General features: G+C 73.0%; 193 protein-coding genes (1 of these 193 only partly in view). 105 read left to right on the forward strand and 88 right to left on the reverse strand.

What is annotated here, in order from left to right; translation table 11 throughout:
* Positions 1 to 90: 90 nt before the first annotated feature.
* The 3 genes from ACFYYW_RS17970 to ACFYYW_RS17980 form a co-directional block, all read right to left on the reverse strand.
* Entirely contained in the window at positions 91 to 1,122 is a 1,032-nt protein-coding gene (locus ACFYYW_RS17970; protein ID WP_387650042.1) for an aromatic acid exporter family protein, read from the reverse strand.
* Between the two features lie 88 nt (positions 1,123 to 1,210).
* Entirely contained in the window at positions 1,211 to 1,891 is a 681-nt protein-coding gene (locus tag ACFYYW_RS17975) for a TMEM175 family protein (protein ID WP_387650043.1), read from the reverse strand.
* 59 nt (positions 1,892 to 1,950) lie between these two features.
* Positions 1,951 to 2,619 (reverse strand): alpha/beta fold hydrolase, encoded by a 669-nt coding sequence (locus tag ACFYYW_RS17980; protein ID WP_387650045.1) that lies wholly within the window; start codon positions 2,617 to 2,619, stop codon positions 1,951 to 1,953.
* A 180-nt stretch (positions 2,620 to 2,799) separates the two neighbouring features.
* Between ACFYYW_RS17980 and ACFYYW_RS17985 the strand changes: the two genes are divergently transcribed.
* On the forward strand, positions 2,800 to 3,891 hold the full coding sequence (locus ACFYYW_RS17985; protein WP_387650047.1) for a ring-opening amidohydrolase: 1,092 nt from the start codon (positions 2,800 to 2,802) through the stop codon (positions 3,889 to 3,891).
* Between the two features lie 90 nt (positions 3,892 to 3,981).
* On the opposite strand, the gene ACFYYW_RS17990 is transcribed toward ACFYYW_RS17985, so the two are convergent.
* Positions 3,982 to 4,590 carry a nucleotidyltransferase family protein gene (locus tag ACFYYW_RS17990; protein ID WP_387650049.1) on the reverse strand — a complete coding sequence of 203 codons (609 nt, stop codon included), beginning with the start codon at positions 4,588 to 4,590 and terminating at the stop codon, positions 3,982 to 3,984.
* A 184-nt stretch (positions 4,591 to 4,774) separates the two neighbouring features.
* Between ACFYYW_RS17990 and ACFYYW_RS17995 the strand changes: the two genes are divergently transcribed.
* Positions 4,775 to 5,314 (forward strand): SseB family protein, encoded by a 540-nt coding sequence (locus ACFYYW_RS17995; RefSeq protein ID WP_387650050.1) that lies wholly within the window; start codon positions 4,775 to 4,777, stop codon positions 5,312 to 5,314.
* A gap of 303 nt (positions 5,315 to 5,617) precedes the next feature.
* Here ACFYYW_RS17995 and ACFYYW_RS18000 read toward each other — a convergent pair whose 3' ends face one another.
* Both ACFYYW_RS18000 and ACFYYW_RS18005 read right to left on the reverse strand, forming a co-directional pair.
* Positions 5,618 to 5,998, reverse strand: coding sequence for a hypothetical protein (locus ACFYYW_RS18000; protein ID WP_352324092.1), 381 nt, complete (start codon positions 5,996 to 5,998; stop codon positions 5,618 to 5,620).
* A gap of 23 nt (positions 5,999 to 6,021) precedes the next feature.
* Positions 6,022 to 6,405 (reverse strand): hypothetical protein, encoded by a 384-nt coding sequence (locus ACFYYW_RS18005; RefSeq protein ID WP_352324093.1) that lies wholly within the window; start codon positions 6,403 to 6,405, stop codon positions 6,022 to 6,024.
* 266 nt (positions 6,406 to 6,671) lie between these two features.
* Here ACFYYW_RS18005 and ACFYYW_RS18010 point away from each other — a divergent pair, with 266 nt between their 5' ends.
* The 6 genes from ACFYYW_RS18010 to ACFYYW_RS18035 are packed head-to-tail and all read left to right on the forward strand — an operon-like array spanning position 6,672 to position 11,263.
* On the forward strand, positions 6,672 to 7,253 hold the full coding sequence (locus ACFYYW_RS18010; RefSeq protein WP_352324094.1) for an A24 family peptidase: 582 nt from the start codon (positions 6,672 to 6,674) through the stop codon (positions 7,251 to 7,253).
* A 43-nt stretch (positions 7,254 to 7,296) separates the two neighbouring features.
* Positions 7,297 to 8,478, forward strand: coding sequence for a chorismate synthase (gene aroC / locus ACFYYW_RS18015; protein WP_352324095.1), 1,182 nt, complete (start codon positions 7,297 to 7,299; stop codon positions 8,476 to 8,478).
* Positions 8,479 to 8,515: 37 nt separating this feature from the next.
* Positions 8,516 to 9,016 (forward strand): shikimate kinase, encoded by a 501-nt coding sequence (locus ACFYYW_RS18020; RefSeq protein WP_352324096.1) that lies wholly within the window; start codon positions 8,516 to 8,518, stop codon positions 9,014 to 9,016.
* The gene (gene aroB, locus ACFYYW_RS18025) at positions 9,013 to 10,083 is read left to right on the forward strand and encodes a 3-dehydroquinate synthase (protein WP_387650052.1); all 1,071 of its coding nucleotides are present in this window, start codon (positions 9,013 to 9,015) and stop codon (positions 10,081 to 10,083) included. The genes ACFYYW_RS18020 and aroB overlap by 4 nt, the downstream gene beginning before the upstream one ends.
* Entirely contained in the window at positions 10,080 to 10,514 is a 435-nt protein-coding gene (gene aroQ, locus ACFYYW_RS18030; protein ID WP_352363963.1) for a type II 3-dehydroquinate dehydratase, read from the forward strand. The genes aroB and aroQ overlap by 4 nt, the downstream gene beginning before the upstream one ends.
* Positions 10,511 to 11,263, forward strand: a complete 753-nt coding sequence (locus ACFYYW_RS18035) for an SGNH/GDSL hydrolase family protein (protein WP_352324099.1) — start codon at positions 10,511 to 10,513, stop codon at positions 11,261 to 11,263. Before aroQ ends, ACFYYW_RS18035 begins: the two co-directional genes overlap by 4 nt.
* Positions 11,264 to 11,399: 136 nt before the next feature.
* Here ACFYYW_RS18035 and ACFYYW_RS18040 read toward each other — a convergent pair whose 3' ends face one another.
* Positions 11,400 to 13,373, reverse strand: coding sequence for an ATP-dependent DNA helicase (locus ACFYYW_RS18040; RefSeq protein ID WP_387650054.1), 1,974 nt, complete (start codon positions 13,371 to 13,373; stop codon positions 11,400 to 11,402).
* A 392-nt stretch (positions 13,374 to 13,765) separates the two neighbouring features.
* Here ACFYYW_RS18040 and ACFYYW_RS18045 point away from each other — a divergent pair, with 392 nt between their 5' ends.
* Positions 13,766 to 14,824: a hypothetical protein gene (locus ACFYYW_RS18045; RefSeq protein WP_387650056.1), complete on the forward strand. Its 1,059-nt coding sequence runs from the start codon at positions 13,766 to 13,768 to the stop codon at positions 14,822 to 14,824.
* Between the two features lie 63 nt (positions 14,825 to 14,887).
* Positions 14,888 to 16,492 carry a Na+/H+ antiporter gene (locus ACFYYW_RS18050; protein WP_352324102.1) on the forward strand — a complete coding sequence of 535 codons (1,605 nt, stop codon included), beginning with the start codon at positions 14,888 to 14,890 and terminating at the stop codon, positions 16,490 to 16,492.
* Between the two features lie 42 nt (positions 16,493 to 16,534).
* On the opposite strand, the gene ACFYYW_RS18055 is transcribed toward ACFYYW_RS18050, so the two are convergent.
* On the reverse strand, positions 16,535 to 16,792 hold the full coding sequence (locus ACFYYW_RS18055; protein WP_387650058.1) for a ubiquitin carboxyl-terminal hydrolase 14: 258 nt from the start codon (positions 16,790 to 16,792) through the stop codon (positions 16,535 to 16,537).
* 173 nt (positions 16,793 to 16,965) lie between these two features.
* Between ACFYYW_RS18055 and ACFYYW_RS18060 the strand changes: the two genes are divergently transcribed.
* From ACFYYW_RS18060 to ACFYYW_RS18085, 6 genes are all read left to right on the forward strand, one after another.
* The gene (locus ACFYYW_RS18060) at positions 16,966 to 18,150 is read left to right on the forward strand and encodes an aminotransferase class I/II-fold pyridoxal phosphate-dependent enzyme (protein WP_387650059.1); all 1,185 of its coding nucleotides are present in this window, start codon (positions 16,966 to 16,968) and stop codon (positions 18,148 to 18,150) included.
* A 45-nt stretch (positions 18,151 to 18,195) separates the two neighbouring features.
* Positions 18,196 to 18,582 (forward strand): hypothetical protein, encoded by a 387-nt coding sequence (locus tag ACFYYW_RS18065; protein WP_352324105.1) that lies wholly within the window; start codon positions 18,196 to 18,198, stop codon positions 18,580 to 18,582.
* 47 nt (positions 18,583 to 18,629) lie between these two features.
* Positions 18,630 to 18,956, forward strand: coding sequence for a DUF202 domain-containing protein (locus ACFYYW_RS18070; protein WP_352324106.1), 327 nt, complete (start codon positions 18,630 to 18,632; stop codon positions 18,954 to 18,956).
* Positions 18,957 to 19,286, forward strand: a complete 330-nt coding sequence (locus tag ACFYYW_RS18075) for a DUF202 domain-containing protein (protein ID WP_352324107.1) — start codon at positions 18,957 to 18,959, stop codon at positions 19,284 to 19,286.
* 58 nt (positions 19,287 to 19,344) lie between these two features.
* Entirely contained in the window at positions 19,345 to 19,650 is a 306-nt protein-coding gene (locus ACFYYW_RS18080) for a hypothetical protein (protein ID WP_352324108.1), read from the forward strand.
* Between the two features lie 166 nt (positions 19,651 to 19,816).
* Positions 19,817 to 20,257 (forward strand): hypothetical protein, encoded by a 441-nt coding sequence (locus tag ACFYYW_RS18085; protein ID WP_387650061.1) that lies wholly within the window; start codon positions 19,817 to 19,819, stop codon positions 20,255 to 20,257.
* A gap of 43 nt (positions 20,258 to 20,300) precedes the next feature.
* Here the strand turns inward: ACFYYW_RS18085 and ACFYYW_RS18090 are convergent, their stop codons facing one another.
* Together ACFYYW_RS18090 and ACFYYW_RS18095 are read right to left on the reverse strand one after the other, a co-directional pair.
* On the reverse strand, positions 20,301 to 22,133 hold the full coding sequence (locus ACFYYW_RS18090) for an ABC transporter ATP-binding protein (protein WP_352324110.1): 1,833 nt from the start codon (positions 22,131 to 22,133) through the stop codon (positions 20,301 to 20,303).
* A complete protein-coding gene (locus ACFYYW_RS18095; RefSeq protein ID WP_387650063.1) occupies positions 22,130 to 23,911 on the reverse strand; it encodes an ABC transporter ATP-binding protein in 1,782 nt (593 codons plus the stop codon). The genes ACFYYW_RS18090 and ACFYYW_RS18095 overlap by 4 nt, the downstream gene beginning before the upstream one ends.
* Positions 23,912 to 24,132: 221 nt before the next feature.
* Between ACFYYW_RS18095 and ACFYYW_RS18100 the strand changes: the two genes are divergently transcribed.
* Complete coding sequence (locus ACFYYW_RS18100) at positions 24,133 to 24,612, forward strand: nucleoside deaminase (RefSeq protein ID WP_352324112.1); 480 nt, start codon at positions 24,133 to 24,135, stop codon at positions 24,610 to 24,612.
* Between the two features lie 43 nt (positions 24,613 to 24,655).
* On the opposite strand, the gene ACFYYW_RS18105 is transcribed toward ACFYYW_RS18100, so the two are convergent.
* On the reverse strand, positions 24,656 to 25,774 hold the full coding sequence (locus tag ACFYYW_RS18105; RefSeq protein WP_387650065.1) for a ferritin-like domain-containing protein: 1,119 nt from the start codon (positions 25,772 to 25,774) through the stop codon (positions 24,656 to 24,658).
* A gap of 89 nt (positions 25,775 to 25,863) precedes the next feature.
* On the opposite strand from ACFYYW_RS18105, the gene ACFYYW_RS18110 reads away from it, so the two are divergent.
* Entirely contained in the window at positions 25,864 to 26,496 is a 633-nt protein-coding gene (locus ACFYYW_RS18110; RefSeq protein WP_352324114.1) for a TetR/AcrR family transcriptional regulator C-terminal domain-containing protein, read from the forward strand.
* Positions 26,497 to 26,538: 42 nt separating this feature from the next.
* On the opposite strand, the gene ACFYYW_RS18115 is transcribed toward ACFYYW_RS18110, so the two are convergent.
* Both ACFYYW_RS18115 and ACFYYW_RS18120 read right to left on the reverse strand, forming a co-directional pair.
* On the reverse strand, positions 26,539 to 26,994 hold the full coding sequence (locus tag ACFYYW_RS18115; protein WP_352324905.1) for a transglycosylase SLT domain-containing protein: 456 nt from the start codon (positions 26,992 to 26,994) through the stop codon (positions 26,539 to 26,541).
* Between the two features lie 333 nt (positions 26,995 to 27,327).
* Entirely contained in the window at positions 27,328 to 27,723 is a 396-nt protein-coding gene (locus tag ACFYYW_RS18120; protein ID WP_352324904.1) for a transglycosylase SLT domain-containing protein, read from the reverse strand.
* Between the two features lie 187 nt (positions 27,724 to 27,910).
* Here ACFYYW_RS18120 and ACFYYW_RS18125 point away from each other — a divergent pair, with 187 nt between their 5' ends.
* Positions 27,911 to 28,396, forward strand: a complete 486-nt coding sequence (locus ACFYYW_RS18125) for a glutathione peroxidase (protein ID WP_387650067.1) — start codon at positions 27,911 to 27,913, stop codon at positions 28,394 to 28,396.
* Here ACFYYW_RS18125 and ACFYYW_RS18130 read toward each other — a convergent pair.
* Both ACFYYW_RS18130 and ACFYYW_RS18135 read right to left on the reverse strand, forming a co-directional pair.
* A complete protein-coding gene (locus ACFYYW_RS18130) occupies positions 28,393 to 29,529 on the reverse strand; it encodes an acyltransferase (protein ID WP_387650069.1) in 1,137 nt (378 codons plus the stop codon). The two genes, ACFYYW_RS18125 and ACFYYW_RS18130, sit on opposite strands and share 4 nt — an antisense overlap.
* Before the next feature lie 84 nt (positions 29,530 to 29,613).
* Positions 29,614 to 30,624: an alpha/beta hydrolase gene (locus ACFYYW_RS18135; protein ID WP_387650071.1), complete on the reverse strand. Its 1,011-nt coding sequence runs from the start codon at positions 30,622 to 30,624 to the stop codon at positions 29,614 to 29,616.
* 156 nt (positions 30,625 to 30,780) lie between these two features.
* Between ACFYYW_RS18135 and ACFYYW_RS18140 the strand changes: the two genes are divergently transcribed.
* On the forward strand, positions 30,781 to 31,578 hold the full coding sequence (locus ACFYYW_RS18140) for an alpha/beta fold hydrolase (protein ID WP_387650073.1): 798 nt from the start codon (positions 30,781 to 30,783) through the stop codon (positions 31,576 to 31,578).
* A 15-nt stretch (positions 31,579 to 31,593) separates the two neighbouring features.
* Here ACFYYW_RS18140 and ACFYYW_RS18145 read toward each other — a convergent pair whose 3' ends face one another.
* On the reverse strand, positions 31,594 to 32,676 hold the full coding sequence (locus ACFYYW_RS18145; protein ID WP_387650075.1) for a LacI family DNA-binding transcriptional regulator: 1,083 nt from the start codon (positions 32,674 to 32,676) through the stop codon (positions 31,594 to 31,596).
* A 174-nt stretch (positions 32,677 to 32,850) separates the two neighbouring features.
* On the opposite strand from ACFYYW_RS18145, the gene ACFYYW_RS18150 reads away from it, so the two are divergent.
* Positions 32,851 to 34,062: a sn-glycerol-3-phosphate ABC transporter ATP-binding protein UgpC gene (locus tag ACFYYW_RS18150; protein WP_352324897.1), complete on the forward strand. Its 1,212-nt coding sequence runs from the start codon at positions 32,851 to 32,853 to the stop codon at positions 34,060 to 34,062.
* A 131-nt stretch (positions 34,063 to 34,193) separates the two neighbouring features.
* Here the strand turns inward: ACFYYW_RS18150 and ACFYYW_RS18155 are convergent, their stop codons facing one another.
* Positions 34,194 to 34,946 carry an SDR family NAD(P)-dependent oxidoreductase gene (locus ACFYYW_RS18155; RefSeq protein ID WP_387650076.1) on the reverse strand — a complete coding sequence of 251 codons (753 nt, stop codon included), beginning with the start codon at positions 34,944 to 34,946 and terminating at the stop codon, positions 34,194 to 34,196.
* A gap of 46 nt (positions 34,947 to 34,992) precedes the next feature.
* Here ACFYYW_RS18155 and ACFYYW_RS18160 point away from each other — a divergent pair, with 46 nt between their 5' ends.
* A complete protein-coding gene (locus ACFYYW_RS18160; RefSeq protein WP_387650078.1) occupies positions 34,993 to 36,141 on the forward strand; it encodes a PQQ-dependent sugar dehydrogenase in 1,149 nt (382 codons plus the stop codon).
* Here the strand turns inward: ACFYYW_RS18160 and ACFYYW_RS18165 are convergent.
* A complete protein-coding gene (locus ACFYYW_RS18165) occupies positions 36,101 to 36,436 on the reverse strand; it encodes a carboxymuconolactone decarboxylase family protein (protein WP_352324894.1) in 336 nt (111 codons plus the stop codon). The genes ACFYYW_RS18160 and ACFYYW_RS18165 overlap by 41 nt on opposite strands.
* Before the next feature lie 292 nt (positions 36,437 to 36,728).
* On the opposite strand from ACFYYW_RS18165, the gene ACFYYW_RS18170 reads away from it, so the two are divergent.
* Genes ACFYYW_RS18170 through ACFYYW_RS18180 form a run of 3 tightly spaced genes read left to right on the forward strand, consistent with a single transcriptional unit; the run spans position 36,729 to position 42,063 of the window.
* Positions 36,729 to 37,376, forward strand: a complete 648-nt coding sequence (locus ACFYYW_RS18170; RefSeq protein ID WP_387650080.1) for a hypothetical protein — start codon at positions 36,729 to 36,731, stop codon at positions 37,374 to 37,376.
* A gap of 10 nt (positions 37,377 to 37,386) precedes the next feature.
* On the forward strand, positions 37,387 to 40,575 hold the full coding sequence (locus ACFYYW_RS18175; protein ID WP_387650082.1) for an AAA family ATPase: 3,189 nt from the start codon (positions 37,387 to 37,389) through the stop codon (positions 40,573 to 40,575).
* 27 nt (positions 40,576 to 40,602) lie between these two features.
* A complete protein-coding gene (locus ACFYYW_RS18180) occupies positions 40,603 to 42,063 on the forward strand; it encodes an MFS transporter (RefSeq protein WP_387650084.1) in 1,461 nt (486 codons plus the stop codon).
* Here ACFYYW_RS18180 and ACFYYW_RS18185 read toward each other — a convergent pair.
* Together ACFYYW_RS18185 and ACFYYW_RS18190 are read right to left on the reverse strand one after the other, a co-directional pair.
* Positions 42,056 to 43,288, reverse strand: coding sequence for a TerC family protein (locus ACFYYW_RS18185; RefSeq protein ID WP_387650085.1), 1,233 nt, complete (start codon positions 43,286 to 43,288; stop codon positions 42,056 to 42,058). The genes ACFYYW_RS18180 and ACFYYW_RS18185 overlap by 8 nt on opposite strands.
* Before the next feature lie 14 nt (positions 43,289 to 43,302).
* A complete protein-coding gene (locus ACFYYW_RS18190; protein ID WP_387650087.1) occupies positions 43,303 to 44,757 on the reverse strand; it encodes an LLM class flavin-dependent oxidoreductase in 1,455 nt (484 codons plus the stop codon).
* A gap of 206 nt (positions 44,758 to 44,963) precedes the next feature.
* Here ACFYYW_RS18190 and glnII point away from each other — a divergent pair, with 206 nt between their 5' ends.
* Entirely contained in the window at positions 44,964 to 45,983 is a 1,020-nt protein-coding gene (glnII, locus tag ACFYYW_RS18195; RefSeq protein ID WP_387650088.1) for a glutamine synthetase, read from the forward strand.
* Positions 45,984 to 46,035: 52 nt separating this feature from the next.
* Here glnII and ACFYYW_RS18200 read toward each other — a convergent pair whose 3' ends face one another.
* The 7 genes from ACFYYW_RS18200 to ACFYYW_RS18230 all read right to left on the reverse strand — a co-directional run bounded on the left by ACFYYW_RS18200 (position 46,036) and on the right by ACFYYW_RS18230 (position 54,629).
* The gene (locus ACFYYW_RS18200) at positions 46,036 to 47,547 is read right to left on the reverse strand and encodes an aldehyde dehydrogenase family protein (protein WP_364414147.1); all 1,512 of its coding nucleotides are present in this window, start codon (positions 47,545 to 47,547) and stop codon (positions 46,036 to 46,038) included.
* A 124-nt stretch (positions 47,548 to 47,671) separates the two neighbouring features.
* Positions 47,672 to 48,562, reverse strand: a complete 891-nt coding sequence (locus ACFYYW_RS18205) for an aminoglycoside phosphotransferase family protein (RefSeq protein WP_387650090.1) — start codon at positions 48,560 to 48,562, stop codon at positions 47,672 to 47,674.
* A gap of 82 nt (positions 48,563 to 48,644) precedes the next feature.
* Positions 48,645 to 48,908, reverse strand: coding sequence for a DUF1876 domain-containing protein (locus ACFYYW_RS18210; RefSeq protein ID WP_352324885.1), 264 nt, complete (start codon positions 48,906 to 48,908; stop codon positions 48,645 to 48,647).
* 59 nt (positions 48,909 to 48,967) lie between these two features.
* Positions 48,968 to 49,567: a hypothetical protein gene (locus ACFYYW_RS18215; protein ID WP_387650091.1), complete on the reverse strand. Its 600-nt coding sequence runs from the start codon at positions 49,565 to 49,567 to the stop codon at positions 48,968 to 48,970.
* 78 nt (positions 49,568 to 49,645) lie between these two features.
* A complete protein-coding gene (locus tag ACFYYW_RS18220) occupies positions 49,646 to 50,572 on the reverse strand; it encodes a hypothetical protein (RefSeq protein ID WP_352330538.1) in 927 nt (308 codons plus the stop codon).
* 235 nt (positions 50,573 to 50,807) lie between these two features.
* Positions 50,808 to 54,050 (reverse strand): NACHT domain-containing protein, encoded by a 3,243-nt coding sequence (locus tag ACFYYW_RS18225; protein WP_387650092.1) that lies wholly within the window; start codon positions 54,048 to 54,050, stop codon positions 50,808 to 50,810.
* Between the two features lie 27 nt (positions 54,051 to 54,077).
* Positions 54,078 to 54,629, reverse strand: a complete 552-nt coding sequence (locus tag ACFYYW_RS18230) for a cupin domain-containing protein (RefSeq protein ID WP_352330765.1) — start codon at positions 54,627 to 54,629, stop codon at positions 54,078 to 54,080.
* 100 nt (positions 54,630 to 54,729) lie between these two features.
* Between ACFYYW_RS18230 and ACFYYW_RS18235 the strand changes: the two genes are divergently transcribed.
* Genes ACFYYW_RS18235 through ACFYYW_RS18255 form a run of 5 tightly spaced genes read left to right on the forward strand, consistent with a single transcriptional unit; the run spans position 54,730 to position 62,026 of the window.
* The gene (locus ACFYYW_RS18235) at positions 54,730 to 56,103 is read left to right on the forward strand and encodes an SWIM zinc finger family protein (protein ID WP_387650094.1); all 1,374 of its coding nucleotides are present in this window, start codon (positions 54,730 to 54,732) and stop codon (positions 56,101 to 56,103) included.
* Entirely contained in the window at positions 56,100 to 57,437 is a 1,338-nt protein-coding gene (locus ACFYYW_RS18240; protein ID WP_387650096.1) for a DUF5691 domain-containing protein, read from the forward strand. Before ACFYYW_RS18235 ends, ACFYYW_RS18240 begins: the two co-directional genes overlap by 4 nt.
* The gene (locus ACFYYW_RS18245) at positions 57,434 to 58,498 is read left to right on the forward strand and encodes an AAA family ATPase (protein ID WP_352323438.1); all 1,065 of its coding nucleotides are present in this window, start codon (positions 57,434 to 57,436) and stop codon (positions 58,496 to 58,498) included. Before ACFYYW_RS18240 ends, ACFYYW_RS18245 begins: the two co-directional genes overlap by 4 nt.
* Positions 58,495 to 60,882: a DUF5682 family protein gene (locus tag ACFYYW_RS18250; protein ID WP_387650098.1), complete on the forward strand. Its 2,388-nt coding sequence runs from the start codon at positions 58,495 to 58,497 to the stop codon at positions 60,880 to 60,882. Before ACFYYW_RS18245 ends, ACFYYW_RS18250 begins: the two co-directional genes overlap by 4 nt.
* Positions 60,883 to 60,886: 4 nt before the next feature.
* On the forward strand, positions 60,887 to 62,026 hold the full coding sequence (locus ACFYYW_RS18255) for a VWA domain-containing protein (RefSeq protein WP_352323453.1): 1,140 nt from the start codon (positions 60,887 to 60,889) through the stop codon (positions 62,024 to 62,026).
* Between the two features lie 108 nt (positions 62,027 to 62,134).
* On the opposite strand, the gene ACFYYW_RS18260 is transcribed toward ACFYYW_RS18255, so the two are convergent.
* The gene (locus ACFYYW_RS18260) at positions 62,135 to 63,583 is read right to left on the reverse strand and encodes a DHA2 family efflux MFS transporter permease subunit (RefSeq protein ID WP_387650100.1); all 1,449 of its coding nucleotides are present in this window, start codon (positions 63,581 to 63,583) and stop codon (positions 62,135 to 62,137) included.
* Positions 63,584 to 63,682: 99 nt separating this feature from the next.
* Here ACFYYW_RS18260 and ACFYYW_RS18265 point away from each other — a divergent pair, with 99 nt between their 5' ends.
* The 3 genes from ACFYYW_RS18265 (at position 63,683) to ACFYYW_RS18275 (ending at position 66,970) form a co-directional block, all read left to right on the forward strand.
* Positions 63,683 to 64,411 carry a TetR/AcrR family transcriptional regulator C-terminal domain-containing protein gene (locus ACFYYW_RS18265; RefSeq protein WP_387650102.1) on the forward strand — a complete coding sequence of 243 codons (729 nt, stop codon included), beginning with the start codon at positions 63,683 to 63,685 and terminating at the stop codon, positions 64,409 to 64,411.
* A 62-nt stretch (positions 64,412 to 64,473) separates the two neighbouring features.
* Positions 64,474 to 65,865, forward strand: coding sequence for an MFS transporter (locus ACFYYW_RS18270; protein ID WP_387650104.1), 1,392 nt, complete (start codon positions 64,474 to 64,476; stop codon positions 65,863 to 65,865).
* Positions 65,866 to 65,965: 100 nt separating this feature from the next.
* Positions 65,966 to 66,970 carry an enolase C-terminal domain-like protein gene (locus tag ACFYYW_RS18275; RefSeq protein WP_352323443.1) on the forward strand — a complete coding sequence of 335 codons (1,005 nt, stop codon included), beginning with the start codon at positions 65,966 to 65,968 and terminating at the stop codon, positions 66,968 to 66,970.
* A gap of 50 nt (positions 66,971 to 67,020) precedes the next feature.
* On the opposite strand, the gene ACFYYW_RS18280 is transcribed toward ACFYYW_RS18275, so the two are convergent.
* Positions 67,021 to 67,995, reverse strand: a complete 975-nt coding sequence (locus tag ACFYYW_RS18280) for a BtrH N-terminal domain-containing protein (RefSeq protein WP_352323444.1) — start codon at positions 67,993 to 67,995, stop codon at positions 67,021 to 67,023.
* A 104-nt stretch (positions 67,996 to 68,099) separates the two neighbouring features.
* On the opposite strand from ACFYYW_RS18280, the gene ACFYYW_RS18285 reads away from it, so the two are divergent.
* Complete coding sequence (locus ACFYYW_RS18285) at positions 68,100 to 68,981, forward strand: alpha/beta fold hydrolase (RefSeq protein WP_387650106.1); 882 nt, start codon at positions 68,100 to 68,102, stop codon at positions 68,979 to 68,981.
* On the opposite strand, the gene ACFYYW_RS18290 is transcribed toward ACFYYW_RS18285, so the two are convergent.
* Both ACFYYW_RS18290 and ACFYYW_RS18295 read right to left on the reverse strand, forming a co-directional pair.
* The gene (locus ACFYYW_RS18290; RefSeq protein ID WP_352323446.1) at positions 68,967 to 69,239 is read right to left on the reverse strand and encodes a hypothetical protein; all 273 of its coding nucleotides are present in this window, start codon (positions 69,237 to 69,239) and stop codon (positions 68,967 to 68,969) included. The two genes, ACFYYW_RS18285 and ACFYYW_RS18290, sit on opposite strands and share 15 nt — an antisense overlap.
* Before the next feature lie 70 nt (positions 69,240 to 69,309).
* Entirely contained in the window at positions 69,310 to 70,746 is a 1,437-nt protein-coding gene (locus ACFYYW_RS18295) for an LCP family protein (protein ID WP_387650107.1), read from the reverse strand.
* 125 nt (positions 70,747 to 70,871) lie between these two features.
* Between ACFYYW_RS18295 and ACFYYW_RS18300 the strand changes: the two genes are divergently transcribed.
* Both ACFYYW_RS18300 and ACFYYW_RS18305 read left to right on the forward strand, forming a co-directional pair.
* Positions 70,872 to 71,741 (forward strand): enoyl-CoA hydratase-related protein, encoded by an 870-nt coding sequence (locus ACFYYW_RS18300; protein ID WP_387650109.1) that lies wholly within the window; start codon positions 70,872 to 70,874, stop codon positions 71,739 to 71,741.
* A 1-nt stretch (position 71,742) separates the two neighbouring features.
* Complete coding sequence (locus tag ACFYYW_RS18305; protein WP_352323449.1) at positions 71,743 to 72,660, forward strand: alpha/beta hydrolase; 918 nt, start codon at positions 71,743 to 71,745, stop codon at positions 72,658 to 72,660.
* Here ACFYYW_RS18305 and ACFYYW_RS18310 read toward each other — a convergent pair.
* Positions 72,633 to 74,126, reverse strand: a complete 1,494-nt coding sequence (locus ACFYYW_RS18310; protein ID WP_352323450.1) for a prolyl oligopeptidase family serine peptidase — start codon at positions 74,124 to 74,126, stop codon at positions 72,633 to 72,635. The two genes, ACFYYW_RS18305 and ACFYYW_RS18310, sit on opposite strands and share 28 nt — an antisense overlap.
* 107 nt (positions 74,127 to 74,233) lie before the next feature.
* Between ACFYYW_RS18310 and ACFYYW_RS18315 the strand changes: the two genes are divergently transcribed.
* Positions 74,234 to 75,343 carry an exonuclease SbcCD subunit D gene (locus tag ACFYYW_RS18315; protein WP_387650111.1) on the forward strand — a complete coding sequence of 370 codons (1,110 nt, stop codon included), beginning with the start codon at positions 74,234 to 74,236 and terminating at the stop codon, positions 75,341 to 75,343.
* Positions 75,344 to 79,168, forward strand: a complete 3,825-nt coding sequence (locus ACFYYW_RS18320) for an AAA family ATPase (RefSeq protein WP_387650113.1) — start codon at positions 75,344 to 75,346, stop codon at positions 79,166 to 79,168. It abuts the gene before it with no gap.
* Here ACFYYW_RS18320 and ACFYYW_RS18325 read toward each other — a convergent pair.
* Positions 79,161 to 80,210, reverse strand: a complete 1,050-nt coding sequence (locus ACFYYW_RS18325) for a LacI family DNA-binding transcriptional regulator (RefSeq protein ID WP_387650115.1) — start codon at positions 80,208 to 80,210, stop codon at positions 79,161 to 79,163. The genes ACFYYW_RS18320 and ACFYYW_RS18325 overlap by 8 nt on opposite strands.
* A gap of 74 nt (positions 80,211 to 80,284) precedes the next feature.
* Between ACFYYW_RS18325 and ACFYYW_RS18330 the strand changes: the two genes are divergently transcribed.
* Positions 80,285 to 80,479: a hypothetical protein gene (locus tag ACFYYW_RS18330; protein ID WP_387650116.1), complete on the forward strand. Its 195-nt coding sequence runs from the start codon at positions 80,285 to 80,287 to the stop codon at positions 80,477 to 80,479.
* 186 nt (positions 80,480 to 80,665) lie between these two features.
* Here the strand turns inward: ACFYYW_RS18330 and ACFYYW_RS18335 are convergent, their stop codons facing one another.
* Positions 80,666 to 81,289, reverse strand: a complete 624-nt coding sequence (locus tag ACFYYW_RS18335) for an HAD family hydrolase (RefSeq protein WP_352321485.1) — start codon at positions 81,287 to 81,289, stop codon at positions 80,666 to 80,668.
* Between the two features lie 129 nt (positions 81,290 to 81,418).
* Between ACFYYW_RS18335 and ACFYYW_RS18340 the strand changes: the two genes are divergently transcribed.
* Complete coding sequence (locus tag ACFYYW_RS18340) at positions 81,419 to 82,708, forward strand: MFS transporter (RefSeq protein ID WP_387650117.1); 1,290 nt, start codon at positions 81,419 to 81,421, stop codon at positions 82,706 to 82,708.
* 74 nt (positions 82,709 to 82,782) lie between these two features.
* Positions 82,783 to 84,099, forward strand: a complete 1,317-nt coding sequence (locus tag ACFYYW_RS18345) for an NAD(P)/FAD-dependent oxidoreductase (protein WP_387650118.1) — start codon at positions 82,783 to 82,785, stop codon at positions 84,097 to 84,099.
* 19 nt (positions 84,100 to 84,118) lie between these two features.
* Here ACFYYW_RS18345 and ACFYYW_RS18350 read toward each other — a convergent pair whose 3' ends face one another.
* From ACFYYW_RS18350 to ACFYYW_RS18360, 3 genes are read right to left on the reverse strand one after another with little or no spacing between them, the layout of a single operon-like run.
* Positions 84,119 to 87,175: a chromosome partitioning protein ParA gene (locus ACFYYW_RS18350; protein WP_387650119.1), complete on the reverse strand. Its 3,057-nt coding sequence runs from the start codon at positions 87,173 to 87,175 to the stop codon at positions 84,119 to 84,121.
* A 44-nt stretch (positions 87,176 to 87,219) separates the two neighbouring features.
* A complete protein-coding gene (locus ACFYYW_RS18355; protein WP_387650121.1) occupies positions 87,220 to 88,524 on the reverse strand; it encodes a hypothetical protein in 1,305 nt (434 codons plus the stop codon).
* Positions 88,521 to 89,720 carry a hypothetical protein gene (locus ACFYYW_RS18360; RefSeq protein ID WP_352328491.1) on the reverse strand — a complete coding sequence of 400 codons (1,200 nt, stop codon included), beginning with the start codon at positions 89,718 to 89,720 and terminating at the stop codon, positions 88,521 to 88,523. Before ACFYYW_RS18360 ends, ACFYYW_RS18355 begins: the two co-directional genes overlap by 4 nt.
* A 151-nt stretch (positions 89,721 to 89,871) precedes the next feature.
* On the opposite strand from ACFYYW_RS18360, the gene ACFYYW_RS18365 reads away from it, so the two are divergent.
* The 8 genes from ACFYYW_RS18365 (at position 89,872) to ACFYYW_RS18400 (ending at position 100,780) form a co-directional block, all read left to right on the forward strand.
* A complete protein-coding gene (locus ACFYYW_RS18365; protein WP_387650123.1) occupies positions 89,872 to 92,001 on the forward strand; it encodes a fibronectin type III domain-containing protein in 2,130 nt (709 codons plus the stop codon).
* A 13-nt stretch (positions 92,002 to 92,014) separates the two neighbouring features.
* Complete coding sequence (locus ACFYYW_RS18370; RefSeq protein ID WP_352328495.1) at positions 92,015 to 93,013, forward strand: MoxR family ATPase; 999 nt, start codon at positions 92,015 to 92,017, stop codon at positions 93,011 to 93,013.
* A complete protein-coding gene (locus ACFYYW_RS18375) occupies positions 93,014 to 94,114 on the forward strand; it encodes a DUF58 domain-containing protein (protein ID WP_387650125.1) in 1,101 nt (366 codons plus the stop codon). It begins immediately after the preceding gene.
* Positions 94,115 to 94,278: 164 nt separating this feature from the next.
* Complete coding sequence (locus ACFYYW_RS18380) at positions 94,279 to 96,312, forward strand: DUF3488 and transglutaminase-like domain-containing protein (RefSeq protein ID WP_387650126.1); 2,034 nt, start codon at positions 94,279 to 94,281, stop codon at positions 96,310 to 96,312.
* Between the two features lie 8 nt (positions 96,313 to 96,320).
* Entirely contained in the window at positions 96,321 to 97,271 is a 951-nt protein-coding gene (locus ACFYYW_RS18385; RefSeq protein ID WP_387650128.1) for a winged helix DNA-binding domain-containing protein, read from the forward strand.
* A 152-nt stretch (positions 97,272 to 97,423) separates the two neighbouring features.
* A complete protein-coding gene (locus ACFYYW_RS18390) occupies positions 97,424 to 98,008 on the forward strand; it encodes an RNA polymerase sigma factor (protein WP_387650130.1) in 585 nt (194 codons plus the stop codon).
* Positions 98,001 to 99,146 (forward strand): hypothetical protein, encoded by a 1,146-nt coding sequence (locus ACFYYW_RS18395; RefSeq protein ID WP_387650131.1) that lies wholly within the window; start codon positions 98,001 to 98,003, stop codon positions 99,144 to 99,146. Before ACFYYW_RS18390 ends, ACFYYW_RS18395 begins: the two co-directional genes overlap by 8 nt.
* A 119-nt stretch (positions 99,147 to 99,265) precedes the next feature.
* Positions 99,266 to 100,780 (forward strand): heparinase II/III family protein, encoded by a 1,515-nt coding sequence (locus tag ACFYYW_RS18400; RefSeq protein ID WP_387650133.1) that lies wholly within the window; start codon positions 99,266 to 99,268, stop codon positions 100,778 to 100,780.
* Positions 100,781 to 101,059: 279 nt separating this feature from the next.
* On the opposite strand, the gene ACFYYW_RS18405 is transcribed toward ACFYYW_RS18400, so the two are convergent.
* On the reverse strand, positions 101,060 to 101,881 hold the full coding sequence (locus ACFYYW_RS18405) for a fumarylacetoacetate hydrolase family protein (protein ID WP_387650135.1): 822 nt from the start codon (positions 101,879 to 101,881) through the stop codon (positions 101,060 to 101,062).
* 445 nt (positions 101,882 to 102,326) lie between these two features.
* On the opposite strand from ACFYYW_RS18405, the gene ACFYYW_RS18410 reads away from it, so the two are divergent.
* A complete protein-coding gene (locus tag ACFYYW_RS18410) occupies positions 102,327 to 103,079 on the forward strand; it encodes an IclR family transcriptional regulator (protein ID WP_387650136.1) in 753 nt (250 codons plus the stop codon).
* 46 nt (positions 103,080 to 103,125) lie between these two features.
* Here the strand turns inward: ACFYYW_RS18410 and ACFYYW_RS18415 are convergent, their stop codons facing one another.
* The 8 genes from ACFYYW_RS18415 to ACFYYW_RS18450 form a co-directional block, all read right to left on the reverse strand.
* Positions 103,126 to 103,548, reverse strand: a complete 423-nt coding sequence (locus tag ACFYYW_RS18415) for a hypothetical protein (protein WP_364414105.1) — start codon at positions 103,546 to 103,548, stop codon at positions 103,126 to 103,128.
* 128 nt (positions 103,549 to 103,676) lie between these two features.
* Entirely contained in the window at positions 103,677 to 105,725 is a 2,049-nt protein-coding gene (locus ACFYYW_RS18420) for a hypothetical protein (protein WP_387650138.1), read from the reverse strand.
* Between the two features lie 8 nt (positions 105,726 to 105,733).
* Positions 105,734 to 105,970 (reverse strand): hypothetical protein, encoded by a 237-nt coding sequence (locus ACFYYW_RS18425; protein ID WP_352320310.1) that lies wholly within the window; start codon positions 105,968 to 105,970, stop codon positions 105,734 to 105,736.
* 608 nt (positions 105,971 to 106,578) lie between these two features.
* The gene (locus tag ACFYYW_RS18430) at positions 106,579 to 108,804 is read right to left on the reverse strand and encodes a glycoside hydrolase family 3 C-terminal domain-containing protein (RefSeq protein WP_387650140.1); all 2,226 of its coding nucleotides are present in this window, start codon (positions 108,802 to 108,804) and stop codon (positions 106,579 to 106,581) included.
* 11 nt (positions 108,805 to 108,815) lie between these two features.
* On the reverse strand, positions 108,816 to 109,421 hold the full coding sequence (locus ACFYYW_RS18435; protein WP_352320306.1) for a TetR/AcrR family transcriptional regulator: 606 nt from the start codon (positions 109,419 to 109,421) through the stop codon (positions 108,816 to 108,818).
* 264 nt (positions 109,422 to 109,685) lie between these two features.
* On the reverse strand, positions 109,686 to 110,804 hold the full coding sequence (locus ACFYYW_RS18440) for a magnesium and cobalt transport protein CorA (RefSeq protein WP_352320304.1): 1,119 nt from the start codon (positions 110,802 to 110,804) through the stop codon (positions 109,686 to 109,688).
* A 32-nt stretch (positions 110,805 to 110,836) separates the two neighbouring features.
* Complete coding sequence (locus ACFYYW_RS18445; protein ID WP_387650142.1) at positions 110,837 to 111,313, reverse strand: nuclear transport factor 2 family protein; 477 nt, start codon at positions 111,311 to 111,313, stop codon at positions 110,837 to 110,839.
* Between the two features lie 4 nt (positions 111,314 to 111,317).
* Entirely contained in the window at positions 111,318 to 112,205 is an 888-nt protein-coding gene (locus tag ACFYYW_RS18450) for an amidohydrolase family protein (protein ID WP_387650144.1), read from the reverse strand.
* A 34-nt stretch (positions 112,206 to 112,239) separates the two neighbouring features.
* On the opposite strand from ACFYYW_RS18450, the gene ACFYYW_RS18455 reads away from it, so the two are divergent.
* Positions 112,240 to 112,944, forward strand: coding sequence for a M50 family metallopeptidase (locus ACFYYW_RS18455; protein ID WP_352320298.1), 705 nt, complete (start codon positions 112,240 to 112,242; stop codon positions 112,942 to 112,944).
* A gap of 46 nt (positions 112,945 to 112,990) precedes the next feature.
* Positions 112,991 to 114,655, forward strand: coding sequence for a protein kinase (locus ACFYYW_RS18460; RefSeq protein WP_387650147.1), 1,665 nt, complete (start codon positions 112,991 to 112,993; stop codon positions 114,653 to 114,655).
* Here the strand turns inward: ACFYYW_RS18460 and ACFYYW_RS18465 are convergent.
* Both ACFYYW_RS18465 and ACFYYW_RS18470 read right to left on the reverse strand, forming a co-directional pair.
* Positions 114,644 to 116,779 (reverse strand): thiamine pyrophosphate-dependent enzyme, encoded by a 2,136-nt coding sequence (locus ACFYYW_RS18465; protein WP_352320294.1) that lies wholly within the window; start codon positions 116,777 to 116,779, stop codon positions 114,644 to 114,646. The two genes, ACFYYW_RS18460 and ACFYYW_RS18465, sit on opposite strands and share 12 nt — an antisense overlap.
* Positions 116,780 to 117,010: 231 nt before the next feature.
* Complete coding sequence (locus ACFYYW_RS18470) at positions 117,011 to 117,562, reverse strand: TetR/AcrR family transcriptional regulator (RefSeq protein ID WP_387650585.1); 552 nt, start codon at positions 117,560 to 117,562, stop codon at positions 117,011 to 117,013.
* A 109-nt stretch (positions 117,563 to 117,671) separates the two neighbouring features.
* On the opposite strand from ACFYYW_RS18470, the gene ACFYYW_RS18475 reads away from it, so the two are divergent.
* The 6 genes from ACFYYW_RS18475 to ACFYYW_RS18500 all read left to right on the forward strand — a co-directional run bounded on the left by ACFYYW_RS18475 (position 117,672) and on the right by ACFYYW_RS18500 (position 126,734).
* The gene (locus ACFYYW_RS18475) at positions 117,672 to 119,240 is read left to right on the forward strand and encodes a carboxyl transferase domain-containing protein (RefSeq protein ID WP_352320292.1); all 1,569 of its coding nucleotides are present in this window, start codon (positions 117,672 to 117,674) and stop codon (positions 119,238 to 119,240) included.
* 2 nt (positions 119,241 to 119,242) lie between these two features.
* Positions 119,243 to 121,192, forward strand: coding sequence for an acetyl/propionyl/methylcrotonyl-CoA carboxylase subunit alpha (locus ACFYYW_RS18480; protein ID WP_387650149.1), 1,950 nt, complete (start codon positions 119,243 to 119,245; stop codon positions 121,190 to 121,192).
* The gene (locus tag ACFYYW_RS18485) at positions 121,192 to 122,097 is read left to right on the forward strand and encodes a hydroxymethylglutaryl-CoA lyase (RefSeq protein ID WP_352320288.1); all 906 of its coding nucleotides are present in this window, start codon (positions 121,192 to 121,194) and stop codon (positions 122,095 to 122,097) included. The genes ACFYYW_RS18480 and ACFYYW_RS18485 overlap by 1 nt, the downstream gene beginning before the upstream one ends.
* Before the next feature lie 2 nt (positions 122,098 to 122,099).
* Positions 122,100 to 123,236 carry an acyl-CoA dehydrogenase family protein gene (locus ACFYYW_RS18490; protein WP_352320286.1) on the forward strand — a complete coding sequence of 379 codons (1,137 nt, stop codon included), beginning with the start codon at positions 122,100 to 122,102 and terminating at the stop codon, positions 123,234 to 123,236.
* Between the two features lie 92 nt (positions 123,237 to 123,328).
* The gene (locus ACFYYW_RS18495) at positions 123,329 to 123,763 is read left to right on the forward strand and encodes a GNAT family N-acetyltransferase (RefSeq protein ID WP_352320284.1); all 435 of its coding nucleotides are present in this window, start codon (positions 123,329 to 123,331) and stop codon (positions 123,761 to 123,763) included.
* A 58-nt stretch (positions 123,764 to 123,821) separates the two neighbouring features.
* A complete protein-coding gene (locus ACFYYW_RS18500; protein ID WP_387650151.1) occupies positions 123,822 to 126,734 on the forward strand; it encodes an ATP-binding protein in 2,913 nt (970 codons plus the stop codon).
* A 13-nt stretch (positions 126,735 to 126,747) separates the two neighbouring features.
* On the opposite strand, the gene ACFYYW_RS18505 is transcribed toward ACFYYW_RS18500, so the two are convergent.
* From ACFYYW_RS18505 to ACFYYW_RS18520, 4 genes are all read right to left on the reverse strand, one after another.
* On the reverse strand, positions 126,748 to 128,889 hold the full coding sequence (locus tag ACFYYW_RS18505) for a hypothetical protein (protein ID WP_387650153.1): 2,142 nt from the start codon (positions 128,887 to 128,889) through the stop codon (positions 126,748 to 126,750).
* Positions 128,890 to 128,971: 82 nt separating this feature from the next.
* The gene (locus tag ACFYYW_RS18510; RefSeq protein WP_387650155.1) at positions 128,972 to 129,901 is read right to left on the reverse strand and encodes a carbohydrate kinase family protein; all 930 of its coding nucleotides are present in this window, start codon (positions 129,899 to 129,901) and stop codon (positions 128,972 to 128,974) included.
* A complete protein-coding gene (locus ACFYYW_RS18515) occupies positions 129,898 to 130,824 on the reverse strand; it encodes a pseudouridine-5'-phosphate glycosidase (RefSeq protein ID WP_352320276.1) in 927 nt (308 codons plus the stop codon). Before ACFYYW_RS18515 ends, ACFYYW_RS18510 begins: the two co-directional genes overlap by 4 nt.
* Positions 130,825 to 130,945: 121 nt before the next feature.
* Entirely contained in the window at positions 130,946 to 132,055 is a 1,110-nt protein-coding gene (locus ACFYYW_RS18520) for a YeiH family protein (protein WP_387650156.1), read from the reverse strand.
* A gap of 70 nt (positions 132,056 to 132,125) precedes the next feature.
* On the opposite strand from ACFYYW_RS18520, the gene ACFYYW_RS18525 reads away from it, so the two are divergent.
* The 8 genes from ACFYYW_RS18525 (at position 132,126) to ACFYYW_RS18560 (ending at position 141,172) form a co-directional block, all read left to right on the forward strand.
* Complete coding sequence (locus ACFYYW_RS18525) at positions 132,126 to 133,016, forward strand: LysR substrate-binding domain-containing protein (protein WP_352320272.1); 891 nt, start codon at positions 132,126 to 132,128, stop codon at positions 133,014 to 133,016.
* Between the two features lie 112 nt (positions 133,017 to 133,128).
* Positions 133,129 to 133,431 (forward strand): hypothetical protein, encoded by a 303-nt coding sequence (locus ACFYYW_RS18530; RefSeq protein ID WP_352320270.1) that lies wholly within the window; start codon positions 133,129 to 133,131, stop codon positions 133,429 to 133,431.
* 112 nt (positions 133,432 to 133,543) lie between these two features.
* Positions 133,544 to 135,049, forward strand: coding sequence for a phytoene desaturase family protein (locus ACFYYW_RS18535; protein ID WP_387650158.1), 1,506 nt, complete (start codon positions 133,544 to 133,546; stop codon positions 135,047 to 135,049).
* Between the two features lie 94 nt (positions 135,050 to 135,143).
* On the forward strand, positions 135,144 to 135,842 hold the full coding sequence (locus tag ACFYYW_RS18540) for a response regulator transcription factor (RefSeq protein WP_387650160.1): 699 nt from the start codon (positions 135,144 to 135,146) through the stop codon (positions 135,840 to 135,842).
* Entirely contained in the window at positions 135,839 to 137,188 is a 1,350-nt protein-coding gene (locus ACFYYW_RS18545) for a HAMP domain-containing sensor histidine kinase (protein WP_352320264.1), read from the forward strand. The genes ACFYYW_RS18540 and ACFYYW_RS18545 overlap by 4 nt, the downstream gene beginning before the upstream one ends.
* Positions 137,189 to 137,212: 24 nt before the next feature.
* Positions 137,213 to 138,388, forward strand: a complete 1,176-nt coding sequence (locus ACFYYW_RS18550; RefSeq protein WP_387650162.1) for a glycosyltransferase — start codon at positions 137,213 to 137,215, stop codon at positions 138,386 to 138,388.
* Positions 138,385 to 140,496 (forward strand): glycosyltransferase family 39 protein, encoded by a 2,112-nt coding sequence (locus tag ACFYYW_RS18555; protein ID WP_387650163.1) that lies wholly within the window; start codon positions 138,385 to 138,387, stop codon positions 140,494 to 140,496. Before ACFYYW_RS18550 ends, ACFYYW_RS18555 begins: the two co-directional genes overlap by 4 nt.
* A 58-nt stretch (positions 140,497 to 140,554) precedes the next feature.
* Positions 140,555 to 141,172, forward strand: coding sequence for a TetR/AcrR family transcriptional regulator (locus ACFYYW_RS18560; RefSeq protein ID WP_387650164.1), 618 nt, complete (start codon positions 140,555 to 140,557; stop codon positions 141,170 to 141,172).
* Between the two features lie 45 nt (positions 141,173 to 141,217).
* Here ACFYYW_RS18560 and ACFYYW_RS18565 read toward each other — a convergent pair whose 3' ends face one another.
* The 4 genes from ACFYYW_RS18565 to ACFYYW_RS18580 form a co-directional block, all read right to left on the reverse strand.
* Positions 141,218 to 141,484, reverse strand: a complete 267-nt coding sequence (locus ACFYYW_RS18565; RefSeq protein WP_352320256.1) for a hypothetical protein — start codon at positions 141,482 to 141,484, stop codon at positions 141,218 to 141,220.
* 69 nt (positions 141,485 to 141,553) lie between these two features.
* On the reverse strand, positions 141,554 to 142,405 hold the full coding sequence (locus ACFYYW_RS18570) for a helix-turn-helix transcriptional regulator (protein WP_352320254.1): 852 nt from the start codon (positions 142,403 to 142,405) through the stop codon (positions 141,554 to 141,556).
* 59 nt (positions 142,406 to 142,464) lie between these two features.
* The gene (locus ACFYYW_RS18575) at positions 142,465 to 142,725 is read right to left on the reverse strand and encodes a hypothetical protein (protein WP_352320252.1); all 261 of its coding nucleotides are present in this window, start codon (positions 142,723 to 142,725) and stop codon (positions 142,465 to 142,467) included.
* 86 nt (positions 142,726 to 142,811) lie between these two features.
* Positions 142,812 to 143,825: a phosphotransferase family protein gene (locus ACFYYW_RS18580; RefSeq protein ID WP_387650166.1), complete on the reverse strand. Its 1,014-nt coding sequence runs from the start codon at positions 143,823 to 143,825 to the stop codon at positions 142,812 to 142,814.
* 216 nt (positions 143,826 to 144,041) lie between these two features.
* Here ACFYYW_RS18580 and ACFYYW_RS18585 point away from each other — a divergent pair, with 216 nt between their 5' ends.
* Positions 144,042 to 144,908, forward strand: coding sequence for an ROK family protein (locus tag ACFYYW_RS18585; RefSeq protein WP_387650167.1), 867 nt, complete (start codon positions 144,042 to 144,044; stop codon positions 144,906 to 144,908).
* On the opposite strand, the gene ACFYYW_RS18590 is transcribed toward ACFYYW_RS18585, so the two are convergent.
* From ACFYYW_RS18590 to ACFYYW_RS18620, 7 genes are all read right to left on the reverse strand, one after another.
* On the reverse strand, positions 144,834 to 146,546 hold the full coding sequence (locus ACFYYW_RS18590) for an acyclic terpene utilization AtuA family protein (RefSeq protein WP_387650586.1): 1,713 nt from the start codon (positions 146,544 to 146,546) through the stop codon (positions 144,834 to 144,836). The genes ACFYYW_RS18585 and ACFYYW_RS18590 overlap by 75 nt on opposite strands.
* Positions 146,546 to 147,307: an enoyl-CoA hydratase-related protein gene (locus tag ACFYYW_RS18595; RefSeq protein WP_352320246.1), complete on the reverse strand. Its 762-nt coding sequence runs from the start codon at positions 147,305 to 147,307 to the stop codon at positions 146,546 to 146,548. Before ACFYYW_RS18595 ends, ACFYYW_RS18590 begins: the two co-directional genes overlap by 1 nt.
* A complete protein-coding gene (locus tag ACFYYW_RS18600) occupies positions 147,304 to 149,193 on the reverse strand; it encodes a biotin carboxylase N-terminal domain-containing protein (protein WP_387650169.1) in 1,890 nt (629 codons plus the stop codon). The genes ACFYYW_RS18595 and ACFYYW_RS18600 overlap by 4 nt, the downstream gene beginning before the upstream one ends.
* The gene (locus ACFYYW_RS18605) at positions 149,190 to 150,722 is read right to left on the reverse strand and encodes an acyl-CoA carboxylase subunit beta (RefSeq protein WP_352320329.1); all 1,533 of its coding nucleotides are present in this window, start codon (positions 150,720 to 150,722) and stop codon (positions 149,190 to 149,192) included. The genes ACFYYW_RS18600 and ACFYYW_RS18605 overlap by 4 nt, the downstream gene beginning before the upstream one ends.
* A gap of 53 nt (positions 150,723 to 150,775) precedes the next feature.
* Positions 150,776 to 151,405 carry a TetR/AcrR family transcriptional regulator gene (locus ACFYYW_RS18610; RefSeq protein WP_387650171.1) on the reverse strand — a complete coding sequence of 210 codons (630 nt, stop codon included), beginning with the start codon at positions 151,403 to 151,405 and terminating at the stop codon, positions 150,776 to 150,778.
* 60 nt (positions 151,406 to 151,465) lie between these two features.
* The gene (locus ACFYYW_RS18615; protein WP_387650172.1) at positions 151,466 to 153,895 is read right to left on the reverse strand and encodes a serine/threonine protein kinase; all 2,430 of its coding nucleotides are present in this window, start codon (positions 153,893 to 153,895) and stop codon (positions 151,466 to 151,468) included.
* A gap of 162 nt (positions 153,896 to 154,057) precedes the next feature.
* Entirely contained in the window at positions 154,058 to 155,419 is a 1,362-nt protein-coding gene (locus ACFYYW_RS18620; protein WP_387650174.1) for an FAD-binding oxidoreductase, read from the reverse strand.
* Positions 155,420 to 155,471: 52 nt separating this feature from the next.
* On the opposite strand from ACFYYW_RS18620, the gene ACFYYW_RS18625 reads away from it, so the two are divergent.
* Complete coding sequence (locus tag ACFYYW_RS18625) at positions 155,472 to 156,044, forward strand: hypothetical protein (protein WP_352320236.1); 573 nt, start codon at positions 155,472 to 155,474, stop codon at positions 156,042 to 156,044.
* Here the strand turns inward: ACFYYW_RS18625 and ACFYYW_RS18630 are convergent.
* Positions 156,041 to 157,246: an aminotransferase class I/II-fold pyridoxal phosphate-dependent enzyme gene (locus ACFYYW_RS18630; RefSeq protein ID WP_387650176.1), complete on the reverse strand. Its 1,206-nt coding sequence runs from the start codon at positions 157,244 to 157,246 to the stop codon at positions 156,041 to 156,043. The genes ACFYYW_RS18625 and ACFYYW_RS18630 overlap by 4 nt on opposite strands.
* Before the next feature lie 184 nt (positions 157,247 to 157,430).
* Here ACFYYW_RS18630 and ctaD point away from each other — a divergent pair, with 184 nt between their 5' ends.
* The 3 genes from ctaD to ACFYYW_RS18645 all read left to right on the forward strand — a co-directional run bounded on the left by ctaD (position 157,431) and on the right by ACFYYW_RS18645 (position 163,132).
* Positions 157,431 to 159,149, forward strand: a complete 1,719-nt coding sequence (ctaD, locus tag ACFYYW_RS18635) for a cytochrome c oxidase subunit I (protein ID WP_387650177.1) — start codon at positions 157,431 to 157,433, stop codon at positions 159,147 to 159,149.
* A 214-nt stretch (positions 159,150 to 159,363) separates the two neighbouring features.
* Positions 159,364 to 162,114 (forward strand): immune inhibitor A domain-containing protein, encoded by a 2,751-nt coding sequence (locus tag ACFYYW_RS18640; protein ID WP_364414057.1) that lies wholly within the window; start codon positions 159,364 to 159,366, stop codon positions 162,112 to 162,114.
* A 79-nt stretch (positions 162,115 to 162,193) separates the two neighbouring features.
* Positions 162,194 to 163,132, forward strand: a complete 939-nt coding sequence (locus tag ACFYYW_RS18645; RefSeq protein ID WP_357701098.1) for a diacylglycerol kinase family protein — start codon at positions 162,194 to 162,196, stop codon at positions 163,130 to 163,132.
* A gap of 2 nt (positions 163,133 to 163,134) precedes the next feature.
* Here the strand turns inward: ACFYYW_RS18645 and ACFYYW_RS18650 are convergent, their stop codons facing one another.
* Entirely contained in the window at positions 163,135 to 163,908 is a 774-nt protein-coding gene (locus ACFYYW_RS18650) for an SWIM zinc finger family protein (RefSeq protein ID WP_387650179.1), read from the reverse strand.
* 2 nt (positions 163,909 to 163,910) lie between these two features.
* Positions 163,911 to 166,895, reverse strand: coding sequence for a DEAD/DEAH box helicase (locus ACFYYW_RS18655; RefSeq protein ID WP_387650181.1), 2,985 nt, complete (start codon positions 166,893 to 166,895; stop codon positions 163,911 to 163,913).
* A gap of 295 nt (positions 166,896 to 167,190) precedes the next feature.
* On the opposite strand from ACFYYW_RS18655, the gene ACFYYW_RS18660 reads away from it, so the two are divergent.
* The 4 genes from ACFYYW_RS18660 to ACFYYW_RS18675 are packed head-to-tail and all read left to right on the forward strand — an operon-like array spanning position 167,191 to position 169,581.
* Positions 167,191 to 167,571, forward strand: a complete 381-nt coding sequence (locus ACFYYW_RS18660; RefSeq protein WP_352328829.1) for a phage holin family protein — start codon at positions 167,191 to 167,193, stop codon at positions 167,569 to 167,571.
* Entirely contained in the window at positions 167,568 to 168,206 is a 639-nt protein-coding gene (locus tag ACFYYW_RS18665; RefSeq protein ID WP_387650183.1) for a DUF3618 domain-containing protein, read from the forward strand. Before ACFYYW_RS18660 ends, ACFYYW_RS18665 begins: the two co-directional genes overlap by 4 nt.
* A gap of 53 nt (positions 168,207 to 168,259) precedes the next feature.
* Positions 168,260 to 169,147: a YihY/virulence factor BrkB family protein gene (locus tag ACFYYW_RS18670; protein ID WP_352328832.1), complete on the forward strand. Its 888-nt coding sequence runs from the start codon at positions 168,260 to 168,262 to the stop codon at positions 169,145 to 169,147.
* The gene (locus tag ACFYYW_RS18675; RefSeq protein ID WP_387650185.1) at positions 169,144 to 169,581 is read left to right on the forward strand and encodes a protease inhibitor I42 family protein; all 438 of its coding nucleotides are present in this window, start codon (positions 169,144 to 169,146) and stop codon (positions 169,579 to 169,581) included. Before ACFYYW_RS18670 ends, ACFYYW_RS18675 begins: the two co-directional genes overlap by 4 nt.
* Here ACFYYW_RS18675 and ACFYYW_RS18680 read toward each other — a convergent pair.
* Together ACFYYW_RS18680 and ACFYYW_RS18685 are read right to left on the reverse strand one after the other, a co-directional pair.
* Positions 169,568 to 170,170, reverse strand: coding sequence for a TetR/AcrR family transcriptional regulator (locus ACFYYW_RS18680; RefSeq protein ID WP_387650187.1), 603 nt, complete (start codon positions 170,168 to 170,170; stop codon positions 169,568 to 169,570). The genes ACFYYW_RS18675 and ACFYYW_RS18680 overlap by 14 nt on opposite strands.
* A gap of 5 nt (positions 170,171 to 170,175) precedes the next feature.
* Positions 170,176 to 171,732: an MFS transporter gene (locus ACFYYW_RS18685; protein ID WP_387650189.1), complete on the reverse strand. Its 1,557-nt coding sequence runs from the start codon at positions 171,730 to 171,732 to the stop codon at positions 170,176 to 170,178.
* A gap of 52 nt (positions 171,733 to 171,784) precedes the next feature.
* Here ACFYYW_RS18685 and ACFYYW_RS18690 point away from each other — a divergent pair, with 52 nt between their 5' ends.
* The 6 genes from ACFYYW_RS18690 (at position 171,785) to ACFYYW_RS18715 (ending at position 177,014) form a co-directional block, all read left to right on the forward strand.
* Positions 171,785 to 172,492 (forward strand): DUF1838 family protein, encoded by a 708-nt coding sequence (locus ACFYYW_RS18690; protein ID WP_352324467.1) that lies wholly within the window; start codon positions 171,785 to 171,787, stop codon positions 172,490 to 172,492.
* Positions 172,489 to 172,902, forward strand: a complete 414-nt coding sequence (locus ACFYYW_RS18695; protein ID WP_387650191.1) for an HIT family protein — start codon at positions 172,489 to 172,491, stop codon at positions 172,900 to 172,902. The genes ACFYYW_RS18690 and ACFYYW_RS18695 overlap by 4 nt, the downstream gene beginning before the upstream one ends.
* A 94-nt stretch (positions 172,903 to 172,996) precedes the next feature.
* Positions 172,997 to 174,175, forward strand: coding sequence for a histidine kinase (locus tag ACFYYW_RS18700; protein ID WP_352324465.1), 1,179 nt, complete (start codon positions 172,997 to 172,999; stop codon positions 174,173 to 174,175).
* A 115-nt stretch (positions 174,176 to 174,290) separates the two neighbouring features.
* Entirely contained in the window at positions 174,291 to 175,040 is a 750-nt protein-coding gene (locus tag ACFYYW_RS18705; protein WP_352324464.1) for a LytTR family DNA-binding domain-containing protein, read from the forward strand.
* The gene (locus ACFYYW_RS18710) at positions 175,037 to 175,507 is read left to right on the forward strand and encodes a hypothetical protein (RefSeq protein WP_387650193.1); all 471 of its coding nucleotides are present in this window, start codon (positions 175,037 to 175,039) and stop codon (positions 175,505 to 175,507) included. Before ACFYYW_RS18705 ends, ACFYYW_RS18710 begins: the two co-directional genes overlap by 4 nt.
* Positions 175,508 to 175,553: 46 nt before the next feature.
* Positions 175,554 to 177,014: a cation acetate symporter gene (locus ACFYYW_RS18715; protein ID WP_387650587.1), complete on the forward strand. Its 1,461-nt coding sequence runs from the start codon at positions 175,554 to 175,556 to the stop codon at positions 177,012 to 177,014.
* Positions 177,015 to 177,135: 121 nt separating this feature from the next.
* Here ACFYYW_RS18715 and ACFYYW_RS18720 read toward each other — a convergent pair whose 3' ends face one another.
* Together ACFYYW_RS18720 and ACFYYW_RS18725 are read right to left on the reverse strand one after the other, a co-directional pair.
* Positions 177,136 to 178,698: a hypothetical protein gene (locus ACFYYW_RS18720; RefSeq protein ID WP_387650195.1), complete on the reverse strand. Its 1,563-nt coding sequence runs from the start codon at positions 178,696 to 178,698 to the stop codon at positions 177,136 to 177,138.
* 73 nt (positions 178,699 to 178,771) lie between these two features.
* On the reverse strand, positions 178,772 to 179,767 hold the full coding sequence (locus ACFYYW_RS18725) for a LacI family DNA-binding transcriptional regulator (protein ID WP_387650196.1): 996 nt from the start codon (positions 179,765 to 179,767) through the stop codon (positions 178,772 to 178,774).
* An 11-nt stretch (positions 179,768 to 179,778) separates the two neighbouring features.
* Between ACFYYW_RS18725 and ACFYYW_RS18730 the strand changes: the two genes are divergently transcribed.
* From ACFYYW_RS18730 to ACFYYW_RS18755, 6 genes are all read left to right on the forward strand, one after another.
* On the forward strand, positions 179,779 to 180,957 hold the full coding sequence (locus tag ACFYYW_RS18730; protein WP_352324459.1) for an aminotransferase class I/II-fold pyridoxal phosphate-dependent enzyme: 1,179 nt from the start codon (positions 179,779 to 179,781) through the stop codon (positions 180,955 to 180,957).
* Positions 180,958 to 181,122: 165 nt separating this feature from the next.
* On the forward strand, positions 181,123 to 181,452 hold the full coding sequence (locus tag ACFYYW_RS18735) for a DUF485 domain-containing protein (RefSeq protein WP_352324458.1): 330 nt from the start codon (positions 181,123 to 181,125) through the stop codon (positions 181,450 to 181,452).
* Positions 181,453 to 181,469: 17 nt separating this feature from the next.
* Positions 181,470 to 183,089 carry a cation acetate symporter gene (locus ACFYYW_RS18740; protein ID WP_352324470.1) on the forward strand — a complete coding sequence of 540 codons (1,620 nt, stop codon included), beginning with the start codon at positions 181,470 to 181,472 and terminating at the stop codon, positions 183,087 to 183,089.
* A gap of 252 nt (positions 183,090 to 183,341) precedes the next feature.
* Positions 183,342 to 184,733 carry an ABC transporter substrate-binding protein gene (locus ACFYYW_RS18745; RefSeq protein ID WP_387650198.1) on the forward strand — a complete coding sequence of 464 codons (1,392 nt, stop codon included), beginning with the start codon at positions 183,342 to 183,344 and terminating at the stop codon, positions 184,731 to 184,733.
* 1 nt (position 184,734) lies between these two features.
* Positions 184,735 to 185,652: a carbohydrate ABC transporter permease gene (locus tag ACFYYW_RS18750; RefSeq protein WP_387650200.1), complete on the forward strand. Its 918-nt coding sequence runs from the start codon at positions 184,735 to 184,737 to the stop codon at positions 185,650 to 185,652.
* A complete protein-coding gene (locus ACFYYW_RS18755) occupies positions 185,649 to 186,473 on the forward strand; it encodes a carbohydrate ABC transporter permease (RefSeq protein WP_387650201.1) in 825 nt (274 codons plus the stop codon). Before ACFYYW_RS18750 ends, ACFYYW_RS18755 begins: the two co-directional genes overlap by 4 nt.
* A gap of 56 nt (positions 186,474 to 186,529) precedes the next feature.
* Here the strand turns inward: ACFYYW_RS18755 and ACFYYW_RS18760 are convergent, their stop codons facing one another.
* Genes ACFYYW_RS18760 through ACFYYW_RS18775 form a run of 4 tightly spaced genes read right to left on the reverse strand, consistent with a single transcriptional unit; the run spans position 186,530 to position 190,259 of the window.
* Entirely contained in the window at positions 186,530 to 187,117 is a 588-nt protein-coding gene (locus tag ACFYYW_RS18760) for an ATP/GTP-binding protein (RefSeq protein ID WP_352324453.1), read from the reverse strand.
* Complete coding sequence (locus ACFYYW_RS18765; RefSeq protein ID WP_352324452.1) at positions 187,098 to 187,475, reverse strand: DUF742 domain-containing protein; 378 nt, start codon at positions 187,473 to 187,475, stop codon at positions 187,098 to 187,100. The genes ACFYYW_RS18760 and ACFYYW_RS18765 overlap by 20 nt, the downstream gene beginning before the upstream one ends.
* The gene (locus ACFYYW_RS18770; protein WP_352324451.1) at positions 187,472 to 187,891 is read right to left on the reverse strand and encodes a roadblock/LC7 domain-containing protein; all 420 of its coding nucleotides are present in this window, start codon (positions 187,889 to 187,891) and stop codon (positions 187,472 to 187,474) included. The genes ACFYYW_RS18765 and ACFYYW_RS18770 overlap by 4 nt, the downstream gene beginning before the upstream one ends.
* 34 nt (positions 187,892 to 187,925) lie before the next feature.
* Positions 187,926 to 190,259, reverse strand: coding sequence for a nitrate- and nitrite sensing domain-containing protein (locus ACFYYW_RS18775; RefSeq protein ID WP_387650204.1), 2,334 nt, complete (start codon positions 190,257 to 190,259; stop codon positions 187,926 to 187,928).
* A 186-nt stretch (positions 190,260 to 190,445) separates the two neighbouring features.
* On the opposite strand from ACFYYW_RS18775, the gene ACFYYW_RS18780 reads away from it, so the two are divergent.
* Complete coding sequence (locus tag ACFYYW_RS18780; protein ID WP_387650206.1) at positions 190,446 to 191,465, forward strand: terpene synthase family protein; 1,020 nt, start codon at positions 190,446 to 190,448, stop codon at positions 191,463 to 191,465.
* Here ACFYYW_RS18780 and ACFYYW_RS18785 read toward each other — a convergent pair.
* Together ACFYYW_RS18785 and ACFYYW_RS18790 are read right to left on the reverse strand one after the other, a co-directional pair.
* A complete protein-coding gene (locus tag ACFYYW_RS18785) occupies positions 191,462 to 192,988 on the reverse strand; it encodes a prenyltransferase/squalene oxidase repeat-containing protein (RefSeq protein WP_387650207.1) in 1,527 nt (508 codons plus the stop codon). The genes ACFYYW_RS18780 and ACFYYW_RS18785 overlap by 4 nt on opposite strands.
* Complete coding sequence (locus ACFYYW_RS18790) at positions 192,985 to 194,355, reverse strand: cytochrome P450 (protein ID WP_352324447.1); 1,371 nt, start codon at positions 194,353 to 194,355, stop codon at positions 192,985 to 192,987. The genes ACFYYW_RS18785 and ACFYYW_RS18790 overlap by 4 nt, the downstream gene beginning before the upstream one ends.
* Before the next feature lie 285 nt (positions 194,356 to 194,640).
* Here ACFYYW_RS18790 and ACFYYW_RS18795 point away from each other — a divergent pair, with 285 nt between their 5' ends.
* On the forward strand, positions 194,641 to 195,678 hold the full coding sequence (locus tag ACFYYW_RS18795; protein WP_387650210.1) for a polyprenyl synthetase family protein: 1,038 nt from the start codon (positions 194,641 to 194,643) through the stop codon (positions 195,676 to 195,678).
* 55 nt (positions 195,679 to 195,733) lie between these two features.
* Here the strand turns inward: ACFYYW_RS18795 and ACFYYW_RS18800 are convergent, their stop codons facing one another.
* From ACFYYW_RS18800 to ACFYYW_RS18810, 3 genes are all read right to left on the reverse strand, one after another.
* A complete protein-coding gene (locus ACFYYW_RS18800) occupies positions 195,734 to 196,663 on the reverse strand; it encodes an aldo/keto reductase (RefSeq protein WP_387650211.1) in 930 nt (309 codons plus the stop codon).
* A 78-nt stretch (positions 196,664 to 196,741) separates the two neighbouring features.
* Complete coding sequence (locus tag ACFYYW_RS18805; protein ID WP_387650213.1) at positions 196,742 to 198,247, reverse strand: MFS transporter; 1,506 nt, start codon at positions 198,245 to 198,247, stop codon at positions 196,742 to 196,744.
* The gene (locus ACFYYW_RS18810; RefSeq protein ID WP_387650214.1) at positions 198,247 to 198,819 is read right to left on the reverse strand and encodes a TetR/AcrR family transcriptional regulator; all 573 of its coding nucleotides are present in this window, start codon (positions 198,817 to 198,819) and stop codon (positions 198,247 to 198,249) included. Before ACFYYW_RS18810 ends, ACFYYW_RS18805 begins: the two co-directional genes overlap by 1 nt.
* Before the next feature lie 120 nt (positions 198,820 to 198,939).
* On the opposite strand from ACFYYW_RS18810, the gene ACFYYW_RS18815 reads away from it, so the two are divergent.
* Positions 198,940 to 199,485 carry a TetR/AcrR family transcriptional regulator gene (locus ACFYYW_RS18815; RefSeq protein WP_352328356.1) on the forward strand — a complete coding sequence of 182 codons (546 nt, stop codon included), beginning with the start codon at positions 198,940 to 198,942 and terminating at the stop codon, positions 199,483 to 199,485.
* On the opposite strand, the gene ACFYYW_RS18820 is transcribed toward ACFYYW_RS18815, so the two are convergent.
* From ACFYYW_RS18820 to ACFYYW_RS18830, 3 genes are all read right to left on the reverse strand, one after another.
* Positions 199,423 to 200,904, reverse strand: a complete 1,482-nt coding sequence (locus ACFYYW_RS18820; RefSeq protein WP_387650215.1) for a wax ester/triacylglycerol synthase family O-acyltransferase — start codon at positions 200,902 to 200,904, stop codon at positions 199,423 to 199,425. The genes ACFYYW_RS18815 and ACFYYW_RS18820 overlap by 63 nt on opposite strands.
* A 182-nt stretch (positions 200,905 to 201,086) precedes the next feature.
* Positions 201,087 to 202,160: a sulfite oxidase gene (locus tag ACFYYW_RS18825; protein WP_387650216.1), complete on the reverse strand. Its 1,074-nt coding sequence runs from the start codon at positions 202,158 to 202,160 to the stop codon at positions 201,087 to 201,089.
* 172 nt (positions 202,161 to 202,332) lie between these two features.
* Positions 202,333 to 203,064 (reverse strand): hypothetical protein, encoded by a 732-nt coding sequence (locus ACFYYW_RS18830; protein ID WP_387650217.1) that lies wholly within the window; start codon positions 203,062 to 203,064, stop codon positions 202,333 to 202,335.
* Between the two features lie 650 nt (positions 203,065 to 203,714).
* Here ACFYYW_RS18830 and ACFYYW_RS18835 point away from each other — a divergent pair.
* Both ACFYYW_RS18835 and ACFYYW_RS18840 read left to right on the forward strand, forming a co-directional pair.
* Positions 203,715 to 204,944 carry a pentapeptide repeat-containing protein gene (locus ACFYYW_RS18835; RefSeq protein ID WP_387650218.1) on the forward strand — a complete coding sequence of 410 codons (1,230 nt, stop codon included), beginning with the start codon at positions 203,715 to 203,717 and terminating at the stop codon, positions 204,942 to 204,944.
* A gap of 838 nt (positions 204,945 to 205,782) precedes the next feature.
* Entirely contained in the window at positions 205,783 to 206,460 is a 678-nt protein-coding gene (locus ACFYYW_RS18840; RefSeq protein ID WP_387650219.1) for a hypothetical protein, read from the forward strand.
* A gap of 600 nt (positions 206,461 to 207,060) precedes the next feature.
* Here the strand turns inward: ACFYYW_RS18840 and polX are convergent.
* A complete protein-coding gene (polX, locus tag ACFYYW_RS18845; RefSeq protein WP_387650220.1) occupies positions 207,061 to 208,740 on the reverse strand; it encodes a DNA polymerase/3'-5' exonuclease PolX in 1,680 nt (559 codons plus the stop codon).
* A gap of 38 nt (positions 208,741 to 208,778) precedes the next feature.
* A complete protein-coding gene (locus ACFYYW_RS18850; protein ID WP_387650221.1) occupies positions 208,779 to 209,759 on the reverse strand; it encodes an aldo/keto reductase in 981 nt (326 codons plus the stop codon).
* A gap of 183 nt (positions 209,760 to 209,942) precedes the next feature.
* Between ACFYYW_RS18850 and ACFYYW_RS18855 the strand changes: the two genes are divergently transcribed.
* From ACFYYW_RS18855 to ACFYYW_RS18880, 6 genes are all read left to right on the forward strand, one after another.
* Entirely contained in the window at positions 209,943 to 211,073 is a 1,131-nt protein-coding gene (locus ACFYYW_RS18855; RefSeq protein WP_387650223.1) for a sensor histidine kinase, read from the forward strand.
* Positions 211,074 to 211,200: 127 nt separating this feature from the next.
* Positions 211,201 to 213,756: a class III lanthionine synthetase LanKC gene (lanKC, locus tag ACFYYW_RS18860; protein ID WP_387650224.1), complete on the forward strand. Its 2,556-nt coding sequence runs from the start codon at positions 211,201 to 211,203 to the stop codon at positions 213,754 to 213,756.
* 5 nt (positions 213,757 to 213,761) lie between these two features.
* Positions 213,762 to 213,893: a SapB/AmfS family lanthipeptide gene (locus ACFYYW_RS18865; RefSeq protein WP_352327332.1), complete on the forward strand. Its 132-nt coding sequence runs from the start codon at positions 213,762 to 213,764 to the stop codon at positions 213,891 to 213,893.
* 69 nt (positions 213,894 to 213,962) lie between these two features.
* Positions 213,963 to 215,627 carry an ABC transporter ATP-binding protein gene (locus ACFYYW_RS18870; RefSeq protein WP_387650226.1) on the forward strand — a complete coding sequence of 555 codons (1,665 nt, stop codon included), beginning with the start codon at positions 213,963 to 213,965 and terminating at the stop codon, positions 215,625 to 215,627.
* Positions 215,628 to 215,664: 37 nt separating this feature from the next.
* Positions 215,665 to 217,416: an ATP-binding cassette domain-containing protein gene (locus ACFYYW_RS18875; protein ID WP_387650228.1), complete on the forward strand. Its 1,752-nt coding sequence runs from the start codon at positions 215,665 to 215,667 to the stop codon at positions 217,414 to 217,416.
* Entirely contained in the window at positions 217,413 to 219,404 is a 1,992-nt protein-coding gene (locus ACFYYW_RS18880) for a prolyl oligopeptidase family protein (protein WP_387650230.1), read from the forward strand. Before ACFYYW_RS18875 ends, ACFYYW_RS18880 begins: the two co-directional genes overlap by 4 nt.
* Before the next feature lie 25 nt (positions 219,405 to 219,429).
* On the opposite strand, the gene ACFYYW_RS18885 is transcribed toward ACFYYW_RS18880, so the two are convergent.
* Positions 219,430 to 220,038 carry a response regulator transcription factor gene (locus tag ACFYYW_RS18885; protein ID WP_352324217.1) on the reverse strand — a complete coding sequence of 203 codons (609 nt, stop codon included), beginning with the start codon at positions 220,036 to 220,038 and terminating at the stop codon, positions 219,430 to 219,432.
* Between the two features lie 142 nt (positions 220,039 to 220,180).
* On the opposite strand from ACFYYW_RS18885, the gene ACFYYW_RS18890 reads away from it, so the two are divergent.
* On the forward strand, positions 220,181 to 220,669 hold the full coding sequence (locus ACFYYW_RS18890) for a carboxymuconolactone decarboxylase family protein (RefSeq protein ID WP_352324218.1): 489 nt from the start codon (positions 220,181 to 220,183) through the stop codon (positions 220,667 to 220,669).
* 28 nt (positions 220,670 to 220,697) lie between these two features.
* Here ACFYYW_RS18890 and ACFYYW_RS18895 read toward each other — a convergent pair whose 3' ends face one another.
* Together ACFYYW_RS18895 and ACFYYW_RS18900 are read right to left on the reverse strand one after the other, a co-directional pair.
* Positions 220,698 to 221,735 (reverse strand): zinc-dependent alcohol dehydrogenase family protein, encoded by a 1,038-nt coding sequence (locus tag ACFYYW_RS18895; RefSeq protein ID WP_387650231.1) that lies wholly within the window; start codon positions 221,733 to 221,735, stop codon positions 220,698 to 220,700.
* A 1-nt stretch (position 221,736) separates the two neighbouring features.
* The gene (locus tag ACFYYW_RS18900; RefSeq protein ID WP_387650233.1) at positions 221,737 to 222,567 is read right to left on the reverse strand and encodes a helix-turn-helix transcriptional regulator; all 831 of its coding nucleotides are present in this window, start codon (positions 222,565 to 222,567) and stop codon (positions 221,737 to 221,739) included.
* 202 nt (positions 222,568 to 222,769) lie between these two features.
* Here ACFYYW_RS18900 and ACFYYW_RS18905 point away from each other — a divergent pair, with 202 nt between their 5' ends.
* The 3 genes from ACFYYW_RS18905 (at position 222,770) to ACFYYW_RS18915 (ending at position 225,975) form a co-directional block, all read left to right on the forward strand.
* Positions 222,770 to 223,390 carry an SDR family NAD(P)-dependent oxidoreductase gene (locus tag ACFYYW_RS18905; RefSeq protein WP_387650234.1) on the forward strand — a complete coding sequence of 207 codons (621 nt, stop codon included), beginning with the start codon at positions 222,770 to 222,772 and terminating at the stop codon, positions 223,388 to 223,390.
* A 35-nt stretch (positions 223,391 to 223,425) separates the two neighbouring features.
* Positions 223,426 to 224,823 (forward strand): glutamate--cysteine ligase, encoded by a 1,398-nt coding sequence (locus tag ACFYYW_RS18910; protein WP_387650236.1) that lies wholly within the window; start codon positions 223,426 to 223,428, stop codon positions 224,821 to 224,823.
* A gap of 123 nt (positions 224,824 to 224,946) precedes the next feature.
* Positions 224,947 to 225,975 (forward strand): hypothetical protein, encoded by a 1,029-nt coding sequence (locus ACFYYW_RS18915; RefSeq protein WP_387650237.1) that lies wholly within the window; start codon positions 224,947 to 224,949, stop codon positions 225,973 to 225,975.
* Between the two features lie 11 nt (positions 225,976 to 225,986).
* Here the strand turns inward: ACFYYW_RS18915 and ACFYYW_RS18920 are convergent, their stop codons facing one another.
* Positions 225,987 to 226,706: a PaaX family transcriptional regulator C-terminal domain-containing protein gene (locus ACFYYW_RS18920; RefSeq protein WP_352324224.1), complete on the reverse strand. Its 720-nt coding sequence runs from the start codon at positions 226,704 to 226,706 to the stop codon at positions 225,987 to 225,989.
* Positions 226,707 to 226,737: 31 nt separating this feature from the next.
* Between ACFYYW_RS18920 and ACFYYW_RS18925 the strand changes: the two genes are divergently transcribed.
* On the forward strand, positions 226,738 to 228,390 hold the full coding sequence (locus tag ACFYYW_RS18925; protein ID WP_387650239.1) for an acyl-CoA dehydrogenase family protein: 1,653 nt from the start codon (positions 226,738 to 226,740) through the stop codon (positions 228,388 to 228,390).
* Between the two features lie 78 nt (positions 228,391 to 228,468).
* Positions 228,469 to 228,555: the 5' end (the start) of a crotonase/enoyl-CoA hydratase family protein gene (locus ACFYYW_RS18930; protein WP_352324227.1), read on the forward strand. 657 nt of this gene lie beyond the right edge of the window; only the first 87 of its 744 coding nucleotides appear in the window; its start codon is at positions 228,469 to 228,471; its stop codon lies beyond the right edge, outside the window.

The following is a 228,555-nucleotide window of genomic DNA, read 5'->3' on the forward strand; positions in this document are numbered from 1 at the left end:
ACCTCACCGGCCGGTCAGCGTCACCACAGCTCCCCGAATCAGGGACGAAATACACCTCAAGTGGTGACCCTCATCCTCATAATCAACTCACTAGCTGTTGTGGGGCTCGTCGAGCGGGGTGAGCGCCTGGCTGGCCTGCTCGTGCTCCAGGCCCGTCGCCTGCAACAGGTCCACCGCGATCGACCGCAGCTGCGCGATGATGACGTGCGCCGAGAAGCCCAGCCGCTCGGGCCGTTCCCGGCCGGCCACCGCCAGCAGCGCCTGCCGCGCCAGCAGGGGATCGCGTCCGGCGGCCAGCTCCAGCTGCAGCAGCAGCGCCGCCTCCGAGACCTCGCGCATCGCCTCGGCCAGCGCCGTGGGCGGCGGGCTCGCCTCGCCCAGCGCCGCCAGCGTGCGACGGACCATCACCCGGGCGTTGCGCAGAGCCAGGTCGACGGGGACGGCGGCGGTCTCGTACCGGGCCAGGGCGGCCCGGCGATGCCAGTGCAGCGGCGAGATCATGGTGATCTCCTTGCTGGTCTCCAGCGCCATCGCGAACTCCTCGACGGCGGCCTGCGTCGTCCGCGCCTCCTCCAGCGCCTCGGCGGCCAGGTCGACGTCCCGCTTCTCGATCGCCTCCGCCGCCTGCTCCAGGACGGTGGACAGCGCGTCCAGCACCCCCGACAGGTGTTTGGCCGCGATCGTGAACGGGCTGGCGGGCATCAGCGCGACCGCCGCGACGCCGATGACGCCCCCGGTGAGGGCGTCGGCCATGCGGTCGAGGCCGCCGGCGTTCTCGCCGGGCAGCAGCGTGGCCACCAGCACCGCCGACGAGCCCGCCTGCGCGACGAACAGCGCCCCGCCGTTGAGCAGCAGCGCGACGGCCATGGCAAGCCCGACGACCAGCGCGAGCTGCCAGGGGCCCGAGCCGATCCAGGACACCAGCAGGTCGCCCACGCCAACACCGAGGCTCACGCCGACCACCAGCTCGGCGACGCGCCGCAGCCGCTGGCCGAGCCCCACGCCGACGCAGATCAGCACGGAGATCGGCGCGAAGAACGGCCGGGCGTGCCCGAGCAGGTCGACGGCGATGATCCAGGCCAGCGCCGCGCCCACCGCGCACTGCACGATCGAGGGCGCCATGAGACCGAACGTGCCCAGTCGTTCCCTTACGTGATCGCTGAGCCTCGTTCGCACCTTTTCACCTTGGCGGATCTTTGTGACATTGAGGTCACGTTTGCCCCGTGACATCCGGCTGAACCGCGCCGGCGGCGAGCCGCCTGCGGACGAGCACGATGACCGCGACCACGACCGGCGTGGCCATCCACAGGTACGTGGACTGCTCGCCGACGCCGAAGGCCAGGACGGCGCTGACCGCCCAGAGCACGCCGCAGCCCCAGTAGACCCACGCCGAGGTGGCCATCCGCCGCCTGCTCGCGTGGGCGTTGAGCAGCCCCTGCGACAGGGCGAGCGTGAACAGCGCGCCCTGGCAGAACATCAGGATCGCCTCCGTCCCCGCGAACAGCGCCAGCGCCAGCCCCTTGGACGCCTGCACGTCGACGTCGGCCGCCGACATCTCGCTCCACAGGTTCATCGTGTACGGCAGGAACGCCGAGCACAGCAGCAGCGGCACGTGCAGCAGCAGGACCGGCTGGGACACCCGGTGCAGCTGGTCGAAGAGTGTGTGGTGGGCCCGCCAGCTGAACCACAACATCAGGAAGGCCAGTACGAACGCCGCGAACGAGCCCTGGTGATGGCTCAGGGCGCCGGCGAGGTCACGGAAGTCGTCGTCCGCCGGACGGGGGATCTCCAGGACGAGCAGCGTGATCGCGATCGCGAAGACCGCGTCGCTGAACATCCCGACCCGCTCCGGGGTCATGCCGGGCCGGGGGGCCGGTGGGGGGCTGGACACAGCGGGTCTCCGTCACTCGTGGGGGGATGACCAGCATAGAGGTCCGGACCCGCCCGGGCTCACCTGTCCAGGAACGCGTCCACGGCGGCCAGGAAGGCGGCCCGTTCGGTGACATGGATGAGGTGCCCGGCCTCGATGGTGACCAGTTCGGCGCCGGGGATCAGGCGGGCCAGCCCGGGGGCGTCGAACGGGCTCAGCCGTCCGCCCGACAACACCAGCGTGGGCGCCGTGATCTTCCCCAGTTCGGCGGCCAGCGCCGGGTCGGGGTCGACGATGAACGGCTCGGTCTGGTGCATCATCCGCCAGTCGAAGCCGGTGGAATCGTCCTCCACCAGCGGCTGCCGTCCCTTGATCGGGTACGGCGCCGTGACGTCCTCCAGCACCAGCCGCTCGACCCGCTCGGGGTGGCGCATGGCCAGGTGGTAGGAGACCATGCCGCCGAGCGAGTGCCCGACCAGCCGGACGCGGTCGAGGCCCAGGTGGTCGAGGAGCGCCACGACGTCCTCGGCCATCGTGCCCACCGCGTACTCGCCCGGACGGTCGCTGGCCCCGTGGCCGCGCAGGTCGGGGGCGAAAACGTGGTGACGGGCAGCGAAGTGCCGGATGACGCCGTTCCAGTCGTTGTGGTTCGCGGTCCTGCCGTGGACGAGGACCAGCGGCGGAGCGGCGGGATCGCCCTCCTCGCGGTAGGCGAGCTTGATGCCGTTGACGTGTGCTTCGCGAATCACATCCGGGAACACTACCTTCGCTCCTTTTGTGCGCTTCAAGGTTCCGCCGAGAGCTTGACCGGCCAGCGCACGTTGACATCGCCGCGGCCGTTCATGGGCAGACATTGCCCATGAACCCCGCCGGGCCGCTCGGCTAGCGTCGCGACGGTGGGGAAGCCGGTACTGGAGAAGGGGCAACGCATGCCGGACCCGATTGAAGTGCGAAAGGTGCCGATCGAGAGCGTGACCGACGCCTCCGGGCTGTCCCGGCTCATCGCGGACGGGGTGATCGAGGCGCGCCGGGTGCTCGCGGTGATCGGCAAGACCGAGGGCAACGGCGGCGTCAACGACTACACGCGCATCCTGGCCGACCGGGCCTTCCGCGAGGTCCTGGCCGAGCACGGCCACCCGTCCCCCGAGAGCGTGCCGCTGGTGTGGTCGGGCGGCACCGACGGCGTCCTCAGCCCGCACGCCACCGTCTTCGCCACCACGGCGGACGCGCCGATGAGCGACGAGCCGCGCCTGTCGGTGGGCGTGGCGATGAGCGAGGTGATCCTGCCCGAGGACATCGGCCGTCCGGCGATGGTGGAGAAGGTGGCCGCCGGGGTGCGGGAGGCCATGAAGATCGCCGGCATCGACGACCCGCGCGACGTGCACTACGTCCAGACCAAGACGCCGCTGCTCACGCTGGCCACGATCACCGAGGCCAGGAGCCGCGGCCAGGACACCGCCATCGAGGAGACCGGCCCGTCGATGGACCTGTCCAACTCCACCACCGCGCTCGGCATCGCCGTCGCGCTCGGCGAGATCGACATGCCCCGGGCCGACCAGATCCACAAGGACCTGTCGCTGTACTCCTCGGTGGCGTCGTGCTCGTCGGGGGTGGAGCTGGACCGGGCGCAGATCGTGCTGGTGGGGAACGTGCGCGGCGTCGGCGGGCGCTACCGCATCGGGCACAGCGTCATGAAGGACGCGCTCGACGCCGACGGCATCTGGGCGGCCATCAGGGACGCCGGGCTGCCGCTGCCGGACCGCCCGCACCCCTCCGACCTCGGCGAGCGGCTGGTCAACGTGTTCATGAAGTGCGAGGCCGACCCGTCGGGACGGGTGCGCGGGCGGCGCAACATCATGCTGGACGACTCCGACGTGCACTGGCACCGGCAGATCAAGGCGGCCGTCGGCGGGGTGGCGGCCTCGGTCACCGGCGACCCCGCGGTGTTCGTCTCGGTGGCCGCCGTGCACCAGGGGCCGTCGGGCGGCGGCCCGGTCGCGGCCATCGCCGACCTCGGCTGACCGGCCGGCGTTGTTGACCGGCCGGGTCGTTGCTGACCGATCGGGGCGTTGCTGACCGACCGGGCCTCGGCTGACCGATCGGCCCCACGGCTAACCGGCCGGCCCCGGCCCGCACCAGGGGAGCACGGTCAGCTCGGGCCAGGCTTCGGCGCAGCGCGCCGCCTTGGCCTCGTAGACCTCGCGCGGCGCCTGCCGGGGGTTGGGACGCAGCACGAGGTTGAAGGCGTCGGCCACGCCGTAGGGGGCGTAGATCCGCCACGCCCCGGCCGGGGTGAGCCGGACGCCGATCGCGCTCGTGGTGCTGGGGAAGGAGTCGATCGCGGCCTCGGAGCTGTCGTAGGGCGGGCACGGCACGCCGAAGCGGCGCTCGTACCACAGATGGACACGGGCCTCGTTGCGGATCTCCACCGGCACGTCGCCGAACAGCTCCCGTCCGGCCCTGATCGCGCGGTCCTCCGCCTCCCACGACAGGTCGGACGGATCGTGATAGATCAGGTCATAGTCTTTGACGCCGTAGCCCGGCGGACGGCCCGTCACGTGATTCCAGATCGCCTGGACGACCGCGCCCGCCGCCAGCCACCAGCCGGGCAGGCCGAGCCTGACAGCTCCGCCGAGCACCCGCACCAGCACCGGGTCGGTCTCCAGCACGGCCCGCACGGCCGCAGTCTGCTCGTCGAGGGGGAGCCGAGAGATCCGCACCGCACCTGTCTAGCAGCCCACCCCGACAGAACACCGCCGGAACACCGACGACCACCGCCGGAACGCTGACGAGCACCGCAGGAACGCCAGGGAGCCCGCCGCAACGCCGGGGAGCACCGCCGGAACGCCTCCAGGGCGGCTCCAGGAACGGGGGCGGTGAGGCCCGCGGGTAGTCTCGTTCGTTGTGCCGACCATCCCACAGCCACTCGACCCCGACGACGACGGCAGCGCCGCCCCCGCCGTGGCCGCCGCCCTGGCCGCCTACGAGGCGGGCGCGTGCGGCCCCGCCGACGTGCTGGCCGCGCTGAGCGGCGCGCGGCTGCTGGTGCCGGTGGTGGCCCTGCTGACTGAGTCCGAGGTCGGTGAGCACGGGCTGCGCCAGGAGAAGGAGAGCGAGATGGCGCTGCCCAAGCTCGTCGGCCAGGACGGCAGGCACGCGGTGCTCGCCTTCACCGGCACCGACGCGCTGACCAGATGGCGCAAGGACGCCCGCCCGATCCAGACCGGCACGCTCCAGGTCTGCCGGGCGGCCGTGCACGAGGAGGCCGCGGCGGTCGTGGTCGACGTGGCCGGGCCGGTGCAATTCGTGATCGAGGGCGAGGTGCTGAGGGCGCTGGCCGCGGTCGAGTCCGGCACCGTGGACCAGCTCGGCGGCGTCACCGTCGCCAGGATGGAGCCCGCCCCGCCGCCCCGCCGCCGCTGGTTCTCCCGCCGAACCGGCTGAACACCGCGTCGGCGAAACGGCTGAACACCGCGTCCCCAGCGGAACCGGCTGGGCACCGCGTCTCCGGCGGAACCGGCTTAACACCGCGTTCCCGATGGAAACGGCTGAACGCCGCTTCTCGCGCAGCCGAACGCTCTCGCGTGAGCCGGACGCGCCGACGCCCCCGGCCGGTGCCGGTCACCGGCCGGGGGCGTTCACCGGACGTCCTCAGAATCGGACGTCCTCAGAAGCGGACGTCCTCAGAAGCGGACGTCCTCAGAAGCGGACGTCCTCAGGAACGGACGTCCCCAAGAGCGGACGTCGTCAGGAGACGGTCAGGTAGAACCCGGTGTCGGCCGCCACGCCGTCGGCGAGCTGGCTGTAAACCGCGACCGCCCGGTAGTGGCCCCCGCAGATCGCCGCCCCGCGCTGCACCGACAGCGAGCGCGGGTAGGTGGACCGGCCCGTCGGCGTCACGTGGATCGCCAGGTCGCCGTCGTAGTCGACGTCGTCGCTGAGGATCACGCAGTACGTCCCGCGGAACATGCGCCTGACCTCCTCGACGTTCTTGCTCGCGGTCACCGCGCCGTCCGCCCGGACGGTGGCCGAGGCCTGGGCGTACGGAGTGTCCGCGTACGCCGCCGCGGGCGTCAGGACGGCCGCCGCGACGAGCGCGACGCCGGCGGCGCGCCGGATGATGTTCATAGGGGTGCTCCCTCGGTTCGCGGTCAGGAGATGGTCAGGTCGAAGCCGCCGTCGGCGAGCCGGCCGCTGCTGGTGTCGTAGACGCCGACGGTGATGGTGTTGGACTCGTGGCAGGTCGCCGACGAGTTCCGGTAGGCGATGAACGGCAGGCGGCGGGGCGCCCGCGGGGTGATCTGGATCACCGCGGTAGACGTGGTGACGTGCCTGTCGACCATCACGCAGTAGCGTCCGGTCGAGGCCCGCCACGTCTTGAGGATGTTCTTGCCGTTGTTCAGCTCGCCGTCCGCGTCGACGATCGCCGCGGCCCGCGCGTAAGGGGCCTGCAGGTCGGCGTACGCGGCGGGGCCGGTCATGATGAGGCTTGCGGCGCTCAGCGCGAGGCCGCCGGCCAGGATGCCACGGAACATGGGTCTTCCTCTCGGTCACTCTTCCGGGGGGCCACGACAGAAAGTAGGTTCCTGACCACCCCGCAAGCCGCGTGCCACCCCGGCCGAGACGATCAAAGTTCCTTGGGGGATCGCCCCCGAACCCATGACCGCCGGCGTGCGTCGCGGGCGTCCGTCCGTGGCGCGAGGGCCCGCCGGGACGCGGGTTCGCTCTTGGCGCACGCCATACCCGGGCCGCCCGCCGCGATCCCGGGACGGCCGCCGGGCCGCCGCATTAGGGTCTGCTCGTGGTCGCACTGATGGCGCTGCTCGGTCTGGTCGCCGGCCCCCGGGTCAGGGCGCTGGCCGACGCCTACGACGACCTCGCGTCCCCGCCGTCCTGGCCGCCCGGCGTGGAACTGCTGACCGCCGCAGTGACGGCGCTGACCGCCTGGCTCGCCGGGCCGCCGTACGCCGGTCTCGCGCTGGCCGGCACGGCGCTGGCGGTCATCGACTGGCGCACCACCCTGCTGCCCGATGCGATCACGCTGCCCGCGTACCCGATCATCGCACTGACCCTGCTCCCCACCGGGGAGCTGCCGCGCGCGCTGCTCGGCGCGGCGGCCCTGGCGGCCGTCTACGGCCTGTTGTGGTTCGCCAGGCCGGCCGCGATGGGCCTCGGCGACGTCAAGCTGGCCGGGCTCATCGGCATGGCGGCGGCGGCGATGGGCTGGCAGACGTGGGTGGCCGCGGCGTTCGCCGGGCAGGTGCTCGGCGCGCTGTACGCGGTCGCCCTGCTGCTCACGGGGCGGGGCGACCGGCACACCCAGTTCCCCTTCGGGCCGTTCATGCTGCTCGGTGCTTTCGTGGCGCTCTGTCTCGGCTGGTGAACGACGGACATCCCACCCGGCCGCACGTGGAAGACTTGGAGTCATGTTGCGCTGGTTGACGGCCGGAGAGTCCCACGGCCCCGAACTCGTTGCCATCCTCGAAGGACTGCCCGCCGGGGTCGAGGTGACCACGGCCGCGATCGACGAGGCCCTGCGCCGCCGCAGGCTCGGCTACGGCCGCGGCGCGCGGATGAAGTTCGAGCAGGACCAGGTGACGATCGTCGGCGGCGTGCGCCACGGCCGCACCATGGGCAGCCCGGTCGCCGTCCGCGTCGGCAACACCGAGTGGCCCAAGTGGGAGAAGGTCATGTCGGCCGACCCGGTCGACCCGGCCGAGCTGGAGGGCCTGGCCCGCAACGCGCCGCGGTCCCGTCCCCGCCCCGGCCACGCCGACCTGGCCGGCATGCAGAAGTACGGCTTCGACGACGCCCGCCAGGTGCTCGACCGGGCCAGCGCCCGCGAGACCGCGGCTCGCGTCGCGCTCGGCGAGGTCGCCAGGCGCTTCCTGAAGCAGGCGCTCGGCGTCGACATCGTCAGCCACGTCACCTCCATCGGCGGCGCGCAGACCCCGACCGACGTGCTGCCCGGCCCCGGCGACCTGGCCAGGATCGACGAAGACCCGGTCCGCTGCTCCGACCCCGAGGGCAGCGCCGCCATGGTCGCCGTGATCGACCAGGCGCACAAGGAGGGCGACACGCTCGGCGGCGTCGTCGAGGTGCTCGCCTACGGCCTGCCGCCCGGCCTGGGCAGCTACACCCACTGGGACCGCAGGCTCGACTCCCGGCTCGCCGCGGCCCTCATGGGCATCCAGGCGATCAAGGGCGTCGCGGTCGGCGACGGCTTCGAGACCGCCCGCCGGCCCGGCTCGCGCGCCCACGACGAGATCGAGTACACCGCCGAGAACGGCGTCAAGCGCGTCACCAACCGCGCGGGCGGCGTCGAGGGCGGCATGACCAACGGCGAGGTCCTGCGGGTCAGCGCCGCCATGAAGCCCATCTCCACCGTGCCCAGGGCCCTGGCCACGATCGACGTCAAGACCGGCGAGGCGGCCAAGGCCCACCACGAGCGCTCCGACGTGTGCGCCGTCCCGGCCGCGGGCATCGTGGCCGAGGCCATGGTCGCGCTGGTGCTGGCCGACGCGGCCCTGGAGAAGTTCGGCGGCGACTCGGTGGAGGAGGTCGCCCGCAACCTGTCCGGCTACCTCTCCTCGATGGTGATCAAGTGACGGCCGCGCGGAGCGAACGAGAAGGGGTGAGCGACCAGTGACCAGAGCCGTGCTCATCGGCCCGCCCGGATCGGGCAAGACCACGATCGGGCGGCTGCTGGCCGAGCGGCTCGGCGTCGCCTTCCGCGACACCGACGCCGACGTCGAGGAGGTGGCCGGCAAGCCGGTCTCCGACATCTTCGTCGAGGACGGCGAGGCCCGCTTCCGCGAGCTGGAGCACCAGGCCGTGCGCCGTGCCCTGGCCGAGCACGACGGCGTCCTGTCGCTCGGCGGCGGCGCCGTGCTCAACGAGGAGACCCAGGCGCTGCTCGCCGGTCACCACGTCGTCTACCTGCAGGTGGGCCTGGCCGACGCGGTCCAGCGGGTCGGGCTCGGCTCGGCCAGGCCGCTGCTCGTGCTCAACCCGCGCAGCCAGCTCAAGAAGCTGATGGAGGAGCGGCGGCCGGTCTACGAGCGCCTGGCCGTGGTCACGCTCGCCACCGACAAGCGCGACCCCGGCGAGCTCGCCGACGAGATCCTGGAGGGCCTGCCGGCATGACCGCGACGCGGATCCCCGTATCCGGCGACAGCCCCTACGACGTCGTGGTGGGCAGCGGCGTGCAGGCCGAGCTGCCGGGCCTGCTGCGGCCGGGCGTGCGCACGGTCGCCGTCGTCCGCCCGCAGGGCCTGCCCGAGCTGTCCCGCCCGGTCCTCGCGGCGCTGGCCGAGGCCGGCTACGAGGTGGCCGACCTGCCCGTCCCCGACGGCGAGGCGTGCAAGACGCCCGAGGTGGCCGCCGGCCTGTGGTCCGCGCTCGGCCGCCACGGCCTGACCCGCTCCGACGCCGTCGTGGGCGTGGGCGGCGGCGCGACGACCGACCTGGCCGGGTTCGTGGCCGGCACCTGGCTGCGCGGCGTGCAGGTCGTGCTCGTGCCGACGACGCTGCTGGCCATGGTCGACGCCGCCGTCGGCGGCAAGAACGGCATCGACACGCCCGAGGGCAAGAACCTGGTGGGCACGTTCCTGCCACCCGCCGGGGTGCTCTGCGACCTGGCCGTGCTGCCCGGCATGCCGAAGGCCGACTACGTGGCGGGGCTCGCCGAGATCATCAAGGGCGGCTTCATCGCCGACCCGCAGATCCTCACGCTGGTCGAGTCCGACCCCGAGGGGGCCACCAGGCCCGACGGCCCCCACACCCGCGAGCTGATCGAGCGCAAGATCCGCGTCAAGGCCGGCGTCGTGGGCGCCGACCTGCGCGAGCAGGGCCTGCGCGAGATCCTCAACTACGGCCACACGCTCGCCCACGCCATCGAGCGCGACGAGCACTACACGATCCGCCACGGCGAGGCGGTCGCCATCGGCATGGTCTACGCGGCCGAGCTGTCCCGGTTGTCCGGCCGCGCCGACCTGACCGCCCGCACCCGCGCGATCCTCACCTCCGTGGGCCTGCCGATCTCCTACCACGCCGGCGCCTGGCCGCGGCTGCGCGACCACATGCGGCTGGACAAGAAGAACCGGGGGGCCAAGCAGCGCTTCGTCGTCCTCGACGACCTGGCCAGGCCCGGGCGCCTCGAAGACCCCGCCGAAGAGCTGCTCGAAGCCGCCTACAAGGAGATCGCACGATGATCCTCGTGCTCAACGGCCCCAACCTGAGCCGGCTCGGCACCCGAGAGCCCGACGTCTACGGGGCCGAGACGCTGGAGGACCTCGCCGAGCTGTGCCGCGAGACCGGCCGCAAGCTCGGCGAGCAGGTCGAGGTGCGCCAGACCGACGACGAGGCCGAGCTGATCGGCTGGCTGCACGAGGCCGCCGACGGCCGCATCCCCGTCGTGCTCAACCCGGCCGCCTTCACCCACTACTCCTACGCCGTGCGCGACGCCATCGCCCAGCGCACCGCCCCGCTCGTCGAGGTGCACATCAGCAACCCCGCGGCGAGGGAAGAGTTTCGCCACACCTCGGTCGTCGCCGGGGTGGCGACGGGCACGATCGCCGGATTCGGACTACAGTCCTACGTCCTGGCGCTACACGCTATCGCGGAGATGAACAGCAGCTCATGAGGCAATACAAGTCCTTCGTCGCACTCGGGGACAGTTTCACCGAAGGACTGAACGATCCAGGCCCCGACGGGCACTACCGCGGCTGGGCCGACCGGGTCGCCGAACGGCTCGCCGCCGACGACCCGGCGTTCCGCTACGCGAACCTGGCCGTCCGCGGCAAGCTGCTCGACCAGATCATCACCGAGCAGGTGCCGCGGGCCATCGAGATGGGCCCCGACCTGGTCAGCTTCTGCGCGGGCGGCAACGACCTGCTGCGGCCGGGCAGCGACCCCGACGTGATGGCCAAGCGCCTGGCCCGCGCGGTGCGCGACCTGCGGGCCGGCGGCGCGGACGTGCTGCTGTTCACCGGCGTCGATCCGCGCGACACACCGCTGATGCGGCGGCTGCGCGGTCGTTTCGCCATCTTCTACCTGCACATCCGCTCCATCGCCGACCTCTACGGCTGCCGGCTGGTCGACCAGTGGTCGATGCAGGGGCTGCGCGACTGGCGGGCCTGGAGCGCCGACCGCCTGCACATGAACGAGGACGGCCACCGGCTGGTGGCGGCCCGCGTGCTCGACGTGCTCGGGGTGCCGTTCGACGACTGGCGCAAGGAGTGGCCGGAGCGGCTGGTCGACCCGCGGGCGCGGCGCCGCGAGGACGCCCAGTGGATCCGCGAGCACCTGGTGCCGTGGATGTCCCGCCGCCTGCGCGGCACCTCCTCCGGCGACGGCCTCACCCCGAAGCGCCCCGACCTCACCCCGTTCTAGCCGCCCTGACCGGTCAGGCCGCCCGCCGTACGGGGCCGGTGGCCTTTCCAGGAGACGCCTGCTGACCCTGCACCGGCGGGCCACCGTCACGCGAGCCCGCCCTGCCCGGCTCCGTGGCCTCGCGGGCCCGCGACGGTCAGGACTCGGCGGACAGGCGCTTGAGCGCGGCGCGGGGGACGGCCGGGTCGGTGGTACGCCAGAACGGCGGCAACGACCCCATCAGGAAACCGCTGTACCGGGCGGTGGCCAGGCGCGGGTCAAGGACCGCGATGACGCCCTTGTCGTCCTGGGCGCGCAGCAACCGGCCGGCGCCCTGGGCCAGCAGCAGGGCGGCGTGGTTGGCCGCCACCGCCATGAACCCGTTGCCGCCGCGCGCCGCGACGTGCCGCTGCCGGGCCGAGGTGAGCGGATCGTCGGGACGCGGGAACGGCACCCGGTCGATGATGACCAGCCGCAGCGACGGCCCGGGGACGTCGACCCCCTGCCACAGCGACAACGTGCCGAACAGGCAGGTCGGCTCGTCCTCGGCGAACTGCTTGACCAGCAGCATGGTCGAGTCGTCGCCCTGGCACAGCAGCGGCACGTCGAGCCGCTCGCGCAGCGCCTCCGTGGCGGCCTTGGCGGCGCGCATCGAGGAGAACAGGCCCAGCGTGCGGCCGCCGGCCGCCTCGATGAGCTCGGTGATCTCGTCGAGATACTGTTGCGGCAGCCCGTCGCGGCCCGGCTGGGGGAGGTGTTTGGCGACGTAGAGGATGCCGGCGCGCGGGTGGTCGAACGGCGAGCCGACGTCGATGCCCTGCCAGCGCTTGCTGTCGCCCAGCCCCCACTGCGCGGCCAGCCCGTCGAACGTGCCGCCGAGCGCGAGCGTGGCGGAGGTGAGCACCACCGTGCGCTCGCCGAACAGCCGGTCGCGCAGCATGCCGCTCACGCTCAGCGGCGCGACCCGCAACATGGGCGGACGTCGGTCGGTGGCGCCGTCGAGCCAGACCACCTCGGCGCGGTCGGCCTCGGAGGCGTGGCCGTAGGCGTCGAGCATGCGGACGGCGGTGTCGTGCACCTCGTCGAGCGCGGTGAAGGCGGCCTTGCGCTGGCCGGCCTTGTCGGGGTCGTCCTTGTCGGCGTTGCGCGGGCCCATGGCGGTGATGCAGCGCCAGGCCGTGTCGCGGATGAGCTGCAACGTGAGGCCGAGCACCTGCGGCAGCTCGTCGATGCGGCCGGGCGGCGCGGCGGCCAGCAGCGCCTTGAGGTCTTCGCCCGCCTCCATGAGCTGGTCGGCGAGCGGCTGTTCGATCAGCCGGCCGACGCGGCGCACGGCCAGCATCACCGACGCCTCCGACAGCTCGGCGGTGACCACCGAGGTGACCCGGTCGACCAGCTCGTGGGCCTCGTCGACGACCACGACCTCGTGCTCGGGCAGCACCGGCAGGTCGCCCATGGCGTCGATGGCCAGCAGCGCGTGGTTGGTCACCACGACGTCGACCTCGCCCGCGCGCGCCCTGGCCAGCTCGGCGAAGCACTCGGGGCCGCTCGGGCAGCGGGTGGCGCCCAGGCACTCCTGCGCGCTCACCGAGAACTGCCGCCAGGCCTGCTCGCTGACGCCGGGCACCAGCTCGTCGCGGTCGCCCGTCTCGGTCTCGTCGGCCCACTCCTGGATGCGCTGGACCATGCGGCCGGTCGCGCTCACCTCGCGCGGGTCGAAGAGCTGGTCCTGCTCGTCCTCCTCGGGCCAGCCCGCCGTCGCCTTGTAGCGGCACAGGTAGTTGCGCCGGCCCTTGAGTATGGCGAACGTCGGCTCGTGCGGCAGCTCCTTGCCCAGCGCCTCGGCCAGCCGGGGCAGGTCGCGGTCGACGAGCTGGCGCTGCAGCGCGATGGTGGCCGTGGAGATCACGACGGGGGTGTCGCTGTCCATGGCGTGCCGGATCGAGGGCACCAGGTACGCCAGCGACTTGCCGGTGCCCGTGCCCGCCTGGACGGCCAGGTGCTCCTCGTCGTCGATGGCCTTCTGGACGGCCTTGACCATGGTGATCTGGCCCTGCCGTTCGCTCCCTCCGAGAGCGCCGACCGCGATGCTGAGCAGTTCGTCCACTGACGGGAGATGGGAGTCCGGCACGGTCGTCAACGGTACCCGCAATCCCGGGCCGACGCGCCGGGACGCCCTGTGTCCGGTCATGCGCATCCCGGCGTTCGCGGGCTCCGCGCGGGACTCGCATGGCACACTGTCGAGCGGAACTTCAACTGGTCAGGAAGAGCTTGCAGGTGTGATCGATGGGGTTCACGGTCTCGATGGTGAGAGCGGTTAGGTAGGGTTTTCCGGGGTTGAGTGGACGAATAAAGGCTGGTTAAAGCAGTATGTCTGCCATGTCGGAAGTTGTCCCGTTGCCGTCGTTCGGCGAAGTCTTCTTCGATGCACGAGGTCAGGAGCGGTGCCTCCGGGTCACGTGGCATGAGGGCACACTCGTCCTCAGCCTGTGGCGAGGGGAGATGTGCACAGCGAGCTTCCGCATGCCGATGGAGGACGTCGGCAGGCTGCTCGACACGCTCGACGACGGCTACGCCGAGGCCACGGGCGAGCAGCCCGCGGTGCCCGCCGCCGATCCGGGCACCGAGGTCATGCCTGGCACCGGGACCTACCATCGGCCGCCCCAGCACGCCCAGCAGCCTCCGCCGCCCGCGCTCGACGAGCGGCCCACCGCGTCGCTGTCGCCCAACGACGTGCTGGTCGCGCGCGGCCCGGCGCCGCAGGACAAACTGGTGGCCTCCTACAGCGAGACCACCGGCCCCCGGGAGACGCCGTCGTACGGCGAGCGCACCCCCTTCACCGGCCCCCAGTACGTCGAGCAGCCCGCCGCCCAGTACCCCGGCGACCCGCACAGCGGCCCCCACTACACCGGCGACCCGTTCAGCGGCCCGCAGTACACGGGCGACCCGCTGAGCGGCCCGCAGTACACGGGCGACGCCTTCAGCGGCCCGCAGTACACGGGCGACCCGCTGAGCGGCCCGCAGTACACCGGCGATCCGCTGAGCGGCCCGCAGTACGCGGGCGACCCCTTCACCGGCCCCCAGTACGTCGACAGCGGCGAGCCCGTCTACCAGCTGCCCGCCGGCCAGCGCCGCCCCGCGCCGCTGAGCACCGACCCGCTCGGGTTCCCGTCGCAGGCCGCCGACCCCTTCCCGCCGGCCCAGCAGTACTCCTCCGACTCCTACGGCTCCTACCAGCAGCCGCCGTCCCAGCCCCAGCCCCCCTCTCAGGCGCAGCCGCAGAGCACGGCGGGGCTCGGCACTCCCATGCACGGCATCCCCGGCGCCGGCCGCAGGCGCAACCCCGCGCCCGCCCAGGACTCCTACCGCGCGGCCGACACCTACCAGGGCTACCAGCAGCCCGCGCAGCCCAACCCGGTCGACCCGCTGCTGGCGCTCGGCCGCCAGGAGTACCCGCCGCAGTCGTCCGACCCGAACATGGGCCGTCCCTACGTGACGGACCCCCTGTTCTCGACCGGCGAACGTCTGCGCCCCGACCAGCAGCAGGACTACGGCGACGGGCACGACCGCCGGGAGTGGTGACACCCTCCTCCCGCCCGCCGGGTACGCTCTCGGCATCCACCCGGGCGAGCTGGAGGAGCGTCGTTGAACCCGACCATGGGCCTGCAACTGCTGCTGATGGCCGGTGGCGCGGTCGCGGTCGCGGCGGTCGCCCGGCGGCGGGGCTGGCCGGCCCCGCTGTTGCTGGTCGCGGCCGGCCTGCTGGTCTCGCCGCTGGTGCCGGCCGTGCCGTTGCAGCCGGAGCTGGTGCTGTTCGTGTTCCTGCCGCCGCTGCTCTACTCGGCCGCGCTCGACAGCTCCTACCTGCGGCTGCGTGACGTCAAGCGGGCCGTGGCGCTGCTGTCCATCGGTCTGGTGCTGTTCACCACGGCCGTGGTGGGGCTGGTCGTCCACCTGCTGCTGCCGCAGCTGCCGCTGGCCGCCGCCTTCGCGCTCGGCGCGATCATCGCGCCGCCCGACGCCGTCGCGGCCGTCGCCGTGGGCCGGCGGCTCGGGCTGCCGCGCAGGTCGCTGACGATCCTCATCGGCGAGAGCCTGTTCAACGACGCCACGGCGCTGACGGCCTACCGGGTGGCCATCGGGGCGGCCGTGGGCGGCAGCATCGACCTGCTCCAGGGGGTGGCGCAGTTCCTGTTCGCGGCGCTCGGCGGCGTGGCGATCGGGCTGGCGCTGGCGTTCGTGTTCGCCTGGGTGTTCCAGCACACCCGCGACTCGCTGGTCGAGAACACGCTGATGTTGCTGATCCCGTTCGCGGCCTATCTCGCGGCCGAGTCCGTGCACGTCTCCGGGCTCGGGCCCGAGCCGGTGCACGCCTCGGGCGTGATCTCCGTCGTGGTCGTCGGCCTCTACCTGGGCAACCGCATGCACCAGCGGGGGTTCGGCACCCGGCTGGTGTCCGACGCGGTGTGGAAGGTCACCGACTTCTTCCTGGAGTCGATCGTCTTCGCGCTCATCGGGCTGCAGCTCGTGACCGTGGTCAAGGGCATCACCGGTTACGGCCCCTGGCAGGTCGCCGGCTACGCGCTGGCGGTGCTCGCGGTGACGATCGTGTCGAGGTTCGTGTGGGTGTTCGCCTTCACCCCGCTGGTCAAGCTCGTCCGGCGGGGCCCGGCGCCCAGCCCGCAGCAGACGGTGATCCTGGGCTGGGCCGGCATGCGGGGCGTGGTCTCGCTCGCGGCGGCGTTCTCCATCCCGCCCGAGATCCCGGCCCGCGACCGGGCCATGCTGCTGTTCCTGACGTTCACCACGGTGATCGGCACCTTGCTGATCCAGGGCATGACGTTCCCGGCGCTGATCAGGAAGCTGCGCGTGTCGAGCGAGCAGGAGCGCTACGAGGACACGCTGGCCGAGGCGGCCGCCCAGCAGGCCGCGCTGGAGGCGGGCCTGGCCGAGCTGGAACGGCTGGTCGAGCAGGAGGGCGAGCCCGACGAGATCAAGAAGCAGGTCATCGACCAGCTCAGGGAGAAGTCGTGGCGGCGGTCGCTGACCGCGTGGGAACGCCTGGGCGGCGGCACCGCGCAGGGCGGCGCCGAGACCCCCAGCAGCATCTACCGGCGGCTGCGCCGTGACATGCTCACGGCCGAGCGCGAGGTGTTCGTCCGCCTGCGCGACGAGCGCCGCCTCGACGACGAGGTGCTGCGCGAGGTGATGGCCCAGCTCGACTTCGAGGAGGCCATCCTCGAACGCTGACCCCGCCGGACCCCGCCGGGCCCCGCGAGGGCGCCGGCCGGGTCAGCCCATCTGGTTGTCCACGAAGCACCAGCGCCAGCCCTCGCCCGGTTCGAACGACTGGATCACCGGGTGCGCGGTCTCGTGGAAGTGCTTGGTCGCGTGCTTGTTGGGCGAGGAGTCGCAGCAGCCGATGTGGCCGCACTCCAGGCAGCGCCGCAGATGCACCCATCGGCTGCCGCTGGCCAGGCACTCCTCGCAGCCCTCTGGGGTCTTCGCCGCCGGGTCGTCGGCCTGGGAAAGATGCTCGCACATTGCCATGAATCAGATCCTAGGACCCGGCCGCCGACGCCTTCCGCCCAGACCTCCTGTCCGGGCCCTGGCCTGCGAGAACGCCGTGCGTTCCGGGCCTTCGGAGCACGACGTCCGCGCGGTTCGCGGGGTGGTCGACCAGACTCTTCTCAGGGGGTCCGCGCTCAGGGGAGTGAGAAGGCATGGCCGATGTGTTCGCGAAGTGTCGTCTGCCCGGGTACCAGCCGGTCAAGGAGCTGGGCGTCTATCCGTACTACCACGCGATCCAGGAGCGGCCGGGCGACGGGGAGGTGGTGGTCGGCGGGCGGGTGCTGGTGCAGGCCGGGTCCAACGACTACCTCGGGCTCTCGGGGGACCCGCGCGTCAAGGAGGCCGCCGTCGCGGCGATCCGCCGGCTCGGGGCGGGCAGCGGCGGTTCGCGGCTGACGAACGGCTCTCTCGCGCTGCACGAGGAGCTGGAGGCGCGGCTCGCGGAGTTCCTCGGGCGTCCGGCGGTCATGGTGACCAGCGCCGGTTACCTGGCCAACCTCGCGCTGGGCGCGCTGCTGGGGCCCGGCGACGTGGTGCTCGGCGACCGGCTGGTGCACGCCTGCCTCATCGACGCCGTACGCCTGGGCGGAGCCCGGTTACGCCGCTACCGGCACAACGACATGGACCACCTGGAACGGCTGCTGGCCGCGGCCGACCCGGACGCCGGCCGGGTGATCGTGACCGAGGGCATGTTCTCCACCTCGGGCGACGTGTGCGACCTGCCGGGCATCGCCAAGCTCGCCCGCGCGTACGGAGCCCGCGTCGTGATGGACAGCGCCCACGACGCCGGCCTGCTCGGGGACGCCGGTCGCGGCGCCGCCGAGGCGCACGGCCTGGAGGAGGCCGTGGACGTGCAGACCGTCACCTTCTCCAAGTCGTTCGGCACGATCGGCGGCGCGGTCGCCGGGCCGGAGGAGATCATCCTCTACCTGCGCCACCACGCGCGGTCCATGGTGTTCACCGCCGCGCTGTCCCCGGCCTGCGCCGCCGCCGCGCTGGCCGCCCTGGAGATCGTCGTCGCCGAGCCCGAGCGGCGGGCCCGGTTGCGGGCGGCGGCCGGGCGGCTGAGCGGCGAGCTGGCCGGGCTGGGGTACGCCGTCGTGCCGTCGGACCGTCCGGTCATCGCCGTGCCGGTGGGGGAGGACCTGCTGTGTTTCCGGTTGTGGCGGGAGCTGTTCGACGAAGGGGTGTTCACCACGGCCATGATCTCGCCGGGGGTGCCGCCGGGGCAGGCGCTCATCCGGGTCAGCCTCACCGCCACCCACACCGACGCCCAGCTCGACCGGATCGCGGCCGCCTTCGCCGCCGCCGGCCGTCGAACGGGGCTTGTTCACTGATCGCGCGCGCCGCCGCGGGCGCGGGGCGCTGGGTAAGGTCGAGGTATGCGACTCATCAAGAGCCGGTTCGTGCCCCTGGCGTTGTTCGCCGTATGCGTCCTGGCCGCCGGGTGCGGCGAGGTCAACGACACGATCGACAAGGCCCAGGCATGCCTGGAGGCGCCGAAGATCGTCACCGACCTGGCCGCCAAGGTCAAGGACCTCACCGACGACCCCAAGGCCATGGAGAAGGCGCTCGACGACGCCGCGGGCAAGCTCAACGACGTGGCCGACAAGGCCGCCAACACCACGCTCAAGCAGGCCAGCGAAGACCTTGCCAAGACTTTGGGCGGGATCGACGTCCAGAACGTCAACGACGCCGTCGACGCGGCCCAGAAGGTGGGCAGCGAGGCGGTCGACTACGCCCAGCAGGTCGCCAAGGCGTGCAGCTGAAATCCCGGCTTCTCTAGGGGAAAAGGGGACGAATTACCATATAAGGCATGGAGCCCGACCCGCGTTTCACCTTGGCCAACGAGCGCACCTTCCTCACGTGGCTGAGCACGGCGCTGGCGCTCAGCGCGGGCGGGGTGGCCATGGCGGCGGTGCCCTCCGAGGTGTTCGTGCCGTGGGTGCGCACGGTGCTGGCGGTCATGCTGGTGTCGTTGTCCGCGCTGGCCGCGGGCATGGCCTATCCGCGCTGGCGCAACATCCAGCGTGCCCTGCGCAACCAGGCGCCGCTCCCGCCGCCCGCCCTCGCGGCGGTCTTCGGGTACGGCGTGGCCACCGTGGCGATCGTCGCCCTCGTGCTCATCATCCTGTCGGTGTAGATGTCACAGGAGATCTGGGACGAGGGCCTGCAGAGCGAGCGCACCCGGCTCGCCTGGGTCCGCACCGCCGTGGCGCTGGCCACGGGCGGGCTCGGCGCCGCCGGGCTCGCGGTGCGCCACGGCCTGCCCGCCGTGGCCGTCGCGGGGTTCGCGCTGGCCGCGCTGTGCGGCGCGGTCCTGCTGATCAGGACGGGGGTGCGCTTCCGCCGGGTCCAGGAGGCCCTGCACGGCGGACGGCCCATCGACGCGGGCCTCGACGCGCTGTTCGCCTGGCTCGGCACCCTCAGCGTCGTGCTCGGCGCGGCCACCTTCGTGCTCACGGTCCGGTGACCCCGGCTTGCGATGTTCCGCAGGTGAGGCGGACACTCGTAGAGAGGGGGTGACCTCAGTGGAGGAAGAACGCAGGACCCTGCCCTTCGAGTGCCGCGGCTGCTGGCACGTCTGGGAAGAGGACTACCTCGTCCGGCACGTCGACGACGAGCACGGGAACGCCGCCGAGATCTGGCTCAGGGACGGGCTCGTGGTGCCGCCGCCGTCGTACGGGGTGATCTGCCCGCAGTGCGGCTGTCAGCAGACCACCACGTTCCCGGCCGGCTATCTCGCCCGTCATCCGGAGCTGTTCCGGTCGGACGAGCCCGTCGTGCCCGACGCCACGCCGCTGCTCAGCCCGGTGCCGCCGCGGCGTCCGTACTGACGGGAGACGCGACGGCGGGCGGGCAAGTGCCGAAAAACGGCGCTAAACCATGACACTTGGTAAGCGTTTCGTAGCTTGAAGTGTCATAAGGTGCGTCTTGCGCAGGCGCGGGGTCAGGCGGAGACTCAGGTCTAGACCACTGAATCCCCATCCGGGGGTGATCCTCGTGCGTGACGGGTTCGAGACCCGCGAGACCTGGCCCTTCGAGTGCCTGCGCTGTCTGCGTGTCTGGGAGGAGGAATTCGTCGTCCGGCATTTCGCCGACGACCACGGCAATCAGGTCGAGATCTGGCTCAGCTCCGGCGTTGCCGTGCAACCTCCTTCATCGGGCACGTGCTGCCCGGGATGCGGCGCCTACCACGTGACGTCGTTCCCCAGCGGTTACCTGGCCAGGCACCCTGAGCTGCGGCCGGACCCGGAAGTGCGGCCCCAGCTCGTGCCCGAGCTCGGCGCCGCGTCGGGTCCGGCGCTGGAGGAGCCGAAGGCGCCCCTGGCGGGGACGCCTCTGGCCGGTCGGCTGCTCGTCGCGATCGGGGTGCCCGTCGCCCTGTTCGTCGGGTACGAGCTGTACCGCGGCCTCGTGGCCGTCGCGCCCGTCCACCACTGACGCGCCCGCGCGCCGCCGGCCCGGTGGGCCGGCGGCGTCACGGTCACTGGCTCAGGCTCTCCAGCCAGGCCCGGTGCAGCCCGGCGAAGCGGCCCGAGGCGGCGATGAGCCGGTCGGGCGGCCCGTCCTCGACGACCTGGCCGGCCTCCATGACCAGCACCCGGTCGGCGATCTCCACGGTCGAGAGCCGGTGGGCGATGATCAGCGCGGTGCGGTCGGCGAGGATCGTGCGCAGCGCCCGCTGCACCAGCCGCTCGCTCGGCACGTCGAGGCTGGAGGTGGCCTCGTCGAGGATGAGCACCGCGGGGTCGGCGAGGAACGCCCTGGCGAACGCGATGAGCTGCCGCTGGCCCGCCGACATGCGCCCGCCGCGTTTGCCGACCTCGGTGTCGTAGCCGTCGGGCAGCCCGGCGACGAACTCGTGCGCGCCGATCGCCTTGGCCGCCTCGCGGACCTGCCGGTCGGTGGCGTCCGGCCGGCCGAACCTGATGTTGTCCGCGACCGTGCCGCTGAACAGGAAGTTCTCCTGCGTCACCATGACGACGGCCTGGCGCAGCGTCGTCTCGTCCAGGTCGCGCAGATCGACCCCGTCGAGCAGCACGCGGCCCGCGGTCGGGTCGTAGAAGCGGGAGATCAGCTTGGCCAGCGTCGTCTTGCCCGCGCCGGTCGCGCCGACCAGCGCCACGCTCTGCCCGCCGGGGATCGTCAGGTCGAGGCCGGGCAGGATCGGCATCTCCTCGACGTAGGCGAAGCGCACGTCCTCGAAGCGGACCATGCCGCGGGCCTGCTGGGGCAGCGGCTCGGGCCGGCGCGGCTCCGGCACGCCCGGCTCCTCCTCCAGCACGCCCGACAGCTTCTCCAAGGCCGCGCCCGCCGACTGCAGCGTGTTGTAGAACTGGCTGAGCTCCTGCATCGGCTCGTAGAACTGCCGCAGGTACAGCAGGAACGCGGCCAGCACGCCGACCGTGACCTCGCCCTGGATCGCCAGGTAGCCGCCGTAGAGCAGCACCCCGCCCACGGTCAGGTTGCCGATCAGCTTGATGCCGAACATGAACTCCGCGCCCAGGACCATGCTGCGCGCGTTGGCGTCCCGGTAGTCGTCGTTGAGCTGGGCGAAGATCTCCTGGTTGCGCGGCTCCCTGCGGAACGCCTGCACCGCGCGGATGCCGGTCATCGACTCCACGAAGTGCACGATCACCAGGGCGACCGTCTCCCGCGTCCGCCGGTAGACGATCACCGACTGCCGCCGGAACCACCGCGTGAACAGCAGCAGCAGCGGCAGCGGGACCAGCGCCACCAGGCCGAGGTGCACGTCGAGGATGAGCAGCAGGCCGGCCGTGCCGAACATCGTCAGCACCGCTTTGACCAGCCCGTCGAAGCCCGACTGGAGCAGCTCGGAGATGGCCTCGATGTCGGAGGTCAGCCGGGAGATGACCCGGCCCGAGGTGTACTTCTCGTGGAAGCTCAGCGACAGCCGCTGGAAGTGGTCGAACACCCGCCTGCGCAGCTCCAGCAGCACGCTCTGGCCGATCTTCCCCGACAGGCGCAGGAACGCCTGCCGGGTGAGCGCCTGCGTGACGGCAGCGGCCAGGATCACGCCGACCACGACCAGCAGGATCTCCGGCCCCGACCCGCGGGTCATCGGCGGGATGCCGTCGTCGATCCCCACCTTGACCAGGTACGGGATCGCCAGCGCGGCGGCGTTCGAGACGACGATGATCGCGGTGAGCAGCGCGATGGCCTTGCGGTACGGACGCAGCAGGTCGCCGAGCAGCCTGCGGGAGCGCTCCCGCAGCAGCACCGACACCTTCTCCGGCAGTTCGTCCTGCTCCTCGGAGGCCACGCCGCGCCAGGAGGAGACGGGGGCGGTGGTCATCGCAGGGCTCCTTCCGAGGGGTCGAAGTCGGCGTCCTGGGCCAGCAGCTCCCGGTACTCGGGCACGTCGGCCAGCAGCTCGTGGTGGCGGCCGACGTGGGTGATGGTGCCGTCGCGCAGCAGCGCCACCTTGTCGGCCAGCAGCACGGTCGAGGCGCGGTGGGCGACCACGATGCCGGTCGCCTCGCGCAGGACGTGCCGCAGCGCCTCCTCCACCAGCGCCTCGGTCTCCACGTCGAGCGCGGACAGGGTGTCGTCGAGGACGAGCACCCGCGGCCTGCTCAGCACCGCCCGCGCCAGGGCGAGCCGCTGCCGCTGCCCGCCGGACAGCGACAGGCCCTGCTCGCCGATGCGGGTGTCCAGGCCCCAGGGCAGGTCGTACACGAAGCCGGCCTGGGCGGTGGCGATCGCGGCGGCCAGCTCCTCCTCGGTGGCGTCGAGCCGGCCGAGCATGAGGTTCTCGCGCACGCTCATGGAGAACAGCGTCGGCTCCTCGAACGCGGTGGCCACCAGCGAGCGCAGCGTGGTCAGGTCGAGGTCGCGCACGTCCTCGCCGTCGATGGTGACGCGGCCCGTGGTGGCGTCGAGCAGCCGGGGCACCAGCGCGGTCAGCGTGGTCTTGCCCGCGCCGGTCGCGCCGACGATCGCGACCGTCTCGCCGGGGCGCACGTCCAGCCAGACGTCGCGCAGCACCGGCTCGTCGGCGCCGGGGAAGGCGAACCCGACGCCCTCGAACCGCAGGTGGCCCCGGGGCAGCTCGATCGTGCGGGTGCCGCTCTCGATCGCCGGGACGGTGTCCATGACCTCCATGACCCGGTCGGCGGAGGTCATCGCCTCCTGGGCCATGGCCAGGATGTAGCCGAGGCTGGCGATCGGCCAGACGAGCTGGAGCATCAGGGTCGTGAAGGCGACCAGCGTGCCCAGCGTCATCGAGCCGGAGCCCACCGCGAGGGCGCCGAGCAGCAGCACCAGGGCGAGGGTGACGTTGGGGATGACTTCCAGGAAGGCGAAGAACCGGGCCGACAGGGTCGCCTTGTCGACCGAGCTGCCGTACACCTTGCGGGCCGCCTCGTCGTAGCGGTCGTAGACGTGGTGGCGGCGGCCGAACGCCTTGATCGTCCGGATGCCGATGGCCGACTCCTCGACGAGCGTGGCGAGGTCGCCCTGCTCGTCCTGGACCTGGCGGGAGATCTTGATGTACCGCTTCTCGAACCGCAGGGACGTCCACACGATCGGCACGGCCGAGGCCAGCACCAGCAGCCCGAGCGGCCAGTACTTGTTCAGCAGGAGCACGGTCACCGTGATGAGCTGCAGGACGTTCATCACCAGGAAGAGCATGCCGAAGCCGAGGAAGCGGCGGATCGTGGACAGGTCCGTCGTGGCGCGCGACAACAACTGGCCCGACTGCCAGTCGCCGTGGAAGCCCATCGGCAGGCGCTGCAGGTGCTCGTAGAGGTCGTCGCGGATCGCGGTCTCCAGCCCGAGGACGGGTTTGACCTGGGTCCAGCGCCGCAGGAAGATCAGCCCGGCCTCCACGACGCCCACGCCCAGGGCGATGAGACCGAGCGGGAGCAGCCCGTCGGAGTCGCCCCGCGTCACGGGACCGTCGATGACCTTCTCACTGATCAGGGGGAGCGCGATGCTCGCGGCGATGCTGAGGATCGCGGCCAGCCAGATGAGCACCAGTCTGGCGGCGTACGGGCGGAGGTAGGACTTCATCCGCCACAGGGAGTTGGAGGACAGCAGGGGACGGCGAGGTGTGTCAGTATCGGGAGGCATCCCATCCAGATTAATACGTGGGATCAACCCATTTTTTGCGGTATATGTGGGGGTTTCTGCAGGTTACGGGCAGAAACGAGACCCTCACGGCACGTCCGGCGACCCCGCGCTCGCCGTCGTCCGGACGGCCGGGCACACGTCCACCTGCGGCGCGGGCGCGGCCCGGGCTAAGGCGGAGCTGTCCTTTCCGCTCAGCTTTCTCACCGGACAGGAAGTCGCGAATGATCCACGAAAGTGAACTGCCGTACCTGCGGCGCTGTGTCGAGCTGGCCACCGAGGCGCTGGAGTCGGGCGACGAGCCCTTCGGGTCGGTGCTGGTCGCCGCGGACGGCGCGGTGCTGGCCGAGGACCACAACCGGGTGGCCGGGGGCGACCGCACCCGGCATCCGGAGTTCGAGCTGGCCCGGTGGGCGGCGGCCAACCTGACCCCGAGCGAGCGGGCGGCGGCCACCGTCTACACCTCCGGCGAGCACTGCCCGATGTGCGCGGCGGCCCACGCCTGGGTGGGCCTCGGGCGCATCGTGTACGTGGCGTCGTCGGCGCAGCTCGCCGGCTGGCTGACGGAGCTGGGCGTGCCGGCGCCGCCGGTGAGCACGCTGCCGGTCAACGCCGTCGCGCCGGGCGTCGAGGTGGACGGGCCCGTGCCGGAGCTGGCCGGGCAGGTGCACGACCTGCACCGGCGCTTCCACCGCGGACGCTGAGGACGCTGAGGACGCCGCCCGGCGCAGCGGGCGGACGAGCCGGTCAGGAGGCGGACGAGCCGAGGGCGATCGTGTCGGCGACCTCGGCGTGCCGCTCGGCCTCCTCGGCGGCGAACCGGTCCTGGTCCAGCTTGTCGGCGATGTCCTCGTCCTGCTTCATGAGGGCGTCGAGCGACTGGCCGGCCATCTCCAGCACGCCCATGTCGGCGTACGCCTGCTGCAGCCGCGGGCTCCACAGCCCGATGTCCTTGACGCACGGCACGATCCTGCTGAACAGCAGCGAGCGGAACAGCCGCAGGTACTCCGACTGGTCGGTGGCCCGCATGACCTCGTCGGTCTCGGCCCTGGACAGGCCCAGGTGCTCCCAGGACTCCGCGCCGCGCAGCCGGTCGCGCATCAGGTAGCAGCCCTCGATGACGAAGTCCTCGCGCTCGCGCAGCTCCGACTCCGACAGGTTCTGGTAGTAGTCGCGCAGCGCCATCCGGCCGAAGGCGACGTGCCGGGCCTCGTCCTGCATCACGTACGCGAGGATCTGCTTGGGCAGCGGCTTGGTGGTGATGTCGCGCATGACGCCGAACGCGGCCAGGGCCAGGCCCTCGATGAGCACCTGCATGCCGAGGTAGGGCATGTCCCAGCGGGAGTCGCTGAGCGTGCTCTCCAGCAGCGCCTTGAGGTGCTCGTTGATCGGGTACGCCAGGCCCACCTTCTCCTGCAGGAAGCGGGCGTAGGTCTCGGCGTGGCGGGCCTCGTCCATGGTCTGGGTGGCGGCGTAGAACTTGGAGTCCAGGTCGGGCACCGACTCCACGATCCGGGCCGAGCAGATCATCGCGCCCTGCTCGCCGTGCAGGAACTGGGAGAACTGCCAGGCCGCGCCGTGCAGCCGCACGTCCTGGCGCTGCTGGGGGCCGAGCCGGTGCCACAGCGGGGTGTCGTAGATGGCGATCGTGGTGTCGGGGATCCCGAGCACGTTGTACGGGTCGACCTCCAGGTCCCAGTCGATGCGCTTGACCGAGTCCCACTGCTTGTCCTTGCCCTTCTGGTACAAGGCCAGCATGCGGTCGCGGCCCTCGTCGTACTCCCAGGTGAACCGGCTGGCGCCGGCCATGCCGACGTCCCAGGTGGAGAGCTCGGCGGGGAGGGTGTAGAGATCGTGCGTCGACATGGGGGACCTCCGCGAGGGGGATTACGTACGGTGTACGTCCACGGCTCGACCCTTGCACGTACGGTGTACGTACGTCAATAGAATGAGCTATGACCACCGAGCCCCTGTCCAGGCCCCGCATCGTGGCCGCGGCCATCGACCTCATCGAGCGCGAGGGCGCCGACGCGGTCTCCATGCGCCGCATCGCGGCCGAGCTCGGCGTCGGCGTGATGTCCCTCTACAACCACGTGCCGAACAAGGACGCCCTGCTCAACGGCGTGGCCGAGAGCGTGCTGAGCGGCATCGAGTTCACCGACGACCCCGACGCCCACTGGACCGACAGGGTCCGGGCGCAGGCGCGGGCCTTCCGGCAGATCGCCCATCACCATCCGCGCTCGACCATGGTGGTGGTCAGCCGCCAGCTCCACTCCCACGCCGGGCTGCTGCCGGTCGAGCGGGCGCTGGCCACGCTGCGCGGCGCGGGCTTCGACGGGCCCGACGCCGTCCGGATGTTGCGCATGTTCATCGCCTTCATCGTGGGCTCGCTGCTGCGCGAGGTCGGCGTGACGCCCACGTTCGCGCCCGTCCACAGCCGCACGGTCGAGGCCGCCGTCGTCGATCCGGCGTTGTTCCCCGAGGTGAGCGCGCTGGCGCCGCTGCTGACCGAGTGCGACCACGAGGCGGAGTTCGAGTTCGGGGTCGAGCTGCTCATCCAGGCCATCGCGGTGCACGCGGGTCAGTAGGAGGGCACCCGGGCCGGCCCGGATGCCCTCCGGCACGCGAGATCAGTACCAGTTGTGCGACTGCCAGTGCCCCCAGGCGCCGCAGGGCCTGCCGTACCTTCCCTTGATGTAGGCCAGGCCCCAGCGGATCTGCGTCTCGGGGTTGGACCGCCAGTCCTTGCCCGCGCCGCTCATCTTGCCCGCGGGCAGCGCCTGCGGGATGCCGTAGGCGCCCGACGACCGGTTGAGCGCGTGGTGGTTCCAATTGCTCTCCCTGGTCCACAGGTTGTCCAGGCAGCGGAACTCCCGGTAGTTCCACGCGCGCTGGACGACCTGTCCCAGGGCGATCTTCTTGTTTCTTCCGGCGGGCCGTACGGCCGCGATCTTCGGTTGCGCTGACGTTGTCCAGGTCCGCATCTTGATCACCGGAGGCCGGGACTCCGCCCAGGCCGGGCCGGTGCTGACGCCGAACGCGCTGATAGTGAGAAGAGTGCCGCTGAGCACGCGTTTGCTGTCCAAGGCGATCCTTGCTTTCGGGTCGCGTGCGGACGGGCGCCCTCTCGGGGCGCCCTGCCGGTCCGGCGTCCGTGGCTCGGACGCGGAGGGTCCGCGCGGCCTCCCGGGATCCTGTACCGCCCGATCGTGCTGGACGGCCCGGAAGGCGCCACGACGTGTCCTCAAGCACGATTCCTATTACGGGCCGTGACCGCGGGCCGCGATCTCGACACGCGAAGGACAGGTGTTTGCGCGCTCAATTCGGATAAAGGGCGATCTCGCTGGGCCAGGATTGCCCGGCCCGTCGCCCATATGGCATGTCCTTGAGTAAAAACGCGGACGTACCTGGGGTTTGGCTCAGTACCAACTGTGGGATTGGAAGTGCGCCCACGCGCGACACGGCGAGCCGTACCGCTGCTTGATGTAACCCAGACCCCACCGGATCTGGGTGCGCGGGTTCGTGCGCCAGTCGGCGCCCGAGGAGGCCATCTTGTGGCCCGGAAGCGCCTGCGGGATGCCGTAGGCGCCCGACCGGTTGCCGGCCCTGTGGTTCCAGCCGCTCTCTCTGGCCCAGAGCCTGACCAGGCAGCCGTAGCTCGCGGCGCCCCAGCCGCGCTGGGCGACCAGGGACTTGGCGATGGCTTTGTTCCTGCCACTGCTCTGGGAGCTCTGCGCCTGTGCGGCCGTGGTGCCGGTCACCGTCGCGAGCGTTGCGGCGAGGACCAGGACACCGGTACGGCGGAGCATGGGCATGCGGATTCCCTTTCGAAGGGGACGGGGACCGCGTCACCCTGCCTGACAAACGCCCACATTTCCTAATTGACCATGAAAAATCAGGCGTAATTCCAAGATCACGACATATTGATATTCAGGGGTTTCGTGGGAAAAATGAGGAATAGGTCACAATCTGCGGCGGGCGTCGTTCTGTAAGCTTCAGATCATGAGCCTTCGCGACATCCCGCTCCGCACCCTCGCCGACGACCCCACCACGCTCGGCGACCTCGCCGGCGACAAGGCCGTGCTCCTGGTCAACGTGGCCTCCCGCTGCGGCCTGACCCCGCAGTACGCCGGCCTGGTCAAGCTCCAGCAGGACTTCGGCCCGCGCGGTTTCAGCGTGGTCGGCATGCCCTGCAACCAGTTCGCCGGCCAGGAGCCCGGCACGGCGGAGGAGATCCAGGAGTTCTGCTCGGCGACCTACGGCGTCGACTTCCCGCTGCTGGCCAAGGCCGACGTCAACGGCCCCGGCCGCCACCCGCTCTACGCGGAGCTCACCGAGGCCCCCGACGAGGAGGGCGCGGCGGGCGACGTCCAGTGGAACTTCGAGAAGTTCCTGCTCGACCGCGAGGGCAACGTCGTGGCCCGCTTCCGCCCCCGCACCGCCCCCGACGACCCGGCCGTCGTCGCGGCCATCGAGAAGCTGCTCTAGCGGGGCCGCCGGCGTTCGTAGGCGTGGAAGGCGGCGCAGCACACCAGCAGCGCCACCGCGAACGCCGGCAGCCAGGCCAGCCGGGCCGCCACCCAGCCGAGCTCCTCGGGCGGTGTGTGCAGGCCGGGCAGCGCGGCGCCGGCCAGCAGGCCGAGCTCGGTCACCGCGATCAGCGCGGTCTGGTGCCACAGGAAGATCGTCATCGCGGCCAGGTTCGTCACGGCCACGGGCGCCCAGACGGCGGGGCGGCGCAGCAGCCGGCGCAGCGGGCCGAGCAGCAGCAGCGCCGCGCCGCACTGGGCGAGCCCGAAGGCGACGGCCGCGAGCGAGGGCGGGTCCAGGTTGGAGACCGGGGCGCCCGGCACCCCGACCATGGTGGCCGGGTAGCCGCCCCACACCACCAGCGCCAGGGCCGCGGCCGCGCCGCCGGCCAGCAGCGTCCAGCCGGTGGCCCGGCTGCGCAGCTCCCCGCGGGCCCAGGCCGCGCCCAGGCAGTACGGCACCAGCCACCCGGCCGCCAGGTTCACGCACCACAACCACTCCGGCCCGCCGGGCCCGAACCGCACCGCGTCGCAGGCCGCCACCGCCGCGAGCGGCCAGGCCGGGTGCAGCCGCGCGGCCAGCGGCGTGGCCGCCGTCAGCGCGGCGAACACCAGCAGGAACCACATCGGCGCCGACGCCACCCTGACCAGCAGCCACACGTCCTCCAGCGGCACCCCGGAGGCGAGCATCGCGACCGCCGCCACGGCCCACACCGCCGCGACGACCGCCACCGGGCGGAACAGCCGCCCCAACCGGCCGCGCAGCCACGGGACGTAGCCGATGCCGGCGGCCCGCGCCGACCGGTGGCCCTTCGCCCCGACCAGGCCGCCCACCAGGAAGAAGATCGCCAGCATCTGGAACGCCCACGACATCGGGGCCAGCTGCGGCAGGTACTTGAGCGGGCTGGTGACGCGCAGGCTGCCGCTGTCGCTGACCACGGCGGTCACCAGCCAGTGCCCGGCCACCACGCCGAGGATGGCCAGGGCCCGCAGCGCGTCCAGGGCCCGGTCGCGCTTCGGCGGCGTGCCGGCCTCGACGCGCGCGGCGAGCCCACGCAGGCCGGAGCGGGTGCGGAGGGAGGAGTCAGACATCGCGGGCGGCCTCTCCGGAGACGATGCGGAGGGAGGAGTCAGACATCACGGGGGGCCTCTCCGGAGACGATGCGGAGGGAGGAGTCAGACATCACGGGCGGCCTCTCCGGAGACGATGCGGGCGACGGCCGTCAGCGCTGGGGAGCCTGGCCGCAGGTAGTCGCTGTGGCCGCCGTCGCCCGCCGCGAAGACGCGGGCGCCGAACCCGGGCGAGACCGGGTCGGCCCCCAGCCCGACCGTGACGAACGGCAGCTCGACCAGCGCGTGCGGCACGCCGGCGATCCAGTCGGCGGCGCCGCGCCCGGCCCACACGGCCGCGCGGGTGCGCATGGCGGCGACGTCGGGGACGCCCGCGCCGGGGCTGCCGATCAGGACGATGTCGGCCACGTCCAGGCCGGGCGCGGCCCGTCCGCACACCACCGAGCCGTAGGAGTGGCACACGAGCGACAGCCGGGCGCCGGGCTTGACCGCGCGCAGCTCCCGGACGAACGCCCGCAGGCCGGGCACGGCCTCGTCGGCCCGCGCGGGCGTCAGCACGTCCAGGCTGAGTGTGCCGGGCGTGCGGTAGCCGGCCCAGGCGATGACCGCCGAGCCGTCGCCGAGCGCCTCCCGCAGCCGCGTCGCGCCGGCGTGCAGGCGGCCGTACCGGTCGAGGTTCGTGTCGGAGCCGGGCACCAGGACGGCGATCCGCCGGGCCGTCGCCAGGTCGCCGAAGACCTCCACGGTCCGGCCGCCGTCGCGCCCGTCGAAGGACAGGAACGTGCGCGACGGGCCGGCCATGGCCCGCAGCGCCGCCGCCCGCCGGCGGTGCCCCCGCGCGGCGGCGGTGCGCTCGGCGGCCAGGACGGCGGCGCGCCCGGCGGCGTACCGCTCGCTCAGCGCGGCGGCCAGCACTGCGGGAGCCACTGCGGGAGCCACTGCGGAGGCCACTGCGGAGGCCACGGCGGGGGCCACGGCGGGGGGCACGGCGGGCAGCGGCGCCACGGCGGCGGGGACGGGCGCGGGCACCGCCGCGGACCCGCCGGCGCCGGACACGGGCACCGCCACCGAAGCGGTGACGAGCGCGGCGAGCAGGCGGTTCCTCAGCGATGCCATGGCGGATGGTCCCCTTCCGTGCCGGTTCTTCCTTCCGGCACCGAAGGTAGGGATCACGCCTTGTAGTCGGCTTCCCGCTGGGGGATGCACCTTTCGCGTAGCTCTGAGGTACTACAGGGCTGAGGAGGCGTACAGTGGCCGCCCTGAGGAGGCGCCATGCTCACGGTGACATCCGCCGACGGGACCGACGTCCAGGTGGTCGAGGAGGGGCGGGGCCCGGCCGTCCTCGTCCTGCACGCGGGGCTCGACGACGGCACCCAGTGGGGCAAGGTCGCGGGGCTGCTCGCGCCGCGGTTCCGCGTGGTGCGCGTCCGGCGCCGCCAGTACCGGCCGGACCTGGCCGGGCCGGCCACCATGGCGCAGGAGGCCGCCGACGCGGTGGCGGTGGCGGCCGCGCTCGGCGGGCCCGTCCTGCTCGTGGGGCATTCGTCCGGCGCGGTGGCCGCGCTGGAGTCCCTGCTCCTCGCGCCGGACGCCTTCGCGGGCGCGGTCCTGTACGAGCCGCCCGTCGCCCTCGGACCCTCGCTCGGCGGCGCGGCCAGCCAGGCGGCCGAGGCCGCGGTGGCGGCGGGCCGGCCGGGCCGGGCGATGCGGATCTTCTTCAGGGACGTGGTGGGCCTGTCGCCGGCGGTCTCCTGGCTGGCCTCCGTGGCGGTGGCCTGCCATCGGCCGACGCGGCTGCGCGTGCCCCGCCAGATCGACGACCTGCTGGCGATCGACGCCCTGGGCGACCGGCGGGCGGCGTACGCGGCGATCCGCACGCCGGTGGTGCTGCTCGGCGGCGACCGCAGCCCCGCCCATCTCGGCGCGCGGCTCGACGCCCTGCGGGAGGTGATCCCCGGCGCCCGGCGCGTCACGCTGCGCGGGCAGGGGCACGGCGCGCACCTGCGGGCGCCCCGGGAGGTGGCCCAGGTGATCGAGGCGCACGCGCGGGACGTCCTCGGCGGAGGCTGAACGTGCCCCTCGCGGTCACCTGCGGGGGCCGCAGCTCCCGCGGATGATCAGCTCGGTGGGCAGCACCACCGTGCGCGCCCGCCGGGTGCCCTCGCGCAGCACCAGCTCGCACGCCCGATACCCCATGTCCCGGCCCGGCTGGGCGATCACGGTCAGCGGCGGGGCGCACAGCTCGGCCCAGGGCACGTCGTCGTACATCACCAGCGACACGTCCTTCGGCACCCGCAGGTCGAGCTCGCGGGCGGCCAGCACGGCCGCCTCGCCCAGGACGTTCCCGCCCGCGACGACGGCCGACAGGTCGGGACGGCTCTGGAACAGGCCGGAGGCGGCGGCGTAGGCCGAGTCCCGGCTGCCGGTGCCGAACACCACCAGCTCCTCGTCCACCGGGGCGCCCACGGCCGCGCGGAAGGCGTCGGCCCGCCGGTCGTGGCCGGGGCCGCCGAGGAAGGCGATGCGCCGGTGGCCGAGGCCCCGCAGGTAGCGCACGGCCGTACGGATGCCGGCGCGGTCGTCGGCCAGCACGGCGGGCACGTCGAGCGGACGCGCGGCGCCCTCGGGGACGCGTCCGCGGGGGGTCACGCCGTCGAGGAGCATGAGATCGTCGAGGGCGCTCTCGGCGGGGTCGCGGTCGTCGTCGCGCCCGGCCTCGGGCGGCAGGCGGTCGGCGAAGACCACCGTCATGCCCGCCCTGAGCGCGGGTGCCCAGGTCTCGGCGTCGCCGGAGGGCACCGCGATGACCCGGTCGACGCTCTGTTCGAGCAGCATGCCGATCAGCTCGGCCTCCTGCTCGGGGTCGCCGCCCGTCGAGCCCAGCACCACCGGCTCGCCCGCCGACCGGGCGCAGGCGAGCACGCCCTCGCAGAGCTGCCCGTAGAAGGTGTCGGTGAGGTCGGGCACCAGCAGGCCCAGGCCGCCGGTGCGGCGCTGGCGCAGGTTGCGGCCGAGCGCGCTGGGCCGGTAGTCGAGCTGGGCGGCGACGGCCAGGACCCGTTCCCTGGTGCTGGGGCTGGCCGAGCCGCCCGACAACACCCGGGACACGGTCGCGACGCCGACGCCCGCCGCCTCGGCCACATCCTTGATCGTCGCCCGCTTCTCCATGGAAACGATTCCATCATGGATTCCGCGGCACCGGAAGGGCACCGCGCCTACAAAGGCTGGTCACGCGGGACCCCTTGACACCGATGTCCGTTTCGGGTGAGATACGTGAAAACGTATCCACGGGAACCGAGAACCAACGTCCGGGCCGATCGCCCTGGAGCGCGAAGGAATGTCATGGCATCCATCGTTCTGACGAACGTCGACAAGATCTACGCCGGTGGCGTGAAGGCCGTGAACGGGCTGAACCTTGAGATCAAGGACGGCGAGTTCATGGTCCTGGTGGGCCCATCGGGTTGCGGTAAGTCGACCGCGCTCCGGATGATCGCCGGCCTCGAGGACATCAGCGGCGGCGAGATCGCCATCGGCGACAAGGTGGTCAACCACCTTCCGCCCAAGGACCGCGACATCGCGATGGTCTTCCAGAACTACGCGCTCTACCCGCACATGACGGTCGAGGAGAACCTCGCCTTCGGCCTCAAGCTTCGCAAGATGCCCAAGCCGGAGATCCAGAAGCGGGTCAACGAGGCCGCCAAGATGCTCGGCCTGGAGACCTACCTCAAGCGCAAGCCGGCCGCTCTGTCCGGTGGTCAGCGCCAGCGTGTCGCCATGGGCCGCGCCATCGTCCGCGAGCCGCAGGCCTTCCTCATGGACGAGCCGCTGTCGAACCTCGACGCCAAGCTCCGCGTCTCCATGCGCGCCTCGCTCAACACCCTGCACGAGCGCCTCGGCGTCACCACCGTGTACGTCACCCACGACCAGGTCGAGGCCATGACCCTCGGCGACCGCGTCTGCGTCCTGCGCGACGGCCTGCTCCAGCAGGTCGACACCCCGCAGAACCTGTTCGACAAGCCGGTCAACCTGTTCGTCGCCGGCTTCATGGGCTCGCCCTCGATGAACTTCGTCACCGCCGAGCTGGTCCGCGACAACGGCGCGGCCGTGCGCTTCGCCGACATCAGCCTGCCGATCCCCGACTCGGCGTTCGCCGACAAGCCGGGCCTCGACCAGTACATCGGCAAGAAGGTCATCCTCGGCATCCGCCCGTCGGACTTCGAGGACGCCAACTCCGCCGGCAACCACGCCAACGGCTGGGCCACCCTGCCCGTCAAGGCGGAGGTCACCGAGGAGCTGGGCTCCGAGATCAACGTGCTGTTCCTGATCGACGCCCCGCCGGTCGAGCACAAGGACACCGTCGCCGCCGCCGACACGGGCGACGACGAGGAGGCGGCGCTGCCGCTGGTGGGCGACAAGTCCCTGTGGACCGCCCGCGTCAACGCCCGCAGCCACGTGCGTCCCGGCCAGCGCATCGACCTGGTGCTGGACACGCACAACATGCACTTCTTCGACCCGACGAGCGGCCTGGCCATCGGCCACGAGGCCAACCGCTAGCAGGTCCAGCCGGATCTGCCGGTTCCCGGCCGTGAGTTCCTCACGGCCGTCCCGGGCCCCCACCGCGACCCCCTCCCGCGGCGGGGGCCCACTCTGTTGTGGCCGCCCCGACGTCTGTGGCCGCCCCGACGTCAGCGGCGGCCGAGCCTGGCCGAGACGCGCCCGGCCAGGTTGTGCGGCACCAGCTTGCCGATCGCCACGATGACCTTGTAGCGCAGGTCGGGCACCGAGACCCGCTTGCCGAGCGCGAGGTCGCGCAGGGCGTCCCTGACCACGTTGTCGGCCTTCAGCCACAGGAACCCGGGGATGCCCGAGGTGTCCATGGACGCCCGCTGGTGGAACTCGGTGCGCACGAAACCCGGGCACAACGCCATGATCTTGATCCGCGGGTTGCGCACGTCGTTGGCCGCGGACTCGCTGAAGTTGACCACCCACGCCTTCGAGGCGCTGTAGGTGCCGCGGGAGAAGAACGCCGCGACCGACGCCACGTTGATCACCGCGCCCCGGTCGCGCTTGCGCATCGCGGGCAGCGCCGCCAGGGTGAGCCGCAGCACGGCCTCGCAGTGGACCTTCAGCATGCGCAGCTCGTCCTCGACCGGCACCTTCAGGAAGTCGCCGGGGTGGCCGAAGCCGGCGTTGTTCACCAGCAGGTCGACGCCGTCGCGGAGTCTCGACTCGACCCTGGCCAGGCCCTCCTCGGTGGCCAGGTCGGCGGGCAGCACCTCGACGTCGACGCCGTACCTGAGCCTGAGCTGGTCGGCGGCCTGGACGAGCCGCCGCTCGTCGCGCGCGACCAGGACGAGCGAGCAGGCGTCGGCGGCCAGGCGGCGGGCGAACGCGGCGCCGATGCCGGCGGTGGCGCCCGTGATCAATGCGGTAGGCATGTCCTGAACCTTAACGTCCCCGGTCGGGCGTGCGAGTATGGACGGCGTGCGCCCCCTCGCGGCCGTGCTCCTCCTGGCCCTCACCGCCTGTTCGGCCGCCTCGCCCCCGCCCGGCCCGGCCCCTGTGCCCTCCGCCCCGCCGGCCTCCACCCGGGCTGCCACGCCGGCGAGCCCCCAGCCGAGGAGCGCTCCCCGGCAGGTGCGTTTCCGCGAGCTCGGCCGGTTCGAACGGCCGGTCGCCCTCGCCGTGCGCAAGGGCGACGCCCGGCTCTACGTCGCCGAGCAGGGCGGCCGGTTGCGCGCCACGGACGGCGACGTCCTGGTCGACCTGTCGGGCGAGGTGAGCGGCGGCAACGAGCAGGGCCTGCTCGGCGTGGCCTTCCATCCCTCCGGCCGCTGGCTCTACCTCGACTGGACCGACGCGCGCGGCGCCACCCACGTCACCGAATGGGCCTTCGACGGCCGGCGCGCCACCGGCCGGCGCGACGTGCTCACTCAGGACCAGCCGTACGCCAACCACAACGGCGGCCAGCTCGCCTTCGGCCCCGACGGCCACCTCTACGTCGGGCTCGGCGACGGCGGCAGCGCGGGCGACCCGCAGGGCAACGGCCAGGACCTCGGCACGCTGCTGGGCAAGATCCTGCGCATCGACCCGCGCGGCAGGCCGTACAAGGTGCCGCGGGACAACCCGTTCGCCGGGAAGGACGGCGCGCGGCCCGAGATCTGGGCCTACGGCCTGCGCAACCCCTGGCGGTTCGGCTTCGACCGGCACAGCGGCGACCTGTGGATCGGCGACGTCGGCCAGGACGAGGCGGAGGAGGTCGACCGCCAGCCGGCGGCGTCCAGGGGTGGCGAGAACTACGGCTGGAACCTGCGCGAGGGCGAGCGGCCCTTCCGCGGCGGCACGGGCCGCGGCCTGACCGAGCCGGTCATCACCTACCCCCTGCACAAGGACGGCGCCTGCTCGGTGATCGCCGGGTACGTCTACCGCGGCGCCGCGCTGCCCTGGCTGCGCGGCAGCTTCCTGTACGGGGACTTCTGCGCCGGCTGGGTCAGGGCCGCGCCCGTGGCGGAGCCGTCGAAGGCGGCCGAGATCGGCCGGGTCGAGCAGCTCTCCTCCTTCGGGGAGGGGCTCGACGGCGAGCTCTACGCGCTCAGCCTGCGGGGTCCGCTCTACCGGATCGAGCCTGCCTGACCCGCTCGATCAGCTCCTCGACCTGGTCGTTGAGCCGTGATCCGCGGGTCCAGCCGGCGTAGTGGGTCAGGAAGACCACCACTTCGCGCAGCTCGCTCTCGCTCAGGTCGCCCGCCCGCAGCGCGACGTCGAGCTGCACGGCGGTCAGCTCGTCGAGCCCCTGTCCGACGAGCAGCCCGAGCAGCAGCAGCCGGCGCTCCTTGACCGACAAGGCGGTCCTCGACCACAGGTCGGCGAACTGCCGCTCAGCCGTCATGCCGAAGGAGTCGACGGTCTCCATCGCGGGTTCTTTCATGGTGGGCTCCGGGGCTCGGGATGGGCGTCCTCATATCCTTTGCTACTTCCTGTGGTCTACCAATGGGGGTTGCACGAACGTTGTATCCCGGGCGACCGTAGAGTGTGGCGACCTGGCGCATACCATCATTTGGTGATCTGTAACAAGTAAAGCCAATCAATGGCCAAGATTTGGTCAAGATTTCTCATCGTGCACCCGGCCTCATTCCGCATGAAAGCGGGCACAACAACTGCGTTGGTCCGTAAAGCGGAGGTAAGCCCTGGTGAAAAGGACACGGGCTTGGATCGCGCTCATGGTCGCGATTTCCGTGCTGCCGGCGTGCGGGCAGCCGGAGTTCACCTACGTACGGGACAGGGAAGGCACCACCTATTTCAAGGTGCCCGCCTCGTTCACGCAGCTCAACGCCTATCCGATCGAACTGTATCTGACGGGTGACCGGCCCGGTTCGCTGGCGGCGGCGACCCGTGCGCAGCGGGTCTGGTCCACGGCCTTCGACCAGTCGGCCGAGCCGTCGGTCAACCATCTGCTGAGCTCGTCCGACCCGTTCGTGTACGCCACCGTGCACAAGCTCACCGAGCAGCAGCGCGACGCGATCTCGCTCAACCGGCTGCGCGACTTCGTGCTGCCCGTGACCGACCCGATGCGCGAGCTGTACGAGCAGCAGGCCATGAGCACCGGCCGGCCGCCCATGTTCGCCAAGTTCGAGCTCCTCAGCGACGACGTCCTCGCCCTGGAGAACGGCGCCAGAGGCGTACGGGTGCGCTTCAACTACCAGATCGGCGCCGACGTCCAGACGTTCGACCAGACCGCGATCCTCGACGAGAAGGGCGCGACGGTCTCGGTCATGCTCATCGGCTGCCGGGCGACCTGCTACCGCGAGCACGGCGCCGAGTTCGACAAGATCGCGGGTTCGTTCAAGCTGCTCCGGCTGCCCGGATGAGGGGACGTCAGTGACCACCACCGTTCAGCACGAAGGGCTGCGCGCCCCCGGCAGCGGGCCCTCCGACCCGGACTCCGTGACCAGGAAGAAGATGCAGTTCTGGGACCGGAGCAAGTTCCTCATCGCGCTGGTCCTGGCCTACCTGATCCTCACCTGGAAGGTGATGGCCGACTGGACGGGCGTCGTGACCTTCCCCGAGGCGGCCTGGAAGATCGGCTACGAGTACCAGTGGATCTTCTGGCTGCTCGGCGCCGAGGTCCTGCGGCAACTGCACTTCCTCGTCAGCGAGCACTGGTCGGGCTACCACCGGTTCTGGAGCCAGAAGGTCTTCGGCGGGTTCGAGCGGTGGACGCACCGGCGCTTCGACGACTGGACCAGGTACCGCATCTCCCGAGCCCTGAAGATCGCCTTCTTCGTCACGCTGACCGCGCTCGTGGCGGGGGCGGTGCTGGACGTCAGCCCGTTCGTCGCCCTGTTGCAGGCGCCGACGCTGATCTGGCAGGCGCTGCCGTTCCTGCTGCAGATCGTCTTCCTGTTCTTCTTCGTCATCATCCAGTTCGTCGGCCTGTTCTGGTTCCTGTCCAGGGGCGGCGTGGAGACGTACTTCCCCGACGACATCAAGACCCGCTTCGCCGACGTCTGGGGCCAGGACCACGTGGTCGAGCGGGTCCAGGAGAACATCGTCTTCCTGGAGCGGCCCGACGAGATCGAGCGGCGCGGCGGGTACGTGCCCAGCGGCCTGCTGCTGTGGGGCCCGCCGGGCACCGGCAAGACCCTGATGGCCGAGGCCGTGGCGGGCGAGACCGGCAAGCCGTACGTGTTCGTGGATCCGGGAGCCTTCACGAACATGTTCATGGGCGTCGGCATCCTGAAGGTCAAGGGGCTGTTCAGGAAGCTGCGCAAGCTGGCGCTGCGGTACGGCGGCGTGATCGTCTTCTTCGACGAGGCCGACTCGCTCGGCAAGCGCGGCAAGCTGGCCCAGCAGGGGCCCCCGGGGCAGGGCGGCTTCTCGGCCCACACCGGCTGGTCGGCGCACACCGGCTTCTCGGCGCACACCGGCTTCTCGGCGTACTCCGGCTGCCACGGGATGACGTACCTGTCGGAGGAGAGCCGCTCGGTGCTGGCCTTCAAGGGCCGGCGCGAGGCCGCCGACCCGCCGGGCACCTGGCGCGAGCGCTTCTTCGCCGGCGGCGGCATGATGAACAGCGGCGACCCGGGCACCCTCCAGGCGCTGCTCACCGAGCTGTCCGGGCTCAAGAAGCCGCGCGGCTTCTTCAACCGGCTGGTCAGGCGGCTGCTCGGGATGCGGCCCAAGCCGCCGCCCAAATACCGCATCCTCGTCATGATGGCCACCAACCGGCCCGACGCGCTGGACGAGGCGCTGCTGCGGCCGGGCCGCATCGACCGCATCTACAAGGTCGGCTACCCGTCCAAGGCCGGGCGGGTGCGGACGTACCAGGGCTATTTCGACAAGGTCGAGCACGAGCTCACCGGGGAGCAGATCGACAAGCTGGCCACGATCACGCCGTACGCGACCGGGGCCACGATCAAGGACCTGGTCAACGAGTCGCTGATCACCGCCATCCGTGACGGGCGGGAGGTCATCACCTGGTCGGACGTGCTGCGCGCCAAGCGGCTCAAGCAGCTCGGCCCGCCCGAGGACGTCGAGTACATCGAGCGCGAGCGGCACGCCGTGGCCGTGCACGAGGCGTGTCACGCGGTGGTGGCGTACGTGACCCGGTTCCACCTGGAGATCGACATCGCCACCATCGAGAAGGGCGCCGACTACCTGGGCATGGTCGCCTCGATCAAGCCCGAGGACCAGTTCACCCGCTGGAAGTCCGAGTACGAGGCCGACATCATGGTCTCCCTGGCCTCGCTGGCCGGCGAGCGCATGTTCTTCGGCGAGGACAACTCCTCCGGCGTCTCCGGCGACCTGCACGCGGCCACGTTCCTCACCGCGCTCATGGAGTCGTACTGGGGGATGGGCTCCGGCGTCACGTCGCTGCCCGCGCTGCAGGAGCTGGAGATCCACGGCGGCAAGGCCATGCGCGGCCGGGGCGGCGGGGGAGGCGGCATCGGCATCACCGAGCGCGAGCCGGTGCGCGCCGCGCCCGACCTGACCCCCGACGTGCTGGGCGAGCGCATCGAGTTCAACCTGGTGCGGCTGCTGGAGAAGACCGAGCGGCTGCTGGAGGAGCACCGCAGGCAGGTGTTGTGCCTGGCGCACGCCCTGGAGACGCACAAGACGCTCAACGGCGACGACGTGGTGGCCGTCATCCGCGGCGAGCGCGGACCGCTCGTGGACGGCACGATCTACGCCTCCGACGAGCTCTACGAGCAGCTGGAGGACTACCACCACGACGCGGCCAGGGCGCACAAGGAGCACAGCCGCATCGAGCGCGAGCTGCCCGGCCCGGTGGCGGAGGAGGCCGAGCCGCGGGCGGTCGCCTTCGCCGCCCCGGCCGCCGGCACGGCCGCGGCCCAGGTGATCACGGCCGAGGTCACCCGGATCGACCAGGGCGTCGGGCAGGGTGTCGGGCAGGGCGGCGGGCAGGGCGGCGGGCAGGGCGGCGGGGGCGTCGAACAGGGCGGTGACCGGCCCGAGTTCGTGCCGTGGGCGCCAGGCCCGCGGGCGGTCCCGGTCCCGTCAGCGGCCCCCTCAGCGGTCCCGTCAGCGGTCCCGTCAGCGGTCCCTTCAGCGGTCCCGTCGGTGGTCCAGGCGGTCCAGGCGGTTCCGGCGGGGATTCCGGCCGGCGTCCCGCACGCGGGCTTCGGGCCGGTTGCCGGGACGGTCGCCGAGGTCCGGCCGCGCCGGCGCGCCGGGCGGGCCTGGCTGGTCGTGGCCAGCCTGCTCGGGCTGATCGCGCTGGCCCTGATCACGGCGCTGGCGGTGACCGGCGCGGTGCCCGGCGCGGGCGCCGACGTCGCGGCGGCTCCCGTGCTCGCCTCTCCGGCGCTGCTGCTCCTGCTGTTCGTGGTGGTCGTCGGGGTGGTCGTGGGCGCCGGGCTCGCGTTCGTGGCGGCCAGGGGCGTACGGGCGGCGCAGGCCAAGGCGGAACGCGAACGCGACGAGGCCCACCGGCGGGCCCAGCTGCTGGCCGCGGCCATGGACCCGGACACGGCCATGCGGCTGCTCGGCTACGACGGCACCGGCACCGGCACCGGCAACGGCAACGGGACCCGGGCCGATGGGTGATCGCATGGTCACTTAGAGTAAGGACGCATGAACAAGGACGGCGTCGTACGCAGCCTGGTCCCCGCCCGCATGGACCGCCTGCCGTGGGCGCCGTTCCACACCCGGCTGGTGATCGCGCTCGGCGTGGCCTGGGTGCTCGACGGGCTGGAGATCACCATCGCCAGCAACGTCGGGGCGTTCCTGCAGCGGCCCGACACGCTCGGCTTCACCTCCGCCGAGGTGGGCCTGTCGGCCACCGTCTACCTGATCGGCCAGGTGGCCGGCGCGCTCTACTTCGGCTGGCTGTCCGACCGGCTCGGCCGCCGCAAGCTGTTCATCCTCACGCTCGGCATCTACCTGGTCGCCAGCGGCCTGACCGCCCTGTCATGGGACCTGTGGAGCTTCCTGGTGCTGCGTCTGGTGGCCGGGGCGGGCATCGGCGGCGAGTACGCGGCCGTCAACTCCGCCATCGACGAGATGATCCCCTCCCACTACCGGGGCCACGTCGACCTGGCCATCAACGGCACCTACTGGCTGGGGTCGCTGCTGGCCACCTCGGCCACGTTCCTGCTGCTGCACCCGGGCGGGCCGCTGGACCCCGACCTGGCCTGGCGGCTCGGGTTCGCGGTCGGGCCGGTGATCGGCCTGGCCATCTGGGGGCTGCGCCGGCACCTGCCGGAGAGCCCGCGCTGGCTGATGACGCACGGCCGCGAGGAGGAGGCCGAGCAAGTCGTCGCCCGCATCGAGCGGGAGGTCGAGCGGGAGGACCGGGTCAGGCTGGAGCCGGTGCCGCAGGAGCAGGCGCTGGAGATCGTCCCCGAGCACCACGCGCCGCTGTCGCAGGTCGCCAGGACGTTGTTCCGCACGTACCCGGAACGCTCGGTGCTGGGGGCGACGCTGATGATCTGCCAGTCGTTCCTCTACAACGCCGTGTTCTTCACCTACTCGCTGGTGCTGACGCACTTCTACGGCGTCCCGGCGGGCTCGGTGCCGCAGTACATGTTCGCCTTCGCGGCCGGGAACCTGCTCGGGCCGCTGCTGCTGGGCAGGCTGTTCGACACGGTCGGGCGCAGGCAGATGATCTCGGCCACCTACATCACCTCGGGGCTGCTGCTGGCGGTGACCGGCTGGCTGTTCAAGGAGGGGCTGCTGACGGCGGTCACGCAGACCGTGCTCTGGTCGGTGATCTTCTTCATCGCCTCGGCGGCGGCCAGCTCGGCGTACCTGACCGTGAGCGAGATCTTCCCGATCGAGCTGCGGGCCCAGGCCATCGCGATCTTCTTCGCGCTCGGGCAGGTCGCGGGGGCGTTCGGGCCGACGGTCTTCGCCTCGCTCATCGGCGACCAGCACAACCCCGACCCCACCAGGCTGTTCTGGGGCTACTGCTTCGGCGCGGGGATGATGGTGGCGGCCGGGCTGGTGGAGATCGTCTTCGGGGTGAAGGCCGAGCGCACGCCGCTGGAGCACATCGCGGCCCCGCTGACCTCCCGCCAGGCCACCTCTACCTAGCCGGGCCGTGCCCGCCCTGGCGCCCGCCCTGGTGCCCGTCCTGGTGGTCGTCCTGGTGCCCGGCCTGGTGCTCGGCGTGCGCCCGCGCCACCAGGGCCGCCAGCCGCTCGTCCCGGGCGACGCCGGCGCGCTGCCGCTCCGGCAGCCCGGCCAGCCGCGCCTCGGACGCGAGCAGGTCGCGGTAGACCTCCTCGCGCCGCTCCGCGTCCTTCTCCACCTCCAGGTAGTCCTGGGCGTGCCGGCGGACGGCCGACACCACGTTCTGCGCCCGGCCGCGGGGGCTGGCCAGCGAGGCGGCCACGGTGACCAGCAGCACGCCGACGATCACCGACAGGGACAGCCCGGTGCTGATCTCGGTGACGTTCACCGGCTCGCCGTCGTTGACGAACGGCACGTTGTTCTCGTGCAACGCGTGCAGCCCAAGCTTGACGCCGATGAAGGCGAGGATGACCGCCAGCCCGTAGGCGAGGTAGATGAGCCGGTCGAGCAGGCCGTCGATGAGGAAGTAGAGCTGCCGCAGCCCCAGCAGGGAGAAGGCGGTGGCGGTGAAGACGATGTAGACGTTCTGGGTGAGGCCGAAGATGGCCGGGATGGAGTCGAGCGCGAACAGCACGTCGGTGCCGGCCAGGGCGATCATGACCAGCAACATCGGCGTCATCACCCGGCGGCCGTCCACCACCGTGAACAGCCGGTCGCCGTCGTAGGTCTCGGTGGCGCGGAACAGCCGGCGGGCCAGGCGGACCATGACGTTGTCGGTGTGGCCCTCGCCGGTCTCGGGCCGCAGCAGGTTGCCCGCCGTGAGCAGCAGGATCAGGCTGAAGACGTAGAACACCCAGGCGAACGTCTCGATCATCGCGGCGCCGAGGAGGATGAACCCGGTCCTGGCCACCAGCGAGAAGACGATGCCGAACAGCAGGGCCTTCTGCTGGTCGGCGCGCGGCACCCGGAAGCTCGCCATGATGACGAGGAAGACGAACAGGTTGTCGACCGACAGCGCCTTCTCGGTCACGTACCCGGCGAAGTACTCCGCGCCCGGCTCGGCGCCGCCGAACACCCACACGCCCACGCCGAACAGCAGGGCGATCCCGACGTACAGGGCCGACCAGACGGCCGCCTCGCGCAGCGCGGGGACGTGCGCCTGCCGCACGTGGAAGAAGAAGTCGAACAGCAGCAGGCCGACGATCCCCAGGATCGTCAGCCACCACACGAGCGCGGACACGTCCACGAACGCTCCTCGGGCTAGAGGCCGATCTCCAGGCGGCCGACCGGCTCGGCCAGTTCCTCCTCCTCGTAGGCGAAGTGCGAGGCCAGGGCCTGCGAGAGCCGTTCGACGCCGGCCCGGACCCGGTCGATCCTGGCCGGGTCGGCGATCATCTCCGCGCACGCCCGGTCCAGGCGGGCCAGCAGCTCGGCGATGACCTCGTGCTCCTGCTCCAGCTTCTTGACCACCGGCTCCAGGGCGGGGTCGCGCTCGGTGAGGGCGGGGAAGGTGCTGTCGTGCTCGACGTCGTGGTGCACGGTCAGCAGGCGGCGGAAGGTCGCGCAGAACACGCCGAGCGTCCAGTGGTTCTGGCGCAGCGCGAGCCGGTCGCCGTCCTGGTGCGGGGCCGCGGTCTCGGCGGCGACCTGCTCGACCGCGTCCCTGACCTGGCGGAGCTGGGCGCGGTAGCCGTCGTGCACGTCCACCAGGCGGCGGCCCAGCCGGGCCTGGTCGGGGGTGAGGGACGCGGGGTCGCCGCCCGCCGTCCTGGGCCGGCCGGCCTCGTCCAGGTCGGGGATCGTCACCTGCGGGCGGACCGGCTCGGGCGCGGGCCGGCCGCGCTCCCTGGCCACGGCCGCCCGTACGGCGGGCGCGACCTCCTCGGCGAACACCCGCAGGTCCCGCTCGGCCTCCACCCCTGGGGCCAGCACGAACCCGTTCATTCCGGCCTCGAACACCAGCTCCGTGAGCTGCTCGGCCCACAGGGCGGCGGGCCCGTCGAGGAAGCCCGCGCCGGGCAGCGGCGACAGGCTGCCGCCGAGGTTGTAGACCTTGCGGATCGCCGCCGGGTCGCGCCCGGCGTCCGCGGCGGCCGCGTCGAGGATCCTGGCCTGCGCGGTCACGGCCTCGGGCGGGCTGTGGAAGGACGAGGTCAGCCAGCCGTCGCCGGTCCGGCCGGTCAGCTCCAGCATGCGCCGCCTGGTCGCCCCGATCCAGATCCCGATCGGGTGCGGCGGGAACGGGCCGGGCCGCGCGCCCGCCAGCCGGTGATGGCCGCCGGAGAAGGTCACCGGGTCGCCCGGGGTCCACAGCGCCCGGATGACGGTGATCGCCTCGGCCAGCGCCTCGATCGACTCACCGGGGGAGAGCCGGGGGCCGCCCATGGCGGCGATGGCGTCCCACAGCGCGCCCGCGCCGACCCCCAGCTCCACCCGGCCGCCGCTCAGGATGTCCAGCGAGGCGGCGGCCCTGGCCAGCACGGCGGGCGGGCGCAGCGGCACGTTGGCCACGTCGGGCACCAGCCGGACGCGCTCGGTGCGCTGCGCGATGGCGGCCAGCAGGGTCCAGGAGTCCAGGAAACCCGCCTGGTAGGGGTGGTCCTGGACGCCGACCAGGTCCAGGCCGAGCCGGTCGGCGAGCTCGGCGTGCCGCAGGACCCGCTCGCCGTCGGCCGCCTCGGGCGCGAGCAGCGCACCGAACCAGACATCCTCCATGATCATCATCCCCCGGGCTCGATCGTCGTACGGCCGCCGTCCCCCGGACGGCCGACCCGCCCCAGCTAACCGCCTTTATTGGATTTACCCCCTAATAGCGGCACGGGTGGCGGCACGATTAACACGGCGTTCACATTCGGGCAAAAACCGGGAAATGGCCGTCCATAAGACTCGGCGTGGCTGAGAGAAATCCCGAAAGGACCACCGTGAGCTACAAGGCTGAGTACATCTGGATCGACGGCACCGAGCCCACGGCTCTGCTGCGCTCGAAGACGAAGATCCTGGCTGACGGTGCCGAGCCTCCGGTCTGGGGCTTCGACGGCTCCAGCACCAACCAGGCCCAGGGCCACGCCTCCGACCGCGTGCTCCGCCCGGTGTTCACCTGCCCCGACCCGATCCGCGGCGGCGACAACGTGCTCGTCCTGTGCGAGGTCGAGGAGATCGACGGGACGCCCCACTCCAGCAACACCCGCGCCCTGCTGCGCCCGATCGCCGAGCGGTACGCCGACCAGGAGTCCTGGTTCGGCATCGAGCAGGAGTACACCTTCTTCAAGGGCAGCCGCCCGCTCGGCTTCCCCGAGGGCGGCTTCCCCGCCCCGCAGGGCCACTACTACTGCGGCGTGGGCGCCGAGGCCGTGTTCGGCCGCGAGATCGTCGAGCTGCACCTCGACCGCTGCCTGGCGGCCGGCCTGGCCGTCTCCGGCATCAACGCCGAGGTCATGCCCGGCCAGTGGGAGTTCCAGATCGGCCCGGCCGGCCCCCTCGAGGTCTCCGACCACATGTGGGTCGCCCGCTACCTGCTCTACCGGACGGCCGAGGAGTTCGGCGTCGAGGCCACCCTCGACGCCAAGCCCGCCCGCGGCGACTGGAACGGCGCCGGCGCGCACACCAACTTCTCCACCAAGGCGATGCGCGAGAGCTACGACGCCATCATCACCGCCTGCGAGGCGCTCGGCGAGGGCGACAAGCCCATGGAGCACGTCTCCCAGTACGGCGCCGACATCGAGCTGCGCCTGACCGGCCACCACGAGACCGCCCCGTGGAACAAGTACACCTACGGCGTGTCCAACCGCGGCGCGTCCGTGCGCATCCCGTGGCAGGTCGAGGTGGACAAGAAGGGCTACATCGAGGACCGCCGCCCGAACGCCAACGTCGACCCGTACGTGGTCACCCGCCTGCTGGTGAACACCTGCTGCGAGGCCCTGGAGAAGGCCGGCCAGGTCTGATCCGCCCGCACACGGAAGAAGCCGCCCCCGGCCGGGGGCGGCTTCTTGCGTCTCAGATCCGGAACTCCAGATCCGGGACGATCTCCGCCACGTCCATCTGGGCCTTCTGCAGCCGGCCCGAGAAGTCCCAGTTCATCGCCTGCCAGCGGGTGAACTGGTCGAGCACCCACATGCCCGACTGGCGGCTGCCGTTGCCCGACTTGCCGTTGCCGCCGAAGGGCAGGTGGGCCTCGGCGCCGGAGGTGGAGTTGTTGACGCTGACCATGCCGGCCGAGATGCCCTCGCGGAAGCGGAAGGCGTGCGTGGGGCTGGTCGTGTAGATCGAGCTCGACAGGCCGTAACCGGGGCGGTTGGCCAGCTCGACGGCCTCGTCCAGGGTGGTGAAGGTGGTCACGCCGACGATCGGGCCGAACGTCTCCTCCAGGAACAGCCGGTCGCCGGGCCGCACGCCGTCGACGATGACCGGGTGGTAGTAGAGGCCGCCGTCGCCGTCGAAGTCGCCGCGCGGGTTGTCCTTGGTGATCCTGCCCGTGCTGCCCGAGACGACCTGGTGGTGGGGCTGGATCCAGGTCAGGTACTCCTCGTACCGGTCGGCGAACTTCTGGTCGAGCAGCGGGCCGGCCAGCACGTCCTGCTCGGGGTCGCCGATCCTGGCCGCGCCGGTCGCCCGCGCGAACCGCTCGACGAACTCGTCGTGCACGCTCTCGTGCACGATGACCGTGCCCAGGCTGGTGCAGCGCTGGCCGGCGGTGCCGAAGCCGGAGAACAGCGCGCCCTCGACGGCCAGGTCGAGGTCGGCGTCCGGCATGATCACCATCGGGTTCTTGCCGCCGAGCTCCAGGCACGCCGACTGCAGGTGGCGCCCGGCCAGCTCGCCGACCTTCCGGCCGACCTCGCTCGACCCGGTGAAGCCGACCTTGTGCACGCTGCCCTCCTCCAGGGCCAGCTCCAGCCCCGCGAAGGTCTGCGCGCCGTCGGCGAAGACCACGTTGAGCACCCCGTCGGGCAGCCCCGAGGCGGCGAACAGCCGGTACATGGCCTCGGCGGAGGCGGCGGCGTACTCGGCGGGCTTCCACACCACGGCGTTGCCGCACAACAGCGCGGGCACGAGATACCAGGACGGCACGGCCACGGGGAAGTTGCCCGCCGTGATCACCGCGGCGACCCCGACCGGGTTGCGGAAGGTGAACAGGTTCTTGTCCGGCATCTCCGACGGAACGGTCTGCCCGTAGAGCCGGCGGCCCTCGCCCAGGAAGAAGTCGCAGGTGTCGACGATCTCCCGCACCTCGCCCAGCGCCTCGGCGTACGGCTTGCCGATCTCCCGGGTGACCAGGCGGGCCAGGCTCTCGGCGTTGGCCTCGACCAGCCGCCCGATGGAGGCGATCACCCGGCCGCGCACCGGCGCCGGCACCTTGGCCCACTCGCGCTGGGCCTCCTTGGCGGTGCGGCAGGCGGCGGCGAACGCGGCGGCGTCGGCCAGGCCGACCCGGGCCACGACCTCGCCGGGGCGGGCGGGGTTGGTCGACTCGTACACGCTCTCGCCGGTGGTGTCCTTCCCACCCACGATTGACACGATCTGACGGCTCACCGGTGGCCTCCTCGTAGTTCCTCCGGACAGACAATCATCTCGCCGGAAAAAACCCAAGAAACCCGTCAGCGTGCGGTTCGGTGTGCGGTTAGTGCGCGGTTCAGCGCGGGCTGCCGAGGACCTCGCGGATCACGTGGCGGGCGTTGGCCGCCATGGCCGGGTTGGTGTCCTTGTAGTAGGGGAGCTGGATCAGCGCCATGGACAGGGCCCGGCCGCGGCCGCGCGCCCAGGTGGCGTCGTCGGCGCCGAGCGCGGCCCGGAAGACCTCGCGACCGGCGGGCGGCAGCAGGTTCCAGGCCGGGATCAGGTCGCAGGCCGGGTCGCCGGCGCCGGCCGTGCCCCAGTCGATGACCCCGCTCAGCCGCCCGTCGCGGACCAGCAGGTTGCCCGGCATCAGGTCGGCGTGCACCCAGACGGGCCCGCCCTGCCATTCGGGCGCGCTCAGCACCTCCTTCCAGGCGGCCGTGGCGGCGGCGGTGTCGATCATGCCGTCGAGCTCGCCGATCGCGGCCCGGGTGGCCTCGTCCAGGCGGGACAGCGGGCCGCCCCGGTAGGCGTCGGGCGCGCCGGCGGGCTCGACCTCGCGCAGTGCGGCGACGAACGCCGCCAGGTCGGCGGCCAGCGCCTCCCCGCCGCCGGAAAGCGCCCCGGCCTCCGGATTGTCGCCGTCCAGCCACCGGCACACCGACCACGGCCAGGGAAAACCCTCACCCGGCAGGCCCTGGCCGAGCACCGAGGGGATCGGGACGGGCAGCGCGGGGGCCAGCAGCGGCAACCACCGCCCCTCCCGGGCGACGTCGCCGGCGCCCTGCCTGACGCGCGGCAGGCGGACGGCCAGGTCGTCACCGAGCCGGAAGACCGCGTTGACGGTGCCGGAGGAGGGGAAACGGCGCAGCGGCAGATCGGCCCACCGCGGGAACTGCGCGGCCAGCAGCCGCCGGACGAGGGCCTCGTCGATGTCGGCCTCGTCCGCGTGCATCCTGCCGCCCATGCGCGTCCCCCTCGGTCCGTACGATCCGCGGGGGCCATGTCAGCGGACCGGGGGCGGGCGCGTCAAGTCGTTTTCGCCGCCCTCACCAGGACCTGGTCGGCACCGGGCCGCCGTCGCCGAGCTCGTGCCGGGCGTCGCTGGACAGCCGTCCGGCCAGGTCGGCCAGCGCCCGCGCGACGGCCAGCTCGTCCCCGACCTCGGGCATGGACGGGTCGGCGGGGTTGCGGCGGGCGTGGCCCGAGCCCTCGACCCGCGTGCCGTCCGGGACGGTCAGGACCGCCCGCGCCGAGGTGTCGTCGCCGTCCTCGGCGAGACTGATCCGGACCGTCCACTCCTTGGCTTGCATGGCTCGCCTCCTCCCGCGTACGGCTGCCCGGACACACGGCGGTAAACCGGACGGCGCGGCTACGGGCGGCGCGGGCGTCGCCACCGGTCGTTGGCGCGGATCCAGGCGGCGTCCCAGTCGGCGTACCTGCGCCGGTCCAGCAGCCGGCGCAGCGCCGCGACGGCCCCCAGCACCAGCAGGAAGGCCAGCACCTGGACGAACGCCGCCATGCCCACGCCACGCAGGACCACGTCGGTGCGGCTCGGCGGCGGCGTGGTGGGGTCGCCCTCGCGGTCGATCCACAGGGGGACGGTCTGGCCCGCCCGCGTGCCGGCCGGCACCTGGACCTGCCCGGTCCTGGCCACCCCCGCCGGGGTGGTCCAGCTCGCCGGGACCATGGTGGTCGCCGCCTCGCCGAACGACGGCCGCACGGGCCGCGGCTCCCGCAGCGTCGTCGCGGTCACCTGCTGCCGGAAGCCGGGGCCCACGCGGGCCTCGCGCAGGCCGCCCTCGTAGGTGACCCGGCCGGCCAGCACGGCCGGCCAGACGCTCAGCAGGACGAGCAGCACCGCCACCGCCAGCACGGCGCTCTCCACCCGGTCGGAGCGGCGGCGCAACGGGTTGCGGTCCGGCCGGTGCCTGCGGATCCGCAACAGCGCGGCGTTCATGACGGCCCTCATCGCGCACCTCCCACGGTCACCTTTCCTCCTTCCCGCAGAAACGGCCGGTAGCCCGCCCGCGGGCAGCCGCCGTGCCGGTCAGCTCCAGGGCGCCGTCGGGTACCAGATGAGGTCGCGGCGGGCCAGGATCCGGACGTCCCAGTACAGAAGGGTGAAGACGCCGGCCACGACGAGCGCCGCGCCGGTGATGAGGGCCAGGCGGGCCGGGGTGGCGGTCAGCCAGCGGTGCGCGCGGCCCCCGGTGGCCAGGGCGAGCAGCACGAACAGGACCGACATGACGACGAGGTTGCCGGCCGACTGCAGCATGAACGCCAGCGCGCCGTACAGGGGGTTGTGGCTCTCGGCGGCGTCCCGGAAGAGCTGGCGGAACAGCGGGAACGGGCGGCCGATCAGGAAGCCGCCGATCAGCGCGCCCATGACGGCCATGCGGGCCCTCGGGTGGCGGGCCAACGGGTCGGGCAGGTAGCCGAGCGCGGCCAGGCCCAGGTAGAGGAAGGCCAGCCCGATCAGCCCGAACGTGACCATCGCCTGGACCAGGCCGGGGGACAGGGTGCCCGGCGCGGGCCTGGCCGTGGCGAACTGCGGCATGGCGGTGCCGACGATCCCCACCACGACACCGTAAGCGCCGGACACGGCCAGCGCGCCGGCCGCCAGCCAGCCGAGCGGGCGCAGCGTGCCGCGGATCCGGGCGCCGACCGACGGCCTGGCCCCGACCAGGGGCGCGACCGCGCCGAGCGCGGCGATGTTGCAGGCGGTGAACGAGCCCGCCAGGCCGGAGGCGAAGGCGAACACGATGCCGGAGAGCGTCCCGGCGATGGGGGTGGCGTCGGCGTCGCGGCCGAGCATCGTGTCGGCGACCGTCGAACCGATCGTCTGGTCCACGAACTCGGCCGACCACACCACGGTCAGCAGGAATCCCGCCAGGGCGCTGAGCAGCAGCACGAGTCCGCGGCGGCGGGCGGGGGCGGAGTCGACGGCGGGGGTCGCGGCGAGGGGCAGGGTCATGGTGGTTCCCCTTCTCGTCCAGCGGGACGCGGCGCCCGCGCACGGGCGGACGCCGGGCGTCCCGGGGGGGTGAACGTGTACACGCCGTGCAAGTTCTGTGACGACGGCCTGGACGCTGATCAGGGCAGGGCGCCAGGCCGGCCATGGCCGGTTGATGGGAACTCCGAACGGGATATTGCCACGTTTAGCACGAAATGCCGGGTAGTAAAAGGCGCCGCCCACCCCTGCCGGGACGTCACACCCTCCTGATCCGCACGCCGTCCCCGTTGACCACCCGCTGCGTGTGCCCGAGCCGGACGGTGAGCCCCGGCATCCCGGCCAGCGGGCTCACGTCGAGGTCGTGGGGCATGAGGAACAGGCTCAGGCTGCGGAGCTGAGGGAGCGCGGCGAGCGGCGAGAGGTCGGTCACGCCGGGGCACAGGGCCAGGGTGAGGGAGGAGAGCCGCGTCTGGCCGCGCAGCGGGCCGAGATCCGTCAGGGCGGGGCAGTGACGCAGGCGCAGGCGGGTCAGGGAGAACCCGTCGAGCGGCGCGAGGTCGAGCCCGCCGACCCCGTCGAGGGACACCTCCGTGACGGCCGGGCAGGTCCGGGCGGCGGCGTCGAGGCAGGCGCCGGCCTCCGCGACGCCGTCCAGCCACAACTGCCGCAGCCGCCGCATCCCGGACAGGACCGTGCCGGGCAGCGGCAGGCCCTCGCGCCTGACGTGCAGCGACTCCAGCTCGTCCTGCCGGGCGAGCGGCGCGTGCCAGGAGTCCCGGCCGTCGTCGAGCAGGTCGATGAGGAGATCGTTCAGGCGGGGCAGCCGGTCGAGGAAGGAGGGATCGTCGAGCCGGACCCCCCACAGCCGCAGGGTGCGCAGCTGTCGCGACTCGTCCAGGCGGGCCACGTCCACGGCGCGCGGCTCGTCGTAGAAGAACAGGCCGAGATGGGTCAGCCGGGGCAGCGACTCCACCCCGTCCAGGGACCGGATCTGGGCGTCCTGCAGGCTCAGCGACTCCGTCTGCGGCAGGTCGCGGAGGAACCGCAGGTCGGCGAGGGGAGTGGGCACGGTGACGCGCACGTCCGCCGCCCTCAGCAGGCAGGCGCTGCGCAGATGGCGGGCGCTGGAGAAGGTGACGTCCTCCATGTCGGCCAGGACGCGCCGGGCATAGACGTCGGCGTCGAAGTACTCCCAGCCCTGGCGGAGCTGCTCCCGTACCTGCCACCGCTGGTCGGCGGCGTAGCCGGCCAGGCGGTCCAGGGCCTCCGGGCCGTTGATCAGGAACGTCGTGCGGACCGTCCACGCCGCGCGCCGCACCGGCAGGGCCGTCAGGTCGCGGGGCAGGCGGCGCAGGATCTCCTCGCCCGCCGCCGCCAGCAGGGTCGCCTCCTCTTCCGTACGCGGCGGGATCACCTCCGCCAGGCACGCCTCGACCCGGTCGCGCAGCCCCGCCGGGATCTCCTGGACGGTCTCCAGGCACGCGGCCACCAGCAGCCGCAGTCGGCGGGCGTGCTTGCCGCCCTGGTCGGCCCGGTCCAGCAGGCCGCCCAGCAGCTCACCGCGCAGCCGGCCGTTCGCGTGCCCGGCGGCCATCACCACGACCTCGCGCCACTGGTCCAGGTGGGCGCGCTCGACCGCGGCCTCGACGTCCTCGTCCTCCACGAGCTGCCCGGCGGCCAGGTACTCCTGCACGGTCCGGTGCGCGAAGTCGATCCGGCCGGGCACCGGCTCGCGCAGCACGCCGCTCCTGCGCAGCAGGTGTTCCAGCACGTCGGAGGCGGTGTGCGAGACGCGGGTCATCGAGGCGAGCTTCTGCTCGACGCGGCGCAGCGCGGTCGCCTTCGACAGCTCGGAACGGCCCATCGACACCAGCCGCCAGGCCAGGTCGCGCAGGATCCACACCTTCTGGTCGGGGTCGAGGGACACGTCGTCGTCGATCCGCCGCTCGGCGTCGCGGCGTTCCAGCAGCAGGCTCAGCACGGCGTCGTAGAAGCCCATCCGGCTGCGCGGGAGCTGGGTGCGGCGGTCGAGGTTGAGCGCGCACAACATGGCGGCCAGCAGCGGGGTCGAGGCGACCACGCCCAGGTGCGGATTGGACTCCATGCGGGCCAGCAGGGCGACCTCGTAGCCCTCCAGCTCGCCCGGCTCGCACGGCAGGCTCGGGCAGTCGCGCATCGCGACGTGCCACTGGCGGATCAGCTCCCGCTGGTCGTCGGGCGTCATCGGCTCCAGCGTCGACGCCGCGAACCCCTCGTCGGCCAGCCAGCGGGCGTCGGCGGCGGTCGGACGCGAGGTCACCACGACCCGCAGCCCCGGATAGGCCGCCAGCAGCCGCGACAACCACTCCCGCACGGCCGGCCGGTGCCGGACGAGCAGCTCGTCCACCCCGTCGACCAGCAGCAGGCCGCGGCCGGCGTCCAGCACGCGCTCCACCCAGCCGCGCGGCATGCGCCCGGCGACCTCCCGCGCGACGTCGTCGAGGAAGGCGGCGGGCGCGGGCAGCCGTCCCGACGAATGGCTCCTCAGCTTGATCATCAGCGGCACGCAGCCGTTCCAGGCGGCCAGGTCGCCCGAGAAGCCGCCGCGCGCGGCGGTCACCGCGAGCCAGCGCAGCAACGTGCTCTTGCCCGAACCGGCGTCGCCGCGCAGCAGCGTGAGCCGGGCGCGGCCGAGCGCCGACTCGATGCGCTCGGCGCCGCGCTCGGCGGGATGCCCGCCGGTGAGCGCGGCGATCGACAGTCGCTCCGGCGCGCGCGGCCCGCGCTCGCCGGAGGAGACGTTGAGGCTGATGTAGGCCATGCTCAGCGACGTGCGCGGGCGGTAGGTCTCCACCCGGACGCCGAACAGCTCGACCTCGTCGAGGGTGCGGCTGGCGAAACCGAGGTAGAGGCGTTCGAACGCGGCGTCGTCCTGGGTGCCCTCCGGGGCCTCCAGGGTGCGCTGCGGCATCCTGGCGAGCAGCCGTTCCACGCCCTCGGCCAGGCCGCTCAGCCTGCCCAGCGTCTCGGTGGCGGCGCGCGGCACGTACTGGGGGAGCTGCCGCATCAGGCCGACCAGGCAGTCGACGGACTCGGCGAGCAGGACGGCGTACAGGCGGTCCTCGGCCTCCCCGAGGCGCGGTTCCGGGAGGGCGGCCAGGATGCGCTCGGCGAGCTTGGCCGGGTCGGCGTCGGACTCGAACAGCGCCTCGTCCGACAGGTCGGCGGCGCGCAGCGCGGCCACGGTCTCCAGCAGGACGGCGGCCCGCGCGGACTCGTCCAGCCCGCGGAACTCCTGCTCGATGAGCCGTGACAGCCGGCCCTCGACGGCCAGCGCGATGCCCTGGAGCTGGTTGTCGATCTTCCGGGGCGCCAGCCGGTCGCGAAAGCCGCTCTGGACCAGGTCCTTCAGCTCACTCGTCCGGTCCTTGCGCGCGGCCCGGACGGCCAGCCATTCGCGCATGGCGCGCTCCGCGACGCTCTTCCCAGCGGCGGTCAGGGCCGCCTCGATGCCCGGCATGCCTTCTCTATAAGACGATCTTTACGATCACGCGGTGAAATCGGCGAAGTCGAACCCCGGCGACACGACGCAGCTCACCAGCACCGCCTCGTCCCCGGCCGGGCGCGCGGACTGCCACACGCCGCCGGGCACGACCGCCTGCGGCACCTGCCCCCGCTCGACCAGCGGCCCGAGGACGACGTCGCGGTCTCCCACGGTCAGGCTCAGCGGGCCGCCCCGGTGCCACAACCACACCTCGTCCGACCTGACGACGTGCGGGACGGACTCTTCGCCCGGCTGGAGCAGGAAGTAGATGCCGGTGGCGCTCGCGCGCGGCCCCGGGTAGCCGTCGGGCCGGACGGTGACGGGCGAGCGCCAGGTCTCGCGGTACCAGCCGCCCTCCGGATGGGGGAGCAGGTCGAGCGCGGCGGCCACGGGCGGGCGCTCGACGAAGGCGACGGGCGCGCCGGTGACGTCGCGCCGCAGGAAACGGGTGCCGTCGAGGACGGCCTGGCCGTCGAGCGCGGCGGCCAGCGCCAGGGCGGCGGCCTCGTCGGCGACCTCGGTGGGCGCGCCGTCGGGATAGATCCTCAGCTCCACATGGCCGATCTTACGAGGCCCCGGGACGCGCGCGGACCGCGTCCGGCGGGCAGGCCGCCCGCCGCGCGAACTGTCGGTCGGCCTGGCTAGTCTGCGGCAGGTGATCGAACGGTGGAGCCGTGATCAGGTGCTCGCCCTCGCCCCCGACGCGCCGTCCAGGAAGGCGGCTCAGGGGGTGGCCGCGGCGGGCAAGTGGTCCTCGCGCGGCACGACGGGCAGCGTCCTCTACGGCGAGTGCGCGGGCAGCGGGTCCACGCCCTACCTGGCGTGCGTCGACCTGACCGAGCCTGCCTACCGGTGCAGCTGCCCCAGCCGCAAGTTCCCCTGCAAACACGCGCTGGGCCTGCTGCTGCTGTGGTCGGCCGACGACGTGCCCGCCGAGGAGGCCGCGCCGCAGTGGGTCACCGAGTGGCTCGACGGCCGCGCCGAGCGCGCCGCCAGGTCCGCGGCCCGCGCCGAGACCTCCCGCGACACCGCCGCCGCGCCCGCGCCCGCGACCGCTCCCGCGACCGGGCCGGGGGCTGGGACGGCGGCCGGGGCGGGCACCGGGGCGGGCACCGGGGCCGGGGCGGCCGGGGCGGGGAAGGCGGAGACGGTGCGGCAGGCGCGGGTGGGGGCCGGGCTGGCGGAGCTGGAGCGCTGGCTGGCCGACCAGATCCGCCAGGGCCTCGCCTCCTCCGCCGAGCACGACTGGGACGGCCTGGCCAAGCGCCTCATCGACGCCCAGGCCCCCGGCGTCGCGGGCCTGGTGTCCCGGCTGACCCAGGTGCGCGCGGAGGACGACTGGCCCGGCCGGTTCCTGGAGGAGTACGCGCTGATCAACCTGCTCGCCGTCGCCTACCGCCGCCGCGCCGAGCTGCCCGCCCCCTTGGCGGAGACCGTCCGCATCCGCACCGGTTTCCCGGTCACCCGGGAGGAGGTGCTGGCCGGGCCGGCGGTGCGCGACCACTGGCACGTCCTCGGCCGCCGCGACGACGAGCACGACCGGCTGACCGCCCGCCGCGTCTGGCTCAAGGGCCGCGCCACCGGCCGGGTGGCCCTGATCCTCTCCTTCGCCCCGCCCGGCCAGGCCCTCGACGCCTCGCTGGTCACGGGCACCACGATCGACGCCGACCTCGCCTTCTACCCGGGCGCCGCGCCCCTCCGCGCGCTCGTCGCCGCCCGCCACGACACCGACCCCCTTCCCGGCGAGGGCGCTCCACCGGCCGGGGTGCCGGTCGGCGAGGCGCTGGAGGAGGTGGCGCGGGTGCTGGCCGACGATCCCTGGACCGAGTCGTGGCCGGTCGTGCTGGCCGGCGTCGTCCCCGGTCGCACCGCGGTCGGCGGGCTGCCGCTGCACCCGCGGGCCCGCGACCCCTGGCGGCTGATCGCGGTCTCGGGCGGCCGTCCCGTCACGCTGGCCGCCGAATGGACCCCGCAGGGCCTGCGCCCGCTCACCACCTACGACGACGAGGGAACGGCGGTGCTCCTGTGACCTGGGACGACCTGGCTTCCACGGCCCTGGTGGGCACCGACCGCAGGCCGTACCGGGGAGACCTGCTGGCGGCCGCCGCCGTCGAGACGGCCCGCCGGCGCGCGGGCCGCGGCCCGGTCGAGGCCGCGCCGCCGGCCCCCGCCCCCGCCGAGGACCTGCCCGCCGTGGGCAGGCGCGCGGCCGGGCGGCTGGTCCGGATCATGGGCGGCGACTACGACCGCCTGCTGCCCGAATGGCTGGCCGCGGCCGCCGCGACCGGCCGCAGGGTGCCCTGCGACGTGCTGCCCGACCTGCTCGAAAGAGGCCGGCGCGACCGCTCGATCCGCGCCCATCTCGGCGTCCTGGCCGGGCGGCGCGGCCGCTGGCTGGCCGGTCTCAACCCGGCGTGGGGCTACCTGCTGGAGGAGCCCACCGGCGAGACCTGGGAGCTGGGCGGCCCCGCCGACCGCCGCGCCCACCTGCGCGCCCTGCGCGCCGCCGACCCCGCCGCGGCCAGGGAGCTGCTGGAGAGCACCTGGGAGCGGGAGACGCCCGACGACCGGGCCGAGTTCGTCGAGCTGCTGGCCGACGGGCTGTCCATGGGCGACGAGCCGTTCCTGGAGGCCGCGCTCGACGACCGCCGCCGGGAGGTCCGCCAGGCCGCCGCCAACCTGCTGACCCGGCTGCCCGGCTCCCGCCTGTCCAGGCGCATGGCCGAGCGGGCGCGGGCCTGCGTGTCGATCTCCGGCTCGGCCATCGCCGTCGAGGCGCCCCTGGAGTGCGACCGGGCGATGGAACGCGACGGCGTGCGTCCCAAGCCGCCGCGCGGCATCGGCGAGCGGGCCTGGTGGCTGCAGCAGATCCTGGCCCGCGCGCCGCTGGGCTTCTGGGGCCGGCCGCCGTCCGCGCTGCTGAAGATGCGTATCCCCGACTGGGACGCCGAGGTGAAGGCCGCCTGGGTCCGGGCCGCGGTGCTGCAGAAGGACCCGGAGTGGGCGCGCGCGCTGTTCGGCTGGGACCCGATCGCCGACCTGCTCGAAGCGCTCCCGCCCGCCGAGCAGCAGGAGCTCGCCGCGGGCTTCGTCCAGCAGCACGACCTCGACAGCCAGTTGATCATGGTGCTCGGCGGCGTCTCGTCCCATTGGCGGGAGGGCCTGGCCACGGCCGTCCTGCACAAGATCGTCAAGGTGGCGGCCGTCCAGCCGTGGAACCTCGGCGAGCTGGTCAAGCTGGCGGGCGAGCACATCGACCCCGCGCTGTTCCCGCTGGCCGAGAGCTACTCGCCGGTGGCGCCGATCCAGCAGGTCGCCGCCCTCCTGCGTTTCCGTGCCGACATGTACAAGGAGCTCGCATGACCGTCCTGCGTCCCCACGCCGAAGACCAGTACGCCGAGGAACTGGCCTACCTGGCCAAGGACGACGACCGCCCCCGGCCCCCCGGCTGGAAGTTGTCGCCGTGGGCGGTGACCCGCTACATCCTGGGCGACGACGACCGCGTCACCCCCAAATACGTCGGCGCCCGCCGCATCGTCGAGGTCGCCGTGGCCACGCTCGCGACCGACCGCGCGCTGCTGCTGCTCGGCGTGCCCGGCACGGCCAAGACGTGGTTGTCGGAGCATCTGGCCGCGGCCGTCAGCGGCGACTCGACGCTGCTCGTCCAGGGCACCGCGGGCACCGCCGAGGAGGCCGTCCGGTACGGCTGGAACTACGCCAGGCTGCTGGCCGAGGGCCCCTCGTTCGAGGCGCTGACCCCCTCGCCGGTGATGCGGGCCATGGCCGAGGGGCGGGTCGCCCGCGTCGAGGAGCTGACCCGCATGCCCTCCGACGTCCAGGACGCGCTGATCACCGTCCTGTCGGAGAAGACGCTGCCGATCCCCGAGCTCAACCGCGAGGTCCAGGCCGAGCGCGGCTTCAACGTCATCGCCACCGCCAACGACCGCGACCGGGGCGTCAACGAGCTGTCCAGCGCCCTGCGCCGCCGGTTCAACACCGTCGTGCTGCCCGTGCCTGCCAGCGCCGAGGAGGAGGTGCACATCGTCGCCCGCCGCGTCACCCAGCTCGGCCGCTCGCTGGAGCTGCCGGAGACCTCCACCGGCCTGGCCGAGATCAGGCGCGTGGTGACCGTCTTCCGCGAGCTGCGCGCCGGCGTCACCGAGGACGGCCGCACCAAGGTCAAGTCGCCGAGCGGCACCCTGTCCACGGCCGAGGCGATCTCGGTGCTCACCAGCGGCATCGCGCTGGCCGCCCACTTCGGCGACGGCGTGCTGCGGCCCTCCGACGTCGCGGCCGGGATCGTGGGCGCGGTGGTGCAGGAGCCGGTCTCCGACCGGGTGGTGTGGCGCGAGTACCTGGAGACCGTGGTGCGCGAGCGTCCCGACTGGCGCGACTTCTACCGCGCCTGCCGCGAGGTGTCATGAGCGCCGTCTCCGTGCTGGGCGTGCGCCACCACGGCCCAGGATCGGCCCGCGCGCTGCGGCGCGAGCTCGAACGCCTGCGGCCCGACGCGATCCTCGTCGAGGGGCCGCCGGAGGCCGACGCGCTCGTGGCGCTCGCCCCCGACCTGGAGCCGCCGGTCGCGCTGCTCGCGCACGTGCCCGGCGCGCCGGCCAGGGCCGCGTTCTGGCCGTTCGCGCAGTTCTCGCCCGAATGGCAGGCGATCCTGTACGGCGCCGCCGCCGGCGTCCCGGTGCGCTTCTGCGACCTGCCCGCCGCCCATTCCCTGGCCGACGACGAGGAAGCCGACCGGACCGGCGACGGGCTGCGGGCCGACCCGATCGGCGCGCTGGCCGCCGCGGCCGGGCACGACGACCCCGAACGCTGGTGGGAGGACGTCGTCGAGCACCGCGGCGACACCCCCTTCGAGGTGATCGCCGAGGCCATGGCCGCCGTGCGCGAGGGCCACGTGCCGGCCGGCCGGGAGGCCAGGCGCGAGGCGTACATGCGCAAGGCGCTGCGGGCCGCGATCAAGGAGGGGTTCGGCACGATCGCGGTGGTCTGCGGCGCCTGGCACGTGCCCGCGCTCACCGGGCCGCTGCCCCCCGCCGCGGCCGACAACGCGCTGCTGCGCGGCCTGCCGAAGGTGAAGGCCGAGCTGACGTGGGTGCCCTGGACGTACGGGCGGCTGGCCTCCTGGAGCGGCTACGGCGCGGGCATCACCTCGCCGGGCTGGTACCACCACCTGTTCACCGCCCCCGACCGGCCGGTCGAGCGCTGGCTCACCGAGGCCGCCGCCGTGCTGCGCGAGGAGGGGCTGCCGGTCTCCTCGGCGCACGTCATCGAGTCCGTCCGCCTGGCCGCCGCCCTGGCCGGGTTGCGCGGCAGGCCGCTGGCCGGGCTGGGCGAGGTGACCGAGGCGGCCAGGGCGGTGCTGTGCGAGGGCGACGACCTGGCCGTCGAGCTGATCCAGCGGCGGATGGTCGTCGGCGACCGGCTGGGCCACGTCACCGACGGCACCCCGATGGTCCCGCTCCAGCGCGACCTGCGCGAGCAGCGGCGGCGGCTGAAGCTGCGGCCCGAGGCCCTCGACCGAGAGCTCGACCTCGACCTGCGCAAGCCGCTCGACCTGGAGCGCAGCCATCTGCTGCACCGGCTGCGGCTGCTGGAGGTGGGCTGGGGCACACCGGGGCAGGCGCGCGGCAAGGGCACGTTCCGCGAGTCCTGGACGTTGCAGTGGCGGCCCGAGCACGACCTCGCGCTCATCGAGCACGCCGCCCTCGGCACCACCGTCGAGGCCGCGGCCGCGCGGCGCGCCCGCGACCTGGCCGGGGCCGCGTCGGCGACGCTCGCCGACCTCACCGCGCTGGTGGAGCAGTGCCTGCTGGCCGACCTGCCGCAGGCGCTGCCCGGCGTGCTCGCCGCGCTGTCGGCCAAGGCGGCGCTGGACACCGACGTCACCCAGCTGATGGCGGCGCTGCCCGCGATGGTCCGCGCCCACCGGTACGGCGACGTGCGCGGCACCTCGGCCGAGGGGCTGGCGGTGATCGTGCGCTCGATGCTCGACCGGATCTGCGTCGGGCTGCCGGTCGCGGTCACCGCGCTCGACGACGACGCGGCGGCCGAGCTGCTCAGACACGTCGACGCGGTGCACGCCGCCGTCGCCCTGCTCGCCGAACCCCCCGCCGGCCCGCCGCCGCCCACGGCGTCCTCCACGGCGTCCTCCACGGCGTCCTCCACGGCGTCCTCCACAGCGTCCTCCACAGCGTCCTCCACGATGGCCGACGCCGACGGCGGGGGCGACGCTGAGGGCGGAGACGCTGAGGGCCTGGGCGACGCGGCGGAGGGGGCCGACGAGGGCGGGGCGGGCGGTTCGCCGCGGGCCCGGTGGCTGGGCACGTTGCGGGGCATCGCCGACCGGCAGGACCTGCACGGGCTCATCGAGGGCCGGCTCACCCGCGTCCTGCTCGACTGCGGTGAGCTCGCCGACGCGGGCGACCGCATGTCCAGGGCCATGTCCCGGGGGCAGACCCCGGTCAGGGCGGCGGCCTGGGTCGAGGGCTTCCTGTCCGGCGGCGGCCTGCTCCTGGTGCACGATCCGCGCCTGCTGGGCCTGGTCGACGCCTGGCTGACCGCGTTGCCCGCCGACCAGTTCACCGACGTGCTGCCGCTGCTGCGCCGCACGTTCGGCGGCTTCGCCGTGCCGGAGCGGCGGGCCGTCGGCGAGCGGGTGAGCGCGGCGGGCCGCGCAGGCGGCCCCGGCGGCACAGTCGGCGCCGGCGGCGCGAACGAGCCGCACATCGACGAGCGGCGCGCGGCGGGAGCCGTGGCGACCGTGCTGGCGATCATCGGGAGAGACCGTGGATGAGCGCATGCGCAGGTGGCGGCTGGTGCTCGGGGGCGGCGACGCCGACGGCACCGGCTGCGCCCTGCAGGGTGCCGACGCCCAGATGGACGCGGCCCTGGCCGCCGTCTACGACCACGACGGCCGTGAGGGGCAGAGCCGGCGCGAGGGCGGCCTCGGGGCGTCCGCGCCGCGGGTGGCCCGCTGGCTGGGCGACATCCGCACGTACTTCCCCTCCACGGTCGTCCAGGTCATGCAGAAGGACGCGATCGAGCGGCTCAACCTCACCAGGCTGCTGCTCGAACCGGAGATGCTGGAGGCCGTGGAGCCCGACGTGCACCTGGTCGGCACGCTGCTCGCGCTCAACCGGGTGATGCCCGCGCAGGCCCGCGAGTCGGCCAGGGCGGTGGTGCGCAAGGTCGTCGACGAGCTCGAACGCCGGCTGGCCGACCGCACAAGGGCGGCGGTGACGGGCGCGCTCGACCGTTCGGCGCGCACCCACCGGCCCAGGCGGGTGGCCGACATCGACTGGGACCGGACGATCCGGGCCAACCTCAAGAACTACCTGCCCGACCGGAACACGGTCGTCCCGTCGCGGCTCGTCGGCTACGCGCGCCGGCAGCGGTCGGTGCAGCGCGAGGTGGTGCTCTGCATCGACCAGAGCGGTTCGATGGCGGCCTCGGTGGTGTATTCGAGCGTGTTCGGGGCGGTCCTGGCCTCGATGCGGTCGCTGAAGACGTCGCTGGTGGTGTTCGACACGGCGGTGGTCGACCTGACCGAGCAGTTGCACGACCCGGTCGAGCTGCTGTTCGGCACCCAGCTCGGCGGCGGCACCGACATCAACCGGGCGATCGCCTACTGCCAGGGGCTCGTCACCCGCCCGGCCGACTCGGTCTTCGTCCTGGTGAGCGACCTGTACGAGGGCGGCGTGCGCGAGGAGATGCTGCGCCGGGTGGCGGCGATGACCCAGGCCGGCGTGCAGGTGATCGTGCTGCTCGCGCTCTCCGACGAGGGCGCGCCCTTCTACGACCACGACAACGCCGCCGCGCTGGCCGCGATGGGCGTGCCCGCGTTCGCCTGCACCCCCGACGCCTTCCCCGACCTGATGGCCGCCGCCATCGAACGCCGCGACATCGCGCGCTGGGCCGAACGCCACGTCAGCACCTGAGCGGTGCACGCAGAAGACGGCGGCTCCGAACGCCGCGTCAGCCCGTGACCCGGGCACGCGAACGGCCGCGGCTCCACCCCCGCAGGGGAGCCGCGGCCGGGGCAGCGCTCAGTGGCCGGCCTGTTCGGGACGGGCCCTGCGCGGCATGAGGAACGACAGGGCGAACGTCACGGCCAGCAGCCCGACCTCCACCCAGACGGTCACCTGCATCGCCGAGCCGAAGCTCCACTCGTGCTTGAGCAGGTTGAAGAAGAGCGTGCCGAGCACGGCGGTGCCGAGCGCGCCGCCGAGCTGCTGGACGGCGGTCATCGTGCCCGAGGCCGACCCCGACTCGTGCGGCTCGACGCCGGCCAGCACGATGTCGAAGAACGGCGCCATGGTCAGCCCCATGCCGATGCCGACCAGCGCCAGCCCGGGGGCGAGCTGCCAGACGCCGACGTCGGTGCCGGCCAGCTGGATGGTCACCCCGAGCACGGCCGCGCCGGCGGCCATGACGGCCACGCCGATCTGCAGCAGCCCGCGGCCCAGCTTCTCCTGCAGCCCCGACATGGCCAGGCCGAAGCCGAGCACGCCGCCGACCGCCTGGGGGAGGCTGGCCAGGCCCGCCTTGAGCGGGCTGAAGTGCAGGCCGGCCTGCATGTAGATGCTGAAGACCAGGCTGAGGCCGATCATGCCGGAGAAGAACGCCAGACCGGCCACCAGGCCGCCGGAGAAGGCCCGCTTGCGGAACAGGCTGGGGGTGACCAGCGGGTCCTTGCCGGACGCGGCGCGGCGCGACTCGTACCTGCCGAACAGGGCGAAGACGACCAGCGAGGCGGCCATCGAGACGAACGTCCAGGCGGGCCAGTCGAGCTCGCGGCCCTGGATCAGCGGGTAGATCAGCAGGAACCCGGCGACCGAGACCAGGCCGACGCCGACCAGGTCGAGCCTGGTGGCGTTCGAGAGGCGGAACTCGGGCAGGAAGCGGATGCCGGCGACGGCGGCGGCCAGGCCGATGGGCAGGTTGATCAGGAAGATCATGCGCCAGCCGGTGCCGAAGAAGTCGGCGTCGACCAGCCAGCCGGCCAGCACGGGGCCGCCGACCGACGAGATCGTCATGACGGGCCCGAACATGCCGAACGCCTTGCCGATCTCCTGCGGCGGGAACATCTCCTTGATCAGCCCCAGCCCCTGCGGCAACATCACGGCGCCGAACAGGCCCTGCAGCACCCGGCTGGCGATGAGCATCTCGGGGCTGCCCGCCACTCCGCACAACAGCGAGGCGGCGGTGAAGCTGAACGCGCCGATGAGGAACATGCGCTTGCGGCCGAACAGGTCGCCGAGCCGCCCGCCGGTGACCAGGCCGACGGCCATGGCCAGCGTGTAGCCGGCGCCGAGCCACTGCACGAGGCTGTCGCTGCCGCCCAGGTCGGCGCGGATGGTGGGGGCGGCGATCGTGGTGATCAGCGCGTCGAGCAGGTCCATCACCTCGGCGGCCAGGATCACGAAAAGGGCGGCCCAGCGCCACCGGTAGGGCGCGACGGCCTCCGTGGCCTGCCCCGCATTGGTCACTGTCACAGGAACTCCTTCAGAACGCCGTTCTTAACGACGAACACTGTTCGTTTACGAACACTGTTTTAGTGGCGAACAGCGTTCGTGTCAAGTACAGTGTTCGCCATGGGGAGCAAGGAAGAAGTCGTGCCGGTGCCGCCGTGGCGCAAGTCCCGCAAGCAACCGCAGATCAGGCGGCAGCTCAGCCAGGAGCTCATCGTCGAGACCGGGCTGCGCGTGCTCGACGCCGAAGGGCTCGACGCGCTCAGCATGAGACGCGTCGCCCAGGAGCTCGACACCGGCCCCGCCTCGCTGTACGCGCACGTGGCCAACAAGGAGGAGCTGCTCGAACTGGTCTACGACCGGGTGCTCGGCGAGATCCGGCTGCCCGAGCGCGACCCGGGCCGGTGGAAGGACCAGCTCAGGTCGTACGCGCTGGAGGTCTACCGGGTGCTGAACAAGCACGCCGACGTCGCCAGGGCGGCCCTGGCGAACATCCCCTCGGGCGGCAACTCCCTGCGCACCGGCGAGTTCGTCTACGGGCTGCTGGTGGAGGCCGGCATGCCGCCGCGCGAGGCCGCCCTGTGCCTCGACCGCCTGTCCCTCTACCTCATCGGCGACGCCTACGAGGGCTCGGTGCACATCAGCCGGATGCGCGCCGCCGGCATGTCCTCGCAGGAGGAGTACTTCGCCTCCTTCGTCGGCCAGGTCGCCGACTACTACCGCGCCCTGCCCCGCGACCGCTTCCCGTATCTGGTCGAGCACATCGACGACCTGGTCGCCGCCGGCGGCGAGGAACGTTTCCGCTACGGCCTGGAACTGATGCTCGACGGCATCGAGTCGCGCATGCCTTAGGCCCAATTGCCTAGGCCCCGCGCCCGATGTGCCGGGCCGGGCCTCCTCGTAGCTTTACGGTCATGACTACGACTGTTGATCCGATCGAGGACGTCGCCCCGGCCCCGGCCGGGGTGTTGTCCGCGCGGTACCGGGCGCTCAGCGTCGGCCTGGTCGCGCTCGTCATGCTGGTGGCCTTCGAGGCGATGGCGGTGGCGACCGCGATGCCCATCGTGGCCCGCGATCTTGACGGCATGCCCCTGTACAACCTGGCCTTCAGCGCCACCCTCGCGGCCAGCGTGATCGCGACCGTGCTCGGCGGCAGGTGGAGCGACGTGCGGGGGCCGGTGCAGCCGATCGCCGTCGGCGTGGTCGCCTTCGTCGCCGGGCTGCTGGTCGCCGGGTTCGCGCCGACGATGGAGGTGCTGGTCGCCGGGCGGTTCATCCAGGGGCTCGGCGCCGGGTTGATCCAGGTCTCCCTGTACGTGCTGGTCGCCCGGGTCTTCCCGGGGGCCATGCATCCCAAGGTGTTCGCGTTGTTCTCGGCCGCCTGGGTGGTGCCCTCCATGATCGGCCCGGCCATCGCCGGGCTCGTCGTGGAGAACGTGAGCTGGCGGTGGATCTTCCTCGCCGTCTCCGCGCTGGTCATCCCGGCGGCGCTGCTGCTGTGGCGCGGCACCGCGGGCCGCTCGGCCGAGCGCGGCTCCGCCGAACCCGCTCCCGGCATCGGCCGCAAGCTCGTCTGGGCCACGCTGACCGCCGTCGCCGCCGCCCTCATCCAGTACGGCAGCGCCGCGAAGCTGGACGGCCTGCCGCTGCTCGTGGCCGGCGTCGTCCTGCTGGCCGTGGCCCTGCCCAAGCTGCTGCTGCCCGGCTCGCTGCGCGCCGCCCGCGGCCTGCCGTCCGCCCCCGTGCTGCGCGGGCTGGCCTACGGCTCGCTCATGGCCGCCGAGGTGCTCATCCCGCTCATGCTGATGAAGGAGCGCGGCCTGACCGCCACCGGCGCGGGCGTCGTCCTCACGGTGGGGGCGCTCGGCTGGTCCACCGGCTCGTGGATCAAGGGCCGCGGCACGATCAGCCACATGACCGCCATCCGCGGCGGCGCCGCGATGATCGCCGTCGGCATCGCGCTGGTGTCGCTCGTGCTCGTCGACTCCCTGCCCATCGCGATCGCCTACGTCGCCATGGCCATCTCCGGCCTGGGCATCGGCGCGCTGCACCCCACGGTGTCCGTGCTGGTGCTGGAGATGTCCAAGGAGGGCGAGGAAGGGCAGAACAGCGCGGCCGTGGGCGTCGGCGAGTCGGTGTTCACCGTCGTGGCCGTCGCCGTCAGCGGCGCCCTGTTCACCGCCACGGGCGAGAACTACGCCGTGGGGCTCGGATTCACCGTCGTGCTCGCCGTCCTGGCCTTCGTGCTGGCCCCCCGTTTTGTGCAGTCCGCCAAGGCAGGCACTATGGAAGGGACCGCGTCATAGTGATGAGAACGTCATAGTGCTGAGAACGCTGCCAAACGCATCGGCGTGGATGGCCTTCACCAGGCGCGACGACTCTCTCGTCATGGCTTAAGGGGGGTTCATGCCGCGAGTGCGGGAGCTGGAGGTCTTCCGGCTGGTCCTGCCGTACGGCGCGAGGTCGGAGAGCCTGCTCGTCAAGCTCACCGACCACGGCGGCATGACCGGCTGGGGCGAGGCCGTCTCGCCGGAGCCCAAGGCCTGGTCGCGGCTGGAGGAATCGCTGGCCGCGCTGCTGATCGGCGTCGACTGGGAACACCCCGACGCCGTGCCGAGCGGCGATCCGGCCGTCGACATGGCCTGCTGGGACCTGTGGACCAGGATGCGCGGCGTGCCGCTCGCGCACGCGATCGGCGGCACCCGTACCTCGGTGATGGCCACCGTGCGCCTGGCGCCCGACCCGTCCGTCGAGAGCCTCGTCGCCCGCGTCAACCAGCAGGTCTGCGCCGGTTACGGGCACGTCACCCTCGACATCAGGCCCGGCTGGGACGTCGAGCCGGTACGCGCGGTGCGGCGGGCCTACCCCGCCCTGACCCTGGCCGTCGACGGCGGCAACGCCTACACCGACCTCGGCCAGCTCGTCGCCCTCGACTCCTACGGCCTGGAGGTCATCGAGCGGCCCTTCCCGCTCGGCGACGTGCACGCGCACGCCGCGCTCCAGGACGACGTGGCCGCCTCGGTCGCCGTCGAGGTGCGCTCGACCGCCGAGCTGGACGACTACCTGACCCTGCGCGCCGCCAGGGTGCTCCTGCTGCGCCCCACCGCCTTCCCGTCGTTGTCGGAGGCCCGGCGGGCGCACGACCGGGCCGCCGCCGCCGGCTGGGACATCCAGTGCGCGGGCGGCCAGGGAGCCGGCCTGGCCAGGGCGGCCACGGTGGCGGTCGCCAGCCTGCCCGGCTGCACGCTGCCGTGCGACGTCACCCAGCCGCCGAAGCAGAACCAGATCGTCACGCCGCTGGTGGGCGCGAACGCGGGCGTCATCGCCGTCCCGCTCACCCAGCCCGGCCTGGGCCACACGATCGACGAGACCCGCCTCGTCCGCCTGGCCAAGGAGTCCTTCCACGCCTGACCGGCCCGCTTGACCGCCGCCGCCGGCGCGCCCGCCGGCCCTCGCTGCGGCTACGCGGCCTCGTACAACGTCTCCATGGCCAGCCGTTCGCGCACGGCCAGGTCGTACAGCAGCGCCCCCGCCTGGTCGAGCGGCTGCTGCCGGCCGGTCTCCCCGGCCTGGGCCAGCAGGTCGGCGACCTCGCTCCACTTGGGCGCCAGCGCCATGTACGCCTGGCAGGCCGTCTCCAGGGCCTTGCCGGGCGCGATCATCTGGGCCTCGGCCAGGAACTCGGTGTAGAGGTTGCGGAAGAACGCGCCGCCCGTGCCGCCCCGCTCCATGAGGTTGGCCGTACGCGTGAGCTGCGCGGTCGGCCCGCGCTCCAGCCAGGTGGGGATGAGCGCGGCGGCCTGCTCGATGCCCCGGTAGCCGACGTTCCTCATCGCCGGGTTGAGGAAGGCGGCGGCGGTGGACCGCACGGCTGTCCTGACGGCCTGCGGCAGGTCGGGCTCGGCGCACGGCCCCAGCGTGTACGACAGGTTGTGCGCCGTCATCGGCCCGGTCGCCGCGCGGGCCCGTTCGAGCGAGTCGAGCGGGACGCGGTTGCGGGTGCCGTGCTGGGCGGTGTCCACGAGGTGGGCGTGGCCCTCGTCGTAGCCGATCATCGCCACGTAGTGGCCGCCGAAGTGGTAGGGCGTCCGGACGTAGTCGAGGTGGTAGCAGTCGAGCCGGATCCCGACGGGGGCGCCCTCGTCGAGATGGCGGCGGACGTTCGACCAGGCCGTGATGGGGGAGGAGGTCTCCTGCGTGTCCAGCGTGAACCCGAGCGCGGCGGCCAGCTTCTCGGTGAGCGCGTGCGGCTTGACCCGCCCGCCGATCAGCGGGACGTCCAGCGAGCCGCTGTCCCAGTAGATGAAGCTCAGCCCTTCGCCCAGCCCGAACAGCATCGCCTCCGACAGCTCCACGCCCGCGTGCCGCAGCAGCGTGCCGGCGGTGGTCGTCTCACAGTGACGCCCTTCGAAGGGCGGAACGAGATCGATGAGCACAAGCCCAGTGTGCAGGATGACCTGCGGATTCACCTGTCGGGTGACCCGGCGTGCCACGGAAAACCGGTGGAAGCGCCTACAGGTGCGCACGGGATGATGGGCGCATGGACATCGTGGTCGCACCTCCTTCCCGCACGGGCGCCGAACGGCTGCCCGACGGCCGCCTCCTGGGCTGGGCCGAGTGGGGGCCGCCGGACGGGAGGCCGGTCCTGCTCTCCCCTGGCGCGGCCACCAGCCGCCGGCTCGGCATGGGCGCGGCGGCCCCCGACGACCTCGGCGTGCGCCTGATCTCCCTGGACCGGCCCGGTCTGGGCGTCTCCACCCCGGCGCCGGGCCGCACGTTCGCCCACTTCGCCGCCGACGTCGAGGTCTTCGCCGGGCTGCGCGGCCTCGGGCGTCCGGCCATGGTGGGCAACTCGCAGGGCGCGCCGTTCGCGCTCGCCTGCGCCGCCGCCGGCGTGACCGGCGCGCTGGCCCTGGTCTCGGCCGCCGACGAGGTGGCCGACCCGCGCTTCGCCGGCGTGCTGCCCGCCGAGCTGCGGCAGTTGACGGACCTGTCCACGCACGACCCGCAGGCCGCCGAGCAGATCTTCGCGGGCTTCACCCCGCAGGCGATGTGGGACCTGGTGATGGGCGGCAGTCTGGCCTGCGACCTGGCCGTCTACCAGCGGCCCGAGTTCGCCGCCGGATACCGCGAGGCGCTGGGGGAGGCGTTCGCGCAGGGGCCGGCCGGTTACGCCCGCGACACCGTCCTGGCGATGGGCCACTGGGGCATCGACCTGTCGTCGATCACGGCGCCGGTCGACGTCTGGTACGGCGAGCTCGACGCCACCCACTCGCCCGACCTGGGGGAGGGCCTGACCGCCCGCATCCCAGGAGCGGTGCGGCACGTCGTGCCCGGCGCCGGCGGCGCGCTGCTGTGGACGCACCCCCACCGGATCCTGCGCGCCCTGCTGGACCGCAGCCCCGCCTCAGCCCACCGGTGAGTCCTGGGCGAAGGTGATCACCATGTAGCGGCCGTTGGAGTAGCTGACCACCGGCCGGCCGAGCAGCTCGCCCACCTTGCGGGCGACCCCCTGGAACACCTCCACCAGCTCGGCGCTGTCGGCGCTCACCCTGAACCGCCCGTTCTCGGTGAGCTGCTGGGCCACGAGGGGGACGAAACCGGCCTCGGCCCGCACTCTCTCCTCGGCGTCGAGAGGGGTGCGCCGGACGGCGGGTGAGCTGCCGAGGGGGTGGGACATCGCGAATCTCCTCCAGGTTTGCCGGTGCCCCCAGCATGCCATCCGTGACCGGGTCGTCAGGGCGTCCGGCTCAACCCGCTCCACATCCCTCGGTGAGCCCCTTGGTCGGCGGCGCGGAGGGCTTGCCGGACTTCCTGGGCGAGGGGTCCTCCGTGGCCGACGGGCTCGCCGAGGCCGCGACGGCGGATGTCGCCGCGGCCGAGTCGCGCACGGCCTTGGCGGTCAGCCGGCGGATCTTGTCCCAGTCGGGGTAGCCGGTGCGGATCAGCGGCGGCACGAACTGCAGGCTCGTCACCTTCGCGTTCTTGACCTTGAGCGCGAGCGGCACCAGGTTCGTCAGCATCGAGCGCGGGATGTCGGTCCTGATCAGCTCCTTGGTGGCCAGCGCGATCCGGTTGAACCGGGCCAGCACGGTCGCCGGGTCGGCCTGGTCCAGCAGCGCGCCGAGCACGCAGCGCTGCCGCCGCATCCTGGTGTAGTCGTCGCTGAAGGTGCGGGAGCGGGCGTACCACATCGCGTCGGCGCCCTTGAGCTTCCTGGTGCCGGCCTTGACCAGGCCCTCGTTGTACTTGCCGAACACCACGTCCTGCTCGACGGTGAGCGTGATGCCGCCGATGGCGTCGATGAGCCGGGCGAAGCCCCACATGTTGACCAGGGCGTACCAGTCGATCTTCAGGTCGAGGGTGTAGCCGATGGTGTCCATGAGCACCTGCGGGCCCTGCTGCCGGCGGCCGCCGAAGATCTCCGGGTGCGCGTCGGCGTACTCCCAGACGCTGTTGAGCAGGTCGCTGCGGCCGCCGCCGGGATCGGGCGGCAGCCGGAAGCCGTCCGGGAACCGCTGGGCCATGGGCGTGCCGGGGCGGAAGCGCACGTTCTCCAGATTCCGCGGCAGGCTGACCAGCACGGTGTTGCCCGACTTCACGTCGATGCTGGCCACGTTCATGCTGTCGGTGCGCACGCCGGTGCGGTTGTCGTCGGCGTCGCCGCCGAGGAGCAGGATGTTGACCCGGTCCCGCCCGGCCCACGGGTCTTGCGGCGGCTCCTGCCCGGCCGGGACGGCGGGTTCGGCCGGCTCGGGGCCGGTGAAGATGTCGCCGAGGGTCTTCTGGTACGTCCACACGTTCTGCGCGACCAGTCCGAACGGCACCACCACGGCGACGGCGAGCAGCCCCGCGAGGGTGCCGGCCAGGATCTGGCCGTTCTGCGGCAGCCGCCCGGGACGCAGCACCACGAAGGAGTGCACGATCACCGCGAACCAGGCGACGCCCAGCGCCGCGGCTCCGACGACGATCGCGGTCAGCCACGAGTCCTGGGTCAGCGCGCCCAGCAGGTTGTCGGTCGTCAGCGCCAGCGCCAGCAGCGCCAGCAGGCCGGCGAAGTAGCACGACAGCAGGATCAGGCCGGCCGTGCGCCGGCCGGCGCGCAGATGCGCGGCCCCTGGCGCCAGCGCCGAGAGCGCCAGCCAGCCGAGGACCGCTCCCGCGCTCACCGGTTCCTTACCCTGCACGCCATCCCCGTTTCCCGAACTCCACCGTAACCCGCAGGCACGGACAGCGCGGGCAGCCTACGCATTGGATGCGAAATATGTCTTTATCGGAGGATGAACATCGGAAACCGAATAAGATTCGGGTCATGGCCTTCTCCGAGATCGAGTACCACGTGGCCGATCGTGTCGCCACCATCACCCTGTCTCGCCCCGAGCGGCTCAACGCCTTCACCTTGACCATGCGCGCCGAGCTGATCAGCGCGTTCGACCTCGCCGACGCCGACGACGACGTGCGCGCAGTGGTCGTCACGGGGGCCGGGCGGGCCTTCTGCGCGGGGGCCGACCTGGGCGGCGGCGGTGGCACGTTCGGCCACCGGGCGGAGGCCGAGCCGGCCGAGCTGGTCGAGGGCGCGCCGCGCGACGGCGGCGGCACGGTCGCGCTCCGGATCGCCGCCTCGCTCAAGCCGGTCATCGCCGCGATCAACGGCCCGGCGGTGGGCGTGGGCGTCACGATGACGCTGCCCATGGACGTCCGGCTGGCCGCCGAGAGCGCCAGGTTCGGGTTCGTGTTCGCCCGGCGCGGCATCGTCACGGAGGCGGCGTCGAGCTGGTTCCTGCCGCGGGTGGTCGGCATCTCCAGGGCCATGGAGTGGGCGGTGACCGGCCGGGTCTTCCCCGCCGCCGAGGCGCTGGAGGGCCGCCTGGTGTCGCGGGTGCTGCCGGACGAGGAGCTGCTGCCCGCCGCGTACGCGCTGGGCCGCGAGATCGCCGACAACACCTCGGCCGTCTCCGTCGCCGCCGTGCGCAGGCTCATGTGGTCGGGCCTGTCGGCCGCCTCGCCGTGGGAGGCGCACGCCGCCGACTCCCGGCTCATGGCCGAACTCGGGGGCGCGGCCGACACGGTGGAGGGGGTGACGGCGTTCCTGGAGAAGCGCCCGGCCGACTTCCCGATGAAGGTGAGCACCGACCTTCCGCCCGGCGTCCCCACATGGCCGGACAATCCATATTCTGTCTGATATGTACGAGATCACCGTTCTCCCCATGCAGCCCGACTTCGAGGGCGAGGTCGTCGCGACCCTGATCTCCAGGAAGACCGGTTCGCGCAGGGCGGTGCTCTACGTCCACGGGTTCACCGACTACTTCTTCCAGGACCATCTGGCCGACCACTACGTCCAGCGCGGCATCGACTTCTACGCCCTCGACCTGCGCAAGTACGGCCGCTCACTGCTCCCGCACCAGACCAGGGGACTGATCAGGAGCGTCACCGACCACTTCCCCGAGATCGACGAGGCAGTCCGCCTCATCCGCCGCGACCACGACGAGCTGACCGTCAACGCCCACTCCACCGGCGGCCTGATCGCCGCGCTGTGGGCCGACCGGGTCCGCGGCCGGGGCCTGGTGCAGGGGCTCGTGCTCAACAGCCCGTTCCTCGACCTCAACGTGCCGGCCCCGCTCCGGCTGGCCGCCGACCTGCTCAAGACCCCGATGTCCTACGTCCGGCGGCCGCTGCCCCTCGGCATCAGCACCGCCTACGGCCAGAGCCTGCACCGCACCGAACAGGGCGAATGGGACTACGACCTGGAGCTCAAGCCGCTGGTCGGGTTCTCCGTGCACGCCATGTGGCTGGCCGCCATCCGGCGGGCCCAGCGGCGGCTGCACCGCGGGCTGGCGGTGGACGTGCCGGTGCTCGTCCTGGCCTCCTCCACGGGCCTGCGGGTACGCGACTTCGTGCCCGAGGCGCGCTCGGCCGACATCGTGCTCGACCCGGAGCACATGGCCCGCTGGGCCACCTCGATCGGCCCCCACGTCACCTGCGTGCGCATCCAGGACGGCGTGCACGACCTGGTGCTGTCGGCCGAGCCCGCGCGCAAGCAGGTCTTCGCCGAGCTCGACCGCTGGATGACCGCCTACCAGGGGAACGAGAACAGGCCGTAGTAGGCCGCCGCCACCAAAAGCAGCCCGGTGCCGCCGAGCACACCGCCGATCGCCACGTACTGCCACCGGGTGGGCTGCATGCCCTCGCGCAGCGCCGACACGTACGCGGCCACCGCCGTGACCTCCTGGATCAGCATGAGCGCGGCCAGCACGCGGACCACCAGCCAGCCCGCCAGCACGGCCGGCCAGGCGCCCGCCTGGTTCACCGAGAACAGCACCAGCAGCATGATGAACGCCACGACCGAGGCCAGCAGGCCGAGGCCCGTCCACGCCATCCTGCGCAGCCTGCGCCTGATCGGCGGCCACAGCCGGGCGTTGGTCTCGACCGGCTGCCTGCCGTGCCCGCGCAGCCGGACGACCATCGCCGCCACCGGGCCCGCCACGTACCCGACGGCGGCCAGGCAGACGGTCAGCCCGAGCATCGTGCCGCCCGCGTACCAGGGGGCCGCGGGCACGTCGCTGGCCTCGAAGCGCTGGACCGGCGTGCTGCCCGCCATGTGCACCGACGGCCTGGCGGTGCCCGGCAGGCCGGTGATCCAGTTGGCCAGCGTCTCCAGGTAACCCTTGGTGAACGGGCCGCCGTTGACCCGCATCGCATGGTCGCCCTTGTCCATGAAGCGGATCGTGTACCGGTCGTTGCCCGCCTCGCCGAGCGCCGTGACCAGCGCCTTGGTGGACTCCACGAAGGGGATCGAGGGGTCGGTCGTGCCGTAGAACGCCAGGACCGGCTGCCTGACCTGGCGTAAGGCCGGCATCGCGTCGTACCGCAGGAAGGTGAAGCCGACGCCGCCCATCGCCCTGGTCAGCAGGTCGCGGGCGCCGATGGGGGCGTGCAGCCGCAGCAGCTGCTCGTTCAGGGCCCAGGCGACCTGCCGCAGCGGCGAGACGTTCGGCGAGGAGACCAGCACCGCGAAGCCCACCGCCGCGCTCTTGGCCGCCGCGATCGGGACGACCCAGCCGCCCTCGCTGACCCCCCACAACCCGACCCGCGAGGCGTCCACCTCGGGCCGGGTGCGCAGGTACTCCACCATGCGCAGCGCGTCGTCGGCCAGCAGCCCGAAGTCGCGGTCGCGGAAGTCGTAGCCGACCGTCCGCTTGTCGAACGCGATCGTCGCCACGCCCGCCCTGGCCAGGAACTCCGCCTGCGGCGTGAACTCCGTCCGCGACCCGTTGCCCGACCCCGACACGAACACCATCGCCGGGTGCGGGCCGGGCGAGAGCGGCACGCGTAAGGTGCCCTCCAGACGCTGGCCCTCGGCCGGCAGCGAGATCTCCTCCCGCCGCACCGGGGTGGCCGCCACCACCGGGCGCAGCTCCTCCGCCGGTTGCGGGGGAATCGCGGCGAACGCCGGATCCGCCTTCAGCGGCGGCGGGTCGAACGCGGGCGGCAACACGTAGCCGACCGACGCGAGAGCCACCAGCACCAGGCCGGCGGCGACGCTCAAGGTGCCACGGCCAGTGCGCATCGGCCTCCCCATGTGCGTTGGTTTGCCCGCCGATCATTCAGCCTACTCCCGGCTTCTGTGACAGGAGGGGCCGCATTTGTCGGTGAGAGATGTTAGCTTCCTGCGACATGCGGATCCTGCACACCTCCGACTGGCACCTCGGGCGCTCCTTCCATCGGGAGAGCCTGCTCGGGGCGCAGGCCGCGTTCGTCGACCACCTGGTCGAGACGGTGCGCGCCGAGCGGGTCGACGTCGTGGCCGTCTCCGGCGACGTCTACGACCGCGCCTTGCCGCCGGTCGACGCGGTGGCCCTGCTCTCCGACGCGCTGGCCCGCCTGCGCGCCGCCGGGGCGCGGGTGGTGCTGATCAGCGGCAACCACGACTCGGCGCTGCGGCTGGGGTTCGGGTCGGCGCTGTTCGAGTCCTCGGGGGTGCACGTCCGCACCGAGCCCGCGCAGTCGTGGGAGCCGGTGCTGGTCAGCGACGTCGCCTTCTACGGCATCCCCTACCTGGAGCCCGAGCTGGTGCGCACCCCCTGGCAGCTGCCCGATCGCGGCCACACCGCCGCGATCTCCCACGCGATGAGCCGCGTGCGCGCCGACGCCGTCCGCCATCGGGCCGCCGTCGTGCTGGCCCACTGCTTCGTGACCGGCGGGCAGGCCAGCGACAGCGAGCGCGACATCAGCGTGGGCGGCGTGTCCCACGTGCCCCTGTCGGCCTTCGACGGCGTCGACTACGTCGCCCTCGGCCACCTGCACGGGCGGCAGCGCATGTCCGAGACCGTGCGCTACTCCGGCTCCCCGCTGGCCTACTCCTTCTCCGAGGCCGGCCACGTCAAGGGCTGCTGGCTGGTCACGCTCGGCGCGGGCGTCGAGTTCGTGCCCGCGCCCGTGCCCCGGCCGGTCGGGCGGCTCCGCGGCGACCTCGACGACCTGCTGACCCTGCCCGCCTTCGCCGCCTACGAAGACCACTGGCTGCAGATCACCCTGACCGACGCCGTCCGTCCCAAACAGGCCATGGACCGGCTGCGGGCCCGGTTCCCGCACGCCCTCGCCCTGTCGTTCGAGCCGGTGGGCGCGGCGCCCGCCGCCGGGCCGGTGAAGGTCAGCGGGCGGCCCGAGGCCGAGGTCGCCCTCGACTTCGTCCGCGAGGTGCGCGGCGAGCCCGCCGCGCCCGAGGAGGAAGACCTGCTCAGGCAGGCGGTCGAGGCGTCACGGATGAAGGAGACGACGGCGTAGATGCGGCCCCACCGGCTCTCCCTCACGGCCTTCGGCTCCTTCCCCGGCACCGAGACGGTCGACTTCGACGCCCTCACCGAGGCGGGCCTGTTCCTCATCCACGGGCCCACCGGGGCGGGCAAGACCACGATCCTCGACGCGCTCTGCTTCGCCCTCTACGGCGTCGTGCCCGGCCAGCGCAACAGCGCCCGCAGCCTGCGCTGCGACCACGCGCCCGCCGGCACCGGCCCCTCGGTGACGCTGGAGGTCACGATCCGCGGGCGTTCGCTGCGCATCCGGCGGTCGCCGGCGTGGCAGCGTCCCAAGCTGCGCGGCACCGGGTTCACCGAGGAGAAGGCCAAGGTCGTCGTCGAGGAGCGCCGCGGGGCCGCCTGGCAGGGGCTCACGACCCGGCTCGACGAGGCGGGCGACCTGGTGGGCGGGCTGCTCGGGATGAACGCCGAGCAGTTCTGCCAGGTGGTGATGTTGCCGCAGGGCGACTTCGCCAAGTTCCTGCGCGCCGACGGCGACGACCGCGCCCGGCTGCTGGAGCGGCTGTTCACCGTCAAGGTGTTCACCGAGGCCGAGGCGTGGCTGGCCGAGCGGCGGCGGGCCACCGGGCGGGAGGAGCAGGAGCTGGGGCGCGAGGTGGCCTTCGCCGTCGAACGCCTGGAGGAAGCCGCCGGCCCCCTCCTGGCCTCCGCGTCGGATGGCGGTCCGGCCGCCGGTCCTCTCCTGGCCTCCGCGTCGGATGGCGGTCCGGCCGCCGGCCCCGCCCTGGCCTCCGCGTCGGATGGCGGTGCGGTCGCCGGGCCCGTCCTCGCCTCCGCGTCGCCCGGCCCGTCGGCGCCGGACGGCGGTGCCGGGGACGGGGGGCTGCCGTCGGCGGCGGACGATCCGCTCGGGTGGGCCGGTGCGTTGCTGGACGCGGCGCGGGCCGTCGTCCAGCGGTGCGAGGAGCGGCACGCCGCCGCCGGCGACGCCGTACGCGCGGCGCGGTCGCGGTTCGAGCAGGCCGCCGCCCTCGCCGAACGCCGCCGCCGCCACGCCGAGGCCCTGACCCTGCGCCGCACCCTCGACGAACGCGCCGACGAACGCGCCGACCTCCAGGCCGTCATCGACGACGCCGCCCGCGCCGACCGCGTGCTCCCGCTCATCACGGCCGCCCGGCAGCGCGCCGAGGCCGCCGCCAAGGCCCGCGCCATGGTCGCCGACGCCCTGGCCCGCGCCCGGCCCCTCCTCACCCGCCGCCCCGCGCAGAGCGTCGAGGGCCCGTCGGGTGGCGCGGAGCCGGCGGGTGGCGCGGAGCCGTCGGTGGAGGAGCTGGAGGGCCTGGAGCGGGAGCGCCGGGCCGAGCTGGCCCGGCTGTCGGAGCTGCTGACCGAGGAGGCCCGGCTGTCGGTCGTCCGGCGTGACCTGTCGCGGGTGCAGCAGGAGCTGGCCGAGCTGGTCAGCGCCGACGAGACCGTCGCCGCGCGGCTGGCTGTCCTGCCCGGCCTGGTCGCGGAGGCCGAGGGCCGGCTGGCCGACGCGCGGGTGGCCGCGGCGCGCATCCCGGCGGCCCAGGCCGTCCGCGACGCCGCCGCCGATCTGATCGACGTCGACCGGGAGCTCGCCGCGCTGGCCGGTGAGCTGGAAGCGCTGGCCCAGCGCGAGGCCGAGGTGGCGGCGGCCGAGGCCGAGCTGCCCGCCCGGCTGGCCGCGGCGGGCGCCGCCCTGGCCGAGGTGCGCGCCGAGGCGGCGGCCGTGCCCGCCGCCGCCGCCCGGCTCGACGCCGCCCGTTCCGTCCTGGAGGCCGCGCATCGCCGCGACGCCCTCGCCGCCGAGCTGGAGTCGGCCGCCGCCGCCCACCAGGTCCTGGTCGACCGCGCCCAGGAGACCCGCGAACGCTGGCTCGACCTGCGTCAGGCCAGGATCGACGGCATGGCGGCCGAGCTGGCCCGCGACCTGACCGACGGGCGTCCGTGCGCGGTGTGCGGCTCCGAGCACCATCCCGTGCCCGCCGCCCCGGCCCCCAGCGCGCCCTCGCCCGACGATGAGCACGCCGCCGAGACCGCCCACGAGGCGGCCGCCGCCGATCGGGAGGCCGCCGAACGCGCCCTGGCCTCGATCGAGTCCCGGCTCGCCGACGCCTCGGCGGCCACCGAGGGGCTGTCCGCCGACACCGCGGCCGGGCGCGTGCTCGCGGCCGAGGAGGAGCTGGCCCGGCTGCGGTCGGTCGCCGACCGGGAGCCCGCCCTCGCCGACGCGCTCGACCGCCTCGAAGGCGAGCGCGACCACGTCCGCGACCGGGCCAGGGAGATCGCCGAGGCGCTCGCCGCCCACCACGCCCACCGCACCCGGCTCACCGCCGAACGCACCCGCCTGCACACCCGTCTCACCCAGACCCTGCACCCCGAGACCCTGCACCCCGAGACCCTGCACCCTGAGACCCTGCACCCCGAGACCGTGCACGCCGAGACCGTGCACGCCGAGACCGTGCACGCCGAGACCGTGCACGCCGAGACCGTGCACGCCGAGACCGTGCACGCCGAGACCCTGCACGCGGAGCGCCCGCTCGCGGCGGATGCCAGCCGTGGGACCCCGGGGGAGCTCGACGGGCGGCGGGTGCTGGCCGCGGCCGAGGAGGAGGTGCGGCGGCTGGCGGCGGTGGCGGCCAGGGAGGCGGGGCTGGCGGCCGAGGTGGCCGCGCTCGGCCGCGAACGCGCCGAGCTGGAGGAGCGCGGACGCCGCATCGCGGCGCGGGTGGCGGCCGGCCGTACCAGACATGAGGAGCTGAGCGCGGACGCCGGGCGATTGGGCGCGCGGCTCGACGCGGCCAGGGGCGGCGACCCGACCCTGACGGCCCGCCTGTCCAGGCTCAACGACGAGGCCGAGCTGCTGCGCGAGGCGCTGGAGGCCACCAGGGCGGCGGTCGCGGCGGCCGCCGAGCTCGACGCCGCAGCCGGGGCGGCCGAGCGGGCGGCGGCCGAGGCGGGCTTCGCCGACGTGCGGGAGGCCGAGGAGGCCTACCGGAGCCCGGCCGAGCGGGAGGGCAAGGCGGAGCTGCTGCGGCGGCTCGACGACCAGCACGCCGCCGTCACCGCCCTGCTCGCCGACCCCGAGCTGATCGCCGCGGCCGCCGAGCCCGCGCCCGACCTGGCGGCCGCCGAGGCCGACAGAGACGCCGCGGAGGAGGCGCACACGCGGCTGGCGAGCGAGCGCGACCGGGCGGCGGCCAGGGCCGCCCGCCTCGCCGAGCTGCGCGATGAGCTGGCCGCGCGCATCGAGCGGTGGCGTCCCGCGGCCGAGCGGCACCGGCTGGCCGAACGCATGGCGGCGCTGGCCTCGGGCACGTCCGGCGACAACCAGTGGAACATGAGCCTGACGTCGTTCGTGCTGGGCGAGCGGCTCCGGCAGGTGGTCGACGCCGCCAACGAGCGCCTCGACCACATGTCGTCCGGCCGCTACCTGCTCCGGCACGACCTGCGCAAGACCGCCGGATCCCGCGCGCGCTCCGGCGGCGGCCTGGGCCTGAAGGTGGCCGACGCCTGGACCGGGGTCGACCGCGACCCGGCGACCCTGTCGGGCGGCGAGAGCTTCATCACCTCGCTCGCGCTCGCGCTCGGCCTGGCCGACGTGGTCACGGCGGAGGCGGGCGGCGCGGAGGTCGGCACGCTGTTCGTGGACGAGGGCTTCGGCACCCTCGACGAGGACACCCTCGACGACGTGCTGGACATCCTCGACGGGCTGCGCGACGGCGGCCGCGCGGTCGGCATCGTCAGCCACGTCGGCGAGCTGCGCACCCGGATCCCCGTGCAGCTCAAGGTGGGCAAGACCCGCAGGGGCTCGACCCTGGTCAGCTAGGCGGCGGCGCGGTCGAGGCCCGCACGACCAGCTCGTACGGGAACAGCCGCCGCTCCGGCCGGGCCGCGGCCCCCGACAGCAGCAGCCGCCCGGCCGCCTCCCCGATCTCCTGCTTGGCCTGCCGGATCGTGGTGAGCCCCGCCTCCTGCGCCGCGCTGTCGGAGAACCCGACGACCGACAGCTCGCCCGGCACGTCGAGGCCCAGGTCGGCGGCGGCGTCGAGGACGCCGAGGGCCAGCACGTCGGTGTTGGTCAGGATCGCGGTGGGCCGGGGGTCCAGCCGCAGCAGCGCGTGGCCGGCCTTCCTGCCCGCCTCCCGCGAGTTCCTGGCGACCTCGTAGAAGGGCACGTCGTCCCAGTCGAGGCCGGCCTGCTCGCAGGCCGCCTGGTAGCCGCCGCGCCGGGCGCGCATCGCCGCGAACACCGCGCCCTCCTGGCGGGCGCGGTCGGCCCAGCCGGTGTGGCCGTCGTCGTGCAGGCCGACCATCGCCACCGCGACGCGCCGGTGCCCGAGGCCGAGCACGTGCGCGGCGGCGGCGGCCCCGGCGGCCGGCTCGTCGATGCCGACGAAGGGGTGGCCGGGCACGTACGGCTCGTCCACCACCACGACGGGCAGCTTCCTGGCCAGCACCTCGGCCAGCGCCGGATGGCCGTCGGGCAGCGAGACCACGCAGAACGCGTCGACCACCGCGTCGCGCACGGTGTCGCTGCGCCGGTCGCCGTGCGGCAGCGGCAGGATGAGCAGGCCCACGCCCGCCTCCTCGGCCGCCGTGGCGAGGCCCTGGAAGAACCCGAGCGCGTACGGGTCGGCGAAGGCGTAGGCCAGCGTCTCGCTGAACAGCAGGCCGAGCGCGCCGGCGCGGCCGAGCCGGAGCGAGCGCGCCGTCGGGTTGGGGCCCGCGTAGCCGAGCTCGTCGGCCACCTCCAGGATGCGCCGCCGCAGCCCGTCGCTGAGCTGGTCGGGCCGGGAGAAGGCGTACGACACGGTGGCGCGGGACACGCCGAGCCTGTCGGCGATCGTCTGCAGGGTGACCCTTGCCATCGTCCAACCGTATCGAACGCCTTGCCGGTGCGTACTTAATTGATTAAGGTCTTAATTGATTAAGGAGGAGAGACATGGATGCCATGCAGGTTCTCGCGCACCGGACGGCGATGGGGTTCCGCGGCTCGCTCGACGCGGCCCTGCCGGGGGCGCCGCGCAGGCGGGATCCGGAGCGGGTCGCCGTACGGGCGCGGCTCGCCCACTCGCTGCGCCGCGCCGCCGACCGCCTCGACCCCGCCTGCCCGTCTGCCCGATACGGCGAGGCGTGACCGGGGCGGTGGGTCCGTCCGGGCCGCCGGGAGGACGGTTGTCAGGGCGGTCGCGGGCAGGGCGGTCGCGGGCAGGGTGCCGCGGCCAGGGTGCCGCGGCCAGGGCGCCGCGGCCAGGGCGCCGCGGCCAGGGCGCCGCGACCAGGGCGCCGCGGGTGAGGTGAGCGGCCGCTTCCGCGGCGGGGGTCAGAGGGCGGCTATCAGGTCGGGGATGGTGGTGGGGTCGTGGAAGAGGGTGGCGCCGAGGCCGGACAGGCGGGCGGGAGGCGTCAGGCCGCCAGCGAACGCCAGGCAGCGCATCCCCGCGCTCATCGCCGCCTGCACCCCGAACGGGCTGTCCTCGACCACCACGCACCCCTCCGGCGCGGCCCCCATCGTCGCCGCGGCGTGCAGGAACAGGTCGGGGGCGGGCTTGCCGCGGGCGACGTCCTCGGCGCTGAAGACGCGGCCGTCGAAACGCCGGGCCAGACCGGTCAGCTCCAGGCTGTTGCGGACGTTGGCGTGCCGGCCGTTGGAAGCCACGCAGTAGGGGATGTCCAGGCGGTCGAGGGCGGCCTCGATGCCCTCGATGGCACGCAGCTCGGCCTCCATCGCGGCCAGGTACTCCTGGGTGATCTGGTCGTGCCAGCCCGGGGGCGTCTCGCCGACTTGCTCGTCCCAGTACTCGTTGCTGCAGCCGACGAAGCGCTCGGCGTACTCGGTCTCGTCGATCGTCCAGCCCAGGCGGCGCAGGGCGGCGGTGCCCACGCGTACCGAGATGCGCTCGCTGTCGACGAGCACCCCGTCACAGTCGAAGATGACCAGTTCCACGGCCAAGGTGCGTTCCTCCCGAAAGGTGACATTCGCCGTCGAATCTATCGGGCGGCTGTGTGACATTGCGCAGGTGGTAGCGTCGTTGTACCGCTTGACAAGATGTCAGTCCGGACAGTGAGCCGCGAAGTGAAGACTTCCCCCCGGGCCTCGGCGCCCAGCACGACCAGGATCGCCATGGCCAGCCTCATGGGCACCGCGATCGAGTTCTACGACTTCTACATCTACGGGACCGCCGCCGCGCTGGTGCTCAACACCGCGTTCTTCCCCGGCATGGACCCCGTGGCCGGCCGGCTGGCCGCGTTCTCGACGTTCGCGGTGGCGTTCGTCTCGCGTCCGCTCGGGTCGGCGGTGTTCGGTCACTGGGGCGACCGCGTCGGGCGCAAGTCGATGCTGGTCGTCTCGCTGCTGGTGATGGGTCTGTCCACGGTGGCGATCGGCCTGCTGCCGGGTTACGCGGCCATCGGCGTGGCCGCGCCCGTGCTGCTGGTGCTGTTGCGCTTCACCCAGGGCATCGGCCTCGGCGGCGAGTGGGGCGGCGCGGCGCTGCTGGCCACCGAGCACGCCCCGCCCGGCAGGCGCGGCCGGTACGCGATGTTCCCCCAGCTCGGCCCCGCGGCCGGGTTCATCGTGGCCAACGGGCTGTTCCTGATCCTCGGCGAGACGCTGACCGACGAGCAGTTCGGCGGCTGGGGCTGGCGGCTGCCGTTCGTGGCCAGCCTGCTCCTCGTGGTCGTCGGCCTGTACGTGCGGCTGCGGATCTCCGAGACGCCGGTCTTCCGGGCCGCCCTCGACCAGCGCCGCATCGCCAAGGTGCCGTTCGCCGGGCTGATGCGCCACCAGTGGCGGCGGGTGCTGCTCGCCGCCGGGGCGATGACCGTCGCCTACACGCTCTTCTACACCGCCACCACCTACTGCCTGTCCTACGGCACCGCCACCCTCGGCATCCCGAAGACCACCATGCTGACCCTGACCATGATCGGCGTGCTGTTCATGGCGGCGGGCACGGTCGTCTCGGCGGTGGTCAGCGACCGGCTGGGCCGCCGCCGCACCCTCCTCACCGGCACGGCCGTCGCCGTCGCGTGGGGGCTGGTGATGTTCCCGCTGATGGAGACCGGGTCGGTCGTCCTGGCCGGGGTGGCGCTGGCCGGCGCGCTCGGGCTGATGGGGCTGATCTTCGGGCCGATGGGGGCGTACCTGCCCGAGTTGTTCAGGACGGAGTTCCGCTACAGCGGCGCCTCGGTCGCCTACAGCCTCGGCGGCGTGCTGGGCGGGGCGGTGCCGCCGCTGGTCGCCACCAGTCTGCAGACGAGCGGCCTCGGCGTCATGGGCGTCGGCCTCTACGTCTCGGCGATGGCCCTGCTGAGCCTGCTCTGCCTGCTCGCCCTGCCGGAGACCGGTGACCTCTCGCTGCGATAGGCCGGGTTTTCCTGTCACATCCGCCGGGGCTGTCCCGTCCTCCTGGTGAAGAACCTGATGAGGAGGAGCGGACGATGAGCAAGCACATTCTGATCGTCGGCGGTGGATATGTCGGGATGTACGCGGCCCGCGGGCTGCGGCGGCTGATCCGGTCGGGCGAGGTGACGGTCACCGTGGTCGACCCGCGGGGGTACATGACGTACCAGCCGTTCCTGGCCGAGGCGGTCGGCGGGACGATCGAGCCCCGCCACGTCGTCGCCCCGCTCAACCGGGTGCTCAAGGGCGCGCGCGTGCTCACCGGCCACGTCACCCGCGTCGACCACGAGGCCCGTACCGCGCGCTTCCAGCCGGTCCAGGGGCCGGCCAGGACGCTCACGTACGACATCCTCGTGATGGCGGCCGGGTCGATCACCCGCGCGCTGCCCATCCCGGGGCTGGCCGAGCACGCGGTCGGGTTCAAGAGCCTCGGCGAGGCCGTGCACCTGCGCAACCACGTCCTGGCCCAGCTCGCCGCGGCCGCCTCGACCGACGACCCGCTGGTGCGACGCAGGGCGCTGACGTTCGTGGTGGTCGGCGGCGGGTTCTCGGGCGTCGAGGCGCTGGCCGAGATGCAGGGGCTGGCCGACGAGGCCCTGCGCTACCACGACGGGATCGAGCCCGCCGACCTGAGCTGGACCCTGGTCGAGGCGACCGGCGGCATCCTGCCCGAACTCCACCCCGGCCTCGGCCGCTGGACCGTGGACGCGCTGCGCGCCCGCGGCGTGGACGTGCGGCTGGAGACCCGGCTGAACTCGGCCGAGGGCGGCGTGGCCCGGCTGTCGGACGGCACGTCGCTGGAGGCGGGGACCCTGGTGTGGGCGGCCGGCGGCCGGCCCAGCCCGCTCGCCGCCGACAGCGGGCTGCCCGTGGACGAGGCCGGACGGCTGCGGGCCACCGAATACCTGACGGTGGCCGGCCTGGCGGACGCCTTCACGGCCGGCGACGGCGCGGCCGTGCCCGACCTGACCCGTCCGGGCCGGTTCACCGCGCCCAACGCGCAGCACGCGGTGCGCCAGGCCAAGCTGCTCGCCCGCAACCTGGCGGCCCACGTCAGGGGCGGCCGGCTGAAGGCGTACCGGCACGCGTACCTGGGGTCGGTGGCCGGGCTCGGCCACCACCAGGGCGTGGCGCAGGTGCACGCGATCCGGCTGACCGGGTTCCTGGGGTGGCTGGCGCACCGGGCGTACCACCTGGCGTGGGTGCCGACGTTCAACCACAAGGCGCGGGTGCTGGCGGACTGGGGGCTGTCGATGGTGTTCCGGCGGGAAGCCGTGCAGCTCACGGCCGTCGAGCACGCCGGGGAGGACTTCCGCCGGGCCCTGGCGGCCGGCGACCTCGGCCGCGCCGCCTGAGCCGCCCGCCCCGCGCCCGCTACACCGGCTGCTCGACCGGCTGGCCGACCGGCTGACTGCGGTCGACGTACGCGGCCAGCGCGCGCACCCGCTCGGCGTGCTGGTCGTGGCCGACGATCACCGGCGGCTCGTTGTACGGCATCGCGTCCGACGACCGCCGCAGCTTGACGTACTGGCCGCAGGCGTCGATCGCGTACGGCTCCATGTCGTCCTGGAGCGCCCCGATCACCGTGATGCCGTACGTCTCGCCGATCCGCCGGAACAGCGCGACCGCCTCCCTGCGGTGCTCCTTGCCCAGGTTGCGGCCGAGCTCGTCGAGCACCAGGCACAGATGGCCGCCGCCGGAGGAGGCGATGGCCGCCGCGCACACCAGCTTGACGGCCTTCTCGTCCATGAGCGCGGTGTTGGCCCGCCGGTTGTACGGCACGAACCCCTGCCCCTCGCCCCGCCGCCACTTCGGCGTCACCCGCCACTGCCAGCGCTGCTCGGGGTCGGCGGGCGCGGGCGGCACCGGGAACTCCAGCGTCGCGCCGTAGCCGCCGTAGGAGGTGTCGAGCTTCTCGAACTCCTCGGCCACCCGCGTCAGCCTGGCCTTGATCGCCGCCGTCAGCGCCGCCCGGTGGACGGCCGTGGACTGCGCCGCCTCCTCGGCGCCCCGGGCCGCCGCCGCCAGGTCGCGCTGCCGGGAGACGACCTGCGCCTCGATCTGCCGCCGCTGGTGCTTCTCGTACTCCTCCTGGCCGCGCAGGTAGGAGGCCAGCGCCCCGCACACCGCCGCGAACGTCGCCTGCTCGCGCGCCGTGCTGCCGCCCCGCTCCGACAGCAGGAACGCCAGCTCCTCCGGGATCTCGGCGTCCTCCTCGGGGAAGGTGTCGCGCAACGCCTGGTCGAAGTGGCGTTCGGCGACGCGCCACCACTCCTCGGCCGCGCGCGGGCGCTCCTCCTCCGGCAGCGCCGCGATCCACTCGCGGGCGGTCTCCACCGTGCCGCCCCAGTCGGCGGCCAGCGCGTCGAGCCGCAGCGCCTCGCGCTCGGCGGTGACCTTGGCCTCCTGCTCGCGGGCCTGCGCCCGCTCGCTCTCGTGCCGCTGCCGCCGCCCGTCGAGCCGCTCGATCTCCATGTCGCGGGTACGGGCCCGGAAGTCGAGCGCGCCCGCCTGCCGCTCGGCCTCGGCGACCTTCGGCGCCAGCTCCTCGATCGCCGCGTTGAGCCCGACGAGCCGGTCGCGGCGCTCGGCCAGCCTGGCCTCCAGCTCGGCCAGCCGCACCCCGGCCCGCGCGCCCTCCAGCCGCCGCTGCGCCTCGGCGACGGCCTCCTCGGCCGCGCGTACCACCTCCGCGGCGCTCTCCTGAGCGTCTTCGGCGCGGTTGAGCCGCTGGCCGGCGGCCTTGATACGGGCCTCGCGCCCGGTCGCCACCCCGTCGAAGGCTCCCACCACGCTCACCCCGGCCGCGCTGACCAGCACGGACCCGGGCAGCCCGGCCAGGGCCCGCGCCGCCTCGCCGAGCCGCGCGGCGTCGACGATGACGGCGTGCTCGTGCGGCCAGCCGCGCAGGCCGGCGCCGGGCAGGGCGGCGTCGCGGGCCTGCTCGGCCACGTCGAGGGCGTCGAGCAGGCCGGTCGCCCCGACACCGGCCGCCGACAGCGCGTCGAGCTGGGCCGCGGCCGGGCCGCCCTCCGCGTCGTCGAGCGCCGCCCGCGCCGAGGACACCTCCTGGTCGGCCACGCCGAGCGCCTTGAGCGCCTCGTTGAGCCGGAGCCCGGCCTGCCGCAGCTCGGTCTCGGCGGCGGGCACGTCACGACCGTCGGCGAACCTGCGCGTCTCCTCCAGCGCCGGGATCGCGGCGCGCAGCTCGTCGGCGGAGTTCTCGGCCACCGCGCGGTCGGCGTCGAGCTTGGTGGTACGGGCCTGCAGGGCGGCCAGCTCCTTGCGCGCCTGGGACACCTGGCGGTCGAGCGTGTCCTCGCGCAGCGTGGCGATCTCGGCCTTGACCAGCGCGATCTCCTCGGCCGCCGACTCGCCCGCGGCGCGGTGGCGGCCGAGGTCGGCGGCCAGCAGCTCGTCTTTCGCGGCGGCGTCGGCGAGCTTGCGCGCCTGCCTGCCGCGCCAGCAGCGCAACGCCTCGGCCAGGCGCACCCGGGCCTGGTCGCGGCGGTCGAACGTACCGAGCAGCGCCTTGGACTCCACCTCGAACTCGGCCAGCCGGTCGGCCGCCTGCGCCGCCCGCACCCGCTTGGCGTGCTCGTCGCGCCGGGCCTCGCGCTCCTGCTCCAGCTCGGCGTCGAGGCCGGTGAGCGCCGCGATGGCCTCGAAGACGCGCTCGGGGGAGATCTCGTTGAGCGGCTGGGAGAGCAGGTTGGTGGCGACCTTGCTGCGCACGGACGTGGACAGGAACGACACGCACCTGACCCGGTCGCCGTAGAGCACCTTGGTCAGGTCGCGGGCCACGACGTCGCGCTTGCCCGCCGACCTCGGCAGCGACGCCCAGATCTCGTCGGCCCGCGCCACCCGCTCGGCCTCGGACGGCGAGGCGGCCAGATGGACGCCCTCCCGCCAGCGGATCTCCAGGTGCGGAGCCTCCTGGTTGACCTTGAGCCACACGGTGATCGCGCCGCCCGAGGTGTCGGGCACCTCGAACAACTCCCCGCTGTCCTGCTCGCCCTCCTCGCCCTCCCTTCCGTCATCGGTCAGGGTGAGGTCGGGTGAGGCGACCGGCTCGGGCGGGGCCGGCGGCGGGGCGAAGGAGTCGAGGCCGGGCGGGCCGAAGACGCCCACGATGTAGCCGTGGTCGGCGCTCGCCCACTGGCGGGCGCCCGCGCCGCTGGCCAGCTCGGCGTTGAAGAGCAGCTCGGAGACCGCCTTGGCGCCCGAGGCGAAGCGCCACTGCTCGTCGCCGAGCAGCGCCGTGATCGAGGCGATGAACGACGACTTGCCCGCGCCGTTGGAGTCCTTGGGGCCCGCGCCCGCGACGACGATGAGCGTGCCGGGGACCGTGGGCACCGGATGGGTCGAGAGCCGTGAGATGTTGACCGCCTGCACGGCGATCAGCACCCGGTCTCCGACGACGTTCTCCATCTGCGACACCCGAACCCCCGTAACCCTTCCATCTGTCATGACGTTCACTGCGCCGACCTGCGGGCGCGTACGGCCGCCGCAAGCGGCGTGTGCGGGCCGGCGGCGAGGATCAGCTCCTCCTGCAGCCGCCGCCGGGCCGCCGGCGTGAGCCGGTGGAACTGCGGGCCCGGGACGTAGCCGCCCGCCTCCTCGCCGGCCTTCACCTGGGCCAGCAGGCCGGCGTGCCGCAGCGTGCGCAGCGCCGACTCCAGCTCGCCGATCGGGACCTGGGTGTGGCGGCGCAGCTCCTCGACCGGGGTGGGGTGCGGCGACAGCCAGGAGTCCTCCGGCAGCAGGCCCTCGGCCCTGGGGATCGCGACCGAGTGCACCAGCACCAGCGTCAGCACCGCCCGCTCGCTCACGCCGAGCCCCGCGGCCGCCGCCGGGCGGGCCGCCGCGCCCACGCCCGCCGGCTCGGGGGCGGGGGACGGGGGCTGGGCCAGGGCGGCCGTGTGGGTGTCGTCGTAGCCCGACGTCCAGCGTTCGCGCAGCTGGACGAGGACACGGCCGCGGCGGGCCAGCATCTCGCCCAGCGTGTGGCGCAGCGCCGGATCGCGCAGCGCAGCGAAGCGGCCCTCGGCGACCGGCTCGGCGGCGTGCTCGACCACCAAGAACGCGGCCACCAGCTCGGCCCGCCGCCGCTCGTCGTAGGCGCCCAGCAGGTCGTCGAACTCCGCCACGCCGAGCTCGGCCCGCCCTCCCGCGCCGGGCACGGGCAGGACCGCCGCCGCCACGATGTCGGCGTCGCCCACCACCGTGAGCTCCGGCCGCTCGGGCTCGGGCAGGCGGCGGACCAGCTCCTGCAACTGTGCGTGCGACTCGGCCGGCCACAACGCGCAGCGCGGCCCCAGCCGCACCACCCCGTCGTCGAGGACGATCCACGCCGAGTCGTGCAGCCGCCGCAGCGCCCCCCGCGCCCAGTTGCGCATCAGGTCGTCGGTACGCCCGATCAGCGCGCGGTAGGTGTCGAGCACCAGCTCGACCGGCGCCGGGTCGCCGGGCCACGGATCGACCGACAGATCGTTCCAGCAGCACTTGAGCGTGGCCGCCAGCACCCGCCGCGTCTCGCCGGCCCGCTCCACCGGGACGGCGGCGACCTGGTACTCCTCCAGCAGCGACGGCGTCACCCCGTCGGGCCAGACCGGCAGCGCGTGCCCGGTGGAGTCGGGCCGGGTCAGGCGGGTCATCCCGGCGGGCGCGGGCACGCCAGCCCCCAGCGGCAGCGGCCCGCCGGAGCGCGCCCGCGCGTGGGCGAGCGCCTGACCGGCGGACCGGCCGCGCTCGGAGGCCGGAGAACCGGTGGACGTCATGAGGTGCGCTCCAGATAACCGTGGGACAGCCAGGCGGGCTCGCCGTCGGGATCGACGGTCAGGCCGTCGGACCAGGTGAGCCGGTAGGGGAGCTCGGGGCGCAGGTCGGCGGTGGTCAGGTCGGCGAGCAGCCGGCGGGCCGCGGGCCAGTCGGAGCCGATCACGTCGGCCAGCGCGACCCGCGAGGCGGCGCCGAGCAGCGACTCGGCCACCTGCGTGAGCCGCTCGACGGCGGCCCCCGGCGAGGAGTCGAGCGAGCCCTCCGGCCCGGGGTCGGGCAGCGCCGAACGCGGGGGAGTGGGCTGGACGGGAGCCGGCCGCGGCGCCTCGTCGACCGCCCGCGCGACGGCGGCCGGATCGTGCCACGGCGCGGGCGCGTCGAAGACGAACCCGTCGAGCACCGAGGCCAGCCGCTCCTTGGAGGCGGTCTGGGCGAACGTGCGCCACGTCTCGGTGGGCAGCAGCGTCAGGTTGCGGGTCGTGCCCGCCGAGTCGGCCAGGCGGCCGGCGGCGCGGCGGGAGGCGTCGCTGTAGGAGTAGATGGACGCGCGCAGGTCGGTGCAGACCCGGTCGAGCTCGGGCCAGCGGGTCAGGATCGTGCCGTGCAGGCCCTGGGCGCGCCGGGCGATCTCCTCGGTGCCCCACAGCTTGGGGGCCTGCTCGCGCAGCTCCTCGATGGTGCCCGTGGTCAGTGTGATCAGCTCCAGGGCCCAGAGCCGGAACGCGCGGGCCAGGTTGACCGCGCTCTGCCGGGCCTCCTCCATCGTGGTGCGGGGGTCGGCGACGTTGAGGTCTTCGAGGGCGAGCAGGCGGTGCATCTCGGACTGGCCGCCGTCGTCCATCATGCGGCGGATGAACATCAGGCCGACGACGCTGGTGAACGAGGCGCGGTAGCGGAGCTGGTTGGGCTTGGGGAACACCTCGCGGATCGCGCCGAGCCCCTTGAGCACCCGCAGCCGGTTGTCGAACTGGTCGCCGGGGTAGGCCCGGCAGGCGAAGCGCATCTGCTCGTGCGTCAGCCACTCCTCGCCCGCCTCGGCGAACGCCGCGAACAGCGTCTCGGCGATGTCGACCAGGGCGGGGTCGTCGACCACCGCGCCGCTGTCGCGGGCCAGCGCGGCGAACATGCGGCGGTAGGTCGACAACACCGCCTCCTCGGAGAGGGCGGCGTCGAGGGTCAGGGGCTGTTCGGACACGCGCACTAAGGTACGGCTTCACACCGACAGACACGGAACCCGGCGCGGGCTACCAGCCGGTACGGACGCGGATGGGACTCCTGGCCGCTAGGGTGATCCCGGTTAAAGCGGGGCAAACTCTTTGTGATCGCACATACGGGGTGAGTGACGGTTGTCCATCCGTGTGCTCGGCGGGGACCGGGCGACGGCCCTGATGGCCGGTGGGGCGGCCGTGATCCTGGTGGCCGCGGCGGCGTGGTTCGGCGTGGGCGTCTCCAGCGCCAACCCGGAGCTGGCCGACGTCGGCGCGTGGCTGTGGACCAGGGCCAAGGGCAAGATCGTGCACGTGAACGGCCTGTCGGGCGAGGTGGACGGCTACCTCGACGACAAGGCCGGCAAGCAGCTGCGCGTCGTCCAGGACGGCACGAACGTGCTGCTCGTCGACGACCGCACCGGCTTCGTCAGCCGGGTCGAGCCCAGCCAGCTCACCGTCACCCAGACCCGCGACCTCGGCGCGGCCGGGACGCAGCTCGCCGTCTCAGGCGGCACGGCCTACGCCGTCGATCCGGCGGCGGGCCGCGTCCAGCGCATCGACCCGGTCACGCTGAACGCCGTGGGCGCGCCGGTCACCCTGCCCGGCCCGCTCGGCGCGGCCAGGATCGACGGCGGCGGCAGGCTGTGGGTGCCGGTGACCGCCAGGGGCGAGGTCGTGCCGGTGTCCGGCGGTGTCGCCGCGCCCCCCGTCAAGGTGGGCGAACCGGGCGAGGAACTGGCCGTGACCATCGCCGGCGGCCTGCCCGTCGTGGTCAACACGCGGGCCGCCACCGCCGTCACCGTGGGCGCGGACGGCGGCGTCGGCGAGATCGCCCTGCCCAAGGAGGTCGCGCGGGCGGCCAAGGGCGGCGTGCTCACCCCGGCCACGACCGAGGGCCCGCTCGTCCCGGTGCTGACGCCGGGCGGCTCGGGGCTGCTCGTCGTGCTGGACACCTCCTCCAACGCCGTGCTCAGCACCAGGTTCGCGATCGACGACCCCGCCGGGCTCGGGGTGCCGCAGGTGCTCGGGTCGAAGGTGTACGTACCGGACAAGAGCCGTGGCGCGCTGATCGTCTGGGACAGCGCCGCCGGCGGCCGGCCCACCACGTTGCAGGTCGCCGACGGGCCGGGCCCGGTGGACGTGTTCGTCAAGGACGGCCTGCTCTGGGCCAACGACGAGAACGGCGACAAGGCCCTGGTCATCGACCCCGAGGGCCGCAAGCACGACGTGGACAAGGACGACTCCGACGTGCCGGGGCCGACCAGCACCCCCAAGCCCAAGCAGACCCCGCGCCCCGACCCCACGATCACCGACCCGCCGCCGGACGACCCGCCGCAGACCAGCGAACCCGACCCGACCGGGACGAAGGAGGCCGAGCGCCCCCGCCGCCCGGCCAGGACGGCCACGCCGACCCCCACGACCAGCCCGACCCCGACCCCGACGCCCACCGCCGCGCCCGGCGCGCCCGGCGCGGTGACCGCGCGGTCGGGCCCCGGCCGGGTGACCGTCACCTTCAGCCCGTCCACCGGCGGCAAGGTCGAGCGCTACACGCTCAAGGCGTCCGGCGAGGGACGGCCGGAACCGCAGTCGGTGGACGCCGACGGGCCCTTCCAGTTCGAGTTCACCGGCGGCGACTGCGCCCGGGAGTACACCTTCGTCGTCGTCGCCCACTGGCCGGGCGGCGAGGTGGAGTCGCAGCGGAGCGCGGGGGCCAGGCCCTGCGTGGCGCCCGGCGCGCCGTCGAACTTCGCCGCCAAGCCCAGGAACCGGGGCGCCGAGCTGACCTGGAGCGCCCCCGAGAACGGCGACCCGGGCGTGACCTACCAGCTCAGCGGCGCGGCCGCGAACGACGCGATCAAGGGGACGTCGTTCACCGTGGACGGCCTGAAGAACAACGCGAAGTACGCCTTCAAGCTCAAGGCCACGAACGCGGCGGGGGAGAGCCCGGACGTCGCCACCGCCGAGGCGGACCTGACCTACCCGAGGCAGCAGTACAAGAACGCCAACAACAACGTGGTGGACACGCTGGTCCGCCCCGCCGCGACGAAGACCGGCGAGGCGGGCCGCATCCCCAAGGGGCAGTACCTCTCGCTCACCGTCATCTGCCAGGTCAAGGGCCAGAGCGTCACGGAGGACGAGAGCAAGGAGACCAGCGACGTCTGGAACAGGATCGAGTGGAACGGCGGCGTGGCCTACCTGAGCGAGACGCTCATGACCACGCCCCGCGGCTCGTTCCCGGCGCCGCCGCTCTTCGAGTGCACCGACTGAGGAGGGGGACCGCTTGACCCAGTACAACTACCCGGACCAGATGGTCCAGGCCCAGCCGCCCGCCGCCCTGGCCGGCCAGTTCGCGCAGCGGTTCCAGCTCCTGGCCGGCAACATCGAACGCGTCGTCCGCGGCAAGCACGAGGCCGTCGAACTGGCCCTGATCTGCCTGTTCGCCGAGGGCCACCTGCTCATCGAGGACGTCCCGGGCACCGGCAAGACCACCCTCGCCCGCTCGGTCGCGGCCAGCGTGGACGCCGAGTGGCGGCGCATCCAGTTCACCCCCGACCTGCTGCCGAGCGACATCACCGGCGTGTCGATCTTCAACCAGGCGCACCAGAGGTTCGAGTTCCACCAGGGCCCGGTGTTCGCCAACATCGTGCTCGCCGACGAGATCAACCGGGCCTCGCCCAAGACCCAGTCGGCCCTGCTGGAGGTCATGGAGGAGCGCCGGGTCACGGTGGACGCCGAGCCGCACCCGGTGCCGCGGCCGTTCCTGGTGGTGGCCACGCAGAACCCGGTGGACATGGACGGCACGTACCCGCTGCCCGAGGCCCAGCTCGACCGGTTCCTGATGAAGATCTCCGTCGGCTACCCCGACCACGTCTCGGAGGTCGAGGTGCTCAAGGGCGGGCCGACCGGGCCGCAGGTCGAGCGGCTGCCGGTGGTGGCGCGGGCGACGGACGTGGCCGGGATGATCGACTTCGCCTCCCGGATCCACGTGGCCGACCCGGTCTACGACTACATCGTCGGGCTGTGCGCGGCCACCCGTACCAGCCCGCACCTGCGGCTGGGCGCGAGCCCCCGGGGGAGCCTCGCGCTGCTGCGCGCCGCCCGCGTCAGGGCGGCCGCCGCCGGGCGGCACTACGTGGTGCCCGAGGACGTCAAGGCGCTGGCCGTCCCGGTGCTGGCCCACCGGCTGATCGTCACGCCGGAGGCCGAGCTGCGCGAGATCGGCGCGGCGTCCGCGCTCGGCGAGATCATCGCCGGGACGCCGGTGCCGCAGGCGGCGTAGATGCGGCTCACGGCCCTGTTCACCCCGCTCGGGTGGGCCACGCTCGCGGGCTCGGCGGCGCTCTACGCGGCGGGGTTCGCGCTCGGCTACCCCGAGCCGGTCGTGCTGGCCACCGGCGGCGTGCTCGCCCTGGTCGCCGCCCTCGCCTGGACGGCCCCCGCGCCCGACCTGGAGGTGCGGCGCGAGGTGACGCCGCTCAAGGTGCCGAGGGGCGAGGCGGCGGTCGCGGTGCTGAACGTGGTCAACCGGGGCCGGCGCGGCCTGTCGGGGCTGCGCGTCCAGGACCGCGTCGGGGCGTCGGAGCAGCTGATCGGCCTGCCGCGCCTGCCCGGCAACGCGGCGCGCACCGTCTCCTACCCGCTGCCCACCGGCGTGCGCGGCGAGATCCCGGTCGGGCCGCTGCTGCTGGTCCGGGCCGACCCGTTCGGCCTCACGCGCCGGGTGCGGCGGTACGGCGACGCCGTCACCCTCCTGGTCCGCCCGCGCACCGTCGAGCTGTCCGTGCCGCCGTCCGGCCGGGCCCACCACCTGGAGGGCCCCACCAGCGACAACGCCCCCAGCGGCACCGTCACCTTCCACACCCTGCGCGAGTACGTCGTGGGCGACGACCTGCGGCACGTCCACTGGCGCTCCAGCGCCAGGACCGGCACGCTCATGGTGCGCCAGCTCATCGACGCGAGCCTGCCCACCACGACCGTCGTCCTGGACACGCGGGAGCTGACGGAACTGGCGGTCGACGCGGCGGCGTCCGTGGCGGTGGCGGCCGCCCGCGCGGGGTTCCCGGTGCGGGTGCTGGCCGGCGAGCGGGCGGCGGCCGACGCCAGGGCCGAGGCCGACCCCGACGCGATCCTCGACCGGCTCGCCCTGGCGCGGCCGGGCCCGGCGGGCGTGGGGGAGATCATGCGGGTGGCGCGCGGCGGCGGGTCGCTGGTGCTGGTCACCGGCGACGCGGCCGAGGCGGGACGGGCGGCGGGGGTCCGGCGGCGCTTCGACCGGGTGATCTGCGTGCACACCGGGCCGGGGCCGGTGAGCGTGCCCGGCGTCACGGTCGTCCCCCTCACCGACCTGGCCGCCCTCCCCTTCGCCTGGACCCCGCGATGACCTCTCCAGAACCCCCCGCGCCCGCCCCTGTCGCTCCCGCGCCCGCCCCCGCTTCTCCCGCGTCCGCGCCTGTCGTTCCCGCGCCCGTCCTTGCCCCTTCCGCGTCCGCCCCTGTCGTTCCTCCGCCTGCGTTCGGGGTGGGGTGGCGGGGAGGGGCCGGGCTGGTGGTGGTGGCCGCCGTGGCCGGGGTCGCCGGGTGGGGGTTCCACCGGGTCTTCCCCGGCGCGGAGCTCCTGCTCGCGATCGTGCCCGCCGCCGTCGCCCCCGTCCTGGTGGCGGCGCTCACCGCGCGGCGGCCCCTGTGGCTCGCGCTCGCGCTCGACCTCGTCGCCTGGCTCGCCGGGACGATCCCGCTCTACCACGGCCTGGCCCCCGGCGTGCTCGCCGACGTGGCCGACGCCTGGCACGCGCTGCTCACCACGCTGCTCCCCGCCCAGCCGGAGCCGCGCCTGCTCGTCCTCGTGCACACGCTCGTCTGGGCCGCCGCCGTGATCGGCGCCGAGACCCTCACCCGCACCCGCACCAGGATCGCCGCCGCCGTCCCGGCCCTGGCCGTGTTCGCCGCCGCGCTGCTGCTCGGCGTGGACGGCGAGGGCTCGAACCTGCCGGTCGCCGCCGCCCTGTTCGTGCTCGTCGCCACCCTCGCCCTGGTCCGCGACGACCGGTCGCCGCTCTGGCTGCTCGGCGGCCTGCCCGCCGCCGCCGTCCTGGCCGCCCTGGCGCTGGCGGTGGGGCCGCTGCTGCCCGTGGCGGCGCACCCGTACGACCCGAGGCAGGACGCCGAACCGCCGCCGCCCCGGCGGGTGGACAGCGTGAGCCCGCTCGACCGCGTGTCGGGCTGGCTGCAGATCCCCGACAGGGAGCTGTTCACCGTCAAGGCGGACAAGCCGCTCAACTGGCGGCTGGCCGTGCTCGACCACTACGACGGCGTGCGCTGGACGTCCGGGGCCCGCTTCCGTCCCACGGGCGGCCGGGTCCCCGAGGGGGAGTGGACGGGGGCCGCCCGGGTCGTCCGGCAGCGGGTGACCTTCACCGGGCTGCCGGGGACGTGGCTGCCCGCCGCCGAACGGCCGGTCGACGTCGACGGCGTGCCCGGGCTGGCCGCCGACCCGCAGAGCGGCGCCCTGCTGGCCGACCCCGCCGCGGGCGCCGGCAGGCGTCCGGGCAGGGGCTTCGCCTACGCGGTGACGTCCAGGGTGCCGGAGCCGTCCAAGGAGGACCTGCTGGCGGCCACCCCCGCGCACGACGACGCCGCGCTGACCGCGTTCCCGCCCGGGCCGCAGGAGAAGCTGTTCCGCGAGCTCGCGCAGCAGGCGACCAAAGGCGCGGACGCGCCGATCAAGCAGGCGTACCGGCTGCAGAGCTACCTGCGCACCAGCGCCTCCTACGACGTCACCGCGCCGCCCGGCCACTCGCTCAAGGGCCTGGAGTTCTTCCTGCGGACCACGCACCGCGGCACGTCGGAGCAGTTCGCGGCGACGTTCGCGCTCATGGCCAGGACGCTCGGGCTGCCGTCGCGGGTGGTGGTGGGCTTCCGGCCGGGACAGGCGTCCGGAGGCGTCTACCACGTCAGGTCGGGGCACGTCATGGCGTGGGCGGAGATCAAGTTCGAGCGGCTGGGCTGGCGGCCGTTCTACCCCACGCCCGGCCGCAGCGGCGCCAAGGACGACCACGACGTCGTCTCCTCGGCGATCGAGGAGAGCGAGCGGCTGGAGGGCGAGTTCACGCGCGGGGGCGGCGACCGGTCCGGCACGGCCCGGCCGAAGGCCGGGGAACAGGGCGCGCGGCCCGGCGGCGGGCCGTCGCCCTGGCTGCTCGCTGCCGCCGCGGGCGGGGGCCTGCTGGTCGCGTACGCGGTGACGGCCGCCGTGCTGCCCTGGTGGCGCAGGCGGTCCAGAAGACGCCGCGGGACGCCCGGCGACCGCGTGCTCGCCGCCTGGCGGCAGACCTGCCACGACCTGCGGCTGGGCGGCAGGCGGACGCTGACCGCCGAGGACGTCCTGACCGGCCAGCCACCCGACATCACCACCCATCTCAGGCCGTTGGCCGAAATTTCGAACTTCGTCCGGTACGCCCCCGACGACGTCACCGACGCCGACGCCGCCCGCGCATGGGACGGCAGCGACGCCGTCCGCCGCGCCGCACGCTCGCGCACCCCTCTCCCCACCCGCCTGCGCGACCGCCTCCTCCTGCGATGATCCAAGCCATGAGAAGCGTCGAGGCCCAGCTCCTGCACCGCCCGCCCGGCCTCACCGCGGCCGACGTCGTCCGGCACCTGACCGCGATCCAGGCCCAGGACGTGCCCTCCGCCCTGCTCGCCTTCCGCGCCCGCTCGGCCACCCTCACACCGTCCGCCATCGAGGCCGCCTGGCAGGCCCGCGAGATCGTCAGGACGTGGGGCCCGCGCGGCACGCTGCACTTCGTGCACGCCGACGACCTCCCCTGGATCCACGCCCTCACCAGCAGCGACACCGCGGCCCTGCGCCGCCTGCGGCAGGAGGGCGTCACGGGCGACGACCTGCTCCCGCTCGCCGTGAACGCGCTCGCCGGCCAGGGCCCGCTGACCAAGGCCGAGCTGACGGAACGCCTCGCCGGACGGGCCCGCGGCCAGGGCGTCGTGCACCTGATGGCGCTGGCCGCCCATCACGGCCTGGCGGTGCTCGGCCCGTCCAGGGCGGGCAAGCCGACGTACGTGCACGCGGGCGACTGGCTCGGCGCGCCCGTCGTGCCCGAGCCCGACCGCGGGAAGGCGCTGAAGGAACTGGCCGTGCGCTACCGCCGTGCCCATTACCCGGCCACCCCCGAGGACCTGGCCGCCTGGTCCGGCCTGCCGCTCGGCGAGGCCCGCGCCGCCTGGCGGGCGAGCACCGACCAGGAGCCGCCCGAGCCCGGCGAGCCCGTGCTGCGCCTCGCGCCCGCCTTCGACGAGTACCTGATGGGCTGGCGCGGCCGGGACGGCGTCCTGGCCGCCGAGCACGCCGCCGAGGTGTTCCCCGGCGGCGGCGTCCTGCGCCCGGTCGTGCTGTCGGCGGGGACGGTCGCGGGCGTGTGGTCCAGGAAGGGCGCGCAGGTGAGCGTGCAGCCGTTCCGCGAGCTGCCCGATGAGCTGGTCCGGGCGGAGGTCGAGGACGTCCGCCGCTTCCTCACCGGTCGCTGACCGCGTCTCCGCCGCGCTCTTCCTGGCCGAGCCGGCGGCGGCCACGGCGTCGGCGTCCCAAAGGCATGTGACCGTTGAGAGTGAATTGTCGTGAAAGCGATCCGGCGCATCGGGTGATAAGAGAAGAACCACTTGACGCACGGAGGCTGGACATGACGGGGGAGACCATCGCGACGGCGGTGCCGTGGGCCGCCCGCGCGCCCGGCGAGCGCACGCTCGACGAGCGCTTCGAGGAGGTGTTCGACCGGTACTTCGGCGAGATCCACGCCTACGTCGCCCAGCGGCTCGGCCCCGACCACGCCGAGGACATCGTCGCCGAGACCTTCCTGACCGCCTTCCGCAAGCGCGCGCACTACGACCCGTCGCGCGCGGGCGTGCGCGCCTGGCTCTACGGCATCGCCACGAACCTCATCGGCAAGCAGCGCCGGCTGGAGGCCCGCACGCTGCGGGCGCTCGGCCGCTGCGGCCCCGACGGCGACGCGCCCGGCCACGAGGAGGCCGTCGCCCTGCGGGTCAGCGCCCAGAGCCTGCGTCCCGACCTGGCCGCCGCCCTGGCCGAGCTCGACCGGCGCGACCGCGACGTGCTGCTGCTCGTCGCGCTCGCCGGGCTGAGCCACGACGAGATCGCCACCGTCCTCGGCATCCCGTACGGGACCGTCGGGTCGCGGCTCAGCCGGGCCCGCAGGAAGCTGCGCGTCCTGCTCGGCACGCACGTCCTGGAGGCCACCCATGGCTGACCCCCGCCCGCCCGCCTCCGACGCCCCCGGCCCGCGCTCCTCCTCCGTCCCCGAGCAGTCCGGCCCCGCTCCTGACCCGCGCTCGTTTCCTGGCGGTGACGACCTGCGGGCCGTGCGTGACCTGTACGGGCATCCGGCGCCCGCGCCTTACGCCCAGGCCAGGGTATGGCGGCGGGTGGCCGCCGGGCGCCGCCGCCGGCGCCTGACGCGGCTGTCGGCGCTCTCCCTTGCCACGGCCACGGCCGCCGCCCTCGCCGTGGCGCTCATGCTGGTCAGAGGGACGCCGCCCGCCGTGCCGGGCCGCTCGATCCTGCTCGCGGCGGCCAGTACGGCGGCCTCCGGGCAGCAGGCGGCCTACTGGCACATCAGCCGGGTGCACGACGGCGACCGCCTCACCGAGCTCTGGGCCACCCGCGACGGCCGAGCCTGGACCTGCACCTTCACCCCGGTTCCCGACTCCTCCCTCACCATCACCTCCACCCTGTCCCCCACCTCCTCCCCGGTTCCCGACTCCACCGTTACGATCACCTCCACCCTGGCCCCCACCTCCACCCCGGTTCCAGATTCCACCGTTACGATCACCTCCACCCTGGCCCCCAGCTCGCCCCCTGCCGCCTCCGCGTCGGACCCGGGCCGCGCCACCACCCCAGCGCCTCCCTCGGGGCCGGCCTCCGGGGAGAGCTGTGCGGGGCATGGGCGGGTCGTCCCGGTGACGGGCCGGGCGCCGTTCACGATGGCGGGCCGCGACCTGACGTTCCGCCAGATCCAGGAGCTGCCCGCCGACCCCGCGGCGCTCAAGGAGCGGGTGGCCGCCATGTTGCCCGCCGGTTCGGCGGGCCTGCTCGCCGACGCGCTCAGCGGCCTGCTGTGGAGCAAGCCGTCACCCCCCGCCGTACGCGCCGCCGCCTACCGGGCGCTGGCCGACCTGCCCGACGTCCGCTACCTGGGCGGCCGCGCCGACCCGCTGGGCCGTCCGGGGGAGGCGTTCAGCTATCCGCTCCCCACCGGCGTCCGGCGTACGTTGATCATCGACCCGGCCACCTCCCAGGTCCTTGCCGGCGCCGACGCGGGCGGGAGCGGCGGCTCGCAGATCGTCCTCACGGCAGGCTGGACCGACCAGGCCCCCGACCTGCGCTGACCCCCGACCTGCGCTGACCCCCGACCTGCGCTGACCCCCGACCTACGCTGACCCCCATCCCGGCAGGCGCGTGACCGCCGCGCGGCGAGTTCAGCGCGCCCCGAAACAGGAGCCGCGACGTGTTCTGGCGTGCCCGCACGACCACCGGCAGGGCCATCTGCCTGAGCGACCAGTTCCCCGCCGCCGACGTCGCGGAGGTGATGGACGGACGAGTCCGGTTCGCCGGCCTGCCGCCCGCCGACCTCGGCACGGAGATCGACTGGACCGCCGACCCGTACGGCAACCGCTCCTGGGCCCTGAACCTGCACACGCTGCGCTGGGCGGGCCGGCTGGTCGCCGCGTACGAGCGCACGGGCGAGCGGGCCTGCCTGGAACGCGCCGCCGACGTGACCACGCAGTGGATCAGCCGGAACCCGCGCGGCGGGCACGAGCTGAGCCCGTGGGCGTGGGCCGAGCACGCCGTCGCCCTGCGCGCGCCCGTGCTGGTCTGCCTGAGCGAGCACGTGCGCACCCCGCAGCTGTGGGCGAGCCTGGCCGAGCACGGCGAGGTCCTGGCCGACCCCGCGCTCTACCGCGCGGGCCACAACCACGGGCTGGACCAGGACATCGGGCTACTGCTCATCGGCTGCCGCCTCGGCCGCGCCAAGTGGCGTGACCTGGCCGTACGCAGGATGACCGGATCCGCCGAACTGGCCGTCGACGCCCAGGGCGTGCTGCACGAACAGGCTCCCCGCTACGGCCTGTACGTGCACCGCCGCCTCGGCGTGGCCCTGCGCGCGATCCGCCAGAGCGGCGCCGAGCCCCCGGCCCGCCTCGCCGCCCGCCGGACCGCCCTGGAGGGCTACATCGCGCACGCCACCCAGCCCGACGGCTGCCTGACCCCCATCGGCGACAGCCCGGCCGACACCCGCGCCCCCGGCTTCCCCCACGACGGCCCCCTCGTACGCGTCTTCGACGCCGGATACGTCTTCGGCAGGACCGCCTGGGACGACCCCCGCTCGGCCCACTACTCGATCAGGTTCGGCCCCGGCCGCCGCCTGCACGGCCACGAGGACCACCTCGGCGTCACCTACAGCGCCCAGGGCCGCCGCATCCTGGTCGAGGCCGGGTTCCACTCCTACGAACGGACCGAGTACGCGGCCTGGACCCGTACCCCGCAGGCCCACAACGTGCCCGTCCCGGACGGGGACTTCCGTCCCGGCACGGCCACCCGCCTGGTGCACGCCGACCTCGGCCCCGGACGCCAGGAGTTCGAGCTCGCCGACGACGCCTACGGGGTGACCAGGACCCGCCGCGTCCTGGTCGGGCACGGCGAGGACGTGATGGCCGTCCGGGACTCGGTGCCGTCGGGGACGCTGCGCAGCCTGTGGCACTTCGACCCCGCGCTACGGCTGGTCGAGCGGCGGCCGGACGCCGTGGTGCTCGGCGACGGCGACTGGCGGGTCACGCTGCTCCAGCGGCCCGCGACGGGCATGGAGGTGGGGACCACCACCGTTTCCACCGGCTACCTGCGCACGGAGGAGGCGGTGACGATCACGTCAGGAAGCGCAGCCGAGGTCCTGACCGTGATCCTCCCAGGCACCGCCACCCCAGCTGCCCCCCACCTACCCCCGCCATGGAACCCATCACCCTGACCCGCACCCCGAGCACACCGTCCTGCAGCGAGCACCGCCCTCCTTACCGCCGGCATCCGTCCGCTGGGACCGCCCCTGCACCACGTCTCCTGGGCCCGCCGCCGAACCCTCGTGCAGTTCGGCAGCCAGCCACGACGGCCCCGGCAGCACCGGGCGACGGTCGAGGTCGGCTGCGCACAGGCGATCAGGGAAGAAAACGTCGTCGCGGCACAGGGGGAGACCAGGTCCGGCCCGGGGTGGTCCGGGAAATACGTCGGCCCGGCGTCCGGCGAGGCCGGGTCAGGCCAGGCGGCGAGCCGTGTTCACCAGCTCGCCGACCCCCGCGATCCGGGTGACGACCTTGCTCCCGTCCATCAGATACCGCGGCGGCCTCCGGGCATGCCCCACCCCTCCGGGCGTGCCGGTCGCGATGACGTCGCCCGGCCGCAACGTGAGGATCTGCGACAGGTACGCGATCAGCTCGCCCGGCGGGAACACCAGGCCGGCCGTGTCCGCCTGCTGCACGACCTCCCCGTCCACCTCGCACTCCAGGGTCATCGTCCCGCTGATCTCGTCCGGCGTGACGAGGAAGGGCCCGAACGGCGTCGTTCCCTCGAACGTCTTGCCCTGCAGCCACTGCGCCGTACGGTTCTGGTAGTCCCTGGCCGTCACGTCGTTGAGCACCGAGTACCCGGCGATGGCCGCCTCGGCCTCCTCGCGCGAGGCGCCGCGCACCTCCGCTCCGACGATCACGGCCAGCTCACCCTCCCAGTCCATGGAGTCCGACACCGCGGGCAACTCGATGTCGTCGTACGGCCCGATCAGCGCCTCGGCGAACTTCGCGAACACCGTCGGATACCGCGGCAACTCCCGTCCCATCTCCAGGATGTGATCGCGGTAGTTGAGCCCGACACAGATGATCTTCCCCGGCACCGGCACCACGGGCGCCAGGTCCGCCGTGGACAGCGGATGCCGCGCCCCGTCCGCCGCGGCGGCCACCTCCCGCCAGCGCGGATCGGCCAGCAACAACCCGACGTCGGGCGCCCCCACCTCAACGGCGTGCTCCCCGTCGATCCGGACGGCGGCCGTACGGCGCGGCAGTCGCAGCGTCGCGAGCTTCACTCGAGCTCCTCTCGATACTGGTGCAAGCCCTCAAGCGGGCGTGTCGGAGAAACAGAACAACTCGAACCGGGCGCGCGCCTGAAACCACCGCGTCCCGGATGCGGCGATGCCCAGGCAACAGCTGCCCCAGGCGCTGGATGCCCGCCCGAAGGCCGGGGTGACATCCGGCGGACCGTCCGGACCGGAGTGGGCCGGCACGACAGCCCGCCGCTCGCCACCCACCCACCGACCCCACCTCGCTCGCCCGCTGGACCGTCGGATGCAGCGTCTCCCCCTCACCCCCACGCGCCCGCGTCCCGGCCCAGGGCGAACAGGCATCAAGCCGCCGACCTAATCCCAGAACAGGACGGATGCCCGGCGGTGAGGCCCGCATGTACCCCCCTCCTCGGGATTCATGCTGCCCAACGCTAGGGAGTAATTCCGCGTACTGCACTAGCGTTCTGCTGTGAAGAACAAGCCCGCGTACCCCCTGGGCTCGGTCGACAACGCGCTGCTCCTGCTCCACATGCTGCGTGACCAAGGACGTCTCAAGGTCACCGACGTCGCCAAGGAACTCGGCATCGCCCGCTCGACCGCGCACCGCCTGCTGGCGATGCTGGTCTATCGCGACTTCGCCGTCCAGGACGAGCACCACACCTACCTGCCGGGCCCCTTCCTCGGCCCGGCGGCGGGCGACGGCGGCGGCTCGTCCCTGCGCGAGCTGCGCGCGCACGTCCGGCCCGCCATGGAGGCCCTGTGCGCCCGCGTCCGGGAGACCGTGAACCTCATGGTCAGGATGGGCACCGAAGTACGCTTCCTGGACAGCATCGAATCCCCGCAGATCCTGTACGTCGGCGACCGCCGCGGCACGATCCTGCCCGCCCACCGCGCCTCCGGCGGCAAGGTCCTGCTGTCCTCGCTGCCCCGCGACCAGCTCACCGCCCTCTACCAGGACCTGCCCGACCAGGAACGCGTGTCCCTGCTCCGCGAACTCGACGAGATCCGCCCCCGCGGCTACGCCCTCAACCTCGACGGCACGGAACAGGGCGTCTCGGCGATTGGAGCGGCGTTACGCAACGGCCGCGGCACCCCCGTGGGAGCGCTGTCCATCTCGATCCCCTCGGCCCGCTACACCCCCGACCGCCTCCCGTCCCTCCTGACCGACCTCCGCCAATCCATAACCGAAGCCGAACCCCACCTCACCGACTTCCCCACCTGACCCGCCAGAAGACCCCGACAGCCGCCGATCACCCCAAGACAACCGACTATCGAGGGGAGGTGAGCAGCAACGGCTTGAGCTGCCGAAAAAACTCCACCGCATCCGCCAGAGAATCCCTCCCCGGCGCCCCCTCCGTCACCTCGATGCTGAGCAGACGCTGGTAGTCAGGGGTCCAGCCGTAGACGAAATCGATCACGTGGCCGGTGGCATCTTTGCGTTGTGACGCGAATCCCGGCCGTAGTCCAGCAGGTAGGTCATTTCCCCCAGTGGCCACTTTCGTGTTCTCGAGTCCTTCGGGGCTGACCGGAGACGGCTCATGGACCTTGATGACCAACCCCAGCTCGCCTTCCAAGGCAAGACCGTCAACAACCGAGCAGGACCCGAACTGCCGCCCTCCACTCATTTTCGTACCAATGGCCCGATAATCCTTGAAGCCGGTGGCGATCTGGATGGCGTTCGCCGAAATCAAGTCGCACTCGCGCGGGCTAGCGGTGACGTTCCCGAGTGGCCGAGTGTCCGAAGCCGTGTCGGGCGGTGATGAGCATGCCGTCAGGAGGGGCAGGAGAGGGGCAATGCGCAAAAGCGATAGTTTCCTTCTCATGAGTCATCCCCGCCATATTGCTTTTCCGTCGCCTTGAAACTTAGTGCAATGGCGACATCGGGCTGGCCAAAGACGCGGGCAGTTACGGGCAGGGACAGCCACTCGTCGTAGGCGGAACGTTGTTCAGCGTTCATCTCGGCCCACGGTTTGATGGACCTGTCCGCAATGAAATGCCCCGGCGCACCAGGCGAGAAATCTTCATAGTAGTACGGGTGAGTCTGGGCAGAAGCCTCACCGAACAGGCCGTGGCGCATCATTACGGATGCCGTCAGATCGGTGAACATGTGCTTGGCCGCGCCCAGTGCAGTGTCGGCGTCCTGGCGAGCCTGCTCCTCATGACTCGGTGAAACCTTGTCGAACATCAACCCTTTGGCTGTGTCGGTCATGAGTCCGATGAACTTCCCCGATGGCATCGGGATCAGACCGACCACCTGTTCGGTCAACCTCTTGAAGGAGTTCAGGCGGACGTCGTCAGCTTTCGCCTTTGCGATCGAGGAAATGTTGGCGGCATCCGTGACCAACCAGGTCGTCATGCCGAGACTGCCCACTGCCGCGGCGAACTCCGCCCCTCCGCTACGAGCCATGCGCTCCTCCAGGATGTCCTGGCGCATGTTGTCTCGCTGCTGCTGTGTTGCTTCTGGGTGTGCCTCTTGCCATGTGATGAAGCCGCGTTCCACCTCTGTGGCGACCTTTGCCGCGAGTTCGTCCAGCATCCTGACGGCGTAGAGGCCATGCGCGGCGGCGACCGTCCGGAATGTTTCTTCGTCCTCGAAGGCCCACGTCATGGCCCTGCGGATTTCATCCGCATCGAATCTCGAACCATAGGGTTTCCAGCCGGGCAGTTCCTTGGCCGGATCAAGACCGCTTACGACGCCCGGCACCTCCTTGCTGAAGATTTGCGCGGAGCGGTGTACGTCGCCGATGTACTGCGTGAGGACGGTGCCGAGGTGGGGGCGGGTGGAGGGGAGGTTGGTCTGGACCTTGGGGTCGCTCCAGAAGCGGACCGCCCATGAGGCGATCAGGGCGGACTTGTAGCCGCGTGATCCGCCCGGTGGCAGGTCGTGGTCGCGGAACTCCGTGGTGGCGGCCTGGATGGCCCAGCCGAGGTCGGCGTCGGCGTCGCCGAGCCAGGGGTGGGTGCGCATCAGGTAGGCGAGGGGTTTGCGGGCGGGGTCGGTGAAGAAGTCCTGGGCCACGGCCGGGTGGTGGGCCAGGGCGATCAGGGCGGTGCCCATGGGGCTGAGGTCGCCGGGGGAGACGTCTCTGGGGCCGGGGAGCGTCCAGGGGTCTCGGGGGAGGGACAGGTCGGGGGGATGGGCCAGGTCCTGGTCGTGCAGCTTGCGGACCAGGGTGAGCAGGAAGGTGTGGTCGAAGTCGCCGTCCTGGAGGAGTCTCTTCACGGCGAACGCGTCCTGGGGGTGGTCGATGTCCTCGATCAGGCGGTCGGCGTAGTCGGCGGCCAGGCGCATCCGGCCGACGCCGTGGGAGGCGGTGCCCAGCAGGGTGCTGAGCATGGTGAGGAACCTGTCCTGGGTGGCCGTGTCGTAGAGGAGAGGACGGTCGCCGGGCGGGAGGTCGGAGGAGTAGGCGCGGGCGATGAGCGATTTGAGTTCGCGTGGCGGCATCAGGGTGAGGAAGGCCACGGCGAAGAACGGGTCGTTCTTGTGACGTTCGAGTTCGGCGACGGATTCTGCGTCGAGTGAATGGGATGCGATTTTTGCACGGAGTCGCGCGGCCAGTGCGGTGGCCGCGGCCGTGCCTTCGGAGGGGGATTTCGACAGCCATGGGGATTCGTCGGCCCACAGGACGCCGCCTTCGCCGGGGCGCCGTCCCGGGGTGGCGAGGATGAGGTCGAGACGGCCCTGGAGTGTGGGGATCCGGTCGTGCAGCTGGCGGCCGATGGTCGACAGCTGGGCCGGCCCCCCCAGGGACAGGCCGAGGGGGGTAAGGGCTCGTTCGACTTGGAGGCCGATGTCGGGGAGCGTGCGGCCTGCTCGGTTCATGCCGTGGATGAGCTGGGTCATCAGGGCGGGGTCGATGCCCACGGGAGGGGTCATGAGGCGGGCTCGGACGGGTGCAGTGTGTCGAGCAGCCTCAGTGCCCGGGTGAAGAGGTCCTTGAAGCCGTGGTCCCAGGTGCGCAGGTCGGCGGCGAGGCTGTCGCCGGCGGGGCCCTTGAGCGCGCCGCCGTCCACCAGACGGATCAGGGCGGTCAGGTCGTTGGCGTGTTCGTCGCGCAGCCGTTCGATGTGACGCCGGGCGGCGGTTATTTCGTGCTGCGTCGCCATCATCACCCGATTTCGTTGCGCTTTGGGGGCGGGGGAGGGGTGGTCGATGGCATATTAGCCCGCCGCGTCGGCGTCGGTGAAATGAAAAAGGGGCCCTCGCGTAATTCGGCTCTGGGCTGATGAATTAGGCGTGGGGAGTTTGTAATGATAAATAGGCTGAACGCGTTATTTTGTTGTATTTGTTGTATTTGTTGGATGGGGGCGAGGAGGAACCGTTGGGGTGGGTGTCAGGTGAGGATGGCTGAAGGTCGGGCCGGGTGGGGTGCCGGGTGAGGGCCACAGGCTGCGCTGGGGGGCTGGTGAGGTGAGGGGCTGGTGGGCAAGGGCAAGGCTGAGGAGTGCGAAGGGTGTCAAGTGCGGGTGGCTGGAGGTCGGGGCGCTGGGAGGTCGGCGAAGGGCGGGCTGTTGGTGAGGCTGGGGGGAGGTCGGGGGGCGTTCTTGGGGGAGGGGGCCGCCCGCTCGCCCACAAGCCCGCAGGTGTGGGCGGCCACCGGGGCGGTGCTGCTGGAAAGACGCAGGCGGCGGCGCGGTGCTGGTGAGGGAGATGGGGAGTGCGTCCTCTTGGGGGGACGGTCATGGGGGTTGCCCAAGAGGACGGATGGATGGACGGCCTAACGGTCATCCTCTGGGACGGCGTTCCGGGTGGCGGTGACGAGGTCGGCGACGACTTCGGCCGTCAGGCCGATGCCGAACGTGCGGAACTTGATCAACGGGATGCCGAGCGCCAGCCCCACCAACGGCGAATCGGTCCGGTCGAGGTCGGGCAGCCCCGGGGCCTGCCGGAGCCGTTCCTTCAGCACCCGGCCGCCCACCGGGTGCGCCAGCCACTCGCCCAGCGTGGACATCTCACTCAGTTCGCCCACGTATCCGTCGCCGGGCGTGCTCAGCTCCGCACGGAGCCGGATGTCCCGTGACGACGCGCCCACCTCGACGGTGAACGGGCCGGGGTCGATCCGCCAGCCGCCGCGCGTCACCGACCACCGCGCCAGGTCGCGCGGCCCGAGGGTGAGCCGTACGCGCTCGCTCGCCCCGGGGGCCAGGCCGACCTTGGCGAAGGCGCGCAGCCCGTGGCGGGGTCGCGAGGGGTGTTCGGCCTCGAAGGCGACGTAGAGCTGGGCCACCTCCTGGCCGTGGCGGTCGCCGGTGTTGGTGACGGTGAAGGCGACGTCCCAGGTGTGCGGGCCGGTCTCGCGCACGTCCAAATCGGAGTACTCGAACCGGGTGTAGGTCAGCCCGTGGCCGAAGGGGTAGGCGACCTCGGTGCCCAGCGTGTCGTGGTGCCGGTAGCCGACGTAGCGGCCCTCGCCGTACACGACGTGGCCGTCGGAGCCGGGGAAGTGCAGGTGGGACGGTACGTCGGCGAGGCGCAGCGGGATCGTCTCGGTGAGCCGTCCGGACGGGCTGTGCGTGCCGAGCAGCAGGTCGGCCAGCGCCGCGCCGCCCGCCTGGCCGAGCAGCCAGCCCTCCAGGACGGCCGAGGCGAGGTGCCGCCACCCGGCCACCGACACGACCCCGCCGTTGGACAGCACGACGACCACCCGCGGGCACACCTCGGCCACCTGGTGCAGCAGCTCGACCTGGACGCCGGGCAGGTCGATCGAGGTGCGGTCGAAGCCCTCGGACTCGGCGGCCTCGGGCAGACCGAGGAACACCACGGCCACCTCCGCCGCCGCCGCGCTCTCCACGGCCTCCCGGGCCAGGTCGGCGTCGGCCTGGCCGTCGAGCCGGTAGCCGGCGGCGAACGTCAGCCCCTCGACGGCCCGGCCGAGCGCGTCGAGCGCGGTGTCCAGGCGGGTGGGCACCACGTGCGAGCTGCCGTGGCCCTGGTAGCGCGGGGTGCGGGCGAGCTCGCCCAGCACGGCCACGCGCAGGCCGGGGGCGAGCGGCAGCACGCCGTCGTTCTTCAGCAGCACTGCGGAGGCGCGGGCGGCCTCGCGGGCCAGCTCGTGGTGCTCGTCGACGTCCCAGCCGTCGTGCCGCTCGCGGCCGGCGACGCGTTCGGCGAGCCCGGCCACGCGGCCCGCCGCCAGGTCGAGCACGGACTCGGGCAGGCGGCCCGAGCGCACCGCGTCCTCGATCAGGCCGTCGGTGCCGGTGGGCGGCATCTCCAGGTCCAGGCCGGCTTCGAGGGCCGCCACCCGGTCGTTGACCGCGCCCCAGTCCGACATCACCAGGCCGTCGAAGCCCCACTCCTCGCGCAGCAGGGTGGTCAGCAGCCAGCGGTGCTGGGAGGCGTACACGCCGTTGACGCGGTTGTAGGAGCACATGATCGCGTACGGGCGGGCCTCGCGGACGATGTGCTCGAAGGCGGGCAGGTAGATCTCGCGCAGCGTGCGCTCGTCGACGTCCGCGCTGATCCGCATGCGGTCGGTCTCCTGGTTGTTGACCGCGAAGTGCTTCACGCAGGCCCCGACGCCGCGCGACTGGACGCCGGTGACCAGCGCCGCCCCCATCACCCCGGTGAGGTACGGATCCTCGGAGAAGTACTCGAAGTTGCGCCCGCACAGCGGCGACCGCTTGATGTTCACCCCCGGGCCGAGCACGACGTCCACCCCCAGCGCGGCGGCCTCCTTGGCCAGCGCCGCGCCCACCCGGCGGGCCAGCGCCGGGTCCCACGAGGAGCCGAGGGCCACGGCGGGCGGGAAGCACGTGGCGGGCTCGCTGCGGGTCAGCCCGAGCGCGTCGCCGGCGTCCTCGCGCTGGCGGCGGATGCCGTGCGGCCCGTCCGACAGCGTGAGCGCGGGCACCGCGTCGCGGACCGCCGTGGTGTGCCAGGTGTCGCTCCCGGACGTGAGCGACGCCTTCTCTGCCGTGGTGAGGTCGGGGGGAAGAGCCATGGAACACCTCGTTATCTGGGCTGCAGTCCTAGTTGCTTGAGGAAGGTGATGACGGCGGCACGCATGTCCACCTGGTCCGGGTCGAGCAGCCACTGCGTCTGCAGGCCGTCGACGAGCGCGATGAGCTGCTGGGCGACGGCGTCGGGATCGTGGTCGAGCGGCGGCGTGGCGCGTTCGAACAGGGCGCCGAGCAGCCACGCGGCCTGCCGGCGCAGCCTGCGGTAGCGCTGGACGAAGTAGTCGTGGGCGGGATGGCCGGGATCGGCGGCCTCGCCGGAGATCTTCACGTACAGCCCGACCAGGCCGGGCGTGCCCATGTTCCTGGCGACCTGCTCGACCGCGCGGTCGAGCAGCTCCTGCGGCGAGAGCCCGTCGTCGGGGCCGCCCATCAGCTCGCCGTCCACCTCGTCGCGGCGGCTGAGCACCTGGATGAGCAGGCTCTCCTTGCCGGGGAAGTGGTGCAGCAGCCCCGCGTGGGTCAGGCCCGCGTGCGCGGCGATGTCGCGCAGCGACACCGCGTGGAAACCCGAGCGGGAGAACAGCTCCGTGGCGGAGTCGAGGATGCGGGCGCGCGTGCGCTCGCCCTTGCTCCCTCGGCGTGGCGTCGGTTCGGTCACCGGCCGGCCCTTTCTGGGTCTGGGGGCACGCGGGCTGCGGATGCGGGCCGGGGGACCGCGGGATCGGCCCTCCACCGGCTCGCCCAAGAACCTACCACGTGGTTAGTTTCGCGGGCCAACGCCCGCGGTGGACCACGGCGGACCACGGCGTACCGCAGCGGACCACGGCGGACCACGGCGTACCGCAGCGGACCACGGCGGACCACGGCGTACCGCAGCGGACCACGGCGTACCGCAGCGGACCACGGCCGACCGCGGCGGGCCCTAGAGCCAGTCGCGGCGTTTGAAGACCATGTAGAGCACCATGCACACCGCCGCCATCAGCAGGATCGCGAACGGGTAGCCGAACACCCAGTGGGTCTCGGGCATGAAGTCGAAGTTCATCCCGTAGATGGTGCCGACGAGCGTCGGGGCGAACAGGATGGCCGCCCACGCGGAGATCTTCTTGACCTCCTCGCCCTGCTGGATGCTGGCCTCGGTCATGCGGGCCATCTCCGCGTTCTGGGCCTGGGTCACCAGCGTGGAGTTGACCACCAGGATGTTCTGCAACATCTGGCGGAAGGCCGAGATGCGCTCGGTCACGGTGATCGCGTGGTCGGCGACGTCGCGCAGGTAGCTCTGCAGCTCGTCGTTGACGCCGTACTTGGCGGCGCCGGCGATGAAGCCGTGGATCATGCCCACCAGCGGCGCGGTGGCCCGCTGGAACTCGATCACCTCGCCGGACAGCTCGTAGACGCGCCGCGACACCGAGGGGTCGCCGCTGAAGACCTCGACCTCGATCTCCTCGATGTCCTTCTGCAACCCGGCCACCACCGGCGCGTAGCCGTCGACCACGGCGTCGAGGATCGCGTACAGGACGGCCTGTGGGCCCTGGCGCAGCAGGTCGGGGTCGGACTCCATGCGCTTGCGCACGCCCTGCAGGTCGGGGGCCTCGGCGTGGCGCACGGTGATCACGAAGTTGGGGCCGACGAAGACGTGCAGCTCGCCGAAGGCCACCTCCTCCACGTCGTCGAGGTAGCGGGCGGCGCGCAGCACCACGAACAGCGTGTCGCCGTAGCGGTCGGCCTTGGCCCGCTGGGAGCCGACGATCGCGTCCTCCAGCGCCAGCTCGTGCAGCTCGAACTCCTCGGCGAGCTTGACCAGCTCCCATTCCTTCGGACGGTAGAGGCCGATCCAGGCCATGCTGTCCGGCATCTGCTTGAGTCGTTCGAAGGCGTCGGCGAGCGAGCCGGGGTTGTCGACCCGCTCGCCGTTCTGGTAGACGGCGTTGTCGATCACGGTGGGCCGGTAGGGGTGCTCCTCGGCGGCGCGCGGGTCCATCGAGTGCTCCGGCGCCTCCTCGCGGTTGTCACCGCTGCGCCTGAACCCCTTCACCCTGGCCATGCACCCTCCGTTCCGGTTGCCGTGCCGACTACTTACTGTGGGGACACCAGGCTGTCGAGCTCCTGGGTCGCCCGGTCCCTGATGGTCTTGCGCCACATCGGCGTCCAGCCGAACAGCAGCCCCTGCGGCCTGCCGAGAGCCATTCTGGACCAGCGCCTGAAGTCGAACTCGTCGTGGTGGCGGACGATGAGGTCGTCCTCGAACCTGAACAGCGCGTCGATCTCGTTGACGACCGTGCGGCCGGTGGAGGAGAAGGTGTAGCTGGCCGTCCAGTGGGCCGAGCCGCTGAACTCGTCGGCCTGGACGTCGCGGTAGGCGGATCTCAGTCCGTCGCGCACGCCGAGCTGCAACCGCCACATCGCCATCACCCGGTCGCGGCCCTCGACCTCCTGGAAGATGGGGTCGCCGAAACTGATCTCGGGGTGGTAGCAGCGCTCCATGGCCGCGAAGTCCGCGCGGCCCAGAGCGTCGTAGAAGGCGCTGATGAGCGCCACGTGCCGATCGTTCACCTTGCTATCGAATCATGGCCGCACCATTGTCCCAGCACACCGCCCGCAGCCACTGCTCGCCGAGATCCAGGCGGGCGAGTGCGTCGAGCTGGTGCGCGTAGGGGTACGGGATCGTCGGGAAATCGCTGCCGAGCACCACCTTCCCCGAAAGCCCGAGATCACGCAGAAGCGGGCGCAATCGGCTGGGAAACGGCATGCCGCGCTCGGAGAAGTCGGTGAAGGCCATGGTGGTGTCCAGGGCGACCCGCTCATGGCGGACGGCCAGCTCGAAGAACGGCTCGTACTCGGGCATGCCCAGATGCGCGATCACCGCCCGCAGCCGCGGATGGGCGGCCAGCACCGCGCCGATCGGCCCCGGCCCCACGTGGCCGCCGGGCACGGGCACCGAGCTGGCGTGCACGACCACGGGCACGCCCGACTCCGCCAGCAGCCCCCAGACCTCGGTCAGCTCGGGCGCGGCCGGGTCGAAGCCGCCGACCTGGAGGTGCACCTTGAAGATCTGGACGCCGTCCGCCAGCGCCGCGCGCACATAGCCGGCGACGCCGGGCTCGGGGTAGAACGTCGCCGACGGCAGGCAGTCGGGGTTGCGGCGGGCGAAGGCGAGCGTCCAGGCGTTGAGGTCGCGGGCCATGTCCGGCCGGTGCGCGTACGCCAGGGCGGGGAAACGCCGGACGCCCATCTCGCGCAGCCTCGTCAGCCGCTCCTCGACCGGCTGTTCGTACTCGATCTTCCAGCCGGCGCCCATCAGCGGGCCGCCGTGGTTGAAGTGATGCCAGACCCGGCGTTCCATTCGTTCGGGCAGGAAGTGCACATGCAGGTCGATCAGGCCCGGCAGCCCGAGGTCGCGCCACCACGCCGGAACGTCCGCGTCAGAATGTAGTTCTGCGGCCACAGCCGGGACTTTACCCGGCTAGTGTTTCTCCTCGATGGACATGCTCTGGACCCACCTGATCAAGGTTCAGCCTGACCCCGACCCCTGGGTCGTGCTGGTCTCGGCGCTGGCCGCGCTCGCGGTCGTCGCGTTCCGCACACCCTGGCAGGTGTCCAGGGGCCTGATCACGATCGCCCACGAGGGCGGCCACGCGGTCATGGCGCTGCTCACCCGGCGCAAGCTCGAAGGCATCCGGCTCCACTCCGACACCTCCGGCGTCACGCTGACCAGGGGCCGCCCCAACGGCCCCGGCATGGTGCTGACCGCGCTCGCCGGCTACCTGGCCCCCTCGCTGCTGGGGCTGGCCGCCGCCTGGCTGACCGAGCAGGGCCGCATCACGCTGCTGATCTGGAGCGTGCTGCTCTTCCTGGTGTGCATGCTGCTGCTGATCCGCAACCTCTACGGCGCGCTGATCCTGCTGGTCACCGGGGGCGCGGTGTTCGCCCTGTCCATGTACGCGCCCGCCGAGGTCCAGCAGATCGTGGCCATGGTCGCGACGTGGTTCCTGCTGTTCGGCGGCGTCCGGCCGATCGTCGAGCTGCAGCGCAAGCGGCGCAGGCGGCAGGCCAGAGACTCCGACGCCGACCAGCTCGCCCGGCTGACGTTCCTGCCCGGCGGCTTCTACGTCTTCTTCTTCCTGGTCGTGGCCGCCGTGTCGGTGGTGTTCGGTGCGTACCTGATGAACCCGTTGACCCCCTGAAAGCCGAAATTTCACATTAAACTCACCGGCAACAGGGGGGAGTGCCGTGTTGCCAGCCGAGGACGCGCCCGGCTACCGGGTGCTCGATCAGGCGGGCCAGGGCGGTTTCGCCGTCGTCTACCGCGCCTACCAGGAGCGCCTCGACCGGGTCGTGGCGCTGAAGGTCCTGTCGGTCGACCGGGTCGACCAGCGCACCATGCGCCGCTTCCAGCGCGAGCTCCGGCTCACCGGCCGCCTGACCGGCCATCCCCACGTCGTGACCGTCTTCGACACCGGCGTGACGCGCTCGGGCAAGCCGTACATCGCGATGGACTTCTTCGAGAACGGCTCGCTGCGCGACAGGGTCCGCAAGGAGGGGCCGCTCGGCGTGCCCGACGTGCTGCGCGCGGGCGTCAAGCTGGCCGGCGCGCTGGCCGCCGTGCACGAGGCCGGGGTGCTGCACGGCGACATCAAGCCGCAGAACATCCTCGTCTCCCGCTACGGCGAGCCCGCCATCGCCGACTTCGGCGTGGCCAGGGTGGTGGACAACGCGGAGATCTCGGCCACCTCCCAGGCGTTCACCCCGCTGCACGCCGCCCCGGAGGTGCTCACCGGGCAGCCGCACTCGGTCTCCGGCGACATCTACTCCCTGGGCTCGACGCTCTACCACCTGCTGGCCGGGCAGCCCGCCTTCCACAACCCGGCCGATCCGTCGATCGCGCCGCTGATGTACCGGGTGCTGAGCCTCGACCCGCCGCCGATCAACCGGCCGGACGTGCCGCCGGCGGTGTTCGGCACGATCCTGCACGCGATGTCCAAGCAGCCCGGGCTGCGGCCGGGCTCGGCCAGGGAGCTGGCGTGGCGGTTGCAGGAGGTGCAGGCCGAGCTGGGGTTGCCGGTGACCGACCTGGTGGGCCAGGATCCGGGGCCCGGGCCGGCGACGTCCACCGTCCCGCGCCGCCCGCGCGGCGGCCCGCAGGCCCCGCCGCACCCCGGCGACTCCTCCCTCCCCGCCACCGGCAGCCGCCTCCCCCATGCCCCCGCCTCACCCAGCTTCGGGGGGAACGGGGGTGGGGCTGGGCGGGAGGTCCCCACGACGGGAGACATGGGCGGGGGAAGGCGGGAGGCCCCCACGACGGGGAACGTGGGCGGCGCTCGGCGCGGAGCCCCCACGACCGGAGACGTGGGCGGGGCGAGGCGGGAGGCGGTCACGGCGCCGCCTGCCGGGGCCGGGAGCCTCGGGAGGCGCCTGCTGATCGGGGGCTCGGTCGCGGCCGTGGCGATCGGTGGCACCGGCCTGGCCGTCTACCTGTCGCTGCGGCCGCCCGCCGGTCCGGGCCCCGCCGACCGCCGCCCCGAGGCCGCGACCTCCGCGGCGACCCCCGCGGCGACCGCCGCCACCACCCCTCCGCCGATCAGCAAGCGGGACGTCGCCGCGCTCGCCCCCCGCAGGCTCAAGGTCACCGCCGACCGCGGCGCCCTGGTGGAGCTGAGCTGGGCGCTCCCGGCCGACGCCCGCCGCTACCCGGTCGTCCTGCAACGTTCGCGGGCGGGCGGGGGCGACGTGACCGTCGTCGCCCTCGGCACGGGCGCCACCAGCGGTCGCGTCGCCGGGCTCGACCCGGACACCGGCTACTGCTTCCTGGTGGGCGTGCCGCTGCGCATCTCGGCGGCCACCACGGTCGCCTGGTCGAAGCCGGCCTGCGTCAGAGGGGCGCGCTCAGCCCAGTAGCTTGCGCGCCGCCTGCTCGATCTCCTCCTCCGACAGCAGCACGTGGTTGGCCGCGTCGCCCAGCGGGATGAAGCTGTCGGCCGAGGTCACCCGGGCCACCTGCCCGGTGAACCCGGCGTCGATCAGCTCGGTCGTCACGCCCTCGGACACGCCCCCGGAGTGGCGGGTCTCGTCGGCGATCAGCACCTTGCCGGTCAGCTCGGCCGCCCGCAGCAGGTCGTCCACCGGCAGCGGGGCCAGCCAGCGCAGGTCGAGGACGCGGCAGCCGTAGCCCTCCTGGGTGAGCCGGACCGCGGCGCGCAGGCTCATACGCAGCCCGTTGCCGAACGTCACGATCGTCAGGTCACGGCCCTCGCCGTACGAGCGGGCCCGGCCGACGGGCACGTGCGTCTCGCGCCAGCGCCCCGGCGGCGTGTACGGCGCCAGCCAGCCGCCGTCGCCCTCCTCGAACAGGTCACGCGTGTGGTAGAGCGCGATCGGCTCCAGGAACACGCAGACCGACCCGGCCGTACGGGCGGCGGCCAGGCAGGTGCGCAACATGGCGGCGGCGTCGTCGGGACGCGCGGGCGAGGCCAGGACCAGGCCCGGGATGTCGCGCAGCGCGGCCACCGCGTTGTCGTTGTGGAAGTGGCCGCCGAAGCCCTTCTGGTAGGCGTAGCCGGCGACGCGGACGACCATGCCGTTGGTGTAGGCGCCGCGCGAGAAGAACGACAGGGTGGCGCCCTCGCCGCGGATCTGGTCGAGCGCGTTGTGCAGGTAGGCCAGGTACTGGATCTCCGGCACCGGGAGCTGGTTGGACACCGCCGAGCCGAGCGCGAGGCCGAGGATGGCCTGCTCGTCGAGGAGCGTGTCGAACACCCGCGAGCCGCCGAACCGCTTCTGCAGCCCCCGGGTGACGCCGTAGACGCCGCCCTTTTTGGCGACGTCCTCGCCGAAGACCGTCATCTCGGGGTAGACCACCAGCGCGTCGGCGAGCGTGCGGTTGATGGTCTGCGACAACGTGAGCGGCTTCTCCGTCTCGGGCAGCGTGCCGGCGAAGGCCTTCTCCCTGATCGGGCCCTCGGCCGCGGTCGGGCTGATGTTGGCGATCAGCTCGGGGCGGCGCGGCGCGATCGGCTCCATGACCTCCGCGGCCGAGCCGAGCCGCGGGGCACGGGTGGTCTCCAGGGCGATGCGCAGGATGTGCTCGCGCGCCGACTCGTACGTCTTGAGCAGCTCCTCCGGCGTCTCCAGACCGGCCTCCACCAGCAGCCGCGCGGTGCGGACGAGCGGGTCGCGCTCCAGGTCGGCCCGCAGCTCCCGCTGGGTGCGGTAGGCCGACTCGACGTCGGACCCGGCGTGCCCCATCAGCCGCACGGTGGACAGGTGCAGGAACGCGGGGGAGCGGTTGGCGCGGACGTGCTGGACGGCGAGCGTGGCGGCGTCGTAGGCGTCGGCCAGGTCGCAGCCGTCGGCGGCGAAGTAGGCGATGCCCGGCCGCCGCGCCGCCGCCTCCACCCAGCCCTTGGGGGTGCGGACGCTGATGCCGATGCCGTTGTCCTCGCACACGAACAGGATGGGCAGCGGCTGCCCCTGGAAAGTGGCGTAGGAGGCGGTGTTGAGCCCGGTCAGGGCGCTGGCGTGGTTGATCGAGGCGTCGCCGAAGCTGCACACGGCGATGGCGTCTGGCGGCCAGGCCGACCGGTCGCCGAGCGCGGCGGCCCGTTCGATGGCGAAGGCCACGCCCACGGCGCGCGGCAGGTGGCTGGCGATCGTCGAGGTCTGCGGGATGACGGCCAGGTGCGGGTGGCCGAACACCTTGTGCCGGCCGCCCGCGATCGGCTCGTCGGCCGCCGCGGTCAGGCCCATCAGCACGTCGCGCAGGCCCTGCTCGGGCAGCCGGCCGGCCTGCTCGGACCTGGTCAGGTAGAAGGCGCCGGACCGGTAGTGCAGCAGCGCCGGGTCGCTCGCCCGGGCCGCGGCGGCGACCGCCGCGTTGCCCTCGTGGCCGGCCGACCCGATCGTGTAGAAGCCCTCGTTCTGCTCGCGGAGCCAGCGGGCGGCGATGTCGAGCAGGCGGCTGTCGAGCTGGCGCTGGAACAGGGTCCGGCACCGGTCGCCGGTGAGCGACGTGCCCTCGCGCACCGGGCCGCCGGGATCTCGGGCGGGGCCTGACTTCAGCGCCTCAACGGATTGGATGAAATGTGTCTCAACAGTGTCGCGCGCCACACCCTGATTATGTCCGTCATCGCCGCCGCCGTCTGCCGGAGTGCATGACAGATTGTGGTCCGGTCCGTTTAACCCTGTTCCATGACCCTTTGCAGAGGTCTACGGCGTATCGGGGGTTTTCGTACGGCGGGAATGGCCGGCGGCCAGTTAGTGATGGTTAACGCTGGCTTCGATCGCGGCGCGGGCCATCGTGTGCAGCAGGGGGCGCATGTCGTGCGGGGGCAGCTCGCCCGCGCTGTGCGGCGTCGAGTTGAGCAGGCCGAACACCGCGTGCGTCGCCGCGCGCAGCCGGGCCGGCGGGCACGCCGGGTGCAGCTCGGCCAGCACGGTCACCCACTCCTCGACGTAGAGCCGCTGCAGCCGCCTGATCCTGCGCCGCTCCGGCTCGGGCACGTTGCCCAGCTCGCGGTCGTGCACGGTGATCAGCGCCGGCTGGTCGAGCGCGAACGTGATCTGCACGTTGAGCAGCGCGTCGAGTGTCTCGGCCGGGCCGTCGGAGGAGGTCGCCACCGCCACCGCCGACTCCCGCAGCCGGGAGCTGACGTCGAGCAGCATCTCGGCGAGCAGCGCCTCCTTGCCGCTGAAGTGCCGGTAGAGCGCGGGACCCGAGACGCCGACCGCGCCCCCGATGTCCTCGATGGAGACCCCGTGGAAACCGCGGGCGGCGAACAGCCGGGCGGCCGCCGCGAGGATCTCCATGCGCCTTCTGCCGCGCTCGCGGGTAGGTGTGGAGGCAGTGGTCACGTCTCACATGCTAGACGATTACGTTAATGATGACTAACATCTCGGCCATGACGAGAGGGGACTCATGAGCGACTGGCCGGTGCTGAAGTCGGCCGTGGAGCCCGGGAGCGAGGCGTACAAGCGCAACGCCGAGCTCAACGAGCGGCTGGCCGCCGAGCTGCTCGAACGGCTGTCCGCGGCGGCGCTCGGCGGTCCCGAGCGGTCGCGGCAGCGCCACGTCGAGCGGGGCAAGCTGCTGCCGCGCGACCGCGTCGACGGGCTGCTCGACCCGGGTTCCCGCTTCCTGGAGCTGTCGCCGCTGGCGGCCGGCGGCCTCTACGACGACCAGGCGCCCGCCGCCGGGATCATCACCGGTGTCGGCAGGGTGGCCGGGCGCGAGTGCGTGGTCGTGGCCAACGACGCGACCGTCAAGGGCGGCACGTACTACCCGATGACCGTCAAGAAGCACCTGCGCGCGCAGGAGGTGGCCCTGCACAACCACCTGCCCTGCATCTACCTGGTCGACTCCGGCGGCGCGTTCCTCCCCAGACAGGACGAGGTCTTCCCCGACCGGGAGCACTTCGGGCGCATCTTCTACAACCAGGCCACGATGTCGGCCCGCGGCATCCCGCAGATCGCCGCGGTGCTCGGCTCGTGCACCGCCGGCGGCGCGTACGTGCCGGCCATGAGCGACGAGGCGGTCATCGTCCGCGGCCAGGGCACGATCTTCCTGGGCGGTCCGCCCCTGGTGAAGGCGGCCACCGGCGAGGAGGTCACGGCCGAGGAGCTGGGCGGCGGCGACCTGCACTCCCGGGTCAGCGGCGTCACCGACCACCTGGCCGAGGACGACGCCCACGCCCTGGCCATCGTCCGCGACATCGTCTCGACGCTGGCCCCCCGGGCCCCCCGCCCCTGGGACACGGTCGCGCCCGAGGAGCCGCGGCACGACCCGCGCGACCTCTACGGCCTCGTCCCGGCCGACACCCGCCAGCCCTACGACGTGCGCGAGGTCATCGCCCGCCTGGTGGACGGCTCGCGCTTCCTGGAGTTCAAGGCCGAGTACGGCTCCACCCTCGTCACCGGCTTCGCCCACCTGCACGGCCACCCGGTGGGCATCGTGGCCAACAACGGCATCCTGTTCAGCGAGTCGGCGATGAAGGGCGCGCACTTCATCGAGCTGTGCGACCAGCGCCGCATCCCGCTGGTGTTCCTGCAGAACATCAGCGGGTTCATGGTCGGCAAGGCGTACGAGGCGGGCGGCATCGCCAAGCACGGCGCCAAGATGGTGACGGCCGTGTCGTGCGCGCGGGTGCCCAAGTTCACGGTGGTGATCGGCGGCTCGTTCGGGGCGGGCAACTACGCCATGGCCGGACGGGCGTACTCGCCCAGGTTCCTGTGGATGTGGCCCAACGCCCGCATCTCCGTCATGGGCGGCGAGCAGGCGGCGAACGTGCTCACCACGGTGGGCAACGCCGACCCCGACGCCATCCGCGCCCAGTACGAGCACCAGGGCAACCCCTACTACTCCACCGCCCGGCTCTGGGACGACGGCGTGATCGACCCGCTCGACACCCGCACCGTCCTCGGGCTGGCCCTGTCCGCGGCGGCCAACGCGCCGCTCGAACCCGCCGGCTACGGCGTCTTCCGGATGTGATCATGTTCTTCGACCGTGTTCTCATCGCCAACCGGGGCGAGATCGCCGTCCGGGTCGTCCGGACGCTGCGCGCGCTCGGCATCGAGTCGGTGGCGGTGTTCACGCCGCCCGACGCGGGCGCCAGGCACGCCCGCGAAGCAGACATCGCCCTCGAAGTCTCGAAATATCTGGACATCGAGGCGATCGTTGAGGCGGCGCTCGCCTCCGGCGCGCAGGCCGTGCATCCCGGCTACGGCTTCCTGGCCGAGAACGCCGCCTTCGCGCGGCGCTGCGCCGAGGCCGGGCTGGTCTTCGTCGGCCCGTCCCCCGAGGCCATCGACGCCATGGGCGACAAGATCCGGGCCAAGGCCACCGTGTCGGCGGCCGGGGTGCCGGTCGTCCCCGGCGGGGCCGAGCCGGGCGACGACCTGGCGCGGTGGGCCGAGTTCCCGGCGCTGATCAAGCCGTCCGCGGGCGGCGGCGGCAAGGGCATGGTGCTGGTGCGCTCGGCCGCCGAGCTGCCCGACGCGCTGGAGTCGGCCCGCCGTACGGCGCGGGCGGCGTTCGGCGACGGCACCCTGCTCATCGAGCGCTACGTCGAGAACCCCCGGCACATCGAGATCCAGGTCATGGCCGACGCCCACGGCAACGTCGTGCACCTGGGCGAGCGCGAGTGCAGCCTGCAACGCCGGCACCAGAAGATCATCGAGGAGGCGCCGTCGCCCTTCGTGACCCCCGGCATGCGCGCCGACATGGGCGCCGCGGCCGTCGAGGCCGCCCGCTCGGTCGGGTACGTCGGCGCGGGCACGGTCGAGTTCATCGTCGACGGCACCACCGGCTCCTACCACTTCATGGAGATGAACACCCGGCTCCAGGTCGAGCACCCGGTCACCGAGCTGGTCACCGGCCTGGACCTGGTGGAGCTGCAACTACGTGTCGCGGCCGGCCGGCCGCTGCCGTTCGGCCAGGAGCAGGTGCGCCTCGACGGCCACGCCGTCGAGGCGCGCGTCTACGCCGAGGACCCGGCGCGCGGCTTCCTGCCCAGCGGCGGGCGCGTGCTGGCCCTGCGCGAGCCCGGCGACGACGGGCCGGGCCGGGTGCGGGTCGACTCCGGCCTGGCCGAGGGCGGGGTCGTCGGCAGCGACTACGACCCCATGTTGTCCAAGGTGATCGCCTGGGCGCCGGACCGGGAGGCGGCGCTCAGGTCGCTCGACCGGGCGCTCGCCCGCACCGCGGTGCTGGGCGTGGTCACCAACGTGCCGTTCCTGCGCGCCCTCGTCCGCCACCCCGAGGTCGTGGCGGGCGAGCTGGACACCGGCCTGGTCGAACGGGTGCTGCCCGAGCTGCTGCCGGAGTCCGGTGTGCCGCGCGAGGTGGCCGCGGCGGCGGCGCTGATCTTCCACACGCTGCCGCAGGGCCCCGACCCCTGGCAGGTCACCGACGGCTGGCGGGTCGGCGCGCCCGCCTGGACGACCTGGCGGCTGGAGTCGCGCGACGGCGTGCACGCGGTGCCCGTCCGCGGCCTGCCCGGCCGGTCGGCCGAGGTGCTGCTCGACGGAGAGGCGGTGCCCGCCCGGATCACGACCGGCGGCGGCGAGGCGGCCGTCACGCTCGGCGGCCGGACCGCCCGCTACCTGACCGCCCGCCACGGCGACACGCTCTGGCTCGGCAAGGACGGCGAGTCGTGGGCGTTCACCCGCCACCTCATCGGCGACCCGGGCGACCGGCCCGGCGCCGCGGGGACGGGCGACGGCGTGGTCAGGAGCCCCATGCCCGGCACGGTCCTGCTGGTCAAGGCGCAGCCGGGCGACCGGGTGAGCAAGGGGCAGCCGCTGGTCGTCGTCGAGGCGATGAAGATGGAGCACACGGTCACCGCCCCCTGTGACGGCGTGGTCGCCGAGCTGCCCGTCCAGCCGGGCAGGCCGGTCGACATGGACGCCGTGCTGGCCGTGGTCACCGGTGAGGAGGCGTGATGCCGTACCGCATGCGAGGGCTTCCCGAGCGGGTCACGGTCTACGAGGTGGGCCCGCGCGACGGCCTGCAGAACGAGTCGGCGATCGTGCCGGTCGAGGTGAAGGCCGAGTTCATCGACCGGCTGGCCGACGCCGGCCACCAGGTGATCGAGGCGACCAGCTTCGTGCACCCCAAGTGGGTGCCGCAGCTGGCCGACGCCGGTGAGCTGCTCGGCCGCCTCGACCGCAGGCCCGGCGTGCGCTACCCGGTGCTGGTGCCCAACGAGCGCGGGCTCGACCGCGCGCTGGAGCTGGGCGTCACCGAGATCGCGATCTTCGCCAGCGCCACCGAGACCTTCGCCGCCAAGAACCTCAACCGCACGCTGGAGAGCCAGTTCGACATGTTCGAGCCGGTCGTGGCCAGAGCGCTGGAGCACGGGCTGCGGGTGCGCGCGTACGTGTCGATGTGCTTCGGCGACCCCTGGGAGGGGCCCACGCCGGTCGCGCAGGTCGTCGCGGTCGGCGAGCGGCTGCTCGGGCTCGGCTGCTACGAGCTGTCGCTCGGCGACACGATCGGCGTCGGCACGCCGGGCCACGTCACCGAGCTGATCGGCGCGTTCGGCGGCCCCGAGCGGCTGGCCGTGCACTTCCACGACACCTACGGGCAGGCGCTCGGCAACACGCTGGCCGCCCTGCAGGCGGGCGTGACCACCGTCGACGCCTCCACCGGCGGCATCGGCGGCTGCCCGTACGCCGAGTCCGCCACCGGCAACCTGGCCACCGAGGACCTCGTGTGGATGTTGTCGGGGCTCGGCATCGAGACCGGGCTCGACCTGGACAAACTCGTGTCCACCAGCACCTGGCTGGCCGAGCGGCTGGGCCGGCCCAGCCCCTCGCGCGTCGTCCAGGCCCTCGCGAAAGGCTGATCATGCTGAACGACGAATACCAAGAGTTGCGCAAGACCGTCGAGGCGTTCGCCCGTGACGTGGTGGCGCCCGTGATCGGCGACTACTACGAGCGCGAGGAGTTCCCCTACGACATCGTGCGCAAGATGGCCGACATGGGGCTGTTCGGCCTGCCGTTCCCGGAGGAGTACGGCGGCATGGGCGGCGACTACTTCGCGCTGTGCCTGGCCCTTGAGGAGCTGGCCCGCGCCGACTCCAGCGTGGCGATCACCCTGGAGGCCGCGGTCTCGCTGGGCGCGATGCCGATCTACCGGTTCGGCACCGACGAGCAGCGCCAGGAGTGGCTGCCCCGGCTGGCCTCCGGCGAGATGCTGGGCGCGTTCGGGCTGACCGAGCCCGGCGGCGGCTCCGACGTGCCGGGCGGCATGCGGACGACCGCCGTGCTCGACGGCGGCGAATGGGTGATCAACGGGACGAAGGCGTTCATCACCAACTCCGGCACCGACATCACCGGCGTGATCGGCGTGGCCGCGCTCACCGGCGAGCGGGAGATCTCCACGATCCTGGTGCCGAGCGGCACGCCGGGGTTCACCGTCTCCAAGAAGTACTCCAAGGTCGGCTGGAACGCCTCCGACACCCGCGAGCTGTCCTTCTCCGACTGCCGGGTGCCCGCCGCCAACCTGCTCGGCGAGCGCGGCCGCGGCTACGCGCAGTTCCTGCAGACCCTCGACGAGGGCCGCATCGCCATCGCCGCCCTCAGCGTGGGCCTGGCCCAGGGCTGCGTGGACGAATGCCTCAAGTACGTCAGGGACCGCAAGGCGTTCGGCCACCCGATCGGCCACTACCAGGCCATCCAGTTCAAGATCGCCGACATGGAGGTGCGCGCCCACACCGCCCGGCTGGCCTACTACCACGCGGCCGAGAAGATGCTGGCCGGGGCGCCGTTCAAGAAGGAGGCGGCGATCGCCAAGCTGGTGTCCTCGAACGCGGCCATGGACAACTCCCGCGACGCCACCCAGGTGTTCGGCGGGTACGGCTTCATGAACGAGTTCCCGGTCGGCCGCTTCTACCGCGACGCCAAGATCCTGGAGATCGGCGAGGGCACCAGCGAGGTGCAGCGCATGCTCATCGCCCGCCAGCTCGGCCTCGGCGACCTCTGACCGGAGGCCGTGTCGCACGCCGTACCGGACGTCACGGCACACTCCCGTGGCACGATGGACGAAAGGGCACAGAGGTTCTAGTGTCGTACCTCATGACGGCGGACGATCTTCTCATCAGGAGGGCGGAGAAGGCGGACGCGGACGAGGTGTTCGCGTTGGCGCGCGAGTTCGGGCTGACCTTCAGGCCGGAGCGGGCGGCCTTCGACGCCGCGCTCCCGCAGCTCCTGCGCAACGAGGACGCCCTGCTGCTCACGGCCGTGGTGGGCGGACGCGTCCACGGGTATCTGCTGGGGTTCGTGCACCTGACGCTGTTCGCCAACGGGCCGGTCGCCTGGGTCGAGGAGGCGATGGTCCAGTCGGGCTCGCGCCGGCAGGGCATCGGGCGCCGGCTGCTGGAGGAGTTCGAGGCGTGGGCCCGTACCCGTCAGGCCGGATACGTGGCGATGGCCACCCGGCGGGCGCCGGAGTTCTACCACGCCCTGGGCTACGAGGCGTCGGCGACCTTCTTCCGCAAGGTTTTGCGCTGACAGACGACGGCCCGGAGTTTCGGTCCGTTTTGTCGGTGTTTGATGGCATCCTTGGGGCGTGAGCATTCACACCGTCAGCCCCCTGTTCGTCGGGCGCGCCCGCGAGCTGCACGCTCTGGGCGACGCCCTGGCCAGAGCACGTGCGGGCGCGTCGTCCACCGTGCTCGTCGGCGGCGAGGCGGGGGTCGGCAAGACCCGCCTGATCAGCGAGTTCATCGACCGGGCGGGCGATGCGCGGGTGCTCGTCGGCGGCTGCCTGGAGCTGGGCACCGAGGGCCTGCCGTTCGCGCCGTTCACGGCCGTGCTGCGCGGGCTCGTGCGCGAGCTCGGGCGCGACGGCGTGGCGGCGCTGGTGCCCGGGGGCACGACGCGCGGGCTGGCCCGGCTGCTGCCCGAGTTCGGCGAGCCGGACAAGGACGGCGCCGAGGCGCGGGCCCGGCTGTTCGAGCAGGTGCTCGGGCTGCTGGAGCGGCTGGCCGAGGAGCGTCCGGTGCTGCTGGTGGTCGAGGACGCCCACTGGGCCGACCGTTCCACCCGTGACCTGCTGTCGTTCCTGGTCCGCTACCAGCGCACGGCGGCCCGGCTGATGATCGTGGTCACCTACCGCACCGACGAGCTGCACCGCACCCATCCGCTCCGGCCGATGCTGGCCGAGCTGGGCCGCATCGAGTGGGTGAGCCGGATCGAGCTGCGCCGCCTCACCCGCAGGGAGGCCGTCGCGCAGGCGGCCAGCATCCTGCGGCGCGAGCCGTCGGCCGCCGCGATGGACCTCATCTACGCCCGCAGCGAGGGCAACCCGCTGTTCGTCGAGGCGCTGCTGAGCGAGGCCGACGGCGGCGACATGCTGCCCGAGTCGCTGCGCGACCTGCTGCTGGCCAGCGTCGAGCGGCTGCCCGACGAGACCCAGGAGCTGCTGCGCGTGGCCAGCGCGGGCGGCCAGCGCATCGAGCACGACCTGCTGAGCGCGGTGGCCGGGCTCGACGACACCGCCCTGTCGCGGGCGCTGCGCCCGGCCGTGGCGGGCAACGTGCTGGTGGTCGACGGCGAGGGCTACGGCTTCCGCCACGCGCTCATCCGCGAGGCGCTCCACGACGACCTGCTGCCCGGCGAGCACACCCGGCTGCACACCCGCTACGCGCAGGCGCTCGAACGCGACCTGTCGATCCTGCCCGCCCCGCGCGGCGCGATCGAGCTGGCCCACCACTGGCACTCCGCCCACGACTCCACCTGGGCGCTGGTCAGCGCCTGGCGCGCGGCCGCCGCGGCCCGCAAGTCCACCGCCTACGACGAGCAGCTCAGGATGCTCTCGCGGGTGCTGGAGCTGTGGGACCAGGTGCCCGACGCCGCCGAGCGCATCGGCTGCGGCCGCCTCGACGTGCTCAGGCAGACCTCCACGGTCGCCCACCTCGCCGGCGAGTACGAGCGCAGCCTGGCCCTGGCCGGCGCCGCGCTCGCCGAGGTCGACCTCGACGCCGACCCGATCACCGCGGCCACCCTGCTGCGCCAGCGCGGCCTGACCCGCTACGACCTGGGCCGCGCCGGATATCTCGACGACCTGCGCCAGGCGGCCGAGCTGGTGCCCGCCGAGCCGCCGAGCAAGCTGCGCGGCCAGGTCCTGGAGACGCTGGCGCGCATGCTGCACCGTCCGGAGGACTGGCCGGAGAAGCTGGCGACGGCGCAGCTCGCCATGGAGATCGGCCACCAGATGGGCGACGCGAACGTCGAGGCGCACGCGCTCATCAGCCTCGCCTGGGCGCGGTCGCGCTTCTCCGACATCGAGGCGCAGCTGGGGCAGTTCGCCGAGGCCCGCCGGGTCGCCCGCGCCCAGGGCGCCTACAACGCGCTGATGCGCTGCGCGATCTCCGAGTCCGACGCGCTGGAGGGCGCCGGACGGCACGAGCGGGCCGCCCAGGTCGCCCGCGAGGGCGTGCAGGAGGCCGGGCACTACGGCCTGGCGCGCACGTCCGGCACGTTCCTGGCGATCAACCTGACCGAGCCGCTGCTGTCGCTGGGCCGCTGGGACGAGGCGCTGCAGGTGGTCGAGCAGGCGCTCGACCTCGCGCCGCCGGCCCCCTACCGGGCCAGTCTCCAGGGGTTCCTGGCGGACATCGCGCTCGCGCGGGGGGAGATCGACCGGGCCGACAAGCTGCTGTCGTCCTCCGCCAGCGTGTTCGCGCGCGGCACCTACCGGGACCAGACCGTGCTGCCGCAGCTGCGCAGGCAGGTCCTGCTGCTGCGGGCCCAGGGGCGGCTCGGCGAGGCGCTGGAGGCCGCGTCGCGGGGGCTGGAGAACCAGGACCTGCTGCCCTCGCCGCGGTACGCCTGGCCGCTGCTGGTGACGTTCGCGCAGCTCGCCCGGCCCGCTCTCGGCGAGGGCGGCGCGCCGTACGCGGGGGTCGCGGCGGCCCTCGTGGCGCGGCTGCGGGAGGTGGCGCGGGAGCTGGCCGTCGACGGCGACCTGCAGGAGGCGCAGCGGCTGACGTTCGCGGCGCTGACCGGGCCGGAGGAGGGGCTCGGCGGGGCGGCCCAGCTCAAGGCGTGGGAGTCGGCGGTGGCGGCCTGGGCGGGGTTGCGGCAGCCGTACGCGGAGGCGCAGTGCCTGGCGGGGGCCGCCCAGGCGGCGCTGGCCCAGGGCGACCGGCGCGCCGCGGCCGCGATGGTGACGCGGGCGCGGGAGCTGGCCGCGCAGCTGGGCGCCACGCCGCTGCTCGAACAGCTCGACGTGTTCGGACGGCGGGCCCGCGTCGGCAGCGCCGACGAACCCGAAGGGCCGCCGCTGGGGCTGACCGCGCGCGAGCTGGAGGTGTTGCGCGAGGTGAGCAACGGGCGCAGCAACCGGGAGATCGCCGAGGCGCTGTTCATCTCGGTGAAGACGGTCAGCGTGCACGTCTCCAACATCCTGGCCAAGCTGGGCGTCGCCACCCGCGGCGAGGCGGCGGCCACGGCCCACCGGCTCGGCCTGTTCGGGTGACCGCGCAGGAGCGTCAGCCGGTGAGCTGGGCCTCCAGGCGGTAGCCGTCCACCGTGACGTAGACCTGGTCGCCGGGGCGGGCGTTCAGGCGCATGAGCACCGGCTGCAACGAGTCGAAGACCGGCTGGTGGCCCTGCCAGACCAGGACGATCGCGTTGTCGCCGGGGCCGGTCACCGACAGCAGGGTGCCCGGACGCATGCCGAGCTGGGCCGCGTAACCCTCCGGCACCGGCACCGGGCCGCCCCTGAGGTGTTCCGGGGTGACCTCGATGCGCTGCCAGCGGCGCGGGTCGGACGAAGGGCTGGGCAGCGGCGGAGGCGGCGTGGACGGCGTTCCGGCCAGGCTGCCGGGCAGCATGCCCGACCGGCCGCCGGACAGCGCCGACAACGTGGCCAGGGCCGCCGAGGGGTCGATCGAGTTCGCGCCCGCCGTCGGGATGGGCTGGCCGCCCCGGTGGTGGTGGCCGTTGGCGCCCGGCGTACGGCGGGGGAGGGGCTGGGCGGGCTGCGGGGAGGCGTCCGCGGGGCCGGGGGCCGACTCCGAGGGCAGGGCGTCGAGCCACGCCTTGGCGGAGTGGGCGCGGATGCCCAGCTCGGCCAGCAGCTCGACGACGTCGGTGTCCGGCGGGGCGGCGGCCAGGAGCTGCCGCGTACGGGCCTGGAGGCCGTGGATGTCGCCGACGACCAGCCAGCCGTCCTGGAGGCGGCGGTCGGGCATGAGCGTCACCAGCACCCGCCACAGGGGCGTGCGCAGCGACGGGACCATCGCCGGGTGGGCCGGGTCGGCGCCGATGAGCTGTTCCTCGGTGGCCGCCGCGCCGAGCCATTCGGTGAGCCGGAACATGTGCCCAGTGACCGGCGCGGACTCCGACGAGCGCAGCCAGTGCAGGACGCGTTCCTCGGCGGTGCGCTGGGCCTGGGAGAGCACGTCGCGGTCCACCAGCAGCTTGTGGGCCAGGGTGCGCAGGCTGACCGGGTCCTCGGCGAACAGCCGGTGCACGGCGACGGCCAGCTCCAGCTTGTCCAGGCCGCGGAACAGGCCGTCCACGACGCGGACCATCGCGTGGTCGGGGTCGGCGGGCGCCGGGCCGGGAGCGGCCGTCCCGCCGGGGACGGGGGCGGCGTACGGGGGGCCGTCGGCGCCGGCCTGTGGGCCGCCGTCCGGACGCCCGGCGGTGGGCCGCTGCGGCAGCCGCGCACCACCCTGCGCCGGGAACGACCCGGTCTGCGGGCCGCCGGCGGGCTGGGCCGGGAAGGAGCCGGTCTGAGGGCCGCCGGCGGGCTGGGCGGGGAACGAGCCGGTCTGGCGGGTGGCGTCGGGCTGCGCCGGGAACGAGCCGGTCTGGCGGCCGCCTTCGGGCTGCGCCGGGAAGGAGCCGGTCTGGCGGGTGGCGTCGGGCTGGGCGGTGAAGGAACCGGTCTGGTGTCCCTGGGCGTTCTCCGGCGGCGGGGCGAACGAGCCGGGCTGCTGGGCGGCGGGGCGGGCCGCGGCCGGACGCTGCGGCAGGCCGCCCTCACCGGCCGGGGCCTGCTGCGGGGCGCTCTGGGGCTGGGCCGGGAAGGCGTCGCTGTGCGGGGTGAAGGCGGCCGGGCGCTGGGGGCCGCTGCCGGGCTGGGCGGCGTACGCGCCGGGTTCGGCCACGGGGACGGCCGGGAAGGAGCCCGTCGCGCCGCGCACGAGCGGGCGGGTGACGTCCGGCGAGCCGGACTGCTGGGCGGGTACGGCCTCCCGCTGCGCCGGGATGCGCCCGAGCACCTCGCGCAGGACCGAGCCGACCACCACCTCGGGCGTGGCCGACGGGGTGCCGAGATCGCCGGGCGACAGGCGGCGCAGCCGCTGCCAGCCGCCGAGGCCGGCGATCGCCGTACGGGTGGCCTCCGGCCAGCCGGGCAGCGCCGGATCGACCTGATGGACGGCGAGCGCGGGAAGCAGGTCCACCAGCGGCAGATGGTCCCAGCGGGAGGAGATCAGCCGGGCGAGCCGTTCGCAGACCCAGTCGAGACCCGCCGTGCCGAGCGCCCTGGACACCGCGAGCGAGGACCACCACCCCGCCGGCAGCCGCGGATCACCCAGCACCTCGGCCACCTGCTGAGGGCGGCTCCAGCGCAGAGCAGGGACGAGGTCGCTCAGGCAGATCGATGACTCGACTTCCATCGGCGGACCTTAACCTCCCCAGTGGGCCGCGTGGGCAACCCGGTACGCATGTGGCTAATGGTGCAGCCTACGCGGCAAGCTATCAATCAGTGTGAATAGGGTAAAGACGGTTCAGATCCAAACCGTACCGTGGACGGCCGCCCACCTGGGCCACACATTGCGCACCGGCACGGCAACCCGCCTCCAGCGCGAGCGCGGCGCCCGCGCCCTGAAGGGTGGCGGCGAGATACCCGGCCGCGAAGGCGTCACCGGCGCCCGTGGAGTCCACGACCTCGGCGGACACGCCCGCGCACGTCGCCGTGACCTTGCCGTCCACCGCCACCAGCGCGCCCTCGGCGCCCAGCTTCACGACCGCCGTGCCGTACGTCTCGCTCAGCAGCACGGCGGCCCGCTCCGGCGCGGTGACGCCGGTCAGGACCAGCGCCTCGTCCAGGTTCGGGATGATCAGATCGGCCGCGGACGTCTCCCGCATGAAACGTTCGACGCCGAAGTCCCGCAGCGGGCCCGTCGAGGCCGGGTCGATGCTGACCGGCACCCCGGCGGCCACGGCGTCCCGGACGGCGGCCCTGGCCAGGCGGAGGCCGGGCGCCGCGAACAGCGTGTAACCCGACAGGTGCAGCCGGCCGACCCCGTCGAGCAGGGACGGGTCCCAGTCGGCGTCGGAGATCAGGCCGCCCGCGCCGCGGTTGGTGAGCATGGACCGTTCGCCGGTCTTGTCCACCATGGCGATGACGACCGCCGTGGGATGCTCCCGGTCCACCACCACGTGCGGCCGGACCCCGGTCCTGACCAGCTCGGTCGTGTGCCACTCGCTGCTGTCGTAGCCGAGCTTGGCCAGCAGCCGCGAGTCGGCCCCCAGGTGGGCGGCCCAGGCGGCGGTGTTCGCACCCGAGCCGCCGGGGCGCAGCACGATCTCCGCGGCGGTGTCGGTGCCCGCCATGACCGGGGAGCCGTGCAGCGCCACCACGTCGGTGACGACGTCACCGATCACCAGGAGACCGGTGTCGCTCACGCCCGCGACCAGGCCACGGCGATCTCGGCCGCCAGGGCGGTGTTCCCGCGCACGGCGGCCAGGTTGGCCTCCAGCGACGCGCCGCCGGTGCCGTTGACGAGGTAGCTGAGCAGGAACGGCGTGATCGCCTGCCCCTTGACGCCCTCACGCTCGGCGGCGGCCAGCGCCTCGGCCAGCACGCGGTCGTGCAGCGCCGGGTCGAGCTGCCGGTCCTCGGGCACCGGGTTGGCGACGATGAACGCGGTCTCCGGGCCGGCCAGCGCGTCCTGGCCGCGCATGACGGCGGCGGCGTCCTCGGGCGACTCGATGCGCCACTCGATCGGCTGGCCGGAGGAGTTGAGGTAGAAGCCGGGGAAGGTGTCGGTGCGGTAGCCCGCCACGGTCACGCCGCGCGTCTCCAGCCGCTGCAGCGTGGCCGGCACGTCGAGGATCGACTTCACGCCCGCGCAGACGACCGTGATGCGGGTGCGGGCCAGGGTGTCGAGGTCGGCGGACTCGTCCTGGTCCTCGGTCCAGCCGCGGTGCACGCCGCCCAGACCGCCGGTCGCGAAGATCCGCACGCCGGCGCGGGCGGCCAGGAACGACGTGGCCGACACGGTGGTCGCCCCGCTCGCCTTCAGCGCGGCGGCCAGCGGCAGGTCGCGCTGGCCCAGCTTGCGCAGCCCGGACTCGGTGGCGATGCGCTCCAGCTCCAGCTCGTTCAGGCCGATCCTGGCCACGCCGTCGAGGACGGCGATCGTCGCCGGGACCGCGCCCGCCGCGCGGACCACTCCCTCCAGCTCGCGGGCCACCTCCAGGTTGCGCGGCTGCGGCAGGCCGTGGGAGATGATCGTGGACTCCAGGGCCACGACGGGCGCGCCGCCCGCCAGGGCCTCGGCGACCTCGTCGGACGGCTGGAGAAGGGGATCGGTGGCGCTGCGCATGACGGGTTTCAAGCTCCTTGAGTGGTCCTGGCCGGTTCAGGGAGAACGGCGTGCCTGACGGAATTTGTTCCGAACAGAGCAGCGTACGGTGGCCTGGCCAGGACGTCCACTCGGGCGGCCCTCACAGCAGCACGGCGACCCCGGTGAGCGAGACGGCGGCGATGAGCCCGGTGGCGATGGCGCCGAGCAGCACGGCCCGCCCGCCCTTGACGAGTTTGCGCACGTCGATCCCGGTGCCCAGGCCGAACAGGGCGGCGGCCATGAGCACGTTGGTGACCTGCGGGACCGCCCGCGTGACCACGTCCGGCACCCAGCCGGTGCTGCGGACCGCCACCATGACGAGGAAGGCCGCCACGAACAGCGGCATGACGGGCGTGCGGCGCCCCTCCCGCCGGCTCGCCGCGGGCGCACCGGTCGCAGAGCGGCGGGCCCGGAAGGACGTCAGGGCGACGATCGGGGCCAGCAGGACGACGCGGGCCAGCTTGACCGTCACCGCGGCGGCCAGGACGCCCGACGCCGCGCCGATCGCGGCCACCTGCGCCACCTCGTGCACGGCCGCGCCGGTCCAGACGCCGAGCTGGGCCGGCGACAGCCCGAGCAGCGCCGCCAGCGCCGGGACGGCCACGATGGCCGCGCTGCCGTAGAGCACGACCACGCTCAGCGCGGCGGCCGCGTCGTCGTCGTCGGCGTCGTCCGCGCTCTCGCGCATGGCCGCGACCGCCGCCGCTCCGCAGATCGACACCCCGGTCGCCACCAGCAGCGACGTGCCGGACGACAGGCCCAGGCGGCGGCCGATCAGCGGCGTCACGGTGAACGTCACGCCGGTCGCCGTGACCACGATCACCAGCGTCTGCCAGCCGAGCGCGAGCACCTGCGGCAGCGCGATCTGGAGCCCCAGCAGCGCGATCGCCACCCGCAGCACCCGCCGGGCCACGAACGCCAGCCCCGGCCTGAACCGCTCCCAGACGGCCCCCGCCCCCGCCCACCGCGCGGACGTCGCCGCCCAGGCCGCGAGGTTGGCCAGGACCGCCCCGGACAGCACCGCGATCACCGCCGGGCTGAACGCCGGGGCGAACCGGTTCGCCACCACCGCCACCACCACGGCGACGGCCGCCAGCCCGATGCCCGGCCACACCGACGCCGCGGGGACGGCCGGCGCCGCGCCGCCTCGGGGGTCGAGGGCCGGCCGGGGCGCGGTGAGCGGGGAGATCCGCTGGTCGGGGAGAGGCATGATTCCAGTCTTCGGGGCCCGCGTACCGGCCGGTAGACACGCGTTGACTGGGAGCCCATAGCCTGTGGCTATGAGTGCGCTGCCGGATCTCGACTCGCTGAAGCTTCTGGTCGACGTGGGCGAGCTGGGCAGCCTGGGCCAGGCGGCCAAGGCGGCGGGCATGGCCCAGCCGTCGGCCAGCAAGCGGGTGGCCATGCTGGAGCGCCGCCTCGGCGTCCCGCTGCTGGAGCGCACGCCGCGCGGGTCCACGCTCACCGCCGAGGGCCGCATGGTGGCCGGGTGGGCGGCCCAGGTGCTGGCCGCGGCCGAGGAGCTGATGCGGGCGGTGGAGGCCGTGCGGCACAGCGAGGCGGCCCACCTGCGGGTGGCCTCCAGCATGACGGTGGCCGAGTACCTGGTGCCGCGCTGGCTCGGCGAGCTGCAGAACCGCGAGCCCGAGGTCCAGGTGGGGCTGGACGTGGTCAACTCCACCGACGTCGCGGCCAGGGTGCTGGGCGAGGAGGTGGAGCTCGGGTTCGTCGAGGGGCCGACCGTGCCGGAGGGGCTGGACAGCCGGGTGGTGGGCACCGACCGGCTGGTCGTCGTGGTGGCCCCCGGCCATCCCTGGGCGCGCCGCCGTACGGCCCTGCGCGGGGCCGAGCTGGCCGCCACGCCGCTCGTGGTACGCGAGCCGGGCTCGGGTACCCGCGAGACCCTCGACGTGGCGTTCAAGAGCCTCCACCGGGCCAGCCCCCGCCTGGAGCTGGGGTCGAACTCGGCGGTCAAGGGGGCGGCGCAGGCGGGGGCCGCGCCCGCGGTGCTCAGCGGTTACGCGGTCGAGGCGGACATCGCGACCGGCCGCCTGGTCGAGGTGCCCCTCGCCGGGCTCAACCTGGTCCGGAACCTGCGCGCGGTGTGGCGGCGCGGGCGTTCGCTCACCGCGCCGGCCGCCACGCTGCTGGCCATCGCCAGCCGTCCCTGAGGACGTCCGGAAAGGGGCCGTTGACGCCGCCCGAAGCACGATCTAGCTTTCGCTTAGGAAAGTTTCCTAAAAGTAAGAGCGTGTTCACCCCCCGAACCTCAGGAGACTCCGTATGAGCCTTCGTCGTCCCCTCGTCGCCCTGGCCGGATCGGCGGTGATGTGCCTGGCGGCGGCGGGCCTCGCGCCGTCGCCCGCCCTGGCCGCGCCCACCGACTGCACCGCCTGGGTCAGCGGCGGCTACGCCTACAGCAGCTGCGCCTCCGGCACCGGCCAGCACGCCGTCGGGGTGGAACAGTCGCACCCGTACGCCGGGCCCATCGTCCTCACCGGCGGCTGGACGGCCGTCGGCGGGGTGTCCTCGGTACGGCTCACGCCATGGCCGGTCAAGCGCGTCTGGGTCAACAGGACGGGCTGACGGATCCGGGCCCGGCCGGGAGGGGACCCCGGCCGGGCCCACCCGCGAGCGACCGCACCATCTCCTCGCAAACCGTTGACTAAGGGCACAGGTCGGGTCATAAGGTGCGGGGATGGGTGCGTATGACGTCGTCGTGGCAGGTGGCGGGCACAACGGGCTGGTCGCGGCCGCCTACCTCGCCGGAGCCGGCCGCCGGGTCCTGGTGCTGGAGCGCCTCGGGCACGTCGGCGGCCTGGCGATCTCCACGCGCGCCTTCCCCGGCGTGGACGTCCGCCTGTCCCGCTACTCCTACCTGGTGAGCCTGCTGCCCACCCAGATCGTCCGCGACCTGGGCCTCGACCTCGACCTGCGCCGCCGCCGGTACGCCTCCTACACCCCCAAGGGCGACACCGGCCTGCTCGTCGACAACGAGGACGAGGCCCGCACCGCCGCCTCCTTCCGCACCGTCACCGGCAGCGAGCACGACCACCGCGCCTGGCGCGACTTCTACGCCATGACGGCGGACGTGGCCAGGACGCTGGCCCCCACGCTGCTCGAACCCCTGCGCACCCCCGCCGAGATCGAGCGCCTGGTCGGCCCGGAGGCCTGGCGCGACCTGTTCGCCCGGCCCGTCGGCCAGGCCGTGGACGAGCGGTTCGCCGACGACACCGTGCGCGGCGTCGTGCTCACCGACGCGCTGATCGGCACGTTCGCCGACCCGTCCGCCGACCTGCTGGCCAACAAGTGCTTCCTCTACCACGTGATCGGCGACGGCACCGGCGAGTGGAACGTCCCGGTAGGCGGCATGGGCGCGGTCTCCGGCGCGCTGGAGCGGGCGGCCAGGCGGGCGGGGGCCGAGATCAGGACCGGCGCGGAGATCGTCGGCATCTCGCCGTCGGGCGAGGTGACGTACGTCGCCGAGGACGGCGAGCACACCGTGGACGGCCGCCACGTGCTGGTCAACCTGCCCCCGGCGGTGCTGGGCCGGGTGCTCGGCGAGCCCGCGGCCGTGCCGGAGGGCGCGCAGCTCAAGGTCAACATGGTGCTCGCCCGGCTGCCCCGGCTGAAGGACCCCTCGGCCGATCCCCGGGCCGCCTTCAGCGGCACGTTCCACATCAACGAGGGGCGCGACCAGCTGGCGAAGGCGTACGAGCAGGCGGCGCGAGGGGAGATCCCGGATTCGCCGCCCGCGGAGGTCTACTGCCATTCCTTGACGGACCCGTCCATTCTGGGGCCGGAACTGCGGGGGAAGGCCGAGACGATGACCTTGTTCGGCCTCCACATGCCCGCCCGACTTTTCCGGGAAAATCCAGAAAAAGCGCGTGAGAATGCGTTGCGGGCCACGTTCGCCTCCATGAACGCGGTGCTCGCCGAGCCCATCGAGGACTGCCTGCTGCGCGCCCCCGACGGCACCCCGTGCGTCGAGGTGAAGACCCCCGTCGACCTGGAGCGGGACGCGGGACTGCCGGGCGGCCACATCTTCCACGCCGACCTGAGCTGGCCGTACGCGCAGGAGAAGGGCTGGGGCGTCGAGACCGGGCACGAACGCATCCTGCTGTGCGGCGCCGCGGCCCGCAGGGGCGGCGGCGTGAGCGGGATCGGCGGCCACAACGCGGCCATGGCGCTGCTGCGGCCCTGAACCGCGCCGGAGACGCCCGTTTCCCCGTATTTCTCAGGACACCTCGATGAACCCGTTCATCGTGCTCTCATAGTGGGCTCATATCTTGTGACACATGAGTGAGCCCGCACGGTTGCTGGTGGTGGACGACGAGCCCGCGTTGCGCGAGGCGCTGCAGTCGAGCCTGGAGTTCGAGGGCTATCGGGTCGGCACCGCCAACGACGGCCAGGCGGCGCTGGCGGCGCTGGCGGCCGAGCCGTACGACGCGGTGCTGCTCGACGTGATGATGCCGCGGCTCGACGGGCTCACCGCCTGCCGGCGGCTGCGGGCCCAGGGCAACCACATCCCCGTGCTCATGCTCACCGCCCGCGACGCCGTCGGCGACCGCGTGTCCGGGCTCGACGCGGGGGCCGACGACTACCTGGTCAAGCCGTTCGAGCTGGACGAGCTGCTGGCCCGGGTGCGCGCGCTGCTGCGCCGCGGCGCGCTCGGCACGGGCGCCGCAGGCGGCGGCACGCTGTCCTACGGCGACCTGCGCATGGACCCGGCCACCCGGGAGGTCACCCGCGGCGCCCGCGCGCTCGACCTGACCAGGACCGAGTACCTGCTGATGGAGCTGTTCCTGGCCCACCCCCGCCAGGTCCTGACCCGCGACCAGATCCTCAACGAGGTGTGGGGCTTCGACTTCGAGCCCACCTCCAACTCCCTCGACGTGTACGTCATGTACCTGCGCCGCAAGACCGAGGCCGGGGGAGAGCCCCGGGTGATCCACACGGTCCGCGGGGTGGGGTACGTCCTCCGGGCGACACCGTGATCCGCAACAGCCTGCGCACGCGGCTGACGCTGCTGGTCACGGCCGCCGTCGCGATCGCGATCGCGGTGTGCGCCGGGCTGTCCTGGTTCATCGTGCAGAACCAGGTCATCAGGCAGCTCGACCAGACCATCCTGGAGCCGGAGGGCGAGGGGGACAAGCGGTTCCTCCAGAAGAACTGCACACCGGAGGGCTCCTCCGACTACCACGACATGGCCACGCTGCTGTTCGCCGACGGCAGGACCTGCTCGCTCGGCTCGCCGATCGTGCCGGTGGAGGACGACAAGAAGGCGATACCCGGACCGGGCGAGCCGGTCTACCGCAACGGCGTGACGCGGGACGGCAGCGAGGTCCGGGTCGTGGCCGTCAACTTCGCGCCCGGCGTGGCCGTCCTGGAGGCCAGGCCGCTCTATCACATCAAGATCACCTTGAGGAACACCGCGCTCGCGCTTGCCGCCATCGCGGCCGTCGGTGTGATCGGCGCCGCCCTCGCGGGACGGGCCATCTCCCGTACCGCCCTGCGGCCCGTGGGCCGGCTGACCAAGGCGGCCGAGCACATCGCCGAGACCGAGGACCTCAACACGCGCATCCCCGTCCAGGGCAACGACGAGATCGCCCGGCTCAGCTCCTCCTTCAACGCCATGACCGCCGCCCTGGCCGGTTCCCGCGAACGCCAGCAGCAACTCGTCGCCGACGCCGGTCACGAGCTGCGCACCCCGCTCACCACCCTGCGCACCAACATCGACCTGCTGCTGCGCAGCGAGCAGACCGGCAGGCAGCTCGACCCGGGCGCCAAGGAACGCCTGCTGGTCAACGTCAAGGCGCAGTTCGCCGAGCTGTCCACGCTGGTCGGCGACCTGCTCCAGCTCGCCAGGGGCGACACCGACCACGAGCCGCACGTCGAGCTGGCCCTGCACGACGTCGTCACGGCCGCCGCCGAACGCGCCCGGCTGCGCGGCGCCGACGTGCGCACCGACCTGAGCCCCTGGTACGTCGTCGGCAGCCCCGCCTCGCTCGAACGCGCCGTGCTCAACCTCATCGACAACGCCCGCAAGTTCAGCCCCGAGGGCCAGGTCGAGGTCTCGCTCAAGGACGGCCGGCTGACGGTCCGCGACCACGGCCCCGGCATCCCCGAGGAGGAGCTGCCGCACGTCTTCGAGCGCTTCTGGCGCTCGCCCTCGGCCCGCGGCCTGCCTGGCTCGGGGCTGGGCCTGGCGATCGTGGCGCAGGCCGTGTCCGAGACCGGCGGCAAGGTACGGCTGTCCAACGCGCCCGGCGGCGGCGCGATCGCGACCATCGATCTTCCCGGAACTCTCACTCGTCACTCACAATCGGATAAGTCCTCTTAAAGACCCGAATCGTGAGCTGGCTGCATGGAGACAACAGCGGTAAGGACGCGCCTGGTAGAGGTGGTCGTCCCGGTCCACAACGAGCAGCGGGCGCTGCGGGAGAGCGTCGCCCGGCTGCACGCCTACCTCGCCACGACGTTCCCGTACGGCTTCCGCATCACCATCGCCGACAACGCCAGCACCGACGACACCTGGCGGCTGGCCACCGAGCTGGCCCGTGAGCTGCCGCAGGTACGGGCCGTGCACCTCGACGAGAAGGGCCGCGGCCGGGCCCTGCGCCAGGTCTGGTCCACGAGCGAGGCCGACGTCGTCAGCTACATGGACGTCGACCTGTCCACCGACCTGGACGCCTTCCTCCCGCTGGTCGCCCCCCTGCTGTCGGGCCACAGCGACCTGGCGATCGGCACCCGCCTGGCCAGGGCCTCGCGGGTGGAGCGCGGGCCCAAGAGGGAGTTCATCTCCCGGTCGTACAACCTGCTGCTGCGCTCGGTGATGGGCGCCGGGTTCTCCGACGCCCAGTGCGGGTTCAAGGCCGTGCGCACGGAGATCGCGCAGGCGCTGCTGCCCGCCGTCGAGGACGAGCAGTGGTTCTTCGACACCGAGCTGCTGCTGCTGGCCGAGCGGCACGGCCTGCGCATCCACGAGGTCCCCGTCGACTGGGTGGACGACCCCGACAGCCGCGTGGACCTCCTGCGGACCGCCCTGGACGACCTGCGCGGGCTGGCCAGGGTGGCCCGCAGGACGCTGTCCGGCGCGGCGCGCCTGCCGATGCCCGCCACCGTGCGGCAAGCCGAGCTGCCGAGGGGGATGGCCAGGCAGCTGCCCAGGTTCGCGATCGTGGGCGTGGTGAGCACGCTGGCCTACCTGGCGCTGTTCTCGATGTCGCGGCAGGTCGTCCCCGCGCAGCCGGCCAACGCGGTCGCGCTGCTGGTCACGGCCGTGGCCAACACGGCGGCCAACCGCCGTTTCACCTTCGGGGTCAAGGGCTCGGGCGGGGCGCTGCGCGACCAGTTCGAGGGCCTGATCGCGTTCCTGGTGGGGCTGGCGCTGACGTCGGGGAGCCTCGCGCTGCTGCCCGGCGGGGTCTCGCACGGGGTGGAGCTGGTGGCGGTCATCGCGGCCAACGCGGCGGCCACCCTCGTCCGGTTCCTGCTGCTGCGCGTGTGGGTGTTCAACCCCCGGCGCAGGAGCGGACGGTGACCGCCGTCGCCGCGCCCGCCCGGGTGCGCGCGCTGACCGGCGCCGCGGGCGACCCGCGCTGGTCGCGGCCCGCGATGTGGACGGTGCTGGCCGCCGCCTTCGTCCTGTACGCCTGGGCGCTCAGCGGGGACGCCAACGAGTACTACGCCGCCGCCGTCCTGTCGGGCACGCGGAGCTGGAAGGCGTTCTTCTTCGGCGCGATCGACGCCGGGTCCTTCATCACGGTGGACAAGCCGCCGCTCGCGCTGTGGGTCATGGGGCTGTCGGCGCGGATCTTCGGCCACGGCACGTACAGCATGCTGATGCCGCAGGTCCTCGCCGGTGTGGCGGCCGTCGGGGCGGTGTACTCGGCGGTCCGCCGGTCCTTCGGGCGCACCCGTCAGGGGCACGTCGCGGCGCTGGTCGCGGCCGTGGTCATGACGCTCACCCCGATCACGGTCGCCATCAACCGGGACAACAACCCCGACACCGTGCTCGTGCTGCTGCTGGTGCTGGCGGCCTGGTTCTGCCTGGAGTCGCTGCGCACCGCCCGGCTGCGGCCGCTGCTCCTCGCCGCGCTGTTCGTGGGGCTGGGGTTCAACGCCAAGATGTTGCAGGCGTACCTGGTGGTGCCGGCGTTCGGGGTGGCGTACCTGGTGTGCGCCCGCCACGGCCTGGCCAGGCGGGCGGGGCACCTGCTGGCCGCCGGGGGCGTGCTGGTGGTGTCCAGCGCCTGGTGGATGGTGGTCGTCGACCTCTGGCCCGCCGCCTCGCGGCCCTACGTCGGCGGCTCGACCGACAACACGGTCCGGGACCTGGTGATCGGCTACAACGGGCTCGGCCGGATCTTCGGCCAGGACCGGGCCGGCGGCGGGCCCGGCGGCGCGAACTTCGGCGGGCAGGCCGGGGCCGGGCGGCTGTTCAACGACGTCATGGCCGGGCAGATCTCCTGGCTGCTGCCGTTCTGCGCGGTGGCGCTGGCCTTCGCCGTGCTGCTGCGGGTGCGCGGGACCCTCTTCGACGGGGGCGCCTGGCTGCTGTGGGGCGGCTGGCTGGTCGTCCACTACGCCGTGTTCAGCTCCTCCAGTGGCACGTTCCACCCCTACTACACGACCGCGATGGCGCCCGCCGTGGCCGCGCTGACCGGCATGGGGGCGGCCGTGATGTGGCAGGCCTACCGGGGGTCGCGGGGCTGGGCGTGGGCGCTGCCCGTGGCGGTCGCGGTGACCGGCGGGTGGGCGTTCGTGGTGCTGCGCCGTACGCCGGAGTGGCTGCCGTGGCTGGCCTGGGTCGTGCTCGGGGCGACCACAGTGGCCGTGGCGGCGCTGGTGACAGTGATCGTGACCGGGCCCGCGACAGGGTCCGTGACCGGGCTCGCGACAGGGTCCGTGACCGGGCTCGCGACAGGGTCCGCGACCGGGCTCGCGACAGGGTCCGCGACCGGGCTCGCGACAGGGTCCGCGACAGGGGCCGCGACAGGGTCCGCGACAGGGGCCGTGGCGGGGCTTGTGGCGGGCAGGGGGCGGGTGGCGGGCCGGGTGACCGGCGTGGCGCTGGCGGCCGCTCTGGTCGCGGGGCTGGCGGGTCCGGCGGCCTACGCCGTCTCACCGCTGGGGGCGCGGGTGAACGGGACCAACCCCACGGCGGGCCCGTCCACGGGCCGCATGGGCGGCCCCGGCGGCCCCGGCGGCTTCGGCGGCCCGCCACCGGGCGGCGAGTTCCCCGGCGTCCGGACGGACGCCCTCCAGGGCGGCGAGCCGCCGCAGGGGCAGCCGGGCGTCCGGAGCCGCGGTCCCATGGGCGGCGGCGTGGCCGACGCGACGGTGAAGTACCTGGCCGCGAACCAGGGCGGGGCGACGTGGCTGGTGGCCGTGGGCAGCGCCCAGCAGGCGTCCTCGATCATCCTGGCCACCGGCCGCCCGGTGATCGCCATGGGCGGCTTCACCGGCTCCGACCCCGCGATGACCGTCCCCCGCCTCCGGGAACTCCTCTCCTCCGGACGGCTCAGGTACGTGCTGCCCGGCGGCCGGGGCGGCCCCGGCGGCGGCGAGACCGAGGTGACCGCCTGGGTCACCGCCAACTGCGCGGCCGTGGCCGGCCACACCGGCCTGTACGACTGCGCCCCCTGAGGAAGGAAGCGACGGCGGCCGCGGGGCCCGTCCCCGCGGCGCGCTATAGGCTGATCGGGTGGCGAGTACGACCCGGGCCGATCAGGCCGACCAGCGCAGAGCAGAGCTTCTCGAGGCCACCCGCAAAGTGGTGCTCGAACGCGGCCTGGCCAACACGCGCATCGCCGACATCGCCAAGTCCATCAACGTCAGCGGCGGCCTGATCCACTACCACTTCGCGACCAAGGACGAGCTGATCACCGCCATGCTGCGGGCCACGCTCGACATCGAGAGCGCCCGGCTCAAGGAGCTGGCCGACGGCCCCGGCACGGCGGTGGAGCGCCTCGACCGGGTGCTGCGCTACTACATCCCCGAGTCGCGCTCCGACCAGAGCTGGCTGCTCTGGATCGACGCCTGGAACACCGCGCTGCGCGAGCCCGCGGTCAACGCGATCATGCTGGACCTGGAGACGGCCTGGCTCGACGCGCTGGCCCAGGTGTTGGCGGCCGGCACCGAGGCGGGGGAGTTCGCCTGCGCCGATCCGGCGGGCGCGGCCGAGCGCATCGACGCCATGCTCGACGGCCTGATCATCCGCTACACCCTGCATCCCAACGTGCTCGACCGGGCACGGCTGCTGGCCCACGCGCGCACAGCCGCCGCCGGGGAGGCCGGCATCGCGGTGGAGCGGTTCGGCTGAACCGGGTCTGGGCCGGGCTTGAGGCGAGCTTGAGCCGGGCCCGCGTCAGGCGGGCAGGGCGGCCAGCAGGAAGGCCAGGCGGGCCGCGGCCGACTCGACGTCCTCGGCGGTGCCGAGGCGGTAGCCCCACGACGTGATGTACGCGCCGTCGTCGGAGCAGGTCACCGTCTCGGCCAGGGTGGCGGAGAACCGGTTGCGCACCGACACGTACGCCGGGTCGCTGGCCAGCGCGACATTCTGCACCGAAAGATCGGCGTGACGGCCCGCGTGCCACGCGAACCGCTCAAGGCAGAGCGCGGTATCAAGCATCATGCGTCACCTCCGCAACGTCTCGCGACAGAATTGCACGATCTTGCTGCGGGTGGCAAGCAATTGCTGAGGTTAATGTGGGGTTTGTTGCAGGTATTCGCGAAGAATACGGATGATGACTTCTCGCCCGGGCTCGCCGAACTCCGCCACCTTGGCGTAGTCGTCGAAGGCCCGCACGTAGAAGGCGATGTCGTCGGGGTCGCGCAGCACGAGGTCCTTGGTCATCGTGGCGACGCCCACCATGGCCTCGTTGTAGATCCAGAACCCGTTGATCGGCGCGGACGGCAGCTCGGTGCCGAAGGGGATCACCCCGAACTCCACGTTGGGCAGCGTGCTGACGGCCAGCAACCGGTCGAGCTGGCCGCGCATGACGTCGGCCGGGGCGAGGGCGCTGCGCAGCGCCGACTCCGGCACCACGAACCGGAACGTGCGCGTGCGGTCATAGAGGATCTCCTGGCGCTGCATGCGCACGCGGACGGCCGCGTCGATCTGGTCGGCCGCGCTGTAGAGGCGCTTGACCTTGCGGAACACGTGCCGGGCGTACTCGGAGGTCTGCAGCAGGCCGACGACGATGCCGGGCTCGAAGACGCGGAACAGCTTCGTGCGCGCCTCCAGGTCGCGGATGTCCTCCTGGAGGGCGGCCAGGCCGCTGCGGTGACGCTGCTTCCAGTCGTCGTGCCGTTCCAGCAGCGCGATGGCCTGCCTGATGAGCTCGTCGGTCGTGTCGGGCGTGGCCCCCACGGCCTGCGCCCACACGACCACGTCGTCCTCGGTCGCCGTCTGCCTGGCGTTCTCCAGGCGGGAGACCTTGGACGGCTGCCAGCGCAGCCGCTCGGCCAGGTCCTTGCCCGACAGGTGGGCGGCCTCGCGCAGCTGGCGAAGCTGGCCGCCGAGGTCGATGCGCGCCTGCTGATAGGACGTCACGCGGCAAGAGGCTAGCTCCGCGGGCACCGATCAGGCCAGGCCCAGCCGCGCAATCGTGATCAAGCGGTTGCCGACGGTGTCCCGTCGCTGGTGGGCCGGGCGCCGGCTGACCCGTCGGGCAGGACCCGGCGGGCGATCTCGGTGAGCAGCTCGCGGGGCACCTCGACGGCGGCCTCGCCGTCGAGCACGTCGCGAAGGTCCGCGAGCGCCTCGGGGTCGGTGACCTGAAGCCCCTGGACGACGATGGTGCCGCGATCGGTCTCGTACAGGGTGGGGCAGGCGCCCGCCTCCGAGGTGGAGCCGAGGAACCGCATGCGCATGACGATCCTTTCCCCGAATGCCAGATGCAATTGCGCGCAATTGTACGCATCTGGGCGTCCGGCGTGATCCTTTTTCCGCATCGGGTTCAGCGCAACAAGCCTTCCATGATGTCGCGGGCGCGGGCGAACAGACCGAGCGTGGTCGCGTGCAGCACGTCGCCGATGTCCCGGGGCGCCTTGCCGGCGAACGCCCGCGCGTGCGTGCCCTCCAGCACGATGCCGAGCTTGAAGCAGGCCAGCACCGCGTACCAGTCGATCGCCGACAGGTCGCGCTCCGACAGCGCCGCGTAGTACGCGACCAGCTCCCGCTCCGACGGCAGCCCCGGCACGTGCCCGTTGTTCACCGGCCAGGTGGCCAGCAGCCAGCCCAGGTCGAGCAGCGGGTCGCCGATCGTGCACATCTCCCAGTCGACGATCGCCGCCACCCGGGGCCCGTCGAGGGCGAACATCAGGTTGGCGAAATGGTAGTCGCCGTGCATGATCCCCGGGACGAACGCGGCGGGCCGGTGGCGGGTCAGCCAGTCGGCGGTGGCGTCGAGGCCCGGGATGTCGGGGCCGGGGTAGCCGTCGAGCTCGCCGTAGGAGTCCAGCTCCTGCAGCCAGCGCGGCACCTGCCGGTCGAGGAAGCCCTCGGGACGGCCGAACCCGGGCAGCACCGCCGGATCGACCCGTCCCAGCTCGGCCAGCGCGGCGGCGGCCTCAAGGCCCATCCGGTGGCGGATCGCGGCGTCGGAGGCGTGCGGCTCGGGCAGCCCGGTCGAGGGGTTGAACCCGGCCACCGGCTCCATCAGGTAGAACACCGGCTCCCGGGCGGTCTGCGCGGCCACCAGCCGGGGGGCCGGCACCGCCGTGCCGCTCAGTGCCGCCAGCAGCCGCGCCTCGCGCCGCAGCACCTCGTTGCTCCTGGCCCGGGCGTGCAGGGGCGGCCTGCGCAGCACGTACGGCCGGCCGCCGCGTTCGAGGCGGACCATGACGTTCTGGGTGCCGCCGGGGATTGCCGCGACCTCCGTGATCGCCCCGCCCGGCAGCCCCTCGGCGTCCATCCACGCGCCGAGGTCGTCGAGGTCGATGGCGCTGACGTCGATGTGGGTGGAGGTCATGGCCGCCCTTTGACAGAACGATATTCTGGAGGCTTCAACCTACGAGAGCCCCCGACGCCCGGTCAACCCGGTGCCGGCATGAACGGCGGGAACTGCCGCGGGCGGTCGGCTCGTCCTGGGCCACGACCGAGCCGAGGGCGGCCGCTGCTGGGAGAACATGGGTGGATGAAGTGTGTTGTGGCCGTTGATGTGGGTGGAACGACTCTCAAGGGTGGATTGATCGCCCCGGACGGCGGCATCCTCCACCGGGAACGCCGCCCCACCCCCCGCACCGAGGGGCCGGACCGCGTGATCGCGGCCATCTCCGCCTTCGTCGCCGACCTGAGCGCGCCGCGGACCGTCGCCGGCGCCCTGCTCCGCCCGGCGGCCGTGGGCCTGGCCGTGCCCGGCCTGGTCGCGCCCGGGCGGGCGGTCTTCTCGGCCGCGTTCGGCTGGCGGGACGTGCCCGCCGCGGCCTTCACCGACGGGACGCTCCCGCTCTCCCTCGGCCACGACGTGCGCTCGGCCGGCGAGGCGGAGCTCGCGTACGGCTCGGCGGCCCCCGACGCCCTCTACCTGCCCATCGGCACCGGCATCGCCGGAGCCGTCGTCCTGACCGGCTCCCTGTACGGCGGCGCCGCCGGCTGGGCCGGGCAGATCGGGCACATCCCGGTGCGTCCCGGCGGGCTGCCGTGCCCGTGCGGGCAGCGCGGCTGCCTGTCCGCCTACGCCTCGGCCGCCTCCGTCGCCGCCCGCGCCGGGGAGACCTCCGCCGAGGACGTCGTCCGCCGGGCCGCCGCCGGGGACGAGCCGGCCGCGCGCGTGTGGGCGGAGGCCGTGGAGGCGCTGGCGCTGGCGCTGGCCACGTACACGCTGGTGCTGGACCCCGCGGTGATCGTCGTCGGCGGCGGCCTGTCGCTGGCCGGGGACGCCCTGCTGACCCCGCTGCGCGCCCGGCTGGCCGCGCGGCTCGCCTTCCGCCCCGCGCCCGAGGTACGGGCGTCGGCGCTCGGCGTGGACGCGGGCCTGCTAGGCGCCGGGCTGCTCGGCCTGCGGGCGCTGGGGGAGCAGGGTGGCGGGCACGTCGACCACCTGGGCGCGTAGCTCCTCGCCCAGGGCCTTGGCCTGCGGATCCAGGCGCGGGCTGGCCGCCACGCCCCTGCCCAGCAGCCCGTGCACGACGAAGTTGAGCGCCCTGATGTTGGGCAGCTCGTGCCGCTCGACGCGGTGGGCGGCCAGCTCCGGCAGCAGGGACGTGAGCCGGTCGGCGGTGAGGGTGGCCGCCAGCCAGGCGTACTGCTCGTCGGTCGCGACCCAGACGCCGAGGTTGGCGTCGCCGCCCTTGTCGCCGGAGCGTGCCCCCGCGACCCGGCCCAGGGGCACGCGCACGGCAGGCCCGCCGGGCGGCGCAGGAACCGGCGGCGCGAGCGGCTCGGGGAGCGAGCCGCCCTGGGGGACGGGAGGCTGCTCCTGGGCGGGCAGCTCCACGCCGTCCAGGAAGACCCGCGGGCGCACCTGCGAGGCCGGCACCAGGACCGGCCAGTAGACCCCGTACGGGGAGGCGTCGCCGGGCGGGGTGAGGCCGTGGAAGCCCGGGTAGCTGGACAGGCCGGTCTCCACGACGGCCGAGGAGAAGACCCGGCCCGCCGTGCGCCGGTCGGCGTCCATGACGGTGATCCGCAGCAGGCCCGAGTCCGTCAGCGTCACGTCCACCTGGTCGAAGGTCTCGCGCGGCACCCGCGCCCAGACGGCCTCCTCGGCCACCCGCGCCTTGGCCTCGACGTCCAGGCCGGTCAGGACGAGCGTCATCGTGTTGCGGTAGCCGGCCGGGTAGTTGACGGCGACCTTGAGCGTGTCCGGCGGCGGCTCGCCCCGCGTGCCGGAGATCAGCACCCGGTCGGGACCGTCGTCGGAGAGCGTGATCGTGTCGAACCTGGCCACCACGTCGGGGCCCAGGTAGCGCGGGCCGCCCAGCTCGTAGACGAGCTGCGCGGTGACCGTGCCGACCGAGACCAGGCCGCCCGTGCCCGGATGCTTGGTGATCACCGCCGAGCCGTCGGCGCGCAGCTCGGCGATGGGGAAGCCGCAGTGGGCCAGGTCGGGCACGTCCTGGAAGAAGGCGTAGTTGCCGCCCGTGGCCTGGCAGCCGCACTCGATGACGTGGCCCGCCACGACCGAGCCGGCCAGCGGGTCGAGGTCGCCGGGGCCCCACCCGTACCGCCAGATGCCGGGGCCGGTGACCAGGGCGGCGTCCGTCACGCGGCCGGTCACCACGACGTCCGCGCCGGCCGACAGCGCGGCGGCGATGGGACGGCCGCCGAGGTAGGCGTTCGCGGTCAGCGGCGCGGCCGGCGCGCGCTCGCCGGTGTCGGCGTGGACCAGGTCGAGCGGGCGGCCCATGAGGTCGTCGCCGGTCACGTGGGCGACCTTGGGGGACAGGCCCAGCCGGGCGGCCAGCTCGTGCACGGCCTCGGCGCACCCGGCCGGGTCGAGGCCGCCCGCGTTCGTCACGATCCTGATGCCGCGGTCGAGGCACGGGCCGAGCACGTCCTCCAGCTGGCGCAGGAATGTCGGGGCGTAACCGGGACGGCCCTTGAGCCGGTTGCCGGCCAGGATGAGCATGGTCAGCTCGGCCAGCCAGTCGCCGGTGAGCACGTCGATCGGGCCGCCCTCGACCATCTCCCTGGCCGCCGAGAGCCGGTCGCCGTAGAACCCGCTGCAGTTCGCGACGCGCAGCGCCATCACGGCACCCACTTGGGCGGACGCTTGTCCATGAACGCCGCGATGCCCTCCTGACCCTCCGCCGAGGTGAACCGCTCGGCCGACAGCTCGCTCATCCGCCGCAGCCCCTCCTCGAACGAGACCGCCGGCACCTCCCGCACCAGCCGCTTGGTGATGGCCAGCGCCTCGGGGCCGCCCCTGGCCAGCATCCCCGCGTAGTGCCGCACGGTCGCGTCGAGCTCGTCCTCCGGGACGGCCCTGGTCAGCAGGCCGATGCGGGCCGCCGTGGCGGCGTCGAACACCTCGCCGGTCAGGAAGTACTCGGCCGCCGCCCGCGGGTCGAGCCTGCGCAGCACGGGCACCGAGATCATCGCGGGCACCACCCCGAGCCGCACCTCGGTGAACGCGAACGACGCCGTGTCCGGCGCGATCGCGAAGTCGCACGCGGCGACCAGGCCGAGGCCGCCCGCGCGGGCCGTGCCGTTCAGGCGGCAGATCACCGGCTTCGGGCTCTCCCAGAGCAGCGTCATGATCTCCGGGAAGGACGCCGTCACCGGCGCGTCCGCGTCGCCGCGCTGCTCCTTCAGGTCGGCGCCCGAGCAGAACACCCGGCCCGTGCCGGTCAGCACGATCACCCGGGCCCCCGGCTCGGCCAGCGCCCAGCGCAGGTGCTCGGCCAGCTCGGCCAGCAGCCGCCTGGACAACGCGTTGCGGTTGGCCGGCGAGTCGAGCGTGACGGTGGCCACGCCGTCCGCCAGCTCCCTGTGCACCAGGCTCGTCATGTGGTCTCCTCCTGGATGATCGCCAGCACGGCCCCGGCTTCGACCTGCTGTCCCTTCTCGACGCGTACGTCCGACACCACGCCGCCCGCCGGGGCGGCGATGCGATGCTCCATCTTCATCGCCTCCAGCACCAGGACCGGCTGGCCCCGGGCCACCGTGTCGCCCTCGGCCACCTCGACCCGCAGCACGCTGCCCGGCATGGGCGCGAGCAGCGAGCCCGGGGCGACGTGCTCGACCGGCTCGGGCAGGCGCGGCACCGGCGTCAGCACGGCCGCGCCCATGGGGGAGTCGACGTAGAGGCGCTCGTCGCCGTCGTACCGGGCGACCTGGAACGTGCGCCGCAGGCCGTCGCGTTCCAGGACCACCTCCTCCGGTCGCGCGGAGACCACCGTGACGCCCGCCGGCAGCGGGTCGTAGACGACGTCGGCCTCCTCGAACCGGGCGCGGGCGGGCTGCGAGCGCACGTTGCGCCAGCCGCCGGGCAGCCCGGCCAGGACGGGCGCGTCCCGCCGGTGCGCGGCGGCCATGGCGAGCGCGGCGGCCAGCGCCGGCAGGGCGTCGTCGCTTGAAGGCGGGGACGACGGGGACGACGGCGGCGACAGCGGGCCGCCGAGGGAGAGGAAGGCGGTGTTCGTCTCGCCTGCGAGGAATGCCGGGCTGGTCACGACGTCGAGCAGCAGGTCGCGGTTGGTGGTGAGGCCGTGCAGCCGGGCCCCGCGCAGGGACGCGGCCAGCTTCCGCGCCGCCTCCGCCCGCGTCGCGCCGTACGCGACGATCTTGGCCAGCATCGCGTCGTAGTGCGGCGACACCTGCGACCCGGACTCGACGCCCGAGTCGACCCGGACGTCACCCGGCACCTCGAACCGGCGCAGCACGCCCGTCTGGGGCACGTAGGCGGCGTCCTCGGCGTACAGCCGCGCCTCGATCGCGTGGCCGCGCGGCGCGGGCGGCTCAGGCGGCAGCGCCGCGCCCTCGGCCACCTCCAGCTGCAGCCGGACGAGGTCGACGCCGAACACCAGCTCGGTGACCGGATGCTCGACCTGGAGCCGGGTGTTCATCTCCAGGAACGCCACCCGCTCGCCCTTGACCAGGAACTCCACCGTGCCGGCCCCGACGTAGCCGATCCGGCGGGCCGCGCGCACGGCCGCCGCGCACAACAGCTCACGGGTGCGCTCCGAGATCCCCGGCGACGGGCACTCCTCGACGACCTTCTGGTGCCTGCGCTGGACGCTGCACTCCCGCTCGCCCAACGCCCACACCGTGCCGTGCGCGTCGGCCAGCACCTGCACCTCGACGTGCCGGGCGGCCTCCAGCAGCGGCTCGGCGAACACGGCGCCGTCGCCGAAGGCCGCCTCGGCCTCCCGCCGCGCCGACTCCACCTCGGCCGCCAGCTCACCGGCGTGCCGGACGATCCGCATCCCGCGCCCGCCCCCGCCCGCGGACGCCTTCACCAGCAGCGGGAACTCGCCCGGCGCGGCCAGGTCGAGCGAGGGCAGCACCGGCACCCCGGCCTCGGCCATCAGCCGCTTGGCCGCGATCTTCGAGCCCATCGCCTCGATCGCCTCCGGCGGCGGCCCCACCCACGTGAGCCCGGCGTCCAGCACGGCCCGCGCGAACGCGGCGTTCTCCGACAGGAACCCGTAGCCCGGGTGCACCGCGTCGGCGCCGGAGGCCCGGCACGCCTCGATGATCCGGTCGGCCGCCAGGTAGGTCTCGGCCGGATGGGACCCCGGCAGACGGACGGCGAGGTCGGCCTCGCGGGCGTGCGGCGCGCCGGAGTCGGCGTCGGAGAAGACGGCGACCGTCGAGACGCCCAGCGAGCGGCAGGTGCGGAAGACCCGACGGGCGATCTCGCCCCGGTTGGCCACCAGCAGACGAGTGATCACGGGCGGAACACCCCGAACCCCGCCGCGGGCGGCACCGGCGCGCTGTTGATCGCCGACAGGCACATGCCCAGCACCGTACGGGTGTCGCGCGGGTCGATCACCCCGTCGTCGTAGAGCCGCCCCGACAGGAAGAACGGCAACGACTCCGCCTCGATCTGGGACTCCACCATGGCACGCATCGCCGCGTCCGCCTCCTCGTCGTAGACCTGCCCCCTGGCCTGCGCCGCGGCCCGGCCGACGATCGACAACACCCCGGCGAGCTGGGCCGGGCCCATCACCGCCGACTTGGCGCTGGGCCAGCTGAACAGGAAGCGGGGGTCGTAGGCGCGCCCGCACATGCCGTAGTTGCCGGCGCCGTAGGAGGCGCCCATGACGACGGTCAGGTGCGGCACGGTCGAGTTCGACACGGCGTTGATCATCATGGCGCCGTGCTTGATGATGCCGCCCTGCTCGTAGTCCTTGCCCACCATGTAGCCGGTGGTGTTCTGCAGGAACAGCAGCGGCGTGCGCGACTGGTTCGCGAGCTGGATGAACTGGGTGGCCTTCTGCGACTCCTGGCTGAACAGCACCCCGCGCGCGTTGGCCAGCACGCCCACCGGGTAACCGTGGACGCGCGCCCAGCCGGTGACCAGCGAGGGGCCGTACAGGGGCTTGAACTCCTCGAACTCGCTGCCGTCGACCACGCGGGCGAGCACCTCGCGCGGGTCGAAGGGGATCTTCAGGTCCTCCGGGACGATCCCCAGCAGCTCGTCGGCCGGGTAGGCGGGCTCGCGGGCGGGCAGCGGCGCCACGCCCTGCTTGCGCCAGTTGAGCGAGCGCACGACGGCGCGGCCGATGCGCAGCGCGTCGTGCTCGTCCTCGGCCAGGTAGTCGGCCAGCCCGCTGGTCCTGGCGTGCATCTCGGCGCCGCCCAGCGACTCGTCGTCGGACTCCTCGCCGGTGGCCATCCGCACCAGCGGCGGCCCGCCCAGGAACACCTTGGCGCGGTCGCGGACCATCACCACGTAGTCGCTCATGCCGGGCACGTACGCGCCGCCGGCCGTGGAGTTGCCGAAGACCAGCGCCACCGTCGGGACGCCCGCCGCTGACAGCCGCGTCAGGTCGCGGAAGATCCGGCCGCCCGGGATGAAGATCTCCTTCTGCGTCGGCAGGTCGGCGCCGCCGCTCTCCACCAGGTTGACGTACGGCAGCCGGTTGGCCAGCGCGATGTCGGCCGCGCGCAGCGACTTGCGCAGCGTCCACGGGTTGGACGCGCCGCCCCTGACCGTGGGGTCGTTCGCGGTGATCACGCACTCGACGCCCTCGATCACCCCGATGCCGGTCACCATGCCCGCGCCCACCTGGAACTCGCTGCCCCACGCGGCCAGCGGCGACAGCTCCAGGAACGGCGAATCGGGGTCGATCAGCAGCTCGACGCGCTCCCTGGCGAGCAGCTTGCCGCGCCGGCGGTGGCGCTCGACGTACTTCTCGCCGCCGCCGGCCACCGCCTTGGCGTGCTCGGCGTCGAGCTCGGCCAGCTTGGCGAGCATGGCCGCGCGCCGGGCCAGGTGCTCGGCGTCGCGCGGATCGAGCCGGCTCCTGATCACGGGGCCTCCTGTCGCGAAGTCGACGTGGACGTCAGCCCGATGGCCCGCGCCCACAGCCGGGTCAGGTGGTCGACGGCGTCCTGCTCGCCGGCCCGCTCCCCGAGATCCAGCCACACGTGGGCGAAGTGCTCGACCATGCCGCCCAGCATGACGGCCGTCAGCCGCGGGTCGAGCGAGGGGTCGGCCAGGCCCTGCTCCTGCAGCCGGCGCAGCCCGTCGGCGCCGCGCCGGACGAACGCCTCGCGCAGCTCCAGCACCAGCCGCCCGAAGCGGGCGTCGGCGTCGGCGGCGTGCTCCACCATGCGGACCAGGCGCGAGTTGGCCGTCCAGGCCCGCAGGTAGAGGCGGTTGGCGGCCTCGATGCGGGCGTACGGGTCGCCCGAGGCGGCGTCGCCGACCGCGCTCGCCGCGAACATCTCGCCGACCACCGTCTGCGCCACCTCCCCGAACAGCGACTCCTTGGAGTCGAAGTACGTGTAGAAGGTGCCGTGGGAGACCCCGGCCCGCGCGCACACGTCGTCGATTCGCACGGCGTCATACCCGTGCTCCTCGAACGCCTCACGCCCGGCCGCGAGCAACGTGGCCCGCGTGCGCTTGCCGCGCAGGGTCAAGGATCTGACGATCACGTCAGTCACCGTAGCGAGCGGGGCGCGCGGAAGGAAGGGGTCCCGCCGCGCGCCGTCACGTCAGGTGCAGTGGCTCCAGCCGGACTTCCAGCTCAGCGAGTTCCACGACCCGCCCCAGATCACGCACTTCTTCACGGCCGCCAGCCGGACCGGGCCCGCGTACGCGGTGAACTTGCCCGGGTTGCCGCCGCTCGCGCCGCCCTGCACCTGGAGGGTGGCGTTCATGGAGACCTTGCCGGGATAGACCAGCTTCGACATCGTGACCACGCAGTTCTTGCCCGCGCCGGTGTTGTAGAGCAGGTAGATCGTGGCCGAGGTGCCCAGCGCGTGCTTGTCGATCACCTTGTAGCCGGAGCCGCAGACGGTCACCACGTTGTAGGTGTTCGGCTTGGGGGAGGGCCTGCTCGCCGCCGGCCTCTTGGCCGGGACCGTCGTCGTGGGGCCGGCGGTCGGAGGGGCCGTCGGCTGCTCCTCGCCGTTGATCAGCCCGGTCGGCTTCTTCTTCTTGGTGGGGGTGGCCTTGGGCGTGGGGCTCTTGGTGGCCGGACGGGTCGTCGGCACGGTCGTCACCGGGTGCGGGACCGTGATGACCGGTTCCTTGGTGTGCTTGACCTTCTTGGGCGGCTCGGCCTGGCCGACGTCCAGCGTGGGGACGGGCTCGCCGGTCTCCGCCGTGAGGATCGGGTCCGGGGTCACCTCGGCGACCGGCGGCTCGGGCTGCCCGGCGCCCTGCCCGTCGCCCGCGGGGTTCTGGGAGGAGTTGCCGGTGGTGTTCACGGCGACCTTGTCGCTGTTGGCCTGCACCACGACGGCACCGGCCACCACCAGCAGCGCGGCGGCGGCCGCGCCGGAGAGCGCGAGCGTCAGCGTCCGGCGCTGCTTGTCCGGCGCCTTGCCGGACGCCTCACCGGACGACGCGCCGGGGGACCCGCCCTGCGGACCGCCCGGACCACCGGGACCGCCGACCCTGGTCGCCCCCGCGTTCGCCGCCTGGGGACCGCCGGCGTGCCCCGCCTGAGGTCCACCGGCGTGCCCCGCCTGGGGGCCGGCGGGATGTCCTGCCTGAGCAGTGCCCGGCATGCCGCCGTGCGGGTGCCCGTGCGGCCCCGCGCCCTGCGCGCCCGGGCCACCCATGCCACTGGCCTGGGGACCGCCGGGAACCCCGCCCTGAGGCGCGCCGGGGACGCCGCTCTGGGGCCCACCGGGAACGCCGCCCTGGAGGCCGCCGGGCGTGCCTCCGTGAGGCGCGCCGGGCGTGCCGGCGGGGGCGCCGCCATGGGGAGCGCCCGTCTGGGGCCCGCCCGGCGGGTGCGGGCCGCCGGGAACGCCGGCCTGGGGGACGCCCGGGTGGGGGACGCCCTGGGCGGCGCCGGGCATGGCGGCCGCGTGGGGGCCGCCCGGCGCGCCGTGGCCGGTCGGGAGGCCCTGAGGGCCGCCCGCCGCACCCTGAGGGCCCGCCGCACCCTGGTGGCCGCCCGCCGGTCCCTGGGGGACGCCGGGGGCGGGACGGTTGTCGGGGCCGGGCTGCCGGGGCACGGCGTTGGCGCCGGTCGGCTGGGTCCAGGGACCGGGGTAGGCGTCCTGCGCCGCCCCGGAGGGGCCATTCGCGGGCCCGGCCTGATGGGGCACGGCCGGGGTGGCGGTCGCGCCGGTGACCGGCTCGACGGCGGCCTTGGGCGCGGGCTGCCCCGTGAGCCGGACGATCAGCTCGTCGGCGCTCGGCCGCTGCGCCGGGTCCTTCGACAGGCACAGGCCCACCAGCGCGGCGAGCTCGCCCTCCATCCCGCCGAGCTGCGGCTCCTCGTTCAGGATGCGGTTCATCACCACGGGGATCGAGTCGGCCCCGAACGCGGGCTTGCCGGTGGCCGCGTACACCATCGTGACGCCCCACGCGAAGACGTCGGCGGCCTCCGACACGGCGGCCCCGCTGAGCTGCTCCGGCGCCAGGTAGGACGGCGTCCCCATCGCCATCCCCGTGGCCGTCGCGCCGGGGGAGTCCAGCGCGCGGGCGATGCCGAAGTCGATCACGACCGGCCCCTCGGGGCCCATGAGCACGTTCGCGGGCTTGAAGTCGCGGTGCAGGATCCCGGCCCGGTGGATGGCCGCCAGCGCGGTGGCCGTGCTGATCGCGAGCCGTTCCAGCGCCGCGCCCCGCCGCGGGCCCTCGTTGATGACGAGCTCGCGCAGCGAGGGGCCGGGCACGTACTCGCTCACGATGTACGGGCGGCTCCCGTCGAGGTCGGCGTGGAGGACGGGCGCGGTGCAGAACCGGGCGACCCGCTGCGCCACCGCCACCTCGCGCAGGAACCTGGTCCGCGCGTCGGCGTCGGCCACGAGGGCGTTGTGCAGCAGCTTGACGGCGACCTGGTCACCTGAGTCGCTCTTGCCCAGATAGACGACGCCTTGACCACCCTCGCCGAGCCGGGCGACGATGTCGTACGCCCCCAGCCGCCGCGGGTCGTCCGCCGCCAACGGCTGGAACTGATTCACGTCGGACCCCCATGACAACCAATAGATGGGGCAAAACGCTACCAGCGTGACATGTGGGACGTCTGCCGGACCTGTAAGTAAGTTTCGCCTTTTGACGGAGCATGTCAGTGTTTCGTCGCAGGTCGTGTCCGCGCCGGAGCCCAAGGTCACGGCTTGGCAAATTCAGATGGCCTTGCCCGGGTTCATGATGCCCAGCGGGTCGAAGACCGCCTTGATGCCCTGCTGCATCTCGGCCGCCACCGGCCCGGACTCCAGCCCCAGCCAGCGCCGCTTGAGCACGCCCACGCCGTGCTCGCCGGTCAGCGTGCCGCCGAGCGAGAGCGCGTGCCGGAACACCTCGTCGGCCGCGGCCCACACCTGCGCGGGCGGCTCGGCCGTGCCGTGCTCGAAGATGAAGACCGGGTGCAGGTTGCCGTCGCCGGCGTGGGCCACAGTGCAGATCCGCACGCCGTGCCGGGCCGCCGCCGCCTCGATCGCGGTGATCATCTCGGGCAGCGCCGAGCGCGGCACGCACACGTCCTCGACCAGGCACGCCCCCAGCCGCTCCTTGGCCTGGTAGGCCATCCTGCGCAGCCCGACCAGCTCCTCGGTCTCCTGGGGGCTGGTGGAGACGGCCACGAACGAGGCGCCGTTGTCCAGGCAGAGCCGTTCCATGCGGGCGGCCACCGCCTGGCCGTCGGCGGCGTCGGACTGGCCGATCAGCATGGCCTGCGTGGCCGGTTCGAGCCCGATGTTGCGCCAGTCGTCGATGGCCTCCAGCGTGGCGCGGTCCAGCAGCTCCATCAGCGAGGGCTGGCAGCCCGCGGCCATGATCGCCGACACGGCCGCGCCCGCCTCGCGCAGCGAGCCGAACTCGGCGGCGAACGTGGCCGGCGGCGCGGCCGGCGCCCGCCGCAGCCGCACGGTGGCCGCGGTGATCACGCCCAGCGTGCCCTCCGAGCCGACGAACAGCCCGGTCAGGTCGTAGCCGGTGACGCCCTTCATCGTGCGCCGGCCGGTGTTCAGGATCCGCCCGTCGGCCAGCACGACCTCCAGGCCGAGCGTGGCGTCCCTGGTGACGCCGTACTTCACGCAGCGCAGGCCGCCGGCGTTGGTGGCCAGGTTCCCGCCGATCGTGGAGATCTCGTACGACGAGGGGTCCGGCGCGTACATGAGCCCGTGCTCGCGGGCGGCGCGGTCGAGGTCGGCGGTGATGACCCCCGGCTCCACCACGGCGATCTCGTCGGCGGGCGAGAGCTCCCTGATGGCCGTCATCCTGGCCAGCGACAACACGATCGTCCCGTCGCCGGCCGTGGCCGCGCCCGCCAGGCCCGTGCCGGCGCCGCGCGGCACGACCGGCACCCGGTGCTCGGTGGCCCAGCGCAGGGTCGTCACCACGTCCTCGCGGGAGGCGGCCAGCACCACACCGAGCGGCTTGCCCGGCTCGACGAACGTGCGGTCGCGGGCGTAGGAGTCGATCACGTCCGGGTCGGTCAGCACGCGAGCTTCGGACAGCGAGTTCACCAGGGCATCAATCGGTCTCACACCTGAACCCTACGGTTTGCGCGGACCGTTCCTTAAGGCCAGACTGCCCTGGGTGGAAGTCAGGTGCCCGGTATGTACGCAGGCTGACCAGCTCGTCTCGGTTCCGGGCGCGGTGGCCGCGGGGACGACATACCGGATCGGAAGGGTCAGACTGCCCAGCCAGCGCGAGGTCGCCGACCTGCCGACCGCGCCGTCGATGGGCGCGTCGAAGCACGTCATGAGCCGTACGCAGCTCGCGGTGTGGATGTCGTTCCCCAGCCGCCACTACACGCCCTGGGCCAGGAACCAGGGGTGGATCATGCTCGGCGTGGCGGCCCTGGTGCACCTCGTCGTGTCGCTGGTGATCGCGATGGGCAAGGACTCGCAGTGGAGCGAGGTGCTGCTCGCGCCGTTCTGCCTCACGGGGCTGTTCTGGGGGCTCGGGCTGCTGTTCGTGCTCGGCGCGCGCGGCGCCCGCAGGCGCGACCACGCCGAGGCCCCGGCCCGGGAGAAGGCGCTGGCCGTGTGGGAACGGCTGTACTACTGCGCCCGCGACAACGTCGCGTTCGAGCCGGGGGTCGGCGTCTCGTTCCATCCGGGCGAGACGCGCGAGTACATCTTCGGCTTCCGGGGCCGGGCGATCTAGCCGCGCTCCTCCGCCACCAGGCGGACGCACACGGCCAGGCCGTCGATGGCCTGCTCCAGCTCCGCCGGCTCGGGGAAGGTGGGGGCGATGCGGATCGTGCGGTCGGCCGGGTCCTGGCCGTAGGGGTGGGTGGCGCCGGCCGGGGTGAGCGCGATGCCCGCGGCCTTGGCCCTGGCCACCACCTCGGCGGCGTGCGGCACCTCCAGGCTGATGAAATAGCCGCCGCGCGGGCTGGTCCAGGTGGCCAGGTCGCCGAGCCGCTCGGTCAGCATCTTGTCGACCAGCTCGAACTTCGGGCCGATCAGCTCGGCGTGCCGCCGCATGTGCGCGGCCACGCCCGCGGCGTCGCGCAGGAACTCCACGTGCCGGAGCTGGTTGAGCTTGTCGGGGCCGATGGACTGCTTGGCGGTGTTGGCGAGGAACCACTCCACGTTCGCCGGCGAGGAGCCGAAGAACGACACGCCCGAGCCCGCGTACGTCACCTTCGAGGTGGAGGCGTAGACGAACACGCGGTCGGCGTTGCCGTGCTCGGCCGCCAGCGCGAGCAGGTCGGCCAGCTCGTCCGGCGTGTCGGTGAGGTGGTGGACGGCGTAGGCGTTGTCCCACATGATCCGGAAGTCGGGGGCGGCCGTCGGCATGGCGGCCAGCCTGCGCACGGTCTCGTCGCTGTAGGTGACGCCGGACGGGTTGCTGTACTTCGGCACGCACCAGATGCCCTTGACCGCCGGGTCCGCGGCGACCAGGCGCTCGACGACGTCCATGTCGGGGCCGTCGGCGTTCATTGGGACGGCCGTCATCTTGATGCCGAGCCGCTCGCAGATGGTGAAGTGCCGGTCGTAGCCGGGCACCGGGCACAGGAACGTGATCTCCGGCTCCTCGACCCAGCGGCGCTCGGCCCCCGGCACCTTCGACAGCAGCGCGTGCACGATCGTGTCGTGCATCAGCGTCAGGCTGGAGTTGCCGCCCACGACGAGCTGCCCGGCGGGCACCTGCACCAGCGGCGCGAAGATCTCGCGCAGCTCGGGCAGGCCCTGGAGATTGCCGTAGTTGCGGCCGTCGGTGCCGTCGGCGGCCTTGACGGAGGTGGGCAGCTTGAGCATGCCGTCGGAGAGATCGAGCTGGCGCGGTGACGGCTTGCCCCGGGTGAGGTCGAGCGAGAGCCCCCGCTGGACGAGGGCGGCGTAGTCACTCTGTGCGGTCACGAGATCTCTCCTCCGAGTCGGTTCGGTCCAAAGGATAGAAGAAGTCCCCCAGGGGTCCGGTAATCGCCCGGCATGTGGGACACCGGTTCAAAGACGTTCTAAAGAAGCGCTTCCCGTCCGGCGATCGCCGGAGTGGAATGGAGGACATCGGGGCAGGCACAACTCCGCGAAGGAGGGAGCAGCCGTGACGACTGTTCGGGACACCTCGATCGAGCAGGTCAGGCGCCGCCGTACCGGGACCGTCATCGCCTCCTGGCTCTCGACGACCGACCACAAGGTCATCGGGTACCTCTACCTGATCACCTCCTTCGGCTTCTTCCTCGTCGCGGGCGTCATGGCCATGCTGATCAGGGCGGAGCTGGCGCAGCCCGGCATGCAGGTGGTCAGCCAGCAGCAGTACAACCAGCTGTTCACCATCCACGGCACGGTGATGCTGCTGCTGTTCGCCACGCCGCTGTTCGCCGGGTTCGCCAACGTGGTCATGCCGCTGCAGATCGGCGCGCCCGACGTGGCCTTCCCCCGGCTGAACGCGGTGGCGTACTGGCTGTTCCTGTTCGGCGGGCTGATGGTGCTGGCGGGCTTCCTCACCCCGGGCGGGGCCGCCGACTTCGGCTGGTTCGCCTACACGCCGCTGTCGTCGGCCGTCCACTCGCCGCAGGTGGGCGGCGACCTGTGGATCATGGGCCTGGTGATGTCCGGCCTCGGCACGATCCTCGGCGCGGTCAACTTCATCTCCACGATCATCGGCATGCGGGCCCCGGGCATGACCATGTTCCGCCTGCCCATCTTCACCTGGAACGTGCTGCTGACCAGCATGCTCGTGCTGATGGCCTTCCCCGTGCTGGCCGCCGCGCTGCTGGTGCTGGAGTCGGACCGCAAGCTCGGCACGCACGTCTTCGACGGCGCGAACGGCGGGCCGCTGCTGTGGCAGCACCTGTTCTGGTTCTTCGGCCATCCCGAGGTCTACATCATCGCGCTGCCGTTCTTCGGGATCGTCACCGAGGTGATCCCGGTGTTCAGCCGCAAGCCGATCTTCGGCTACATGAGCCTGATCGGGGCCACCATCGCCATCGCCGGGCTGTCGATGACCGTGTGGGCGCACCACATGTTCGCGACCGGGCAGGTGCTGCTGCCGTTCTTCTCGTTCATGACGTTCCTCATCGCGGTGCCGACGGGCGTGAAGTTCTTCAACTGGATCGGCACGATGTGGCGCGGCCATCTGTCGTTCGAGACGCCGATGTTGTTCGCGGTGGGGTTCCTGGTCACGTTCCTGATCGGCGGGCTGACCGGCGTCATCCTGGCCTCGCCGCCGCTGGACTTCCAGATCAGCGACACCTACTTCGTCGTCGCGCACTTCCACTACGTGGTCTTCGGCACGGTCGTGTTCGCCATGTTCGCCGGCTTCTACTTCTGGTGGCCGAAGATGACCGGCAAGATGCTCGACGACCGGCTCGGCAAGGTGCACTTCTGGACGTTGTTCATCGGCTTCCACACCACATTCCTCGTCCAGCACTGGCTGGGCCAGCTCGGCATGCCGCGCCGGTACGCCGACTACAGCGCGGCCGACGGCTTCACCGCGCTCAACGAGATCTCCTCGGCCGGGGCGTTCCTGCTCGGCGCCTCGACGCTGCCGTTCCTCTACAACGTGTACCGGACGGCCAGGCACGCGCCCAGGGTCACGCTCGACGACCCCTGGGGGTACGGCAACTCGCTGGAGTGGGCGACCTCCTGCCCGCCGCCGCGGCACAACTTCACCAGCATGCCGCCGATCCGCTCCGAGCGGCCCGCGTTCGACCTGCACTACCCGCACGAGGACGCGACGCCCGCCGTGGAGCCGGACCCCGGCCCCGGGGAGCCGGACACCGGCCCCGAGCAGCCGCCGCCGGTGCTCGCCGCCGACTGACCTGCCGGCCGGTCCGGCGTTTCCAAGATCGCGTTGTTCCGTTTATGCGGGACCATTGCGGGCGACGCCGCCGCGGCAATTCTGTTGGTCAAAATGTCGTGGTTTGATCACGTTTCAACAACGTACTTTACGACCCGTTTATCCACCCTCTAGCGTCCGGCATTGCACACCCTATGGCCATGCGCCCGGCGACCCCGGGCAGAGAGGGTACCTGGTGCCAAGCTCAAAGCGCCTGTTAGTCGCGTTCCCGGCGGTCGCCCTCCTCGGCGCCGCGCTGACCGTCCCGGCGGCCCAGGCCACGTCAGTGGCCAGCTACCAGCCCACGGCGGCGGACTACTACATCAACTACGCTCCCCCGCGGGTCGAGAAGGAGCCGCAGGAACCCGGCCTGAACAAGGGCAAGGCCCGTTCGCTCTCACCGGCGGAGAAGTTCGACAGGAAGTTCGTCAGCGGGAACCCCGCCGCGGCCCGCGTCCTCGCCGCCCGCGAGAACCAGGCGATCAGGACCGGCCGCAACCCGGCTGAGTGGATCTTCAAGAACTCCAAGCAGGTCAAGACCGCCAAGCTCCTCACCGTCCTGGTCGAGTTCAACGAGCAGGCGAACGACGACTTCTCCGGCTTCAACCGGCTGCGCACCACCGACAGCCCGCCGGACGACTGCGTGGTCGAGCCGCCGGGCACGCTCAAGAACGGCCCGCTGCACAACAAGATCCCCGACCCGGCGACGCTGCCGCAGAAGGACAACAACTCCTTCTGGCTCAAGGACTTCAGCACCGACCACTTCAACAAGATGCTCTACAGCGACAAGGGCATCACCGAGCGCGTGCGCAAGGACCTCAAGGACCCGCGCGACGGCAAGCCCGGCATCGACATCTCCGGCTTCACGATGAAGAAGATGTACGAGGAGCTGTCCAAGGGCGCCTACTCCGTCACCGGCTCGGCCGTCGGCTGGATCAAGGCCCCCCACTCCGAGGCGTACTACGGCGCCGCGGCCTGTGGCGGCCAGCCGCAGGACATGTCCGGTCACCCCAGCAACCCGACCGGCGCGGGCCAGCTCGCCATCGACACGGTCAACGCCCTGGCCGCGGCCCAGCCCAACTTCCCGTGGGCCGACTACGACCAGGAGGACGTGGCCGACTCCGACGGCGACGGCAACTTCGACGAGCCCGACGGCGTCATCGACCACCTGGTGATGGTGCACGCCGGCAAGGACAAGTCCTCCGACGGCGGCGCCGAGGGCACCTACGCCATCTGGGCGCACTCCAGCGCGGTCGCGGGCGGCTACAAGATCCCCGGCAGCGACAAGAAGATCTCCAACTACATCGTGCAGCCCGAGGACTCCGGCGTCGGCGTCTTCGCCCACGAGTACGGCCACGACCTGGGCCTGCCCGACCTGTACGACACCAGCGGCCAGGCCAGCTCCGCGGTGGACTTCTGGGACCTGATGTCCAGCGGCTCCCACTCCGGCCCCATCTTCCAGTCCATGCCCACGCACATGGGCCTGTGGGACAAGTGGGTGCTCGGCTGGGCCAACCCGAAGACGTTCAACCCGGGTGACGCCTCCAGGCTCGTCACGGTCGGGCAGTCCTCGCGCACGCCCAAGCTCACCGAGGACGGCGTCCGGGTGAACCTGGCGTCCACGCCGCTGAAGATGATCGACCCGCACAGCGGCACGAAGGCCTGGTGGTCCAACCTGGACCAGGACTGGGCCAACCAGACCCTGACCCGCGACGTCCCGGTGCCCGCGGGCTCCGACGTGCGGTTCTGGATGTGGAACAACTACGAGATCGAGCAGGACTGGGACTTCGGCTTCGTGGAGGTCTCCACCGACGGCGGCCAGACCTGGACCCAGCTCAAGGTCTACGACGAGGCCGGCGCCGAGGTCACCACCCCCGACGGCTACCCCGACCCGAACAAGAACCTCAAGACGTTCGGCAACAAGAAGTACGGGCTCACCGGTGACACCGGCGGCCAGTGGCGGCACGACTACGTCAACCTGACGCCGTACGCCGGGCAGTCGATCAAGCTGCGCCTGACCTACAACACCGACGCCGCCTTCGAGCCGCGCGGCTGGCACGCCGACGACTTCTCGCTCACCAACGGCGGCACCGCCGTCTGGAGCGACGACGTCGAGAACGGCGAGAACGGCTGGAAGGCCACCGGCGGCACGTTCACCAACACCAGCGGCCAGGGCTGGACCATCAACAACGGCTCGCGCGAGATCTCCCGCTTCTACCTCGCCGAGTGGCGCAACTTCGACGGCTTCGACAAGGGCCTGCAGTACGCCTACGACACCAACTACTCCCGCGACGGGGCGTGGAAGGTCGAGAAGGTCAAGTACAACGCGCCCGGCCTGCTGGTCTGGTACCGCGACTCGACCTTCACCAACAACTCGGTGGTCAACAACCTGACCCTGCCGCCGAGCATCGGCTCCAAGGGCAGCCTGCTGGTCGTGGACTCGCACTACGACCCGCTGCGCCGCACCGGCACCGCCGCCGAGAAGGACCCGTCCAGGCACAAGAACCTGGAGGGCCGTACGCAGTCCTCGAACGCGGCGTTCTCCTTCAACAAGACCTACCCGCTGAAGGAGTGCCTGGAGGCGCCGGACGAGCCGTTCAGCGAGTACTGCACCAACGTCCCCGCGCTCAAGGGCGTGCCGAACTTCACCGACGCGAAGACCTGGGTTCCGGGCTTCGAGCTGCAGAACGGCTCGCTCTACTACCGTGACTTCGACGCCTCCACGGTGGTGCCGAGCAAGGGCGACCAGCCGTACAGCACCCGCGTGGTGCACCTGGACGGCACCCCCGCCACCGAGCTGTACGGCACCGACCTCGGCAACGGCCACGTCGCCGGCTCGGGCAACCCCGGCGACGAGGGCAAGGCGCTGGGCGTGCAGTTCAAGCTGATCAGCCCGCTGCCGGGCAACCTGGGCGCCATCGTCCAGGTCGTCCCGCCGAAGAAGTAGCGTGAGGAGGGCCGCCGGGTCTCCGGCGGCCCCCCGATCCAGCACGGAGCGGCGGACACAGCGCCTACGATTGATGACCATGAGCGAACTGCGCACCAAGATCGAGCACACTGAGGCGATCCGGCGGGATCGCCGGGTGGCGGTGGTGGTGAACACTCGCTCGCGCCGCGGCCGCCGCCACTACTTCGAGGTCATCGAGCAGCTGCACAACCTGGGGTTCGAGCCGCTGGCCGAGCTGTCGGTCTACAACCCCAAGCGGCTGCGCGACCTGCTCGACACCGCCCTCGCCACCGACCCCGACCTGCTGATCGTGGGCGGCGGCGACGGCACCCTCTCCTCGGCCGTGCGCCACGTCGCCCACCGCGACGTGGCGCTCGGCGTGTTGCCGCTCGGCACCACCAACAACTTCGCCAGGAGCCTCGGCCTGCCGCTCGACCTGGCCGGCGCCATCCGGGTGTTCTCCACCGGCAAGGTCGCCGACATCGACCTCGGCATGGCCGGTGACCGGCCCTTCGCCAACCTGGCCAGCTTCGGCGTCTCGGTCGAGGTGGCCGGCCGGGTCAAGCCGTGGCTCAAGCGCATCGTGGGCCGCCCGGCCTACCCGATGACCGCGCTCACCGTCCTGCCGGGCCACCGGCCCTTCCGGGCCTACATCACCGTCGAGGGCCGGCGCCACGAGCTGCTCACCCACCAGCTCAACATCGCCAACGGGCGTTTCCACGGCGGCTGGCAGGTGGCCAAGGACATCAGCATCGACAACGGCATGCTGGTGGCCTACCAGCTCGGCTCGGGCAAGAAGCTGCGCCTGCTCGGCGAGACGCTGCTGCGCGCGACCACCGGCCGCTGGCGCAGCCTGGCGGGCGGCCCGTTCGTGGTCGGCCGGGAGATGCTGCTGGAGACCGACCCGCCGATGGCCGCCGACGTCGACGGCGAGGTGCGCCTGCGCACCCCGATCACGCTGCGCGTGGTGCCCAACGGCGTGCGGGTGATGGTCCCCGACTCCTTCGAGGACAACTGACCTCAGCCCTCGCCCAGCGCCCGGTAGGCGGGGGCGAGCGCGTCCGCCAGGCCCGCGGGCGGCGGGAAGACCCGCGGCAGCAGGTCGGAGGCGGACGCGGCGGAGCGGCGTTCCGGGCGGTGCGCGGTGGCGCCGGGCGCGTAGAAGTCGGCCAGCCGGTCGGCGAACGGCACGTCGGTCACCTCCAGCGGGTCCGGCGCGGGCGGGTCGTCGGCCAGCGAGCCGAGCAGCTGCTCGCGGGTGCGCCCGCGCCAGGCCAGCACCAGGAAGGGGTCGTCGTCGAACGACTCGGCCAGCAGGTAGAGCACGGCCGACAGGTGCTTGCACGGGAACCCCCAGTCGGGGCACGAGCACTCCATGTCCAGGTCGCGCGGGAACAGGTCGACGCCATGCGCGGCGAACAGCTCCTCGATCTCGACCGGCATCTCCCCGGCCAGCAGCCTGGCCCGGTGGACGGCCTGCGCCGCGACGGCCTCCTCCAGCCGCGCCCACACGTCCTCGCCGTAGACGTCGATCCTGACCACGACGTCGTACGGCTTCGGCCGCGACCCCTGCACGGACGCCCGGACCAGCCCCGCCGACAGCTCGATCGAGAGCACCTGGCCCTTGCGGGCGTAGGCGCGGCCGCGGGACAGGCGGCCCTTGTCGCAGACGCGTTCCAGGATGTCGACGAAGCGCCTGGACCACCAGGCCGAGCCGATGCTGCCGCGCCGCGACCGGGCCCGCAGGCCGCCCTCGACCTCGATGGGGCCGCCGCCGTCGTACCAGTCGGGCATGGTCAGGACCCTCCCGTGAGGCGGAACACCTCGCGCAGCTCGTCGGTGGACAGGTCGGTCAGCCACTCCTCGCCGGCGCCGACCACCCGCTCGGCCAGCGCCTTCTTGCGCTCGATCATCTGGTCGACGCGCTCTTCGAGGGTGCCCGCGCAGATCAGCTTGCGCACCTGGACGTTCCTGCGCTGGCCGATGCGGAAGGCCCGGTCGGTGGCCTGGTCCTCCACGGCCGGGTTCCACCAGCGGTCGACGTGGATGACGTGGCTCGCCGCCGTCAGGTTGAGCCCGACGCCGGCCGCCTTGAGCGACAGCAGGAACAACATCGGCTCCTGGTCGTTCTGGAACCGCTCGACCAGCCGGTCGCGGGTCTTCTTGGGCAGGCCGCCGTGCAGCCACAGGACCGGGCGGCCGAGCCGCTGGGCGAGGTAGGGCTGGAGCATCGTGCCGAACTCGGCGTACTGGGTGAACAGCAGCGCCTTCTCGCCCTCGGCCAGGACCTCCTCGGCCAGCTGCTCCAGCCGGGCCAGCTTGCCCGAGCGGCCGGCCAGGCGGGAGCCGTCCTTGAGCAGGTGGGCCGGGTGGTTGCAGACCTGTTTGAGCCGGGCCATGGCCGACAGCACCAGGCCGCGCCGCTCGACGCCCTCGCTGTCGTCGATCCGGGCCAGCATGTCGTCCACGACCGCCTGGTAGAGCGTGGCCTGCTCGGGGGTGAGCGGGCACCACTCCTTGATCTCGATCTTCTCCGGCAGGTCGGAGATGACGGACCGGTCGGTCTTGAGGCGGCGCAGGATGAACGGGCCCGTCGCCCGCTTCAGCGCCGCGGCGGCCTGCTCGTCCTGGCGGGCCTCGATGGGCTCCTGGAACCGGGTGCGGAAGCGGGCCCGCGGCCCGAGCAGGCCGGGGTTGGCGAACTCCATGATCGACCAGAGCTCGGCGAGGTGGTTCTCGACCGGCGTGCCGGTCAGCGCCAGCCGGGTGCCGGTGGGGATCGACCGGACGGCGCGGGCCTGCAGGGTGCCGCTGTTCTTGATCGCCTGGGCCTCGTCGCACACCACCCGGCGCCACTCGTGTTCCCGCAGGGCCTCCAGGTCGCGGTGGGCGGTGCCGTACGTGGTGATCACCAGGTCGGCCGTCGCGATGCGGGCGGCGTCCCGGCCGGGGCCGTGGTGGACGTACACGCGCAGCCCCGGGGCGAACCTGGCCGCCTCCCGCTGCCAGTTGCCCACCAGCGACATCGGGCACACCAGCAGCGTCGGTGCGGCGGCCCGCTCGTGCACGAGCAGCGCCAGCGTGGTGACCGTCTTGCCCAGGCCCATGTCGTCGGCGAGCACGCCGCCGAGGCCCAGCTCCGACAGGAAGCTCAGCCACGCCAGCCCGCGCTCCTGGTAGGGCCGCAGCACGGCGTCCAGGCCCGGCGGGGTGGCGAGCGGGGTGAGCCGCCGCTCGGCCTGGCCCGACAGCAGGTCGCCGAGCACGCCGTCGGCGTCGACCGCCAGCAACGGCAGCTCGTCGTCGCCCTGGATCACGTGGCGCAGCAGGTCGGCCGCCGCCGCCTCGCCCGCGCGCACCCCCTCCACGGCCCGCAGCGCCGCCTTGAGCTGCCGGTCGTCCAGCTCCACCCACTGGCCGCGGACCCGGACCAGCGGCACCTTGAGCCTGGCCAGCTCGGCCAGCTCCGCCTCGCTGATCGTCTCCTCGCCCACCGCCAGGTCGACGCGGAAGTCGACCAGCTCGCGCAGCCCGAAGCCCTGGCTGACGGCCGCCGTCTGCGGCTTGGTCCTGGTGGTGAGCTTGAGCCCGAGCTTCGTACGGCCCGCCCAGCGCGGCAGCTGCACCCCGAACCCGGCCGCCTGGAGCAGCGGCGCGGCCTGGCGCAGGAAGCCGAACGCGCCCGCCGTGTCGAGGGCCAGCTCGCTCGGCTCCGGCACGCGCAGGGCCCGGTCCAGCTCCGGGTAGAGCCGCACGGCCCGGCCGAGCCCGGCCAGCAGCTCGCGCTCCGGCCGGCCGGGCAGGCCCTTCTCGCCGCCCCAGACGCAGGCGGCCGGGACGTACAGGCTGGGGTCGTCGGCGGCCTGCAACGCCAGCTCGACCCGCCAGTCGTCGCCGGCGGCCGGTTCGAGCAGGCGGAAGCAGACGCGGGTGGCGCCCTCGGCCGCCATGACGGCCGTCCGCCAGCGGTCCAGCTCCTCGCGCAGCCCGGGGTCGTCGGGGCAGGCCGGGTCGCCGGTCAGCGCGGCCAGCCATCGTTCCCGCGGCGTCGTGGGCGCGGTGGCCAGGGGAGTGGTGACGGCCCGCCGGACGAGCGCGTCGGTGAACGCCTCCAAAGCCTGGAGCTGCACCTCGGCGGCCGGGCGCTCGGCGGCCCAGGTGCGGCAGGCGGGCGGCATGGCCAGGGCCAGGTCGCGGAAGTAGGCGGCGTCGGCCCCGGTCAGCACGGGCCGCCACAGGGCCAGCGCGGCTCCGTCGGTGCCGTCGGCACCGCTGCCGCCGTCGCTGCCGGGCCCGGGGCCGAGCTCGGGGTCGGACCCGGGGCCGGGCTGAGGGCCGGGCGCGGGGGCGGGTCGCGGGACGAGCTGGGGGACGACCCGGCCGCGGGCCACCAGGTCGCGGGCGAGCGCGGCGACGGCGGCCCAGTGGCGGACGGTGGCGGTGGCCTCGCCCGGAGGGCCGTCCAGCGCGTCAAGGGCCGCGCCGGGCGGCAGCACGACCGCGGGCACCCGCCACGGCAGCAGCCGCGGCCTGACCACCTCCGTCAGCAGCCCCGTCTCAGGCGAGGGCAGCGGCCCCTTGGCCGACCCCGGCAGCAGCAGCTCCAGCACCCTGGACGGCGTCCCGCCCACCCCGAGCCCCGGCGCGCCGGCCAGCTCGTCAGGGGACGCGGCGAACGGATGGGGCCGCGCGCCCGCCCCACGGGACACGGCGGCGGCCCGGCCGGGAACCTCTCCCCAGAAGGCGAGCCCGTCACCCGCCCACACCCCGTGTACCAGCACCCCGGCAGGTTACCGCCGGCCCGGAGCGACCGGTCCGCGAGTCTTCTGCGGGCCGGGCCGGAAGTCGTACCATCGAAGTATGAACACTCCCGGATCGTGGTGTGAGCGGCCTGAGCCGCAGGCTCCCTCGTGCGAGCTCCCCTCTCCGTGGAGCAGGCCGAAGCAGCCTGACAACTGGTGCGAGGCGCCCAAGTCGCCGGTGGAATCCGTCCTGCGGTTCCTGCTGAAGGCCGCCAAGAGGTAATAACAGGCGGTCAGCTGGGTAGTCGCCTTGCTCAGCGGAGGAGGCGACGTCGTGAACGATACCCACAAGCTGGTCAGTGATCTCTCCGACCAGGTCTCCAGGCTCGTCAAGGACGAACTGCGCCTGGCCAGGCTGGAGCTCGCGGAGAAGGGCAGGCGCGCGGGGTTCGGCGCGGGGCTGTTCGGCGCGGCCGGGATGGCCGCGTTCTTCGGCGGCGCCGCGCTGGTGACCGCCGTCGTCCTGCTCCTCGCTCTGGTCATGCCCGCGTGGGCGGCCGCCGCGATCGTGGGGGCGGTCCTGCTCATCGCCGCCGCCCTGCTCGGCCTGACCGGAAAGAACCAGGTGAAACAGGCCACGCCGCCGGTCCCCGAGGAGACCATCGCGAGCGTCAAGGCCGATATCGACATGGTCAAGGAGAGGGCACGCCGATGAGCGAGACGGACCCCGGATACAGCGAGCAGCACGCCGGTGACGTGGGCGCCCGCAGGGCGACCGTCGGCACGCCGACCGAACGCGAGTCGATCAACGTGCCTCCGACGAGACCGGGGGCTGCGGAGAACGCGAAACGGGCCGAACTGGCCCGCCAGGAACACGAGACCTTCATCCCCGAGACCCCCGTGCCCGACGACCGGACCGAGGCGGTGGAGAGCCGCGCGGTCGAGGAGGAGTCGCTGGGCGGCGGCGGGGGCGGGGGCCGTGGCGAGGACGACGAGGAAGAGGACGACGTGCGAAAAAGCATCAAGGAGACCAGGAACGAACTGGGCGACACGGTCAGCGCCCTGGCCCACAAGGCCGACCTGAAGGGCCGGGCCGCCGAGGCGGCCGGCACGGCCAAGGGCAAGGTCGCCGAGATCACCGGCGTGGCCAAGGGCAAGGCCGCCGAGGTGACCGGCACCGCCAAGGGCATGGCCGGCGAGGTCGCGGGCAAGGTCCGCGAGGCCACCCCCCACCAGGTCAAGGACGCCGCCACCGGGGCGCGCAAGCGTCCGGTGCTGCTGCTGGCCGCGGCGGCGGCGGTGGCGGCCCTCGTCGTGCGGCGGCTCAGGAAGCGCAACAGGGCGAAGTAGGCGTGCGTTCCCCCGAAAGACCTGCGGAACTGCCCCGCAGGGCCTGGTGGAGCGTGCTCAAACGCACCGTCGTCGAGTTCCGCAACGACGGCGTCCAGGACCTCGCGGCAGCGCTCACCTACTACGCCGTCCTGTCCATCTTCCCCGCGCTGATCGTGCTGGTGTCGGTGTTCGGCCTGCTCGGCAGGCGCGACACCGCCACCCTGGTCGGCAACCTCGTGGTGCTGGCGCCCGACGAGGTGCGCTCCCTGATCGTCACGGGCGTGCGCTCGGTCCAGGAGAACGCGGCCTCGGCCGGCCTGGTCGCGATCGTCGGCCTGCTGGTCGCGCTCTGGTCGGCGTCGGGCTACATCGGCGCGTTCATCCGGGCCGGCAACACCATCTACGACATCGACGAGGGGCGTCCGTTCTGGAAGGTGACGCCGCTCCGGATCGGGCTCACCGTGCTGGCGACCGTGCTGCTGGCGCTCGGCGCGATCTCCGTCGCGCTGACCGGCGACCTGGCCAGGAGCGTCGGAAAGGCGCTCGGCCTGGGCAGCGCGCTGGTGACCGCCTGGGACATCCTGAAATGGCCGGTGCTGGCGCTCGTCGCGGCCGGGCTGATCATGGTGCTCTACTGGGCCGCGCCGAACGTGCGCCAGCCCGGCGTGCGCTGGATCACCCCCGGCGGGCTGCTCGCGGTGGTGCTCTGGGTCGTGGTCTCCGGCGGCTTCGCCCTGTACGTGGGCCACTTCGGGTCCTACGGCAAGACCTACGGCACGCTGGCCGGCGTCGTGGTGTTCCTGATCTGGCTGTGGTTGTCGAACATGGCCCTGCTGCTGGGGGCCGAGCTGGACGCCGAGCTGATCAGGGAACGCCAGATCGCCGAGGGCGAGCCCGTCGGGCAGGAGCCGTACGTGGAGCCCAGGGACCCGCCGAAGGAGGATAGCCTTCCCGAGTGAAGCGTGGAAAGGCCGTCGTCGCCGCACTCGCCCTGCTGACCTCGGGGTTGGTGGCCGGCTGCGGCGACGGCTCGGCGGTCAGCGACTTCGGCACCGTCGTCAAGGGCGCCAAGGGCACGACCGTGCGCGCCGAGCTGCGCCCCGGGCAGCGGTTCTCGCTGGCCGTCCCGGACAACCCGTCGGTGGGCGACGACTGGCGCCTCGCGGCGGTGCCCGACGCCAGGGTGGCCTCCTACATCAGCGAGGAGCGCAGGAGCGCGGGCCAGGGCCCCGGCAGCGGCGGCACGGCCTACTTCGTCTTCAACACCAAGAGCCCGGGCACCGCCGAGATCACGCTGCGCGACTGCTGGCGCTGCGGCCGGAGCTCCACGCCGCCCGACGAGGAGAGCAGGCGGCAGTCGGGCGAGGCGGTCTTCGAGATCACCGTGCGCTGAGCACGGCCCGGCACAACACGTCGAGGGTGGTCGCGGTGATCACCTCGGCGTCGGCGTCGGCGTCGGCGCCGGACTCGGCGCACGCGGCCAGGCGGCGCCGGCCCTCGCCCAGGATGCTCCACCCCAGGTGGGCCACCAGGTCCGGATGCGGCTCCCCGGCCTCGGCGAGCAGGCCGCGCAGCGGCTCGATCATCGTCTCGTGCAGCTGGTCGAGCCGGTGGCGGCACTCGGCGGGCAGGTCGGCCGCGGCCACCGCGCGCAGCAGCGCGTGGTCGGGGCTGGTGACGAACGCCAGCGACACGGCGCCGAAGGCGCGCACCCGCTCCTCCAGGCCGCCGTCGCGGGTGGCCGTGACGAGCCGGTCGGCCCAGCGGGGGATCGCGTCCTCCACGAGCTGGGCCAGGATGTCGGCGGTGGAGGAGAAGTAGCGGTAGACGCTGGAGCGGGCCAGCCCGACCCGCGCGCCCACGGCCGCGGGGGTGAGCCCGGCCGGGCCCTCGGCCGCCAGGACCTCCATGGCGGCCGCCAGCAGGGCCGCGTGCTGGCTGGCCCGATGGTCGGCCACCGTGGCGGCGCTGATCCTCGGCACCGGACTCACTCCTCCTCGCGTCGTCTCCCCCCAGTATCGGGCAGCAGGAACGTCGCCCCGACGCCGCCGAACAGCACGATGCCGGTCACGATCGTGACCCGGCGGGTGGCGTCGGCCGCCGCCGCCACCGCGGCGGCGTGGTCGGCCGGCTCCCTGATCGCCGCGACGGCCGCGCCGGCGCTCTCCCGTACGGCCTGCCCGAGCGCGGGCTTGCCGGGCAGGCGTTCGGCCATCGCCGCGTCCAGACCGGTGACCAGGACGGCGCCCAGCACCGCGATGCCGACGGCGGCGCCGAGCTGCCGGATCGTGCTCTGGAGCCCGGAGGCCACGCCGGAGCGGCGGGCGGGCACGTCGGCGAGCATCACGTTCGGGAGCTGGGCCGAGGCGAAGCCGACGCCGACGCCGTACACGACGAGCCACGGCACCAGCGTCCACGGGCCGAGCGAGGGGGAGACGGCCAGGCCGATCGCGATCGCGCCCACGGCCTCCAGGACGAGCCCCAGCCGCACGACGACTCTGGGCGCCAGGCCCAGCCGCGGCACGACGCCGCCCGCCAGGAACGTGCCCCCGGCCAGCGAGGCGATGATCAGGCCGGTGGCGAACGCGGTGAACCCCATGGCCGCCTGCAGGAACAGCGGCAGCACCAGGATCAGGCCGAACTCGCCGAGACTGATGATCATCGCGGCGGCGCCGCCGTACCTGAAGGAGGGGATGGCGAACAGCGACAGGTCCAGCACGACCGGGCGGCCCGATCGTGCCCGCGACCGCTCGACCAGCAGCAGCGCGGTCAGCGCAAGCGCGGCGAGCCCGAAGGCGAACGGGATCGGCGAGACGCCGCCGAGCGGCCAGTCCCACCCGAACAGCGCGGCCTCGCCGGTCGGCGTGAACCAGCCGTAGCGCTGGCCCTCGATCAGGCCGAACACCAGCGCGGCCGGGCCGGCCACCGACAGCAGCACGCCGGGGACGTCCGAGCCGCCCGCCGCCGGGTCCTTCGACTCGGGCACCCTGGCCGTGCCGAGCAGCACGAGCAGGCCGATGGGCAGGTTCACCCAGAACGCCCAGCGCCAGCCGAAGTCGGTCACCACCCAGCCGCCGAGCAGCGGGCCGAGCGCGGCCATGCCGCCGATGATCGAGCCCCAGACGGCGAAGGCGATCGTCCGGCGCGAGCCCGTGTAGAGGGAGTTGATGATCGCCAGCGTCATCGGGACCACCATGGACGCCCCGACCCCCTGGACCACCCGGGCGGCGATGAGCAGCGCGCCGCTCGGCGCGGAGGCGGCCAGCATGCTCGCGGCCAGGAACACCACCAGGCCGACGGCGAACATCCGGCGCCTGCCGTGCACGTCGCCGGTCCGGCCGAGGGGGATGAGCAGGGCGGCGAAGGCCAGGGAGTAGATGGAGTTGACCCACTCGACGTCCGTGGCCGACAGGCCCAGATCGCCCATGATCGCGGGGACGGCGACGTTCACGATCGTCGCGTCGATGATGATCATCGACATCCCGACGCCGAGCACGATCAGCGGGAGCCAGCTCTGCCGGGTCCGCGCATTTAGCGACACCATGTCCCTAAAGATAGCAACATGCTGTCTCGAAACAAGGGGTAAGCTCCGGATCATGGACTTCATCCGGGTGCGTGCCTCGGCCGACGGCGCCGAGACGATCTCCTACTGGACCGGCGACGTCTACGGCTGGCAGGACGACGACGGCCCCCATCACCTGTTCGGCTTCGAGGGGCTGAACGTGGCGCGGGCCCGCCCGGCCGACGGCGGCTGGGAGCTGCTGACCAGAGAGGCGGCGCTCTACCTCGACCCGAGGACCAGGGAACCGATCGACGTGTGGGACAACCCGCTCACCGGACGGTCCGTCGAGGTGCAGCACGTCTTCAACGACCCGGTCAACCAGCGGCTCGGGGCCTATCCGGTGCCGGTGACGCGGTTGGGAGAGCAGGTCGTCTTCAACGCCGACATCCGCCTTTCCTACCCCTCGCCACTACCTGTCGCGAAATATCCGGAGAACTCGGCTCGGGACACGTACCGGGCGCTGGAGCTGTTCCAGTTCTTCGCCTCGGCCGCCGACGTCGAGTCCGGCATGCCCGACGTGCCGGCGGTCTTCTCCTGGTGCCGGGTCTCGCCCTGGCTGCCCTGGATGGCCATGGGGCAGCGGCCGGGCGGGCTGGTCTACCACTGCCGGGGCGCCAAGGTCGCCGACGTCCCCGGGCGGCTGCGCGAGCGCGTCGGCGAGCACTTCCTGCACGCCCCCGCCGAGTGGAGCGCGCCCAACATGACGAGCTGGACGGCCTTCGCCGATAAGGTCGGTCGGTGAGCACCGACCTGTTCTGCGAGATCATCGCCGGCGCGCGTCCCGCCCACGTGGTGAGCGCCGACGAGGTGGCCGTCTCCTTCCTCGACACCCGTCCGGTCTTCAAGGGGCACGTGCTCGTCGTGCCGCGGCTGCACGTCGAGACGCTGGCCGACCTCGCCGACGTCGGGCCGTTCTTCTCCCGGGTGCAGGCCGTGGCCAGGGCCGTGGAGGAGGGGCTGGAGGCGGCCGGCACGTTCGTGGCGATGAACAACCGGATCAGCCAGAGCGTGCCCCACCTGCACGTGCACGTCGTGCCGCGCAACCGCAAGGACGGGCTGCGCGGCTTCTTCTGGCCGCGCACCACCTACGACTCCGCGCAGGAGGCCGAGACCTACGCGGCGGCCGTCGCCAAGGCGCTGGCGGCCGAGTGAGGCTCGCACGTGGTGCCCGTGCCCGTGCCCGTGCCGGTGCAGGTGCAGGTGCCGGGGGCGGCGCGGGCGGCGGCGGGCGCTAGGCTCGGGGCGCGTGGAGTACCTGGTCGGCGTCGCCGTCGTGGCCGTGCTGGTGGGCGTGCCCGCGATCGTGCTCTGGCGCGTCATGCGGGGCCGCCGCGAGCTGGGCACCAGCCCGGCCGAGCGGGCCACGTTCGAGACCCTGCACACCGCCTCCATGGCCGGGCCGCCGCTGCGGGCCGGGCTGACCCCCGAGGGCGCCGAGCGCGCCTCCCGCCACCTGCGCGCGCTGCTCGGCTCGGCCGCGCTCGCGATCACCGACCGCGAGCGCCTGCTCGTCTACGACGGCGCCGGCGACCACCACGCCGCCCAGGCGTTCGAGCACGCCGCCGCCACCCTGCGGGACGGCCGCACCCAGGTGCTCACCATCGACTGCGAGCTGCTCGAATGCCCGATCCGGCACGCCGTCGTCGTCCCGCTCACCACCGACGACCGGCTGGTCGGCGCGCTGGCCGCCTACGGGCAGAACGCCTCGGCCGGCCTGGTCAGGGCGGCGCAGGAGGTGGCCGGCTGGGTGAACTCGCAGCTGGAGCTCGCCGAGCTCGACCGCTCGCGCACGCTGCTCATGGAGGCCGAGGTCCGGGCCCTGCGCGCGCAGATCTCGCCGCACTTCATCTACAACTCGCTCACCACGATCGCCTCCTTCGTCCGTACGGACCCAGAACGCGCCCGCGAGCTGCTGCTGGAGTTCGCCGACTTCACCCGCTACTCCTTCCGCCGGCACGGCGAGTTCACCACGCTGGCCGAGGAGCTGCACTCGATCGAGCGCTACCTCACCCTCGAACATGCCAGGTTCGGCGACCAGTTGCAGGTCACCCTGCGCATCGCCCCCGAGGTGCTGCCGGTGGCGGTGCCGTTCCTGTGCCTGCAGCCGCTGGTCGAGAACGCCGTCCGGCACGGCCTGGAGAGCCGCAACGGCGTCGGCCGCATCACGATCATCGCCGAGGACGCCGGCGCCGAGTGCCGCATCACCGTCGAGGACGACGGCCTCGGCATGGACCCCGAGCGGCTGCGCCGCATCCTGGCCGGCGAGATCGCCCCCACCGGCGGCGTCGGCCTGGCCAACGTCGACGAACGGCTCCGCCAGGTCTACGGCGACGAGTACGGCCTGGTCGTCGAGACCGGCCCGGGCGCGGGCACCAAGGTCAACGTGCGCCTGCCGAAGTACCACCCCGGCGTCTCGGCCCGCTGACCTTCAACCAGGCCGCCCTCATACCTGCCCCCACCTGTGACCCCGCCGTGACGGCCTTGACGTTTGGTGCCGGTTTCATCACTGTCTAATGCATTCGAGGTGTGAGGAGTGACGTGTGACCGGGCTGCGCGTCCTGGCGGTGGACGACGAGCTACCCGCGCTGGAGGACCTGTCCTACCTGCTCCGCGCCGACGCCCGCATCGGCGAGGTGGTGACGGCCCGCGACGGGGCGGCCGCGCTGCGCCTGCTGGACCGCGGCATCGCCGAGGGCCGCCCGATCGACGCCGTCTTCCTCGACATCCGCATGCGCGGGCTGGACGGCGTCGTGCTCGGACGGCTGCTGTCGCAGTTCGCCAACCCGCCGCGGGTCGTGTTCGTCACCGCCTACGAGGAGCACGCGGTGGACGCCTTCGAGATCAAGGCCGAGGACTACCTGCTCAAACCGGTACGTCCCGAACGGCTCGCCGAGGCCATCAGGCGCGTGGCGGTCTCGGCCGACGTGCCCGCCGAGACCGGCGAGAGCGACACCATCCCCGTCGAGCTGGGCGGCGTGACCCGGTTCGTATCCAGCGCCGACGTCCTCTACGTGGAGGCCCAGGGCGACTACGCCCGGCTGCACACCGCGAACGGCAGCCACCTCGTCCGCATCCCCCTCGCCACGCTGGAGGAACGCTGGGCCCCCGCCGGGTTCGTCCGGGTGCACCGCAGCCATCTGGTGGCCGTCAAGCACATCGAGGAACTGCACATCGACTCGGGCCGGTGCAGCGTGCGGGTCGGCGACACCGAGCTCCCGGTGAGCCGCCGGCACACCCGCGAGCTGCGCGACCTGCTGGTCCGCCGCGCCAGGAAGGGCAGGACGGAATGACCCCCGAACCCCGGCCGGGGCGTCCGGCGGGGTCGCCGCGCACCGACCCCGCCGCCCGCCGCACCGACGCCGCCCGCCGCATGGACGCCTTCCGCCGCTCCGAGACGCCGCGCCGGGTCAGCGTCACCAGCCCGCGCACCGCCGCCGCCCGCCGCCCCCGCTACCCGGCCACCAGGGAGATCGACGAGCAGACCCGCCTCGGCGAGGTCTACATGCGCTCGCTGCTGCGCACCCAGTTCCGGCTCGCCCTGTTCGTCTGCACCGTGCTGGCCTGCGTGGTCGGCGGCCTGCCGCTGCTGTTCCTGCTCATCCCCGAACTGCGCGAGGTGGACGTCCTCGGCGTCTCCCTGCCCTGGGCGGTGCTGGCCGGGCTCATCTACCCCGCCTTCGTCATCGGCGCCTGGCTGTACGTCCGCCAGGCCGAGCGCAACGAACGCCACTTCGCCGAGCTGGTGGAACGCCGGTGACCGGCGCGAAGGGCCCCTCGTGAGCCTCACCGCGGTGGTCGTCGTGATGGCGGCGGCCGTGCTCATCGGCGCGTACGGCATCAGGTTCTCCCGCACCACCTCCGACTTCTACGTCGCCTCCCGGACCGTCAGCCCGCTGTGGAACGCCTCCGCCATCGGCGGCGAGTACCTGTCGGCGGCCTCCTTCCTCGGCGTCGCCGGGCTCGTCCTGTCCTACGGCGTGGACATGTTGTGGCTGCCCGTCGGCTGGACCGGCGGCTACCTGGTGCTGCTGGTGCTGGTGTCGGCGCCGCTGCGGCGCTCGGGGGCGTACACGCTGCCCGACTTCGCCGAGGCCAGGCTGGAGTCGATGACCGTGCGCAGGACCGCCAGCGTGCTCGTCGTCCTGATCGGATGGCTGTACCTGATGCCGCAGTTCCAGAGCGCCGGGCTGGTGCTGCGCACGATCACCGGCGCGCCGGTGTGGGCGGGCGGGCTGCTGGTCGCCGGGGTGGTGGCGGTGAACGTGTTGTCCGGCGGCATGCGGTCGATCACGTTCGTGCAGGCGTTCCAGTACTGGCTCAAGCTGACCGCGCTGGCCGTGCCGCTGGTGTTCCTGCTGCTGGCCTGGAAGGGCGACGGCGCGCCCGCCCTCAGCGTCCAGGACGCCGCCACCTGGCAGATGCCGCTGGCCGGGGCCAAGGAGTACGGGCTCTACTCGACGTACTCGCTGATCCTGGCCACGTTCCTCGGCACGATGGGCCTGCCGCACGTGCTCGTGCGCTTCTACACCAACCCCGACGGCCGGGCCGCCCGCCGTACGACGCTGGTCGTGCTGACCCTGCTCGGCGCGTTCTACCTGCTGCCCGCCCTGTACGGCTGGCTCGGCCGCCTCTACGCCCCCGACCTCGTGCGCACCGACGCGGTCGTGCTCACCCTGCCCAGCCGCATGATCGGCGGCACGCTCGGCGACCTGCTCACCGCCCTGGTGACGGCCGGGGCGTTCGCGGCCTTCCTGTCCACCTCCTCGGGGCTGACCGTGTCCGTCGCCGGGGTGATCGCGCAGGACCTGCTGAAGGGCGGGGTGCGCTCGTTCCGGATCGCCACGCTGATGGCCGTCGCCGTGCCGCTGGCGCTGGCGTTGTGGGCGCGGGCGCTGCCGGTCGCGGACGTCGTGGGGCTGGCGTTCGCGGTGGCCGCCTCGTCGTTCTGCCCGCTGCTGGTGCTGGGCATCTGGTGGCGGCGGCTCACCACCACCGGGGCGCTGGCCGGGCTGTTCGTGGGGGGCGGGCTCGCCTGCTCGGCCGTGCTCGCCACGATCACCGGGGGGCCGTACGAGGGGCTCGCGGGGGCGCTGCTGGCCCAGCCGGCGGCCTGGACGGTGCCGATCGCGTTCACGGTGATGGTGTCGGTGTCGTTCCTGACGCCGCACCGCGTGCCGCCCGGGGTGGCCCGCACGATGGTCCGCCTCCACACCCCGGAGAACCTCGACCTGGACCGCGGCGACTGGCACCCCCGCTCCCCATGACCCCGCGCCCGGCCGGCGTGCCGGTGGGCGTCCGGCCGCCTGCCGCCTCGCTCAGGCGCCGGGACCTTCCCTCTCACGACCAGCCCGCGGCGACGCCTCCCAGGCGCTGGGACCTTCCCTCTCACGACCAGCCTGCGGCGACGCCTCCCAGGCGCTCCGACGCCACCCCGTTCCCGGCGGCGCCCTCGTTCCGCGCCACACCTGCGGCCCCCGCGCCGCCCGCCGCCCTTGACGCGGCCGGGCTCGTGCGGTCGCTCGCGGCTCGGGGCGTACGGTCGCCTCGCGTGGGACGCGGGATGTCGCCCCGGTCGTGGGGCTGTTCGCTCTGGGGCGGCGGGTCCAGGCCGGGCCGGTACGGGCCGGCGGCGCGCGGGGACGTGCTCCGGCCGGGCCAGGGCTGATCCGCCCCTTCCAGCCGGGCCGACCCCTCGGGCTCGGTGTCGGGTGGGGCCGGGGATCGGCCCGGGCGCGGCTGGGCGGTCCCCTGGGGCGGGACGTGCGGACGGGTCCACTCCTGCGACGTGCCGCCGGGGTGGGACGCGGGGCGGCCGGGCTGCTGTTGCTGCGCGGACGCCTGCGACGTGTGAGCGGGCTGGACCGGCGCCTGCGCCCGAGGGCCGGGTTGGGACGGTATCCGGTGGGCCAGGCCGGGATGGGACGGCTCCTGCGGCGGAGGGTCCAGACCCGGGCGGGGGCCGACGCCGGCGTGCGGGGTCCTGGAACGTCCGGGCCCCGGGTCACGGACGTCGGGCCCGGCCGCGCGGGAACGCCTGTCCGCAGGCGGCGGCATGACGTCCCGCGCCTGCCGGACGGGCTCGTCAGGGACGGTTCCCTCGTCGGGGGCGAAGTACGGTCGGGTCGGGGGCGTGGGCGGGGAGGCGTCGCCGTGCCGGGCGGCCTGTTCGGTCATGGGTCTGGCGGCCGTGCCGGCGTGGGTCTCGACGTCGAGCACCTCGTGTCCCGGGACGGTGTGCGGGGCCTGCTCGCCCGGGGCCGCGTGGCGGATGGTCCGTCCGGTGGCCGCGCCCAGGTCGCCCGCGTGCTTCCGCTCCGGCCGCCAGGAGGGCGCGCCGCCCCTCGGCCACCCCCGCCACACCCCGCCCTCCGGCCGGCTTCCCCGCATCCCGCGGCCCTCTTCCGGCGAGCCTCCCCGTGCCCCGCCGCCCTCTTCCGGCCGGCTTCCCCGCATCCCGCGGCCCTCTTCCTGCGGGCCTCCCCGAACTCCGCCGCCCTCTCCCGGCCGCCCTCCCCGAACCCCGCCTCCCTGCGCGGCCGAGGCGGTCGTCCCCGCGGCGGGCGTTCCCGGACCGGGTGTGCCCGGGGTGCGGGGGGCTGCGGTGGCCGGTTCGAAGAAGGACGACTCCGCGGCCGGGGAGTCCGGGGTGGCGGGGAAGGCGTGGCGCGGGGTGCGGGGCGGGGGAGCGGCGGTGGCCGGGGGCAGGTGGTCCAGGAGGTGGGGGGCGGCGGTCAGGAGGTGGTCGATGAGGTGCGCCACGTCGTCCAGCCGCACCCGCAGCGTCGCCCGCGCCCGCGGGCCGTCGCGCCGGCCCTCCGGCCCGGCCTCCTCCACCCGCAGCCCGGAGATCTCCAGGCACACCTCAGGGCTCGGACGGGCGGGCGCGCCGGAGCCGGGCGCCTGCTCCTCGGGCGTACGGTCGTCGCGGTACGGGCTGCTCTCGGCCATGACCTGCGATTACCCCTGCCGTATCCCATTAGGCTCCGAAATAAGGGGACTTGGGGGAGGTTTGACCGGAAGGTCAGACAACAGGCGGCAACTCGCCGGACCCTCGGGCGACCAGCTCCACGGGAACCGTGATCCGGCGCGGCTCGCGTACGGGATCCAGCAGCAGCTCCACCGCGCCGCGCGCCAGCCGGTCGATGTCGTACCGCACCACCGTCACCCCCGGGCTGAACAGGCCGGCCAGCGCGAAGTCGTCGAACCCCACGTACGCCGGCCGCTCGGGACGCCCCCGCAACGCCTGCAGCACCCCGATCGCCGCCCGGTTGTTCGTCGCGAAGAACGCCGTCGGCGGGCCGGGCAGATCGAGCAGCCGCCCCACCTCGTACGACACCCGCCCCGGATCGAACACCCCCCGCACCACCAGCGCCTCGTCGGCCGCCACCCCCGCCTCGCGCAGCGCCGCCCGGTAGCCACGGGCCCGGTGGTGCACCGAGCTCAGCCCGTCGTCGTCGGAGATCAGCGCGATGCGGCGGTGCCCGTGGGCGAGCAGGTGCGCGGTCGCCGTCCGGCCGCCGCGCTCGTCGTCGAGCATGACCACGTCGGCGCGGTCGAGCCCGCGCGGCACGCGGTCGACGAAGACCGTGCGCGGGCCGCCGTGCTCGGCCAGCCAGGAGTGGTCGGCCGCCGAGGGCACGACGATCAGCGCGTCCACGCCCCGCGCGTGCATCGACTCGATCAGCATGCGCTCCTTGTCCGGACGCTCCTCGTACGAGCCGAACACCACCAGCGCCTCGTGCTCGGCCGCCGCCGCCTCCACCGCGGCGGCCAGGCGGGCGTAGAACTCGTTGGAGATGTTCTCCATCACCAGGCCGAGCGTGAGCATGGTCGCGCCGCGGGCCAGCCGGGCGGCGGCCTCGTTGCGGCGGAAGCCGAGCGCGCTGATCGAGTCGTGCACCCGCTGCTGCAGCGAGGCCCGGACGTGCGGCTCCTGGTTGACCACGCGGGACACCGTCTTCAGGCTGACGCCCGCGTGCCGGGCGACGTCCGCCATGGTGGGCTTACGCGTTGTCATAGTCTGCCCCCATGGAGGATGAATGGATCTGCGGCCGGATGGGCGAGGACGAGCCGTGGACGCTGGGCGCGGTGAACCCGCCGGTGTTCGAGAACTCGTTGTTCACCTTCGGGACGGCGGCCGAGCTCGGCGCCGCGATCCGGGACGAGGACGAGCGGTACGTCTACGGCCGCGGCACCAACCCGACCGTCGACGTGGCGCAGCGCAAGCTGGCCGCGCTGGAGCGCGGTGAGCGGGCCAAGTGCTTCGGCTCGGGGATGGGCGCCATCTCGGCGACGATCTCCTCGCTCGTCTCGGCCGGCGACCACGTGCTGGTGCTCGGCGCGGTGTACGGGCCGACCACGCAGTTCCTGCGCTACCTGGAGAAGTACGGCGTCACGCATACGCACGTCGACGACCTCGCGGGATGTGACAGCGCTATCAGGGCGAGTACCCGCCTACTCTACTTCGAGTCGCCCTCCTACATGGCGTACGCGATCGTGGACATCGCCGAGGTGGCGGCCTGGGCGCGCGGGCGCGGGCTCGTCACGGTGATGGACAACACCTGGTCCACGCCGCTGTTCCAGAAGCCGCTGACGCTGGGCGTGGACCTGGTCGTGCACTCGCTCTCCAAATACGTCGGCGGGCACAGCGACCTGGTCGGCGGCGTGGTGGTCGGCCCGGCGCGGCTGATCCGGCCGCTGGCGCTGACGGAGTACCAGCTCTACGGCGCGGCCATGTCGCCGCACGACGCGGCCAAGGTGATCAAGGGGCTGCGCACGCTGCCCGTGCGCATGGCCGCCCACCAGGAGCGGGGGCTCGCGGTGGCGGCGTTCCTGGAGGGGCATCCCGCCGTACGGGCGGTGAACCACCCGGGGTTGCCCTCGCATCCGGGCCATGCGACCGCGTTGCGGCAGATGTCCGGCTTCTCCAGCCTGTTCAGCATCGAGCTCGCCACGGACGATCGCCAACAGGCCGCACTTTTCCTCGATAAATTGCGACATTTCAGGATCGGGGTGTCCTGGGGTGGCTTCGAGAGCCTGGTCAACGCCCCCGCCCTGACCGTCGAGGAGAGCGTACGGGCCACCATGGGCATCCCCGTCGGCCTGGCCCGCCTGTCGATCGGCCTGGAGCCCGCCGCGACCCTCATCGAGGACCTGGACCAGGCGCTGGGCGCCCTGCCCGGCCCGCCGCGTCCGATATCGGGGTGAACGGAATACCCGACCGCTCATCGCGCCGAACAGACCTTTCACCGCAGGCCATCCCCAACTAATCGCGGTACGCGAGCGGCTCGCCGAACAGCACCCCCACGGCTCTCCACGACGGGTAGGTTGCGCTCTTACGTTGAGCGTGATCCGCATCACAGTGGAGGTCTCGTGACGACCAGAGAACATGACGCGTCCGTCTATGAACAGGTGCAGGAGAGCAGTGAGTTCCAGGAGTTGAAGCGGCGTTTCCGCCGCTGGACCTTCCCCATGACGGTGGCCTTCCTGGTGTGGTACCTGCTGTACGTGGTGCTGTCCGGGTGGGCCCGCGGCTTCATGGGCATCAAGTTGTTCGGCGACATCAACGTCGGGCTGATCTTCGGGTTGCTGCAGTTCGTCTCGACGTTCCTCATCGCGTGGGCGTACGCGCGGCACGCCGAGAAGAAGCTCGACCCGATCGCCGACAAGCTCCGTCACGAGGTCGAGGAGAAGACGCAGTGAGTTCCACGACGCTGGGGATGATCCTCTTCCTCACCTTCGTCGCCGGCACCCTGGCCATCACGTTCTGGGCCAGCCGCCAGACCAAGACCGCCGCCGACTACTACGCGGGCGGCCGGTCCTTCAGCGGCGTCCAGAACGGCCTGGCGATCGGCGGCGACTACATGTCGGCCGCCTCCTTCCTCGGCATCGCCGGCATCATCGCCGTCTCCGGCTACGACGGGTTCCTGTACTCCATCGGGTTCCTGGTCGCCTGGCTGGTGGCGTTGCTGCTGGTGGCCGAGCTGATGCGGAACTCCGGCAAGTTCACCATGGCCGACGTGCTGGCGTTCCGGATGAGCCCGCGCCCGGTGCGCACGGCGGCGGGCGTGTCCACGATCGTGGTCAGCATCTTCTACCTGCTGGCCCAGATGGTCGGTGCGGGCGCGCTGGTCGGCCTGCTGCTCGGCATCACCAGCGAGGCCGGCAAGGTCTGGACGATCATCGGCGTCGGCGCGCTGATGATCGTCTACGTGGTGTTCGGCGGCATGAAGGGCACCACCTGGGTCCAGATCGTCAAGGCCGTGCTGCTGATGACCGGCGCCGCGCTGGTGACGCTGCTGGTGCTGGGCAAGTACGGCTTCAACCTGTCGTCCCTGCTCGGCCAGGCCGCCGCCACCAGCGGCCCGAAGGCCAACCCCGGCAACTTCCTCATCCCCGGCCTGAAGTACGGCACCGACGCCCAGGGGCTCGCGGGCAAGATCGACCTGATCAGCCTCGGTCTCGCGCTGGTGCTCGGCACGGCGGGCCTGCCGCACATCCTCATCCGCTTCTACACCGTCCCCACCGCCAAGGACGCCCGCAAGTCGGTCCTGTGGGGCATCGGCATCATCGGCGTGTTCTACCTGCTGACGCTGGTGCTCGGCTTCGGCGCGGCGGCCATCGTCGGCAAGACCGACATCCTCAAGGCCGACAAGGCGGCCAACACCGCCGCCCCGCTGCTCGCCGAGCGGATCGGCGCGCAGATCTTCGGCGACGTCGGCGGCACGATCCTGCTCGCGCTGATCGGCGCCGTGGCCTTCGCCACGATCCTGGCCGTCGTCGCCGGCCTGACCCTCGCCTCCTCCTCCAGCTTCGCCCACGACCTGTACGCGCACGTCTTCAAGCGCGGCGGCGCCAGCGAGCGGCAGGAGGTCGTGGTGGCCCGCGTCTCGGCCCTGGTGATCGGCGCCATCGCGATCGGCCTCGGCATCCTCGCCCAGGGCCAGAACGTCGCGTTCCTGGTCGCCCTGGCCTTCGCCATCGCGGCCTCGGGCAACCTGCCGGCGATCCTCTACAGCCTGTTCTGGAAGAGGTTCAACACGGCGGGCGCGGTCGCGGCCATCTACGGCGGCCTCGGCTCGGCGCTGATCCTGGTGATCTTCTCGCCGGTGGTCTCGGCCCCGCCGCCGCCCCCCGGCGCCGCGGTGACCGCGCTGATCCACGGCGTGGACTTCCACTGGTTCCCGCTGAGCAACCCGGGCATCGTCTCCATCCCGCTCGGCTTCCTGTTCGGCTGGCTGGGCACGATCCTCAGCAAGGAGTACAACGCCGCCAAGTACGCCGAGATCGAGGTGCGCTCGCTGACCGGCGTGGGCGCCGAGAAGGCCGCCGAGCACTGACCCTCGCTCTCCCTGCGTGAACGGGGCCCGGCCTGCCACAGGCCGGGCCCCGTTTACGGGTGCCCGGCAGGGGAAGCGGTCCCGGGCTCCGCTGTCACCCCTGACCGGCAGCGAGAACCCAGTGACATGAGTGGTCGACGCGATCTCGGCGACACCGGTGCGTTCTCAGGCAGACGAACGCGGCCACACCGCCCCGCGCCGCCTTGACAGTGTGGAGGGCGAAACCCCATGAGATCCGCCACGAGATCCGCCATGAGATCCCCCGTCGTCCGCTGGCCGGCGCTCACCCTCTCCCTGGCTCTGGCCCTCGCCGGGTGCGCCAGGGGGACCGGGGGCGGGACGGCGGCCGCCCAGCAGCCCAGCCGGTACGACCCGGCCGCCACGTTCACGGGCACCCTGACCGTCATGGGGTTCGGCGCCGGCGACGAGATCGGCGCCACCCGCCTGGACAAGGCCAGGGCCGCGCTCGGCGGGGCGGACGTCAAGCTCGTCGAGGGCGACCTCGACATCCAGCAGTTCCTGTCCTCGGTGGCGGCCGGCGACCCGCCCGACCTCGTCTACGCCAACCGCGACCAGATCGGCACCTTCGCCTCCCGCGGCGCGATCGTCCCGCTCACCGCCTGCGTCAAGGGCGAGCGGATCGACACCTCGATGTACGACAGGAACGCCCTGGCCCAGGTGACGTTCGGCGGCGAGGTCTGGGCCGTCCCGGAGTTCAACCAGGTCCAGATCGTCATGGCCGACGCCGGCCTGCTCAAGGAGGCCGGGCTCACCGTCGCCGACGTCAACGGCTCCGACTGGAAGAAGATCACCGAGGCGACGAAGAAGCTGGTCAAGGCGCCGGGCGGCAAACTCCGGGTGATCGGCTTCGACAGCAAGCTGCCCGAGTTCCTGCCCTTGTGGGCCAAGGCCAACGGCGCCGACCTGCTGTCGCCCGACGGGCGCACCGCGCGGCTCAACAGCCCGCAGGTGGTCCAGGCGCTGGAGTTCGCCGTCGGGATCTACGCCGCCCAGGGCGGCTTCGCCAAGGTCAAGGCGGTGCGCGACGCGGCCGACTTCTTCGGCAAGGGCAACCAGTTCGCCGAGCACGGGCTCGGGGCGATGCCCATGGAGCAGTGGTACGTCAACGTGCTCAACGACGTCTCGCCCAAGGCGTCGCTGGCCTTCGACGCCTTCCGCACGCCGCAGGGCGAGCCGCTGGCCTACTCGTCCGGATCGGCCTGGGCCATCCCCAAGGGGGCCGGGAACGCCGCGGCCGCCTGCCGCTTCGCCAGGACGATGACCCTTGTGGACACCTGGACGGCCGCCGCCCGCGCCCGGCTGGACAAGCGCAAGGGCCAGGGCAAGCCGTTCACCGGCGTGCTGACCGGCAACGTGCGGGCCGACAAGGAGATCCGGAAGATGCTCACCTCGGGCGGCGAGCCCTGGGACTCGGGCGTCAAGGCGTTCTACGAGGCCAACGAGCACACCTTCAGCCTGCCGGCCAACCCGGCCGACAAGGAGTTCAAGGACGCCTGGCAGGGCGCGGTGAACCGGGTGCTCAACGGCCAGGACCAGCCCCGGCGGGCGCTCGACGAGGCCCAGCGGGACGCCCAGGCCGCACTCGACAAGGCGTGGGCCGGGTGGACGAAGCGCACCGACTGACATGGCCCGCACCCGCATCCGCAGCACGCGCTTCGTCGAGACCCGGGCGGCGCTGCTGTTCATCAGCCCGTGGCTGGCCGGTTTCCTGATCTTCACCGCCTGGCCGATCGTCAACAGCGCCTACCTGTCGCTGACCGACTACGACGTCATCAACGACCCGGACTTCGTCGGCCTCGACAACTACCGGCAGCTGTTCGCCGACCCGAAGGTCGGACTCGCGCTGTGGAACACCTTCGTCTACACCGCGCTGTCCGTGCCCGCCCACATCGTCGTCGCGCTCGGGCTCGCCCTGCTGCTCAACACGGCGGCGCGGGCCACCGGGTTCTTCCGCACCGCCTACTTCCTGCCCAAGATGACGCCGCCGGTGGCGGTCGGCATCCTGCTGCTGATGTTGTTCAACGGCCAGAACGGGCTGATCAACGGCGCGCTCGGCCTGCTGGGGATCGACGGCCCCGCCTGGACCACCGATCCCGACTGGGTCAAGCCGGGCCTGGTGCTGATGCACCTGTGGACCGTCGGCTCGTCGATGATCATCCTGCTCGCCGCCCTGCGCGGCGTCCCCCAGGAACTGCACGACGCCGCGCTGGTGGACGGCGCCGGCTGGTGGCGCCGCACGCTGCGCATCACCGTGCCGCTGATCAGCCCGACGCTGTTCTTCCTGTTCATCGTGAACACCATCAACGCCCTGCAGTCCTTCACCGAGGCGTACACGGCCTTCTTCGGCGCGGGCAACACGACCTACGGCAACGACGCCGCCCTGTTCTACGTGATCTACCTGTTCCAGCAGGCCTTCGAGTTCCTGCACATGGGGTACGCCTCGGCGCTGGCCTGGCTGCTGTTCATCGTGATCATGCTGATCACCGCCGTGCAGATCCTGGTGACCAGGCGGTACGTGCACTACGAAGGGGGACAGCCGTGAGACGCCTGCGGCGCGTCGCCGCGTTCACGGCGCTGACCGCGTTCGCCGGCGCGTTCATCTACCCGTTCGTGTGGCTGCTGAGCGCCTCGTTCAAGCCGCGCGGCGAGGTGTTCGACAACCGGCTGCTGCCCGAGACGTTCACCTTCGACAACTACATCAAGATCTGGCAGGAGGCGCCGCTCGCGCTCTGGATGGCCAACACGCTGCTGGTCACCGTACTGGCGGCGGTCGCGGTCACGTTCAGCAGCGCCATGGTGGCCTGGGGGTTCGCCTACTTCCGCTTCCCCGGCAGAGGGCCGCTGTTCGGGCTCGTGCTGGCCACGATGATGCTGCCCGGAGCGGTCACCATGATCCCGGTGTTCCTCATCTGGAACTCCCTCGGCATGGTGGGCACCCTCACGCCCCTGTGGGCCCAGAACCTGTTCGGCAGCGCCTTCTACATCTTCCTGCTGCGGCAGTTCTTCCTCACGCTGCCGCGCGAGCCGTTCGAGGCGGCCAGGATCGACGGGGCGGACAACTGGACGATCTTCTCCAGGATCGCGCTGCCGCTGTGCCGGCCCGCCGTCGTGGTGACGCTGCTGTTCGAGTTCCAGATGGCCTGGACGGACCTGATGCGGCCGCTGATCTACCTGCGCGACTCCGGCACCTTCACCGTCCCGCGCGGCCTGAAGGCCCTGCTCGACCAGTACGGGTTCGGCGGCGAGTGGCACTGGGAGATCGTCATGACCGCCGGCGTGCTCACGACGATCCCGATGATCGTGCTGTTCTTCCTCGGCCAGAAGCACTTCGTCAAGGGCATCGCCACCTCCGGCGGCAGATGAGTCGCGCCGCCCTCCCGGGCCGGCCCGGTGCGGGACCGGCCCGGAAGGCGGGCGAATCAGCTTCCGACCGGCTCCGCGCGCAGCCGGGCCGAGTGCTTGACCAGGGTGATCAGCACCTCGCGGCTGGAGTCCCGCTTGCGCGCGTCGCACATCACGATCGGGATCGACGGGTTGAGCTGCAGCGCCAGCCGCACCTCGTCCAGCTCGAACGTCGGCGACCCCTCGAAGCAGTTGACCGCCACCACGAACGGCGTCCCGCGCCGCTCGAAGTAGTCGACCGAGGGGAAGCAGTCGGCCAGGCGGCGGGTGTCGGCCAGGATGACGGCCCCCAGGGAGCCCTCGGCCAGCTCGTCCCACACGAACCAGAAGCGTTCCTGCCCGGGGGTGCCGAACAGGTACAGGACGTAGTCGGTGCCCAGGGTGATGCGCCCGAAGTCCATGGCCACCGTGGTGGTGCGCTTGGCCTCCACGGAGGTCAGGTCGTCGACGCCCACGCTGCGGTCGGTCAGCACCTCCTCGGTGCGCAACGGCCGGGTCTCGGACACGGCTCCGACCATCGTCGTCTTGCCCGCCCCGAACCCTCCGGCGATCAGGATCTTGATCGCCGTCGGGAGGCGCGGGCGCTCAGAGCGAGCGAAGACCATCGAGCACCGCCCTGTACATCTTCATGTCATGCATGTCCACCTCGGATTGCGGTTCCTGGGCAGAGACGAGTTCGCGGTCGAACAGGTCGCCGAGCAGCACGCGGATCGTGCCGGCCGGCAGGTTGAGGTGCGCGGCTATCTCGGCGACGGACTTGGGTTCGCGGCAGAGCTGGAGGATGCGCAGGTGTTCGGGGTCCAGCCCGGCGTCGGGGCCCGGCGGCGGACCCACCGCCAGCGCCATGGAGATGAGGTCGAACTTGCCGTGCGCGGGCTGGGTCCGCCCGCGCGTGACGACGTAGGGCCGGATGATCTCCGGATCGATCCAGTGCTCGTCCGTGGACTCACCCGTGGTGCTCACCGGTCGCTCCTGGCCACGGCCTCGGCGTTGCGCGCGCCGGAGGTGAGGTACTGGCCGACCCGCGCCACCAGCATCGCCATCTCGTAGGCCACCAGCCCGATGTCGGCGTTCTGGGCGCACAGCACGGCCAGGCAGGCACGTTCGCCGGCGGTCGTCACGATCAGGAACTGCGACTTCCACTCCACGACCGTCTGCCGCACCGCGCCGGCGGCGATGTGGTCCGCGACGCCCTTGGCCAGGCTCTGCAGGCCGGAGGCGACGGCCGACAGGTGCTCCCCGTCGGTGCGCTGCAGACCGGCCGACGAGGCCATGAGCAGGCCGTCGGAGGACAGCACGATGGCGTGCTCGGCCTCCTTGATCCGGCCGATCAGGTCGTCGAGCAGCCAGTTGAGGTCGGTGCCCGCGGTGGGCGTCATGTCGGGCCTCCCGTCGGGAGCCGGGCCGCGGCGGTCATGCCTCGCCTCCCGGCTGCTCTTCCATCAGCCTGGCCGCCTCGGTGCGGCCAAGACGGGTGCCTGACTGCAGGGATCCCATCATGGCGCGGATCTCCTCGGGCGAGCGCTCGTCATCGTCCTCCTCGAAGTCGGGCTGCGTCGGCGTGTCGTCCCGCAGCGCTGGCGCCAGGTTGGCCTGAGGGACTCGGAACGGCAGGCCGGACGGCGTGAACTCGGTCACAGGCTGCTGCTCCGGTTCCGCGGGCGGTTCTGGTTCAGGTGAAGGCGAGGGTGCTGGTGCCGGGAAGGGGGTGGCCACCGCGTGGAGCTGGGCGGAGGCGGGCGCGGGACGCGGCGGGGTCAGGGTGCGCACGTTCTCGGCGGGCCGCGCGACCGTCGCCAGCGTGGTCCCGGTGCTCGTCCGGCGCGGCAGGCTCGGCCGCGTGTCGCCCTCCGGGTGCCGCGGCGCCGGGTCGAGCTCGACGAGCTCCTGCGGCAGCAGCACCACGACCGTGGTCCCCCCGTACGGGGAGGGCTTCAGCACGACCTGGATGTCGTGCCGCCGGGCGAGCTGGCTGACCACGTAGAGCCCCAGCCGGGCGGTGCCGGAGATGCGGAACTCCGGCGGGTCGGCGATGCGCTCGTTGGCCGCCTCCAGGTCCTCGGGCTTCATGCCGAGCCCGCGGTCCTCGATCTCGATGACGTACCCGTTGGCCACGAGCTGGCCACTGACCTGCACGTTCGTGTACGGCGGCGAGAACGACACGGCGTTCTCGATCAGCTCGGCCAGCAGGTGGATGACGTCACCGACGGCCCGGCCGACGAGCACCACCTCGCCCATCGGCATGAGCGTGACCCGGGTGTAGTCCTCGACCTCGGCCAGCGCGCCGCGCACGACGTCCACCATGGGGACGGCCCGCCGCCACGTACGGGCGGGCGACGAACCGGACAGGACGATCAGGTTCTCGGCGTTGCGCCGCATCCGGATGGCCAGGTGGTCGAGGCGGAAGAGCTCCTTCAGCTCCTCGGGGTCGGTCTCCCGGCGCTCCATCACGTCGAGGACGGTCAGCTGCCGGTGCACCAGGCCCTGGGTGCGGCGGGCGAGGCTGAGCAGGATGTCGCGGATGCTGCGGCGCAGCTCCGCCTGCTCGGCCGCGACGCTGATCGCCGTGCGCTGCACGGTGTTGAACGCCTGGCCCACCTGGCCGATCTCGTCGTCGCCGAACTCCAGCGCGGGCGCTTCCTTGGCGACGTCCACCACCTCGCCGTGGCCGATGCGCTCGACGATGCCGGGCAGGCGGTCGTCGGACAGCTCGTGGGCGGCGTCGCGCAGCTTCTGCAACTGGGCGAACAGGGAGCGGGCGGTGGTGATGGACAGGATGATCGAGGCGACGACGGCCACCAGCCCGAGACCGGCGGCCAGCACCAGCCGGACGATGACCCCGGCCGCGACGGGCACGACCCGGTCCACCAGGCGGTCGCCGGCGGCGAGCACCAGGGTGCTGAAGTCGGCCAGCGCCCGGTCGGCCGTGGTCTTCCACTGCGCCGCGCCGAACGGCAGCGCTCCGGCCTGCGGGCCCCGGTCGGCGATCAGGTTCTCCATGATCTGGAGCCTGCTCAGCGACTCGCCCTTCATCAGCTTGTCGAAGGCGGCCTGCTCGGAGTCGGGCAGCTCGTCCCCGGCCTGCTCGGCCAGGACGCGCCAGGCGCCGACCGTCCGGGTGAACTGCGCCTGCTCCTCGGCCGTGATCCGGCCCTGGACGAGCGCGCCGGCGAGCAGGGCGTCCTCACGCGCGAGCACCTCGCGGGACCTGTTCAGGGCCAGCAGCGTGCGGATGTCCTTGGCGACGGTCTTGTCGTCGACGGTCGCCAGCGAGCCGTAGAGGGTGAAGACGGAGTCGATCAGCTCGCTGTAGGCGGCGGTGGCCTGGAGCTTGTCCAGCCGGCCCGCGTCGATGGCCTTGCGGGTCTCCTTGAGCGTGCCGAGGCCCGCGAGCACCTCCTGCAGCCGCGCGTTGCCCTCGTCGTCGACGGCCCAGCTCACCAGGCCGCCGCCGGCCGCCTCGCGGAAGGCCGCGAGCAGGCCGTCGGTCTGCCTGCGCTGCTGCTCCAGGTCGCGGCGCGGGCCGCCCGACAGGTCGCTGAGCTTGACGACGGAGATCCGGCGCTCCCGCTGGAGCTCGATGAGCAAGGGCTCGCTGGGGCCCACTACGCTGGAGTCGACCTGGGAGACCCAGAGCAGGTTGACACCCTCGCGCAGGGTGACCCACGCAGCGAACGCCCACAGTGCCGTGAGGGAGAGCAGTAGAGCAGTGACTTTGGTCCGCAGGCTCGTATTGCGGAAGCCCATTATACCCACCCTGTGAAAGTCATTTCGCTTGCTCATCCGGACACGTCATGGCATATCGACGCTGTCGATCACGAAACTTTAGCGCAGTTTCAAACCGTCCCTCAAGCAACACTAGGCACTATCTGTACTTATATCCCATTTTTGACTCTGGTCGTCAAAAATGGGCAAAATGGGTACCCTTTATTGATGTCTGACTCCGCTTCCCCCGCTTACTTCGGCATCAGAAATACCCTGCTCAAGCAGTCCGACCAGCTCGCCGGCGTGCCCGAACCCGACCGGGCCGCGGTCCTCGGCAACGCCTTGGAGGCCGTCCCGGTGGCGGCGGGATTCCTGCGGCCCTACTCCGCGTTGTTCGCCGACGGCGACAGCTCCGCGAGCAGGCTGGCCTTCAGTTGCCTGTCCGCCGCGGCCACGTTTCCGCAAGCGGGGCGTGACGAAGTCGCCGAACTCGGCACACTCACCGCGATCCTTTTCGGTCTGGACGACATAGCCGACAACATCGCCGGCTCCTGGAGCCCGGACGACATCGTGCGGATCTTCGGCCTGCTGTCCGCCGTCCTGCGCGGGCAGGCGGCCGAGCCCGGCGAGGGGCCGGTGGGCGAGGCCCTGAGCGCCTGGCGGGACTGGTGGACGCGGATCGGCGCCCACCCCGGCATGGCGGCGTACGCGCCCGTCCTGGCCGAGCAGCTCGACCTGGCGGGCGCGGCCATGGCGCGCGAGCGGGTGTGGGCCGAAGGCCGCGAACCGTGGCCGGACTACGCGACGTACGTCGACAACGGCACCCAGACGATCCTGTACCGGACCTGGTGGGTGGCCGGCCTCGGCGTCCGCGGCCCCGAGCCCGCGCACGACCGGCGCTGGCGGGCCGTCCTGCCCGCCACCCACCTCGGCGCGACCTGCATGCGGCTGGCCAACGACATCAGGACGTTCGAACGGGAGCGCGGCGAGGGCAAGCCGAACTCCGTCCTCATCCTGGAGCGCGCCGGTACGGACACCGAAGCCGCGGTCGCCCGCGTCGCCGCCCACATCGCCGAGCTCAACGCGCGCTTCCTGGACGCGCTCGCCGAGCTGCCCCCCGAGCTGGCGGGGATCGCCGAGGGGCAGCGCAGGAGCGTGTCCTTCAACGGCGCCTGGTACCTGGCCAGGGACACGCACGCCTACACGGTCCGCGAGCTGACGGGGGACGCCGGGGCGCACGGCGGCTAGGCGGAACGCGCGAGGTGGGCCGCGGCGAGCTCGGCCGACCTCACCACCGCGACCGGCACGTACAGGTCCTTGTCATGCCAGAGGGGTACGTGCCGCTCGCCCGCCGCGCGCGTCAGGTACGCCAGCCCCCGTTCCACGGCCGCCCGCCGCCGGGGCTCGGCGCGGCCCGGCGTCAGCAGCAGGGTCTGCATCGCGTACGACGTCTCCTCCCTGGTGCCCGTCCAGCGGCCCCACGAGCCGTCGGGACGCTGCGTGTCCAGGACCCGGCGGACGGCCGCCGCCACCGCCCGCGCCGACTCCGGGCCGCCGAAGTCGGCCAGCGCGAGCGCGCAGCTCACGGTCGCGTAGTACGGCGAGGCGTGCCACCTGTCGGTCCAGAACCCGTCCGGGTCCTGCCGGTCGCGCAGCCAGGCGGACAGCCCGGCGATCGCCTCGCCGTAGCGCGGCGCGGCGTCGGGGCGGCGGGCGGCGTACTGGCCGAAGGCGTCCAGCACGTGCGCGTTCACGCTGATCGACACGCCCTGCTCGCCGGGCCAGGTGGCGAAGTGGGCGCCGTCGTGGAAGTGCCACAGGCAGTCCGGCTCGTACGGCGAGCCCAGCAGCGCCAGCGCGTACAACGCGACGGAGGTGGTGTCGGCGTCGGCCGGCAGGCCCGGCCCGGCCGGGGTGCCCTCGGGCCCGATCGCCGCCCGCAGGTCGGCGATCATCTCCGGCGGCACCTCGACCGGCACCCCCGCGCGGACCAGCCAGCTCAGCACCCAGCCGCGCTCGAACACGGTGATCGGCAGCCCGACCGGGACCGGGCCGCCGTGGATGCGCACGACGGCCTCCAGATGGTCCAGGACCGGGCCCGCGACCCGGCCGCCCAGCCAGGCGGCGGCCGCGGCGGGCGAGGCGCCGACCGTGCCGATGGCCGACGGACGCGCCCCGGCCGCGCCCCGGGCGGCCTCTCCCGCGATCTCCAGGGCGTGCAGCAGCTTGTCCGGGACGTCCTGCCCGGAGGCGACCAGCGACCTGACCGCGTCCAGGCTCCGGTAGCCCATCCCCGCGGGGAGGGGCAGCGGCGGGTGCCCGTCGTAGCCGTTGATGAGGGACACCAGCGAGGGGACGATGTGCTCGATGGCCGGCATGTCGGGCAGGCTGAGCGCCCCGGACGACGAGCCGGACAGCAGGATCGAGAGGGCGTCCCGGCCGCGTCCCGCCGCCAGGGCGGCCGCGTCGTGGTCCACGTCGGGGTCGCCCCGGCGCGCCGCGGCCAGCAGCGCCTCGGTAGCGCTCAGCGTCGGCACGAGCCCGTAGCCGTCGGGGGCGCCCCAGGAGCCGTCCTGATGCTGGGCCGTGAGGAGGTGGTCGAGCCGCTCCCGGTGCCCGATCAGCCAGGGGGCGAGGGAGACCAGCCGGCCCGTCTCGTAGACCGACGTGGAGACCTGTCCCCATGGGCGGAGCATGAGGCTGGAGATCAGTTCGCCCGCGCGCGCGGTGATGTCCGCCGCCGCGCCGGCGGCGATGCTCGTCGGGGTCACGCGCGTGCGGTCCGCTCGATCGGGTGCAGCCTCAGCATCAGCTTCTCCTTGGGCCGGGTCGAGGCGCCGGGCAGGGCCGTCAGCGGCTGGGGGTTGGTCAGCTCCGGCCGGTACCGGCTCAGCAGGTTGGCGACGACGAGCGGGGCCTCGACGTAGAACAGGTGCTGGCCGAGGCAGATGTGCGGGCCCGCGCCGAAGGGGATGAAGGCGTAGCGGTGCCGCCGCTCGCCCTTGCCGTCGGCCCAGCGGTCCGGGTCGAACTCCAGCGGCCGGTCCCAGAACTCCGGCAGCCGGTGGGTGCTGAACGGGCTGATCAGCACGTGCGTGCCCGCCTTGATCCGGACGCCGCCGACCTCGGTGTCGGCCACCGTCTGGCGGGGCACGATCCACGCGGTCGGGTAGATGCGCAGCAGCTCCTGCAGGACCATGCGCAGGTAGGGCAGCTCGGCGACCTGGGCCGGGCGTACCGGGCCGGCCACGTCGAGGCGGGCGATCTCCGCGCGCAGCCGGGCCGCCACCTCGGGGTGCTCGTGCAGGAGGCCCCAGAGCCAGGTCAGCGACATCGCCGTGGTCTCGGTGGCCGTGCCGTAGACGCTGACCAGGTCGTGCCGCACCTGGTGGACGTCGACCGCGCCGTCCGGGCCGCGCCTGCCCCTGACCAGGGCGGCCAGCACGTCGGTGGCCCCGTCGTCCGGGGTCTCGGCGACGGCCTGCTCGATCAGCGGGTAGACGATCTCGTCGATCTTCTTCTTGGCCCTGAGGAACGCGCGGTCCCCGGGCAGCCGCACGGAGTCCGGCACGAACGGCAGGAGCAGCCGGAAGGCGATGGACGTGGCGCAGGTGGCGAACTCGGGGGCCAGCACCGCGGCCGTCTCCCGCGAGATCCGGCCGCCGAACAGGACCTGGGCGACGGCCTGGTTGATGATCGTGGTCATCTCGCGCCCGGCGTCCACCGGCCGGCCCGTGCGGGCGTGGTCGTCGAAGGCGCGCAGGTAGTCGTCGATGAGCTCGGTCATGTCCTCGGCCAGCGAGGCCGTGTGCTTCACGGTGAACAGCGGCTGGAGGATCTTCCTGGTGACCGACCAGGTGTCGCCCTCGCTGAGGATGCCGTGGCCGGTCACCCGGCGCACGGCCTGCCAGAGCGTGCCCTCGCGGACGAAGTTCGCCGCGTCGGTCTTGAGGATTTGCTGCACGTGGTCGGGATGCGAGATCAGGTACGGGCGGAACGGGCCCAGATCGAGCCGCACGATCCGCCCGTCCGCCTCCGTCCCCATTTTCGCCAGTTCGCTGACCGGATCCTTGATCAGCCGCGGGACCACTCGGTGAAGGGGAAGCGTTCTGGGGTTGCTCGCGGGGGGTGGCGGCATTGGGGGGAGCCCCGATCCTGAGGATGACGCTGAAGGCAAGAGTGGCTATATCGCCATATGTGACTTTTTGCGTGATTATGGCATGATCATCCGCCCGTGATCAAGGTTGGGGCCCGATGATACGGTTGTGCTTCTTGTGGGATCATGCGAGCCGCGTCGTGGGGGCGCGCGGCCGGGGCCGTACACTTCGCTGACGGCCTGCCCCTCATCCGACCTGGGCGCTTGCCCGCGGGACGGTGCGGTCTTCCGGGCAGGCTCACGATCGTACTTGGGGGTGGAGCGGCGATGGATCCCGGCCGGCCGGCGGCACGACGCGACGACGACGTGATCGCGCGCTGCCGTTCCCTGCTCGAACCCGCCCTCCGCGAGGCCGTCGCCGAGCTGCAGCCGTGGGGCGCCCGGATGGCCTCCTTCGCCCTCGGCTGGCCCGACGTCGGCGACGGCGCCGACCCGGTCACACCGGGCAATTCCGGTAACGGCGGCAAGATCCTCCGGCCCGCCATCGCCATGCTCAGCGCCGAGGCCGTCGGCGGCACCGCCGAGCAGGCGCTGCCCGGCGCGGTCGCGGTCGAGCTCGTGCACGCCTTCTCGCTCGTGCACGACGACATCATCGACCGCGACGAGCGGCGCAGGCACCGGGACGCGCTCTGGAAGGCGTACGGCGTCGGCCCGGCGGTGCTGGCCGGGGACTCCCTGCTGGCGCTGGCCGTCAGCCGCCTGAGCGGCCACGGCGAGGCCATGCGCCACCTGTCGGCCGCCCTCACGGAGCTGGTGCGGGGGCAGACGGCCGACATGACGTTCGAGACCCGCCCGTGGACCGGTCCAGAGGAGGTCACCGTGGCGGAGTACACGCGGATGGCCTCGGGCAAGACGGGCAGCCTGCTGGCCGCCGCGGCGGCGGTGGGCACGGCGCTCGGCGGTGCGCCCGCGCTGTCCGACCGCATGTGGGAGATGGGTCTCGACCTCGGGATCGCCTTCCAGATCGCCGACGACGTCCTCGGCATCTGGGGAGATCCGCGGGTGACCGGCAAGCCCGTGCACAGCGACCTGCGACGCGACAAGAAGACCCTGCCCGTGCTGGCCGCGCTCGCGGCCGGCGGGCCCGCCGCCGAGGAGCTGGCCACGGTGCTGGCGAAGGGCGCGGGGGACGAGGAGACCGCGCGGCGGGCCGCCCGCCTGGTCGAGGAGGCGGGCGGCCGGGCCCTGGCCGAGGAGGTGGCCGCCGGTCACCTGTCGGCGGCGCTGGCCGTCATGGACGAGCACCTGCCCCGCGCCGCCGCCCTGCGCGCCCTGTGCGTCTCGGTCACCAACCGCAGCCACTGACCCGGCCCATGCCCGGCGCGGGCCCGGGGGCGTCAGGGGCGGGGCGTCAGGGGCGTCAGGGGCGGGAGGCCTCGTCGAGGAGGGCCAGCTCCTCCTCGCTCAGCTCCAGCTCCGCCGCCGCCAGCAGCGGCTTGAGCTGGCGGGGGTCGCGCGCGCTGGCGATCGGCGCGGTGACCGTGGGCTGGGCGGCCAGCCAGGCCAGCGCCACGGAGGCGGGCTCGGCGCCGCGCTCGGCCGCCACCTTCAGCAGCCCTTCGAGCGTCCTGCGCCCGTGCTCGGTCTCCAGGTACTCGGCCGCCTTCCCGGCCCGCGGGCTGTCGACCGTGACGCCCGGCTGGTACTTGCCGGTCAGGAACCCGCGGGCCAGCCCGAAGTACGGCGTGCTCGACAGGCCGGCCGAGGCCACCACGTCCCGCAGCTCGCCCTCGTACCCCCGGTCGACCAGGTTGTACGGCTGCTGCAGCGCCACGTACGCGGCCAGCCCCTCGTCCCGGGAGATCCGCAGGGCCTCGGCCAGCCGGGCCGGGCCGTAGTTGGACGCGCCGATCTGGCGCACCTTGCCCTCCTTGACCAGGGCGTCGAAGGCGGCCAGCGACTCCACCAGGGGCGTGTCGTGGTCGTCCACGTGCGCCCAGTACAGGTCGATGTAGTCGGTGCGCAGGCGGCGCAGCGAGTCCTCGACGGCCGTCCGGATGGTGGCCGGGGCCAGCCCTTCGAGCCCCTCCAGCATGCCGACCTTGGTGGCCACCACCACCGAGTCCCGGTTGCCGCGGGCGGCCATCCACTCGCCGATGATCAGCTCGGACGTGGACTCGCCGGTCACCCAGTGGGGGTAGACGTCGGCCGTGTCGATGAAGTTGCCGCCGCCCTCGACGTAGGCGTCGAGCACCGCGAACGAGGTCTCCTTGTCCGCGGTCCAGCCGAAGACGTTGGTGCCGAGCGATATCGGGAAAACGGACAGGTCCGTCGTGCCTATTGATCTCATGCGGCCATTATCCGCACCGCCGGCGAGCAGGCACGGACGGCGCCCCGGTCACGTCCGTGCCTGGTCGCGGACGTGCGGTCAGTGCTCGACGGCGGCCAGGTCGAGGGCGCGCGGCGTGAGCAGCCACACCACCAGCGCGCCGGCCAGCATCAGCGCCGCCCCCGCGCCCGAGGTCAGCGCCAGCGAGTCGGTGAAGGCCGCCCTGGCCGTCTCCACCAGCCGCGCACCCTGGGCCCCGAGCTCGGCGGCCACGTCGAGCGCGCCGCCTAGCGACTCGCGCGCCGCGTCCGCGCCGGCGCCCGCGTAGTCCAGCCCGTTCCGGTAGACCGCGGCGGCCACGCTGCCCAGCACGGCCACGCCGAGCGCCGCGCCCACCTCGTAGCTGGTCTCCTCGATGGCCGCCGCGCTGCCCGACTTCTCCGGCGGCGAACCGGCCATGATCACCGCGGAGGCGATGGCCAGCGCGCCGTTGCCCGCGCCGATCAGCGCCAGCGCGGCGGCGACCGGCCAGTAGCCCAGCGGCTGCGGCGCCAGGCACACCAGCAGGAACCCCAGCCCCGTCACCGCGAGCCCGCCGGTCAGCACCACCCGGGCGCCGACGCGCTCGGCCAGCACCGGCGCGAGCGGCGAGGCGATCAGCGCGGCCAGCGCGGCCGGCAGCAGCCGCACGCCCGTCTCCAGCGGCGCGTACCCCTGGACGAGCTGCATCCACTGCGCGAGCAGCAGCAGCACGGCCGCCATCGCGATCGACGTGGTCAGCGCCGTCACCACGCCCGCCGAGAACGGCGCGCTGCGGAACAACCTGATCTCCAGCAGCGGATCGGGCCTGCGCGCGCACCGCACCACGAACCAGCCCAGCGCGACCGCCGCGACCACGGTGGCGGCCAGGGCGGCGGGCGAGGTCAGGCCGTCCTTGCCGAACGTCTTGACCGCGTACAGCAGCGCGGCCATGCCCGCCATCGACAGGACGGTACCCAGCGCGTCCCACCGGCCCGGCCGGGGGTTGCGCGTCTCGGGCAGCAGGAGCAGCCCGGCGACGACGGCCGCCGCCATGACGGGCACGTTCACCAGGAACGCCGACTGCCAGGAGAAGTGCTCCAGCAGGAACCCGCCCAGGATCGGGCCGAGCGCCGCGCCCATCGCCGCCATCGCCGACCAGACGCCGAGCGCCCTGGCCCGCTCGCCCGGATCGGTGAACAGGTTCCGGATCATCGACAGCGTGGACGGCATGATCATCGCGCCGCCCACCCCGAGCAGCGCCCGTACGGCGATCACCTCGACGGCCGAGCCGGCCAGCAGCACCGCCGTCGAGGCCACCCCGAACACGGTGAACCCGGCCAGCAGCATGCGCTTGCGCCCCCACCGGTCGCCGAGCGCGCTCGCCGTGACCAGCAGCCCGGACAGCACCAGCGAGTACGCGTCGATCATCCACAGCAGCTCGACCGACGTCGGCCGCAGGTCCTCGGTGATCGCGGGCAGGGCGACGTTCAGCACGGTCATGTCCATGACCACGAGCAGCACGCTGGCCGACAGCACGGCCAGGCCCGCCCACCGCCGGCGGGCCGACAGGCCGGTGGCCGTCATCACGACCACCCCCCGGCGCCCGCGCCGGCCAGGAACGTCTCCCGCAGCAGCCTGGCGACGTCCCGGCGGGCGACGTCGCCGCGGCGCAGGCTCTCCCGGACGGCCACCAGCAGGCCGTAGACCGTGTTGCTGATCCAGCGGGGAGGCAGGTCGGCGCGCAGCAGCCCGGCCCGCTGGGCGGCGGCGAAGAGCACGATCTCGCGCTCCTCCAGCTCCTCCGCGCGGCGCAGCAGCTCCGGGTGCACGGCCATCGCGTGGTCGGTGAGGCCGAATCCGTACTCGTCGGCCACCTCGATCCACCCCTCCAGCAGGATCTCCAGGGCCCGGCGCAGCTCGCCCGGGTCGCCGGAGGCGGCGGCGGCCGGCACGTCCGCGCGCACCTGGAGGTCGTGCCACCGGTCGTGCGCGCGGTGGCCGAGCGCCGTCATCAGCTCCTCCCGGCTGCTGAACTGCCGGTGGAGCGTGGCCCTGCTGATCCCCACCGCCTCGGCGAGCTGGGCCATCGAGGCGGCCGGATGCTCGTTGAGGTACTGGATCGCCGCGGTCATGATCTGCTCCCGGCTCACCACCATGAGACAACTCCGTCAAATATGAGACATTTACGTCTCAATCCTACCCTCCGCCCGGAGGGCAGCAGGCTCTCGCCCCGGCGGGATGGCGATGAAGCCGCAGGTGGCGTTAGGGTGCGAGCTGTGTCGATCGGTGACGCGCGCACGCGCATCCTGGACGCGGCCGAGGAACTGTTCGCGGGCAGCGGCTACGAAGCCACTCCGACCGCGGTGATCGCCAGGCTCGCGAGAGTCCCCAAAGGGCTGATCTTCCACTACTTCCCGCGGAAGATCGACGTGCTGGTCGCCCTCGTCGACGAGCGCACGCTGGTCGAGGAGGGCCGTGAGGTCGAAGCCGTGCCCGGCGACCCGGCCGGCACGCTGGCCCGGCTGGCGCGCGGGCTGCCGCTGCGGGCCTCACCGGCGATGCGGCGCATCCTGTTCCGCGAGGCCGACACGCACGGCTCGGTCAAGGAGCGGCTCGGCAGGCTCAACGGCGAGCTGATCAGCAGGGCCAGGTTCGCGCTGGAGCTGGCGCTGCCCGGCGCCCGCGGCGACGCGGCCCGCCTGGAGGTGGCCGCGGCGACGTTCGCCGCCGTGCTGCTCTACCAGGAGAACCTCTGCCAGCTAACCGGTCACCAGATCGACCCCGACGCCGTCGCCGAACTCATCGCCCACGCCCTCGGCTAGCAACTCGTCGAGGGCGTCGCGCAGGTGGCCGAGCAGGCCCCACACGTCGTCCACGCGCTCGGGGCAGGCCACGATGCCGAAGTCGAGCATGCCGTCGTAGGAGAAGCAGGTGATGTTCACGCCGCCGGACAGGTCGGTCAGCACCGACAGCGGGTAGTAGGCCAGCACCCGGCCGCCGCACATGTAGAGCGGGAACTGCGGGCCCGGCACGTTGCTGATGATCAGGTTGATCGGCGGGAACGCCGTCCCGGCCAGCCGGAAGATCGCCGGGGTGGCCAGGCTGGTGACCGGCGCGGGCAGCAACGAGCACAGCTCGCCGAGCCAGCTCGCCGGCGCGACGGCGAAGCGCCGCTTGGCCCTGCTCATGGTCTCGCCGACCGCCCGCAGCCGTTCCCCGGCGTCGGGTACGTTCGTCGGCATCGGCGCCACCATGGCCGAGATCTGGTTCCCGACCACGTCCGTGGCCCCGCCCGTACGCACCGACACCGGCACGGCCACCACCAGCGGCTCGGCGGGCAGCGCGTCCCGTTCGTCCAGCCACGACCGCAGCGCCGAGGCGCACAGCGCCATCACCACGTCGTTGACGCTGATGCCGTTGGCCTTGGCGACCTTCTTGACCTCCTTCAGCGGCACCGACCCGAACGACAGCTCGCGCCGCGCGCTGATCGGCCCGTTGAACGGCGTGCGCGGCGCGGTCAGCCCCGGCAGCTCGGGGCGCTGCTTCTGGTCGCCGGTCACCAGCCGGGCGGCCCTGGCGATCGCCTGCGCGCCGGGCAGCGCGCCGGCCAGCGGGATCGCGTCGAGGTCGCCCGCGGCCCTGACCACCGAGCGGGCGGCGCGCACCGGATGGGTGAGCGAGCGCACGGCGGCGCCGGCCAGCATCTCCACCAGGCCCGGCGGGTCCTGCCGGTGCGGCGCCGGGCGCGGCCCGCGCTCCCGCACGCCCTCCGGAGTCAGGTCGAGCAGGGTCGCCAGGGTCTCCGCGCCCGACACGCCGTCGATGGCCGCGTGGTGCACCTTCGTGTAGACCGCGACCCGGCCGCCCGCCAGCCCCTTGATCAGGTGCATCTCCCACAGTGGACGCGACCGGTCGAGCCGGCGCTCGTGGATCGCGGCCACCGCCCCGGCCAGCGCGGCGTCGTCGCCGGGCGCCGGCAGCGTCGTCTCGAACAGGTGGTTGGCCAGGTCGAAGTCCGGGTCGGCGCACCAGTAGGGACGGTCGAGCCCGAACGGCACCTCGACCAGACGCAGGCTGAGCGCGGGGGAGAGATGGACGCGGTCCAGCAGCAGCTCGGCCAGCGCGTCCCGGTCCACCGCGCCGCCGGCCGGGTCGAGGACCGCCAGCCCGGCGACGTGCGCCGCGGTGGTCTCGGACTCGACATGGAGGAACTGGGCGTCCAACGGGGTCAGCTGGCGCATCTGCTCTCCCTTCTTCCTTCGTGGCGTTCTTCACTGAGTGCTTCGATGCGTGCTTCGTCTTGTGCGAAAGCCTCGCACGGTGTCATTTCCGTAACGTTTCCGCGAGAGTCTTTCAGATGAAATGCACACCTCCGGACCACTTTCGGATGAACGGCCAGCTCAGCCGTGTTCGTGACACTTATCTATCCGTTGACCACCTGCACCGGATGCCGCACGACCGCGTCGAAGGAGTAGCCGAAGGGGTGCTTGGGCGTGCGCAGCGGCTGGGTGGCGCCGGTCTCGTCGGTGGCCCTGGCCATCAGCACGGCGGGCCCGGTGTGCTTCGGCGCCCACTGGACGTGCCACGGCAACCACGCCCCGACCAGGTGCGGGCCGTGATGCTCGGCCGGCTGCCAGGACTGCCCGCCGTCGAAGCTGACCTCGACCGCGACGATCCGCCCGCGCCCCGACCACGACCGGCCGCGCAGCACGTGCGGCCCCGGACGGCCGCGCCAGGCGTGCGGGCCGCGGATCGGCAGCCGGGCGTCCCAGGGCAGCTCGAAGGCGCTCTTCACGGGCTGCGCCGCGACGTCCCGGTAGAAGACGGTGTTCCACGGCGTGAACAGCCTGCTGGTCGAGACCTCGATGTCGCCCAGCCACTTGATGGAGGCGATCCCCACCCATCCCGGCACCACCAGCCGCACCGGGAACCCGTGGTCGGGCGGCAGCGGCCGGCCGTTCATCTCGTACGCCACGAGCACGTCGCGCACCGCCTTGGCGACGGGCAGCGGGCGGCGCACGTGGCCGTGGTACTCGAAGGGCGCGTCGAGGCCGGTGGGCAGCACGTCCACGGCCTCGGGACGCAGGCCGGCCTCGGCGAGCAGGTGGCGCAGCGGCACGCCGCGCCACCTCGCCACCCCGACGGCCCCCAGGCCCCACTGGGTGCCGGGCGCGGGGTCGCCCTGCTGGGTGCCGTAGAAGGCGCGGCCGTTGCCGGCGCACTCGATGGCCACGTCGTGGGTGCGCGAGGGCATCGACAGCAGCTCGTCGTAGGTGAAGGCGCGCGGCCCGCGCAGCCCGGCGCCGTGCAGGTGGAGCTGCCAGCCGGCGGCGTCGATCAGCGGGGTGGCGGTGTGGTTCCGGACGAAGAAGCGGTCGTTCGGCGTGTGGTAGCCAACCCCGGACATCGCCTCCCACCGCATCTCCGCGTTCCCGTCGTGCACCCGGAACAGGTGGTCGGGCAGCGGCTTGACGATCGTCGCCGCGACTTGCTTCATGGGAGCCACCTCTCGCAAGACGTATTTCCTACCTGGAAACCATTTAATCTCCTCGCGCTGTCTCCGCGTGCGCGTGCTTGCCGAATGCTGTCCCGATCCTGGGACCGTTCCAGCCGTACGAAGACCTACCCAGCGGCACGGGTGCGGCAACCGTGCCTTTCGGGGTGGTTCGTCAGCGCGTCCGGACGAGGGCGGAGAACGGCTCGCCGGCGTTGAGCCTGGTCACCAGGCCGAGCAGCGCGGCGCGGCCGCCGTTCTCGCCCAGCCAGCGGCTCACCCGGCAGGCCGACCTGGCGTACGTGGCGGGGTCCGCGCTCGCCGCGCGCAGCCACTCCTCCAGCGTCACCGGCAGCGGCCCGGACGGCGCCACCAGGCAGCGGTCCGGCGCGGGATCCGACGCGGACTCCGACGCGGACTCCGGCGCCAGGTAGCGGGGGTCGCCGGAGACCACCACCGCCAGCCCCTCGTCGAACCACTGGGGCACCTCGGCGGAGGAGGAGAGCCTGGCGTGCAACTCGACATGGGACATCTCGTGGGAGGCGATCACCGGGTCGAGGCCGCGCGGCGAGAGCATGACCGACCGGTTGAGCACCGCGACGCCGCGCTCCTGGCCGCCGCCGATGCGCCGGTAGCACGCCTCGGTCAGGCAGACCAGCAGGTCGGGGGAGCTGCGGCGGTCGCCGTAGAAGGCGGTGACCCGGCGGGCGGCCTGGTCGGCCACCTCGCCGGCTCGTGCGCGCTGGGCGGGGGTCAGGCCGTCCTCGACGTGCACCCCCGGGCTCAGCTCGGTCAGGCCGTAGCAGCCGGGGCAGGTGGTGGCGGCCAGCGAGGGGTAGGCCAGGGCGACCCCGCCGACAGCGGCGAACACCAGCCCGACCAGCACGCCGACGACAACCTTCCACACCCACCGTCTCCGACGCCCCGTCCTGAGGCGCGGCGCGGACGCCCCGGCAGGACCGCCCGGCACCCCGACGGCGGGACCGCTGCTGGAACCAGCCGCGGTGGGATCGTTGCTGGAGTCAGCGGCGGCGGCGGGACCTTTGCTGGAGTCAGCGGCGGCGGCGGGATCCTTGCTGGAATCAGGCGCGGCGGCGGGAGGGGCGGCTGGATTGCTGGGTGTCCCGGCGGCGGAGTCGACGGGCCTGGGCACAGAGGCCGGGTCCGGGGCTGCGGGGCGCGGGGGCTGGTTGTCCTCCATCGCCGTCCAAGCTAGCGAAGCAGAAGGATCTACGCGCGCACCCGCCAACGGCCGGGCGCTGTCCCGCCACCAGCCGGACCCCGTCCCCTTCCACCGGACGGGTGCTGCGCAGGCTGCCGGCCTGGCTTCCTGGCGCACCGGCCGCAGGAGGACTCCTGCGCGCGTCATCTGCTGAGACGACCGTGCGCGCGCCATCTGTCGGCGGGGCCACGTGCACACTTCCTGAGGAACCCTGCATACGCCGCACGCCGGAGGGGCCTTGCGCACGCCGTCCGTGGGGAGCTGGGCGCATGCTACCGGAGGGTAGGCGCTGAGATGAGCCAGCCCCTGTGCGTGACGTGGTGTGAAATCGGCGTATGGATCTCTTCCCGCGCTCTCCCAGGCCATTTACCCAACCGCCCGAACTACGGCCGCCTCGGTCGATGTGGTGGTGGGCCTTACCGGCTGCCCTCCTGATCGGAGCGGCGGCCTGGGGCACCGCCGCCTGGCTGCTCCAGGACCTGGGCAAGCTGCCACCGGGCGAGCAGATTTCGGCTCGGATCGAGGCGTTTCGTACTGCGCTGGCGGCCGCCGCCGGTATGGGCGCCGCGGTGACGCTGCTGCTGGCCGTACGACGACAGCGCCATCAGGAGCTGACGGCAGCGCATACTGCGCACGATGCCGCCGAACGGCGGGTGACCGAGCTGTACACCAAGGCCGTCGAGCAGCTCGGCAACGAGCAGGCGCCTGTCCGTCTGGGCGGTCTGCATGCTCTGGAACGCCTGGCCCAAGACGCCCCGGCGTTGCGCCAGACGGTCGTAGACGTGATCTGCGCGTATCTACGCATGCCATACACGCCTCCCGCCGACGGAACCCCTCCTGCGGAGCCCGCCAGTACCTCCGCGTCCGCCAGAAGGGACCCGCACGAAGAACGGCAGGTCCGTCTCACCGCCCAGCGCATTCTGGCCGAACACATGCGCTACCACCGCCCCGCCTCACATCGCTGGTGGCAATCCCGCCCCGCTGACCCCAGTTTCCGCCACTGGCCCGATATGCACCTCGATCTCGTCGGCGCCACTCTCATCGACTTCAACATCGGCAGCGGCAGCGTAGGCAGTGCCTGGTTCGATGACGCCACCTTCATCGGTGCCGCCGTGTTCAACCAGGTGACCTTTATCCGCGACGCTGGATTCGGCAAGGCGCACTTCACCGACGACGCCTCGTTCTATAAGGCGACCTTCACCCGCAGGGCCTTCTTCGGCAAGGCGACCTTTTCCGGCGAAGCCGCGTTCTCAAGGGCCACCTTTCACGGACCCGCTGGGTTCGAGAACGCTGCCTTTGCCGGTACTTCCTCGTTCAGTCGTGTCACCTTCACCAATGCTGCGCTGTTCGCAGGAGCGACGGGGCTGGAGAGAGCCGAACTGGACCGTGTTCGGCTGGCGCCGGTTGCTGACGCCCTACCACGGGTGTGGCCATTGGCCTGGCATGTCGAGGAAACCGCAGACGGATGGCAGACGCTGCAACTTGCCTCAGGCCCGGAGGATGGGCAGTTGTCGAAAGACGGTGGTCCCGGCTCTGATCGCGATGATACCCAAGGCGGCCCGTAACTCCTGGCGCTGATCGGCATCGACGATTCGGAAGCCGGGCGCCATCACCACGCGTGAGATGCGGCCAGATTAATGTTGCAGAGTCCCGGCCAGGTGCGTTGCAGGTCACATGCTTCCGGCAGCGGCCTTCCCCGCTTCCGGAAGCACCCTCGCCAGCACCCAAACCGCGCCCTGAACAGGCCGGTAGCAGGTAGCAGCCGGGCGGTGGACAACCCGGAACCGGCTTTGCTGCTCCCTCCGTCAGAGGCGTACTTCCACAACTGACGGAGCGACGTTATCGGCGGCGGCGAGGCAGCAGGTGAGCCTCCAGGGCGCAGCTGAAAGCTCGCTGCGCTAACGGGCTCCCGTGGCGTCCACCAGGTCGTCGATGACGTTGTGTCCGCCTCTGTGGCTTGGAAGGGCCATGGACGGCGGCCAGCGCAGCAACCAGGAGCTGACCAAGGCGAACCGAGATCTCGACAAGGATTTGGCCGTCGTCCGGGCCCAGGTGTCGCTCTGCAGGAGGCCAAGAGCGCCGCCGAGACCGCCGCGGCCCAAGCCCGTGCCGAGTCGACCGCCTGCGCGCCGAGTTGGACCAGGCGCAACAGCGTCACGCTGAGGAGACGCCACGGCAACGCGAGGACCTGGCCGCCGCAGCGCGGCGCCTGGAGGAGACGCGCGGCCGGCTGGCCGATGCGCAGTCTGCGTCCCAAGCCGCCATGGCGCGGGCGGAGGTCGCCGAGACCCGGGCCGTCGCACTGGAGGAGGCGCGAACGGCCGCACAGGCCTCGGCACGTGAGGCCGTCCAGCGCTTGTCGCGTGCGCCGGACTGTCAGTACACGGACCTACGCTCTTCCCCATGCCGATCTCCGCCATCCCCGCGTCCCTGTCCTATGCCGATGCCGATGCCCGCCTGGGCGGCGCATTGTCCACTGTGTTCGAGGGGGCGGGAGCGTCGCCCGGTTACCGTGAGGTGCTGTTCTTCGACGGCGACCTCACCCTCGACGGGGATTTCCTGGATGCCGTCAAGCAACTGCGCGGCGGCGACGTCGAGCTGATCGTGGTCACCGGCGACCTGAAGGTCAACGGCCCGATCGCGCTCTACGAGGACCGGCCCGGGCTGTACGTCGGCGGTCACACCGAGGCGGAGACCCTGGAGGGCGGCGAAGCGGAGATCTACATCCACGACGGCGCCTTCACCCACCTGGTCTACGGCTGGTACAACCACGGCTCTCTGCGGACCGGGACCGTTGACGCCCCTTGGGTGATCGACTACGACCACGCCATGGACGTGTACGCCCCCGGCGGGCGCTGGGTGAACAATTACGACGACGATGACGACGACGCCGAATTCGCCGTCGGGGACAGCATCGTCGAGGCGTTCGTGCCCGAGGTCGTCGACGCGGAGGGCCGCTGCCTGGACGTCGACGAATTTTTGGAGCGGCTCCGGGCCGGGCTGCCGGTCCTGCGGCCCGGAGCCCGGCTGGTGGCCGAGCCGGCGAGTGACGGCGTCGTCCGGGCGCGCCTGACCGACTGAAGCCATCCAGGGGAGGGGCTGCACACACCGTCTGCGGGGTGGGGTCGTGCGCGCGCTGCCTGTGGGTGGGGGCCGTGGGAGGGGCCTGTGTGCGCGTCGGGAGGCACCCGGGTGCGCCGTCCGCGGGTGGGGCCGTGCTGCCTGCGGGGTTCATGTGCACGCAGGCCGGGCGGGCGTCAGAAGGGTCTGGGGGCGTCGCCCGCGCGGCGGAGTCGTGCGCGTGTTGTCCGTCGGAGGGGGCGGTGCGTGGCGCTCGGCCGGGCGGCGGGTGTGTGCGCCGGCCCGCTTTCAAGGAGCGGAGCTGCGCCCAGGTTGCGGCAAATGTCCGGGTTTGGGTGTTAAGTGCAGATTTGGGAGCAGTAAGTCTGTCGATGCCCGCTCCTGGAGAAGGGCCGCGACCATCTGCGGCGGATGCCCCCGTCGAGGCTCGGGTGCGGCCCGCGCTGGGTGCGGGCCGCACCCGACCGGCACCTCTGGCGGGCCGCGTACCAACGCGGGCAGCACCCGCCCCCTGAAGCCTGATGCGGGGCCGCGCCCGACCCCCGCACCGCTGACGTGGGGCCGCGCCCGCCTCCCGCCCCGGCTCGGGACGGGGGAGGGTCAGCGGCCGAGGAAGGCCAGGAGGCGGTCGAGGGGCCAGGTGTTGATGACGTCGTCGCCCGTCAGCCAGGCCCGCTGCGCGATCCCGACCCCGAACCGCTGGTGGGCCAGGTGGGGGATCGCGTGCGAGTCGCTGTCGATGGAGAACTTCACCCCGTGGTGCTTGGCCAGCCGCACCAGGTCGGCCGGCAGGTCGGAGCGGTCGGGGTAGGAGTCGATCTCCATCGCGGTGCCCGTACGGGCGGCCGCCCGGAAGACGGCGTCCCAGTCGGCGTCGACCGGCGGCCGCTTGCCGATCTTCCGCGTGGTCGGATGGCCGATGATGTCCACATACGGGTTCTCGCAGGCGGTGATGAACCGGCGGGTCATCTCCTCCCGCGACATGCCGAAGTGCGAGTGGACGGAGGCCACGCACACGTCGAACTCACGCAGCACCTCACCCGGCCAGTCGACCGACCCGTCGGGCGCGATGTTGAGCTCCGACCCGTGCAGGATGCGCATGTGCGGATACTTCTTCTGCAGCTCGGCCACCCGCCCGCGCTGCTCCAGCGCCTTGTCCAGGGTCATGCGCTGCATGGCCAGGTCGGGCGCGTGGTCGGTGACCGCGTAGTAGGAGTAGCCGCGCGCGGCGCCGGCGGCCACCATGTCCTCCAGGGACGCGATGCCGTCGGTGAGGTCGGTGTGGGTGTGCAGGTCGCCCTTGAGGTCGGCCAGCTCCACCGGCACCGGCAGCTCGCCGCGCAGCGCCGCCTTGACCTCGCCGCCGTCCTCCCGCATGGGCGGCGGCACGAACTGCATGCCGAGCGCCTCGTAGATGTCCTCCTCGGACTCGGCGGCGATCACCCGCTCGCCCTCGAACAGCCCGTACTCCGACAGCTTCCAGCCCTTCTTCACCGCCATCTCCCTGATGGCCACGTTGTGCTCCTTGGAGCCGGTGAAGTACTGCATCGCCGCGCCCCACGACCCGGCCGGGATCAGGCGCAGGTCGACCTGGACGCCGGAGGTCGTGCGGATCGAGGTCTTCTTCTCGCCCGCGGCGATCACGTCGGCGACGTAGGGCTGCGCGCGGAAGTCGGCCATGATCGACTCGGGCGCCACCGCCAGGATGTCGATGTCGCCGATCGTGTCCTTCATCCGCCGCAGCGACCCCGCGTACGCGACCCGCTCGGTCTCGAGCGAGCCGATGACCTGCTCGGCCAGGGCCATCGCGACGCCGATGTGCACCCGGCGGCCCGCCTGCTCAAGCTGCTCGATGCCCTTGAGCAGGTTGGCCAGGGTCTTGGGGCCGAGGCCCTTGACGCCGTCGAGCCGGCCGGAGGTGATGGCCTCGCTCAGCGCCACCGTGGAGTCGATGCCGTAGTCCTCGAACAGCATGATGGCCGTCTTGGGGCCGAGCGTGGGCACCCGGGTGAGCCGCCGCACGCCCTCGGGCACGCGGCCCCGCAGGTCGTCGAGCTGCCGGAAGCTGCCGCGCTGGAGGAACTCCTCCATCTTCTTGGCGATGGCCTCCCCGACGCCGGGGACGCCGCGCACGTCGACCTCCGAGATGTCCTCGGGGAACCCGGCGATCGCCTTGGCCGCCTTCTGGTAGCTCCGCACCCGGAAGGCGTCGCCGCCGCTCAGCGCGAACAGCTCCGCGTATTCCTGCAGCGCCGCCGCCGCCTCCTCATTAGCCCGCATGCCCCTACCTTAGGATCTCCGGCCGACAATCCCGGTGCTCAGAACTTGACCTCCCGCGGCCGGTACGGCTCGGCCAGGAACGCCAGCTCCTTGTCCGACAGCTCCACCCCGACGGCCGCCACGGCGTCGTCCACGTGGCCGTCCTTGGTGGCCCCGACGATCGGCGCGGTGACGCCCGGCTGGTGCAGCAGCCAGGCCAGGGCGATCTGGGCCGGCGGCAGCTCCCGCTCGGCGGCGAGCTGGGCGACCCGGTCGAGGATGCGCCGGTCGTTGTCGGGGTCGTACAGGAAGTCGATGCGCGCGTCGGAGCCGGTCCTGGCGGTCGCGGAGGCCGCCGGGCCGGCCGCGCCCGCCCTGGCCAGCACGCCGCGCGCGAGCGGGCTCCACGGGATCACGCCCACGCCCTGGTCGGCGCAGAGGGGCAGCATCTCGCGCTCCTCCTCGCGGTAGAGCAGGTTGTAGTGGTTCTGCATCGAGACGAACCGCGTCCAGCCGTTGGCCTCGGCGACGTGCTGGGCCTTGGCGAACTGCCAGGCCCACATCGTGGACGCGCCGATGTAGCGGGCCCGCCCCGACCTGACCACCTCGTGCAGCGCCTCCATGGTCTCCTCGATGGGCGTCTCGTCGTCCCACCGGTGGATCTGGTACAGGTCCACGTAGTCGGTGCCGAGCCGGGCGAGCGAGGCGTCGACGGCCGCGAGGATGTGCTTGCGCGACAGCCCGCCGTCGTTGGCGCCCCGGCCCATCGGGAAGTAGACCTTGGTGGCCAGCACGTAGTCCTCGCGGCGGGGGAAGATCCGGCGCAGCACGGCCCCGGTGACGACCTCGCTCTGGCCGCGGCTGTAGATGTCGGCGGTGTCGAAGAACGTCACGCCCGCGTCGGCGGCCCGCCGGATGATCGGTTCGGCCTGTTCCTCCGGCAATGCCCATTCCTGCCGGGCCGGATCGCCGTAGCTCATCATCCCCAAACAGATGCGAGAAACTTTCATACCCGTGGTGCCAAGTCGCATGTAATCCATACCGACACCCTATGACTGATATGAACTGCCTAACCCCTTGTGGGGTGGGAAGTCAGCGTGTCCGGAAGCGGCCTCGGTCTTTACACAAGGTCGCCGTGTCAGGTCGATTAGAGGAACGAGGGAGCGGTGAGCGCACTCGCCACGCGTACTGTCCCGTCACGTCAACCGCATGCGGGGGGTGAGGTGGACGCCACACGCCGTGGCCCGGCGCCCCGATTACGTTCCAGGGCGCACGTCCTGACGTCCCCCGGCTGGGCCGGCGGGCTCGGCCTGGCGGCCGGGGGCGTCGGGCTGGTGATCCCGGTGCAGGCCGGGCTGGCCGGGTCGGGGCTGGTGGTCGAGGGGTCGGTGGCGCTGGCCGTCCTGCTCACGCTGCACGTCAGGTTCGTCCTGGAGGAGCCCGCGCGCCGCGCCGGCTCGTGGTGGCTGGTGGCCGTCCAGGCGTGGCTGACGTACGTGCCGCTCGCGGTGCTCGGGCCGGCCTGGACGCCGGTGTGCGGGCTGCTGGCCGGCGCGCTGCTCGTGGTCGCGTCCCGGATCAGGTCGGTCGTGCTGGTGGCGCTGGCGCTGGCGTGCGGGCCGGTGCTGCTGGCCGCGCCGGGCTCCTGGCGGGTCGAGCCGGTGTGGGCGCTGGTCACCCCCTTGATCGGCGTCGTGGAGTTCGCGCTGCTGAGCCTGCTGGCCCGGGTGCGCCGGCTGTCGGGGGCCCGTACCGACGTCATGCGCCAGGCCGTGACGCTGGAACGCCGCCGCTTCACCCGCGACCTGCACGACCTGGTCGGGCACCGGCTGACCGTCCTGACGCTGAAGGCGCAGCTCATCCAGCGCCTGGTGGCCGAGGGCGACGAGAAGGCCCGGCAGGAGGTGGGCGAGACGCTCGAACTGCTGCGCGACCTGTCGGCCGACGTCCGGGCCGTCGCGCACGGCCGGCTGCGCAGCTCCTCGCTGGCGGCCGAGCTGGGCTCGGCGCGGGCGCTGCTGGAGTCGGCGCGGGTGCGCTGCCAGATCAGGGTGGCCTGCCGTGACCTGCACCCCGACGTGGAGGAGGCTCTCACCCACGTGCTGCGCGAGGGGGTGACGAACGTGCTGCGGCACGCCGAGGCCGGACAGTGCTGGATCCAGCTCATGGAACGCGACAATGTGGTCCGCCTGACCATCAGGAACGACGGCGTACGCCCGCCGCGCCGGCCGGGAGACGCCGGTCAGGGCCTGCTCAACCTGGCCGAACGCGTCTCGGCGCTGGGCGGCTGGCTGGAGGCGTCCACGTCGCGCAGCGGGGAATTCTCGTTCAGCGTTTATGCCCCGCGCAAATAATTACCATTTGTGAAAAACGCATCAATGCACATTTCATAGCCATATATGGCGCATGTTGCGTGTTACTAGTCCGACCCGGCGCGGGTGCGGCAAGCTTCAAGCACACCGCCTCGGAGGGCCGCGCCAAATGGACAAGTACGAGCTCTACTGCCTTGTGGACCAGTGTTTCTACGACACTCCCGACCACAGCACGGCGGCGGACGTCGACTTCGCCCACCTGCGCCGGCCCGTCCCCGACGGCTGGGCCCACGACCTCAGCGACACCTGGGCGTACTACATGCCCACCGGCGAGGCGCCCCTGCCGGCCCAGGGCTGGAAGATCCACGTGTCGGCCCGCGTCGAGGACGCCGAGAAGGTCGTCGACACCGTGTGGGACTACTGCGTGCCCCGCGGGGTCGCCTTCAAGTTCCTGCGCGGCCCGGCGGTGCTGGTCATGGTCAACTCCAAGGCCGCCTCCCGGGCCTCCAGCGGCAAGCTGGTCACCATCTACCCCCGGGACGAGGGGCAGCTCGAACTCGTGCTCAAGGAGCTCGACGAGCTGCTGCGCGGCGTCGAGGGGCCGTACATCCTGAGCGACCTGCGCTACGGCGACGGGCCGATGTTCGTCCGGTACGGCGGGTTCGCCGAGCGGCACTGCCTGTCCCCGTCCGGGGAGCGGGTGCTGGCCCTGGAGGACGGCGACGGCAAGCTGATCCCCGACGTGCGCGGCGCGACGTTCTCGGTGCCGCCCTGGACGACGCTGCCCGAGTTCCTCGAACCCCACCTGGCCGCGCGCAACGCGGTGACCATGGAAGGGCTGCCGTACCGGATCGAGAGCGTGCTGCACTTCTCCAACGGCGGCGGCGTCTACCTGGCCCGCGACACCCGCACCGACGAGCGGGTGGTGCTCAAGGAGGGCAGGCCGCACGCCGGCCTCGACGTGGCCGGCCGGGACGCGGTCGCCAGGCTCGAGCACGAGCGCGACATGCTGCGCCGCCTGGCCGGCCTGCCCGCCGCCCCCGAGCTGCGCGACTACTTCACCATCGGCGGCCACCACTTCCTCGTCCAGGAGTTCGTGGACGGCACCCCGCTCCAGCGGCGGCTGGTGCGCCGCTTCCCGCTGACCCGGGCCACCTGCGACGCGCAGGACCTCGCCGACTACACCGCCTGGGCCACCACGACCCTGGAGAGCGTCGAGGAGGCCGTCGAGTCGCTGCACGGACGCGGTGTCGTCTTCGGCGACCTGCACCCCGACAACATCCTGCTCACCGAGGACGGCCGGGTCGTGCTCATCGACTACGAGGTCGCCACCCTCGCCGCGGACCGGGCCAGGGCCGCGCTGGCGCATCCCGCCTTCGCCGCCCCCCGCGACCGCCACGGCGTCGAGGTCGACCGGTACGCGCTGGCCTGCCTGCGCTTCGCCCTGTTCGCCCCGCAGTGCACGATCATGCTGCCGATCCACCGGCCGAAGATCGTCCAGCTCGCGCGGATCGTCAAGGAGACCTTCCCCGTCCCCGGTGCCTTCATGGACACCGCCGCCGCGACCATCGCGGGTGACCAGGCCGTGGAGACCCCCGTGCCGATGCCGGGGACGGCCACCTGGGCCGAGCTGCGGGAGGCGATGTGCCGGGCCATCCGGGCCAGCGCGACCCCCGAGCGCGACGACCGCCTCTTCCCCGGCGACGTCGCCCAGTTCAAGCCCGGCGGCGGCCTCAACGTGGCGACCGGCGCGGCCGGCGTGCTGCTCGCCCTGTCGGCCACCGGCCTCGGGCCCTTCCCCGAGTACGAGACCTGGCTGCGCGAGCGCGCCCTGCGCCCCGCCGCCGGCTCCGGCATCGGCCTGTACGACGGCCTGCACGGCATCGCCCACGTCCTCGACCGGCTCGGACACCGCCAGGACGCGCTCGACGTCGTCGACATCGCCCTGCGCGAGCAGTGGGACCGCCTGGAGACGGCCCTGTTCTCCGGCCTGCCCGGCATCGGGCTGAACCTCCTGCGCCTCGGCCGGACCGAGCCCGCCCTGACCGGGCACGCCATGCGCGCGGTGGACATCTGCGCCGACCGCCTCGGCGGCCCCGAGGACGTGCCCGAGATCAGCGGCGGCGACAATCCCAGAGCCGGCCTCATGTACGGCTCGTCCGGCTCCGCCCTGCTCTTCCTGCACGCCTACGAGCACACCGGCGACCGGGCGCTGCTCGACCTGGCCGAGATCGCGCTCAGGCAGGACCTGCGGCGCTGCCGGGCCTCGGAGGACGGCTCGCTCCAGGTGAACCAGGGCTGGCGGATGCTGCCCTACCTGGACGAGGGCTCCGTGGGCATCGCCATGGTGCTCGGACGTTTTCTCGCGCACCGCGACGACGACGAACTCGCCGCCGAGCTCGACCGGCTCAAGCTGGTCGCCCGCTCCGGGTTCTTCGTCCAGCCGGGGCTGTTCACCGGCCGCGCGGGCATCATCGCGGCACTCGCCGGAGATCCGGTGGCCCGCGAGCTGATCAAGGGGTTGACCTGGCACGCCATGCCCTACGGCGGCGGCCTGGCCTTCCCCGGCGACGGGCTGTTGCGCCTGTCCATGGATTTCGCGACCGGTACGGCCGGCGTGCTGTTCGCCCTCGGGGCGGTGCTGGGAGACCAGCCGGCACGCCTGCCGTTCCTGGAGGCCGCACCAGAGCGGCCTGCGCACGATCAACCGCGGAAGGAGGTGTAAAGAACATGGTTCTTCTCGACCTGCAGGGTCTGGAGGCTCCCGCGGCCAGCGACGTGGCCAGCGGCGGCAGCTCGCTCACTGCTCTCACGTGTCACTCGGGTCACCCGAGCAACCTCAGTGTCGCTCTGTGCCACTGATAGCTGACAGGGTCCCCGCGCCGTTTCGTGGTGGCGCGGGGACCTCCCGAGTCCGAAGGAGGCCGGCAGGTGGGACCGGGAGACCGCCTGGTGACGGACGCCGTACGGCGCTGCGGCCCGTGGCCCGCCGTGCTGGCGCTCACCGCGGTCGCCGGCGCGGCCGGTGAGCTGGCCGTCCCGTTCCTCGTCGGCCGCACGCTCGACCTGCTCCTCGCCCGCTCGCCGGCGGCCGCCGCCGCCCTGGCGCTGTGCGCGGGCGTGGTCGCCGTGGTGGTGCTCTGCGAGAGCCTCGGCGCCTGGGCCAGAGGGGCGAGCAGCGCGTACGCGGCCGCCCGGCTGCGGCTCGGCGTGCTGCGGCACGTGCTCGGCGTCGGCCGGGCCGCCACCCGACGCTTCCCCGAGGGCGACCTCGTCACCCGGGCCGGGCTGAACGCCGAGGAGGCCGGACGGGCCCCCGAGACGGTCACCGGCGCCCTGGCCCTCCTGGTGCCGACCGCCGGCGCGCTGGTCGCGCTCACCCTCATCCATCCGCTGCTGACCCTCACGCTCGGGGCCGGCATCGTCCTCATCGTGTTCGTCCTGCGCGCCTTCCTGCGCGCCACGACCGTCATCTCCGGCGGCTACCAGGAGGTCCAGGGCGAGATCGCGGCCCGCCTCGTGGACGCCCTCGACGGCGCCCGCACCATCGCCGCCGCCGGGACCGCCGGCCAGGAGGCCCGGCGGGTGCTGGCGCCCCTGCCCCGGCTGCGCGCGCACGGCATGGCCCTGTGGCGGGCGAACGCCTCCGCCGGGGTCCGGTCGGGGCTGATGATCCCGCTGCTGGAGGTCGCCGTGCTGGCCGCCGGGGGGTTCATGCTGGCCGCCGGGCGGCTCACCGTCGGCGACCTGTACGCCGCCGCCCGCTACGCCGCCCTCGGCGCCGCGCTCAGCACCTCGCTCGGTTACGTCGGCGGCCTGGCCAGGGCACGGGCCGCCGCCGCCCGCGTCGCCGACGTCCTGACCCTGCCCCCGGTCCGCCACGGCGCCCGCGCGCTGCCGCCCGGCCCCGGCACGGTCGAGTTCCGCGACGTCGCCGCCGACGGGCTCACCGTGGGCGACCTGACGATCCCCGGCGGCACCGTCACCGCCGTGGTGGGACGGTCGGGCTCGGGCAAGTCCCTGCTGGCCGCGCTCGCCGGCCGCCTGACCGACCCGGAACGCGGGGACGTGCTGCTCGACGGCGTCCCGTTACGGGAGCTGACCCGCGACGGCCTGCGCTCGGCCATCGGCTACGCCTTCGAGCGGCCGGTCCTGGTCGGCGAGACCGTCGGCGAGGCGATCAGCGCCGCCCCCGGCTCCCAGGCGGGACGGGAGGCTGCCATGGCGGCGCGCGCCGACGGGTTCGTCCGCCGGCTGCCCGCCGGTTACGACACGCCGCTGGCCGAGACGCCCATGTCCGGCGGCGAGCGGCAGCGGCTCGGCCTGGCCAGGGCGTTCGCGCGGGGGGATCGGCTGCTGGTGCTCGACGACGCCACCTCCAGCCTGGACACCGTCACCGAACGCGAGGTCAGCCGGGCGCTCACCGGCGACCCCAGGGGCCGCACCCGCCTGATCACCGCCCACCGCCTGGCCACCGCCGCCCGCGCCGACCAGGTCGTCTGGCTGGAGGAGGGCCGGGTGCGCGCCGCCGGCCCGCACGAGGTCCTGTGGCGCGACCCCGCCTACCGGGCCGTCTTCCAGGAGGCCCGCCCATGACCCCCGCGCGCCCCGCCACCGTCCGGGAGGCCCGCCCATGACCTCCGCCCCTGGCGTCCCCGCGGCCTCCGGCGTCCCCGCGGCTTCCGGTGCCTCCGGCGTCCCCGCGGTCCCCGACGCGCCGGCCGGGTTCCGGCGGGCGCTCCTCCGCGACCCGCGGCGGCTGGTCGCCATCCTGCTCTGGTCGGTGCTGGAGGCCGCGCCCGCCTTCCTCGTCGGGCACGCCGTCGCCCGCGCCATCGAGGACGGCTTCGCCCGCGCCCGGCCGCTGACCGGGCTGGCCTGGCTGGCGGCGCTCGGCCTGGCGTGGCTGGTCTCGGCCGTCGGCGCCCGCCAGGTGGTGCTGGCCGTGGCCGCCGTGGCCGAGCCGTTCCGCGACGACCTCCTGACGCGGGTGGTGCAGGGAGCGCTGCGCCGCCCGCTCGACGAGCGGCCCGACAGCGCGGCCACCGCGCGGGCCGGGCTCCAGGTCGAGCTGGCCAGGGACGCCTTCGCCGCCGTCGTCACCACGGTCAGGGGGTTCGCGTTCACGCTGGTCAGCGTGGTGCTGGGGCTGCTGACGCTGGCGCCGGGCACGCTCGTGCTGGTGCTGCCGCCGTTCGCGGCCGGGCTGGCGTTCTTCCTGGCCTCGCTGCCCGCGCTGGCCCGGCGGCAGCGCGCGTTCCTGCTGGCCGACGAGGAGCTGGCCCGGTCGATGACCGCGACGGCCGCCGGGCTGCGCGACATCGAGGCGTGCGGCCTGCAGGACCGCGAGGACGAGCGGCTGTCCCGCCAGGTCGGCGCGCAGCGCGACGCCGCCCGCGCCCTGGCCAGGGTGACCTCGGTGCGCACCGCCGCGCTGGCCGTCGGCGGCTGGCTGCCCGTCGTCCTGCTGCTCGCCGGCACACCCTGGCTGCTCGACGGCGGCGCCCGGCCCGGCGTGATCGTCGGCGCGCTGGCCTACGTGACCCAGTCGCTGGCCCCCGCGCTCGGCGGGCTCGTCCAGGGGCTCGGGGTGAGCGGCGTGCGGCTCGTGGCCACGCTGCGCCGCATCGCCGCCGCCGCGCCGCCCCAGCCGCCGGCCCCGCCGAAGCTCCGTCCGTCCGGCGGCGACGTCACGCTGCGGTCGGTCACCTTCGCCTACGGCCCGCACTCCGCGCCGGTCCTGGACCGCCTCGACCTCACCGTCCCCGAGGGCGAGCACCTGGCCGTCGTCGGCCCGAGCGGCGCGGGCAAGTCCACGCTCGCCGCCCTGATCAGCGGCATCCTGCGCCCCGGCGAGGGCGAGGTGCTGGTCGGCGGCGTGCCCGCCGACCGGGCCGACCCCGCCGCCCGCGTGCTCATCCCCCAGGAGGCGTACGTCTTCCGCGGCACGCTGCGCGACAACCTCGCCTACCTCGCGCCCGGGTCCGGCCGCCTGGACGAGGCCGTGGCCGCCCTGGGCGCCACGGGCCTGGTCGAGAGCCTGGGCGGGTACGACGCCACGCTGGACCCGGCGGCGCTGTCGGCCGGGCAGCGCCAGCTGATCGCCCTCGTCCGCGCCCACCTGACCCAGGCCCCGCTGATCGTCCTGGACGAGGCCACCTGTCACCTGGACCCCGCCGCCGAAGCCCTGGCCGAGAACGCCTTCGCGGCCAGGGGCGGCACGCTCATCGTGGTCGCGCACCGCCTCACCTCCGCGCTGCGCGCCCGCCGCGTCCTGCTCATGGACGGACCCCGGATCACGATCGGCACGCACGACGAGCTGATCCGGGTCTCGCCCCTGTACGCCGACCTGGCCGGCCACTGGCAACCGGAGCCCGTGTCATGACATTTGCAGACCAGTACCCGCCCGCCGAACGTCAACCGGTCACCGACCGCCTCCACGGGCGGGACGTCCCCGACCCGTACCGCTGGCTGGAGGACCCCCTCGACCCGCGGACCGGGGAATGGCTGGCCGCCCAGGACCGGCTGTGGCGGGAGGCCGCCGCGCGTCTGCCGGACCGCGAGCGTTTCCTGGCCAGGCTCACCGAGCTGAGCGTCACCGGCCTGGTCACCCCGCCCGTGTGGCGCGGCGGCCGGCGCTTCCACCTGCGGCAGACCGGCTGCCAGGAGCACCCGGTCCTGTACTGCGACGACCGGCCCTTCCTGAACCCGGCCGAGCGCGACCCCAGCGGCCTGACCACCCTGGACGACTGGCAACCCGACCCGCAGGGCCGCCTGATCGCCTACCAGATCTCCAGCAGCGGCGACGAGAAGGCCGACCTGTACGTCGAGGAGGTCGACACCGGCAAGCTCGTGGACGGCCCCATCGGCGGCTGCCGCTACTCGCCGGTCGCCTGGCTGCCCGGCGGCGAGGGCTTCTACTACGTGCGCTTCCACGAGGGCGTGCACCTGCACCGGCTCGGCGTCCCCGACGACGTGCCGGTCCTGATCGGCGGGCCGGTCTCCTACGGCGTGCAGCTCAGCGCGGACGGCCGCTGGCTGACGATCTCCGCGGGCGGCACGGCCGGCAACTCGCTCTGGCTGGCGGACCTGGCCGGCGGCGACCCGGCCCGGCCGGAGCTGCGGGTCGTCCAGGAGGGGGCGCACGTGCGCACGGCGGGCGCGGTGGCCTCCGACGGCCGCCTGTACCTGCTCACCGACCGCAACGCCCCCCGGCGCCGGCTGTGCGTGGCCGACCCGGCCGAGCCCGAGGTGTGGCGCGAGCTGGTCCCCGAGGACCCCCGGGCGGTGCTCGGCGCGTTCACCCTGCTGGACGGCGACCGCCTGCTGGTCTCCAGGACCCGCCACGCGGTCGGCGAGATCGCCGTGCACGACGCCAGGACGGGCGAGCGGCTGGGCGAGGTGCCCCTGCCCGGCAGCGGCTCGATCGCCTCGCTCAGCTCCCGGCCCGAGGGCGGCCACGAGGCCTGGTTCACCTACACCGACGCCGTCACCCCCGCCGAGATCTGGCGCTACGACGCCCGGACCGGCGCCGCCACCCTGTGGGCCGCCCCGCCCGGCCGCGTCGCGCTGCCCGACGTGAAGAGCCACCACGTCGAGTACACCTCGGCCGACGGCACCCCCGTGCGCATGGTCGTGGTCGCGCTCTCCGCCGGCTCGGGCCCCCGCCCGGCGATACTCAACGGGTACGGCGGCTTCGGCATCCCGCTCATGCCCGGCTACGCGGCCGACTCGCTGGCCTGGGTGGAGTCGGGCGGCGTGCTGGCCATCGCGAACCTGCGCGGCGGCGGCGAGGAGGGCGAGTCCTGGCACCGCGACGGCATGCTGGAACGCAAGCAGAACGTCTTCGACGACTTCGTCGCCGCGGCCGAGAAACTGGTCGCCGACGGCTGGACGACCCCGGAGCAGCTCGGCATCTGGGGCGAGTCGAACGGCGGCCTGCTCGTCGGCGCGGCCCTCACCCAGCGCCCCGACCTGTTCGCCGCCGCCGTCTGCTCGGCGGGGCTGCTGGACATGGCCCGCTACCACCTCAGCGGCCTCGGCCCGTCCTGGACCGGCGAGTACGGCGACCCCGCCGACCCCGACCACCTGGCCTGGCTGATGGCCTACTCGCCCTACCACCACGTCCGGCCGGACGCCGACTACCCGGCGACGCTGTTCACCGTCTCGGCCGCTGACACCCGGGTGGACCCGATGCACGCCCGCAAGATGTGCGCGGCCATGCAGTGGGCCCAGGGGAGCAGGGGGGCCGGTTCCCGTCCCGTCCTGCTGCGCCACGAGCGCGACGTCGGCCACGGGGCCCGCGCCGTCAGCCGGTCCATCGCGCTCGCCGCCGACGTCCTGGCCTTCCTGGCCGCCCACACCCGCGCCTGAGCCGGGCGGGGGCGGCGGAGGGAGGTCAGATCCAGCCGGACTCGCGGGCGATGCGGATGGCGTCGATGCGGCTGCGCGCGCCCAGCTTGGCCGTCGTCCGGCACAGGTAGTTCCGGACCGTTCCCTCGGCCAGGAACAGCGACGCGGCGATCTCGCCGATGGAGGCGCCGTCGGCCGCCGCGCCGATCACGTCCAGCTCGCGGGGGGTGAGCGGCGGCTCCGGCGGGCGCATGGCCGCGATGGCCAGCTCCGAGTCGATGACCCGCTCGCCGTCGGCGACCCGGCGGATGGCGTCGGCCAGCCGCTCGGGCGGCGCGTCCTTGGCCATGAATCCCCGTACGTGCACCTCCAGCGCCTGCTTCAGCAGCCCGGGGGTGCCGACGCCGGTCAGGATCAGCACGCCGCAGCCGGGCAGCTTCTCGTGCAGCTCGCCGGCCGCGGCGAGCCCGTCCATGCCGGGCAGGGCGATGTCGAGCACCGCCACGTCCGGACGGCACGACTGGGCGGCGGCCAGGATGCGGTCGCCCCGCTCGACTTCGGCGACGACCTCGATGTCCTCCTCGTAGGCCAGCAGGGCCACGAGCGCCCCTCGTACCAGGTTCATGTCCTCAGCGAGCAACGTTCGAATCACCATGGGGTCCTTGCGGTCGACCAGGCTTGCAACGTCCTGCGGGCCACTCAATCCTGACGTAAAGCCCGCACTGTGGAAAGTCCTCCTAAGTGACGGTAAAGCCGCCGCCGACAAGTGGACGCTCATTTGGGGAATGCTCAAGGTCATGAAGCCTCGAGTGAAGCCCCTGCCTCCTGCGGAATGGGACGACTTTCAGCAGGCGAACCCCCAGAACGTCTTCACGACGCTGGGCCGGCACCCCGCGCTCTACCAGGGCTGGCTGCGCTTCGGCGGCGCGCTGCTCAACGGCACGCTGCCGGCCCGCGACCGCGAGCTGGCCATCCTGCGCACCGCCTTCCACAGCGGCAGCGCCTACGAATGGGCCCATCACGCCCGCATCGCCCGCGAGGTGGGCCTGACCGACGTGGAGATCGAGTCGGTCCGCCAGCTCGACGCCCTCTGGCCCGTCGAGGACCGCCTGGTGTTACAGGTGGCCGACGACCTCCACTACGCGGGCGACCTCACCGACGCCACCTGGGCCGCCCTGTGCGACCGCTACGACGAGGTGCGCAGGATCGAGCTGGTCGTCCTGGTCGCGCACTACGCCATGCTGGCGCTGGTGCTCAGGGCGTTCCGCGTGCAGCTGGAGGAGTGAGCCCCCCTCACTCATCTGTACGCGGCCCTCACGCGCCCGCCCGGGGGAGGATCATCGTCACGCCCGGGACCGAGCCGATCGAGGCCAGCGCCTTGCCCGCGTCGGCCAGGCCGATCGTCCGGGTGACGAGCTGGTCGGGGTGCAGGATCCCGGCCCTGATCAGCTCCAGCATGGGCGGGTAGGCGTGCGCGGCCATGCCGTGGCTGCCCAGCAGCCGCAGCTCGTGGCCGATCACGCGGTCCATCGGCACCGGCGTCGCGCCGCCCGGCAGCAGGCCGACCTGGACGTGCCGCCCCCGCCTGCGCAGGCTCTCGACCGAGGCCGCGCACGTGCGGGGGCTGCCCAGCGCGTCGAGCGAGACGTGCGCGCCGCCCCTGGTCAGCTCCCTGACCTGGGCCGCCGCGTCGCCGGCCGAGCCGTCGACGAAGTGCGTGGCGCCGGCCAGCTCGGCCAGCTCCAGCGCGTCGGCGCTGATGTCCACGGCCACCACCCGCGCCCCGGACGCCGCCGCGATCATCACCGCCGACAGCCCGACCCCGCCGCAGCCGTGCACCGCCACCCACTCTCCAGGACGCACCTCGCCCACCTGGACGACCGCCCGGAAAGCGGTGGCGAAGCGGCAGCCCAGCCCGGCGGCGGTGGCGTAGGCCATCTCCTCGGGGATCGGGACGAGGTTCACGTCGGCGTGGTCGACGGCGACGTACTCGGCGAAGGAGCCCCAGTGGGTGAAGCCCGGCTGGGTCTGCCGCTCGCACACCTGCTGCTCGCCCGTGGCGCAGGCCGCGCAGGTGCCGCAGGCGCAGATGAACGGCACGGTGACCCGCGCCCCCGGCAGCCAGCCCCGCACGTCGGGGCCCACGGCCTCGATCACGCCCGCCAGCTCGTGGCCGGGCACGTGGGGGAGGACCTTGATGTCGGGGTCGTGCCCCTGCCAGCCATGCCAGTCGGAGCGGCACAGCCCGGTCGCCTCGACCCGGATCACCGCCCCGCCGGGCGCGGGGGTGGGATCGGGCAGCTCACGCAGGTCGAGGTCCCCGCCGAAGACGTCAAAGGCAACCGCTCGCATCTCATGAGCTTAGAGTGAGTCGCCGCAGGTCGCGCAAGGCCCGGTGGGAGAGCGAGCCGGGTTCGGTGGTGTAGAGCACCAGCCGCAGGTCGTCGCGGTCGGGCACCGGGAGCACCTGGCAGATGGCGTCGATCGTGCCGACGGCCGGATGGGTGACCTGTTTGCGCTGCTCCCTGCGCACCTCCACCTCGTGCCTGGCCCACAGCTCGGCGAACTCCGGGCTCAGCGCCAGCATCTCGGCCACCAGCGCCCGCAGCGCCCGGTCGTCGGGGTAGCGGCCGGCGGCCACGCGCAGGTCGGCGACCGAGGCGCGGGCGAAGCGGCCCTTCTCCTCGTCCGACAGGTGCTCGGCGATGCCGGGCGACATGAACACCCAGCGGATCACGTTGCGCTCGCCGGGCGGCAGGGAGTCCAGGTCGCCCATGAGCATGCCGGCGAGGGGGTTCCAGGCGCGCAGGTCGTAGCGGGCGTCCAGGACGTAGGCGGGGACGTCCTCCAGGAAGGCGAGCAGGTGCAGGATGCCGGCGGGCACGTCCTGCCTGATCCGGGGCGTCTCCAGCACCTGGCCGGCCAGCCGGAACAGGTGGGCGCGCTCGTCCTGGTCCAGCATGAGCGCCCGGCCGAGCGCGCCGAGCACCTGCCGCGACGGGTGCGGGCCCCGGCCCTGCTCCAGCCGGATGTAGTAGTCGATCGACATCCCGGCGAGCTGGGCCACCTCCTGACGGCGCAGGCCGGGCGTGCGCCGGCGCCCGCCGCCGGGCAGGCCCACGTCGGACGGGGTCACGCGGGCGCGCCTGCTGCGCAGGAAGCCGGCCAGTTCGTCGCGGTTCATGCCTCCATCCTCCGTCCTGAGGCCAGGTGAGCGGGCGCGCGAAGGTGGTACCGCTGATCCCAGCTTCCGCGGGTCTCTCCCGTCGCCGCTGCGGCCTGGGAGAACGTTGGGCCATGACGACGACTGCCCTGATCACGGGCGCCAACAAGGGGATCGGTCACGAGATCGCGCGGCTGCTTTCGGAGGGGGGATCACCGCGATCGTGGGGGCCCGCGACGAGGAGCGCGGGCGGGCCGCCGCCGGGCGGCTGGGCCTGCCGTACGTGCGGATCGACGTGACCGACGAGGCGAGCGTGGCCGCCGCCGCCAAGTGGATCGAGGCCGAGTACGGCTCGCTCGACATCCTGGTCAACAACGCGGGCGTCGCCGGCGGGCTGGACGGGAGCGTCCCGAGCGCCCTCACCGCGCAGGAGTTCAGGGACGTCTACGAGACGAACGTGTTCGGCGTGGTCACCGTGACCAACGCCATGCTGCCGCTGCTGCGCAGGTCTCCGGCGGGCCGGATCGTGAACATGTCCAGCGAGCTGGGCTCGATCAGCCTGGCGGGCACGCCGGACAGCCCGTTCTGGGACCTCAACTTCGCCGCCTACAACTCCTCCAAGACCGCGCTCAACATGATCACCGTCTGCTACGCCAAGGAGCTGATGGGCACCTCGGTCAAGGTGAACGCCGCCAACCCGGGCTACTGCGCCACCGACCTCAACGCCCACACCGGCTTCCGCACCGCCGAGCAGGGCGCGGCCATCGCCGTCCGGCTGGCGACCCTGGACGCCGACGGCCCGACCGGCGCCTACCTGGAGGACGCGGGATCGATCGGCTGGTGAGGTGTGGACACTTGCGTACTGGACAGAAGGGGGCGATGGGACGAGATCTGGACAAAGAGCGGTTCTCCGAGGCGGAGTACGCGCGCTTCGGAGAACGCATCCGGGAGCAGCTCGGCACTCTTCGCGAGCTGCTCGAAACCCCTGGCTTCGGCGAGGGGCCGGCCACCATCGGGGCCGAACTGGAGCTGTTCCTCATTGACGAGCAAGGACGGCCGCTGCCGCGCAACGACGAGGTGCGGGACAGGCTCGACGACCCGCGCGTCGTGCTCGAACTGGGCCGCTTCAACATCGAGGTCAACCTCACCCCGATGCCGCTGGCCGGGTCGCCCTTCGAGCGCATGGGGGCCGAGATTCAGGAGACGGTGACCAAGGTGGACGCCGCCGTCGAGGGCGGCGGCGCCCTGCCGATCGGCATCCTGCCCACGCTGGCCGCCGAGGACTTCACCATCGGCGCGATGAGCGACCAGAACCGCTACCGGGCCATGAGCAGGGGCATCAGGCGGCTGCGGCTGGAACCGTTCCTCGTCAAGATCGAGGACCTGGAGCTGTCGGTGGAGGACGTGATCCTGGAGAGCGCCAACACCTCCTGGCAGGTGCACATCCGCACGCCGCCCGACCGCTTCGCCCGGCTGTTCAACGCCGCCCAGCTCGCCATCGGGCCGGTGCTGGCCGCGTGCGGCAACTCGCCGTTCTTCCTGGGCAGGCAGTTGTGGGCGGAGACGCGGATCGCGCTGATGGAGGAGGCGGCCGACGACCGTGACGTGGAGCGGCGCGGGCGCAGGGACGGGCGGGTCACGTTCGGCTCGGACTGGGTGCGGGAGGGCGCGCACGAGCTGTTCGAGCGGTACGTCCAGGACTACGAGCCGATCGTGCCCGACCTGTCCGACGACGCCGAGCCGCACGAGGTGCCGGAGCTGCGGCTGCACCAGGGCACGATCTGGCAGTGGAACCGGCCCGTCTACGACCCGGCCGACGGCGGCCACCTGCGGGTCGAGATGCGCGCGCTGCCCGCCGGGCCCTCGTGCGCGGACATGACCGCGAACACGGCGTTCCTGCTGGGGCTGACGTTGTCGCAGGCCGAGCGGGACCTGACCGGCTACCGGTTCGCCGAGGCGTACCAGAACTTCTACCGCGCCGCCCAGGACGGGCTGGAGGCCAAGCTGACCTGGCCGGGCCTGGACGGCGAGTTCGAGGCCGCCGACCTGGTGCTCAGGCTGCTGCCCGAGGCGCGGGCCGCGCTGCTGGCGGCCGGGGTGACCCCGCACGACGCCGACACCGCCCTGGACGTCATCGCCCAGCGCACCCGGCTGCGGCGCACCGGCGCGGTCTGGCAGCGCGAGGCGCTGGCGCGCTTCGGCGGCGACCGGGAACGGCTCGTGCGGCGTTACCGCGAGCTGGCCCTGTCGGGCCTGCCGGTGCACCTGTGGGACTGAACCGGGACTGAACTAGGGACTGAACTAGGGACTGAACTAGGGACTGAACTAGGGACTGAACGCCAACAAATGCCGCCGCGCGTCCGTCAAACTACTCCGAGAGACGGACGAAGTGAGGCAGATATGGCGGCGACGGGGATGGCACCGGCCGACAAGGCGCCCTACGCGTTAACGCGGGCCACGGGGACGCTGGCCACGGGGGCGGCGAAGCTGGCCGGGGAGATCGGCGCGACCGGGGTCGAGGCCCTGCTGGCGCACGCCAACAGGACCGCCGTCCACAAGGGCGCGACGGCGGCGCTGGGCTCGATGCGGCCCAGGCCGGCGGACTGGTACGCCTTCGACGCGAAGGACCAGGACACGGTCGACTGGTACCCGCAGGGCGTGACCTGCGGCGAGGAGTCCGGCGCCATCGGCGTGCCGGTGCTGCTGGTGAGCTGGTACTTCAAGCCGGCGGCGGGCGAGCGGGGGATCAGGGTGTCGTTCCTGAGCCCCCGGACGCTGAAGTACCAGCACGCGCTGCTGGTCGAGGCCAGGCCCGACGGCTCGTACGGGCCGATCGACGTGCACGCGGGCGGCCTGGCCTGCCACGGCGACCTGCTCTACGTCGCCGACACCTTCAACGGCCTGCGCGTCTTCGACCTGGGCAACCTGCTCGACCTGCGCACCGCCCAGCCCGACCTGGGCGACCCCGCGCGCATCGGGCGCTCCGGCGGCCGGTTCCACGCCTTCGGCTACCGCTACCTGCTCCCGCAGACCGACTGCTGGAAGCTCGTGCGCGGCGGGCCGCACTTCTCGTTCCTGTCGGTCGACCGCAGCGGCGGCACGCCCGCGCTGGTCGCGGGCGAGTACCGGGAGAACGACCCCGGCGGGTGGGTCGCCCGCTGGAACCTGCCGCTGACCGACGGCACGCCCAAGGACGCCTTCGTCATGGGCCACCCCAAGATCCAGGGCGCGGTCTCGTGGGGCGGCAAGTGGTACCTGAGCCAGGCGGCCGACGCCGCCACCAACGGCAGACTGCTCGTCCACAGCGGCGACAAGCTGCTGACCAGGCCCTACCCGATCGGGCCCGAGGACCTGACGGTGCGCGGCGGCAAGGTGTGGAGCGTCACCGAGTTCAGGAACAAGCGCATCGTCTTCGGCGTCGAGCTCTGATTCAGCAGGGCTCAGCCTTCCATGTGGGCGCGCAGGACCTCGCGGTAGCGGCGGTCGAAGGCGTCGTAGCGGGCCCGTAGGGCGGCTCCCGGCCAGCCCGCGGGCAGCAGCTCGGCGGGCAGCAGCGGGTCGGCCAGCAGGTGGCGCAGCACGGCGGCCGAGACCAGGAAGCCCTCGGCCAGCCCGTCGGCCCGGTCGAGCGCCCGCTCCAGCCGGGCCGCCTCGGCCGCCCAGCCGTCGAGGTCCCACAGCAGCGGAGTGGGGTCGCCGTGCGGGCGGCCGTCGATCAGGGTGCACTGCGCGGTGACGGTCTCCGGCCACTCGCGCACCAGGTTGGCCGGACGCAGCCAGGTGCCCTCGCGCAGCTCGCCCATGCGCAGCGCGGACATCGTGTGCCGGAACGCGGCCCGGTCGGCCGGGGCGCGCCGCTCGGCGGTGACCACCGCCACCTCCCAGGTGCCGTCCCACGGCCTGGTGTGCGGGTCGCGGCTCTCGTCCTGCCGGGCCTGGCGCTCGACGAGCCGCTCGGACAGCGTGTAGCGGCCGCCCTGCTGCGTCAGGTCGCCGGCCGCCACCATGCGCGACAGCGCCACCCGGACCGTGCCCTCGGCGATGCCGAACAGCGCGCCGATGCGCACCAGGTGGCGGGCGGGCAGCCGGGGCGGGTGGCTGCCGAGCAGCGCGCTCAGCACCGCCGACCGGGCGCTGAGTGAGGTGTTACGGTCTTCCATCGCGTGTTGATTATATGTAACACTCGCGAGTATGGGCCGGTATCTCATCGAACCTTTCGACCACAGCGACCGCTACGCCACCGAGCGCTACCAGGGGGCCGCCGGGCGCAACTGGTGGACCTGCGACCCCACGCTGCGCCTGCTCATGCGGCGCCACCTCGGCGACGGCTACGCCTGGGCCGAGCCCCACCTCGAACGGCTCGGCGCGCTGATGGGCGGCCTGGTCGCCGAGTGCGCCGAGGAGACCGACCGCAACCCGCCCCGCCTGGAGAAGTACGACAAGTGGGGCAGGGACGTCAGCCGGGTCGTCATGCCGCCGTCCTTCCAGGCCGCGCGCGCGGCGCTCATGGAGGACAACTTCACCTCGCCGTCGTTCGCCGAGGAGGCACGGGCGAACGGGGCGGACCCGGCCGCGCTGGCGGCGGCCTGGACGTACCTGCTCGACCAGGCCGACATCGGGATGGGCTGCGCACTCGGCACCGGCGGGGACATGGTGGTCTCGCTGGCCGAGAAGCACGCGCCGCCGGACGTACGCGACCGGGTCCGGGAGATCTTCGCCGACGGCTACTACTCCGGCGAGGCCGCCCAGATGTTCACCGAACGCACCGGCGGCTCCGACCTGGCCGCCCTGGAGGCGTGGGCCGAGCCCGACGGGGAGGCGTGGCGGCTGACCGGGTTCAAGTGGTTCGCCTCCAACGCCAACGGCTCGGCGTTCGTGGTGCTCGCCCGCACGCCCGACGGGTCGGTGGCGCCGTTCCTGGCGCTGTGGGAGCGGCGCGACGGCTCGCGCAACGGGGTGCGCATCCGGCGGCTGAAGGACAAGCTGGGCACCCGCTCGGTCGCCTCGGCCGAGGTCGAGTTCACCGACGCCGAGGCGTTCCTGCTGGCCGGCCAGGGCTCCGGCTCCGGGCTCGGCACGATGATGAAGCTCACCAACGCCTCCCGCCTGGGCGTGGCCATGATGGGCGTCGGCGTGGCCAGGCGGGCCCTGGTCGAGTCCGTCTGCTACGCGCGTTCCCGCGAGGCGTTCGGCCGTCCGCTCATCGACCAGCCCCTGATGCGCCGCAAGCTGGCCGAGCTGATCGTCGAGGTCGAGGCCGCCCAGGCGATGGTGTTCGACGGCCTGGTCGGCCCCCGGCTGCGGCTCGGGCCCGCGCTGATCAAGCTGCGCGCCGCCCGGCTCGGCCTGACGGCGGCCAGCGACGCGATCGAGGTGCACGGCGGCAACGGCTACATCGAGCAGTGGCCGGTGGCCAGGCTGCTGCGCGACGCCCAGGTCAACCCGATCTGGGAGGGCGGCGACAACATCCTATGCCTGGACGTGCGCCGCGCCATGCTCCGCGAGGAGGCGCACGTGCCGTTCCTGGCCCGACTGCGCGCCCTGGCCACCTCCGACCTGGTGCACGCGCGGATCGACGACCTGTCCAAGGCCGTCGCGGCCTGGCACGGGCTCGCCCCGGCGATCGCCGAGGAACGCCTCTACCCCCTGGCCCAGTTCATGGCCGACGTCTACGCCGCCGCCCTGCTGGAGGACCAGGCCGGCTGGGGCCTCGACGACGGGCGCAAGGCCCTGGTCGCCCGCCTGTACGCCGAGGCGCACCTGGCCGAGCGCGGCCCGCTGCGCGGCATCGACGCCCCGGCTGCCGACCACTTCGACACGTTGCTGGCCGGGGCCCTCGCCTGAGGGTACGCTCGGCAGGTTTCCCGGAGTTTCCCGGAGTTTCCCCGAGGCGAAGCCGCACGTTCCCCGGAGGAGGGTCGCATGACCGTACGCGTCGAGCGCGAGGGGCCCGTCACCACCGTCGTCATCAGCAGGCCGGAGGCGCGCAACGCGGTGGACAGGAAGACC

Source organism: Nonomuraea sp. NPDC001831 (assembly GCF_042892035.1).
GTDB lineage: Bacteria > Actinomycetota > Actinomycetes > Streptosporangiales > Streptosporangiaceae > Nonomuraea.

Excerpts from the sequence above, each read along its gene's own strand:
- ACFYYW_RS18355 (WP_387650121.1), bottom strand. The coding sequence starts at position 88,524 with ATGACGTCCACCGGTTCTCCGGCCTCCGAGCGCGGCCGGTCCGCCGGT.
- ACFYYW_RS18075 (WP_352324107.1), top strand. The coding sequence starts at position 18,957 with ATGTCACAGGAGATCTGGGACGAGGGCCTGCAGAGCGAGCGCACCCGG.
- ACFYYW_RS18210 (WP_352324885.1), bottom strand. The coding sequence starts at position 48,908 with ATGCAAGCCAAGGAGTGGACGGTCCGGATCAGTCTCGCCGAGGACGGC.
- ACFYYW_RS18305 (WP_352323449.1), top strand. The coding sequence starts at position 71,743 with ATGTACGAGATCACCGTTCTCCCCATGCAGCCCGACTTCGAGGGCGAG.
- ACFYYW_RS18805 (WP_387650213.1), bottom strand. The coding sequence starts at position 198,247 with ATGACGGCCACCGGCCTGTCGGCCCGCCGGCGGTGGGCGGGCCTGGCC.
- ACFYYW_RS18250 (WP_387650098.1), top strand. The coding sequence starts at position 58,495 with ATGAGCGCCGTCTCCGTGCTGGGCGTGCGCCACCACGGCCCAGGATCG.
- ACFYYW_RS18320 (WP_387650113.1), top strand. The coding sequence starts at position 75,344 with ATGCGGCCCCACCGGCTCTCCCTCACGGCCTTCGGCTCCTTCCCCGGC.
- ACFYYW_RS18440 (WP_352320304.1), bottom strand. The coding sequence starts at position 110,804 with ATGGCCAGGGTGAAGGGGTTCAGGCGCAGCGGTGACAACCGCGAGGAG.
- ACFYYW_RS18850 (WP_387650221.1), bottom strand. The coding sequence starts at position 209,759 with ATGGATTACATGCGACTTGGCACCACGGGTATGAAAGTTTCTCGCATC.
- ACFYYW_RS18565 (WP_352320256.1), bottom strand. The coding sequence starts at position 141,484 with ATGATGCTTGATACCGCGCTCTGCCTTGAGCGGTTCGCGTGGCACGCG.
- ACFYYW_RS18430 (WP_387650140.1), bottom strand. The coding sequence starts at position 108,804 with ATGGCTCTTCCCCCCGACCTCACCACGGCAGAGAAGGCGTCGCTCACG.
- ACFYYW_RS18180 (WP_387650084.1), top strand. The coding sequence starts at position 40,603 with ATGAACAAGGACGGCGTCGTACGCAGCCTGGTCCCCGCCCGCATGGAC.
- ACFYYW_RS18515 (WP_352320276.1), bottom strand. The coding sequence starts at position 130,824 with ATGCGCAGCGCCACCGATCCCCTTCTCCAGCCGTCCGACGAGGTCGCC.
- ACFYYW_RS18505 (WP_387650153.1), bottom strand. The coding sequence starts at position 128,889 with ATGGAAGTCGAGTCATCGATCTGCCTGAGCGACCTCGTCCCTGCTCTG.
- ACFYYW_RS18425 (WP_352320310.1), bottom strand. The coding sequence starts at position 105,970 with ATGATGGCGACGCAGCACGAAATAACCGCCGCCCGGCGTCACATCGAA.
- ACFYYW_RS18925 (WP_387650239.1), top strand. The coding sequence starts at position 226,738 with ATGGGCCGGTATCTCATCGAACCTTTCGACCACAGCGACCGCTACGCC.
- ACFYYW_RS18645 (WP_357701098.1), top strand. The coding sequence starts at position 162,194 with ATGAGCGAACTGCGCACCAAGATCGAGCACACTGAGGCGATCCGGCGG.
- ACFYYW_RS18135 (WP_387650071.1), bottom strand. The coding sequence starts at position 30,624 with ATGGCATCGCTGAGGAACCGCCTGCTCGCCGCGCTCGTCACCGCTTCG.
- lanKC (WP_387650224.1), top strand. The coding sequence starts at position 211,201 with ATGGACAAGTACGAGCTCTACTGCCTTGTGGACCAGTGTTTCTACGAC.
- ACFYYW_RS18265 (WP_387650102.1), top strand. The coding sequence starts at position 63,683 with ATGGGGAGCAAGGAAGAAGTCGTGCCGGTGCCGCCGTGGCGCAAGTCC.
- ACFYYW_RS18665 (WP_387650183.1), top strand. The coding sequence starts at position 167,568 with ATGAGCGAGACGGACCCCGGATACAGCGAGCAGCACGCCGGTGACGTG.
- ACFYYW_RS18145 (WP_387650075.1), bottom strand. The coding sequence starts at position 32,676 with ATGGAGAAGCGGGCGACGATCAAGGATGTGGCCGAGGCGGCGGGCGTC.
- ACFYYW_RS18170 (WP_387650080.1), top strand. The coding sequence starts at position 36,729 with ATGGTCGCGATTTCCGTGCTGCCGGCGTGCGGGCAGCCGGAGTTCACC.
- ACFYYW_RS18865 (WP_352327332.1), top strand. The coding sequence starts at position 213,762 with ATGGTTCTTCTCGACCTGCAGGGTCTGGAGGCTCCCGCGGCCAGCGAC.
- ACFYYW_RS18710 (WP_387650193.1), top strand. The coding sequence starts at position 175,037 with ATGACCCCCGAACCCCGGCCGGGGCGTCCGGCGGGGTCGCCGCGCACC.
- ACFYYW_RS18165 (WP_352324894.1), bottom strand. The coding sequence starts at position 36,436 with ATGAAAGAACCCGCGATGGAGACCGTCGACTCCTTCGGCATGACGGCT.
- ACFYYW_RS18530 (WP_352320270.1), top strand. The coding sequence starts at position 133,129 with ATGAGCCTTCGTCGTCCCCTCGTCGCCCTGGCCGGATCGGCGGTGATG.
- ACFYYW_RS18345 (WP_387650118.1), top strand. The coding sequence starts at position 82,783 with ATGAGCAAGCACATTCTGATCGTCGGCGGTGGATATGTCGGGATGTAC.
- ACFYYW_RS18525 (WP_352320272.1), top strand. The coding sequence starts at position 132,126 with ATGAGTGCGCTGCCGGATCTCGACTCGCTGAAGCTTCTGGTCGACGTG.
- ACFYYW_RS18920 (WP_352324224.1), bottom strand. The coding sequence starts at position 226,706 with ATGGAAGACCGTAACACCTCACTCAGCGCCCGGTCGGCGGTGCTGAGC.
- ACFYYW_RS18650 (WP_387650179.1), bottom strand. The coding sequence starts at position 163,908 with ATGCCCGACTGGTACGACGGCGGCGGCCCCATCGAGGTCGAGGGCGGC.
- ACFYYW_RS18130 (WP_387650069.1), bottom strand. The coding sequence starts at position 29,529 with ATGTCTGACTCCTCCCTCCGCACCCGCTCCGGCCTGCGTGGGCTCGCC.
- ACFYYW_RS18685 (WP_387650189.1), bottom strand. The coding sequence starts at position 171,732 with ATGGTGTCGCTAAATGCGCGGACCCGGCAGAGCTGGCTCCCGCTGATC.
- ACFYYW_RS18790 (WP_352324447.1), bottom strand. The coding sequence starts at position 194,355 with ATGCCGCCACCCCCCGCGAGCAACCCCAGAACGCTTCCCCTTCACCGA.
- ACFYYW_RS18915 (WP_387650237.1), top strand. The coding sequence starts at position 224,947 with ATGGCGGCGACGGGGATGGCACCGGCCGACAAGGCGCCCTACGCGTTA.
- ACFYYW_RS18745 (WP_387650198.1), top strand. The coding sequence starts at position 183,342 with ATGAGATCCCCCGTCGTCCGCTGGCCGGCGCTCACCCTCTCCCTGGCT.
- ACFYYW_RS18150 (WP_352324897.1), top strand. The coding sequence starts at position 32,851 with ATGGCATCCATCGTTCTGACGAACGTCGACAAGATCTACGCCGGTGGC.
- ACFYYW_RS18045 (WP_387650056.1), top strand. The coding sequence starts at position 13,766 with ATGCCGATGGAGGACGTCGGCAGGCTGCTCGACACGCTCGACGACGGC.
- ACFYYW_RS18110 (WP_352324114.1), top strand. The coding sequence starts at position 25,864 with ATGACCACCGAGCCCCTGTCCAGGCCCCGCATCGTGGCCGCGGCCATC.
- ACFYYW_RS18120 (WP_352324904.1), bottom strand. The coding sequence starts at position 27,723 with ATGCCCATGCTCCGCCGTACCGGTGTCCTGGTCCTCGCCGCAACGCTC.
- ACFYYW_RS18880 (WP_387650230.1), top strand. The coding sequence starts at position 217,413 with ATGACATTTGCAGACCAGTACCCGCCCGCCGAACGTCAACCGGTCACC.
- ACFYYW_RS18810 (WP_387650214.1), bottom strand. The coding sequence starts at position 198,819 with ATGGTGGTGAGCCGGGAGCAGATCATGACCGCGGCGATCCAGTACCTC.
- ACFYYW_RS18715 (WP_387650587.1), top strand. The coding sequence starts at position 175,554 with ATGGCGGCGGCCGTGCTCATCGGCGCGTACGGCATCAGGTTCTCCCGC.
- ACFYYW_RS18725 (WP_387650196.1), bottom strand. The coding sequence starts at position 179,767 with ATGACAACGCGTAAGCCCACCATGGCGGACGTCGCCCGGCACGCGGGC.
- ACFYYW_RS18005 (WP_352324093.1), bottom strand. The coding sequence starts at position 6,405 with ATGTTCCGTGGCATCCTGGCCGGCGGCCTCGCGCTGAGCGCCGCAAGC.
- ACFYYW_RS18395 (WP_387650131.1), top strand. The coding sequence starts at position 98,001 with ATGGCTGACCCCCGCCCGCCCGCCTCCGACGCCCCCGGCCCGCGCTCC.
- ACFYYW_RS18220 (WP_352330538.1), bottom strand. The coding sequence starts at position 50,572 with ATGACCCTGCCCCTCGCCGCGACCCCCGCCGTCGACTCCGCCCCCGCC.
- aroC (WP_352324095.1), top strand. The coding sequence starts at position 7,297 with ATGTTGCGCTGGTTGACGGCCGGAGAGTCCCACGGCCCCGAACTCGTT.
- ACFYYW_RS18140 (WP_387650073.1), top strand. The coding sequence starts at position 30,781 with ATGCTCACGGTGACATCCGCCGACGGGACCGACGTCCAGGTGGTCGAG.
- ACFYYW_RS18580 (WP_387650166.1), bottom strand. The coding sequence starts at position 143,825 with ATGACCTCCACCCACATCGACGTCAGCGCCATCGACCTCGACGACCTC.
- ACFYYW_RS18835 (WP_387650218.1), top strand. The coding sequence starts at position 203,715 with ATGGATCTCTTCCCGCGCTCTCCCAGGCCATTTACCCAACCGCCCGAA.
- ACFYYW_RS18750 (WP_387650200.1), top strand. The coding sequence starts at position 184,735 with ATGGCCCGCACCCGCATCCGCAGCACGCGCTTCGTCGAGACCCGGGCG.
- ACFYYW_RS18550 (WP_387650162.1), top strand. The coding sequence starts at position 137,213 with ATGGAGACAACAGCGGTAAGGACGCGCCTGGTAGAGGTGGTCGTCCCG.
- ACFYYW_RS18760 (WP_352324453.1), bottom strand. The coding sequence starts at position 187,117 with ATGGTCTTCGCTCGCTCTGAGCGCCCGCGCCTCCCGACGGCGATCAAG.
- ACFYYW_RS18285 (WP_387650106.1), top strand. The coding sequence starts at position 68,100 with ATGGACATCGTGGTCGCACCTCCTTCCCGCACGGGCGCCGAACGGCTG.
- ACFYYW_RS18910 (WP_387650236.1), top strand. The coding sequence starts at position 223,426 with ATGGGACGAGATCTGGACAAAGAGCGGTTCTCCGAGGCGGAGTACGCG.
- ACFYYW_RS18245 (WP_352323438.1), top strand. The coding sequence starts at position 57,434 with ATGACCGTCCTGCGTCCCCACGCCGAAGACCAGTACGCCGAGGAACTG.
- ACFYYW_RS18480 (WP_387650149.1), top strand. The coding sequence starts at position 119,243 with ATGTTCTTCGACCGTGTTCTCATCGCCAACCGGGGCGAGATCGCCGTC.
- ACFYYW_RS18730 (WP_352324459.1), top strand. The coding sequence starts at position 179,779 with ATGGAGGATGAATGGATCTGCGGCCGGATGGGCGAGGACGAGCCGTGG.
- ACFYYW_RS18205 (WP_387650090.1), bottom strand. The coding sequence starts at position 48,562 with ATGGGCGGCAGGATGCACGCGGACGAGGCCGACATCGACGAGGCCCTC.
- ACFYYW_RS18470 (WP_387650585.1), bottom strand. The coding sequence starts at position 117,562 with ATGGAGATCCTCGCGGCGGCCGCCCGGCTGTTCGCCGCCCGCGGTTTC.
- ACFYYW_RS18795 (WP_387650210.1), top strand. The coding sequence starts at position 194,641 with ATGGATCCCGGCCGGCCGGCGGCACGACGCGACGACGACGTGATCGCG.
- ACFYYW_RS18385 (WP_387650128.1), top strand. The coding sequence starts at position 96,321 with ATGAGAAGCGTCGAGGCCCAGCTCCTGCACCGCCCGCCCGGCCTCACC.
- ACFYYW_RS17985 (WP_387650047.1), top strand. The coding sequence starts at position 2,800 with ATGCCGGACCCGATTGAAGTGCGAAAGGTGCCGATCGAGAGCGTGACC.
- ACFYYW_RS18605 (WP_352320329.1), bottom strand. The coding sequence starts at position 150,722 with ATGCTCGCCAAGCTGGCCGAGCTCGACGCCGAGCACGCCAAGGCGGTG.
- ACFYYW_RS18055 (WP_387650058.1), bottom strand. The coding sequence starts at position 16,792 with ATGGCAATGTGCGAGCATCTTTCCCAGGCCGACGACCCGGCGGCGAAG.
- ACFYYW_RS18215 (WP_387650091.1), bottom strand. The coding sequence starts at position 49,567 with ATGAGGGCCGTCATGAACGCCGCGCTGTTGCGGATCCGCAGGCACCGG.
- ACFYYW_RS18690 (WP_352324467.1), top strand. The coding sequence starts at position 171,785 with ATGGACTTCATCCGGGTGCGTGCCTCGGCCGACGGCGCCGAGACGATC.
- ACFYYW_RS18820 (WP_387650215.1), bottom strand. The coding sequence starts at position 200,904 with ATGCGCCAGCTGACCCCGTTGGACGCCCAGTTCCTCCATGTCGAGTCC.
- ACFYYW_RS18310 (WP_352323450.1), bottom strand. The coding sequence starts at position 74,126 with ATGCGCACTGGCCGTGGCACCTTGAGCGTCGCCGCCGGCCTGGTGCTG.
- ACFYYW_RS18900 (WP_387650233.1), bottom strand. The coding sequence starts at position 222,567 with ATGAACCGCGACGAACTGGCCGGCTTCCTGCGCAGCAGGCGCGCCCGC.
- ACFYYW_RS18300 (WP_387650109.1), top strand. The coding sequence starts at position 70,872 with ATGGCCTTCTCCGAGATCGAGTACCACGTGGCCGATCGTGTCGCCACC.
- ACFYYW_RS18775 (WP_387650204.1), bottom strand. The coding sequence starts at position 190,259 with ATGGGCTTCCGCAATACGAGCCTGCGGACCAAAGTCACTGCTCTACTG.
- ACFYYW_RS18875 (WP_387650228.1), top strand. The coding sequence starts at position 215,665 with ATGACCTCCGCCCCTGGCGTCCCCGCGGCCTCCGGCGTCCCCGCGGCT.
- aroQ (WP_352363963.1), top strand. The coding sequence starts at position 10,080 with ATGATCCTCGTGCTCAACGGCCCCAACCTGAGCCGGCTCGGCACCCGA.
- ACFYYW_RS18035 (WP_352324099.1), top strand. The coding sequence starts at position 10,511 with ATGAGGCAATACAAGTCCTTCGTCGCACTCGGGGACAGTTTCACCGAA.
- ACFYYW_RS18090 (WP_352324110.1), bottom strand. The coding sequence starts at position 22,133 with ATGACCACCGCCCCCGTCTCCTCCTGGCGCGGCGTGGCCTCCGAGGAG.
- ACFYYW_RS18350 (WP_387650119.1), bottom strand. The coding sequence starts at position 87,175 with ATGGAGAACGTCGTCGGAGACCGGGTGCTGATCGCCGTGCAGGCGGTC.
- ACFYYW_RS18255 (WP_352323453.1), top strand. The coding sequence starts at position 60,887 with ATGCGCAGGTGGCGGCTGGTGCTCGGGGGCGGCGACGCCGACGGCACC.
- ACFYYW_RS18065 (WP_352324105.1), top strand. The coding sequence starts at position 18,196 with ATGCGACTCATCAAGAGCCGGTTCGTGCCCCTGGCGTTGTTCGCCGTA.
- ACFYYW_RS18390 (WP_387650130.1), top strand. The coding sequence starts at position 97,424 with ATGACGGGGGAGACCATCGCGACGGCGGTGCCGTGGGCCGCCCGCGCG.
- ACFYYW_RS18770 (WP_352324451.1), bottom strand. The coding sequence starts at position 187,891 with ATGACGCCCACCGCGGGCACCGACCTCAACTGGCTGCTCGACGACCTG.
- ACFYYW_RS18890 (WP_352324218.1), top strand. The coding sequence starts at position 220,181 with ATGAAGCCTCGAGTGAAGCCCCTGCCTCCTGCGGAATGGGACGACTTT.
- ACFYYW_RS18375 (WP_387650125.1), top strand. The coding sequence starts at position 93,014 with ATGCGGCTCACGGCCCTGTTCACCCCGCTCGGGTGGGCCACGCTCGCG.
- ACFYYW_RS18455 (WP_352320298.1), top strand. The coding sequence starts at position 112,240 with ATGGACATGCTCTGGACCCACCTGATCAAGGTTCAGCCTGACCCCGAC.
- ACFYYW_RS18100 (WP_352324112.1), top strand. The coding sequence starts at position 24,133 with ATGATCCACGAAAGTGAACTGCCGTACCTGCGGCGCTGTGTCGAGCTG.
- ACFYYW_RS18895 (WP_387650231.1), bottom strand. The coding sequence starts at position 221,735 with ATGCGAGCGGTTGCCTTTGACGTCTTCGGCGGGGACCTCGACCTGCGT.
- ACFYYW_RS18275 (WP_352323443.1), top strand. The coding sequence starts at position 65,966 with ATGCCGCGAGTGCGGGAGCTGGAGGTCTTCCGGCTGGTCCTGCCGTAC.
- ACFYYW_RS18800 (WP_387650211.1), bottom strand. The coding sequence starts at position 196,663 with ATGAGATCAATAGGCACGACGGACCTGTCCGTTTTCCCGATATCGCTC.
- aroB (WP_387650052.1), top strand. The coding sequence starts at position 9,013 with ATGACCGCGACGCGGATCCCCGTATCCGGCGACAGCCCCTACGACGTC.
- ACFYYW_RS18535 (WP_387650158.1), top strand. The coding sequence starts at position 133,544 with ATGGGTGCGTATGACGTCGTCGTGGCAGGTGGCGGGCACAACGGGCTG.
- ACFYYW_RS18780 (WP_387650206.1), top strand. The coding sequence starts at position 190,446 with ATGTCTGACTCCGCTTCCCCCGCTTACTTCGGCATCAGAAATACCCTG.
- ACFYYW_RS18575 (WP_352320252.1), bottom strand. The coding sequence starts at position 142,725 with ATGCGCATGCGGTTCCTCGGCTCCACCTCGGAGGCGGGCGCCTGCCCC.
- ACFYYW_RS18825 (WP_387650216.1), bottom strand. The coding sequence starts at position 202,160 with ATGAAGCAAGTCGCGGCGACGATCGTCAAGCCGCTGCCCGACCACCTG.
- ACFYYW_RS18095 (WP_387650063.1), bottom strand. The coding sequence starts at position 23,911 with ATGCCTCCCGATACTGACACACCTCGCCGTCCCCTGCTGTCCTCCAAC.
- ACFYYW_RS18885 (WP_352324217.1), bottom strand. The coding sequence starts at position 220,038 with ATGGTGATTCGAACGTTGCTCGCTGAGGACATGAACCTGGTACGAGGG.
- ACFYYW_RS18595 (WP_352320246.1), bottom strand. The coding sequence starts at position 147,307 with ATGACGAGCCTGGTGCACAGGGAGCTGGCGGACGGCGTGGCCACCGTC.
- ACFYYW_RS17970 (WP_387650042.1), bottom strand. The coding sequence starts at position 1,122 with ATGGCGCCCTCGATCGTGCAGTGCGCGGTGGGCGCGGCGCTGGCCTGG.
- ACFYYW_RS18475 (WP_352320292.1), top strand. The coding sequence starts at position 117,672 with ATGAGCGACTGGCCGGTGCTGAAGTCGGCCGTGGAGCCCGGGAGCGAG.
- polX (WP_387650220.1), bottom strand. The coding sequence starts at position 208,740 with ATGCGGGCTAATGAGGAGGCGGCGGCGGCGCTGCAGGAATACGCGGAG.
- ACFYYW_RS18720 (WP_387650195.1), bottom strand. The coding sequence starts at position 178,698 with ATGGCCGAGAGCAGCCCGTACCGCGACGACCGTACGCCCGAGGAGCAG.
- ACFYYW_RS18225 (WP_387650092.1), bottom strand. The coding sequence starts at position 54,050 with ATGCCGGGCATCGAGGCGGCCCTGACCGCCGCTGGGAAGAGCGTCGCG.
- ACFYYW_RS18270 (WP_387650104.1), top strand. The coding sequence starts at position 64,474 with ATGACTACGACTGTTGATCCGATCGAGGACGTCGCCCCGGCCCCGGCC.
- ACFYYW_RS18315 (WP_387650111.1), top strand. The coding sequence starts at position 74,234 with ATGCGGATCCTGCACACCTCCGACTGGCACCTCGGGCGCTCCTTCCAT.
- ACFYYW_RS18105 (WP_387650065.1), bottom strand. The coding sequence starts at position 25,774 with ATGTCGACGCACGATCTCTACACCCTCCCCGCCGAGCTCTCCACCTGG.
- ACFYYW_RS18490 (WP_352320286.1), top strand. The coding sequence starts at position 122,100 with ATGCTGAACGACGAATACCAAGAGTTGCGCAAGACCGTCGAGGCGTTC.
- ACFYYW_RS18000 (WP_352324092.1), bottom strand. The coding sequence starts at position 5,998 with ATGAACATCATCCGGCGCGCCGCCGGCGTCGCGCTCGTCGCGGCGGCC.
- ACFYYW_RS18520 (WP_387650156.1), bottom strand. The coding sequence starts at position 132,055 with ATGCCTCTCCCCGACCAGCGGATCTCCCCGCTCACCGCGCCCCGGCCG.
- ACFYYW_RS18190 (WP_387650087.1), bottom strand. The coding sequence starts at position 44,757 with ATGGAGGATGTCTGGTTCGGTGCGCTGCTCGCGCCCGAGGCGGCCGAC.
- ACFYYW_RS18590 (WP_387650586.1), bottom strand. The coding sequence starts at position 146,546 with ATGGCGCTGCGCGTCGCGAACTGCAGCGGGTTCTACGGCGACCGGCTC.
- ACFYYW_RS18840 (WP_387650219.1), top strand. The coding sequence starts at position 205,783 with ATGCCGATCTCCGCCATCCCCGCGTCCCTGTCCTATGCCGATGCCGAT.
- ACFYYW_RS18155 (WP_387650076.1), bottom strand. The coding sequence starts at position 34,946 with ATGCCTACCGCATTGATCACGGGCGCCACCGCCGGCATCGGCGCCGCG.
- ACFYYW_RS18325 (WP_387650115.1), bottom strand. The coding sequence starts at position 80,210 with ATGGCAAGGGTCACCCTGCAGACGATCGCCGACAGGCTCGGCGTGTCC.
- ACFYYW_RS18330 (WP_387650116.1), top strand. The coding sequence starts at position 80,285 with ATGGATGCCATGCAGGTTCTCGCGCACCGGACGGCGATGGGGTTCCGC.
- ACFYYW_RS18740 (WP_352324470.1), top strand. The coding sequence starts at position 181,470 with ATGATCCTCTTCCTCACCTTCGTCGCCGGCACCCTGGCCATCACGTTC.
- ACFYYW_RS18290 (WP_352323446.1), bottom strand. The coding sequence starts at position 69,239 with ATGTCCCACCCCCTCGGCAGCTCACCCGCCGTCCGGCGCACCCCTCTC.
- ACFYYW_RS18485 (WP_352320288.1), top strand. The coding sequence starts at position 121,192 with ATGCCGTACCGCATGCGAGGGCTTCCCGAGCGGGTCACGGTCTACGAG.
- ACFYYW_RS18540 (WP_387650160.1), top strand. The coding sequence starts at position 135,144 with ATGAGTGAGCCCGCACGGTTGCTGGTGGTGGACGACGAGCCCGCGTTG.
- ACFYYW_RS18070 (WP_352324106.1), top strand. The coding sequence starts at position 18,630 with ATGGAGCCCGACCCGCGTTTCACCTTGGCCAACGAGCGCACCTTCCTC.
- ACFYYW_RS18060 (WP_387650059.1), top strand. The coding sequence starts at position 16,966 with ATGGCCGATGTGTTCGCGAAGTGTCGTCTGCCCGGGTACCAGCCGGTC.
- ACFYYW_RS18495 (WP_352320284.1), top strand. The coding sequence starts at position 123,329 with ATGACGGCGGACGATCTTCTCATCAGGAGGGCGGAGAAGGCGGACGCG.
- ACFYYW_RS18125 (WP_387650067.1), top strand. The coding sequence starts at position 27,911 with ATGAGCCTTCGCGACATCCCGCTCCGCACCCTCGCCGACGACCCCACC.